General features: G+C 65.2%; 226 protein-coding genes, 1 tRNA gene, 1 other RNA gene and 1 pseudogene (2 of these 229 cut by a window edge). 137 read left to right on the top strand and 92 right to left on the bottom strand.

The features are described 5' to 3' along the window. On the top strand, positions 1-236 hold the 3' portion of the coding sequence (locus IY716_RS04515) for a hypothetical protein (RefSeq protein WP_218220389.1). The gene continues 823 nt to the left of window position 1, outside the view; only the last 236 of its 1,059 coding nucleotides appear in the window; the start codon falls outside the window, past its left edge; its stop codon occupies positions 234-236. 99 nt (positions 237-335) lie between these two features. On the opposite strand, the gene IY716_RS04510 is transcribed toward IY716_RS04515, so the two are convergent. Together IY716_RS04510 and IY716_RS04505 are read right to left on the bottom strand one after the other, a co-directional pair. Next, positions 336-1,130, bottom strand: coding sequence for a TSUP family transporter (locus IY716_RS04510; RefSeq protein ID WP_218221402.1), 795 nt, complete (start codon positions 1,128-1,130; stop codon positions 336-338). Positions 1,131-1,159: 29 nt separating this feature from the next. After that, on the bottom strand, positions 1,160-2,983 hold the full coding sequence (locus IY716_RS04505) for a proline--tRNA ligase (RefSeq protein ID WP_218220388.1): 1,824 nt from the start codon (positions 2,981-2,983) through the stop codon (positions 1,160-1,162). Between the two features lie 211 nt (positions 2,984-3,194). On the opposite strand from IY716_RS04505, the gene IY716_RS04500 reads away from it, so the two are divergent. The 14 genes from IY716_RS04500 to IY716_RS04435 all read left to right on the top strand — a co-directional run bounded on the left by IY716_RS04500 (position 3,195) and on the right by IY716_RS04435 (position 17,613). Further along, the gene (locus IY716_RS04500) at positions 3,195-4,493 is read left to right on the top strand and encodes a type IV toxin-antitoxin system AbiEi family antitoxin domain-containing protein (RefSeq protein WP_218220387.1); all 1,299 of its coding nucleotides are present in this window, start codon (positions 3,195-3,197) and stop codon (positions 4,491-4,493) included. Positions 4,494-4,553: 60 nt separating this feature from the next. Further along, complete coding sequence (gene rimP / locus IY716_RS04495; RefSeq protein WP_218220386.1) at positions 4,554-5,099, top strand: ribosome maturation factor RimP; 546 nt, start codon at positions 4,554-4,556, stop codon at positions 5,097-5,099. Positions 5,100-5,123: 24 nt separating this feature from the next. Further along, a complete protein-coding gene (gene nusA, locus IY716_RS04490; protein ID WP_192590935.1) occupies positions 5,124-6,101 on the top strand; it encodes a transcription termination factor NusA in 978 nt (325 codons plus the stop codon). 56 nt (positions 6,102-6,157) lie between these two features. Next, positions 6,158-6,442, top strand: a complete 285-nt coding sequence (locus IY716_RS04485; protein WP_218220385.1) for a YlxR family protein — start codon at positions 6,158-6,160, stop codon at positions 6,440-6,442. 213 nt (positions 6,443-6,655) lie between these two features. After that, on the top strand, positions 6,656-9,493 hold the full coding sequence (infB, locus tag IY716_RS04480) for a translation initiation factor IF-2 (RefSeq protein WP_218220384.1): 2,838 nt from the start codon (positions 6,656-6,658) through the stop codon (positions 9,491-9,493). Between the two features lie 140 nt (positions 9,494-9,633). Continuing rightward, positions 9,634-10,134: a 30S ribosome-binding factor RbfA gene (gene rbfA / locus IY716_RS04475; RefSeq protein ID WP_218220383.1), complete on the top strand. Its 501-nt coding sequence runs from the start codon at positions 9,634-9,636 to the stop codon at positions 10,132-10,134. Positions 10,135-10,140: 6 nt separating this feature from the next. After that, positions 10,141-11,220, top strand: a complete 1,080-nt coding sequence (gene truB / locus IY716_RS04470; RefSeq protein WP_218220382.1) for a tRNA pseudouridine(55) synthase TruB — start codon at positions 10,141-10,143, stop codon at positions 11,218-11,220. Next, positions 11,217-11,582: a hypothetical protein gene (locus IY716_RS04465; protein ID WP_218220381.1), complete on the top strand. Its 366-nt coding sequence runs from the start codon at positions 11,217-11,219 to the stop codon at positions 11,580-11,582. The genes truB and IY716_RS04465 overlap by 4 nt, the downstream gene beginning before the upstream one ends. Beyond that, positions 11,564-12,088: a hypothetical protein gene (locus IY716_RS04460; protein WP_369699587.1), complete on the top strand. Its 525-nt coding sequence runs from the start codon at positions 11,564-11,566 to the stop codon at positions 12,086-12,088. Before IY716_RS04465 ends, IY716_RS04460 begins: the two co-directional genes overlap by 19 nt. Further along, positions 12,085-13,089: a bifunctional riboflavin kinase/FAD synthetase gene (locus IY716_RS04455; RefSeq protein ID WP_218220380.1), complete on the top strand. Its 1,005-nt coding sequence runs from the start codon at positions 12,085-12,087 to the stop codon at positions 13,087-13,089. The genes IY716_RS04460 and IY716_RS04455 overlap by 4 nt, the downstream gene beginning before the upstream one ends. Positions 13,090-13,102: 13 nt before the next feature. Beyond that, positions 13,103-13,957 carry a class I SAM-dependent methyltransferase gene (locus tag IY716_RS04450; protein WP_218220379.1) on the top strand — a complete coding sequence of 285 codons (855 nt, stop codon included), beginning with the start codon at positions 13,103-13,105 and terminating at the stop codon, positions 13,955-13,957. Between the two features lie 215 nt (positions 13,958-14,172). Continuing rightward, entirely contained in the window at positions 14,173-14,442 is a 270-nt protein-coding gene (rpsO, locus tag IY716_RS04445) for a 30S ribosomal protein S15 (protein WP_036473966.1), read from the top strand. A 282-nt stretch (positions 14,443-14,724) separates the two neighbouring features. Further along, the gene (locus tag IY716_RS04440; protein WP_218220378.1) at positions 14,725-16,962 is read left to right on the top strand and encodes a polyribonucleotide nucleotidyltransferase; all 2,238 of its coding nucleotides are present in this window, start codon (positions 14,725-14,727) and stop codon (positions 16,960-16,962) included. A 240-nt stretch (positions 16,963-17,202) separates the two neighbouring features. Next, positions 17,203-17,613, top strand: a complete 411-nt coding sequence (locus IY716_RS04435) for a hypothetical protein (RefSeq protein ID WP_218220377.1) — start codon at positions 17,203-17,205, stop codon at positions 17,611-17,613. On the opposite strand, the gene IY716_RS04430 is transcribed toward IY716_RS04435, so the two are convergent. After that, positions 17,598-18,854 (bottom strand): MFS transporter, encoded by a 1,257-nt coding sequence (locus tag IY716_RS04430; RefSeq protein ID WP_218220376.1) that lies wholly within the window; start codon positions 18,852-18,854, stop codon positions 17,598-17,600. The two genes, IY716_RS04435 and IY716_RS04430, sit on opposite strands and share 16 nt — an antisense overlap. Positions 18,855-19,201: 347 nt before the next feature. Between IY716_RS04430 and IY716_RS04425 the strand changes: the two genes are divergently transcribed. From IY716_RS04425 to IY716_RS04375, 11 genes are all read left to right on the top strand, one after another. Then, a complete protein-coding gene (locus IY716_RS04425) occupies positions 19,202-20,593 on the top strand; it encodes a rhodanese-like domain-containing protein (RefSeq protein WP_218220375.1) in 1,392 nt (463 codons plus the stop codon). Positions 20,594-20,666: 73 nt separating this feature from the next. Next, a complete protein-coding gene (locus IY716_RS04420; protein ID WP_218220374.1) occupies positions 20,667-21,356 on the top strand; it encodes a rhodanese-like domain-containing protein in 690 nt (229 codons plus the stop codon). Further along, positions 21,353-22,195, top strand: coding sequence for a sulfite exporter TauE/SafE family protein (locus IY716_RS04415; RefSeq protein ID WP_218220373.1), 843 nt, complete (start codon positions 21,353-21,355; stop codon positions 22,193-22,195). The genes IY716_RS04420 and IY716_RS04415 overlap by 4 nt, the downstream gene beginning before the upstream one ends. A 33-nt stretch (positions 22,196-22,228) precedes the next feature. Then, positions 22,229-22,507, top strand: coding sequence for a metal-sensitive transcriptional regulator (locus IY716_RS04410; protein ID WP_218220372.1), 279 nt, complete (start codon positions 22,229-22,231; stop codon positions 22,505-22,507). 188 nt (positions 22,508-22,695) lie between these two features. Beyond that, positions 22,696-23,382 carry a GntR family transcriptional regulator gene (locus IY716_RS04405; protein ID WP_218220371.1) on the top strand — a complete coding sequence of 229 codons (687 nt, stop codon included), beginning with the start codon at positions 22,696-22,698 and terminating at the stop codon, positions 23,380-23,382. 82 nt (positions 23,383-23,464) lie between these two features. Next, the gene (locus IY716_RS04400; RefSeq protein ID WP_255316426.1) at positions 23,465-24,406 is read left to right on the top strand and encodes a tripartite tricarboxylate transporter substrate binding protein; all 942 of its coding nucleotides are present in this window, start codon (positions 23,465-23,467) and stop codon (positions 24,404-24,406) included. Positions 24,407-24,412: 6 nt separating this feature from the next. Then, the gene (locus IY716_RS04395) at positions 24,413-24,937 is read left to right on the top strand and encodes a tripartite tricarboxylate transporter TctB family protein (RefSeq protein WP_218220369.1); all 525 of its coding nucleotides are present in this window, start codon (positions 24,413-24,415) and stop codon (positions 24,935-24,937) included. Next, positions 24,934-26,439 carry a tripartite tricarboxylate transporter permease gene (locus IY716_RS04390; RefSeq protein ID WP_218220368.1) on the top strand — a complete coding sequence of 502 codons (1,506 nt, stop codon included), beginning with the start codon at positions 24,934-24,936 and terminating at the stop codon, positions 26,437-26,439. Before IY716_RS04395 ends, IY716_RS04390 begins: the two co-directional genes overlap by 4 nt. Before the next feature lie 46 nt (positions 26,440-26,485). After that, positions 26,486-27,358 carry a dihydrodipicolinate synthase family protein gene (locus tag IY716_RS04385; RefSeq protein ID WP_218220367.1) on the top strand — a complete coding sequence of 291 codons (873 nt, stop codon included), beginning with the start codon at positions 26,486-26,488 and terminating at the stop codon, positions 27,356-27,358. A gap of 16 nt (positions 27,359-27,374) precedes the next feature. Next, positions 27,375-29,048 carry a dihydroxyacetone kinase family protein gene (locus tag IY716_RS04380; protein ID WP_218220366.1) on the top strand — a complete coding sequence of 558 codons (1,674 nt, stop codon included), beginning with the start codon at positions 27,375-27,377 and terminating at the stop codon, positions 29,046-29,048. Then, positions 29,045-29,956 carry a ribokinase gene (locus IY716_RS04375; protein ID WP_218220365.1) on the top strand — a complete coding sequence of 304 codons (912 nt, stop codon included), beginning with the start codon at positions 29,045-29,047 and terminating at the stop codon, positions 29,954-29,956. Before IY716_RS04380 ends, IY716_RS04375 begins: the two co-directional genes overlap by 4 nt. Here IY716_RS04375 and IY716_RS04370 read toward each other — a convergent pair. From IY716_RS04370 to IY716_RS04360, 3 genes are all read right to left on the bottom strand, one after another. Beyond that, positions 29,934-31,574, bottom strand: a complete 1,641-nt coding sequence (locus IY716_RS04370) for an FAD-dependent oxidoreductase (protein WP_369699586.1) — start codon at positions 31,572-31,574, stop codon at positions 29,934-29,936. The two genes, IY716_RS04375 and IY716_RS04370, sit on opposite strands and share 23 nt — an antisense overlap. A 144-nt stretch (positions 31,575-31,718) precedes the next feature. Continuing rightward, on the bottom strand, positions 31,719-33,917 hold the full coding sequence (locus IY716_RS04365; protein WP_218220364.1) for a RecQ family ATP-dependent DNA helicase: 2,199 nt from the start codon (positions 33,915-33,917) through the stop codon (positions 31,719-31,721). 42 nt (positions 33,918-33,959) lie between these two features. Continuing rightward, a complete protein-coding gene (locus IY716_RS04360; protein ID WP_218220363.1) occupies positions 33,960-34,328 on the bottom strand; it encodes an HNH endonuclease in 369 nt (122 codons plus the stop codon). A gap of 120 nt (positions 34,329-34,448) precedes the next feature. Here IY716_RS04360 and IY716_RS04355 point away from each other — a divergent pair, with 120 nt between their 5' ends. Together IY716_RS04355 and IY716_RS04350 are read left to right on the top strand one after the other, a co-directional pair. Further along, positions 34,449-35,975: a TIGR01777 family oxidoreductase gene (locus IY716_RS04355; RefSeq protein WP_218220362.1), complete on the top strand. Its 1,527-nt coding sequence runs from the start codon at positions 34,449-34,451 to the stop codon at positions 35,973-35,975. Between the two features lie 15 nt (positions 35,976-35,990). Further along, positions 35,991-36,251: a glutaredoxin domain-containing protein gene (locus IY716_RS04350; RefSeq protein WP_218220361.1), complete on the top strand. Its 261-nt coding sequence runs from the start codon at positions 35,991-35,993 to the stop codon at positions 36,249-36,251. Positions 36,252-36,331: 80 nt separating this feature from the next. Here IY716_RS04350 and IY716_RS04345 read toward each other — a convergent pair whose 3' ends face one another. Then, entirely contained in the window at positions 36,332-36,895 is a 564-nt protein-coding gene (locus IY716_RS04345; RefSeq protein ID WP_218220360.1) for a TspO/MBR family protein, read from the bottom strand. A 53-nt stretch (positions 36,896-36,948) separates the two neighbouring features. Between IY716_RS04345 and IY716_RS04340 the strand changes: the two genes are divergently transcribed. Further along, complete coding sequence (locus IY716_RS04340; protein ID WP_218220359.1) at positions 36,949-37,551, top strand: TIGR03085 family metal-binding protein; 603 nt, start codon at positions 36,949-36,951, stop codon at positions 37,549-37,551. Between the two features lie 34 nt (positions 37,552-37,585). Here the strand turns inward: IY716_RS04340 and IY716_RS04335 are convergent, their stop codons facing one another. Together IY716_RS04335 and IY716_RS04330 are read right to left on the bottom strand one after the other, a co-directional pair. Next, entirely contained in the window at positions 37,586-38,647 is a 1,062-nt protein-coding gene (locus IY716_RS04335; protein ID WP_218220358.1) for a hypothetical protein, read from the bottom strand. Positions 38,648-38,881: 234 nt separating this feature from the next. Continuing rightward, positions 38,882-39,064, bottom strand: a complete 183-nt coding sequence (locus IY716_RS04330) for a hypothetical protein (RefSeq protein WP_218220357.1) — start codon at positions 39,062-39,064, stop codon at positions 38,882-38,884. Positions 39,065-39,285: 221 nt separating this feature from the next. On the opposite strand from IY716_RS04330, the gene IY716_RS04325 reads away from it, so the two are divergent. From IY716_RS04325 to IY716_RS04290, 8 genes are all read left to right on the top strand, one after another. Next, positions 39,286-40,293, top strand: coding sequence for an asparaginase (locus tag IY716_RS04325; protein ID WP_218220356.1), 1,008 nt, complete (start codon positions 39,286-39,288; stop codon positions 40,291-40,293). A 57-nt stretch (positions 40,294-40,350) separates the two neighbouring features. Then, a complete protein-coding gene (locus IY716_RS04320) occupies positions 40,351-41,241 on the top strand; it encodes a polysaccharide deacetylase (RefSeq protein WP_218220355.1) in 891 nt (296 codons plus the stop codon). Positions 41,242-41,279: 38 nt separating this feature from the next. Continuing rightward, on the top strand, positions 41,280-42,338 hold the full coding sequence (locus IY716_RS04315; RefSeq protein WP_218220354.1) for a PPK2 family polyphosphate kinase: 1,059 nt from the start codon (positions 41,280-41,282) through the stop codon (positions 42,336-42,338). 44 nt (positions 42,339-42,382) lie between these two features. Further along, the gene (locus tag IY716_RS04310; RefSeq protein WP_218220353.1) at positions 42,383-42,823 is read left to right on the top strand and encodes a hypothetical protein; all 441 of its coding nucleotides are present in this window, start codon (positions 42,383-42,385) and stop codon (positions 42,821-42,823) included. Positions 42,824-42,987: 164 nt separating this feature from the next. Then, positions 42,988-43,176, top strand: a complete 189-nt coding sequence (locus tag IY716_RS04305; protein ID WP_218220352.1) for a hypothetical protein — start codon at positions 42,988-42,990, stop codon at positions 43,174-43,176. A gap of 160 nt (positions 43,177-43,336) precedes the next feature. Further along, positions 43,337-44,266: a restriction endonuclease gene (locus IY716_RS04300; RefSeq protein WP_218220351.1), complete on the top strand. Its 930-nt coding sequence runs from the start codon at positions 43,337-43,339 to the stop codon at positions 44,264-44,266. 102 nt (positions 44,267-44,368) lie between these two features. Continuing rightward, entirely contained in the window at positions 44,369-45,364 is a 996-nt protein-coding gene (locus IY716_RS04295) for a hypothetical protein (RefSeq protein ID WP_218220350.1), read from the top strand. Then, positions 45,354-46,817, top strand: coding sequence for a hypothetical protein (locus IY716_RS04290; RefSeq protein WP_218220349.1), 1,464 nt, complete (start codon positions 45,354-45,356; stop codon positions 46,815-46,817). The genes IY716_RS04295 and IY716_RS04290 overlap by 11 nt, the downstream gene beginning before the upstream one ends. On the opposite strand, the gene IY716_RS04285 is transcribed toward IY716_RS04290, so the two are convergent. The 9 genes from IY716_RS04285 to IY716_RS04245 form a co-directional block, all read right to left on the bottom strand. Beyond that, complete coding sequence (locus IY716_RS04285) at positions 46,814-47,995, bottom strand: NAD(P)/FAD-dependent oxidoreductase (protein ID WP_218220348.1); 1,182 nt, start codon at positions 47,993-47,995, stop codon at positions 46,814-46,816. The genes IY716_RS04290 and IY716_RS04285 overlap by 4 nt on opposite strands. Further along, a complete protein-coding gene (locus IY716_RS04280; RefSeq protein ID WP_192590900.1) occupies positions 47,992-48,198 on the bottom strand; it encodes a helix-turn-helix transcriptional regulator in 207 nt (68 codons plus the stop codon). Before IY716_RS04280 ends, IY716_RS04285 begins: the two co-directional genes overlap by 4 nt. Then, positions 48,198-48,569 carry a DUF2975 domain-containing protein gene (locus IY716_RS04275; protein WP_255316425.1) on the bottom strand — a complete coding sequence of 124 codons (372 nt, stop codon included), beginning with the start codon at positions 48,567-48,569 and terminating at the stop codon, positions 48,198-48,200. Before IY716_RS04275 ends, IY716_RS04280 begins: the two co-directional genes overlap by 1 nt. A 236-nt stretch (positions 48,570-48,805) precedes the next feature. Continuing rightward, positions 48,806-50,563, bottom strand: coding sequence for an ATP-dependent endonuclease (locus IY716_RS04270; RefSeq protein ID WP_218220346.1), 1,758 nt, complete (start codon positions 50,561-50,563; stop codon positions 48,806-48,808). A gap of 425 nt (positions 50,564-50,988) precedes the next feature. Beyond that, positions 50,989-54,120 (bottom strand): type I restriction endonuclease subunit R, encoded by a 3,132-nt coding sequence (locus tag IY716_RS04265; RefSeq protein ID WP_218220345.1) that lies wholly within the window; start codon positions 54,118-54,120, stop codon positions 50,989-50,991. Then, on the bottom strand, positions 54,117-55,346 hold the full coding sequence (locus IY716_RS04260; RefSeq protein ID WP_218220344.1) for a restriction endonuclease subunit S: 1,230 nt from the start codon (positions 55,344-55,346) through the stop codon (positions 54,117-54,119). The genes IY716_RS04265 and IY716_RS04260 overlap by 4 nt, the downstream gene beginning before the upstream one ends. Continuing rightward, complete coding sequence (locus IY716_RS04255) at positions 55,343-57,313, bottom strand: class I SAM-dependent DNA methyltransferase (protein WP_218220343.1); 1,971 nt, start codon at positions 57,311-57,313, stop codon at positions 55,343-55,345. The genes IY716_RS04260 and IY716_RS04255 overlap by 4 nt, the downstream gene beginning before the upstream one ends. Positions 57,314-57,500: 187 nt before the next feature. Next, the gene (locus IY716_RS04250) at positions 57,501-57,977 is read right to left on the bottom strand and encodes a pyridoxamine 5'-phosphate oxidase family protein (RefSeq protein ID WP_218220342.1); all 477 of its coding nucleotides are present in this window, start codon (positions 57,975-57,977) and stop codon (positions 57,501-57,503) included. Between the two features lie 88 nt (positions 57,978-58,065). Then, positions 58,066-60,525 carry an ATP-dependent DNA ligase gene (locus IY716_RS04245; protein WP_218220341.1) on the bottom strand — a complete coding sequence of 820 codons (2,460 nt, stop codon included), beginning with the start codon at positions 60,523-60,525 and terminating at the stop codon, positions 58,066-58,068. A 604-nt stretch (positions 60,526-61,129) separates the two neighbouring features. Between IY716_RS04245 and IY716_RS04240 the strand changes: the two genes are divergently transcribed. Beyond that, on the top strand, positions 61,130-62,233 hold the full coding sequence (locus IY716_RS04240; protein ID WP_255316424.1) for a DUF3644 domain-containing protein: 1,104 nt from the start codon (positions 61,130-61,132) through the stop codon (positions 62,231-62,233). A 98-nt stretch (positions 62,234-62,331) separates the two neighbouring features. Here IY716_RS04240 and IY716_RS04235 read toward each other — a convergent pair whose 3' ends face one another. After that, positions 62,332-62,619, bottom strand: coding sequence for a hypothetical protein (locus IY716_RS04235; protein ID WP_218220340.1), 288 nt, complete (start codon positions 62,617-62,619; stop codon positions 62,332-62,334). 139 nt (positions 62,620-62,758) lie between these two features. Between IY716_RS04235 and IY716_RS04230 the strand changes: the two genes are divergently transcribed. After that, the gene (locus tag IY716_RS04230; protein WP_218220339.1) at positions 62,759-64,882 is read left to right on the top strand and encodes a DUF262 domain-containing protein; all 2,124 of its coding nucleotides are present in this window, start codon (positions 62,759-62,761) and stop codon (positions 64,880-64,882) included. A 203-nt stretch (positions 64,883-65,085) separates the two neighbouring features. Here IY716_RS04230 and IY716_RS04225 read toward each other — a convergent pair whose 3' ends face one another. The 11 genes from IY716_RS04225 to IY716_RS04175 all read right to left on the bottom strand — a co-directional run bounded on the left by IY716_RS04225 (position 65,086) and on the right by IY716_RS04175 (position 77,296). Continuing rightward, a complete protein-coding gene (locus tag IY716_RS04225) occupies positions 65,086-65,646 on the bottom strand; it encodes a hypothetical protein (RefSeq protein WP_218220338.1) in 561 nt (186 codons plus the stop codon). 254 nt (positions 65,647-65,900) lie between these two features. Continuing rightward, positions 65,901-67,031, bottom strand: coding sequence for a Gfo/Idh/MocA family protein (locus IY716_RS04220; protein WP_255316423.1), 1,131 nt, complete (start codon positions 67,029-67,031; stop codon positions 65,901-65,903). Continuing rightward, complete coding sequence (locus IY716_RS04215; RefSeq protein ID WP_218220337.1) at positions 67,028-67,813, bottom strand: ThuA domain-containing protein; 786 nt, start codon at positions 67,811-67,813, stop codon at positions 67,028-67,030. Before IY716_RS04215 ends, IY716_RS04220 begins: the two co-directional genes overlap by 4 nt. 66 nt (positions 67,814-67,879) lie before the next feature. Next, entirely contained in the window at positions 67,880-69,478 is a 1,599-nt protein-coding gene (locus tag IY716_RS04210; RefSeq protein ID WP_218220336.1) for an FGGY-family carbohydrate kinase, read from the bottom strand. Then, positions 69,468-71,483, bottom strand: coding sequence for a glycoside hydrolase family 127 protein (locus IY716_RS04205; RefSeq protein ID WP_369699585.1), 2,016 nt, complete (start codon positions 71,481-71,483; stop codon positions 69,468-69,470). Before IY716_RS04205 ends, IY716_RS04210 begins: the two co-directional genes overlap by 11 nt. A 13-nt stretch (positions 71,484-71,496) precedes the next feature. Further along, entirely contained in the window at positions 71,497-72,315 is an 819-nt protein-coding gene (locus tag IY716_RS04200) for a carbohydrate ABC transporter permease (RefSeq protein WP_218220335.1), read from the bottom strand. Then, the gene (locus tag IY716_RS04195) at positions 72,312-73,292 is read right to left on the bottom strand and encodes a carbohydrate ABC transporter permease (RefSeq protein ID WP_218220334.1); all 981 of its coding nucleotides are present in this window, start codon (positions 73,290-73,292) and stop codon (positions 72,312-72,314) included. The genes IY716_RS04200 and IY716_RS04195 overlap by 4 nt, the downstream gene beginning before the upstream one ends. Positions 73,293-73,327: 35 nt before the next feature. After that, positions 73,328-74,554 carry an extracellular solute-binding protein gene (locus IY716_RS04190; RefSeq protein ID WP_369699584.1) on the bottom strand — a complete coding sequence of 409 codons (1,227 nt, stop codon included), beginning with the start codon at positions 74,552-74,554 and terminating at the stop codon, positions 73,328-73,330. Positions 74,555-74,663: 109 nt separating this feature from the next. Beyond that, a complete protein-coding gene (locus tag IY716_RS04185) occupies positions 74,664-75,680 on the bottom strand; it encodes a LacI family DNA-binding transcriptional regulator (RefSeq protein WP_218220332.1) in 1,017 nt (338 codons plus the stop codon). 263 nt (positions 75,681-75,943) lie between these two features. After that, on the bottom strand, positions 75,944-76,642 hold the full coding sequence (locus IY716_RS04180; RefSeq protein WP_218220331.1) for a hypothetical protein: 699 nt from the start codon (positions 76,640-76,642) through the stop codon (positions 75,944-75,946). Between the two features lie 321 nt (positions 76,643-76,963). Further along, the gene (locus IY716_RS04175; RefSeq protein WP_218221396.1) at positions 76,964-77,296 is read right to left on the bottom strand and encodes a cupin domain-containing protein; all 333 of its coding nucleotides are present in this window, start codon (positions 77,294-77,296) and stop codon (positions 76,964-76,966) included. A 372-nt stretch (positions 77,297-77,668) separates the two neighbouring features. On the opposite strand from IY716_RS04175, the gene IY716_RS04170 reads away from it, so the two are divergent. Continuing rightward, the gene (locus tag IY716_RS04170) at positions 77,669-78,316 is read left to right on the top strand and encodes a hypothetical protein (protein ID WP_218220330.1); all 648 of its coding nucleotides are present in this window, start codon (positions 77,669-77,671) and stop codon (positions 78,314-78,316) included. A gap of 199 nt (positions 78,317-78,515) precedes the next feature. Here IY716_RS04170 and IY716_RS04165 read toward each other — a convergent pair whose 3' ends face one another. From IY716_RS04165 to IY716_RS04145, 5 genes are all read right to left on the bottom strand, one after another. Continuing rightward, on the bottom strand, positions 78,516-78,821 hold the full coding sequence (locus tag IY716_RS04165) for an EthD family reductase (RefSeq protein ID WP_218220329.1): 306 nt from the start codon (positions 78,819-78,821) through the stop codon (positions 78,516-78,518). Between the two features lie 62 nt (positions 78,822-78,883). Further along, the gene (locus IY716_RS04160; protein ID WP_218220328.1) at positions 78,884-79,459 is read right to left on the bottom strand and encodes a GyrI-like domain-containing protein; all 576 of its coding nucleotides are present in this window, start codon (positions 79,457-79,459) and stop codon (positions 78,884-78,886) included. A 62-nt stretch (positions 79,460-79,521) separates the two neighbouring features. Then, on the bottom strand, positions 79,522-80,355 hold the full coding sequence (locus IY716_RS04155) for an SDR family NAD(P)-dependent oxidoreductase (protein ID WP_218220327.1): 834 nt from the start codon (positions 80,353-80,355) through the stop codon (positions 79,522-79,524). A 15-nt stretch (positions 80,356-80,370) separates the two neighbouring features. Next, entirely contained in the window at positions 80,371-80,736 is a 366-nt protein-coding gene (locus IY716_RS04150) for a hypothetical protein (protein WP_218220326.1), read from the bottom strand. After that, positions 80,729-81,352, bottom strand: a complete 624-nt coding sequence (locus IY716_RS04145; RefSeq protein ID WP_218220325.1) for a TetR/AcrR family transcriptional regulator — start codon at positions 81,350-81,352, stop codon at positions 80,729-80,731. The genes IY716_RS04150 and IY716_RS04145 overlap by 8 nt, the downstream gene beginning before the upstream one ends. A 178-nt stretch (positions 81,353-81,530) precedes the next feature. Between IY716_RS04145 and IY716_RS04140 the strand changes: the two genes are divergently transcribed. The 5 genes from IY716_RS04140 to IY716_RS04120 all read left to right on the top strand — a co-directional run bounded on the left by IY716_RS04140 (position 81,531) and on the right by IY716_RS04120 (position 85,886). Beyond that, complete coding sequence (locus IY716_RS04140; RefSeq protein WP_218220324.1) at positions 81,531-82,409, top strand: serine hydrolase; 879 nt, start codon at positions 81,531-81,533, stop codon at positions 82,407-82,409. Next, positions 82,399-83,271, top strand: a complete 873-nt coding sequence (locus IY716_RS04135) for a serine hydrolase (protein WP_218220323.1) — start codon at positions 82,399-82,401, stop codon at positions 83,269-83,271. Before IY716_RS04140 ends, IY716_RS04135 begins: the two co-directional genes overlap by 11 nt. Positions 83,272-83,466: 195 nt before the next feature. Then, complete coding sequence (locus IY716_RS04130) at positions 83,467-85,095, top strand: ABC-F family ATP-binding cassette domain-containing protein (protein ID WP_218220322.1); 1,629 nt, start codon at positions 83,467-83,469, stop codon at positions 85,093-85,095. 10 nt (positions 85,096-85,105) lie between these two features. Next, the gene (locus IY716_RS04125) at positions 85,106-85,573 is read left to right on the top strand and encodes a hypothetical protein (RefSeq protein WP_218220321.1); all 468 of its coding nucleotides are present in this window, start codon (positions 85,106-85,108) and stop codon (positions 85,571-85,573) included. Beyond that, the gene (locus IY716_RS04120; RefSeq protein WP_218220320.1) at positions 85,566-85,886 is read left to right on the top strand and encodes a transcriptional regulator; all 321 of its coding nucleotides are present in this window, start codon (positions 85,566-85,568) and stop codon (positions 85,884-85,886) included. Before IY716_RS04125 ends, IY716_RS04120 begins: the two co-directional genes overlap by 8 nt. Before the next feature lie 69 nt (positions 85,887-85,955). Here the strand turns inward: IY716_RS04120 and IY716_RS04115 are convergent, their stop codons facing one another. The 10 genes from IY716_RS04115 to IY716_RS04070 are packed head-to-tail and all read right to left on the bottom strand — an operon-like array spanning position 85,956 to position 96,114. After that, complete coding sequence (locus IY716_RS04115; protein ID WP_255316420.1) at positions 85,956-87,560, bottom strand: aldehyde dehydrogenase (NADP(+)); 1,605 nt, start codon at positions 87,558-87,560, stop codon at positions 85,956-85,958. Then, positions 87,496-88,779: a TRAP transporter large permease gene (locus tag IY716_RS04110; protein WP_218220319.1), complete on the bottom strand. Its 1,284-nt coding sequence runs from the start codon at positions 88,777-88,779 to the stop codon at positions 87,496-87,498. Before IY716_RS04110 ends, IY716_RS04115 begins: the two co-directional genes overlap by 65 nt. 5 nt (positions 88,780-88,784) lie before the next feature. Further along, positions 88,785-89,561 carry a creatininase family protein gene (locus IY716_RS04105; protein WP_218220318.1) on the bottom strand — a complete coding sequence of 259 codons (777 nt, stop codon included), beginning with the start codon at positions 89,559-89,561 and terminating at the stop codon, positions 88,785-88,787. A gap of 16 nt (positions 89,562-89,577) precedes the next feature. Then, entirely contained in the window at positions 89,578-90,069 is a 492-nt protein-coding gene (locus tag IY716_RS04100) for a TRAP transporter small permease (RefSeq protein ID WP_218220317.1), read from the bottom strand. 41 nt (positions 90,070-90,110) lie between these two features. Continuing rightward, positions 90,111-91,181: a TRAP transporter substrate-binding protein gene (locus IY716_RS04095; protein ID WP_218220316.1), complete on the bottom strand. Its 1,071-nt coding sequence runs from the start codon at positions 91,179-91,181 to the stop codon at positions 90,111-90,113. A gap of 23 nt (positions 91,182-91,204) precedes the next feature. Continuing rightward, a complete protein-coding gene (locus IY716_RS04090) occupies positions 91,205-91,816 on the bottom strand; it encodes a RidA family protein (RefSeq protein WP_218220315.1) in 612 nt (203 codons plus the stop codon). Continuing rightward, positions 91,716-92,636, bottom strand: a complete 921-nt coding sequence (locus IY716_RS04085; protein ID WP_218220314.1) for an NAD(P)-dependent oxidoreductase — start codon at positions 92,634-92,636, stop codon at positions 91,716-91,718. The genes IY716_RS04090 and IY716_RS04085 overlap by 101 nt, the downstream gene beginning before the upstream one ends. Continuing rightward, on the bottom strand, positions 92,633-93,769 hold the full coding sequence (locus IY716_RS04080; RefSeq protein WP_218220313.1) for a mandelate racemase/muconate lactonizing enzyme family protein: 1,137 nt from the start codon (positions 93,767-93,769) through the stop codon (positions 92,633-92,635). The genes IY716_RS04085 and IY716_RS04080 overlap by 4 nt, the downstream gene beginning before the upstream one ends. Continuing rightward, positions 93,766-95,418 carry a thiamine pyrophosphate-dependent enzyme gene (locus IY716_RS04075; protein WP_218220312.1) on the bottom strand — a complete coding sequence of 551 codons (1,653 nt, stop codon included), beginning with the start codon at positions 95,416-95,418 and terminating at the stop codon, positions 93,766-93,768. Before IY716_RS04075 ends, IY716_RS04080 begins: the two co-directional genes overlap by 4 nt. Continuing rightward, a complete protein-coding gene (locus IY716_RS04070; RefSeq protein ID WP_218220311.1) occupies positions 95,419-96,114 on the bottom strand; it encodes a GntR family transcriptional regulator in 696 nt (231 codons plus the stop codon). Positions 96,115-96,436: 322 nt separating this feature from the next. Here IY716_RS04070 and IY716_RS04065 point away from each other — a divergent pair, with 322 nt between their 5' ends. The 4 genes from IY716_RS04065 to IY716_RS04050 all read left to right on the top strand — a co-directional run bounded on the left by IY716_RS04065 (position 96,437) and on the right by IY716_RS04050 (position 98,562). After that, on the top strand, positions 96,437-96,664 hold the full coding sequence (locus IY716_RS04065; RefSeq protein ID WP_218220310.1) for a hypothetical protein: 228 nt from the start codon (positions 96,437-96,439) through the stop codon (positions 96,662-96,664). Between the two features lie 127 nt (positions 96,665-96,791). Then, complete coding sequence (locus tag IY716_RS04060; protein ID WP_218220309.1) at positions 96,792-97,076, top strand: hypothetical protein; 285 nt, start codon at positions 96,792-96,794, stop codon at positions 97,074-97,076. Positions 97,077-97,177: 101 nt separating this feature from the next. Beyond that, positions 97,178-97,693 (top strand): helix-turn-helix transcriptional regulator, encoded by a 516-nt coding sequence (locus tag IY716_RS04055; RefSeq protein WP_218220308.1) that lies wholly within the window; start codon positions 97,178-97,180, stop codon positions 97,691-97,693. Then, a complete protein-coding gene (locus IY716_RS04050) occupies positions 97,693-98,562 on the top strand; it encodes a M23 family metallopeptidase (protein ID WP_218220307.1) in 870 nt (289 codons plus the stop codon). The genes IY716_RS04055 and IY716_RS04050 overlap by 1 nt, the downstream gene beginning before the upstream one ends. 162 nt (positions 98,563-98,724) lie before the next feature. On the opposite strand, the gene IY716_RS04045 is transcribed toward IY716_RS04050, so the two are convergent. Then, positions 98,725-99,936: an MFS transporter gene (locus tag IY716_RS04045; RefSeq protein WP_218220306.1), complete on the bottom strand. Its 1,212-nt coding sequence runs from the start codon at positions 99,934-99,936 to the stop codon at positions 98,725-98,727. Positions 99,937-100,129: 193 nt separating this feature from the next. Between IY716_RS04045 and IY716_RS04040 the strand changes: the two genes are divergently transcribed. Further along, a complete protein-coding gene (locus IY716_RS04040) occupies positions 100,130-101,056 on the top strand; it encodes a Ku protein (RefSeq protein WP_218220305.1) in 927 nt (308 codons plus the stop codon). A 13-nt stretch (positions 101,057-101,069) separates the two neighbouring features. Here the strand turns inward: IY716_RS04040 and IY716_RS04035 are convergent, their stop codons facing one another. From IY716_RS04035 to IY716_RS04020, 4 genes are read right to left on the bottom strand one after another with little or no spacing between them, the layout of a single operon-like run. Continuing rightward, a complete protein-coding gene (locus IY716_RS04035) occupies positions 101,070-101,531 on the bottom strand; it encodes an SRPBCC domain-containing protein (RefSeq protein ID WP_255316418.1) in 462 nt (153 codons plus the stop codon). Continuing rightward, a complete protein-coding gene (locus IY716_RS04030; RefSeq protein ID WP_218220303.1) occupies positions 101,528-102,007 on the bottom strand; it encodes an SRPBCC domain-containing protein in 480 nt (159 codons plus the stop codon). The genes IY716_RS04035 and IY716_RS04030 overlap by 4 nt, the downstream gene beginning before the upstream one ends. Next, positions 102,004-102,366: a helix-turn-helix transcriptional regulator gene (locus IY716_RS04025; protein ID WP_218220302.1), complete on the bottom strand. Its 363-nt coding sequence runs from the start codon at positions 102,364-102,366 to the stop codon at positions 102,004-102,006. The genes IY716_RS04030 and IY716_RS04025 overlap by 4 nt, the downstream gene beginning before the upstream one ends. Before the next feature lie 57 nt (positions 102,367-102,423). Further along, positions 102,424-103,644, bottom strand: a complete 1,221-nt coding sequence (locus IY716_RS04020) for an epoxide hydrolase family protein (protein WP_218220301.1) — start codon at positions 103,642-103,644, stop codon at positions 102,424-102,426. Positions 103,645-103,705: 61 nt separating this feature from the next. On the opposite strand from IY716_RS04020, the gene IY716_RS04015 reads away from it, so the two are divergent. Continuing rightward, positions 103,706-104,725: a YafY family protein gene (locus IY716_RS04015; RefSeq protein ID WP_218220300.1), complete on the top strand. Its 1,020-nt coding sequence runs from the start codon at positions 103,706-103,708 to the stop codon at positions 104,723-104,725. Here IY716_RS04015 and IY716_RS13985 read toward each other — a convergent pair. The 3 genes from IY716_RS13985 to IY716_RS04000 are packed head-to-tail and all read right to left on the bottom strand — an operon-like array spanning position 104,668 to position 105,632. After that, a complete protein-coding gene (locus IY716_RS13985) occupies positions 104,668-104,853 on the bottom strand; it encodes an SRPBCC domain-containing protein (protein ID WP_369699583.1) in 186 nt (61 codons plus the stop codon). The genes IY716_RS04015 and IY716_RS13985 overlap by 58 nt on opposite strands. Then, positions 104,772-105,116, bottom strand: coding sequence for an SRPBCC domain-containing protein (locus IY716_RS04005; protein ID WP_218220298.1), 345 nt, complete (start codon positions 105,114-105,116; stop codon positions 104,772-104,774). Before IY716_RS04005 ends, IY716_RS13985 begins: the two co-directional genes overlap by 82 nt. 51 nt (positions 105,117-105,167) lie before the next feature. After that, on the bottom strand, positions 105,168-105,632 hold the full coding sequence (locus IY716_RS04000; RefSeq protein WP_218220297.1) for a VOC family protein: 465 nt from the start codon (positions 105,630-105,632) through the stop codon (positions 105,168-105,170). A 108-nt stretch (positions 105,633-105,740) separates the two neighbouring features. Between IY716_RS04000 and IY716_RS03995 the strand changes: the two genes are divergently transcribed. Continuing rightward, positions 105,741-106,685 (top strand): YafY family protein, encoded by a 945-nt coding sequence (locus tag IY716_RS03995; RefSeq protein WP_218220296.1) that lies wholly within the window; start codon positions 105,741-105,743, stop codon positions 106,683-106,685. Between the two features lie 31 nt (positions 106,686-106,716). Here IY716_RS03995 and IY716_RS03990 read toward each other — a convergent pair whose 3' ends face one another. Next, a complete protein-coding gene (locus IY716_RS03990) occupies positions 106,717-107,349 on the bottom strand; it encodes an NUDIX hydrolase (protein ID WP_218220295.1) in 633 nt (210 codons plus the stop codon). 167 nt (positions 107,350-107,516) lie between these two features. Between IY716_RS03990 and poxB the strand changes: the two genes are divergently transcribed. The 3 genes from poxB (at position 107,517) to IY716_RS03975 (ending at position 111,162) form a co-directional block, all read left to right on the top strand. After that, the gene (gene poxB, locus IY716_RS03985) at positions 107,517-109,232 is read left to right on the top strand and encodes a ubiquinone-dependent pyruvate dehydrogenase (RefSeq protein ID WP_218220294.1); all 1,716 of its coding nucleotides are present in this window, start codon (positions 107,517-107,519) and stop codon (positions 109,230-109,232) included. Between the two features lie 113 nt (positions 109,233-109,345). Next, a complete protein-coding gene (locus IY716_RS03980) occupies positions 109,346-110,038 on the top strand; it encodes a DUF6318 family protein (RefSeq protein WP_218220293.1) in 693 nt (230 codons plus the stop codon). Between the two features lie 464 nt (positions 110,039-110,502). Beyond that, on the top strand, positions 110,503-111,162 hold the full coding sequence (locus IY716_RS03975; protein ID WP_369699582.1) for a hypothetical protein: 660 nt from the start codon (positions 110,503-110,505) through the stop codon (positions 111,160-111,162). Positions 111,163-111,294: 132 nt separating this feature from the next. Here the strand turns inward: IY716_RS03975 and ctlX are convergent, their stop codons facing one another. After that, entirely contained in the window at positions 111,295-112,341 is a 1,047-nt protein-coding gene (ctlX, locus tag IY716_RS03970; protein WP_218220292.1) for a citrulline utilization hydrolase CtlX, read from the bottom strand. Positions 112,342-112,345: 4 nt separating this feature from the next. Beyond that, positions 112,346-113,374 carry an ornithine cyclodeaminase gene (locus IY716_RS03965; protein WP_218220291.1) on the bottom strand — a complete coding sequence of 343 codons (1,029 nt, stop codon included), beginning with the start codon at positions 113,372-113,374 and terminating at the stop codon, positions 112,346-112,348. A gap of 162 nt (positions 113,375-113,536) precedes the next feature. On the opposite strand from IY716_RS03965, the gene IY716_RS03960 reads away from it, so the two are divergent. The 3 genes from IY716_RS03960 (at position 113,537) to IY716_RS03950 (ending at position 115,921) form a co-directional block, all read left to right on the top strand. Next, positions 113,537-113,968 (top strand): Lrp/AsnC family transcriptional regulator, encoded by a 432-nt coding sequence (locus IY716_RS03960; protein ID WP_218220290.1) that lies wholly within the window; start codon positions 113,537-113,539, stop codon positions 113,966-113,968. 132 nt (positions 113,969-114,100) lie between these two features. Further along, the gene (locus IY716_RS03955) at positions 114,101-115,402 is read left to right on the top strand and encodes a pitrilysin family protein (protein WP_218220289.1); all 1,302 of its coding nucleotides are present in this window, start codon (positions 114,101-114,103) and stop codon (positions 115,400-115,402) included. A 6-nt stretch (positions 115,403-115,408) separates the two neighbouring features. Next, on the top strand, positions 115,409-115,921 hold the full coding sequence (locus IY716_RS03950; RefSeq protein ID WP_218220288.1) for a hypothetical protein: 513 nt from the start codon (positions 115,409-115,411) through the stop codon (positions 115,919-115,921). On the opposite strand, the gene IY716_RS03945 is transcribed toward IY716_RS03950, so the two are convergent. The 3 genes from IY716_RS03945 to moaA all read right to left on the bottom strand — a co-directional run bounded on the left by IY716_RS03945 (position 115,911) and on the right by moaA (position 118,017). Beyond that, positions 115,911-116,276, bottom strand: a complete 366-nt coding sequence (locus IY716_RS03945; protein WP_218220287.1) for a nuclear transport factor 2 family protein — start codon at positions 116,274-116,276, stop codon at positions 115,911-115,913. The genes IY716_RS03950 and IY716_RS03945 overlap by 11 nt on opposite strands. Positions 116,277-116,422: 146 nt before the next feature. Continuing rightward, the gene (locus IY716_RS03940; protein ID WP_255316417.1) at positions 116,423-116,881 is read right to left on the bottom strand and encodes a MoaD/ThiS family protein; all 459 of its coding nucleotides are present in this window, start codon (positions 116,879-116,881) and stop codon (positions 116,423-116,425) included. A 5-nt stretch (positions 116,882-116,886) separates the two neighbouring features. Next, a complete protein-coding gene (moaA, locus tag IY716_RS03935; RefSeq protein WP_218221392.1) occupies positions 116,887-118,017 on the bottom strand; it encodes a GTP 3',8-cyclase MoaA in 1,131 nt (376 codons plus the stop codon). 142 nt (positions 118,018-118,159) lie between these two features. On the opposite strand from moaA, the gene glp reads away from it, so the two are divergent. Genes glp through IY716_RS03915 form a run of 4 tightly spaced genes read left to right on the top strand, consistent with a single transcriptional unit; the run spans position 118,160 to position 121,078 of the window. Further along, positions 118,160-119,503 carry a gephyrin-like molybdotransferase Glp gene (glp, locus tag IY716_RS03930; protein WP_218220286.1) on the top strand — a complete coding sequence of 448 codons (1,344 nt, stop codon included), beginning with the start codon at positions 118,160-118,162 and terminating at the stop codon, positions 119,501-119,503. Continuing rightward, a complete protein-coding gene (moaC, locus tag IY716_RS03925; protein ID WP_218220285.1) occupies positions 119,500-120,048 on the top strand; it encodes a cyclic pyranopterin monophosphate synthase MoaC in 549 nt (182 codons plus the stop codon). The genes glp and moaC overlap by 4 nt, the downstream gene beginning before the upstream one ends. After that, a complete protein-coding gene (locus tag IY716_RS03920; RefSeq protein ID WP_218220284.1) occupies positions 120,045-120,593 on the top strand; it encodes a MogA/MoaB family molybdenum cofactor biosynthesis protein in 549 nt (182 codons plus the stop codon). The genes moaC and IY716_RS03920 overlap by 4 nt, the downstream gene beginning before the upstream one ends. Continuing rightward, the gene (locus IY716_RS03915) at positions 120,590-121,078 is read left to right on the top strand and encodes a molybdenum cofactor biosynthesis protein MoaE (RefSeq protein WP_218220283.1); all 489 of its coding nucleotides are present in this window, start codon (positions 120,590-120,592) and stop codon (positions 121,076-121,078) included. Before IY716_RS03920 ends, IY716_RS03915 begins: the two co-directional genes overlap by 4 nt. Positions 121,079-121,156: 78 nt before the next feature. Here IY716_RS03915 and IY716_RS03910 read toward each other — a convergent pair whose 3' ends face one another. Then, entirely contained in the window at positions 121,157-121,609 is a 453-nt protein-coding gene (locus IY716_RS03910; protein ID WP_218220282.1) for a hypothetical protein, read from the bottom strand. 5 nt (positions 121,610-121,614) lie between these two features. Then, positions 121,615-122,376, bottom strand: coding sequence for a 4-hydroxy-tetrahydrodipicolinate reductase (gene dapB, locus IY716_RS03905; protein WP_218220281.1), 762 nt, complete (start codon positions 122,374-122,376; stop codon positions 121,615-121,617). Between the two features lie 179 nt (positions 122,377-122,555). Between dapB and IY716_RS03900 the strand changes: the two genes are divergently transcribed. The 4 genes from IY716_RS03900 to galK are packed head-to-tail and all read left to right on the top strand — an operon-like array spanning position 122,556 to position 126,806. Beyond that, a complete protein-coding gene (locus IY716_RS03900; protein WP_218220280.1) occupies positions 122,556-123,437 on the top strand; it encodes a DeoR/GlpR family DNA-binding transcription regulator in 882 nt (293 codons plus the stop codon). Next, complete coding sequence (gene galT, locus IY716_RS03895) at positions 123,437-124,618, top strand: galactose-1-phosphate uridylyltransferase (protein WP_218220279.1); 1,182 nt, start codon at positions 123,437-123,439, stop codon at positions 124,616-124,618. Before IY716_RS03900 ends, galT begins: the two co-directional genes overlap by 1 nt. After that, positions 124,615-125,628, top strand: coding sequence for a UDP-glucose 4-epimerase GalE (galE, locus tag IY716_RS03890; protein ID WP_218220278.1), 1,014 nt, complete (start codon positions 124,615-124,617; stop codon positions 125,626-125,628). The genes galT and galE overlap by 4 nt, the downstream gene beginning before the upstream one ends. Continuing rightward, on the top strand, positions 125,625-126,806 hold the full coding sequence (gene galK, locus IY716_RS03885) for a galactokinase (RefSeq protein WP_218220277.1): 1,182 nt from the start codon (positions 125,625-125,627) through the stop codon (positions 126,804-126,806). The genes galE and galK overlap by 4 nt, the downstream gene beginning before the upstream one ends. A gap of 109 nt (positions 126,807-126,915) precedes the next feature. Here galK and IY716_RS03880 read toward each other — a convergent pair whose 3' ends face one another. Then, a complete protein-coding gene (locus IY716_RS03880; RefSeq protein ID WP_218220276.1) occupies positions 126,916-128,130 on the bottom strand; it encodes a heparan-alpha-glucosaminide N-acetyltransferase domain-containing protein in 1,215 nt (404 codons plus the stop codon). A gap of 166 nt (positions 128,131-128,296) precedes the next feature. Here IY716_RS03880 and IY716_RS03875 point away from each other — a divergent pair, with 166 nt between their 5' ends. The 17 genes from IY716_RS03875 (at position 128,297) to dapF (ending at position 145,939) form a co-directional block, all read left to right on the top strand. Further along, the gene (locus tag IY716_RS03875; RefSeq protein ID WP_218220275.1) at positions 128,297-129,121 is read left to right on the top strand and encodes a DUF4397 domain-containing protein; all 825 of its coding nucleotides are present in this window, start codon (positions 128,297-128,299) and stop codon (positions 129,119-129,121) included. A gap of 1 nt (position 129,122) precedes the next feature. Next, positions 129,123-129,827 carry a class F sortase gene (locus IY716_RS03870; RefSeq protein ID WP_218220274.1) on the top strand — a complete coding sequence of 235 codons (705 nt, stop codon included), beginning with the start codon at positions 129,123-129,125 and terminating at the stop codon, positions 129,825-129,827. A 79-nt stretch (positions 129,828-129,906) separates the two neighbouring features. Continuing rightward, positions 129,907-130,419, top strand: a complete 513-nt coding sequence (locus IY716_RS03865) for an RNA polymerase sigma factor (RefSeq protein WP_255316415.1) — start codon at positions 129,907-129,909, stop codon at positions 130,417-130,419. Then, entirely contained in the window at positions 130,412-131,233 is an 822-nt protein-coding gene (locus IY716_RS03860; protein ID WP_218220273.1) for an anti-sigma factor, read from the top strand. Before IY716_RS03865 ends, IY716_RS03860 begins: the two co-directional genes overlap by 8 nt. 123 nt (positions 131,234-131,356) lie before the next feature. Next, positions 131,357-132,319 (top strand): 4-hydroxy-tetrahydrodipicolinate synthase, encoded by a 963-nt coding sequence (dapA, locus tag IY716_RS03855; RefSeq protein ID WP_218220272.1) that lies wholly within the window; start codon positions 131,357-131,359, stop codon positions 132,317-132,319. Positions 132,320-132,414: 95 nt separating this feature from the next. Then, positions 132,415-134,097: a ribonuclease J gene (locus IY716_RS03850; protein WP_218220271.1), complete on the top strand. Its 1,683-nt coding sequence runs from the start codon at positions 132,415-132,417 to the stop codon at positions 134,095-134,097. Between the two features lie 115 nt (positions 134,098-134,212). Next, the gene (locus tag IY716_RS03845; protein ID WP_218220270.1) at positions 134,213-137,512 is read left to right on the top strand and encodes a DNA translocase FtsK; all 3,300 of its coding nucleotides are present in this window, start codon (positions 134,213-134,215) and stop codon (positions 137,510-137,512) included. Positions 137,513-137,519: 7 nt separating this feature from the next. Then, positions 137,520-138,197, top strand: coding sequence for a CDP-diacylglycerol--glycerol-3-phosphate 3-phosphatidyltransferase (gene pgsA, locus IY716_RS03840; RefSeq protein ID WP_218220269.1), 678 nt, complete (start codon positions 137,520-137,522; stop codon positions 138,195-138,197). After that, a complete protein-coding gene (locus IY716_RS03835; RefSeq protein ID WP_218220268.1) occupies positions 138,190-138,843 on the top strand; it encodes a CinA family protein in 654 nt (217 codons plus the stop codon). The genes pgsA and IY716_RS03835 overlap by 8 nt, the downstream gene beginning before the upstream one ends. A gap of 93 nt (positions 138,844-138,936) precedes the next feature. Further along, positions 138,937-139,383: a helix-turn-helix domain-containing protein gene (locus tag IY716_RS03830; RefSeq protein ID WP_218220267.1), complete on the top strand. Its 447-nt coding sequence runs from the start codon at positions 138,937-138,939 to the stop codon at positions 139,381-139,383. A gap of 123 nt (positions 139,384-139,506) precedes the next feature. After that, on the top strand, positions 139,507-140,034 hold the full coding sequence (locus tag IY716_RS03825; protein WP_218220266.1) for a MarR family winged helix-turn-helix transcriptional regulator: 528 nt from the start codon (positions 139,507-139,509) through the stop codon (positions 140,032-140,034). After that, entirely contained in the window at positions 140,034-140,252 is a 219-nt protein-coding gene (locus tag IY716_RS03820) for a DUF3046 domain-containing protein (protein WP_218220265.1), read from the top strand. The genes IY716_RS03825 and IY716_RS03820 overlap by 1 nt, the downstream gene beginning before the upstream one ends. A gap of 243 nt (positions 140,253-140,495) precedes the next feature. Continuing rightward, positions 140,496-141,539: a recombinase RecA gene (recA, locus tag IY716_RS03815; protein ID WP_192590842.1), complete on the top strand. Its 1,044-nt coding sequence runs from the start codon at positions 140,496-140,498 to the stop codon at positions 141,537-141,539. A 12-nt stretch (positions 141,540-141,551) separates the two neighbouring features. Continuing rightward, the gene (locus IY716_RS13980) at positions 141,552-142,418 is read left to right on the top strand and encodes a regulatory protein RecX (RefSeq protein WP_218220264.1); all 867 of its coding nucleotides are present in this window, start codon (positions 141,552-141,554) and stop codon (positions 142,416-142,418) included. Positions 142,419-142,429: 11 nt separating this feature from the next. After that, on the top strand, positions 142,430-143,989 hold the full coding sequence (gene miaB / locus IY716_RS03805) for a tRNA (N6-isopentenyl adenosine(37)-C2)-methylthiotransferase MiaB (RefSeq protein ID WP_218220263.1): 1,560 nt from the start codon (positions 142,430-142,432) through the stop codon (positions 143,987-143,989). Beyond that, positions 143,989-144,900, top strand: a complete 912-nt coding sequence (gene miaA / locus IY716_RS03800; RefSeq protein ID WP_218220262.1) for a tRNA (adenosine(37)-N6)-dimethylallyltransferase MiaA — start codon at positions 143,989-143,991, stop codon at positions 144,898-144,900. The genes miaB and miaA overlap by 1 nt, the downstream gene beginning before the upstream one ends. A gap of 49 nt (positions 144,901-144,949) precedes the next feature. Then, positions 144,950-145,939, top strand: coding sequence for a diaminopimelate epimerase (dapF, locus tag IY716_RS03795; RefSeq protein ID WP_218220261.1), 990 nt, complete (start codon positions 144,950-144,952; stop codon positions 145,937-145,939). Positions 145,940-145,960: 21 nt separating this feature from the next. Here the strand turns inward: dapF and IY716_RS03790 are convergent, their stop codons facing one another. After that, positions 145,961-146,578, bottom strand: a complete 618-nt coding sequence (locus tag IY716_RS03790; protein ID WP_218220260.1) for a methyltransferase — start codon at positions 146,576-146,578, stop codon at positions 145,961-145,963. 243 nt (positions 146,579-146,821) lie between these two features. Between IY716_RS03790 and hflX the strand changes: the two genes are divergently transcribed. Both hflX and IY716_RS03780 read left to right on the top strand, forming a co-directional pair. Next, on the top strand, positions 146,822-148,447 hold the full coding sequence (gene hflX / locus IY716_RS03785; protein WP_218220259.1) for a GTPase HflX: 1,626 nt from the start codon (positions 146,822-146,824) through the stop codon (positions 148,445-148,447). 2 nt (positions 148,448-148,449) lie between these two features. Then, complete coding sequence (locus IY716_RS03780; protein WP_369699581.1) at positions 148,450-150,477, top strand: ATP-dependent DNA helicase; 2,028 nt, start codon at positions 148,450-148,452, stop codon at positions 150,475-150,477. Here the strand turns inward: IY716_RS03780 and IY716_RS03775 are convergent. Then, complete coding sequence (locus IY716_RS03775) at positions 150,474-151,265, bottom strand: M15 family metallopeptidase (protein ID WP_218220258.1); 792 nt, start codon at positions 151,263-151,265, stop codon at positions 150,474-150,476. The two genes, IY716_RS03780 and IY716_RS03775, sit on opposite strands and share 4 nt — an antisense overlap. Before the next feature lie 18 nt (positions 151,266-151,283). Between IY716_RS03775 and IY716_RS03770 the strand changes: the two genes are divergently transcribed. Further along, positions 151,284-152,558 carry a CapA family protein gene (locus IY716_RS03770; RefSeq protein WP_218220257.1) on the top strand — a complete coding sequence of 425 codons (1,275 nt, stop codon included), beginning with the start codon at positions 151,284-151,286 and terminating at the stop codon, positions 152,556-152,558. A gap of 12 nt (positions 152,559-152,570) precedes the next feature. Here the strand turns inward: IY716_RS03770 and lexA are convergent, their stop codons facing one another. Next, the gene (lexA, locus tag IY716_RS03765) at positions 152,571-153,290 is read right to left on the bottom strand and encodes a transcriptional repressor LexA (RefSeq protein WP_218220256.1); all 720 of its coding nucleotides are present in this window, start codon (positions 153,288-153,290) and stop codon (positions 152,571-152,573) included. Between the two features lie 206 nt (positions 153,291-153,496). Between lexA and IY716_RS03760 the strand changes: the two genes are divergently transcribed. The 6 genes from IY716_RS03760 to IY716_RS03735 all read left to right on the top strand — a co-directional run bounded on the left by IY716_RS03760 (position 153,497) and on the right by IY716_RS03735 (position 158,244). After that, on the top strand, positions 153,497-153,925 hold the full coding sequence (locus IY716_RS03760; protein WP_218220255.1) for a LysM peptidoglycan-binding domain-containing protein: 429 nt from the start codon (positions 153,497-153,499) through the stop codon (positions 153,923-153,925). Positions 153,926-153,976: 51 nt separating this feature from the next. Next, on the top strand, positions 153,977-155,116 hold the full coding sequence (locus IY716_RS03755) for a histidinol-phosphate transaminase (protein ID WP_218220254.1): 1,140 nt from the start codon (positions 153,977-153,979) through the stop codon (positions 155,114-155,116). A 39-nt stretch (positions 155,117-155,155) separates the two neighbouring features. Further along, the gene (gene hisB, locus IY716_RS03750) at positions 155,156-155,773 is read left to right on the top strand and encodes an imidazoleglycerol-phosphate dehydratase HisB (RefSeq protein WP_218220253.1); all 618 of its coding nucleotides are present in this window, start codon (positions 155,156-155,158) and stop codon (positions 155,771-155,773) included. After that, positions 155,770-156,411: an imidazole glycerol phosphate synthase subunit HisH gene (hisH, locus tag IY716_RS03745; RefSeq protein WP_218220252.1), complete on the top strand. Its 642-nt coding sequence runs from the start codon at positions 155,770-155,772 to the stop codon at positions 156,409-156,411. The genes hisB and hisH overlap by 4 nt, the downstream gene beginning before the upstream one ends. Positions 156,412-156,487: 76 nt before the next feature. After that, positions 156,488-157,246 (top strand): bifunctional 1-(5-phosphoribosyl)-5-((5-phosphoribosylamino)methylideneamino)imidazole-4-carboxamide isomerase/phosphoribosylanthranilate isomerase PriA, encoded by a 759-nt coding sequence (priA, locus tag IY716_RS03740; protein WP_218220251.1) that lies wholly within the window; start codon positions 156,488-156,490, stop codon positions 157,244-157,246. After that, positions 157,243-158,244, top strand: a complete 1,002-nt coding sequence (locus tag IY716_RS03735; RefSeq protein WP_218220250.1) for an SseB family protein — start codon at positions 157,243-157,245, stop codon at positions 158,242-158,244. Before priA ends, IY716_RS03735 begins: the two co-directional genes overlap by 4 nt. Before the next feature lie 30 nt (positions 158,245-158,274). Here IY716_RS03735 and IY716_RS03730 read toward each other — a convergent pair whose 3' ends face one another. The 3 genes from IY716_RS03730 to IY716_RS03720 all read right to left on the bottom strand — a co-directional run bounded on the left by IY716_RS03730 (position 158,275) and on the right by IY716_RS03720 (position 162,805). After that, entirely contained in the window at positions 158,275-158,787 is a 513-nt protein-coding gene (locus IY716_RS03730; RefSeq protein WP_218220249.1) for a MarR family transcriptional regulator, read from the bottom strand. Between the two features lie 54 nt (positions 158,788-158,841). Further along, a complete protein-coding gene (locus IY716_RS03725; RefSeq protein WP_218220248.1) occupies positions 158,842-159,483 on the bottom strand; it encodes a PepSY domain-containing protein in 642 nt (213 codons plus the stop codon). Between the two features lie 121 nt (positions 159,484-159,604). Continuing rightward, entirely contained in the window at positions 159,605-162,805 is a 3,201-nt protein-coding gene (locus IY716_RS03720; RefSeq protein WP_218220247.1) for an FtsK/SpoIIIE domain-containing protein, read from the bottom strand. Between the two features lie 962 nt (positions 162,806-163,767). On the opposite strand from IY716_RS03720, the gene IY716_RS03715 reads away from it, so the two are divergent. Continuing rightward, a complete protein-coding gene (locus tag IY716_RS03715) occupies positions 163,768-164,088 on the top strand; it encodes a hypothetical protein (RefSeq protein ID WP_218220246.1) in 321 nt (106 codons plus the stop codon). On the opposite strand, the gene IY716_RS03710 is transcribed toward IY716_RS03715, so the two are convergent. Then, on the bottom strand, positions 164,062-165,177 hold the full coding sequence (locus tag IY716_RS03710; RefSeq protein WP_218220245.1) for a site-specific integrase: 1,116 nt from the start codon (positions 165,175-165,177) through the stop codon (positions 164,062-164,064). The genes IY716_RS03715 and IY716_RS03710 overlap by 27 nt on opposite strands. Continuing rightward, positions 165,164-165,730, bottom strand: a complete 567-nt coding sequence (locus IY716_RS03705) for a helix-turn-helix transcriptional regulator (RefSeq protein ID WP_218220244.1) — start codon at positions 165,728-165,730, stop codon at positions 165,164-165,166. The genes IY716_RS03710 and IY716_RS03705 overlap by 14 nt, the downstream gene beginning before the upstream one ends. A gap of 87 nt (positions 165,731-165,817) precedes the next feature. Here IY716_RS03705 and IY716_RS03700 point away from each other — a divergent pair, with 87 nt between their 5' ends. From IY716_RS03700 to IY716_RS03645, 12 genes are all read left to right on the top strand, one after another. Further along, positions 165,818-166,018: an AlpA family transcriptional regulator gene (locus IY716_RS03700; RefSeq protein WP_218220243.1), complete on the top strand. Its 201-nt coding sequence runs from the start codon at positions 165,818-165,820 to the stop codon at positions 166,016-166,018. A 182-nt stretch (positions 166,019-166,200) separates the two neighbouring features. After that, positions 166,201-166,506: a hypothetical protein gene (locus IY716_RS03695; protein ID WP_218220242.1), complete on the top strand. Its 306-nt coding sequence runs from the start codon at positions 166,201-166,203 to the stop codon at positions 166,504-166,506. Further along, the gene (locus tag IY716_RS03690; protein WP_218220241.1) at positions 166,503-166,907 is read left to right on the top strand and encodes a hypothetical protein; all 405 of its coding nucleotides are present in this window, start codon (positions 166,503-166,505) and stop codon (positions 166,905-166,907) included. Before IY716_RS03695 ends, IY716_RS03690 begins: the two co-directional genes overlap by 4 nt. Beyond that, positions 166,907-167,626 (top strand): hypothetical protein, encoded by a 720-nt coding sequence (locus tag IY716_RS03685; protein ID WP_218220240.1) that lies wholly within the window; start codon positions 166,907-166,909, stop codon positions 167,624-167,626. Before IY716_RS03690 ends, IY716_RS03685 begins: the two co-directional genes overlap by 1 nt. 722 nt (positions 167,627-168,348) lie before the next feature. Further along, positions 168,349-169,716 (top strand): terminase large subunit domain-containing protein, encoded by a 1,368-nt coding sequence (locus IY716_RS03680; RefSeq protein ID WP_218220239.1) that lies wholly within the window; start codon positions 168,349-168,351, stop codon positions 169,714-169,716. Beyond that, positions 169,713-171,014: a phage portal protein gene (locus tag IY716_RS03675; RefSeq protein WP_218220238.1), complete on the top strand. Its 1,302-nt coding sequence runs from the start codon at positions 169,713-169,715 to the stop codon at positions 171,012-171,014. Before IY716_RS03680 ends, IY716_RS03675 begins: the two co-directional genes overlap by 4 nt. After that, positions 171,011-171,553 carry a hypothetical protein gene (locus tag IY716_RS03670; protein ID WP_218220237.1) on the top strand — a complete coding sequence of 181 codons (543 nt, stop codon included), beginning with the start codon at positions 171,011-171,013 and terminating at the stop codon, positions 171,551-171,553. Before IY716_RS03675 ends, IY716_RS03670 begins: the two co-directional genes overlap by 4 nt. A gap of 20 nt (positions 171,554-171,573) precedes the next feature. Further along, positions 171,574-172,020, top strand: a complete 447-nt coding sequence (locus IY716_RS03665) for a hypothetical protein (RefSeq protein ID WP_218220236.1) — start codon at positions 171,574-171,576, stop codon at positions 172,018-172,020. 11 nt (positions 172,021-172,031) lie between these two features. Continuing rightward, positions 172,032-172,418 carry a hypothetical protein gene (locus IY716_RS03660; RefSeq protein ID WP_218220235.1) on the top strand — a complete coding sequence of 129 codons (387 nt, stop codon included), beginning with the start codon at positions 172,032-172,034 and terminating at the stop codon, positions 172,416-172,418. Positions 172,419-172,549: 131 nt separating this feature from the next. After that, complete coding sequence (locus IY716_RS03655; RefSeq protein ID WP_218220234.1) at positions 172,550-173,389, top strand: phage major capsid protein; 840 nt, start codon at positions 172,550-172,552, stop codon at positions 173,387-173,389. 7 nt (positions 173,390-173,396) lie between these two features. Then, positions 173,397-173,714: a hypothetical protein gene (locus IY716_RS03650; protein WP_218220233.1), complete on the top strand. Its 318-nt coding sequence runs from the start codon at positions 173,397-173,399 to the stop codon at positions 173,712-173,714. Between the two features lie 17 nt (positions 173,715-173,731). Further along, on the top strand, positions 173,732-174,049 hold the full coding sequence (locus tag IY716_RS03645) for a hypothetical protein (protein WP_218220232.1): 318 nt from the start codon (positions 173,732-173,734) through the stop codon (positions 174,047-174,049). Positions 174,050-174,164: 115 nt separating this feature from the next. Here the strand turns inward: IY716_RS03645 and IY716_RS03640 are convergent, their stop codons facing one another. Beyond that, positions 174,165-174,407 carry a hypothetical protein gene (locus IY716_RS03640; protein ID WP_218220231.1) on the bottom strand — a complete coding sequence of 81 codons (243 nt, stop codon included), beginning with the start codon at positions 174,405-174,407 and terminating at the stop codon, positions 174,165-174,167. Positions 174,408-174,564: 157 nt separating this feature from the next. Between IY716_RS03640 and IY716_RS03635 the strand changes: the two are divergent. The 11 genes and pseudogenes from IY716_RS03635 to smpB all read left to right on the top strand — a co-directional run. Continuing rightward, positions 174,565-175,539: pseudogene (locus IY716_RS03635) on the top strand (CpaF family protein); the annotation flags it as partial. Next, positions 175,536-176,396 (top strand): type II secretion system F family protein, encoded by an 861-nt coding sequence (locus tag IY716_RS03630; protein ID WP_218220230.1) that lies wholly within the window; start codon positions 175,536-175,538, stop codon positions 176,394-176,396. The pseudogene IY716_RS03635 and the gene IY716_RS03630, both read left to right, overlap by 4 nt. Then, entirely contained in the window at positions 176,393-177,337 is a 945-nt protein-coding gene (locus IY716_RS03625; RefSeq protein WP_218220229.1) for a type II secretion system F family protein, read from the top strand. The genes IY716_RS03630 and IY716_RS03625 overlap by 4 nt, the downstream gene beginning before the upstream one ends. Before the next feature lie 59 nt (positions 177,338-177,396). Beyond that, positions 177,397-177,591 carry a hypothetical protein gene (locus IY716_RS03620; protein WP_218221512.1) on the top strand — a complete coding sequence of 65 codons (195 nt, stop codon included), beginning with the start codon at positions 177,397-177,399 and terminating at the stop codon, positions 177,589-177,591. Continuing rightward, on the top strand, positions 177,563-177,991 hold the full coding sequence (locus IY716_RS03615) for a TadE family protein (protein WP_218220228.1): 429 nt from the start codon (positions 177,563-177,565) through the stop codon (positions 177,989-177,991). The genes IY716_RS03620 and IY716_RS03615 overlap by 29 nt, the downstream gene beginning before the upstream one ends. Beyond that, positions 177,984-178,436 carry a hypothetical protein gene (locus tag IY716_RS03610; RefSeq protein WP_218220227.1) on the top strand — a complete coding sequence of 151 codons (453 nt, stop codon included), beginning with the start codon at positions 177,984-177,986 and terminating at the stop codon, positions 178,434-178,436. The genes IY716_RS03615 and IY716_RS03610 overlap by 8 nt, the downstream gene beginning before the upstream one ends. A 16-nt stretch (positions 178,437-178,452) precedes the next feature. Continuing rightward, on the top strand, positions 178,453-178,932 hold the full coding sequence (locus IY716_RS03605; protein ID WP_218220226.1) for a hypothetical protein: 480 nt from the start codon (positions 178,453-178,455) through the stop codon (positions 178,930-178,932). A 30-nt stretch (positions 178,933-178,962) separates the two neighbouring features. Next, positions 178,963-180,078 carry a peptide chain release factor 2 gene (prfB, locus tag IY716_RS03600; RefSeq protein WP_218220225.1) on the top strand — a complete coding sequence of 372 codons (1,116 nt, stop codon included), beginning with the start codon at positions 178,963-178,965 and terminating at the stop codon, positions 180,076-180,078. 3 nt (positions 180,079-180,081) lie between these two features. Continuing rightward, entirely contained in the window at positions 180,082-182,034 is a 1,953-nt protein-coding gene (gene ftsE, locus IY716_RS03595; protein WP_218220224.1) for a cell division ATP-binding protein FtsE, read from the top strand. Beyond that, positions 182,031-182,948: a permease-like cell division protein FtsX gene (ftsX, locus tag IY716_RS03590; RefSeq protein ID WP_218220223.1), complete on the top strand. Its 918-nt coding sequence runs from the start codon at positions 182,031-182,033 to the stop codon at positions 182,946-182,948. The genes ftsE and ftsX overlap by 4 nt, the downstream gene beginning before the upstream one ends. Positions 182,949-183,017: 69 nt before the next feature. Further along, a complete protein-coding gene (gene smpB / locus IY716_RS03585) occupies positions 183,018-183,515 on the top strand; it encodes an SsrA-binding protein SmpB (protein ID WP_218220222.1) in 498 nt (165 codons plus the stop codon). 25 nt (positions 183,516-183,540) lie between these two features. On the opposite strand, the gene IY716_RS13690 is transcribed toward smpB, so the two are convergent. Together IY716_RS13690 and IY716_RS03575 are read right to left on the bottom strand one after the other, a co-directional pair. Next, positions 183,541-183,930: a DUF6480 family protein gene (locus tag IY716_RS13690; RefSeq protein WP_255316414.1), complete on the bottom strand. Its 390-nt coding sequence runs from the start codon at positions 183,928-183,930 to the stop codon at positions 183,541-183,543. A gap of 86 nt (positions 183,931-184,016) precedes the next feature. After that, positions 184,017-185,114, bottom strand: coding sequence for an aldo/keto reductase (locus tag IY716_RS03575; protein ID WP_218220221.1), 1,098 nt, complete (start codon positions 185,112-185,114; stop codon positions 184,017-184,019). Between the two features lie 138 nt (positions 185,115-185,252). On the opposite strand from IY716_RS03575, the gene IY716_RS03570 reads away from it, so the two are divergent. Continuing rightward, the gene (locus tag IY716_RS03570; RefSeq protein WP_218220220.1) at positions 185,253-185,528 is read left to right on the top strand and encodes a YrhK family protein; all 276 of its coding nucleotides are present in this window, start codon (positions 185,253-185,255) and stop codon (positions 185,526-185,528) included. Positions 185,529-185,764: 236 nt separating this feature from the next. On the opposite strand, the gene ssrA is transcribed toward IY716_RS03570, so the two are convergent. From ssrA to IY716_RS03515, 11 genes are all read right to left on the bottom strand, one after another. Continuing rightward, positions 185,765-186,138: a transfer-messenger RNA gene (gene ssrA / locus IY716_RS03565) on the bottom strand. A gap of 53 nt (positions 186,139-186,191) precedes the next feature. Continuing rightward, entirely contained in the window at positions 186,192-186,596 is a 405-nt protein-coding gene (locus tag IY716_RS03560; RefSeq protein ID WP_218220219.1) for a CrcB family protein, read from the bottom strand. Further along, positions 186,593-187,129 (bottom strand): CrcB family protein, encoded by a 537-nt coding sequence (locus IY716_RS03555; protein WP_218220218.1) that lies wholly within the window; start codon positions 187,127-187,129, stop codon positions 186,593-186,595. Before IY716_RS03555 ends, IY716_RS03560 begins: the two co-directional genes overlap by 4 nt. Before the next feature lie 30 nt (positions 187,130-187,159). Further along, positions 187,160-187,879 (bottom strand): metal-dependent transcriptional regulator, encoded by a 720-nt coding sequence (locus tag IY716_RS03550; protein ID WP_218220217.1) that lies wholly within the window; start codon positions 187,877-187,879, stop codon positions 187,160-187,162. Continuing rightward, positions 187,880-188,776: a metal ABC transporter permease gene (locus IY716_RS03545; RefSeq protein ID WP_218220216.1), complete on the bottom strand. Its 897-nt coding sequence runs from the start codon at positions 188,774-188,776 to the stop codon at positions 187,880-187,882. After that, positions 188,773-189,516 carry a metal ABC transporter ATP-binding protein gene (locus IY716_RS03540; RefSeq protein WP_218220215.1) on the bottom strand — a complete coding sequence of 248 codons (744 nt, stop codon included), beginning with the start codon at positions 189,514-189,516 and terminating at the stop codon, positions 188,773-188,775. Before IY716_RS03540 ends, IY716_RS03545 begins: the two co-directional genes overlap by 4 nt. Beyond that, positions 189,513-190,493, bottom strand: coding sequence for a metal ABC transporter solute-binding protein, Zn/Mn family (locus IY716_RS03535; RefSeq protein WP_218220214.1), 981 nt, complete (start codon positions 190,491-190,493; stop codon positions 189,513-189,515). The genes IY716_RS03540 and IY716_RS03535 overlap by 4 nt, the downstream gene beginning before the upstream one ends. A gap of 68 nt (positions 190,494-190,561) precedes the next feature. Continuing rightward, the gene (gene hisN / locus IY716_RS03530) at positions 190,562-191,374 is read right to left on the bottom strand and encodes a histidinol-phosphatase (RefSeq protein WP_218220213.1); all 813 of its coding nucleotides are present in this window, start codon (positions 191,372-191,374) and stop codon (positions 190,562-190,564) included. A gap of 48 nt (positions 191,375-191,422) precedes the next feature. After that, a complete protein-coding gene (gene rsgA, locus IY716_RS03525) occupies positions 191,423-192,538 on the bottom strand; it encodes a ribosome small subunit-dependent GTPase A (RefSeq protein ID WP_218220212.1) in 1,116 nt (371 codons plus the stop codon). Further along, positions 192,535-193,947: a 3-phosphoshikimate 1-carboxyvinyltransferase gene (gene aroA, locus IY716_RS03520; protein WP_369699580.1), complete on the bottom strand. Its 1,413-nt coding sequence runs from the start codon at positions 193,945-193,947 to the stop codon at positions 192,535-192,537. Before aroA ends, rsgA begins: the two co-directional genes overlap by 4 nt. 41 nt (positions 193,948-193,988) lie before the next feature. Next, positions 193,989-194,645, bottom strand: coding sequence for a DoxX family protein (locus tag IY716_RS03515; protein ID WP_218220210.1), 657 nt, complete (start codon positions 194,643-194,645; stop codon positions 193,989-193,991). 219 nt (positions 194,646-194,864) lie between these two features. Between IY716_RS03515 and IY716_RS03510 the strand changes: the two genes are divergently transcribed. After that, positions 194,865-195,512 (top strand): sigma-70 family RNA polymerase sigma factor, encoded by a 648-nt coding sequence (locus IY716_RS03510; protein ID WP_218220209.1) that lies wholly within the window; start codon positions 194,865-194,867, stop codon positions 195,510-195,512. Then, positions 195,509-195,850: a mycothiol system anti-sigma-R factor gene (gene rsrA / locus IY716_RS03505; protein ID WP_218220208.1), complete on the top strand. Its 342-nt coding sequence runs from the start codon at positions 195,509-195,511 to the stop codon at positions 195,848-195,850. Before IY716_RS03510 ends, rsrA begins: the two co-directional genes overlap by 4 nt. Positions 195,851-196,020: 170 nt before the next feature. Here the strand turns inward: rsrA and IY716_RS13975 are convergent, their stop codons facing one another. The 3 genes from IY716_RS13975 to IY716_RS03495 are packed head-to-tail and all read right to left on the bottom strand — an operon-like array spanning position 196,021 to position 200,765. Further along, positions 196,021-196,095 (bottom strand): 50S ribosomal protein bL37, encoded by a 75-nt coding sequence (locus IY716_RS13975; protein WP_369699669.1) that lies wholly within the window; start codon positions 196,093-196,095, stop codon positions 196,021-196,023. Between the two features lie 31 nt (positions 196,096-196,126). Next, on the bottom strand, positions 196,127-196,780 hold the full coding sequence (locus IY716_RS03500; protein ID WP_218220207.1) for a GDSL-type esterase/lipase family protein: 654 nt from the start codon (positions 196,778-196,780) through the stop codon (positions 196,127-196,129). 4 nt (positions 196,781-196,784) lie between these two features. Beyond that, on the bottom strand, positions 196,785-200,765 hold the full coding sequence (locus IY716_RS03495) for a multifunctional oxoglutarate decarboxylase/oxoglutarate dehydrogenase thiamine pyrophosphate-binding subunit/dihydrolipoyllysine-residue succinyltransferase subunit (protein ID WP_369699579.1): 3,981 nt from the start codon (positions 200,763-200,765) through the stop codon (positions 196,785-196,787). Positions 200,766-200,973: 208 nt separating this feature from the next. Here IY716_RS03495 and IY716_RS03490 point away from each other — a divergent pair, with 208 nt between their 5' ends. From IY716_RS03490 to IY716_RS03465, 6 genes are all read left to right on the top strand, one after another. Continuing rightward, the gene (locus tag IY716_RS03490; protein ID WP_218220205.1) at positions 200,974-202,434 is read left to right on the top strand and encodes a GuaB1 family IMP dehydrogenase-related protein; all 1,461 of its coding nucleotides are present in this window, start codon (positions 200,974-200,976) and stop codon (positions 202,432-202,434) included. Between the two features lie 147 nt (positions 202,435-202,581). Further along, complete coding sequence (locus IY716_RS03485; protein ID WP_218220204.1) at positions 202,582-203,982, top strand: hemolysin family protein; 1,401 nt, start codon at positions 202,582-202,584, stop codon at positions 203,980-203,982. Next, complete coding sequence (locus IY716_RS03480) at positions 203,979-205,058, top strand: hemolysin family protein (protein ID WP_218220203.1); 1,080 nt, start codon at positions 203,979-203,981, stop codon at positions 205,056-205,058. The genes IY716_RS03485 and IY716_RS03480 overlap by 4 nt, the downstream gene beginning before the upstream one ends. Positions 205,059-205,166: 108 nt before the next feature. Beyond that, positions 205,167-206,186: a metal ABC transporter solute-binding protein, Zn/Mn family gene (locus IY716_RS03475; protein WP_218220202.1), complete on the top strand. Its 1,020-nt coding sequence runs from the start codon at positions 205,167-205,169 to the stop codon at positions 206,184-206,186. A gap of 28 nt (positions 206,187-206,214) precedes the next feature. After that, positions 206,215-207,063, top strand: a complete 849-nt coding sequence (locus IY716_RS03470; RefSeq protein ID WP_218220201.1) for a metal ABC transporter ATP-binding protein — start codon at positions 206,215-206,217, stop codon at positions 207,061-207,063. Beyond that, on the top strand, positions 207,060-207,929 hold the full coding sequence (locus tag IY716_RS03465; protein WP_218220200.1) for a metal ABC transporter permease: 870 nt from the start codon (positions 207,060-207,062) through the stop codon (positions 207,927-207,929). The genes IY716_RS03470 and IY716_RS03465 overlap by 4 nt, the downstream gene beginning before the upstream one ends. A 54-nt stretch (positions 207,930-207,983) precedes the next feature. Here the strand turns inward: IY716_RS03465 and IY716_RS03460 are convergent, their stop codons facing one another. Further along, positions 207,984-208,409, bottom strand: a complete 426-nt coding sequence (locus tag IY716_RS03460) for a Fur family transcriptional regulator (protein ID WP_218220199.1) — start codon at positions 208,407-208,409, stop codon at positions 207,984-207,986. Between the two features lie 39 nt (positions 208,410-208,448). Between IY716_RS03460 and IY716_RS03455 the strand changes: the two genes are divergently transcribed. Beyond that, positions 208,449-208,883 (top strand): HIT family protein, encoded by a 435-nt coding sequence (locus IY716_RS03455; RefSeq protein WP_218220198.1) that lies wholly within the window; start codon positions 208,449-208,451, stop codon positions 208,881-208,883. A gap of 33 nt (positions 208,884-208,916) precedes the next feature. Here the strand turns inward: IY716_RS03455 and IY716_RS03450 are convergent, their stop codons facing one another. Further along, entirely contained in the window at positions 208,917-213,155 is a 4,239-nt protein-coding gene (locus IY716_RS03450; RefSeq protein ID WP_218220197.1) for a DUF3418 domain-containing protein, read from the bottom strand. A 180-nt stretch (positions 213,156-213,335) separates the two neighbouring features. Between IY716_RS03450 and IY716_RS03445 the strand changes: the two genes are divergently transcribed. Further along, a tRNA-Leu gene (locus IY716_RS03445) sits at positions 213,336-213,419 on the top strand. An 83-nt stretch (positions 213,420-213,502) separates the two neighbouring features. On the opposite strand, the gene IY716_RS03440 is transcribed toward IY716_RS03445, so the two are convergent. After that, complete coding sequence (locus IY716_RS03440) at positions 213,503-214,261, bottom strand: lysophospholipid acyltransferase family protein (RefSeq protein WP_369699578.1); 759 nt, start codon at positions 214,259-214,261, stop codon at positions 213,503-213,505. Positions 214,262-214,324: 63 nt separating this feature from the next. On the opposite strand from IY716_RS03440, the gene IY716_RS03435 reads away from it, so the two are divergent. From IY716_RS03435 to IY716_RS03420, 4 genes are all read left to right on the top strand, one after another. After that, positions 214,325-215,056 carry a carboxylesterase gene (locus IY716_RS03435; protein ID WP_218220195.1) on the top strand — a complete coding sequence of 244 codons (732 nt, stop codon included), beginning with the start codon at positions 214,325-214,327 and terminating at the stop codon, positions 215,054-215,056. Between the two features lie 12 nt (positions 215,057-215,068). After that, positions 215,069-215,434 carry a hypothetical protein gene (locus IY716_RS03430; protein ID WP_218220194.1) on the top strand — a complete coding sequence of 122 codons (366 nt, stop codon included), beginning with the start codon at positions 215,069-215,071 and terminating at the stop codon, positions 215,432-215,434. 72 nt (positions 215,435-215,506) lie between these two features. Then, positions 215,507-217,330, top strand: coding sequence for an AMP-dependent synthetase/ligase (locus IY716_RS03425; protein ID WP_218220193.1), 1,824 nt, complete (start codon positions 215,507-215,509; stop codon positions 217,328-217,330). A 112-nt stretch (positions 217,331-217,442) separates the two neighbouring features. Beyond that, positions 217,443-218,813 carry a class II 3-deoxy-7-phosphoheptulonate synthase gene (locus tag IY716_RS03420; RefSeq protein WP_255316595.1) on the top strand — a complete coding sequence of 457 codons (1,371 nt, stop codon included), beginning with the start codon at positions 217,443-217,445 and terminating at the stop codon, positions 218,811-218,813. A gap of 6 nt (positions 218,814-218,819) precedes the next feature. Here IY716_RS03420 and IY716_RS03415 read toward each other — a convergent pair whose 3' ends face one another. Beyond that, entirely contained in the window at positions 218,820-220,241 is a 1,422-nt protein-coding gene (locus IY716_RS03415; RefSeq protein ID WP_369699577.1) for a protein kinase, read from the bottom strand. Between the two features lie 187 nt (positions 220,242-220,428). After that, positions 220,429-221,517 (bottom strand): polyprenyl synthetase family protein, encoded by a 1,089-nt coding sequence (locus tag IY716_RS03410; RefSeq protein WP_218220192.1) that lies wholly within the window; start codon positions 221,515-221,517, stop codon positions 220,429-220,431. 18 nt (positions 221,518-221,535) lie between these two features. Here IY716_RS03410 and dinB point away from each other — a divergent pair, with 18 nt between their 5' ends. From dinB to IY716_RS03380, 6 genes are all read left to right on the top strand, one after another. Then, on the top strand, positions 221,536-222,744 hold the full coding sequence (gene dinB / locus IY716_RS03405) for a DNA polymerase IV (protein ID WP_218220191.1): 1,209 nt from the start codon (positions 221,536-221,538) through the stop codon (positions 222,742-222,744). A gap of 128 nt (positions 222,745-222,872) precedes the next feature. Continuing rightward, entirely contained in the window at positions 222,873-223,286 is a 414-nt protein-coding gene (locus IY716_RS03400; RefSeq protein ID WP_218220190.1) for a DUF3040 domain-containing protein, read from the top strand. A 650-nt stretch (positions 223,287-223,936) separates the two neighbouring features. After that, positions 223,937-224,368 carry a division/cell wall cluster transcriptional repressor MraZ gene (gene mraZ, locus IY716_RS03395; RefSeq protein WP_218220189.1) on the top strand — a complete coding sequence of 144 codons (432 nt, stop codon included), beginning with the start codon at positions 223,937-223,939 and terminating at the stop codon, positions 224,366-224,368. A 189-nt stretch (positions 224,369-224,557) separates the two neighbouring features. Next, on the top strand, positions 224,558-225,565 hold the full coding sequence (rsmH, locus tag IY716_RS03390) for a 16S rRNA (cytosine(1402)-N(4))-methyltransferase RsmH (RefSeq protein WP_218220188.1): 1,008 nt from the start codon (positions 224,558-224,560) through the stop codon (positions 225,563-225,565). Then, on the top strand, positions 225,562-226,206 hold the full coding sequence (locus tag IY716_RS03385; RefSeq protein WP_218220187.1) for a hypothetical protein: 645 nt from the start codon (positions 225,562-225,564) through the stop codon (positions 226,204-226,206). The genes rsmH and IY716_RS03385 overlap by 4 nt, the downstream gene beginning before the upstream one ends. Before the next feature lie 27 nt (positions 226,207-226,233). After that, on the top strand, positions 226,234-227,515 hold the 5' portion of the coding sequence (locus IY716_RS03380) for a penicillin-binding protein 2 (protein ID WP_218220186.1). Its footprint extends 509 nt past the window's final position; only the first 1,282 of its 1,791 coding nucleotides appear in the window; its start codon is at positions 226,234-226,236; its stop codon lies beyond the right edge, outside the window.

The following is a 227,515-nucleotide window of genomic DNA, read 5'->3' as shown; positions in this document are numbered from 1 at the left end:
CCACCTCGATCGACCGAGTGGACCTCACCTCCGAAGCCGATGCTGCCTTTGGCATCACCCGACGGATCAGCTCCGCAGGGGAGAACGAGCACAGTGCGGCAGTCACGCTGCGCACCGGCTCGCATATCGTGACCGTGATGGTGCCGCTGCAGGACTCGCTGTCCGAGGAGGAGGCGGAGGTCGCCGTCGTCGAGCTGGAGGAAGAAGCCGCGGACCTGCTGGCCAGCCTCGACTGACCCCTCCCCAGCGTTTTACCTCCCCTTGCGTGCTTTACCCCGGTGACGGTCTGGCCGGTAAACCTCGCAGGAGGGGGTAAAACGCGGGGTGGGGCGGGCTCAGCCGAGCAGGTCGACGGCGACGTCGTAGCCCAGCTTGATCACCAGGGCGAAGACCACGATCAGGAACACCACACGGATGAACTTCGAGCCCTTGGCGATCGCCATCCGGGCGCCGAGATAGCCGCCGGCCATGTTCGCCGCGCCGAGCACCAGGCCCAGCCCGAGCAGCACGTGCCCGGCGGGTGCGAAGTAGAGCAGCGCTCCCAGGTTCGTGGCCACATTGACCACCTTGGCCTGCGCGGAGGAGTTCAGGAAGTTATACCCCAGCACGGTCACCAGGGCGATGACCAGGAACGTCCCGGTGCCCGGACCCAGCACGCCGTCGTAGAAGCCTAAGATCATGCCGATCATCACGGCGCGCGCCAGATGCCCCATGCCGACGTGGCGCAGCTTCTCCAGCTGGCCCACCTGCGGGCGGACCGCGGTGAACACGCCGACGCCGATCAGCGCCAGCAGGATCAGCGGCAGGATGATCCGCTCCGGCAGCGAGGCGGCGACGACGGCGCCGCAGTAGCTTGCCAGCAGCGCCGCCACGGCCATCGGGAGGGCGGTGCCCATGGCAGGCTTCACCCGCCGGGCGTAGGTGATCGCCGAGGTGGTGGTGCCGAAGATCGAGCCGAGCTTGTTCGTGGCGAGTGCCTGCACCGGGGTGATCCCCGGAATCATCAGCATTGCGGGCAGCTGCAGCAGACCACCCCCGCCGACGACGGCGTCCACCCACCCGGCCGCGAAGCCTGCGGCGATGAGCAGCAGCAGGGTCACCCAGGTGATCTCGAGGCTGCCCCCGACCAGCAGGTCAGTGGCAGCCTCGAGGGCTTCGCTCAGCGCGCGCCTTTGACGTCTTGCAGGCCCTTGACGTGCTCGAGCACCGCCGCTGCGGCCTCATCCACGGGGACCTCATGAGACTCGCCCGAGCGGCGATCCTTGAGCTCGATCGTGCCGTTCTTCAGCCCGCGGCCCACGGTGACCAGCATCGGAACTCCGAGGAGCTCGGCGTCGCCGAACTTCACGCCGGGGGAGACCTTCGGGCGATCGTCGTAGATCACGCTGAGACCGGCGTCCTCGAGCTGGGTGGTCAGCGACTCGGCCGCAGCGTAGACCTCATCGCCCTTGCCGGTGGCAACCAGGTGCACATCGGCTGGAGAAATCGCGGCGGGCCAGATCAGGCCCTTCTCGTCATGCGTGGCTTCGGCGATGGCGGCCAGCGCGCGGGTGACTCCGAAGCCGTAGGAGCCCATGGTCACGGTGGCGAGCTTGCCGTTGACATCGAGGACCTGCAGGCCCAGCGCCTCGGCGTAGCGGGTGCCGAGGTGGAAGATGTGCCCCATCTCGATGCCGCGGCGGGTGCGCAGCGGGCCGGAGCCGTCCGGAGCGGGGTCGCCCTCTTGGACGACCACGGCCTCGATGATCCCGTCCCAGCCGAAGTCGCGCCCGGCCACCAGGCCGAACACGTGCTGATCGGCCTCATTGGCGCCGGTGATCCAGCTGCTGCCGGACACCACGCGCGGATCCACCAGGTAGGTGATCCCGGTGCTGCCCTCATCGCCGAGGACCGGAGCGTCCAGGGACAGGCCGGGGCCGATATAGCCGCGGACCAGTCCGGGGTTCTTCTTCAGATCGGCCTCGTTGGCGGCCTCCAGCGCCACTTCGCCGCCGACGCCGATGAGTCCGCCGATGGTGGCCTCGGCGCGCTTGAGATCCACGTCGCGATCACCGGGCACGCCCAGGACCACGATGCGCCGTGAACCATCCGGCAGCACGGCTGCGACGACCACGTTCTTCAACGTGTCCGCCGCGGTCCAGGCCCGGTCCTCGCGCGGCTGATGCGTGTTCGCGGCGTCGACCAGGGTCGCGATGGTGTCGGTGCCGGGGGTGTGGTGCACCTGCGCAGCGGGCAGGTTCGTGTGGTCGATGGGCTCCGGCGTCGGCGTGGTGACGGCCTCGACGTTGGCGCGGAAGCCGCCGTCGGACTCGACGAAGGTGTCCTCTCCGATGTCGCAGGGGAAGAGGAACTCCTCCGAGGCGGATCCGCCCATCGCACCGGAGACTGCGTTGACCGGGACCACGGGCAGCCCGAGGCGGTCGAAGATGCGCAGGTAGGCCTCGCGGTGGGCGTCATAGGCCGCGCGCTGGTCCTCTTCGGTCAGCGCGAAGGAGTAGGAGTCCTTCATGATGAACTCGCGGCCTCGGAGCAGGCCCGCCCGGGGGCGTGCTTCATCGCGGTACTTGGTCTGGATCTGGTAGATCGAGAGCGGAAGGTCCTTATACGAGCTGTAGAGGTCCTTCACGAGCAGGGTGAAGACCTCTTCATGCGTCGGTGCCAGCAGGTAGTCCGCCTCTTTGCGGTCCTTGAGCCGGAAGATGCCGTCGCCGTAGTCGTCCCAGCGGCCGGTGGCCTCGTAAGGCTCCTTGGGCAGCAGGGCCGGGAAGTGGACCTCCTGGGCGCCGATCCGGTGCATCTCCTCGCGGACGATCGCCTCGATCTTCCGCAACACGGTCAGTCCCAGCGGCAACCAGCTGTAGACGCCCGGCGCGGCGCGGCGGATGTAGCCAGCGCGGACCAGCAGCTGGTGGCTGGCGACCTCGGCGTCGGCCGGGTTGTCGCGCAGCGTGCGGAGGAACAGGTGGGACAGGCGGAGCGGCACAGGTGTTCTCGTTTCCGGTCAGGGATCTTCTACCGGCCCAAGTCTAAGGGCCACCGCTCCCGGGCGTTTTACCTCCCCTTACGTGCTCTACCTGGGCGACGGTCAGGGTGGTATTCCTCGCAAGGGACGGTAAAACGCGGGGAGGGAGGAGAGTTCTCCACAGTTCAGCAGAAATGCCCCGAGAGCGACGCCGCAGGAGCAGGCTTCTCCCATGGCCACACACCTCACGTCGCTTGCCACTGCGCTGCCGCGCGGCCGACTCTTCCGCGCCAAGGATCTCTGGGACAGCTCCGGTGGTGCCCGCGGCATCGGAATGTCTGCGAGCAGCGATGTGGAGGAGATCGGTCGTCGGCTCAGTGCGCTGGTCGATGCTGGAGAGCTGCTGCGCATCCGACGGGGCGTCTACCTCCACCCCTCCACGTGGTTGCAGAGTGCCCCCTGGGACCGCCATCTGATTGCCGCAGCCGCCGTGCACCTACTGGCTCCGCAGACGCATTTCTGCCGTACCACCGCCCTGACGCTGCATGGTCTAGGACTGCTCCACCCTCCCGACGCCGTGACGGTGCGGACCGCACACAACTCGGAGACCGGTCTGCATCCGGCGCCGTCGCTGACCGGTCGAGCCTCCACCACCGCGATCGAACGTCTCCAGCGGACTCACCCACCGGCTCACCCACAGACGCACGACGGCGGCGCCCCGAGTCCCGCAGCACTGCGCGCCATCGGCACCCGTCATCACCAGTACCCGCGCACGCTCCGAGACCGGCTGAGGGAGGGGCTGGGGGAGGAATGGAAACCTGCCTACGAGCAGGCCATCCTCCGGCAGCCTTTTCCTGTGCTGCAGGCCTTCGACGCGGAGCTCACAGCAGGACGTGAGGTCTGCGTGGAACCGCTGGGCCTGGTGCTGGCCGACACCGTGCCCCGGCTGAACTTCGCGGATGCGGTGGTGGTGCTCGACGCCTATAAGGCGGGCCGCGTCGGCGAGGGCGAGCGCCCGGCAGGAACGCTCTCCGCCGTCGAACCCTGGCTGCGTCTGGTCGCATCCGCGCGAGGTCGCGCGCGCTGGGACGCTGCATGGACCTTCGCCGACGCGAGGGCGGAGTCCGCGGGGGAGTCCTGGGCGCGGGTGCGGATCGCCGAACTGGGATTCTCCGCCCCGGTTCTCCAGCGCATGTTCCTGCTGCCGAACGGGAAGTCCTGCATCACTGACTTCTTCTGGGAGGGCCCGGGAGTCGTCGGCGAGTTCGACGGGCTCATGAAGTATCGGAATTCGAGGGTGCTCTCGGGGCGGAGCGCCGAGGAGGTCGTGATCGCGGAGAAGGAGCGCGAGGACGGGCTGCGGGCCCTCGGACTGAGCGTCCTCCGTTTCACCTGGGCCGACCTGCAGGACCCCTCCCGGCTCCGACGACTGCTGAACGCGGCCGGAGTCCCCTTTTCCCAGCGTTTTACCGGGGCGGACGCGTTCTACCAGGGGGACCGTCGGGCGGGTAGAACACGTAAGGGGAGGTAAAACGCCGGGGGAGGTCTCAGGCACAATGGAGACGCACCACCCGCCACTGAGAGGACCGTCATGGCCATCGCCCCACGCCCCACCGGAGCGCAGCGCTTCACCGATGCGCGCACCGCGAAGATCGCCGAGCTGCTCATCCCTACGGTCACCGAACAGGGCCTCTATCTCGAAGAGCTCGAGCTCAGCCCCAGCGGCGGGACCACCACGCTGAAGGTCTCCGTGGATCTTCCCTCGGGCACCGGACAAGTCGACCTGGACACGGTCGCCGCACTCTCCCAGGCCATCTCCGCTCGCCTGGACGAAGAGGACGTGCTTCCCGAACTCGACAGCTACGAGCTGGAGGTCTCCACCCCGGGTGCGACCCGTCCGCTCACCGAGCCCCGGCACTTCGAGCGCAACCTCGGTCGACTCCTGGAAATCACCCAGACCGGGGAGAGCCCGATGCTCGCCCGGCTGAAGACCGTGAGCGAAGACGCGATCACCGTGGCCGAGCAGAAGCCGGCACCCAAGAAGGGCATGCCGGTGAAGTATGCGGATCCCACCGAGATCAGTTTCGCGTCGATCACCCAGGCACGAGTGCAGGTAGAGTTTTCCCACACGGAGTAGAGACTGGCTTAACCGGAGGCACAAGTGGATATCGATATGAGCGCACTGCGCATGCTCGTCAAAGAGCGAGAGATCCCGCTGGAGCGGCTGATCCCCGCCATTGAGCAGGCGCTGGTGCTGGCTTACCACAAGTCACCCGGTGCGCTGCAGCACGCCCGGGCGGAGATCGATCAGTCCACGGGTCACGTCACGGTCTGGGCCAAGGAGCGCGACGAGGACGGCACGGTCATCGGCGAGTTTGACGACACTCCCCGCGACTTCGGCCGCGTGGCCGCCTCCACGGCGCGCCAGGTCATCATGCAGCGCATCCGCGACGCCGAGGACGATCAGGTCCTCGGCGAATTCCGCGGCCGTGAGGGTGAGCTGATCTCCGGCACCATCCAGCAGGGTCGCAACCCGAATATGATCCAGGTGGACCTGGGCAGCGTCGAGGCGCTGCTTCCCCCGCAGGAGCACGTCCCCGGCGAGGAGTACATCCACGGCCGACGGCTGCGCGCCTTCGTCGTCGACGTCCACCGCGGCATGCGCGGCCCCTCCATCACGCTGTCCCGCTCCCACCCGGGTCTGGTGAAGAAGCTCTTCGAGCACGAGGTCCCGGAGATCGCCGACGGCAGCGTGGAGATCACCGCCATCGCCCGCGAGGCCGGACACCGCACGAAGATCGCGGTCCGCGCCCACCAGTCGGGCATCAACGCCAAGGGTGCCTGCATCGGCTCCATGGGCTCCCGTGTCCGGGCTGTGATGACCGAGCTCAACGACGAGAAGATCGACATCATCGATCACTCCGACGACGCCGCGGAGTTCATCGCCCACTCGCTGTCGCCCTCGAAGGTGAAGTCGGTGACCATTCTGGATGAGGCCACCCGCAGCGCCCGCGTGGTCGTTCCGGACTACCAGCTCTCGCTGGCCATCGGCAAAGAGGGGCAGAACGCCCGGCTCGCCGCGAAACTCACCGGTTGGCGGATCGACATCGTCTCCGACGCCACGCTGGCCGCACCCTGACCGGGTTCGTTCGGGCAGAGAGTTCTGCTCGAATCAGCGAGAAGGGGTAGACTGTCATGGTTCCAGTGCGTACCTGTATCGGCTGTCGCCGTCAGGTCGCCCAGGATGACGTGGTGAGGCTTGTCCTCGCCGCAGCCGACGACGCCGGATCCGCACCTGAGCAGGTGGTGTGGGACACCGCCCGGGTTCTTCCCGGACGAGGCGCCTGGTTGCACCCGCAGCGCGAGTGCTTCGACACCGCAGTGAAGCGGAAGGCCTTCAACCGGGCGTTCCGCAGGCCTGTGGATACGAGCACACTCGAGCTGCACGACATTATCGGCACCAACGGCCCCGGCTCGTGAGAAGCACCTCGGTGCAGATCACAGCGGCTGAGGCCAGAAAGAGGGTTCAGAGAGATGGATCCCCGATGAACACCGACGCATGAGTTCGCCGCGATGACTTTTCAGAGCAACTCCGTCACGGTTTCAGAGAAGTTCAAACGGCCTTCGCCGATGAACCGCTGACATCAGCCCCGCTGGTGCCGGCGGGGAAGCGTGGGCCAGACAAGGAGAAATGTGGCCAAGGCCCGCGTACACGAGCTCGCAAAAGAGCTCGGCATCACCTCGAAAGAAGCCCTCGCGAAACTGCAGGGCATGGGCGAGTTTGTGAAATCGCCCTCCTCCACCGTGGAGCCCCCGGTGGCGAAGAAGCTGCGTCAGGCATTCCCCGACGCGAAGCCCGCCGAAGCTCCCGCTTCCACGTTTAAGCCGGCTGCCCGGCCCGGTCCGCAGAAGTCCGACGGCGCGTCCACGCCCGCCGCTGACTCCTCGGCCCCAGCCCAGTCCGGTTCCTCTGCGGCCCCGAGCCCCGGGTCCTCGGCTCCGCGTCCCGGCGGCATCAAACCCGGACCGAAGCCGGCACCCAAGCCTGCCGCGAAGGCCGAGCCCGAAGCCCCCGCGGCTGCGGAGAAGCCTTCCGAGAAGCCCGCGCAGGAGCCCGCAGCTCCTGAGGAGTCGAAGCCAGCTGCCAAACCGGCCAGCGGCTCCAAGCCCGGCGGACCCCGCCCGGGCAACAACCCCTACGCACCGAGCCAGGGCATGGGCGCCGAGCGCCAGGCCCCGCGTCCCGGCGGAACCGGCGGCCCCCGCCCCGGTCCGAAGCCGGCTGGACCACGTCCGGGCAACAACCCGTTCGCACCCCAGCAGGGCATGCGCACCGAACGCGGCGGCGGACCCCGTCCCCGCGGTGGTCAGGGTGCCCCCGGTGGCGCACCCCGTCCGGGTGCACCACGCCCAGCAGGCGGCGCACGTCCCGGCGCACCGGCAGCAGGCGGCGCAGCCCGTCCGGCAGCCGCACGTCCGGGAGGCCCCAAGCCTTCGATGATGCCCAGCCAGACCCCGGCACCTGCCGGTGGTCGTCCGGGCGCTCCCGCCGGTGGTCCGCCTCGCGGCGGTCGCGGCGGCGGTCCTCGTCGTGGCGGCGCGGCAGGTGCCTTCGGGCGCGGCGGCTCCAAGGCCAAGGCTCGCAAGTCGAAGCGCGCAAAGCGCCAGGAGATGGAGCAGCGCCAGTCCCGCGAGATCGGCGGCGTGCGCGTTCCCAAGGGTGACGGCAGCGTCACCGTGCGGCTGCGCCGCGGCTCCTCGCTGGGCGACTTCGCCGAGAAGATCAATGCCGAGCCGGCAGCCATGGTCACCGTGCTGATGAAGCTCGGTGAGATGGCGACCGCCAACCAGTCACTCGACGAAGAGACCTTCCACCTTCTGGGCGAAGAACTGGGCTACCCGGTCCAGATCGTCTCCCCGGAGGACGAGGATCGCGAGCTGCTCGAGACCTTCGACATCAACATCGAAGACGAGCTGGCAGCCGAGGGCTCCGAGGAGCTCTCCGCCCGCGCGGCAGTCGTCACCGTCATGGGTCACGTTGACCACGGCAAGACCCGACTGTTGGACTCCATCCGTAAGGCGAACGTGACCGCAGGCGAAGCCGGCGGCATCACCCAGCACATCGGTGCCTACCAGGTCCACGTCGAGCACGAGGGCGTGGAGCGCGGCCTGACCTTCATCGATACTCCCGGTCACGAGGCGTTCACCGCCATGCGTGCCCGTGGTGCGAAGGTCACCGACATCGCCGTGCTGGTCGTCGCCGCCGATGACGGCGTCATGCCGCAGACGGTGGAAGCGCTGAACCACGCGAAGGCCGCCAACGTGCCGGTCGTCGTCGCGGTCAACAAGATGGACAAGGAAGGCGCCTCGCCGGACAAGGTCCGCGGTCAGCTGGCCGAATACGGTCTGGTGCCCGAGGAGTACGGCGGCGACACCATGTTCGTCAACGTCTCCGCGCTGAACAACCTGCACATCGACGAGCTGCTGGAAGCCGTGCTGCTCACCGCAGATGCGGCCCTGGAGCTCACTGCGAACCCGAACAAGGCAGCACGTGGTGTGGCCATCGAGGCGAACCTGGACAAGGGTCGCGGCGCCGTGGCCACTGTGCTGGTGCAGTCCGGCACGCTGCGGGTGGGCGACAACATGGTCGCAGGCACCGCTCACGGCCGTGTCCGCGCCATGTTCGATGAGCACGGTGAGACCGTCAAGGAGGCCCTGCCTTCCCGTCCGGTCCAGGTGCTGGGTCTGTCCTCGGTGCCTCGCGCCGGTGACACCTTCCTGTCCACCTCGGATGACCGCACCGCACGTCAGATCGCTGAGAAGCGTGAGGCGGTGGAGCGCAACGCTCAGCTGGCCAAACGCCGCAAGCGCATCAGCCTGGAAGACTTCGACCAGGCTGTGGCCGAGGGCAAGATCGACACCCTCAACCTCATCCTCAAGGGCGACGTCTCCGGTGCCGTGGAGGCCCTGGAAGACGCTCTGCTCAAGATCGATGTGGGCGACGACGTGCAGCTTCGCGTCATCCACCGCGGCGTCGGTGCGATCACGCAGAACGACGTGAACCTGGCCACTGTGGACAACGCAGTGATCCTCGGCTTCAACGTCCGTCCTGCGGAGCGCGTGACCGACCTGGCTGACCGTGAAGGCGTGGACATGCGCTTCTACTCGGTCATCTACGCGGCCATCGATGACATCGAGGCAGCGCTGAAGGGCATGCTCAAGCCCGAGTACGAGGAAGCGTCACTCGGCAGCGCCGAGGTCCGCGAGGTCTTCCGCTCCTCGAAGTTCGGCAGCATCGCCGGTTCGATCGTCCGGTCCGGTCTCATCCGCCGCAACGCCAAGGCCCGCCTGGTGCGCGACGGCAATGTGGTCGCAGACAACCTCACCATCGAGTCGCTCAAGCGGTTCAAGGACGACGCCACCGAGGTCCGCGACGGCTTCGAGTGCGGCATCGGCCTCGGATCCTTCAACGACATCCGCGAAGGTGACAGCATCGAGACCTGGGAGATGCGCGAGATCCCTCGCGTCTGACCAGGCCTGCCGGTTCGTCCGGCGACAGTTCCGGGGACTCTGCCACACGGCGGGGTCCCCGGACCTGTCAGCACTCCATGCTCCGCCGAGTCCCGCACCGGGTCTAGGCTGAGACACAGAATTCTTGAAAGGACCACCCCATGGCAGATCCAGCACGCGCCGCCCGACTGGCGCAGCGCATCAAGGTGATCGTGGCCGAGGCGCTTCGTCGCCGGGTCAAGGATGAGCGCGCCGAGCTCATCACCGTCACCGACGCCCGCGTGACCAACGATCTCCAGCACTCCACGGTGTACTACACCGTGATGGCCCCGGATGAGGATTCCCGCGCCGGCGCCGAAGCGGTCCTGGCAGCCAACCAGGGCGTGCTGCGCCACGAGCTCGGCAAAAACCTCAACATCCGGCTGACCCCCACCCTCGAGTTCGTCGCCGACGAGATCCCCGAATCGGCCGCGCATATGGAAGATCTGCTGCGCAAGGCCCGGGAGCAGGACGAGCACGTCGCCGCACTCCGCAAGGACGCCCAGCCTGCCTCCGAGGAGAAGCCCTACCGCTGGCAGGTCGAGGAGGACGAGTCCTCCGAGGACGACGCCGAATCCGCCGCCGACGGGTCCGGCAGCCGCAGCTCCTCCGAGGCCAACTGAGCGTTCATGGGTAAGAAGCAGAAGCCCGAGGAGCTGGAGGTCGGCTCCGGCCTCGTCCTGGTGGACAAGCCCGCGGGCTGGACCAGCCATGACGTGGTCGGTCGCCTCCGCAAACTCGCGGGCACGCGCAAGGTCGGCCACGCGGGGACTCTGGACCCGATGGCCACCGGCGTCCTGGTCGTCGGGATCAACCGCGCCACGCGGCTGCTCACCCACATCGTCGGAGTGGACAAGACCTACACCGCCACCATGCGGCTGGGCCAGTCCACCACCACCGACGACGCCGAGGGTGAGGTCCTCCAGACCAGGTTCGCCAATGCGGTGGGCGCGGAGGACATCCATACCGAAGTGGCCCGGCTCACCGGTGAGATCCAGCAGGTGCCGTCCACGGTCTCCGCGATCAAGGTCGACGGTCGGCGCGCCTATGACCGGGCCCGAGCCGGCGAAGACGTGGAGCTCAACTCGCGCGCCATCACCGTGCATGCCTTCGAGGTCCTCGACATCCGCCGGATCGAGGGCGGCAAGCTCATCGATGTGGACATCGAGGTCCGGGTCTCCTCCGGAACCTACGTCCGCGCGCTGGCCCGAGACCTGGGCGAGGCGCTTGAGGTCGGCGGTCATCTCACCGCGCTGCGCCGCACCGCGGTGGGTCCCTACAGCATCGACCAGACCCTCACCCTGGAACAGCTCGGCGAGGACTTCGGCTATATCGGCTTGGCCGAGGCCGCTGCTCAGCTCTTTCCCGCGCGCGAGCTCACCGCTGAGGAGACCGCCAACCTCGGCTTCGGCCGGCGCGTGACGGCCTCCGGCACAGGGGAGGACCCCCAGCTCACGGCCGCCTTCAGCCCCGAGGGTGATCTAGTGGCCCTGCTGCGCGACGTCCCGGCCAAGAAGGGGGCGTCGGCGTCACCGGATGCCGCCGACGCGGCAGAGTCCAGTGACTACCAGGCCAAGCCGGAACTGGTCTTCGCCCCCGCCACCGCCCCCGCCACCGCCCCGGTCGCGGCTGAGACCTCAGCCCTGCCCGCGCCGTCCACAACCGCCCCCGCCGAGACCCCGACACAGCCCGAGGAATCCACTGCATGACGGTGATGTTCCTCATAGGCACCCTCGTCTGCGCACTGTCTGTCGTGGTGTGCTGGGTCATGACCGCGGTGCGCGATCACCCGGCTGATTCCTCGATCATCTCGCTGGCGCTGATCGAGCTCTACCTCATCGTCTATGCCGTGTACGCCGGAATTCGGCAGGCCACCGGCGCCTCGATCACGGGAGAGGCCTGGGAGTTCTGGGGCTATATTGTCACTGCACTGATGCTCCCGGTGGGAGTGTTCGTCTGGGCCATGATCGACAAGACCCGCTGGTCCAACCTGGTGATGAGCTTCGTCGGGCTCGTCGTATTCGTGATGATCTACCGCTTGGAGGAGATCTGGTGGGGAAGCGCGCTATGAGCGGAAACCTGAGCAGCACCCCGGCCGACGACGGCCGGGCCAATGCCGATCGCACCGACGGTGCCCCCGCTCGTACTGGCCGCAAGGCCCCCACTCCGCGCAACCGCGGCGTCGGCATGCTCATCATCACCGCCTACGGCATCTTCGCCGTCTCCTCCTTCGCCCGTGCGCTCTACCAGATCCTCACCGACTTCGACGCCTCCCCAGTGGCCTACTCGCTCAGCGGGTTCGCCGCCGCGGTGTACATCGTCGCCACGCTGGCCCTGGCCCGCATCGGAGCGCGCGCCTGGCGCCTCGCGCTGATCGCCGTCCTGGTGGAGTTGACCGGGGTGCTCGGCGTCGGACTCTGGACCTACCTGCAGCCGGAGCTCTTCAACGAGGCCACCGTGTGGTCCCACTTCGGCGAGGGCTACGCCTTCGTGCCGCTGGTGCTGCCCTTCATCGGACTGTTCTGGCTGCTGCGCCATCGTCCCGGACGTCCCGCCGCGCGCGGCACCCAGGCATGAGCGATAAGCTTTCCGACGTGCAGTTCTGGAACGGTCGCGAAGAAGTCCCGCAGGGACTAGGACCCACCGCAGTGACCATCGGCAATTTCGACGGCGTCCACCTGGGTCACCAGGAGGTGCTCTCCCAGCTTGTCGCCGCTGCCCACAGCCAAGCCGACACCCAGGCCGTGGCCATCACCTTCGACCCGCACCCGCTGCAGGTCCACCGCCCCGACGACTGCCCGGTCATGCTCACCGGCACCGCAGAGAAGGTCCAGCGACTCTCCGAGTCCGGCATCGATGCGCTGCTCGTGCTGCACTACAACCTGGACCTGGCAGGACTCACCGCGGAAGAGTTCGTGAAGACCTATTTCGTGGACCTGCTCAACGTCTCCGTGGTCGTGATCGGCCACGATGTCCGCTTCGGCCGCGGCAACTCGGGCAACTTCGAGACCATGGTCGAGCTGGGCGAGCGCTACGGCTTCAGCGTGCTCGGCGTCGATGATTTCGCGCTCTCCGGGCACACCGTGGCCGAGACCTCGCGCCGCTGCTCCTCCACCTGGGTGCGCGAGGCTCTCGACGCCGGAGATGTGGCCGCCGCCGCAGAGGTGCTCGGCCGCCCCCACGCCGTGCTCGGCGAGGTGGTCCACGGTGCGGCCCGCGGCCGTGACCTGGGCTTCCCCACGGCCAACCTGGCCAGCGCCTCCGAGGGCATGATCCCCGCCGACGGCGTCTACGCCGGGTGGCTGGAGGACGCCGCCGGAGCACGCTGGCCCGCCGCGATCTCGGTGGGCTCCAACCCGACCTTCCACGGACTGGAACGCGTGGTCGAGTCCCATGTCATCGACCGGCCCCAAGAACTGGTCGAGGACTTCGATCTGTACGGCCAGCACGTGCGCGTGGAGTTCGTCCAGCGGCTGCGCGGGATGGTCGCCTATGAGGGCGTGGAGAAGCTGGTGGAGCAGATGCACCAGGACGTGGTCCAGACCCGCCAGGTCCTCGCCGGACTCCCCGTCGACTAGTGCCGACCGCGCCGTGCCCTCCCGCCCCAAACCACGACCCGGCCAGCAGTCGCTGATCACCGACCCCGACCGACGACGACGGCTGGGCGCCTCCTTCTCCACGGACACCTCCCTGCAGGAGGCCTGGCGCTACGACGCCGCCCGGCCCCGATATCCGCGCGACGTGGTGGCCTCGATCCTGGTGATCGCGCCCACCCGCCCCGTGGTGGCCGACCTCGGCGCCGGCACCGGGATCCTCAGCCGCGCCCTGCTCGCCCACGGAGCCCATGTCCATGCAGTCGAGCCCTCGATCGCGATGACCGAGGTGCTCGCGGCTCGCAGCCAAGAGCCCGATCAGACTCGGGGCCAGGACGAGGTCAGCCCGCGGCTTCAGGTGCACCGGACCACTGCGGAGGCGACCGGACTGGGGGAGGCGAGCTGCGACGTCGTCGTCGCGGCCCAGGCCTGGCACTGGTTCGATGACGCGCTGGTCCAACAGGAGGTGCGCCGGATCCTGAGGCCCGGGGGAGTGCTGGCCGTGGTGGCGAACTACCTGGACACCTCCGTGCCCTGGGTGCATCGACTGACCCGGATCATGCGCGCCGGGGACGTCTACCGGCCAGGGTGGACCCCGCCGGTGGACCCGGCGTTCTTCGGTGGGTGGACCACGCAGGAGACCCGCTGGGAACGAGCGATCACTCCGGAGGAGATCCGCACGCTCTCCACCACGCTGAGCTCCTGGCTCTCCGCCGATGAGCCGGCTCGGGAGCGCCGCCGAGCCAATCTCGACTGGTATCTCGAGGAGCACCTGGAGCTGCCGCCGGGGAAGCCGGTCCAGCTTCCCTACCTCACCGTCCTCCACACCAGCGTTTTACCTGGGCTTACGTGATTTACCGGGCCCGCCGTCGGGCCGGTAATCCACGCACCGGGTGGTAAAACGCTGGAAAGGGAGCTCGGGTGGCCCCTCGCGTCGGGCTCCTGTATCGTAGAAAGGTCGCCTAGGCGGCAACGTCATGCTGCAGTCCGCGGTGGCTGACACTGGTCCCTGGCCCATCTGGGCAAAGCCCGGTCTTGTTCGCGGTACAACAATGAAGGAGCTCTTCCATGGCTTTAGATCCCGTTGTAAAACAGGAGATCATCAAGGAGTACGCAACCTCCGAGGGTGACACAGGTTCACCCGAGGTTCAGGTTGCGGTTCTGACGCGTCGGATCTCCGACCTCACCGAGCACCTGAAGGTGCACAAGCATGATCACCACACCCGTCGCGGTCTGATGATCCTGGTGGGTCGCCGTCGTCGTCTGCTGAAGTACCTTGCTGCTACGGACATCGAGCGCTACCGTTCGCTGATCAAGCGTCTCGGAATTCGCCGATGAGCTTCAGCGTCAAACGCTGATCACCAAGCAACGAACCAGGCGGCTCCTTACACGGTCTTAATGACCGTAGGAGCCGCCTGCTTTGTATGCGAGACTAGTGGGTGGCGCTCCCGCCAGTGAGAGGGATCGAACTCATATGTTCCGGTCCTCGGTAGTAGCCTCCGGGAGGCACAGCACGTGCCGGGCCCGTGGGCTTCGATCGAAGACCGACCATATGTACGCAGATCCTTCTCTCTCACTGGCGCGCCGGTAATGCACGACAACTGAGAGGAGACACCTGTTATGCAGGGTCCCGAGATTCACACTTCCGAAGCCATCATCGACAACGGCTCATTCGGTACACGCACGATTTCCTTCGAGACCGGCCGCCTCGCCAAGCAGGCCGCCGGTTCCGTCCTGGTCACCATGGACGACGACACGAGCCTGCTCTCGGCCACCACGGTGGGCAAGTCCCCCCGTGAGGGCTTTGACTTCTTCCCGCTGACGGTGGACGTCGAAGAGCGCATGTATGCCGCAGGTCGCATCCCCGGCAGCTTCTTCCGTCGCGAGGGTCGCCCCTCCACCGACGCGATCCTGGCCTGCCGTCTGATCGACCGCCCGCTGCGCCCCGCCTTCAAGAAGGGCATCCGCAACGAGGTCCAGGTCGTCGAGACCATCCTCTCGATCAACCCGGATGACCTCTACGACGTGGTCGCCATCAACGGCGCCTCCATGTCCACCCAGCTCTCCGGTCTGCCGTTCTCCGGCCCGATCGGTGCAGTCCGTGTGGCACTCGTGGACAAAGGTCAGGGCGCCCAGTGGGTCGCCTTCCCGAAGCACTCCCAGCTGGAGGACGCTGTCTTCGACATGGTCGTCGCCGGTCGAGTCGTCGACGGCGACATCGCCGTGCTGATGGTCGAGGCCGAGGCCACCGATGACTCCTGGAAGCTCATCAAGGAGCAGGGTCGCACCGCGCCCACCGAGGACATCGTCGCCGAGGGCCTGGAGGCTGCCAAGCCGTTCATCAAGGTCCTCTGCGATGCACAGGCTGACCTGGCTGCACGCGCCGCCAAGCCGGCCATCGACGTCCCGACCTTCGTGGACTACGAGGATGACGTCTTCGCCGCAGTGGAGGCCTCCGCCTCCGAGCGTCTGAGCAAGGTCTACCAGATCGCCGACAAGCAGGAGCGCGACACCGCGGACTCCGAGCTGAAGGCCGAGGTCCGCGAGGAGCTCGCCGGCGAGGGCAAGCAGTTCGAAGGTCGCGGAGGCGAGGTCTCCAAGGCCGTCGGCGCGCTGACCAAGCAGGTCATCCGCCAGCGCATCCTGCGCGATCAGGTCCGCATCGACGGACGCGGCCTGACGGACATCCGTCAGCTCACCGCCGAGGTCGAGGTTCTTCCCCGCGTCCACGGCTCGGCCATCTTCGAGCGCGGCGAGACCCAGATCATGGGCATCACCACGCTGAACATGCTCAAGCTGGAGCAGAACATCGACAGCCTGTCGCCGGTGAAGACCAAGCGGTACATGCACAACTACAACTTCCCGCCGTATTCGGTCGGTGAGACCGGCCGCGTGGGTTCGCCCAAGCGCCGCGAGATCGGCCATGGTGCTCTTGCTGAGCGCGCCATCGTGCCGGTGCTGCCCTCCCGCGAGGAGTTCCCCTACGCGATCCGCCAGGTCTCTGAGGCCCTGGGCTCCAACGGCTCCACCTCGATGGGTTCGGTCTGCGCCTCGACGCTGTCCATGCTCAACGCCGGTGTGCCGCTGAAGGCCCCGGTGGCAGGCATCGCCATGGGTCTGGTCTCCGACCAGGTCGACGGCGAGACCCGCTACGCCGCACTGACCGACATCCTCGGCGCCGAAGACGCCTTCGGCGACATGGACTTCAAGGTCGCCGGCACCTCCGAGTTCGTCACAGCCATCCAGCTGGACACCAAGCTCGACGGCATCCCGGCTTCGGTGCTCTCCGCAGCGCTGAAGCAGGCCCGCGAGGCTCGCCTGCACATCCTGAGCGTCATGGCTGCTGCCATCGACACCCCGGATGAGATGTCCGAGTTCGCGCCGCGCATCATTTCGGTGATGGTCCCCGTGGACAAGATCGGCGAGGTCATCGGCCCGAAGGGCAAGATGATCAACCAGATCCAGGAGGACACCGGCACCGACATCTCGATCGAAGATGACGGCACCGTCCTGATCGGCGCGACCAACGGCGAAGCTGCTGAGGCAGCCCGCGCCGCGGTCAACGCGATCGCCAACCCGCAGGTCCCCGAGATCGGCGAGCGGTACCTGGGCACCGTGGTCAAGCTGACCACGTTCGGCGCGTTCATCTCGCTGACCCCGGGCAAGGATGGCCTGCTGCACATCTCCGAGTTGCGCAAGCTCAACGAGGGCAAGCGCGTGGATGACGTCGAAGACGTCGTCAGCGTCGGCCAGCGCATCCAGGTCGAGATCTCCAAGGTCGATGACCGCGGAAAGCTCAGCCTCGCCCCCGTGGTCGAGGGCGACGGCTCCTCGAACACCGAGGACGACGACGCCTGATCAGCTCCTGCTGAACGGCTTCAGCTGGCCCAGCCCCGGCTGAGCGGCTGACGCCACATGATGGCCGGTGAGGTTCCCCTGCGGGGGAGCTTCACCGGCCATTTTTGTGCGCACAGATGGGTTTGCTGGCGGAGGTGCCCTGCGCTGATGCCGGGGCGCACTCTGGTGGTCATCTGTTGAGCGATTTTCGGGATTTCGTAGCCCCATCTAGTCCTTCAACTCGCCAAGATTGCTCAATAGATGGAGATCTTCGCGTGGACCCGAGACCCGAAGCCGGAACCGAGATCCGAGGGTGGAACCGGGGTCCAAGAGGACCGTGGTCATGGCAGGGTGGAGCACATGGATACGGTGATGACGGTGCTCGTGCTGGGCTTCGGCCTGGTGTTCTTCGTGGCAGTATCAGTCCGTCTCGTGCTGGCACTACGACGACGGCGCCCGGGTTCTTCGCTGCGGGATTCAGTGCTGCGGCCCGTATTGGGCGCTAGCGCAATCTCCGCGCTGCCCAGCTTGGACACCCGCACCACCGAATACCTGAACCATCACGGTCCGGCGCATCACCCGGCAGAGATCTCTCTCGAGGAGCCCCGTGTCGAGCAGCCCCGCGCCGAGGAGCCCCGCGGGCAGGAGGGTCCTGATCAGTCCCGGGAGTAGTCCCGCGCATTGCTGACACCCAGCGCGTTGCCCACGGCCGCGAGGATGATCAGCAGCGCCGCCACCAGCGGAACGATCGCCGAGATCTGTGTGCCGAAGTTCTCGGCGATATAACCGGTGACCGCCGTGGAGGAGGACTGCCCGATCACGATCGCCGTGGTGAGCATGGACATCACTGTCGCGGAGCGTCCATGGGGGCTTCGCTCGGCCACCAGGCTGAACTGGGTGACCAGTGTCGGGCCGATGCCCACCCCCATCACCAGCAGCACCAGGATCAGCACCGGCAGCACCGAGGCGAACTGCAGCCCGATGGTGCCCAGCAGCAGCACCCCGCCGAAGCTCAGCCAGCGTGCCTCCAAGCTGAAGCTGGTCGGGAACAGGGCCGCGGCCAGCGCGAAGATCGCTGATCCCACGCCCATCGCGCCATAGACCAATCCCGCGCGCTCGGCCAGGCCCAGGTCGGCCATGAAGGAGGTCAGCACCGTCAGGGTGGAGCCGAAGATCAGCCCGATGCCCAGGGCGCCCGCCAGCAGCACCAGCAGCCGCGGAGCGAAGAGCTCACCCACCGGTGCCGGCTCACGGTGGGTGGCCGTGTTCTTGGGCACGACGTCCGCGGTCGGGTGCATCGCGAAGGCGAGCAGGAAGCCTAACGTGAGCACGGCTGCTCCGATGATCGGCGCCGCTCCGCCCAGTGTGGCCGCCAGCAGACCCACGATCACGGGACCGAAGACGAAGGTGATCTCGTCGGCCGCTGATTCATATGCCATCGTGGAGTTCATCGTCTTCTGCTGCCGGGCCGCGGGGAGCTTCCGGAAGATAACGCCCACCAGACGGCTGCGGGACATCGGCGGAACCTGCGGTGCAGTGGCGCCCACCAGGAAGGCGGAGACCAGCACCGCCCAGGTGCCAAGCGGGCTGTAGACCACCCAGGCCAGGGCGAAGAGCGAGAGGCTGCTGGCGAGACCGGCGATCAGCAGCACCGGGCGCTGACCCCATCGGTCTGCCGCCGCGCCGATCAGCGGTCCGAAGATCGCGGTGCCCAGGCCCACCATCGCGGAGGTGACGCCGCCCAGGGTCAGCGAATCCCGTGCCGCGACCACCAGGGTGAGCACCCCCACCACCATCATGGCGTAGGGGAAGCGGGCCAGCAGGGCGACGGGGAAGTAGGCGGGGCCGACGGCGCCGCGCAGCGTCGGCGTCGTGGCCTCGCTGGGCGCGAAGTCGGGCTGGGGCGCGGGCATGATGATTGATCCTCCGGTGTCGGCTCTGTCGTACTCAGTGCCGCCTTGGCCGCCGCGGAGGGAACGCCGCGCACGCCAGGTAGATACACACAATTGCTGCTCGCGTCCGTACACAGGGCGCCGGTCGGGCGCGCTGGGGGAGGGCAGGTGCTCCACCCTACCGGGTCGCGTTTCAGCAGTGTTAACGCAGCCTCTCAGGCCGGGATTCACGGCGGGCCCGTGGCGCCGCCAAAAGAAGCAATGGGATGCCCTTCTGCCATCGGAGTTGTATACCCCCTGGGGTATATGCGAGAGTGGCTACATACCCCCAGGGGTATCCATGACTTTCAAGGAAGGGGAGCGATCTCATGCTTCTGGAACGGATCTACGACGAGGACCTGGCTCAGGCCAGCTACTTCATCGGCTGCCAGGCCACGGGTGAGGCGATCGTCATCGACGCTCGCCGCGATGTCCGGGAGTACTTCGACCTCGCCGCTCGCCACGGCATGCGCATCACCAAGGTCGCGGAGACGCACATCCACGCCGATTACCTCTCCGGCACTCGGGAACTCGCGGCCGCCGCAGAGGCCGAGGCCTTCATCTCCGGTGAGGGTGGTGAGGACTGGCAGTACGGCTTCGACGCCACGAAGCTCACGCACGGCGAGACCATCACGCTGGGCAACATCACCATCACGGCACGCCACACCCCCGGTCACACTCCGGAGCACCTGATCTTCCTGGTGACCGACGGCGCCTTCAGCGAGGATGCCGGCTACATGATCTCCGGAGACTTCGTCTTCGCCGGAGACTTGGGCCGCCCGGACCTCCTCGATGAGGCTGCCGGGGGAGAGGAGACCCGCTTCGAGGGCGCCAAGCAGCTCTATGCCAGCCTGAAGAACGAGTTCCTCACCCTGCCGGATCACGTCCTGGTCTACCCCGGCCACGGCGCCGGCAGCGCCTGCGGCAAGGCCCTGGGCGCGCTGCCTGCCACCACGGTGGGCTACGAGCGGGCCAACGCCTGGTGGTCCAAGCACCTCGCCGCCGATGACGAGCAGGGCTTCATCGACGAGCTCCTCGACGGCCAGCCCGACGCCCACGCCTACTTCGGCCGGATGAAGCGCGAGAACAAGGACGGCCCCACCGTGCTCGGTCCGCTGAGCCCGCTGGAGGCGTTCACCTCGGATCAGGTGCGCAGCGCCCTGGAGGAGGACCGGGCGATCTTCGTGGACACCCGCAGCAACGACGAGGTCAAGCAGGCAACCGTGCTCGGTGCACTGAATATCCCCGCCGGGGGCAAGTTCGCCAGCTTCGGCGCCTGGGCCTACGACCCAGAGACCCAGCAGCAGCCACTGATCCTGCTCGCAGCAGATCAGGACCAGGCCGAGGACATGCGCAATCACCTGATGCGGGTCGGCATCGACGCGGTCAAGGGCTACACGATCAGCCTTGCGGATTTGCCGCAGACCCAGCCGGCCACGATCACGCCGGAGGAGCTGGAGAACTTCGAGCCGACCCTGCTGCTGGATGTGCGTAACAAGTCCGAGCATGCGGCTGGCCACATCCCCGGCTCCCAGCAGCTCAGCGCCGGCCGGGTGCTGTGGCACCAGGACCAGCTGCCGAGCAGCGGGCCGATCGTGACCTACTGCCAGTCCGGAGTGCGGAACTCCGTGGCGGCCAGCGCGCTGCGTCGCGAGGGCCACGACGTCCGCGAACTCGTCGGCAGCTACGCCGGCTGGTCCGAGTGGAAGCAGTCCCACTGAACCAGTCCCACTGAACCAGGTCATCGGACCTCGATCAATGCCCCCGCACTTCGTGAAAGGAACACCCAGCCCTATGGCGAACACCACCACCCCGACGACGACGGCGCCCGCCGCCCCGATGAGCCCGACCGAACTCGCAGAGAAGCTCCAGTCACAGCAGGCACCGCTGCTCATCGACGTGCGCACACCTGCGGAACATGAGTCACTCCGGGTTCCCGGATCGCACAACGTGCCGCTGGATCTCCTGCAGAAGCACAAGGAGACCATGGCCGAGCAGCTCACCGGGGAGATCGTGCTGATCTGCCAGACCGGCAACCGCGCCAACCAGGCCCTGCAGCACTTGCGCGCTGCAGGAGTGGACTCGGCGCGAGTGCTCGAGGGCGGCGTCGTCGCTCTTCAGGCCCAGCACCAGCACCACACGGAGCAGGGCCGCCAGCGCTGGGCCATGGACCGACAGGTGCGCATGGTGGCCGGTTCCCTGGTGCTCACCGGGTTCGTGGGCAGCAAGGTGATCTCACCGAAGGTGGGCTACCTCGCCGGCGCGATCGGAGCGGGGCTGACCTTTTCGGCGCTGACCGATTCCTGCGCCATGGCCGCGGCGCTGAACAAGATGCCCTGGAACAAGGTCGAAGCTGACCCCACGGTGGAGAAGCTGCTGGCCGAGCTCCCGCGTTCGACGCAGATCCAGGATCAGCGGGCAGCCCAGGAGGGGGAAACACAGGGTCAGCATGCTGAGGCCACGCGGGTGCGGGCACGGCCATGAGCAGCGGTCTCATCCTCGCCATGGTCCTCGCCGTCGGGATCGGGGTCTCCCTGGGCCTGCTCGGCGGCGGGGGCACCATCCTCGCCGTGCCGCTGCTGACCTACGTGGCAGGGTTCTCACCCAAGGAAGCCATCGCCGCTTCGATGTTCATCATCGGGATCACCTCCCTGGTCAGCGTGGTCCCGCACGCCCGGCGCGGGAACGTGCAGTGGCGCACCGGGTTCATCTTCGGCGCGGCGGCCATGGCGGGGGCCTTCGGCGGTGGCCTGATCGGGAGTCAGCTGCCCGGCGTCGTGCTCATGGTGGCCTTTGGGATCATGATGGTGGCCACAGCGCTGGCGATGATCATGGACCGTCGGCCGCAGGCGAGCGGCGGAGCCCCTCGGAAGCTGCCTGTGGCGAAGATCCTTGTCGAGGGGCTGGTGGTCGGTCTGGTCACCGGGATGGTCGGCGCCGGCGGCGGATTCCTGGTGGTTCCGGCGCTCGTGCTGCTGGGAGGATTGTCCATGCCGGCGGCGGTGGGGACCTCGCTGCTGGTCATCTCGATGAAGTCCTTCACCGGACTCGCGGGGTATCTGACTGAAGTGAGCATCGATTGGGGGCCGGTGCTGATGATCACGGTGATCACAGTCATCGGGGCGCTGCTCGGTGCCGCCTTCGGCAAGCGTGTCCCGGAGAAGGCATTGAAGAAGGCCTTCGGATACCTGGTGCTGGCCATGGGCATTGTGGTCTTCTTCCAAGAGCTGCCCGCGGTCTACGGCGCACTAGCGACCCTGTTGGTCATCGCGCTGCTGGGGACTCGGAGGTTCTGGCGCCGTCGAGAACTGCTGGCATCATAGAGACATATCCGCGCGAGAAGCAGGGAGAGCAGCATGAGAGAAGCCGATCCGGAGACACAGCGCAAGATCGTGAACCGGCTCAAGCGAGCCCGCGGTCAGCTGGACTCGGTCATCAACGCCGTGGAGAACGGTGGGAGCTGCCGAGTCGTGGTCACCCAGCTTGCCGCGGTGTCCACCGCGCTGGACCGCGCCGGATTCAGCGTGGTCTCCTCGGCGATGCAGTTCTGCATCACCGATCCCGAAGCCGCGGCGGAGACCGAGGACGGGCTGACCGTGGAAGAGCTGGAGAAGCTGTTCCTCTCACTGTCCTGAAACTGGACCCCGTCGGCTGACCTCAGCGTCAGCATTCATTCCTCAAGAGGCCCTGGCAGCTGCCAGGGCCTCTTTTTCGTGCCAGAGCTCATCACGCGGAGATTCTCTGGGTGTGATGTTGGACACGTGGCGTCGATCACGCTACAGTTCGGTTAACCGTTTACAGAAAACCGCAGCAGAGGATCGACATGACCCGCAACCCCGTTGAGCGAGCAGGAGCCCTGGGTGACCAGGTTTCGGACGATCTGCGCCGCCGCATCATCACTCGCGAGCTGCCGACAGATGCCGTTCTGGTGGAGTCGAAGCTGGCCGAGCAGTATGACGTCAGTCGGGGGCCGATCCGAGACGCCATCCGGACACTGGTCCAGGAGGGACTCGTCGAGAATCGTGGGAGAAGCGCCCGGGTCATCGGTCTCCATGCGGCGGATGTCGATGAGTTGTTCGCCCTGCGAGCCGCGCTCGAGCACATGGCGCTGGACTTCAGCACGCAGAGCAACCGTGAAGAGCTGGTGCAGGCCCTGGAGCAAGCGTTGGAAGAGATGCGCGAGGCTGTCCAGGCCAACGACCCGCAAGCCTTCACCCGAGCTGATATGCGCTTCCACAGCAGCTTTCCGCGCTCGGCGCACCTGCGTCGGATCCACGACATGTGGAGCCAGTTTCAGCGCACCATCGGCGATCTGCTCCTGGTCGCGAACCTTGAGCACGACCATCTGGAACCCTCTCTGCGCAAGCACGAACAGCTCGCGGCCATGATCAGCGCAGGAAACGACTCCGCGGCGCTCGCTGAACTCGCAGATCACCTCAATGCTTCCCGCCGGCGTATCCGAAGGGACTACGCCGGGGCGCCGGACGAGGACGAGATCCTCACTCGCTGACCCCTGACTTCACCGAACGATCATTCACCTGCACATTCAAGAAAGGCAGCACTCCATGCGCACCACATTCCGCAATACAGCTATGCCAATTTCAGTCGCCGCAGTCTCACTCCTGGCACTGACAAGCTGTGCCGATCGGGCAGGAGGCGGCGAAGAAGCCGCTTATCCCACCGAGGACATCACCATGGTCGTCCCCTACGACGCGGGAGGCGCCTCGGACCTCTCCGCCCGGACCCTGGCGGCCGAGCTGGAGACCGAACTCGATGTCTCAGTCATCGTGGAAAACAGGTCCGGAGGTGCCGGCTCTGTGGGGCTGGACTACCTTGCCAGCCAGGAGGCCGACGGATACACCCTCGGCTACCTTCCAGTGGAGACGGTCATGCTCGGACACCAGGGCTACGACATCGACCCCGCCGATTTTGATCCTCTGGGGCAGATCGTGTCAGTCCCGGCCACCATCGCGGTTCCCGCCGACAGCGAGTACGAGACGTTGGACGAGCTGCTCGAGGCTGCAGAGTCCGAGGAGCTGTCAGTCTCCAACTCCGGCACCGGTTCCATCTGGCAGGCTGCGACCACGGCGCTCAATGAAGAAGCCGGAACGCAGCTGTCCCCGGTCCCGTTCGACGGCGGCGCGCCTGCGGTCAACGCCGCGGTCGGCGGCCAGGTCGATGCGGTCGTCGCGGGTGTCTCTGAAACTGCCGTGGCGGCCGAAGATGGACGCCTTCGCGTGCTCGCGATTCTCGATGATGAACGCGCGGACGTCATGCCCGATGTCCCCACCGCGGAGGAACTGGGTCATGACGTCAGCATTGGTGGTTGGGGAGCGATCGGTGCCCCAGCGGGGCTTCCGGAGGAGACTCACGAGGTGCTTGTGGATGCCATCTCTGCTGCCGCGGAAAGCGATGCATTCGTCGAGCTCATCGAAGACTCCGGCAACATCCCGGTGAATGTGAGCCCCGAGGAGTTCCAGCCGTTCTATGAGGAGGAGAACTCACGCTTCGAGTCCCTCTTCGCGGAGGAGTGATGCGCCATGACTTATGACGCCGCCGTTCACGGGACACCACACATCACTGCTCCTGCAGCGGAGACAACTGCCGAGAATCCGGCGACGCCACCCTCGCTTGCTGTTCGCCTCGCCGGTCCGTTGTGCGGAATTGCGGTTGGCATAGCTGTCATCGCGCTTGCGCAGACGATCACGCTGCCGTCCATCGATGGACAGTTCAGCCCGCGCTGGTGGCCCCAACTCTCTGGGGCCGCCATCGTCCTCTTCTCGCTTGCCGCTGCGGTACGAGCGATTCCTTCACATGCGCCGATGGACGAGCTGGACAGCATTCAGCCCGGCGGTGTGAGGCGAATCGCGGCCAGTCTCGGTGCCATCGCTGCATATGGCGTGCTCTGGCACTGGCTCGACTTCCGCATTGTGACCGTACTTCTGGTCGCCGGTCTGGTTGCTGTCAACGGTGGTCGCGGCTGGGCCGGTCTCGTCGCGTTCCCTGTGGTGGTCACGGCCGTGCTGTGGCTCCTGTTCAGCGTGCTGCTGAGGGTGCCCGTATGAGTGCTGTGATGGAAGGACTCAGCCAGCTCAATGATCCAGTCGTGCTGCTGTGCATACTGATCGGTGCACTCGCTGGAATGCTCGTAGGAGCATTTCCCGGCATCACTGCCACGATGGCCGTCGCGTTGGCCAGCGCATTCACCCTCACCATGGAACCCGTCCAAGGTCTCGCGGTGCTCCTGACGATCTACGTGGCCGCGAATTTCGGGGACCGAGTGCCAGCGATTCTGGTGAATACGCCAGGAACACCGGCCTCGATCGCGACAACCTTCGACGGTTACCCCTTGGCTCGACAGGGCAAGGCCGGTCTGGCCCTGACGACGTCGGCGTTTGGTGCGGCCTTCGGCACGTTCGCCGGCCTGCTGGTGCTGATATTCGCCGCGATTCCGCTTTCGCGGATAGCGCTGAACTTCGGGCCGGCAGAGATCTTCGCGCTCGTCGTCTTTGGTCTGACCATGATCGTCAGCGTGTCCGGGAGCAACCTGCTCAAGGGCCTCGCTGCTGCAGGGTTCGGTCTGGCGCTGTCCACAGTGGGACGTGATCCCATCGTGGGGACCGAACGCATGACCTTCGGCGTACTCGAACTCTCAGACGGTCTGCCATTCATCGCAGTCATCATCGGCCTGTTCGGCATCGCGGATGTCTTCGACCAGATGCTCACGCACCATGCCGCCACCGCCAAACCGATTCAGAGCTTCGGCCGATGGATGCCCAATCGAATGGAGCGTCGCCAGATGCTCAAGCCGATGGCCATCGGTTCCGGTGTCGGCGCCGTGGTCGGTGCCGTCCCAGCGGCCGGCGGGGACATCGCCGGGCTGACAGCGTGGTCCGTCTCTCGACGCTCGTCCAAGAATCCCGAGCTCTACGGCAAGGGGTCCCTGGAAGGTCTGACAGCGGGCGACACTGCCTCGAATGCGACACTCGGGCCATCCGTCAGCACGACGCTTGCTCTTGGCGTCCCCGGTGATTCGGTCATGGCCGTGCTCATGGGGTCTCTTGTGATCTGGGGATTCAATCCCGGTCCAGGGCTCTTTGCCGCGCAGCCAGATCTGGTCTACACGATCGCTGGAATCATGGTGCTCGCCACTGTGCTGACCCTCGGGTTGAGCCTGTTGCGCATGCGTGGAGTGACGAAGCTGCTCGAGCTGCCGCCGCATTACCTGTGGACGGTGGTCATCGTCTTCTGTCTGGTGGGTACCTACGCGGTCAACAACAGCACCGTCGATGTTCTGGCCATGATCATCTTCGGCGTGGTCGGTCTCTTCATGCGACGGCTGGGCTTCCCACCAGGACCTGTGGTGCTGGGTCTCATCCTGGGCAGCATGGCGGAGGCCAATCTTCGTCGGGCCCTAGAGATCGGAGGAGTCTCCAACGTGCTCACCAGCCCGATCGCCGTCGGTTTCCTCCTTGTCGCTCTGGCTTCGGTGGCACTGCCTCCGCTCCTGCGCATCTGGCGGTCCAGGAGAGCTGACCGACGAACTGCGCAGACCATCAACCAATGAACCTATTCCCCGCATTCAGCGCTGCGGAACACTCGAAAGGACTCTCATGCCACACCCCGTCGTCATCACTGCCACTCCAACCCTGTTTCACCAGACCTGGGACTTGAACGAGACCGGTATACGCGAACACTTGAACTGGCTCAAGGAGTCCGGAGTGGACGCGATCTTCTCTGCAGGGACCACCGGAGAGTTCCCCACTCTCTCTGACGCGGAGAAGCTCGCGGTGCTGGACCTTTCTCTCGAAGTCTTCGGTCCTGAGCGCACCTACTTCCACGTCGGCGCCCCATCGGCCAAGCAGGCCGGTGAACTGGCGGCGGAGTCCGTGCGGCGAGGAGCACGCAAGCTCGCCGCGGTGACACCGTACTATCAATCAGCGCCTGAGGCCGAGACACTTCGCTACTACGAGCACGTCGCTCACGAGGCGGAGGGCGCCGATCTCTTCGCCTACCTGTTTGAGGCCCGAACATCGACGCGGTCCACCCCCACCATGCTGGCATCCTTCGCTGAGGCTGGCCTCGCCGGCGTGAAGATCAGCGGTGAATCGGACGAGACCGTTGCTCAGTATCTGGCGCATCGCCCCACGGGCTTTTCGGTGTTCTCGGGCAATGACGTGTCCTTCGAGTGGTTCAGCTCAGCAGGGGGTGACGGCATCATCTCGGGTGTCTCCTCTGTCTACCCCGAACCCTTCATCGCCCTGCGTGACGCGCTCATCGAGGGAGATCCCGAGGCCGTGCGTCAGGCTCAGAGCCAGGTCGAGCGGGCGGTTTCAGCAGTCAATGCTGGAAGCTTGACGCATCTGAAGGCGGGGGTGTCGGCACGAGGCTTCGCCGGCGGACCCGTCCGCTCCGCGGTGGCCCCCGCAGGAGAAGCCGACCGTTCGTCCATCACCGCTCTCGCCGCCGAATTCGCCTCGGCCTAAGTTCAGGAGGCGCCCCGTGCGCAAGATCATCAATCAGCCCGAAGTGTTCGTCGATGAAGTCATTGATGGCATCTACCACGCCCACGCGGAACGACTGCGTCCAGTGGACCCCGCTGGCCGTGCGATGGCGCGAACCGATGCGCCGCAGGACGGACGAGTGTCGATCGTGACCGGGGGCGGGTCCGGACATCTGCCGCTGTTCCTTGGGTACGTGGGTCGTGGACTGTGTTCCGCGGCTGCCGTAGGCAATGTCTTCTCCTCGCCCTCGGCCAGCCAGGTCTACCAGGCTGCCCGGGACACCGAAGGCGGGGCCGGCGTGCTGTTCCTCTACGGCAACTACGGAGGCGACATCTACAACTTCGATCTCGCCGGGGACCTGCTCGAGGCAGAAGGCATAGCCACCCGAACGGTCATCGGCAACGATGACATCCTCTCGGCACCGGAAGACCAGAAAGACCGACGACGGGGGATCGCGGGGCTCGTCCTTGCCTACAAGATCGCTGGAGCCGCAGCGGAGGCCGGCGCCTCGCTGAAGGAGGTCGCACGTCTGGCGCAGAGAGCAGTCGACAGCAGCCGAACCATGGGCGTGGGTCTCGCCCCGACGATCCTTCCCGCCGCGGGGGAACCCACCTTCACCCTCGATGAGGGCGAGATGGAGATCGGTGTGGGCATCCATGGCGAGCAGGGCACACATCGCGGACCCCTGGAACCGGCTGATGCCATCACCGACCGTTTTCTCACGGAGCTGGGCGAAGAGCTCACGCTGGAACACGGAACGCGGGTGGCAGTCCTGGTGAACGGTCTGGGCGCGACGCCGCTGGAGGAGCTGTACCTGATCTATCGGCGGGTCGCTGAGGTCTTGGACAGTCGGGGGGTGCAGATCGCCCATCGCTTCGTCGGCAACTACGTGACAAGTCTCGAGATGGCCGGCGCCTCGGTGACGCTTCTGGAAGTCGACGAGGAATTGGACGCGTTGTTGGCGGCTCCGGCAGACTCCCCGTTCTTCAAGAGCGGGTCCAGCGGGCCTACAGCGTGGCAACGGACGCCCCAGAATGTCGTGTCGCCGTTGCGGGACGTGACACAGACCGGCACGCCAAGCGAGCTTCGTTCTCTATTGCTTGCAGTGATGCCGCAGATGCTCACGCACCAAGACGAGCTGCGTGACTTGGATGCCGTGATCGGTGACGGGGACCTGGGCATCACCGTCTCTGCCGGGGCTGAGGCCGTGGTGCAGGCGCTTGACGCCATCCCGGAAGATGCAGCTGATCGAGATGTCCTGATCGTGGCAGCCCAGGTCTTCGCTGAGGCGAATCCCTCCACTTTCGCGGCACTTACAGGCGCAGGGGCATTGGCGGCAGCCGAGACGCTGCGCGATCGCTCGATAGTGGGTGCTGAGAATGAGGTGCTTCGAGCATTCGTCGGACGTGTCGCAGAGCGCGGCGGAGCCACTCCTGGAGACAAGACCTTGCTGGACGTCCTGATTCCGCTCCTGGAGGAGAAGTCACCTGCTCCAGCGCGGCAGCTCGCGGCACGCGCACAGGAGCTGCTTGAAGAATCCGATGCCTGGGAGAATCGTCGAGGACGAGCTGCGTGGCAGGGCTCGAGGACTCAGGGCCAGCGAGATCCGGGCAGCGCCGCTGTTGTCCACTTCCTCCATGAGCTGGCCGCCGTCAAAGGAGGCAAAGCATGACACTGCTGGTCATGGGATCGGTGAACCGAGACATCACCGCACAGCTGGGCGAGTTCCCCCAGCCGGGTGAGACCGTGCTCGCCCGCGCGGCAGAGACCGCCACGGGGGGCAAGTCCGCCAATCAAGCCGTGGCCGCCGCACTGGTGGGCGCTGACTCCCATCTGGTGGCCCGCTGCGGCGCCGATACCGCCGGCACCGAGGCCGTGACTTCCCTTCTGGAGGCAGGGGTCCGCGCCGAGGCGGTCACACCAGGACGCGGTGCACAGGGGATGGCGTTCATCACCGTGCGCGCGGACGGTGAGAACACGATCGTCGTGGTCCCAGGCGCCAACGCTGAGCTCACCGCCGATGACTGCCCGCCAGCCCTGCTGGAACGGGCAGCATGGGTGCTGCTGAGCCTGGAGGTCCCCCTGGAGACGGTCCTGGAGATGGCCGCCCGATCGCGCGCCGCCGGGACGAAGGTGGCGTTGAACGCCTCACCGCTGCCCGCCGGGGCCGTGGATCTGCAGAACGTGGATATGGTCACCGTCAATGAGGGGGAAGCCCAGCACCTTCTGGAGGGAGCACCCCAGACCGAGGCCGCGAGTTCCGACCCCGCGAGTTCCGACCCCGCTGACCCGGCAGCCCTGCTCGGCCTCGAGACGCTCATCGTCACCCGCGGCGGCGAGGGCGCGGTGCTGCACCGCAGAGGACAGCCCGCCGTGGAGGTCCCCGGAGTGCCGGTCAAGGCCGTGGATACCAGCGGCTGCGGAGACGCCTTCGCGGGCGCCCTGGTGGGCCGCCTCACCTGCGGAGACAGCCTGCAGACAGCGGCCACCACGGCCGCGAGGTTCGCAGCAGACGCCGCGACCCGCTTCGGCGCGCAGAGCTCCTACCCGCGTGACTTCACAGCTTCGACAGGTTCGTGACCGCGGGGCCCTCGAGAAGGTCGCCGTCCGCGGCGAAACGCGAACCATGCAGCGGGCAGTCCCAGGACAGTGCGGCGTCGTTCCACTTCAGCACCCCGCCCATGTGGGGGCAGATCGCCGAGACTTTGCACGTCTCTCCATCAACGGTGGAGATCCCGACCGGCTTGCCGTGCTCGCGTCCGACAGTGCCTGCACCTTCGCCGGGTGCGCCCTCGGGGAGGGCATGGGCCTCCGCCGCGGCCCAGCCGGCGACCATGGTGGCGCCGACCTCGGCGTTGTCCTTGAGCCCGGTGAGCACATCGGACGGTGAGGTCATCCGGGCGCTCAGCGTCTCGGCCCAGGCCATATGCCCACCGAGGATCTCTGCAGAGATCGCAAGGGCTGCCGCCACAGCATTCGACATGCCCCACTTGTTGTATCCGGTAGCCAGGTAGATCTTTCCGCCGCCGCGGGGCAGCTTCCCGAAGAAGGGAACATACTGCGAGGTGCGGTAATCCTGTGCCGACCAGACATGGGTCCGCTCGGCGCCGGGGAAATGCTCCTGCGCCCAGTCCTCGAGGTCCTGCACGGCGGCGGCCTCGGACGCGGAGCGACCCACCACGTGGTCATTGCCGCCGATCAGCAGCAGCTCCTCGCCGTTGACCGGAACCGTGCGCAGCGTCCGGCCGGGAGAATCTGCGCTGAGGTACATCCCCTGCGGGATGCTCGCGGGGGAGTCAGGCACCCGGTAGGTCATCGCGTAGGACCGATTCGGCTTGAGCTTGGCAAAGTAACCGCCGCGATCCAGCACCGGCACACCGGTGGCGAGCATGAGCCGGCCCGCCGTGACACTGCCCTGACTGGTCTGCACGCTCAGCGGCGCTGAATCGATCTCCGGCGCTGTATCGGTCAGCGGTGAGCCCTCGGTGTCATCGTCAGTGGAGCTCCGGGCGGCATCCGCCTCAGTGTCCCGCCAGGAGCCGTCGCCGGAGCTCGCTCCGGTGACCCGCACACCCTCGATGAGCTCACCGCCTCGGTGGCGCAGCTCCGCGGCCAGTGCCGCGAGGACCTCCATGGGGTGGAACTGGACCTGGTCCTTGAGCGCCACCGCACCGCTGACCGGGAAGGGGAGGCCCGTCTTCTCGGTCCATTCCACCGGCAGCCCCGCGTTCTGGCAGGCCGCGAGCTCCTCACGCAGGGAGGAGAGACCGGATTCGGTGGCCGCATAGGTGTAGGCGGTGCGCCGCTGGTAGGGCACGCCGTGTTCCTCGAGGTAGCGGACCAGCCAGGACTGTCCCTCCTGATTGCCGTCCACGTAGGCCTGGAGGATCTCATCGGAATGGTGCTTTCGGATGCTGGAGAGGTTGGTGCCCTGCAGCAGCGACAGTTTGGCGGTGGTATTCCCGGTGGCGACGACGCCGACCGCGCGAGCCTCCAGGACTGCCACCTTGTGCCCGGACCGCGCGAGCAGCACCGCCGTGGTGAGCCCGGTCAGACCGGCGCCGGCGACCACAGTGTCATAGTGGGCGCCCTCGGTGAAGGAGTCCGTGGCGATCGACTCGGGGGAGTGGGTGTCCAGCCACAGGGAGCGCTGGGTGTTCGACGGCTCATAGGTGGAGTGCGCGGGCTGCGAATTCACGGGGCGTCCTTCCTCAGGGTGTTGCGAGTGCTAGATGCTGTACCGGGCTGTGGTTTTCATCCTGGGGGCTGGAGCTGGGAGTATCCAGCATTGGCGTCCCGGAAGCCATCCGTGGCGCCCGCGGTGCTTGGCGGGCTCAGTGGCTCAGCCGCGCATCCCGAGCGCGAAGGGCAGCACCTGGGCGGCACCGGCGCCGCGGAGCTCCCGCGCCGCCACGGTGAGCGTCCAACGGGACACCACTTCGTCATCGACCAGCAGCACGGACGCTCCCTCGATCCGGCCAGCGAGTTCGGAGGAGACCCCGAACTTGCCCAGCAGTCCGGCCAGCCGGAAGGCGCTGTTGGTGTCTGGGGAGCTGGTAGGCCCACCATCGGCCCACTCCAGGGCGCCGGCATAGGGCAGCTGCCCCACCCGGGCCAGCGACTGCGCCAGCGATTCCACGAGCACTGGATGCTTCCTCGAGGGCATGGAGACGACGACGTCGGGACGCCGCGCCCACCCCCATTCGGCCAGGACCCGGATTGCTCCGCGCACCAGCTGCTCCGAGACCTCTGTGTCCTCGCCCTGCAGGGCTTCGCGCACGGGGGTGCCCCATCCGAGGTCGCTCAGCCGGGCCAGCGCGCGCCCGGGCTCGGCCAGAGCTTCGGCGGGAAGCTTGCCCTTGAGAGAGATGCCCAGCGCCCCCAACCCGGTGGGCCACTGCTTGCGCGGGGCGATCTCCAGACCGACCCGGTCCAGGCTCGCCTTGGCTTCGGCGAGGGCGGGCTGGGAGACGTCCTGCGGGAACCAGGTCTCTGCGCAGGTGTCACAGCGCCCACAGGGCTGGGCGGCGTCGTCGTCGAGGGCGTGGGCCAGGAAGACCATCCGGCACTGCCCTTGGGGCAGACGCTCGTAATCGAGCATGAGCTGCTGCTCGGCGCGACGCATGGCCAGGATGGTGTCGTAACGTTCGGCGTCATAGGTCCACGGAACCCCGGTGGAGAGCCATCCGCCCGAGACGCGGCGGACGCTGCCGTCGACCTCGAGGACCTTGAGCAGCAGCTCGAGCGGGGAGCGGCGGATCTCCACCATGGCTTCGAGCTTCGCCACGGAGAGTGTGGTCTCCGGGGAGAGGGCCTGCAGCACCGCATCGGCGCGCTCCTGGGTGGGCATGGAGGCCTGGGCGAAGTACTCCCAGATGCGGACGTCCTCCTTGCCGGGCATCAGCAGCACGTCCGCGCTGTCCACGGCGCGGCCCGCACGACCGATCTGCTGGTAATAGGAGACCGGGGACGACGGTGCGCCGAGGTGGACCACGAAGCCGAGATCGGGTTTGTCGAAGCCCATGCCCAGCGCGCTGGTCGCGATCAGCGCCTTCACGGTGTTGTCCTTCAGCGCCTGCTCCAGCTGTTGGCGCTCGTCAGGGTCGGTCTGCCCCGTATAGGCCGCGACCTTGTAGCCGTGTGCGTTCAAGTGCGCGGCGAGGTCCGTGGCCTGGGAGATGGTCAGCGCGTAGACGATCCCGCTGCCGGTGAGGTCCTCCAGGTGCTGGGTCAGCCAGGCGATTCGCTGCTCGGAATCCGGCAGCGAGAGCACGCCCAGGCGCAGCGACTCACGGCTCAGCGTGCCGCGCAGCACGAGGACCTCTTTGTCTGGGTGCTCGCCGGCGCCGCGGGTTTGTTCGCCGGCGGGAGTCAGCTGAGCGGCGATGTCATCGACCACCCGCGAGTTGGCCGTGGCGGTGGTGGCGAGCACGGGGACCTCGGTGGGGAGGTTGCGTACGATCTCTCCGATCCGACGGTAGTCGGGCCGGAAGTCGTGGCCCCAGTCGGAGATGCAGTGCGCCTCATCCACCACGAGCATGCCCATGCGCTGCAGCAGCCCGGGAAGGACCTCGTCGCGGAATCGGGGATTGGCCAGACGCTCTGGGGAGATCAGCAGCACGTCGAGTTCGTCATTGCGCAGGGACTCCATGATGGTGTCCCATTCATGGGCGTTCGCGGAGCTCACCGCCTGGGCGCGCACCCCGGCGCGGGTGGCGGCGGCGATCTGATCCCGCATCAGCGCGATCAGCGGGGAGACGATGAGGCTCACGCCTCGGCCCCGGCTGCGCAGCAGGTGGGCGGCGAGGAAGTAGACCGCTGACTTGCCCCAACCGGTCTTCTGCACCACCAGCACGCGGCGTCGCTGCTGGACCAGGGCAGAGATCGCCTCGAACTGGCCCTGCCGGAAGTCCACCTTGGCTCCGGCCAATGCGGCCAGGCGCTCGCGGGCCTCGGCGTGGAAGGCCGGATCCTGCTCGGCGAGGCGCGCCTCGGCGTCGGAGGGCGAAGGGCTGGCGGTGTCCGTGCTTGAGGTGCTCACACGTTTACTCTGTCACAGCCCTAGGACACGGGCGGAGGCCTCTCAGGGCGAGGATTCCGGAAGCGGTTCGCTCGTGCGCAGGGCGCGGGTGACCTCGACCCAGCGTCGCAGGAACGCCGGCTCATCGAGGCGCCGCCGTCGCATCCATGAGGTGACTTCGGCATTGGACTTGCTCGCATTGCAGGATCCGCAGGCAGGGACCACGTTGTCGAGCGTGTAGCGGCCACCCCGGGAGATGGGGGAGACACAGTCCTTCTGGAGTGCGGCGCCGTCGGCCCCGCAGTAGGCACAACAGGCCCATGCTTCGAGGATGCTGAACCACTGCTCCGCCGTGAGGTCGCTTCCGGAGGCCGCCACGCGCTTGGTCCGCTTCCGGGCGGCGCGGGCGCGGCGGGAAGTACGAGCAGGCATGGCCTGAGATTAGCACCGCGCGGGTTGCCACAGCGGGACCCACACCTCGTTCAGACACTGGGGAGCGCCGCCTGGTAGCGTTCCGGCTAAGTTGACGAGTCGCGCCCATCAGGAGGCATCATGCCGATCTTCGAGTACGAGACCCACCTGCCCTTTCACCGCGAAGACGTCTTCGACTGGTACTCCCGCCCCGGGGCCCTGGTGAGGCTGCACCCGCCCTTCGCGGGCCGCGTGCTCGAGGAGCCCAGCAACGGCCTGCAGGACGGTTCTGAATCGGTGCTCGGGATGAACCTGCCCAGCATCTTCGGCACCACACTGGCCGGGCTGGCCGACATGGCCGGGTCCGCGAGTTCGCTGCCGGTGCGCGGCTACACCAAATGGCGCGCACGGCATACAGATTTCGTGCCCGGCCGGGGCTTCGCCGATGAGATGATCTCTGGGCCCGCCAAGTCTTGGCGCCACGACCGCAGCTTCGAAGACGACGGGACCAGCATGGTGCTGCGGGAGAAGGTCACCTACGAGCTTCCCCTCATCGACAAGCTCCCCGCCGCGGTGCAGAAGGTCGCCGCTCGTCAGTTCGAGGCCGAGCTGCATCGCATCTTCGCCTTCCGGGAGCGTCAGAGCCGTGACGACCTCGCCTTCCACCAGGCCCACGGACGCCTCGCCTCACAGCAGTCGCTGGACTCGCACCACGTGCCGGAGTCTGCACCGGTGAAGGTGGTCGCGGTGAGTGGGGCCTCCGGTCTCATCGGACGGCAGGTCTGCGCTCTGCTCGGCGGTGCGGGGATCGAGGTCCGCCGCATGGTCCGCGGTTCCGCGGACTCGGTGCATCTGCAGGCCGGCGACATCGCCTGGGACCCCGACGCCGGCACGCTGGACCCGGAGTCGCTGAGGGATGTGGACGCGGTCATTCATCTGGCCGGGCACCCGCTGGCCTCCCGCTTCACCGAAGAGCACAAGAAGAAGGTGCTGGACTCCCGAGTCGACGGCACGTCGCTGATCGCCACCACGCTGGCAAGCCTGGAGACCGAAGACCCCCGCAGTCGCGTGCTGATCAGCGGATCCGCGATCGGTTACTACGGGGCGACGCCGGCCGACCGCGCCAGCCGCAGCACCATCCTGACCGAGGACTCACCGGCCGGCACCGACTTCCTCGCCGAGGTCTGCGAGAAGTGGGAAGAGAGCACCGCCCCCGCCAGGAACGCGGGCGTGCGCACTGCCATGGTCCGCACCGGAATCGTGCAGACCCCCGCCGGTGGTGCACTGGCTCAGCTGCTGCCGCTCTACACGGTGGGCGCCGGCGGTCCGCTGGGCGACAAGGAATGGCAGAGCTGGATCAGCATCGATGACATTGCCGCACTGATCGTCCACCTGGTGCTGAGCCCGCGCGCCGAGGGTCCGGTCAACGGGGTCGGTCCGGAACCGGTCACTGCCAAGCAGTACTCCAAGACCCTGGCCTCAGTCATGCGCCGACCCTCCGCGATCCCGGTGCCCGCCTTCGGACCGAAGCTGGTGCTCGGCGAGCAGGGAGCCAAGGAGATCGTCGGTGCCGATCAGCAGGTCAGCGCCGTGAAGGCGGAATCGCTGGGATATGCCTTCCGCCACCACACATTGAAAGAGGCCCTGGAACATGTGTTGGGCAGCTGAGAGGACACGGGAACGATGACATCACCTTCACAGATTCGGATGTTCGGCGCGCAGTGGTGCCGCGACTGCCGGCGCACCAAGGCGCAGCTCGACGAGCTGGAACTGGACTACGAGTACATCGACCTGGAGCAGGACCCCGCCGCGGCGAAGGTGGCCGAGGAAATCTCCGGGCGCACGCGCATCCCGGTGCTGCTTTACCCGGACGGCTCCCACCAGGTGGAGCCGACCAACGCCGACGTCGAGGCGAAGGTCAGGGAGCTTCTGCTCTCCGACTGAGTTCCCGACGGCGCGACGGCGGGTGCGCCCGACCGTCTGGCGGGTGTGCCCCACCGCCCAGCGGGCGGACCCCGCCGCGGTCAGTCGGTCAGCGCTATGTAGAGGTTCAGCGTGGAGGCGTAGATCGTCCACACCAGGTACGGGGTCAGCAGCAGCGCGGCCACCCGGGAGAGCGGCCAGAACCTGCGCATCGTCTCGATGATGGCGAGGATCAGCACCAGAATGAGCGCCAGCGCCATCCACAATGCGGCCGCGCCGAACCAGGGGTAGCCGCCGAAGAACAGCGGAGACCAGATGCTGTTCAGGACCAGCTGGACCACGAAGATGCTCAGCGCGGGACGGGCGTTGAGCCAGTGTCGCTTGCGCCAGATCAGCCACGCTCCCACGCCCATGAGCAGATACAGCACCGCCCAGACGGGACCGAAGACCGCATCCGGCGGAGTCCAGGGGGCCTTTCTGGCCTCGGCATACCAGCCGTCGACCTGCGCAGAGGTCAGCAGGCTTCCGAGCAGCCCGACTGCCTGCGGGATGACCACGAAGAGGATCAGGGCTGTGATCTGCCTGAGCGAGGAGTCCGGGCTGGACGTGGTGCCGATGTCACCCGGAGTGTCTGGACTGGCGGCGGAGGGCCTGTATGGCGTCATGATTGTGGTCCTTCCCGTACCCAACTGATCCCCTCGACCTTACACTTGGGCCCATGACCTCTACAGCCTCCGAGCAACGCCAAGCCCTGGTCACCGCCCTGCGCGGCGTGACTTCCGATGCGCCGACGCTCTGTGAAGGGTGGGCGGCCGAGGACCTCGCGCTGCACATCGTGATCCGTGATTCCCGCCCGGACCTGTTGGTCGGCCCGCAGCTGCCCCTGGTCGGGGACTGGGCGAGCAAGGCCCTGCAGAACCTGCGCAACACCGGGTATGCGGAACTGGTCAAGCGAGCGGAGGCCGGGCCCCCGCCGTACTTCCCGCAGTCCCTGCCGCCGCTGAACGACATGATGAACACCGCTGAGTTCTACATCCACACCGAAGACGTCCTGCGCGCCCAGCCGGGCTTCGATCCGAGCAGCCCGCGGGTGATCTCCGAGAAGCTGCGCAAGCGGCTATGGAAACAGGGCGCGCTCATGTTCCCGATGGCGGCACGCGGCGCAAAGCAGCGCATCACTTTCCTCAGCCCCGGATACGGGTCCAAGACTCACGGCCCGTCCGACGCCCCGAAGCGCCAGATCAAGGGCGCACCCGAGGAGCTGCTGCTCTGGGCCTTCGGCCGCGAGGAAAAGGCGCAGGTCGAGATCACCGAGATCTGAGCCCGGTCCGCGAACCAGCGACGCGGCAGTTCGCTTAGGCGAGGTCCTCTTCCGAATACCTGCGTTGGAACTCGCGCTGCCCGTGGGTGATGCGACGGACGTCCATGTTGGAGTCGAAGGTTGAACCGATGGCACCAGCGACGACCCCCATCGCGGCGCTGAGCCATGCAATGTCGAGGTAGTTGAAGATATCTACATCTTCGCCGATCAGCTCGGCCAGGAAATCTGGGTCGATGACGACCAGGGCTCCGAGGAAGATTCCCACGACCAGCGCCAGATACAGCACACCCACCGCGACGAGCAGGGTCATCACGGTGGAGCCGTTGTAGAGCATCACCACTCGTCCGGGGTGGCGGCTCGAGGGCTTGTCCCAGAGCCCGTTGGTGAAGATGAGCCACGCGGTCATGCTGAGTATCACCGCCGCGCCGATCGAGAGGAGCCGCACGGTGCTCAGGGCATCGGCCATCTCCCAGATGGAGTAGTAGAAGATCCCGAATGCGCCCATCGCCGACGCCGCGGCCAGCGCGCCCGAAAGTTTGGGCGCGGTCCGCAGCGGCTCATTGGCCACCGTCATGCCGAGAATGGTGCGTGGATCCCCGGTCATGGTGTGGGCGAAGAGACGGTGCTTATCGCCCTGATCTGTGGACCTCCATTCGGTCCATCGCTGGGTGTACTTCTCGCCCACGGGCCGGTGCTCGGCGGGGAGCAGGCGCAGAAGGCAGTCCATGAAGATCTCACGGATTCGGCGCTTGGTGGCCCAGACTCCCAGCGTCGGGAAGGAGATGATCGCAGTCCGCTTCTCGGAGTAGATCTCCGCGACCAGCGGGTTTCCCTCCTCGTAGCGCGGCACTTCCGTGAGCACCAAGACAGCATCTGCATCGAGGTGCTCGGCGTCGAGTTCACCGATCGCCGTGATGTCGAGAGTGCCGTCGGGGCTGATTCGCACGCTGCGAGTCTCCACGACCACCTCGACGTCCTTGGTCATCACATCCTTCACCTCATCGGTGAACTGGTCGGTGATTTTGTGGATACGGCGGGCGGCCACGCCCGGATCCGCTATCAACATGACGCGCAGCGGGGTATCGGAGGACGACATCTGGAGTTCTCCCTAGGTTTCCCCGCGCGGGACCGGGCCCATATCGGGAAGAGCTCCACACGAGGGTTTCCTTCGAGCGTAGCCCCGCCAGCGGTGAGGCGACAGCATTCTTCTGCACGCGGCCCGGTCACGGACCCGGAACAGACAGAGGCGTCCCGCAGAATCGAGCTGACGTGACCCGGGTCTTTGTACTGGCGCGGGTACCCGTGAATCTTCGCTGCCTATCGACCTAGATCATGGGGTCGGTCCGGGGCCAGACCTGTTTCGCGTGACGGCGACCCCGGTGATGCTCAGCGCGATCACTCCGGTCAAGACCATCAGAATGTTCCCTGCATCAAGCGTCCACCTGATCATCAGCGCGAGAGCGAACGCAGTCCAGGCGGCGATAAGCGGCATTCTGACCTTGGTCTCCATCATGTTTCTCCTGGGACGGAATATCGTCCGTGCTCCTTCCTGGATACGTGAATGAGCGAACTAGATTGAGGTCAACGTGTAAAGGACCAAGCACGAGACTCACCTCATTGGGCACCTTCGTCGATACGGGAGTGCTGGGGCTGCCTCGCCGGAGCCGTTGTGACGTCCGCCAGTCTGTGATGGACTCGAAAGCGAAAAGTACGTCCAGCGGAATTGAGACTGACGTGACCCGCATCGTAGTACTCGCCACCGGTGGCACTATCGCATCGCGCACCAGCGCCGAGGGCGGCTCCAGGGCCAGTGACACCGCGGCCGACCTGATCGAGGCCCTTCCCGAGCGGGGCTTCGGCGACTTCGGAGACGGGATCGAGCTCGAGGCGCAGGACATCTCGGTGAAGAACTCCTTCAGCTTCACCTTCGCGGACCTCTCCCGGATCGCCCATGCAGTCGCAGAGATCCTTCGCCGGGAGGACGTGGACGGCGTCGTCGTCACTCATGGCACCGACACCATGGAGGAGAGCCTCGCGCTCCTGGGCTTCACCCATGATGACCCCAGGCCGGTGGTGCTCACCGGAGCCCAGCGCAGCCCGGACCACGCGGACAGCGACGGCCCGCGCAACCTGCATGAGGCCATCCTCATCGCGGCGGCTCCGGAATCCCGAGACCAGGGGGTGCTCCTGAGCTTCGGTGGTGCGATCCACAGCGCCTTGGGCACACGTAAGGCTCACACCTTGGACATGCAGCCCTTCAGCCACTCCAGCGGGGGTGTGCTGGGCGGCGTCGTCGAGTCCAGGCCTCACTTCTTCGCCACAGCCCGACGAGTCGAGCCGCTGCCACTGCCCGATGAGTCCTTCGAGGCCCAGCGTGTGGACATGGTGCTGGGCTACCCCGGGGCCGACGGCGCCCTTCTGCGCGCCGCACTGGAGGCGGGGTCCACCGGTCTGGTGGTGCTTGGTGCAGGCGCCGGCAACCCCGGCGCGCCAATGGTGGATGTCATCCGGGAGGCCACCGCCCAGGGCGTGCTGGTGGGTCTGGGCACCCGCACCGGGGCAGGGCACGTCGCGGTGATCTATGGAGGTGGGGGAGCAGTGGACGCCGTCGCCGCCGGAGCAGTCCCGCTCGGCGCGCTGCCGGCCACCCAGGCAAGGATCCTCATGGCCCTGCTGCAGAGCACCCACCCGATCGAGGAGGCGCGCGAGTTGCTCCAGGCGCGGGTCGCCGCCGGAACCTGAGGCCCCGCTCCGCAGAGACCACCGCACACCAGGTACACCACGGAAGAGGTGCACATCATGGCGAAAGAGATCTACGTAGCACTGGGCATCGACGTCGACGCGGTCGGCGGCTGGCTGGGCTCCTACGGGGGCGAGGACTCCCCGGGCGACATCTCCCGCGGCATGTTCGCCGGGGAGGTCGGGGTGCCGCGGCTGAACAACCTGCTGGCCAAATACGATCTGCCCTCCACCTGGTTCTGGCCGGGCCACTCCATCGAGACCTTCCCGGAGCAGTTCGATCAGGTGGTCGCGGCCGGCCACGAGATCGGGGTGCACGGCTATAGCCACGAGAACCCGATCGCGATGACCCGCGAGCAGGAGACGGAGATCCTCACCTACTGCATCGATCTGATCGAGAAGCGCAGCGGTCGGCGTCCCACCGGCTATGTGGCCCCGTGGTGGGAGTTCTCCACCATCACCAATGAGCTGCTGCTGGAGCAGGGCATCAAATATGATCACTCGCTCATGCACCGGGACTTCGAGCCGTACTACGTCCGTGTAGGGGACAGCTGGGAGCACTCGAAGATCGACTACGACAAGCCGGCGAGCTCCTGGATGAAGCCGCTGGTCCGTGGGGAAGAGACCGACCTGGTGGAGATCCCGGCCTCCTGGTACCTCGATGACCTGCCGCCGATGATGTTCATCAAGTCCAGCCCCAACAGCCACGGCTTCGTGAACCCCCGCCAGCTGGAGGAGATCTGGCGCGACCAGTTCGACTGGGTCTACCGGGAGAGCGAGTACGCGGTCTTCACCATCACCATCCACCCGGACGTCTCCGGTCGCCCGCAGGTGCTGCTGATGCTGGAGCGGCTGATCGAACACATCAATTCCCATGAGGGCGTGAAGTGGGCGCAGTTCAATGACATCGCCGATGACTTTCTGCGCAGGTCACCGCGAAAGTCCACCTGACATACTGACCCTCAGACCGCCTGCACTAAGGAGACGCCGTGCCCAAGAAGGATCAGAACCCCGCCCCGCTCGATGTTGATCTGGCAGGTGTCCGCGGCCCCAAGGGAGCGAAGAAGACACCGTTCGACGGCGACCCGCGCAGTCTTTGGCGGGTGAACCAGTTCGCCTCCCCGTTCAGCCTCTCCGACGCGCCCACCCGCAAGAAGGTCGGGTTCAAGGGCAAGAAGGACGACGGCGAGGACGCGCTCGCCGACCGCGCCGAGATGCTCGCTGATCTGCAGGAGCTGATGTGGGCCCATGTGGCCTCCGCGCCGGAGGCGGAGCAGCGCGAGGTGGCCAAGGCCATCGCCGCCCGGGTGCCGCGCCGAACGCCTACGGAGAAGGCCCGCCGCGAGGAGCTGTTCTCTCCGGAGGTGGAGACTGCACTGAGCAACCTGGCCCGGGGGCCGCGTGTGCTGCTGATCCTGCAGGGCATGGACGCCGCCGGCAAGGGTGGGGTGGTGAAGCAGGTGGTCAGCTCCATGGACCCCATGGGGGTGGAGGTGGCCGGATTCGGCAAGCCCACTTCGGAGGAGAACCGCGAGCATTACCTGGAGCGGGTGATCCGTCGGCTCCCGCGCCCCGGTCACGTGGGGGTTTTCGATCGTTCCCACTACGAGGACGTGCTGGTGCCCACCATCACCGGCAGCGAGAGCCCGGAGGAGCTTGAACGCCGCACCGAAGCGCTGAAGCTGTTCGAGCTCGAGCTGGCCCGTCAGGGGTTCGTGATCATCAAGGTCATGCTCCACGTCTCCCCGGAGGAGCAGCTGGACCGGCTGGTCTCCCGGCTGGACCGGGAGGAGAAGCACTGGAAGTACGACCCCTCCGACGCCGACGCGCGCGCCCAGTTCTCGCTGTTCCAGTCCATCTACGCCTACCTGCTGGAAGCCACCGACGCCGACCACGCGCCCTGGCATGTGATCGGGGCGGATCGGAAGTGGTACTCCCGGCTCGCGGTCCAGGAGCTGCTCATCGCGGCGTTCTCGGATCTGAAGCTGCGCTGGCCAGCGGCGGACTATGACGTGGAGGCCGAACGGAAGCGACTGCTCGACTCATGATCTACAGCGGTGCGACGGTGACAGTCCAAGAGAGTTCACCGGCCATGATGATCTCCGCTGCTGCAGCGCTGGTCATTGCCGGAGCTTCGATGACGCTGTCCCTGGAATCCGAGAGCATCGTCGTGATCCTCTGCGCGTGGGTGGGGGTGGCCCTGTCGCTGGTGCTGCTGATCTGCGCTCGAGTGCATGTGAGCTCTGATCACGAGGACCTGCGTGTCCGGTCTTGGTTCCTGGGCCTGCCGCTGCTGCGTGTGCGGCTTGAAAGGGTTCTCAGAGCGCGCGTGGAGCAGGCCAAAGACCCGGGATGGGGCGGTGGAGGAGGCCTGCGCCTCACCCTCCGCGGCCGGATGCTCGCAATCCGCGGTGACCAGGTGCTCGTCCTGGAGATGAAGGACACCGGACGAGACGTTCGGATCCAGGTGCGGGAGTCCGAGAGCCTCGCTGACGAGCTGAAGCACCAGCTCCTGCTGCGGCGGGGGCGATGATGGGGGTTCAGTTCTGGGGAGAAGCAGGTGCTGCCCAATACCGGGTCCGGCGAGCCGGTCCACTCGCGATCACAGCCGCCCTCGCCCTCGCCGCAGGGCTTCTGGCCGCATGCTCGGACGAGCCGCCGGAACCGCAGAGCGTCGAAGAGGAAGTCTTGCAGTCCATGACCGACCTCCCGCAGGTCAAAGGCGCGGTGTACTCCGCCGAGGAGGACATCGTCCAGGTGACAGTCTGGGACCCGGAGGATGAGATCAGCGAGGACGCCGTTCGCGAGTACACGGAAGTCGCAGAAGAGGCGACGGGCGGCGTGGACGTCCAGATCGACGTCGAGGTCTCACACCCGCCGCAGTGATGTCGCCCCCGTCCGTTAGGCTGAGCTGCAAGATTTCGACGCCCTTTGAACACGCCCTGTGGCGCGCAGAGGATCACGACTAAGTCATCTCCTCGCCTAGATTGCTTTAGACATTTATGATTTTCATTCTGCCCGAGATTCCTGCCCTGCGAAGGAAAATATGAGTGAGTCGCCCACAGAGTCTGCTGTCCCCATCTGGCCTCACTTCTTGCCGTACGTTCTAAGGGTCCTCAACACCGGAGAAACCATCTCGCGTAGAGATCTGATCGCACGCGTCCTGGATGCGGCTGAGATCTCCCATGAGGCTCGGAAAGAGACTCTGGCGGCAGGTGACGGTCGTGCTGAGAATCGAGTTGGTTGGGCACTAACCAATCTTTACAAGGCCGGTTGGGTCGAACGCCCGCAGCGCGCGGTCTATCGCATCACCGAGACAGGACGCTCCTGGCTTGCCCAAAACCCGAGCGCGTCACTCAGCTTCAGCGAAGCCACCCAGCTGTTCAAGGACTACTGGCCGCAGACTGCGCAAGCGAGCGGCATGGGTTCGGTCCCCGCGCCCAATCCCGAGACGAACGACCTCGACCCTGTTGAACAGGTCGAATTAGGGGTCGCGCAGCTCAGAGAGAATGTCGCGGAGGAGCTGCTTCGGCGGCTCCGTGAAAGCAACCCCACCTTCTTCGAAGATGCGGTGGTGAGCGTCCTGTTGGCTATGGGCTATGGCGGTGCGGAACAGCGCGGAAAACGTATCGGGGGCACTGGAGATGGCGGTGTGGATGGGGTCATAGACCAGGATGCTCTGGGCCTGGATCAGATCTATGTCCAGGCGAAACGCTACGCCGACGGCAACTCAGTGGGTCGCGAGTCGATCCAGGCGTTCATGGGCGCACTCCATGGATTCGGGGCGCATCGCGGTGTTTTCATCACCTCGAGCAGATTTACCCAGGGGGCGCGCGACTACGCAAGCGCTGTCCCAACACGCATTGTGCTCATCGACGGGAAGCGTCTCGCAGAACTGATGATCAAATACGGCGTAGGAGTTCAGGTGAAACAGTCCTACGCGGTCGTCGAGATCGATGAAGATTTCTTCGAATAGGCCGCACGCGATAAATCGGCACCGGAGTCCGAAGAACTTCATGTCGGTGGTCACCGATATCCTTTTGCCAGCAATGGAACAGCAAAAGAAGCGGGGAGTTCGATGGTCAAACGACCCAGAATGGATGATGCCAAGGCCAGTTTCGGTAAGACTGCAGGAGACATCAGCAAGTTCGCACGAACCACGTCGGCTCAGTTTGTGGGGCAGGTCAGCGACCTCAAGGACTCCGCGGTGGGGAGCATTGAGAATCTGACGGACAAGAAGACAGATGAGTACGAGGAGGCTATCGCCGCATACAACGGCGCCTTCACCTTGATGAGCGACAAAGGGGTCTCACTTCTCCTGCAGAGAGAGCGTTCCACCGACTTGATCCAGCTCATCGAGGAACTGGTGAACAGCATCGCCAACACTCCGAAGTCCTTTGAGGTTGATCTTGCGGAGATCAAGTTTCACCGGATTACTTTTCTCGAGGCGGAGGAGTTCGGGCTGCGGGACCTCGAAGCGGCACGACAGTCGGCATACAGCAGCGGGGCCGGATTCGCCGCAGGCGCTGCAGTTGCCAGCGTGGCCCCGACTGCGGCCATGTGGGTGGCCACCACTTTCGGCACAGCTTCCACTGGGACTGCAATCTCTACCCTGTCTGGGGCAGCAGCCTCACAGTCCGCGCTGGCTTGGCTCGGAGGCGGTGCCCTGGCCGCTGGTGGTGGAGGCACGGCTGCCGGCGGAACGTTGCTCGCATTGGCTGGCCCCATTGGATGGACGATCGCAGGTGCGACCCTGCTGACATCTATTGCGCTCTTCGCCAAGAAGAAGTTTGAGAACCATGAAGCACGACAGGAGGCGCTGAAGTCGGTCAAACAGAACACGGCCTCAGTGAGGCTCATGGACGCGCAGCTCGGAGACCTCCTCCAGCGCACCGACAGCCTTCGCGAACGACTCCGGAACAGCTACAGACAGTCAGTCGGACTGTTCAACGCTGACTTTCGTGCCTTGAATGCGCAGGAACAGTCGCAGCTGGTGGCCCTGGTCAACAACACCAAAGCCTGTGCGGCGCTGCTCAGCAGCCGGATCGACCCGGAGCCGGCCCATGACGAATGAGACGGAGAACCTCGCGAAGAGCAATCAGGAACAAGCCGTCGCTGCCTGGGTCAACCACCTCAATCAGCTTCGACTGGACGCGCTGTTGAGCTCCCTCAGGCGTCAGGATACGAACCTCAGAGACGCCTTGACTAGCATCGATGAGGCAATCACGACCATTGACCTGGAAGTGGTGTTCACCAACCGCGGTGGGGTCAAGGGGATGCACGGTTTCATCGCCGAAGTTGCCGAGGTAGGTGTCGGCAATGCTCGTAGTCAGGTTCAGGGCCAGGCTGCTGTCTATCAATGGATCAACAACAACAGTCCCATTGACCTCATGCGCGATGGTGTTGGGGTTCAGCAGAAGTTCGTGGCGTCCGGCGGGCGTTTTGGACTTGGCGCAATCTCAGAGCATTTGTCGATGTACCCGGACTTCGTCGCCAACGGCGGGAAATATCAGATACCTCGTGACCACTACGAGTCCCTCCGCGCTTTGCATGATCTCCCTGCCGAGGAAGCCGGTAAATTCCTGATGCGGAGCGGGGAGGGCCCCTCGCTCAAGGACTGGCAGCGAGTGCGCGACTTCTTTGGCGACGGGTCCGTGAGCATCGATGCCCTTGAACCGTCGGCACTGGAGTACCACCAGGTACAGAGGGAGGTTTACGGATCGACCTTGGGGGCGGAGCGTGACTCTCTGCACTCCACGGACCGGTCGCTGCGCGATGAGGCCTATCAGAATAGCCGTCCCTCTCTGCGACAGGCGGGAACGGCGACTGCCGCTGCTGCCGCGGCCGAAGGAGGGGTTGCTCTAATCCTGGCATTGGCCGCCAAGCGTCGAGAGGGCAAGAAGTTCAAGGACTTCAGCGAACAGGATTGGATCAATGTTGCGGGCGTGACGGGTCTTGGTGCGGTCCAGGGTTCTGTGCGTGGTGTCAGCCTCTATGCGCTGTCGAACTTCACTGCGACTCCAGCAGCGGTGGCGAGTTCCATCGTGACCGCTGGATTCGGGATCGCCGAGCAGGCTCATCAGCTGCGCATGGGGGAGATCAACGAGCTTGAGTTCATTCAGAACGCCGAGATGATCTCGCTGAAAGCGTCCGTCAGTGCGCTGTCTTCTGTGGTCGGGCAGGTAGTCGTCCCGGTTCCGGTCCTGGGTGCAGTGATCGGCAATACGGTTGGCACTGTGATGTACCGGGCGGTCGCCGCTTCGCTGTCTGAGAGAGAAGCCGCACTGGTCGAACGCTATGCACAGGAGCAGCACGAGTTGGATGCCCAGCTGGCGTCTGAGCACCAGGAGCTTCTTGATGCTCTGGAGTCGACCCTGATGGACTACATCGATCTGCTGGAGCGAGCGTTCTCTCCAGACGTGGAGATCGCTCTACTTGGGTCAGTGGAGCTTGCTGTGGAGCTGGGTGTGGACTCAGAAGAGGTTCTGGACTCGGAGGAGAAGGTCTCTGCCTATTTCCTCGACTAGGTATCCGAGACCGTGACGCTCTTGGCCCAGTCCCGGGCCAATGAGGTGCCCCTCAGGTCCGGAAATGACCGGTCTCCGAACAGCACCTTCCGTGCGGCTGCCCGTCCGAACGGTGTCCGCAGCACCTGGAACCCAGCGCTGGCCATCAGAGGGTGCCTCACCTGCGCCAGCGCGTGGCGCATCAACAAGCGCCCGGTGAACTTTCTCCTGAGCGCTCCGCCGTCGTAGTCCCGCAATGCTTCGCGGCGTCCGGTCTGCAACGCTTCGTCGAGCGCGGCGGCCGCGTAGTCGGAGAGGCGCAGGCAGGGGTCCAGGCCTCCAGCGGTCAGGGGTGACACTGCCCCAGCGGCATCACCGACAAGCAGTCCGTCCGGTGAACTGATCCGGCGGAGCAGCCCGCCCACCGGGATCGGTCCGCCGCGGCGTTCCACCCCAGCGGGGGAGCGGTCAGCTTCTGCCAACGCGGGAGCGCGCGCCGAGAACTCGTCCAGCGTTCCGCGCACCCCGCCGTTGAAACGCTTGGAGTATCCGGCAGTCCCCACATGGGCGTGGACTCCGTCATTGATCACCCAACCGATGTAACCGGGTGCCAGCCGCGGATCCAGCACGCAATGGAAGGCAGCGGACTCCACCGGCTCGGAGACGTTGAAGACGTTTTCGGCCCCGACCAGCAGGTGAGTATTGCGGTCCAGGCCCAGGTCACGCGCCACCCGCGACCGGGCGCCGTCCGCTCCGACTACGAACCGAGCATGCACCGTCATCGGCCCGTCTTGCCCGGTCACTTCGTATCGACCATCGGAGCCACCCAGATATCTGGTCCCGAGCACCATCTCGGCGCCAGCATCCACAGCTGCCTGCGCGCCCGCCGCGTAGAGCGGGCCCATCTCACCCACACGGTACTCATCGCGCTCGCTGACCAGCTCCACGGGATCCCGCAGGCTCGGCGGGTACAAGACCACCCTGCGTATGGCGGGTCCTAGTAGGTGGTCTGGCAGGTCGTAGTCGTCCAGGGTTCGCCTCACAAAGATCCCTGTGGTCCTGATCGACGTGGTCAGGTCCCGACGTCGGTCAATGACCACCACTGAATACCCGCGCTTGGCCAGTAGCGTCGCGACGCGCAGCCCCGCGAGCCCAGCTCCGACCACGAGCACATCGGTGTGCCGCACCCGGGTGCTCATTCCTCCACCCACTCGATGAGGTCACCGGGCTGGCATTCCAGCACCTCGCACATGGCTTCTAGCGTGCTGAACCGGATCGCCTTGGCGCGGCCGTTCTTCAGCACGGCAACATTTGCCGGGGTGATCCCGACTCGTTCGGCGAACTCGCCCACGCTCATCTTCCTCTTGGCCAGCTCCACATCAATCCGCACGACGATCGGCATCAGATGACCGCTTCCATGTCGGTGCGCAGCGTGGTCGCCTGCTTCAGCAGGGCACGCATCACCACAACCACAAGGCCGACGACGGCGCCCACCGCCACCATCAAAGCGAGCACCAACGGGATCCCTGGATCAGTCGCGTTGAACCCGATGTAGAGGAACACTCCCACGAGGGTGAGCCAGGCGGCGCCGATCGCACCCAGTACCAGGTTCACCCAACGCATGGAGGTGGGGCTGAAGATGCGGTCTCTCTGGACGAGCGTGAGCAGCTGCCAGATACAGACGATGACCACCTGAACGCACAGCACCCAGAAGATCGTGATGATGGTCGCTGGCCAGCGAAGGAAAGCCATGTCGGGTGATTCTCGTGCCATGTGTGCGAACTGTCCTGGGAGGGACATCGTCTGGAATAGGAGCAAAAGCCCGAAGAGCAGGACCAGTGATGCCTTGAGGGCGGCAACAACCCAACGTTGACCTGTCATAGCTCGATCATCGATGATTATCTGTCGATAGTCAATAGGACAAGTGACGTTCGCAGGTGGATGGTCGCGTCCCTCGCGCCTCCCTGTTGTTGACAAAGTCGAGAGGCGTAACTCGTGCTGCCAGCGAACTAGATGGCGGCTTCCTCGGCTGTAGGCCAAATGAGGGTCCTCAACGCTTCTATGTTGTCCTGAGCACTCTCCTTTATATGCGTTCTATCCAAGTTTTCGAGGCATTCAGCTACGCATATCTTCGCTTTTAATTCGAGGTCTTCAGCATTGGCTGCAATGCCCAGAGAGGTGGCGGCCCGGGATAGGTTGGTAGACCATTTTGCACTCCGGTCGGCAAAGTGGCGTGGGGAAAAATTGCGTCCAAATAAGACAGAAAGTGCTCCGACGTAAGAAGATGGCTCGAATAGATCTTCCAATTCGGAGTACTTACGAGCTGTATCTCGAATCACAAAAATGTTCTCGGACGGCAGAACTTTTGTCTCAATGAGCCGCTTCGCCTCTTGCTGACCGGCTTGATCTCCGTCCAAAACCGCGATAATCCGGGAAGCCGTCGACTTTTCACGGATTATCTGACTCCGCATCCGAGTAGCGCCGTTGGTAGACTTAAATGCCACACGGCCTGTCCTAATGTCTGACTGTATCGTTGGTCTGCTTTGGCCAAGAATGTGGGTGATCACCGTCTGATCTGTGAGACCTTCGAGAAGTACAACGGTTTCTGCAGAATCTAAATTATCGTACGATTCAATTCCAATAGCGGTTCTTATTTGGTTGACATTCTTAGCAGGCTTGGCTTCATTGGTCTGTACCAGAACATTTGATCGTATTCTTTCACGATTCACAAATATCGGGTTGTGTGTTGCTAGTATTACTTGCTGTTTTGCTGATAGTTCATGGAAAAGCATTTGTAGCTCATGAACTGCTGACGCATGTAGGTGTGCCTCGGGCTCATCCACAAGAAGTATGAAACTGTGACTTTTGGACTGTTCCCTTGCGAGCTCCTGTATAAGAGCCAGAGTCACCAGGCTCTTGACACCATCACCCTTATTAGCAATAGAAGTCACCGATCCATCGTCAATTAGAACATCATCGACAGAGTCAGACCGCTCGAAGTCCGTAGTAACAACCTCTACATTCGTCACTGAAGGGAGGTACCTACTGACCGAAGTAGTGAGTTCCGAGCCGACTTCACTCACTGCGGTTTGGCGCAGTTCATTAAGGCGTCTAGTTAACTCGATATATTCGTCAGACTTTGCAATCTCGCGGATCCTTAACCGTGTCAGGTCGCTCAATAAACCCCGCGCTTGTTCGACAGTGCGTACCGCTGGAATCAGGACAAATGTCAGCCTGTCGGCTATGAACTTCGCGATCTCTTGAGCCTTCATTTTATGCTTTGCTGCACCTCGACCAGGTTTCACGACACCGAACGATGCACTGCGCCTCGAAAGGCTCATTTCGATAGGTAGCTCACCGTTGTTCGCGATTCCAGTCGCATTGAAGAATTCAGTCACTTCGTCTTCGTTGAGGCTGAACTTCAGTCTCAGCACAGTCGGATGCGTACCTGACCGGGCCTGCTTGCCGAGTGGGTAGTCATCTGCCCAGGAGTAGCCCATGCTTTCCTGGCGACGGGATGTCCCATAAGCGCGAGTGGATCGGAGTACCCATGCTGCGGCGGAGCCGGTGAGTTCTCCCTGCGCTGATAAATTGGATGGCAGAGTGCTCCAGCGTTCGATGAGGTACATTCCTAGGCCCAGAGCGCGGAGAAGATTCGACTTGCCCTCGTTGTTCGGCCCCACCAGTGTTGTCAGATCTTCGACGTCGAATTTTGTCTGCGACCCGATAGACCTGTAGTTCTTGACAGTGACTTCAACCAGTCGCAAGTGAGAGCTCCTATAAATTCAGATGAAATAAATTTTTGGTCCCAAATTCATTAGTGTCAGCATATCGTCCACAATCTGCCTGCACTAGCTATCACCACCGCCAAACTCTCAGGTGTAGGATGCAAAAAAGCGGAATTCTATGAGGTTGTTGGACCGATCTGCGTTCAATCCAAGGGATTGGTCTGCGGTTCGTCTGGTTGAGGGTCGACGTTCGTTGGTGTTTAACAAGGACTCGGTAAGTGGTTTCTTTTGCATTCTTTCGAATCCGAGAGGTTCGAAAGTCTAAGTTTTCACGTACATTTTCTCCAAATTTTCGGAAAAGAGTGTGTCTCTAACGACTTGACAAGCTATTCAAGCAGTATTCAAATTTTAGAGTTCATGGTGAAGCCAGTACGCCATTGTAACCGTTCTACAGTTGCGCCCCCTTACCCAATTCGAGTGGCGTCCGCGAGGGCATCGAGCAACCCGACATCGACCAGCAGACGCACACGTTCAGCGTCTGGGAGGTCTCGGAGGCGCTTGATGATCTCGTCCGTCTGAGTCTCGTGGCTCCACAGCGCGTCTTCGGAGACGTCCACGAGGGTGGGGGAGTAGAGGAAGTCCTGGGTGGAGTTGTTGCGGTACTGCTGCTGCAACGTGGAATCTCCTGCGATCTGATTCGCCAGCAACCGCAGTGACCCGACCTTGTACTCATCCGTGGCTTCGAGGTCCCCGAGGTATTGGTTGACCTTCTCGATGACCGCGTCCATCGCCGCGCGTTCCTTCTCGGACGCTCGGTTCATCCCCGCCTCCGTGAGCCCCTGCAGTCCCTTCGGCTCACCGGTCGTGAGGTCCAGGGTCTCCTCGCGGATCTTCTCGAGCTTGTAGTGGGTGAGCACCACATCCGAGATATCGACCGCTGCGGGGTTGGTCTCCTCCTCGGTGAAGTCCTTGAGCAACCGGGCGAGGAGTCCACTGAAGGGGGAGAGCTTCTCGTAAGTCGGGTCCCCGTAGTCCAAGATCTGGGAGAAGAACGAATACGCCTTCGGGTACTGAGTCAGCGTCGCCCGGAACTCGACCAGACGCTCAATGGTGGGGGTGTCTTCTTCGCGGATGGCCTGATCCCACCGGTGAGCAAATCGCTCCTTCGCTGGCTGCAGAGAGGCGTAGACAGCATTGTGCCGGTCAGATTTGGAGCGCCATTCCCGCCAGAATAGGTCGACCTCGGACTGGGTGAAGATGTTCTCGTTCTCCAGCTTGGTCCGCAGATCACCAATCAGCTCAGGATCGGATTCCGTCTCGACCTGGGCGTCTTCGTAGTACTCCCGGAACGCCGCCAAGATCTGATCGGGTTCGTTCACGAAGTCCAACACAAACGTGTTGTTCTTCCCCGACGCACGACGATTCAACCGAGACAATGTCTGCACCGCGGAGATGCCGGAGAGCTTCTTATCCACATACATGGCCACCAGCAGGGGCTGGTCGAACCCAGTCTGGTACTTATTCGCCACGATCAGCACATGCTGACCTTCCTGGTCGAACACGCTGGCCAGGTCACGACCACGCAATGCGGGGTTCGCGGAAGCCTCCGTCACGGTGGGCCGGTCTGCCTCATTGAGCACTTCCACGTCCGGGTCCGGGACATCCCCAGAAAACGCCACCAATGACTGGAGGTCTAACTGCCGGCGTTCGACCTCGCGTTCGAAGGCCCGGTGGTACTGCACCGCGGCCGCACGGGACCCGGTGACCACCATCGCTTTGGCCCTGCCCCCGAGTTCGGGGCGGACGACGCGCTGGTAGTGCTCGACGATCTCGCGGACCTTCGACGCCACGTTGGTCGGGTGCAACTCCACATGGGCTATCAGAGCTTTCGCGCCTCGCCGCAGATCGATCTCCTCACCCTCGTGCCCCCGGGGAGGTCGTTCGCCTCCGGCTCTTTGGGCGATACGGGCGGCAACCTCGTAGCTTGTGTAATTCTGCAGCACATCCAGGATGAAGCCCTCTTCAATGGCCTGCTTCATCGGATACAAGTCGAAGGGTCTCAGCTCGCCGATGTGGTCACGGCGCCCAAACATCTTGAGGGTCTTCTCTTTGGGCGTCGCGGTGAAGGCGAAGAAACTGATCCGCCCATCCGCGTCGACCTGCGCGGCCATACGATTCAGCACATCCTGATCCACCCCCACATCCTCAGGACCCCCCGCCTCAGCATCGTCGGCGTGAGTGTAGAGAAGCTCTTTCAAGGAACTGGCAGCGTCACCGGTCTGAGAGGAATGGGCCTCATCCGCGATGACGGCGAATCGACGCCCGGCGATCTTGCCACCCTCGTCCTGGACCCGCTTCAGCGCATAGGGGAACGTTTGCAGCGTCAGACCAATGATCGGAGTATCCGCCGCCAAGGCTTCCAGGACCTGGTCGGTCTTGGAGCCTTCTGATCCGCTGGTGATCGCTTGGAACGTGCCCGTGGTGGTGGTGAGTTGGTTCACCGCATCTTGGAGCTGCTTGTCCAGCACCTGTCGGTCAGAGATCACCAGGACGTTGTCGAAGACCTTCTCACCGTGCTCGGTGTGGAGTGAAGCCAGCCGGTGGGCCGTCCAGGCGATGGAGTCGGTCTTGCCTGAGCCGGCGGAGTGCTGGATCAGGTACTTATGCCCCGGTCCTTCCTCTCGGGCGGCTTCGGTGAGGGCTGTGACGGCGCGCCACTGGTGGTAGCGGGGGAACCGGACCTGGGACTTCTCTGTGACTTCCCCGGTGATGGGGTCTGTGCGGCGTTCATGGTTGATGTAGATGAACTTGGTCAAGATGTTCAGCCACGTATCCGGGGCGAGGATCTCTTCCCAGAAGTACGCGGTCGGGGCCTTGCCCGGGATGGAGGGGTTACCCTCGCCGTTGTTGTGCCCGCGGTTGAACGGCAGGAACGTGGTTGCGTTGCCTTCGAGGTGGGTGGTCATTGCCACTTCGGTTTCGGACACCGCGAAGTGCACCAGCGGGCCGCGCCCGACCGTCAGCAGCGGCTCACCCTTGGGGCGTCGGTCCTTCTTGTACTGCTGCTTCGCCGCTTCCAGAGCTTGGGTCATCTCAGTCTTCAGCTCGATCGTCGCGACGGGTATCCCGTTGACGAACAGCACGAAGTCCAGGCTCGCGCCGCTCCTGGACGAGTACCGGACCTCTCGGACCACGCGCAGCCGATTCAGTCGATACTTCTCAACAAGGGCGGGGTTTCGGTCATCGGCCGGCGGGAATTGCATCAACGTGAAATCACGGGCCCCGGGGAGTCGCAGCTTCCCGCGCAGGGTCTTTAGTGTGCCGCCACCCTGCGACTCATCAGTGCTGAGCTGTTTGGCAACGCGGTCCAGAATCCGGCGGCGTCCGCGCTCCTGGGCAGCCTCGTCGGCGGACGGTGGAACGATGCGAGCGAAGTTCTCCGGGTCAGAGTCCTCCAACCACCCCAGGAGATCCTCCGGGAACAGCGCACGTTCGACGTCAAAGTCAACCGAGTTGTCAGACCGCAGCCACCCCTGTGACTCTAAGTGGTCCGCGATTAGCTGCTGGAAGCCCTTTTCCTGATGCGTAGAACTCATACGGTCTCTAGAACCTCATCTTCCAGCTGCTCGGCGACAGGTCTGTGTCGCTGGGTAACGTCAATCTGTCCGGTCACCGCCGAGGCAATTAGAGCTGCGCGACGTTCTTGGGACAACGCGATCGCCTTCTTTGCGTCACTGATCGCTTCGTGAAGCGCAGTGCACTCAGCGTCCAGAGACTCCACAATCGCGTGCTGAGTACCGATGTCCCAGTGAGGAACTTGAAAGCCTTTGACCAAGGTGGAGTTAGTAGACGCGAGGTTTGTGGACTGCTTGGCTGTGACATCGAAGTAGTAACGGGCAGTGCTCGACTCAAGGACGTAGACGAGATACGCCGCCGAGAGACGTGCGTTGGGAGTGAATGCGAACACGTGATTCTGGTGCAGCATGCCTTCGATCTCACCTTTCCAAAGGGCGCCGCGACCCAGTTTGTCCCGGTCTCCTCCTTCCGTCATTAGGACATCACCGGCGAGAAGTCGATTGCTCTCAGCTACATTTTTCGGAACCTCGGCAGTGGCTATGTCATCGAGGTCGATATGGTCAGTCTGCACGTTGGCAACTCGTAAATAAGGGTAGACCTCCGTCTCCTGGTCGTACTTGGCCCCAAGGGTGATGCCGGATCGAAGTCGGCCCAGATGTTTCAGGGGAGTCCTCGTACTACCGGACGCCATCAAGCGTGAATCGATGGCGGAGAGACGTCGCTCATTGAGCAACTCAATGAGTGCCATCTGATCTGAAATGAACACATCGATTTCGGCGGTCTCATGGTCGAGATAGTCGGCAATCGCGGTTTGCTCATTCTTCGGGGGCAGCGGGAGCCTGAAACTAGTGAGCATCGGTCGTCGAAGGGAGTCGACTGTCGACTTCGCAGTGTTGCCCTTAAGCGAGGACTTGAACAGGCTTCTCATCGCGTAGTAGAGGTATCTTCCCGCCAGGTTTTTGCCAGGTTCAAGAACGTAGACACGTTGGTGGGCCGCAAATTTTCCCTTGTAGTGGTGAAAGATCTCTCCCACATTCCCGTCGCCAGCAGTGAGTACCGCTTCGGTGTCATGGGTGAAATGCGTGAGTGAGCGGATATCGGCGGAGCGCACGAAAAACGGATACGCACCCTCGTTTGCATCTTGTACATCGGCAGACCCCGTACTGACGTGCGCAATGTGTCCAAGTTGCGCCATGGGCCAGCGCGGAACTTCTTGAGCAACTGCCGCGTCAACGGTCTTGCTCATGCCTTGACCTGCTCGAGGCGGGTGCGGATACGGCCGAGCACTTCTTCGAGATCGCGGTCGATCTCGTTTAAAGGACGCGGGGGCACGTACCTGTAGAAGTGTCGAGCGAAGGGGATCTCGGTGCCTTCTTTGGTCTTGGTTTCGTCGATCCAAGCGTCCGGCACGAAGGGCTTCACCTCACGCTCCAGATAGTCATGGATTCCCTGATCCCAGGGCACATTCTCGGTGTCCCGCAGAGCCGAGTCCGATTCGGGGGTGCCATCGCGTTTCGTCACGAGTTCCCCGTCGTCGTCGTGGTCGCCGAGCTCACCGAGCAGCGCCTTTAGTTCGGCAGGCTTAAGTGCGATCCCGGCTTTATCGAGGCGTTGTTTTAGGTCCCGCTGAAATACGGCGCGCTGAGTGCTCACCTGATCGCCAGTCTCAATGCTCGCACGCTCCAGGTCGTGGCGAAGGCGGGCTTGTGTGGCTTCAGGTAGCTTAGTGATCGGGTTAGCCGCCAACGCCCGCTCAACACGTTCAGCGGAAAAGGCGTAGTTCAGACGCAGCGGGCGCTCGACAGTGATGGTGCGGTAGTAGAAGTCTTCGTTGGCAAAGATCTTGGAACGCTTGGTCTCTGCGAAGTTGGCGTAGAGCTGAGCAATGGTCTTGATGTCCTCGGCGCCGAGCATCTTGCGTTTCGATCCGACCGACTTGCGCATCTTGGTGAACATCTCGGTGGCGTCGATCAGTTGCACCTTGCGCTTGCGGTGCGTGGGCTTCTCCTTGTTGAGCACCCAGATGTAGGTGGAGATGCCGGTGTTGTAGAACATGTCGGTCGGCAGTCCGACGATGGCTTCGAGGTAGTCGTTGTCCAGCACCCATTTTCGGATGTTCGACTCCCCGGACCCGGCACCGCCAGTGAATAGGGGTGAACCGTTCAGAACGATCGCGCCACGTCCACCGCTACTTGCAGGGTCGGCTTTAGGTTCGCGGAGCTTGCTGATCAGGTGCATCAGGAATAACAGCGAGCCGTCGGAGACGCGGGGGAGCCCGGGTCCGAATCGTCCGTCGTAGCCTTGGATCTTGTGTTCGGTCTCGACCTGGGTGCGCCTCGTTTTCCAGTCCACGCCGAAGGGTGGGTTGGAGAGCCCGTAGTGGAAGGTGCGGTCTCGGAACGCTGGGTTGGTCAGGGTGTCGCCCAGGACGATGTTGTCGATGCTCTGACCTTTCACCACCATGTCTGCTTTGCAGATGGCGTAGGAGGCTGGGTTCAGTTCCTGGCCCAGCAGGTTGACGGACGCGTCGGGGTTGATGGCTTTGATCTTGTCGTCAGCGACCGAGAGCATGCCGCCGGTGCCGGCTGTGGGGTCATAGACGTCGCGCACGATGCCTGGGGCTTTGAGGTCTTCTTCGGTGTTCAACAACAGCGTGACCATCAGGTCGATGACCTCACGGGGGGTGAAGTGCTCTCCTGCCGTCTCGTTGGAAGCTTCCGCGAACTTCCGGATCAGTTCTTCGAAGATGTGCCCCATCTGGTCATTACTCACCCGGTCAGGGTGCAGATCGGTCTTGGCAAAGTGCTGAAGCACCTGCAGCAGGAGGTAGTGACGGGCGAGGTCGATGATGGTGTCTTCAAACTTGTACTGCTCGAAAATGTCCCGGACGTTCTCGGAAAAGCCGTTGATGTAACCGCGGAGGTTCTCTTCGATGTTGTCAGCATCGCCCCGCAGCGTCTTCAGGGTGTGCTGGGACCGGTTGTAGAAGCTGTAGTGGTGACCTGCCCTGGACCGGAGCATCCCGCGGGAAGGCTCCTGGTCGGGTTCGAGGTCCTTCACCGCGGCGAGAACCGCGTCCTTGGTTGGAGCGAGCACAGCGTCGAGTCGGGCGAGCACGGTGAAGGGAAGAATGACGTCGCCGTACTGGTGCTGTTTGTGGGCTCCGCGGAGGGTATCGGCGACAGACCAAATGAATTGCGCGTGATTAAACACGGAGATTTTCCCCTACTGCTTGCTCGGAATGCTTGCCTTCCACTCACCGTAGTCGAAAACGGGGCAGAAACTTGGTCCATCCGTCGCTCGAGAAAGCCCTGGGCGGGGGGCCAGTAGATTCATGCACGGGCGCAAGAAAGGGGGCGAGCCACCGATGTGACCCGCCCCTATCCCAAGTTTGAGCTGTTTACAGCTCGACGCGCCCCTGGTCGCCCATATTTGGGGTCTCAGAGGAGAACGAGGCCTTCGCCATCTTCACGAGTGCCGCTGCCTTACCCGGGCCTTCCCAGTACTGAGCGGTCTCCGGGGTGACCTCGATGAGCACAGCGTTGGGATCTTCCGGACCGCCCTCGAAGTAGGCCTTCGGACCCAGGTCCCACAGCTCCTTCTTGCGCTCGAGATCGGCGATCACCTGAGCGCTGCCCGCGATGGAGACCCACATGTGGTCATCCACGAAGCCGAGGTTGACCTCGCCCTCACCGATGATGTCCTCGATCTTGTCCGAGTTCAGCGGGGTAAAGAACCAGAACTTGTGCTGGTCGTCGATCTGGGTGACACCCATAGGGCGGGAGACGATCCGGTGGTTCTGGTCCACGGTGGTGAACATGCAGGTGCCAATGTTGTTCAGCTTCTTGACGAGCTCGTTCGCAGTCATATCAGTCATGTTGTTCTCCTGTGTGGGCTATGAGCTTCTTGTTAGGCAGTCTACGGATCGTGGTTTCCCTGTACAGCGCGTCCGCGCTGAGCCGATTTCAAGGCCCGCTGTCGAGCCGGACGCCCCGCCACGTGGGATGGCGCAGCCGGTTGTCCCTGGTCACCCCGGAATGACGCACCTCGGCGGTCAGCCTCGGCGTCACCCAGGTGGCGTCCGACGAGTCCTCAGCGGGGACGTCGTCCACGGGGGCGGTCTTGCGGACCAGCTTCTCCAGCTGGTTACGGAGATCGGTCAGTTCGACATCGCTGAAGCCAGTGCCGACCCGGCCCGCGTAGTGGAGGTCGCCGTCGTCGTCGGTCATCCCCAGCAGCAGAGAGCCGAAGGTCTTGGCCCGGCCGCCCTTGCCCTGTCGCCAGCCGACGATCACCACATCCGCGTGGTTCTCATGCTTGATCTTCACCCAGTCCTCGGACCGGCCGCCGGAACGGTACGGGCTGTCGGTGCGCTTGGCCACGAGCCCCTCGAGCTTGAGCTCCAGACTGCCGTCCATCGCTTCCTCCAGCGAGTCGCCCATGTCCCCGGGGGTCTGCACGTGCTTGCCGCTGCTGGCCAGCTCCTCCAGGATCTCCCGGCGCCGAGAGTAGGGTTCGCCGGTGAGGTCACCGTGCTCGGCGGTATGCAGTACGTCGAAGAGCATCAGATGCACCGGGATCTTCTTCGCGGTCTGCTCAATCTCACGCGTCTTGGTCAGCTTGCCGCGGCGCTGCAGGAGACCGAAGTCCGGGCGGCTGCCGGAGTTCAGGGCAACGATCTCGCCGTCGACCACGGTGCCGGCGGGGATTAGGTCTGCGATCTCGGCCAGTTCGGGAAAGGTCTGGGTGAAGTCCTTGCCGTTGCGGCTGCGAATCTCCACGCGGCCGTCGGAGTGCACCGCGGCGATGGCGCGGTAGCCGTCCCACTTGCCCTCCAGCACCCACCCCTTGCCGCGGATGTCGGTGGGCTTGCCGGGGGAGGCGAGCATGGGGGAGGGCAACGGGTCGGGGAAATCGGAGTCTTCTTCGGCCGTGGCGTTCTCCTTGGAGCTCTTCGTGGCCTTCTTCACCGGTGGAGACGAGGTCTTCGAGGACTTCTCAGCTTTGGGCTGATCCTTGGTGAGCCGGATGAGCCAGTTCTTTCCGTCGTCGTCGCCCTTGCTGGTGTTGACCAGGGCGTAGCGTCGCGGCACCCCGCCCAGGCCGCCGTCGGGCCGGCCGTGCAGGATGAAGCGGACCTTGCGGTCCTCCCACTTCTCGATCTCCACGGTGCCGGTGTCCCAGATGGTGACCTCGCCGCCGCCGTACTCGGCCTTGGGGATGGTGCCCTCAAATTCGGCGTATTCGATGGGATGGTCCTCGGTCATCACCGCCAGATGCTGCTCACTGGGGTCCAGCGGGGGGCCCTTGGGCACGGCCCAGGAGACGAGGACACCGTTGCGCTCAAGCCGGGTGTCATAGTGCAGCGCGGAGGCGTGATGCTCCTGGATCACGAAGATCGGGGCGTCGGTGCGATCGGCGGGGGAGCCGGTGGGGACTGGCTCGGGGGTCTTGGCGGCGTCGCGCATGGACCGGTAGGTGGTCAGCGCGTCCTCGGTGGAGGGCAGGGCGTCCGCGGCGTCGTCGTCGGCGGTGAAGTCTGCGAGCGGATCCGTGCCGGCTTCCAGGCGTTCCATGACCTGGTGCATGTCCAGCTGACCGAGGTCCGGAGCCTCGAGCTCGTCCCAGGTGCGCGGGGCTGCCACATGCGGGGCCTCGGCGGATCCGGGGCGGCCGCGCAGCGAGTAGGGGGCGATGGTGGTCTTGTTCCGGTTGTTCTGGGACCAGTCGATGAGCACCTTGCCCTGGCGCAGGGACTTCTTCATGTCACTGACCACCGCGTCCGGGTGATCGGCCTCCAGCGCCTTGGCGAGCTCATGGGCCACCTGGGAGACCTGCTCCGAGGTGTAGCTGCCGTTCAGCGCGGCGTAGAGGTGGATGCCCTTGGACCCGGAGGTGACCGGGACTGAGGGCAGGTTCATCTCATCGAGGATCTCGCGGCACCAGCGGGCCACCTGCGCGCAGTCGGCCAGGCCCGCTCCAGGGCCGGGGTCCAGGTCCAGGACAAGCCGGTCGGGGTTTTGCGGTGAGCCTGCGCTGTCGAAGCGCCACTGGGGGACGTGGACCTCCAGCGCGCCCACCTGACCGAACCAGGCAAGCACCGCCGTGTTGTTCGCCAGCGGGTAGGTGTTGCTGTGGTCCGAATGCTCCAGCTCCTGGCGCGGGACCCACTTCGGCGCTGAATCTTCGAGGTTCTTGCGGAAGAACGGCTCGTTGGGTTTGTCCTTGGTGCCCACACCGTCCGGCCAGCGTTTACGCGTGGCCGGACGGTTCCGGATGTGCGGGATCATCGCGTCTGCGATGGTCTGCAGGTAGTGGATGACCTCACCCTTGGTGGTGCCCGAGGCGGGGAAGAGGACCTTGTCCAGGTTGGACAGGCGCAGCTTATGGCCGCCGACGGTGACGGTCTGCTGCTTGCTGGCCATGGGTCAACCCTGGTGGGGGAGGCTGGGCGTTGGCTGGGTGTGGTGTGGTGAGGCCAGACGTTTCGGCGCGTTGCTGGCGGGCGCCCTTATGGGACGCCCGCGATCAGTCACCCTCATTCCGCGGGCAGGTCGATGCTGCGCGGCAGCGTGCTGCCGGGACCGTTACAGGGAGGGTGCAGCCGGGAGGTCCAGCTCGGTCTCCACCATGTGGTTGAAATAGTTGGTGTACAGGTTCAGGGCCACGTGGCTTGGGAGCTCCTGAGTGCCCCATCCGGCGTCGAGCGCGGGCTGCCGTCCTGGGCATGGCCCTTCTCTGCGGCAACCTCGCGGGCCACCTGCGACCGTCGTTTATGGCGAACCCTCTGCGAGGGCCCTTCTGTTGTCAGCGTGGTCACCCACCAGCATGCTCTTACTCACCTAGGAGAGATACTCGAGGGCCGCATCGCTTGGCTTGGTTCCTCCTAGCCCGCCCTGGATCTCGAGCTGTCCCAAACAGAAGCGCTGCGCGATGAGACACCTGGCAGTTTCCGAATTTCAGAATTTGCCGCACTCGAGGCGGCCTGATGCGCGGCCGTTAGCAGAAAGGGTCGGATAGCCTCGCAAGATGGCGCGACATCCACGATGGCAACCCACGCTCGACGCGAGCATTGAGGAAGCATGTCTCGCCGTGCGCCTGTACAACGACTCCGCAGAGGCGCGGGCTTTCGAGGGGTTCGTCATCCACATGCATCTCGCCTGGTTGTACCTACTCCACGCTGAGTTCGTTCGCGACGACGTTGACTTCCGTTATTGGGATCCCCACTACAAGAAGCGGTTATTGCGAATCGACGGAGAGCCCAAACGGTGGGAACTCGAACGATCGATGAAGGAACGCTGGCCCATCGACTCCGATCCTGTCCGGGCGAACCTCTCGCTGTTCATCAAGCTCAGAAACCGGCTCGAGCACCGACACGCGCACGCCGACAATGCCCTGATGCTCAACCTCGCCGGTCATGCCCATGCTCTCCTCGTAAACTACGAGTCCGAGCTGACTGACCAGTTCGGCGAGAACCAGTCTTTAGCGTTGAGGCTAAGGTTGCCGATCTTCGTCGGCACATTCACATCGGAAGGCGAGCAAGCACTTCGTCGGTTCCGAAAAACTCTTCCGACCGACCTCCGCGGATTCGTCACTGACTACGAGTCAGGTCTGGCCGACACCGTGATCAACGATTCGAGATACGAGTTTCGTTTGCGTGCGATGGTTGAACTCGCGCCGAAGGACCCAGACGCGATTGCCATGCAGTTCACTCGCTACGAAGACATGACCGACGGAGAGCGCGCCTTCGCTGAGGAGCTCGGACGGCGTGGCCAAGTAATCGTGCGCGACAGGAAGCAGCCAGTCTCGGGACTCGGCCGGCTCATGCCGAAGCCCGCGGCCGCCGAGGTCGAAGCCGGTATCCCCTTCGTCTTCAATCTCAACCACTTCACGGCCTCGTGGAAGCGGAAGAAAATTCGGCCGCCGAGCGGCGATCCGAGCCCAGACCGAACCAACCCGGACTTTTGCGAGTACGACGAACCGACCAAGTCCTACCGATACACGCAGGCGTACGTGAGCTACCTCGTCAAGAAGTGCAGCACACGTGCAGGCTTCATAGAGATCACAGGCATGGAACCGCGGAATAGAACGAGCGACCCCGGACAGTCAGACCGACTTACATCGCAAGGATGACGAGTGGCAAGTGACGTAAACCAACGTCCCGCTGACCGCATGTACTTTGCGAGCTGGTCGAAGAACCCTGCGAGTATTTTGCTTGCATCGTCCTTCATCTACTCGGCCCCTCCGAAGCGGTAGACCTCGTAGCCGGCTAGCCTGAGTCGCCGGTCCTCGGCGACCATCTCGCTGTAGAGGGCCGGACTTGCTTTGTCACCGCTCGCATAGTGCTGCTTCCCGTCAACTTCGATGACAACGCGGTGCCTGCTGGAGAACAAAAGTAGAAAGTCCATGCGCTGTCGCAGCAGCGGGCTGCCGCTCCGGTCGGCAGTCCCCACCGTCTCGAGGTCTTGACGCGTGTAGGTGTGTGTCAGTGGTCCGGCATAGTCAGCGATAATGCGCACATGAGATTTGTCTTTGTGAGACGTCTGGTTCCTATGGCCACGCCGCCGAGTTCCCTGGTCAAGGGGTGGCCGATTCAAAGTGAGCACGGCGGATCGCAGATGATGAAATCATGTATGGCGTTCCGGTAGGTTTAAATTCATGGAGACTTTCAAACGGACGCCACTTCAGCTATTCAATCTGCCGCAGAATTTCGTTATCCCTTTGTTCCAGCGCGCCTACGTTTGGAAAGAAGTCGAGCAGTGGGAGCCGCTGTGGAAGGACATACGTCGCGTCGCGGAGCTCCGGATCGCTGAGCCGCACCTGAACGCCACACACTTTCTCGGGGCCGTCGTGATTCAGTCACAGGAGGCTCAGAGCAGACGCCTGACCACATGGAACGTAATAGACGGACAGCAGCGGCTGACTACTGTGCAAGTCCTCTCTGATGCGACCCGCTCTTTGCTTGCGCACGCTGATCTCTTCAAGCTTGCTGGTCAGCTCGAGGACCTGACGCACAATTCTGAGAAGTATGTAGACGACGGAGATAGTCCGCTCAAGCTCCGTCACCTCAACAAAGATCGAGAACCCTTCGACGAACTCCTGACGGCAGAAACACCTATCGATTACGAGGACCTCACACACTCGGACTCGCAAATCGTTGCCGCACACCAGTACTTCTCTACTGTCGTCGAACAGTGGCTCGGCACGCAGGACGCGGATGACTACGAGGACAAGGCCAAGGAATTGACCAACGTCCTGCTTGACGGTCTCCAGCTCGTCTCGATCGAGCTGGAGGCGGCTGAGAACTCGCAAGAGATCTTCGAGACCCTCAACGCGCGTGGGACGCCCTTGACTGCGGCCGATCTGGTGCGGAACTTCGTGTTCCAGCGCCTTGACGCCGAGGGTGCCGATACGAAGAAGGCATACCGCGAGGATTGGCCCTTCGAGACGAAGTTCTGGACGCGGGAGGTCAGCGTCGGCCGAAATCTGGTCAGCCGCAGTTCCCTTTTTCTCAACCAGTGGTTGGTCGCAAGAACCGGGGAGGAAGTCAGCCCACAGGCCACATTCAACCGGTTCAAGTCATGGGTGGAACTTGAGTCGGGCCAGACCATGGCCCACTTGCTGCCGACGATCAAACACCAAGCCCAGCAGTATGAGGCGTGGACCAATGCCGCGGCACAACCCGGTGGATCGTTGGATTCTGCAGCGATGGCTTTTTATCGAATGCGAGCCAGTGGCATTGAGGTTTTGAAGCCGTTGTTGATCTGGATGTACGAACCGGGAAGGGATCTGCCACAGGAGAGCATCGCGAGGATGGTTCAGGCTGCGGAAAGCTGGATATACCGCCGCCAAATGCTGCGCTTGTCGGGCAGCGATTTGGGACGCATCGTCGCGGACATCATCGCGTCCAGCGTAGGCGTGTCCACTAATGAACTGCCTGAGCGAGTCATCGGTCATTTAGCTCGTCTGAATGTCACGAGCACCTATTGGCCCGGGGATGAGGAGGTCCGACTGTCCCTGAGCACAGAGGCTGTGTACTCACGTTTTCCGCGTGGGAGGCTGCGCATGTTCCTCGAGGCTATCGAGGACAAGTACCGCGCCGAGACTGGTCAGCCGCAGGTTGAGCGCAAGGGATACCCGATCGAGCACATCTTGCCGCGGAGCTGGAAGGACACCTGGCCGGTGGAGACCCCTGATGCCGAAGAGGCACGCCAGGCGAGGGTGCACCGACTGGGCAACTTGACCCTGCTGACAAAGTCACTGAACTCCAAAATCTCCAATGGTCCCTGGCCTACTAAGCGCGCCGCTCTTCTGCAGCACAACACCATCACGCTCACCGGTCGGGTTGTAAGCGAGACGGAGGAACACGACTGGGACGAGTCACTGATTGATCATCGCGCTGCGGAGCTCATCGATACCATCCTCGATATATGGCCCGTACCCGATGGTCATCTCGGGAAGGTCGTGGATCCGCAGACGAAGGCTGGCGACTGGGTGGAGCTGAAGCACCTGATTGAGGCTGGGCTTTTAAGGGGCGGCGACACGTTGTCTGCGACCCACAGGGACTTCAAGGGCAAAGAAGCGAAACTGACGAACGAAGGTGCAATCGAGCTGGACGGAAAACGGTACATGTCGCCGTCGGCGGCTGGTCACGCATTGCGGAATAAGGCGACGAACGGCTGGTACTTCTGGGCGGTGGGTGACGGACGGCGACTTCGCGACGTCCGCGCCGAGTTTCAGAATGCTGGTCCTGCAGACATTGGGTCGTACCGTACAGACTGATATCGACTGGGGGCGCGGAGAGCTATGCCTTGACCCAGCACGAAGCGCGGCCCCATGTGGAGGCCGGATCAGCTCAATTGTCATTTCGGCATGGCCATGAACCGTCGAGGTGGCGTACCAGATGACGCCTGACTCTCTCGACATGAGCTCAGAGGCGGGCTTCAAGAGCGACCGGCCGAGACGCCGCAAGCGGAACAGGTAACTCAGTCTTCACACTGGTCACACAGACCCGTCGCGGCTTTCTCCATGAAGTGCTTCTGGCATACGCCACGCTGTGCCGCCGGCGCTTTCCGGGACTGAGACCGCACTTTGGCAACCTGGGGAGTGAGGGTTGGGACGCCCCCGTCCGCCGGAAGATCGACCGCGTACCGCCGGTAACAGAGAAGGCGGTGTTGAGCGGCAAGATCTTCCACGTCTATATTGGGATCGTTCGGGACAGATTTAGGTGCTCTGGAGTACCCGTCTCCAATGGTGCCGTTCTGATGAACGCATAGCGCGGTCAGCGGGGGTTCACCAGCATCAGCTGCACGCTGGGCCACCTGCTCCAGAAGTTTTCCGCTCCAGTTCCCAATCAACATCCTGGTCCGAATTCCTGAGCGTTCTTGAACGACCTCGGTGAGTTCTAAATAGGTGGTCGTCCTGTTGAATTTTCCGGCTACGTTGATGAGGACCTCGTGCGCGATGGGGACCCAGGTTGTCAGAGCGTCGGTGAACTCAGCTTTGGATCCATCGGCGACGAAGTATGTTCCATGCTTAGACGACATAGTTCAGATCATAGGGGAGAACGTAGACGAGCAATCGTTTTCGGTACGCCCCGCATGCGGTCGGATTGTCAGCTGGTACAGCAACCCGATGCTACGTTTTATCCGTCGTGATGATCGCTTCGTTCTCGATCCACGACACTTCATTCCTGCCGAGGTGCGCGGCGGGACACCTGCAGTTCCGGTTGGGCCGCAGACTGGCCTGAGTCACGAGGTCACGCGCTGGCAGACGAGGAGTCCTCAGGAATACGGAACAGCTAACGGCCTTGCCCCAAAACAGCCCTGGGGTGGGTCCATGCCGTCATGGCCTCAGCCACCGCTGGCACGGACTCCTGCTTCACCGCTGACTCGTATGCTTCTTCGATCATGTCGTTGAGCAGGACCCGTCGACCGGTGTCTGCGGAGCGGACCGCGGCTTCGACCATCGCGAGCGTGAGGATGTTGCTGTGCACCTCGCCCGAAGGCACAGACCCGGTCTTGAGGGCATCGAGGAACTCGGCCAGTGAACCATGGATCTCTTCCGGCATCTCGGCAGCCTCCGCCTCGGTGGCGGACGTGCTCGACTCCTCGGTGAGGTCGAACGAGGGCTTGTTCTCTCCGTCCCACAACGCTGTCCCGAATTCACCGTTGATGCGCCACCTCCCATTCCAGGAGGTCTCGTGCCCGTCGCTGCACCAACTGCCCGAATAGGAGTAACGGGCTCCTCCGTCGAACTCGAACAGAGCGTTGGCGGCGGCCCCGTGGGAGTACCAGCTCCACGCCGGGTTGAACTCCTCGCAGTACACCGACACTGGATCCTCCTCGAGCAGGAACCGTGCGACGTCGAAGGCGTGGATGGCCATGTCGACCAGCAGCACGTGGCGCATCTCTTCGCGGAACCCGCCGAAATGGGGCGCCTTGAAGAACTCGGTGGAGACCAGCCCCACCTCGCCCAGGGCCGTCATCCCGGTCTTGAGCGCGGACAGGTTGTTGAAGTAGCGCCGGGACTGACTGGTCATCAGCAGCTGCCCGCTGGCCTCTGCGGCGGCCGCCAGGGAGAGCGCCTGACTCAGGGTCGGTGCAATGGGCTTCTCACAGAGCACCGGCAGACCACGGAAGAGCGCCTCGACGTTGATCGCGTGATGAGCCTCCGGGATGGTCACGTTCACCACGGCATCGGCATGCGTGACCTGCAGGACCTCTTCCACACTCCGGCCGACCTGCACGCCGCCCAGCCCTGCCGCGGTGAGCGCATCGGCGGCGACGGCGACATCCAGGTCGACGAGCCCCACCAGTTCGGCCTCGGAGGACTGACCGATGGCGGAGATCCATTGCCTGCCCATGCCCCCTGCGCCGACCTGCACGATCCTGACGGGCGGATGGCTGCTGGGCTCTGGAATGGTGCTCAATTCTCCATCGCCCCCTGGTAATCGTGGCCGTTGTAGAAGTCATTGGTCTCGTAGCGCAGCAGCTGCGGGTCTGTCCGTTCGGGTCGCAGGGTCTGCGCCCAGGCGACACCGTTCGCGACCACGCGACGGACGTCCTTGTGGTGGTAGACCGGATAGTCCTGGTCACCGGGGCTGAAGAAGAAGATCTTTCCGAACCCGCGCCGGAAGGTGCATCCGCTGCGGAAGGCTTCACCTCCGCTGAAAGTGCTGATGAACACCAGCTCCTCGGGGACGGGAATGTCGAAGTACTCTCCATACATCTCCTGCTGGGGAATGATGAACGGGTGCGGCACCCCCTGCGCGATGGGGTGTGTGGGGTTCACTGTCCACACGACCTCGCGGTCCTGTTCCGCACGCCAGCGCAGAGTGCAGCTGGTGCCCATGAGCTTGACGAAGATCTTCGACCAGTGACCTGAGTGCAGCACGACGAGTCCCATGCCGGCGAGGACATGCCTGTGCACGCGATCGACGACCTCGTCCTTGACCTCCTCATGCGCCGCGTGACCCCACCACACCAGAACATCGGTTCCGGCGAGGACCTCCTCGGTCAGCCCATGCTCCGGGTCATCCAGCGTCGCGGTCTCTACGGAGACTGTCTGGCCCAGGTGCTCCTCGATCGCTTCGCGGATCGTGGTGTGCATGCCGTGGGGGTACAGGTCGGCTACCTTCTGCTCCAGCTGTTCGTGTCTGTTCTCCCCCCACACCAGAACACTGAGTGGGCGCGAGCTGTGAGTCTGTGTCATTGAAGAATCCTTCATCAGGGGACATGGTTCGTGGGCTTCGGGTCCGGGCGAGCTTTCAACTGGCGTTCAGTCGAGGGCTTCTCCCGCTGCGCGTTCCGCCGCCAGCCCGGCGACCCACCGTTCGAGGAACTGGGCGTAGTCAGAGACCTCGGCGTCTGACGGTGTCACGGTCTCCACAGCGGAGTCAGCGAACACCTCCTCATCCAGCCAGTCCGGCATGGCGCGGCCTGAGGCGCTTCCGGCGGTCACCGCATGGGCATAGCCGGCCAGCACCGCGATGCCCCACGCGCCGCCCTCAGCGGAGTCCTTCGTGACCGCCACGGGCGTCCCCAGAGCGGCCGCCAGGGCCTTCTGAGCCACTCCGCCGGTGCGCAGCAATCCACCGTGGGCGAAGAACCGGTCCACCGTGACGCCCTCCTCGGCCAGCACGCCCATCCCGACACTGAGCGCGGCGAACACCCCCAGCAGTTGGGATCGAGCGAATCCGGCCAGGGTCAAGGGAGTCTCCGGGGTGCGCACCATCATGGGCCTGCCCCGGTCCACCCCGATGATGGGTTCAGCCGCCAACAGGCTGTAGGCCAGCATCCCGTTCTGGTCCGCCTCAGCCTCCAGGGCGCCGCGGAGCATCGCCTGGAAGACCTCATCCGGTTCAGCAACATGACCCAGGTTCGTGAGGAACTCACCGAAGAGTCCGGCCCAGGCGCCCAGTTCACTGGCGCCGTTGTTGCAGTGGACCATGGCGACCAGCTTCGCGTCCGGCGTCGCGACGATGTCGATCTCACTGCGTGTGCTGCGCAGCGAGTCCTCGAGCACGAGCATGGCGAAGATGCTGGTGCCCACACTGACGTTGCCGGTCCGCGCCCGCACCGCATTGGTGGCGACCATGCCGGTGCCGGCATCGCCCTCCGGTGGGCAGAACATGATCCCTGGTTCCAGGGTCCCGGTGGGATCCAGGATCTCGGCTCCTTCTGGGGTGAGGAAGCCTGCCTGGTCACCGGCAGAGGCGACCGGTGGCAGAAGCTGTTCCAGGTCCCGCCCGATCTCCTCTGCAGCCGTCAGACTGCGGAACCGCTCGAGCAGCTCGGCGTCATAGTCTCCGGTGGCTGGGTCGATCGGGAACATCCCCGAGGCGTCCCCGACTCCGAGGACATGGTTCCCAGTGAGCAGATGATGGACGTACCCGGCCAATGTGGTCAGTGTGTGCACCCTGGGCACATGTGGTTCGGCGTCGAGGATGGCCTGATAGTGGTGGGCGATGGACCAGCGCAGCGGGATGTTCTGCCCGAATTCCTGGGTCAGGCGGGCGGCGGCCGCCGTCGTCGTGGTGTTGCGCCAGGTTCTGAATGGAGTCAGCAGGTCTCCGGCGGAGTCCAGGGCCAGGTACCCGTGCATCATGGCGGAGATGCCGATCGCTCCGACGGCGCGCAATTCGATGCTGTGGAGTCGGCGCACCGTGGCAGCCAGGTCAGCGTAGGCCGCAGCCAGTCCCTGATGCACAGCGTCCAGGGAGTAGGTCCAGACCCCGTCGAGGAGTTGGCTCTCCCAGGAGCTGGACCCCGTGGCGAGGGTCTGGCCCGATTCACCGACCAGGCAGGCCTTGATCCGGGTGGACCCGAGCTCGATGCCCAGGGTGGTGTGCTCTAGATGGAGTGATTCATCGATCATCTGTTCGTCCTTTTACGTCGTCAGTGCTGGATTGCTCTCCCGAAAGACTGACATGGTCAGCCACGGGCACGAAGACGCGCATCGTGGAGGGACCACGTTCGGCCCACCGGTGGTAGGGGACGAAGATCAGGTCGAAGTCGGCAGAGGTCGTTTCACCTGTCGGTGCGCGGCCGAAGGGCGGGGTGCCGTCGGCTGGACCGACCACGTCGAGCACCCGGGCGCGACCACGGGCGCCGTCGCCCTCGGACTTCAGCGAGGCCGAGGTGTCCAGTGTGATGGCATCCAGCGGGATCCCGTCGGGAACATCCTGTGACTCGATGCAGAGGACGAGCGGGCCGCGTTCCACGGCAACAGTTCCGCGCATCGCATCGATCCGTGGATCGGGCCAGGTCAGTCGAGGCTCCACCGGCAGCATCAGACGGAGCTCGTCCCCCCGGAACACGGACTGTTCGAGGTCGCACCACCCCGGTTCGGTCGGCGCCGCCGGTCCACCGTTGACGCTGATCTGGGCATCGATCGCCCAGGACGGAACGCGAAGCCTCAAGGGCGCTCCGCCGGGAGGGGCGTCTTGGACCCTGAGGTGGATCTCCGAGGCGTTGGGGTACTCGGTGTCCACTTGTACGCGCAAGAGCCCGGAGCTGAGCTTGAACCGGTACTCGCCTGCGGCGTACTGCAGCACCACGGCGACGTTTGCCTCGTCGACGGCGGCTGAGTAGGACTGCCAGGAGGCCAGAGTCCGGGCGAGGTTGGTCGGGCAGCAGGAGACGTCGAACCAGGGCGCTCGGACACCGCCCTCCGCCCGGGAGTTGACGGCATCGGGGAGCACGTCAGAGCTCTCCGAACGCTGCTGCAGGGGATTGGCGTAGAAGAAGGCCGTACCATCCGGGCTCGGCGACGTGGCGATGACGTTGAAGAGCGTCCGTTCCATGAGATCGACATACTTGGGCCTGCCGGTGGCCAAATAGAGCCGCCAGGACACCATCAAGGAGGCAACTCCGGCGCAGGTCTCACAGTAGGCGCGGTCCGGCGGCAGCTCCCAGTCCTCCCCGAAGCCCTCGTCCTGGTGACGGGAGCCCATCCCCCCGGTCAGGTAGGTCCGGCGCGCCACGGTCCGGTGCCACTGCTCCTCAAGGGCGCCGAGGAGTTCCGCGTCGCCTGCGTCCACGGCGATGTCCACCGCTCCGGCGGCGAGGTAGAGCGCACGCACCGCGTGTCCGTGCCACGAGGCAGTGTCGCGGACAGGGATCTCATCCTGGAAGTACTCGCGGCTGAGCAACGGGATTGGGGCGAGGGTGCCGTGCCCTCGGCGCTCCACGAAGAGCTGGGCCTGATCCCGGTACCTGGTCTCGCCCGTCGCCCGGGCGAACTCCGCCAGGGCAACTTCGATCTCGGGGTGTCCGCAGACGCCGTCACGAGCGTCCGGCCCGAACTCGCGCAGCACGTGGTCCGCCACTCGCCGTCCCAGAGCCACGAAGCGATCTTCTCCCTTCGTGCGCAATCGGGCGACGACAGCTTGCAGCAGGTGGCCTGCGCAGTACAGCTCATGTCCCATGGAGAGGTCGCTGTAGCGCTCGGGGCGGCCGGCGTGCCCGAAGCAGGTGTTGAGGTAGCCGTCGTCGTCCTCTGCCGCGGCGACGCGGTCCACCAGTGATTCGAAGATGGCGTCGATCTCCGGGTCACGTGTTCGTCCGTATTCCCAGGCCAGGGCCTCGAGAAGCTTGTACACCTCGGAGTCTGAGAACTGCCACCCGGGCCGATTCTCGTCCATGGTGCCCGCGGCGACACGGTCGAAGTTGGCGAGCCAGCCGAGACGTTCCATCCAATCGATGCAGTGCCGCAGCGTCCCGGCGGAGTTCGCGTCCTGGCGGGTCTTCCAGAAACCCGCGTCAAGGGAGATCTGGTCGAGGCCGAGACCACGCCGCGTGCCGCGGGCGGGGTCGACGGGTGTGACGGCGCGGCGGTCGTCTGTCATGGGCCCGGAGGACTGGGGAGGGGAGGAGGTCACAGGTGTTCCTTCACTAGTCTTTGACCGAACCGGCTGTCACGCCTGCAGCGACGTAGCGCTGCGCGAGCACAAGCAGGACGGTGGCGGGAATCGAAGCGACCACGGCTGTCGCCATGATGGCGTTCCACTGCGTCGTGTTGTTGCCGATGTATTGGTAGATGCTCAAGGTGATCGGGATCATGCCGCCGCTGCGGTTCAGGGTGGACGCGAAGATGAAGTCGGCCCATGCCCAGAGGAAGGCGAACAGCGCGACGGTAATCGTGGAGTTCCGACTGATCGGCATCACCACCGAGATGAAAGTGCGCCAGGCTCCCGCGCCGTCCACTCGCGCCGCCTGCAGGAGTTCTTTCGGCATCCCAGACATGAACGCCGTGTAGAGCAGGACCCCGAATGGAACGGCGACCGTGGAGTTCGCGAGGATGAGGCCACCGACGGTATTGAGCAGGTCGAGCCTCACGTAGATCGCGTAGAAGCCCATGGCCATCACCACTGCAGGAATCATCTGCGCCACGATCAGCCCGAAGCTCAGCACTTTTCCTCCGCGGAGATTGAGCAGTGCGATCGCGTAGCCGGCCGGCGCTGCGATGAGGACTGTGAGCACAACGGTGCTGAGCCCGATGAGCAGACTGGTGCCTAGGGCCGGCAGCTGCTGGTCCAGGGCGGTCGCATAGCCCTCGAAAGTCGGCGCCCAGGGGAACCAATGAGGGGGTGAGGCTCGTAGGTCGCTGGTCTGGGTCAGCGAGACGTTGAACATCCAGTAGACCGGGAAGAGCATGATGCCGGTGAAGACCAGTCCCAGGACCGTCTTCCACCAGGCGCGGCGGGTGGTCATCGCGCCTCCTGTCGTCGTTGCAGCTGAAGATGGATCACTCCGAAGAGCAGGGCAACGAGGATAAGAATGTTGCCCACCGCGGCGGCCGGGGAGAAGTCGGGCTGCCCGGTGCCGAACGCTTCACGGTAGGACCAGATGGCCAATGTGGTCGTGGAACTTCCTGGTCCGCCGGCTGTCATCACCCAGATCACGTCCACGACCTTGAGCGTGTAGACCAGCCCGAGCAGCAGTGTGATGGCAGAGACCGGACGAAGCAGCGGGAAGGTGATGCTCCAGAATTGGCGCCACGCTCCCGCTCCGTCCAGGGAGGCGGCTTCGTAGACATCCTCGGGGATGTTCTGCAGGCCTGAGTAGAGAATGACCAGGCAGAAGGGGATGCCCAGCCAGATGTTCGCCAGCGTCACCGAGAGCAGCGCTGTCTCTGGGGAGGTGAGCCAGTTGATCTGGCCTACGCCGAAGGCTTCGAGGAAGGAGTTGACGATGCCGTTCTCGCTGTTGAGCATCCACGACCAGGTGGACGCCGAGACGATCAACGGAAGCAGCCATGGCATCAGGAACAAGGCGCGCAGCGGAGCTGAGAGCGGAAAATAGTTGCGGAAGAAGACCGCGAGGGCAAGCCCCAAGGCGAACTGGAAGGCGATGGAGACGATGGTGAAGAACGCTGTATTCGCCAGCGCCTGCGCGAAGATCGACGAAGAGAAGATCTCCACATAGTTCTGCCAACCGACGAAGTCGGCGTCGCCCTGCACGAAGGCACGAATGTTGTAGTCGTGGATGCTGAGGTCGATGTTGCGCCACAGCGGGTAGACGTAGAACAACACGAGGTAAACGAGCAGGGGAGCGGCAAAGCCGATGGCAGCCCATCGGGTGCCGTGGGGCCTGCGTCGCCGCAGCTTCTCGGGTGGAGCGGGCGGGACATCGCTGCCCGCTCCACCCGTACTGCCGCGACCCGCCTTTGTCTCGGCGAGGGTCGTCATGATGGTCCTTCCGATTGCGGTGATTCGACCCGGCTTCAGCCGAGTTCAGCCTCGACGTTCGCCTGTGCCTCCTCCAGTGCCTCCTGAGGAGTTGCTGAACCGGACAGGGCGTTCTGCACTGCGGTCCAGAGTTCCTCGGAGATGACCGGGTAGTCGGTTCCGAGGTTGTCGCTGGTGCGACCCTTGGCCTCCTGCACCGCAGAGACCCAGGTCTCGAGATCCTCGTTCTCCTCCAACAGGGCGTCCTGGCCTTCTTCTGTGGGAGGAATGTAGTAGGCGAACGTGTTGGCGGTCTCGACGAATCCTTCAGGCGTCGTCATGCACTCGACGATCTGGCGAGTGACGTCGTAGCGCTCGACGTCATCCTGGATCGGAGCGACGATGAACTCGCCGCCGGTGGGAGCGGGGGCGACCCCGCCGTCCTGAGCAGGGATCTCAATCACGCCTGTGGGGAACTCCGCGTCAGCGGCGCTGTTGACCTGCCAGGTGCCGTTCTCCACGAATCCGAAGTTGCCGGTGAGGAACTCTTCCCAGGTGGTGTTCTGGGAATTGTTGATCACGGTGTTCGGGACCAGTCCGTCGTCGACCCAGCCCTTCCAGAGTTCCAGAGCCTCCACCGCCTCGGGCGAATCCAGGTCCGTGAGGTCCGCTCCGGAGCCCCAGAACCAGGGAAGGAACTGGAAGGAGCCTTCCTCGGTGCCGATGCCTGCGAATGTCATTCCCTCGTTTCCGGATGCCTGGATGTCTTCAAGGGCACTCGTGAGGCTTGCCCAGTCGGTCACAGAAGCTGGATCGACTCCTGCTTCCTCCAGGACGTCTTCGTTGTAGTAGAGCGCGAGGGTATTGGCCCCGATCGGGATCCCGTAGGTCTCGCCGTCGAGCTCACCCGCCGCGACGAGGTTGGGGTCCACGGCTGAGGTGTCCAACCCGAGTTCGTCCACGGTGCTGAGCAGGCCGCTTTCGGAGAGGGTGGAGACGGCCGGGTTATCGAGCAGAACGACGTCGGGCGAATTGCCCTCCTGTGCCGCGAGGATCGTCTGGTTGGTGAGGGCAGTGGTGTCGTACGCGGTGCGTTCGATGGTGACTCCGGCCTCCTCGCCGCAGGTCTGGACTCGGTTGGCCCAGTCCGAACCCTCCTCGTGCTGTGGGTAAGGGTCCCACCAGGTGTACGTCCCGGAGGCGGCGCCATTGCCGTCTTCGCCTTCTGCGTCCCCTCCCGAGCAGCTTGCCAAGAGGCTGATCGCGGCTAACGCTGCGGTCACGGTAGTAGCAGTGTGAAAGGTGCTTCTCATTGCGTTCCTCCTTGAATCATCGAACCGGTGTCGAACCGGTTCGATTTTGAGTGATACGGGTGCACATCAGATGTGAATCTCAGCGGGGCGGGGCGGTGCTCCCGCGGTCGATGAGGTCGGGCGTGACAAAACGGACAACATTGGGCTCCGCAGGTCCTATCTCGCCTTCGATGCGCCGGACGAGCTGCCGCACGGCCATGCTGCCCAATCGGTCGGGCGCACTCTCGATGGAGGAGAAGGGGAGGGAGAAGGTGCGGGCGAACTCGTCGGAATACCTGCCGATCACCGAGAGGTCCTTCGGTGTGGAGAGTCCGCGCTGATGGAGAACCGAAGGCAGCGCTGCTGCGGCTGCTTCGTTGTTGATCAAAAGGCCGGTGGCATTCGGGTGCGCGTCGAGGAGCCCATTCAGGGCATCGCCGACCTCGGGCTGGGATGAGGGCGCGAACACTGTATGCAGCGTGAGGTTCCGTGCCTCGGCTGCCGCGAGGGCGGCATTCTGCAAGCGCCAGACGTAGGCGCCGCCTCGGTCGATCACGTGCTGAGGTTGTGAGATCAGGATGATTTCGCGGTGTCCCAGGCGGTGTAGGTGATCAACCATTGTTCGGCCGGCTTCTTCGAAATCCAGATCGAACACGTCCAGGCCGTCACAGTCTTTGGGCAGCCCGACCAGGGCGCCCGGTTGCTGTGCCGCGCGGAGGTGCTCCAGGCGCGGGTCATTCTCTGCCACATTGAGAAGCACGATCCCGTCAATCATGCGAGAGTCGCTGATCCGGCGCAGTGCCGAGGTGCCGTCCGCATCGGTGACCAGCAGGATGTCGTATCCGAGTTCTCTCGCGGTGTTCGATACTCCCAAGATGTACTGGAGCATCGCGGGGGCGAACTCGTCGTCCAGGAATTGGGCGAGCAGGCCGATGACTTTCGTCTGCGAGGTCGCCAGGGACCGAGCGCCGGCATTAGGGGTGTACTGGAGGGTTTTGACGGCCTCGTTGACGCGAAGGCGCACGGCATCGGAGATGGACCTCTTGCCGGAGAGGGCATACGAGGCCGTGCTCCGGGAGACCCCTGCCGCTTTTGCGACATCACCGATTGTGACCATCATCACTCCTTCGAACTGGTTCGACGGTACATCCGAGGTTTCACGAAAGCAACCCCTTGTTCCAAAGGAGTTTCTGTCCAGTTTGTCGAATCGGTTCTTAGTGGTTACTGGCCCGTTCGGCCCTCCAGGCCCCGAGATGCAACATGGGCCGGGCCCAGACCCATGTGAGTCTGAACCCGGCCCATGCTGGCGGTTCTGTGGAGCAGTCTGCCCCGGGGTCTCGGTTCGTGCAGCCGGTCCGAGTTCTTCGCCGGAGGAGGTGCTTATGCCCGGCGGGTCAGCGCGAGTTCGATCTCATCGGCGCGAACCTCGCGGTCCACAGAGGAATCAGCAGACGCCTCTTCCGCCCATCCACCGAGCAGCGTGCAGTACTGCTCGTAGACCTCGGGGACCCAGACATCGGTGGTCGCGTCGGGCCAGGCGTCGCGCGCCAGGCTCGCCGCAACGTCGCGGTCCAGGCTCAGGTGCCTCGGGTCAGTGGCGGCACCCTGGGCGAAGTAGAGGAACTTCGTGGAGAACGCGGGGCCGAACCACGGAATGCGTCCGGCGCCGTCCTCGGTGGTCAGGATGCTGAAGGCTTCCTTGGTGGACTCGCCGTTGCGGGCGGCGTTCCACGCGGAGACGAGCAGCGTGGAGGCTTCCTCGCGGTGGGAGGCGAAGTTGTCCAGGCGGTGGTGCAGCCGCGGGGCCTTGAGTCCCAAGCCCCAAGCCAGGGAGTAGTAGAAGAGCTGGAAGGCGTTGTCGGGGGTGCGGTCGCGGTCACCGACCTCGAAGATGTCGCGGCGGGTCAGCGAGGTGCGGTCGATGTTGCCGAGGGTGCCGGTGAGTGTGGGGAGTCCGCGCTTGGAGAGCTCCGCGCGCCAGCGGGCGGCGTCCACCTCGACGCCGTGCTTCATCACCGCATTCGCGCCGGGCAGTGCGTGCAGGATGTCCTGGGGCAGTCGTGCGTCTTCATTGATCATGGACCAACCCTAGTGCGCGCGGCTGACCGCGCGCCCCACCTTGGTGGAGGGTGGGTCCGATGAACGCGACATCAGGACTCTGCGGCGGCAGCGTTGGTTTGTCTTTTGCGTGTACACATCATCGTGAAAACCATGACTACGAACAGGCCAACGACGGCGACCGGGGTCCCAACCGCAGGGCCCCAGTACGTGAGCGAGACCCAGACTGCCACAACGTGCATGAATAGCAGGACGACGGTGATGGGGAACTGGTGCTTCATAAATGCTTCTACTCCCTGCCGGGGTTCTGAGCTGCTAGATCCAGAGCGCGCGCAGTTCCGCTCAGGTCTTCTTGGACACAGTGAGAAGCACGACCGAGTCTCCGACGGCGTCCAGTGAATGGAGGCTGTCCGGGATGATCAGCAGGTCCCCGGCCGATCCATTCCAGGACACGTCGCCAGACTTGAGCGTGACACGGCCCTCGAGCACCTGCAGGGTGGCTTCCCCGGGATTCTCGTGTTCGGAGAGCTCCTCTCCAGCCCGCAGTGCGATGACCGTCTGCCGGAGCTGGTGCTCGTGACCGCCGTAGACGGTCTTGGCGCTTCGGCCGCTGGAGGCTTCCCGTGCGTTCGCAAGCTCATGCCGTGCCAAAGCAATCAGGGAGGTCTTCTGCATGGGGGTGGGTCCGATCTCTCGAGGTGGCGGTGGTGTCGTCTCTGCCACGATTCCTGCGGTGTGGCGTTTGGCACACTGTATCTACCAAACGGTCTCCCTGGCCCTTGGCATCGAGGGCCGAAACGTGCATAGAGGGAAGGTGCATCACCGAGGCCTCATCAACACGACCGCGAGAGCACTAGCCGGTGGCCGCACTCTCCGACGCCGGTGGAATCCGATCCACCGCGACCAGCGTCCGGAATCGTCCGTATGTAGGGTGAACATATGCGTAGCAACATCTGGATGTCTGCACTTTCGGCCCTCGGCATTGCGCTACTAGTGTCCTCGTGCGGGGCCCACGAGGCTCTTCAGGACACTGAAGCGGACCCAACCATGACCGATGAATCCAGAGAAGCAGCGAGCTCGGGCGGAGTGCAGTCCACCGACGCAGAAGCCACCCCAGACGAAAGTGCTTCGTCCAACCCCTCTGAGAGCGAAGCGGAGGATGCCGAGGAAGCTGAGTCATCCTCCCCCGTGCCAAACCAGCCTGATGTAGAAGGGATCTCCTTCTTCGACGAGCCGCAAGGAAGCATCATGGCACCGAACGGTGCGCAGTGGCGGTACCAGGGCAGCTACGACGTCGAGGCGCTGCTCGAAAAGTCCTCCGGAAGTGAGGCCGGCTTCCCGGCGGCAGGGGCAATCGACTGTGCCCAAGATTGGGATTCCACGAGCGCACTGTGGCTGCGAACCTACAACGACGGCAACGGTGGAGACTACTTCGATGACGAATATCAGGATGGCCCCACGGCCGGACCTACCTGTTTTGGAGACACCGGAGGCACTGTGACGGCGCCAGAGTACCGCCTCGTCAACTACGTCTGCCAGACGGCGAACACCACCGCACGAACTCTCTTCTCCGCCGCTGGGGGAGGCCCAGCCGTTTGGACACCGGAGTACACGACAGGCGACCAGCGTGAATGCTTCACCTTCGAAGGTGAAGAGGTCCGCGCATTTCAGACGGACCTCACTGAAGCCGAGTGAGGGGGCGAGTTTGCCCCACAGAGACTGCTCTCCGCAGTAAAGGGATCATGCGTGGGGTTCGTGGTCCCGCGTACGAAATCTCCCGCGCCGTCTGGCTGGAACGTCTGAAAGTGGAGACGGCGGAGCCCCGGCTCGTTGTGATGAGCCGGGGCCCCACCGCGCCACCTTGGGCGAGAGTGTCGTCCTTGCTGTGAATCGGTCAGGCCTGTTCGATCTCGGAGAACAGGGCTTTGAACGGGACGTCGGTGGCGATCAGTCGCTGGAAGAAGTCTCCGGCGACCGGTGTGGCCACGGCTGCCGAGGCTGCCTCATACGTGTCGAAGTAGATGTCCAACGTCCGGTAGGCGGGCGTGGCGGACCCGTCTTCCTTCGGCCAGACCTTCGCGGACTCCAGGCGCTGCTGATCCGGCAGCTGGTTGGCGAGCTTGAGGACGTCTTCGTATGCGGTCTCAAAGACTGTGGGATCGCTCGGGTTGTCGATGATGAAAGCGATCTTCGTGGCCATGATGGGGTTCCTTTTCTTGGTGATGGATGGTGTTGCGGGAAACTGCGCGTGGTCCGAAGGCGTCAGGCAACGGGATCGCGAAGGATGGTCCGCAGCGCGTCCTGCGGGGTCTCGCGGGTGAAGGCGTCGAGGTGAAGTTCATGGTGGGGCCCGGTTCGGTGGACGCCCAGTTCTCGCGCCAGACTCCCGAGGCGTTGAAGAGTCACGAACTCCTCGGCAAAGGGCCCGTGGTGCATGACCTGGACGACCTCCTGCTCCGGGGTGGTGTACAGCTCGATGACGTCGTCCTCCCTATCGGCACGGCTGCCCGCACGAGCGCGGGCGGCGTCCAGACCTTCTTGGACGGTGTCCTCGGGGACTGCGGCGAGGACGCGATACTGCAGAGAGGGCACCGGGTTGACGGTGTAGAAGTCCGCGATCTCCACCGGGGTGGAGCCTTCCGGATACCAGTACTGAAGCTCGATCACGGGGCTTGCCTCGCCGGTGACCTCGCGAGAGACGTCACTGAGCAGAGCCATCTTGCGGTAGAACTCGTCGGTCCCCGGGGCGCCGGTGCCCGAAATCGAGGCGTAGGTGACAGCGGGCACGCGGACGGATTCGGGGGTGTCTGAGGCGTGGAGGTGTGGGGAGGAGTCCATGGCGGTGTTCCTTTCGAAGGCGGGCCAGTGGCCCGGGTGGATGAGCGTGAAGGGCGGACGGTTCAGGCGCTGTAGCCGCCGTCGATGTCTAGGGAGGCGCCGTTGATGTAGCCGCCGTCCTCGCTGGCGATGTGGGAGACAAGGGAAGCGATCTCCGTGACTTTGCCGAAGCGTCCCACCGGGATCGTCTCGCGGAGCATGTCGCCGAATGGCCCGTCGGCGGGGTTGGCGGGGGTGTCCACCGGTCCCGGCTGCACGTTGTTGATGGTGATGCCGCGCGGCCCGAGCTCGCGGGACATGCCGCGGACCAGGCTCGCCACGGCGCCCTTGGTCATGCCGTAGATCGAGGTGATGTCATCGGGGAAGTGGGTCGCGCTGACGCTGCCGATGACGATCACCCTTCCGCCGCGCCGCATGTGCGGGGTGCTGAATCGAATGGTGTCGAGCGTGCCCCGGATGTTCACGTCGATCATCCGGTCGATCTCCTCGTCGGAGAGCTCGGCCACGAGTTTCTTGGTCCCACCTCCGGCGTTAGCGATGACGATGTCGATGCGCCCCTGGAGGGCCGCGAGTTCGGCGATGACCTCACGGACCTGAGAGCGATCGGAGCTGTTCGCCTTGACCCCCACGGCCGTGCCACCGGAGGCCGCGATCGTCTTCTCAAGCTCCTCGGCCTCGCTGGTGGCGGAAGCGTAGGTGAAGGTCACGCGCGCGCCCTCTGCGGCCAGGAGGCGGACGATGCCGGCGCCGATGCCCCGGGCTCCGCCCATCACCAGCGCGACCTTGTCGGCGTGGCGGCCCGCTGCCTGATTCTCGGTGGAGTCCTTCGTGCTGGGCTGGGCAGCGGTGCTGGGCTGGGCGGTGGTGGCGCGCGCGGTGGTGATGTGCTGTGTCATGAGTCTTCGCGGCTTTCATCTGGCGTCCGGCGTGGGGGCTGTCCGGGTGATCGTGTTGTTGAGGTTGGCGCGGATGCTCGACATCGTCTCGGCGAAGGCCTGATCGATGTCGATCTCGAGGCGTTCGGCGAGCACGAAGACCCACCACAGGGCCTGGGAGAGCTTGTGCTTCAGCTCGGCATCCGTATCCCCGTCGATCGGCCACGTCCCGTCCCTGGCGAGCAGCAGGCGGCCGATCTGTCCGACGTCGTTGGAGTAGCCGATCATCAGCTCGTTCAGAGACCACGTCGCGTCATTGAAGCGCTGCTCGAGGATCTCGTAAAGGCCTCGTACCTCAAGGGCCTGGTCGCGGGCCGGAGCGAGGTTAGCAGAGTCAGTCATGGGTCATTCCTTCAGTTCTGGGTGAGTTCGAGTTCGGTGCGGAGAAGATGGCGAGTGAGCGGCGAGCCAGGGCGAGAAGTGCGTCCTGCGACTCGCCATCCGTGGCGCGGATGGCGAACCCGGTGGTCAGCGTGATCATGAACCGCGCCAGTTCCTCGGCGTCCTCGTCTGAGGGAAGATCTCCCTCCTGGATCCCGCGGCGGAACCGATCGGCGAGTCGGGTCTGGATCACCCGGCGGTTCTCCGCGAGCTGGGAGAAGGCATCTGCTTCATCGGTGACCATCGCCTGGACGGAGAGGCATCCGGGTGGCCGGCCCGGCGTCGTCACCGCCTTCGCGTTGCCCGTCAGGAACGCCTCGGCCACTTCGCGTGAGGTGGGCTTCTCCAGCGCGTCTTCGACGTATCCCATGTTGAGGGCGATGTAGCGATCCAGTGCTGCACGGAACAGCTGAGCCTTATCGCCGAATGCCCGATACAGGGCGGGCCGGCTGATGTTCATCGCCTGGGTGAGCTCCGCCATCCCTGCCGCCTCATATCCGTGCCGCCAGAACGTCACGACGGCGGCGTCCAGGGCTGCGTCCGGCTCAAAGGCGAGCGGCCTTCCTCCTGGTGTCATCTGCATCTCCTCAGGTTTCGTATCGATCGGTACGTAACTAGGATTGCACAGGTTTTGTCATACCGCTATGTTTCGTCCGACACATTCTGGGAACCTTTGGGTTGGTGCTGACTCGCGGTCATGTCGGGCCTCGGGATTATGCTGGTTCTGTCCGGCAACCCTGGCGATGAGGAGTCTTGTGGAGCGGTCTTTGCAGCAGCTCGACACCGAGGTCACGCGCCGGGCGGCAGACCAGCCATTCGCACTGTCTTGGGAGATTCGGCCCGTTGGCACCGGCGAAGTGATCGGCTGCGACTCGACCCGCGCCGTCGCCTCCTTCAGCACTCGCAAGGTCAGCGTCCTCCTGGCCTGCCTCGCCCTGGTGGAGGCCGGCGAGCTCCGCCTCGAGGACCACTCGGTCATCACCGAGGAGATGAAAGACGGCGTCCAGGCCGGGATCATGCGCAACCTCTCCGCCGGAATCTCGCTGAGCCTGCGCGACTCCCTGGTGCAGATGATGAGTACTTCGGACAACATCTGCACCCAGCTGGTCTTCGCCGCGATCGGCTCGGTCCGCCCCGACCCGTTGCAATGGGTCAACGACTACTGCGCGTGGATGGGCCTGCACGCCACCCTGCACCGCGAGATCTTCCCCCGGACCGGCGAGCTGACCTGGAGCCACTCCCTGGACACCCTCACCACGACGACGGCGCGGGATCAGTCCCGGTTGCTGGAGAAGCTGGGCCGGGGGTGCGTAGACGAAGCCGCCGCCGCTGACCTGATGCTCTCGCGAGGACTCTGTGAGTTCGCGCGAGACGCGATGCTCGGACTCTTCACCCCTGCGCTGGGGGTGTCCTGCACGGAGATCCGCTTCGCCGAGAAGAACGGACGCGGGCTGCGCAGCCTGTCCCAGGTGGGGCTCGCGCTCTCCTCCTCTGGCGAGCCGTTGGCCGCGGTCGCCGCGTACGCGGAGAACATCCCGATCGAGCTTCCCTCCGGGGTGCCCGGGCGGGTGGCGGCCTTCGATCTGTTCGCCGAGCTGGGATTGGCAGTTCAGGAGTGGTCCCGTGGTCGCTGAAGTGAAGAGTCTTTCCCGGAAGAAGTGCGCCACGGCGTACCCGGAGCTGCGGTTCGCGGTCGGTGCAGGAGCATCTGCCGGAACCCTTGCCCAGTCCCATGCCGACCAGCCACACGAGCTCGCGGGCATCGGGAAGTTGATCCTGGGTCTGACCTTCGCGCATCTCGGCGAGGGTGAAGAGGGGCTCATGGAGCACCAGGTCACCGTGACGTCTGAGCATCGCCAGGGCGCCCGCACCGGGACGCTGCGGCAGATGTCCGGGGACCTGGAACTCAGCGTGAACGACGCGTTGAACCTGGTCTTCTCCACCGGCGACGGCGCCTGCGTGCTGGCCCTGCTGGAGCTCGCCACGTCCGCGGGGGTGGATCTGCTCGCCGAGGCGCAGCCGGTGTTGGCGACGCTCGGGTTGGACGCCATCACGCTGACCGGTCTTGAGCAGGAGCAATCCTGGGGCGAGGGACTCCTCGGTCAGACCACCGCGTCCTCGACCCTCCAGCTTCTGCACGCGCTGGGGACGCCGGATTCCGCGGAGGATCTGGTCGATCTAGGAGTGTCCTCGGCAATCCGGACCCGGATCCACGGCTGGATGAGCAAGGTCTTCGAACCCGCGGGTCTCGCCTCCGCGCTGCCCGGCTTCGGACCCCAGCGGGTCCCGCATCAGACCCTCTCTGGTCTGGAGCTCACGGCTTATGGCGCCGAACACGGCTTCAGTTCGGTCCTCACCCTGCCCAACCAGGCAGGGGAGTGGGTGCACGTGGCGGCCCACCTGCCGCCGTCGTCGGCTGGGGTCCGATCCCCGCGCGAAATCTCCGCAGTCCTGGGGACGCTCGGCCTGGCGGCCTACCGCCTCACTGGTGACTGACTCGCCAGGATCCAGGCGACAGACCCAGCGCATGTCAGCGACCGCCTGCTATCTTGAGCCCATGGAGATCGAAGTCACGAGCGTCTGACCCTCTGAGGTTGGGCGCCCTCCGAGGCCGCGCATTGACGCGCCCGGAGCGGATGGCACCCGTTCATTGCGCCCGGCTGCCGGGCATGCACCGAAGGACTTCACTCCATGTCAGCACTATCAGCCATCACATTTCAGGACCTCTCCTTCGAGTGGCCTGACGGCACCCCGGTCCTCGACCAGCTCAGTGGAACCATGACCACGGGCAGGACAGGGCTGGTCGGACGCAACGGTGCCGGAAAATCCACGCTGTTCCGTCTGATCGCGGGAGAGCTGACGCCCACCTCGGGACACATCAGCACCATCGGCGAGGTCGGCTATCTCCCCCAGACCCTCACCCTCGGGGCGGGAGCCACCGTCGCCGGGCTGCTCGGGATCGAATCGACCCTCACGGCGCTGCGCGCGATCGAAGCCGGTGACGCTGATGTCCGGCACTTCGAAGCGGTCGGGGATGACTGGGACATCGAGTCTCGAGCCGACGCGGCACTGGACGAGATCGGATTCAGCGCAGCTGATCTGGCAAGACCCGTGCAGGAGGTGTCCGGCGGCGAGGCGATGCTCCTTGCCATCACCGGACTTCGGCTGCGTCGCACGCCCATCACTCTGCTGGACGAACCCACGAACAACCTCGATCGCCCCACCCGTGCCAAGCTCACCGAGTTCGTGGAGGACTGGCCGGGGACGCTGGTCGTCGTCAGCCATGATCTGGAACTGCTGGAGCATATGGACTCCACTGCGGAGCTCCACGCCGGGGAACTTGAGGTCTATGGGGGACCCTACAGCGAGTTCAGCGAACATCTCGCGCAGCAGCAGGCCGCGGCCGTCCAGACCGCGCGGACGGCGCAGCAGGCACTGAAGGCCGAGAAGAAGCTGCGCCTCGAGGCCGAGACCAAGATGGCTCGCCGCCAGCGGGCCGGACGGCGAACTCAGGCCAGCGGAGGCATTCCAAAGATTCTGGTCAACTACCGCGTGAACCGAGCCCAGGGCGCTGCGGGCTCGATGCGCTCCACGCATGAGGGCAAGGTCCACGCCGCCCAGGCCGCAGTGGACGCCTCGGACGCGAAGGTCCGGGAGGAGGAGCATATCCACCTCACACTGCCCGATCCCGGTGTGCCGCGCAGCCGTCGGCTCGCCGAGCTCGGCGACGGGGCCCGGACCTTCGTGCTGCAGGGCCCCGAGCGGGTAGCGCTGATCGGCCCCAACGGTTCGGGCAAGACCACCCTGCTGGAACGGCTCATCCGGGGCGGCGCACCCGACTCTGCCAGCGAGCTCACCGGAGAGCTGCGGACCGAGCGGGTGGGGTACCTGCCGCAACGGTTGGATGACCTGGACGACTCCCGGTCCGCGCTGGCCAATGTGCAGGACGCGGCTCCCGATGTGACGGCGGGGGAGATCCGTAATCAGCTGGCACGGCTGCTGCTGCGCGGGTCGACGGTGGATCGGCCCGTCTCCAGCCTGTCCGGGGGAGAGCGCTTCCGGGTCAGTCTCGCGCGACTGCTGCTTGCGGACCCTCCTGCGCAGCTGGTGATCCTGGATGAGCCGACGAACAACCTCGACATCACCAGCGTGGAACAGCTCGCCGAGGCCCTGGATGCATATCGGGGAGCCCTGCTGATCGTGAGCCACGATCTCGGATTCCTGGCTCGACTGAGGATCGACACGGTGCTCGAGCTCGACGAGCAGGGGAGGTTGAAGGAGCCGCGGGATTTACTTGCCGTCATGGAAAGCAAGGCATAAGCTTTCCGATATGGAAAACAACTTTGGGCGGTCGACGCCGAGCGACGCCGCAGATGCACTCGGGATGCTGTCAGTGGACCGGGAACGCCTGGCCGCGAGGGTCCGTGTCCCGCGGATCCTGGTGGCAGCCTTGGGGGCAATGGCCGCGTGGTGGGTGTCCAGCGCGGCCTTCACGTCTCCAGGTGAGAACTACGAGCCGCCTACCTCCAGCTGGATGGCATTGGTGGGCGCGCTGGTCATCCTGTACCTGATCCGGCGAGAGACCGGTGTGCGGTTCAAGGCGATGGGGGCGCGCGCGGGTTGGGCGGTGGCGGGAATTCTCGTCCTCTGCCTGTCGCTCTTCAGCATCTCACTCGGCCTCGTCTCCTTCGGTCTGCACTGGGTAGTGGCGCTGACCAGTCTGCTCGCATTTGCGGCGACGACCTGGCTTGCCGGCGTCGCCTTTCGGTCAGCGGTGGAGCGGCTGCGCAGTGCCTGAGGCGAGGTTCGACGAGACCATCCACGCGCCGGTGCGCCTGCGGATCTGCGGACTCCTGCACCCGGTGGACCAGCTCGACTTCGCGGTGCTGCGCGACACTCTGGAGGTCTCGGACGCCACGCTGTCCAAGCACCTGAGGACCCTGGTAACAGCCGGGTACGTCGCTTCGAAAAAGTCGGCGTCCGAGGGCAGGGGTGACGCACGCAAGATCACTTGGTTGTCCCTGACGCGTGCGGGGCGCTCGGCGTTCGGCGCTCATGTGCGGGCGCTGCAGGAGATTGCCGGGTCCTCGGCTGGGGTATCGGGCTCTTAGCAATCAACTCGGTGTTGACTCGAACCCCAAGCGAAGGCGCTCCCTGGCCGCGGAGGAAGTGCTATACCCTCAGCTCCATTCACCGTCTACGCGCCTTCGGACATTCAGAGGATTGCTTTCCCGCAGCGACTCCGGCAACTCGTGGTCGTCAAAGTCCTGATAAGAGACTGGGCGCACGAAGCGTTCGATGGCGCTGGTTCCCACGGAGGTTGACCCGGACGCAGTCGTTGCCGGATATGGGCCACCGTGTGTCTGTGCGTACGAAACGGTGACACCTGTAGGCCACCCATTGCGCAGCAGTCGCCCACACCGAGATCCGAGAGCCTGGACGAGCGACCGAATGTCCTCGTTCTCCTCGGAATGGATAGTCCCTGTCAGTTGTCCGGGAAGCGCATGAATCAAACCCACGAGCTCGTCATGATCGTCGTAGTCGATAACGACGGCTGCGGGGCCGAACATCTCCGTCTCCAACACGGCAGAGGTCTTCGCAGCGTTCTTGCCCGACGTCGCGAACACTGCAGGGGCAGGCGGGTCATTATCATTTCCCGGAGCCACCGTTTCAACCCCGGTGAGCCGCGCAACGTCTCCGCGCGATGCGAGGAAACCGCTATGGATCCTTTCATTGAGCATCTTGTCCGAGAGGTTCGACGAATCGAGCCGCGCACCGAGTGCCTGCTTGATCTCCTCGACCACGGATGAATGGACGAACAGCAGGCCTGGCTTCGTGCAAAACTGACCGACTCCCAGTGTCAGTGAACTGATGAACCCGTCTGCAATCACGTCGGGCCGATTCTTCCACGCGGCCTCCGTGATGATGGCCGGATTGATAGACCCAAGTTCTCCAAAGAACGGGATGGGCTCGGGACGAGAAACTGCCCTGTCGAAAAGTGCGCGCCCTCCGTGTACTGAACCTGTGAATCCGACAGCCTTGACGAGTGGATGTTCAACCAATCCGATACCCGCTTCCCGGCCTGTCACGACAGAAAGGAGATTCGGTGGTGCGCCTGCGATGGCAAGGGCACTTCCTACGACCTCAGCCGTCAGGACTCCGAGCCTCTCGTGGCCGCCATGGATCTTGTGCACCACAGAACATCCAGCTGCTAGGGCCGACGCAGTGTCACCACCGGCGACCGAGAATGCGAAGGGAAAGTTCGACGCTCCGAACACCGCAACAACACCCACCGGCACGTTCACGCGGCGAATGTCCGGCCTTGGGCCCATTCCCCAATTGGGGTCTTGGTGATCGATAGTTGCGCCGAGAAAGGTTCCCTCTCGAACTTCTTCGCCCAGTAGGCGAAGCTGGAATACCGTCCTGGTCAGCTCGCCGTGAAGTCTCTTCTCCGGCAGATGAGTCTCGCGACGTGCGACGTCAACGAGGTCGTTGCGATGCTGTTCGAGCGCGTCTCCGACGACGTCGAGCCACCCGGCTCGCACTGCGAGTCTTGCGTCCCGTGCCGTCAGAAATGCTTCGTGCGAGTTTTGAACCGTGGAGTCAACTGACATGGCTCTCCTTGAATAAATTGTGTGAGGCGATTGGCCGCGACTGGGCTCGTAGGAGCGAATTCGCTTCGCGGCACAACTACGTTGAACTGAACAGTTTCCTGTCCAGTTAGAAAAGCAGCTCTGGGAGGAAGGTGACCACAGGTGCAGCCAGTACGGTGATGAGTAGAGCAAGCACGAGTCCCAGGAGGAAAGGGAATACTTCCCTGACCAACTCGCCGAATGGGACCTGACCAAGTTTCATCAACACGAATAAGAGCGCACCAACAGGCGGTGTGATCAAACCAATCATCAGGTTCACAACAGTGATCACTCCGAAGTGAACCGGGTCTATTCCGAGTTCGATCGCCACTGGCATCAAAATAGGCAGGAAGATAAGGATTGCGGGAATAGCATCGAGGACGGTTCCAACTATGAGGAAGAACAGCATCGCAAGCAATAGAAAGCCAAGGGCACCCACTTCCAGGGTCCCCACGAACTCCGCAACTTGGTCGCCTACTCGCTGCACGGCGATGATGTAGGTGAAACCACCTACAGCGGCGAAAAGCATCATGATCGTCGAGGAGAAAACGGACGTCTCTGCAAATACTTGAGGCAGAGAACTAAGTTTTATAGACCTGTAAATTAAACCTAGTGAAAGCGCATAAAATGCGGCAATTATAGCAACTTCAGTGATTGTAACAAATCCGCCGAGTATTCCAATGATAATGAAGACTGGTGCGCCAAGGGCTGGCAATGCCCTGAACACAAGCCGGGGAAGCGAAATGTCAGGGCGATCCCGGACTTCCACTCTCCCGGGTAGGCGACCTCGGTGAGCCTGAATCGCAATCACGCCGAACAGCGCCGCAGCCATGAGAATCCCTGGCCCAATTCCTCCGATAAACAGCTGGCCTAGCGAGACCGAAGTCACCAACGATACGAAGACCAAGGGAATGCTAGGCGGGATGACGGGTCCAAGAACCGCAGCGCTGGCATTGATTGCTGAGGAGAAGGCCGGCCGGTACCCGGCTCGCTTCATCGAGGGAAGCATCGCAGCGGAGACCATCGAGGCCGATGCCGGCGCTGACCCACTGATACTGGCGGCGAAGGCATTCACGCCGACACTTACGTGAGCCAATCCACCGGGCAATCTACCGAAGAAGAACATGAGCAGATCCACTATGCGCTGAGTCAATCCCGCACGTGACATCAGCTCTCCCATCAGGATGAAGAACGGGATGGCAATCACTTGGGAGGCACCTACACCCGAGGCCATCTGGTTCGGCAAGACCGTTGCTGAGCCCAACCCCGTAACCCCTAGAGTGACGAGTGCCGACGCGAGCATCGCGATGAAGATCGGAGTGCCGAGGAGCATCAATCCGAAGAGGACGCCGAAGAGAAGGATGAGTTCCATGACGGTTAGCTACTTTGCGTGGAATGCGTCGAGGCTGGGGTCTGAGAGCGCGGTCCGCGCGTTGCAAAGTCCTCAAGAAACGTCGAGATTCGCCGCACTGCTGCGTCCGCGATCTCCGTTCCGGCTTCGAGTGAGGCTTGAGTTGCGTCACCGAAAACACCATTCCGTGTGCGTGACGCGAAGCTTTGTGCTGTTGCAACGGCGTGAGGGGCGTAGGTGTCTTCGAAGGCGCCGTAATCCTCGATGAGGTCTGCGGGTTGCAAGGAATGGCCAACCAACTCGATATCAAGTGCCATAGCGAGGCTCGTCTCAATCTCGCAACCGTGCCCCCACCGTGCAGTCCTTCGGTGTTTGGCGATCGCGTCAGATGCTTGGTTCATCCAGAACGCTGAGGCGGCCTCGATACCATGGTCATACGTGAGCTCGGAGAGCACGACCCCCAGAATGTTCTCATTCCCGCGGTGGCCGTTGATGAAGAGGATTTTCTCAATCCCGTGTCGTTTAAGGCTCATCGCCACGTCCTTCACGACTGACATGAAGGTAGTTGCTGAGATGTGCAGCGTTCCAGGGAAACCCTGGTGATGGCCTGACAGTCCAAATGGCAGCGGAGGGACGATCACGCTCAGCGGGTGGGTTCTTTCTGCTATTCGTGAAGCGAGTTCTTCCGCAATTCGCCAATCCACCCCTGTCACGAGATTCGGACCATGCTGTTCCGTGGCTCCGACGGGTATCAATGCAACCGATGCCTGCGAAAGCGCATCCGCTGCCTCGATTGTGGTCATCTTGTCGAGTCTCCAATTAGGCAAGAGATTCTCCTCTGGTTGTGGGCTCAACGGGCTGAACCTGTTCGAGAACAGTCGGTGTTCTTGGTCGAGTTACGAGTCCGAAGAACACTATGAGCGCCCCGAAGACAGGAATCGCGAGGTACGTCCATCCGGTGGGCACCCCGAGTTGGACATACGGAAGGTCCATCCTGGTCTCCGCAACACTTAAGCCTGCGACTATGAGGATGAAACCCAGGAGCAGCTCGATTGTTCGGACCAGGTACGCTGTAGGTCGCGCGAGTGCGTCCGGGACGCGCTCAACCAGGAAACTGGTGGCAATGTGTTCATTTCGTCCGTAGGCAGCGGCCGCGCCGAGCATGACCATCCATGAGAATAGAATCGTGTTGAGATCCCCGACCCAAGTCCAACCCCCAGTGAACTGGCGCATCACAATCTGGGCGAGATTGGTGACGAACAATGCGGCGAAAAACGCGCCGGCAACCCAGGCTGCGGCGAGCACGAGCACTACCCGCGCCTGCCGCAGCCCGCGAAAAAGACTAATCAACATTAACGATTCTCTTCTGCGAGTTCGCGAGTTTCTTCCAGCAGTCCTTCGGACCACATCTCCCCGTCGAACTGCTCGAATGTACCGTCGAGAGCGTCCACGAATGAATCGCGGTCGAAATCTACAACTTCCATCTCATCCTCGATGGTCGCCATCGCGTCATCCATTTGGGTAGCCACTTCCTGGGTGACGAGCTCTCCGGCATTCTCAGCGGCCGCCTGGACAGCCTCCTGCTGGTCCGCGCACAGTGAGCCCCAAGTTGCGTCGCTGAACTGCCACGCCTGTACGTCGCGGATGTAGTCGACCGGCATGTAGTGGGACTGAACCTCAGTCAAACTCTGATTGACCATGGTGATGGCTCCGTTCTCCTGTGCGTCCACCACGTTCTGACGGAGTGACAGGTAGAGGTCGGAGAACGGAATGACCTGTGGGTTTGCGCCTAGTGCGGTCGCGAACTCCTGGGGTAGTGGTGCTTCAGCGATCCGAAGAGCCAAGCCCTCCATATCGTCCGCAGTCTCGATTGCACGGTTCGCGCTCAGCGCCCTAGGCTCCGCGTCACCATTTGTTGCGACGACCCTTACGCCTGTTGCATCTGCAGCCTCGTCCATAAGCTCCTGGTAGCGGTCACTGTCCAGCACCGCCTTGAGCTGGTCATAGGATTCCCACATAAATGGAACCGTCAACACGGTGAAGTCCTCTGCTCCCTCCAGTGATGGGTAGAGGCTGATCCCGTTGTAGAAGATGTCCACATCCTCACCTGCAGCCATGGAGGCATAAACATCATTGGCATCGCCCAATTGGCTGTTCGGATAGACCTCTACCGTCAGGGAACCTTCAGTAGCCTCTTCGAGTTCCTCCGCGAAAGCGTTTGCGCCAAGTGTCGTGGGGTCTTCGTCCGCACGGATTGTCGCCAATCGCAGTGACTGTGTCGTGCATTCGTCTCCATTTGCTTCCGCACCTTCTGACTCATCTCCGGTGAAGAATCCACATCCACTCAGCGCGAGGGCACCAGTCGTCAGGCAGGCCGCCACGGAAAGGTTCTTGTGCTTCTTGTGCTGGTTGCTGTTGTACATGTTCTGTCCTTCCAAAGGGTGCGCTACACGGAACGCTTAGGGGTGCGAGGGTGAAGTATGAATATGAACTCGATCTCTACAGGTGCATTGCGAGGAAGCGCTGCTACTCCCACCGCTGACCTGACGTGACGACCTGACTCACCGAAGACGGTGCGGAGCAGTTCGCTCGCAGCATCAAGGACCTTCGGTTGCTCGTGGAAGCCCGAAGTGGATGCCACGAAACCGGTGACTTTCAAGACGCCTGAGAGAGCGTCCAAAGACCCTGCCTCTTCGGCGGCACAGGCGAGTCCCTGAAGGGTGCAGATTCGAGCCGCCTGTTGCGCCAGCTCCAGCGACAAGTCTCCTCCGCAGCGGCCCGTGATCCGGACTTCTCCATCGTCCTTAGGTAATTGCCCCGCGGTGTAGATGAGGTCGCCCTTACGCAGAGTGGGAACGTAATTGAAGGAAGGCTTGGCCGGTTCGGGCAACACCAGCCCCAGATCGGCGAGGGCTTGAGAGGGGGTCCTTTGGGTATGGTCCACGTGTCTAGTTCCTCTACTGATTTGGCTGTATGGGTTGCTTGAATGTTGCAGCGCCTGTTGCAGCGGTGGGGTACTGGGGCGTCCAGCGGTGTCGGGTCCGTATCCGAGAGTCATCGGTCAAAGGGATATCAGGCCCCCCGACGTCGGTAGTCTCGATTCCTTCCGGGGCTACGTTCAGAGTCGCTGCGATCTGCCGAGCCAGCTCTGCCAATGAACCTCGGTGTCCGACTACGTGGTATGCGGAGCTGGGCTCCTCAACTTCGGTCAGGATTCGTAGGGCGGAGGCGGCATCTTGGACGTGGATCCAGTCCGTGCGGGTGGTCCAGCACCTCGTATCGACAGGAGACGACGTTCTCGCGGAATCGACGATCTTGATCAGGGCCTCTTGACTTCCTCCGTACCACCGACCTGGGCCGTAGACCATCGGGAGCCGCAACGAGACGACCTCGACGCCGAGGTTGGCGGCCAGAACTGGCCCCAGGTGCTCACAGGCAACTTTGGTGCTGCCGTAGATCGTCGTCGGTGCAAAGGGCGCGTCCTCATGAACTTGAGCGCTGGTATAGGAAGGCGCGGCCCCGTAGACCGTCGTCGACGACGCCCATACCACTCTGTGAACTCCATGTCGTGCAGCGGTTTCGACGACGTGGACGAATCCCTCGATGTTGGTCCGCACAGCGGATGCGGGGTTCCCGCTGGCTCCGGCGACCAGGCCGTCCGCTCCGGAACCGGCCGCGGCGAGATGAACGACGGAGGTCACCCCTGAGTGCAGAGCGAAGAACCGATCAAGGTCTTTCGCGTCTGTCACGTCAAGCGCCTGTACTCCACTGGACTCCCGTCGGTCGGTACGCACGAGGGTATGACCCGCAAGTGCCAGCTCTTCCGAAACAGCTTCTCCAAGGAACCCGGTCGCTCCCGTGACGATGATCTGATTCATCGGTCCTCCCTGAGTCGGGCAAGTGCGGCTTTGTCAATGTCGACCCCAAGGCCGGGTCGAGTGGGGAGTGAGATGATGCCATCGACAGGGCTCAGAGGTTCGGTCACGAGTTCGTCGCGCAAAGCATTTGCTCCGCGATCAAGTTCGAGCCAGATCGGTTCTGGAACGTTGGACGTATGGGGGTAATCCGGGATCGAACCGAGCAGTTGAACGGCCGCTGCTAAGGCGATGCCCCCACCCCAAACGTGGGGTGAGACGCGAACTCCCCAAGCCCTCGCCATTTCGCACACGGCTCGCGCTTCGGATAGACCTCCGATCTTCGTAATGTCAGGCTGCACCACATCGATGAGTCGTTCGGTTATGAGTCTTCGGAAGGGGGCGCGGGTATAGAGCGCCTCTCCGGTGGCAAGAGCGACATCGAGAGGCCGCAGGAGCCGAAGGCCGTCGACGTCGTCTGGAGCTAGAGGTTCCTCGACCCAGGCCGGACGAGATGCCTCCATGGCACGGATCGACGTTCGAGATTGGTCGGCCGAATAATTGCCGTTGAAGTCGACCATCAAGAATGCATCATCGCCGAGTGTTTCTCGTGCTGCGGCCGTTCGCGCTGAGTCCATGGTGGGGCCGAACCCGCACTTGATCTTGGCGGCTTGAAATCCTGTCGCCGACGCGGCGAGTTCGTCAGCAAATTCTTCAAGTGATTGCCCGTCTCGAACGTAGCCGCAGGAAGCATATGGAACGACGAAGTCACGTGTTCTGCCGCCTAGCAGGGTTGCGACACTGACGTTCAGGGTCTTTCCAAGGGCGTCCCACATCGCCGTGTCCAAACCTGACAGAGCCGAGGCATGCAGGCCTCCTCCTCGGTGGTAGTGCTGCTGTAGCTGCGACGTGACAAAAGCACCGGGAGCGTCGAGACCACGGCCTCGTAACTGTTCCGCCAACTCGTGCACCAGCGGAACGACGGCCGCTGTGGGGCCGAAACATTCTCCCCACCCCTCGACACCGTCGCTCGTGCGCAGGTGGACCAGCGTCGTTTCCCGCGCGCCGACCAAGCCTCGCGATGACCCGTAGCGCTCCGCGCCCAAGGGGTACCGCAGAGGAATCGCCGAGATGCTCTCGATCGTTGAGGTGATCACTGCCCATCTCCCATCGTGCTGAAGGAGCGGCCCGGGGCAATCGCATCGGGATCGGTCTTGACCACCAACACCGCAGGGCCGTCGTGGAACATCAGATCCTGGGCTGCGGTTGGCAGCGACTCTTCGTCAGCGCAGGTGATCGCGTGGGCGCCCAGGGAGCGCGCCAGCCCCGCGAGGTCGACGTCAGCGATGTCGCAGGCACTTATCCGGCGGCCAGTGGCGCGCTGATGCATCGCGATCGTCCCGTAGAGGCCATTCTGAAGGACGAGAATCTTCACTTGCGTGCCCTCCCGGACAGCAGTCTCGAGCTCCATTGCTGTCATGAGGAAACCACCATCACCTGCGACCCCAAGGACGGAACGGTCGGGGAAAGCAAGTGAAGCCCCGATAGCCGCTGGGACCGCATAGCCCATCGCCCCTGATATCGGCGCAGCTTGAGTCCTTTCGTGCTGAAATTTCCACTGGCGGTGTAGGTAGATCGAGAAATTACCGGCGTCGTTGGTCACGATGGTGTCTGGGCTCGCAACACTTTGGACGGCTGCGATTGCGCGACCCGGATGGAGTGCACCGCTCGGTGCCGGCGCAGCCGATGCCTCGGCGATTTCGAGGTAGGCAGTATGACCGTCTCTCCACCAATCGTCCTGTGCGTTTTGGTCCTCGTTACGGGCGGAAGTCAACAGTTGTTCGCAGAATTCGGCAGGGTCGGCTGCGATGGCAATCTCGGCCTGCTGATGGACCCCGAAAACCGCAGGGTCCGGATGAATATGGACCACTTGTGTGCTCAGCGTGGGTCGCGTATAGGTCTGCGTCGTGACCTCATCGAGTCGTTCGCCAAGGACCAGGACTACATCTGCATCATCTAGAGCGGCAAGGATCTGTGGGGGAGTCCCCAATGTGAGGTGGCCCAGATAATGCCCATCGTCGTTCGGAAAATAGTCCTGCCGTCGGAACGCCGTATACACGCCAGCCCCAAAGGTTTGCGCCACCGCGACCAGTGAACGGTGTCGGGTTCCTTGCCCCGCAATGATCACCGGCCGACGGGCTTCCGCTAGTAACCGGGTGACTCTTTCAGCATCTGCGGGGGAGGCGATGCTCGGGCGCACGCGCACCATGGGTCCTACCGGTGAGGTCATTCCTTCGAGCACATCGGACGGAAGTGCGACAGTGGCTGGGCCCGGGCGGCCTGTGGTTGCCCTGACGAGTGCCCTCGCAACGGTGTCGGCCACGCGGTCGGACCGATGTACCGTCGTCGACCATGTGCTGACGTGGCCCAGGAAGTGTTCGAGATCGAGTTCCTGGAAGCCTTCGTTCCCCAGGTGGGCCGTCTCGACATGGCCGATCAGAGCCAGCATTGGTGTGCTGTCTTGGTGAGCTGTATGCATGCCGATACTGAGATTGGCGGCCCCCACTCCACGAGTGGCCATGACCACGGCGGGTTTACCCGTGAGCTTGGCATCCGCCTCCGCCATGAAGGCGGCCCCACCCTCATGACGCGTTGAAATCAGTCGCAGGTCCTTATGGGATTCGAAGGCCTCCAGCAACGGAAGAAAGCTTTCCCCTGGAACTGTGTAGATCCTGCGGACGCCGGCTTCTACAAGGAGATCCGCAACGACCTCGGCAATGGGGAGCGAAGTAGGGAAGGTCATCATCTAGGAGCCCGCCGATCCGCGATCATCAGAGAGTGCTTTGAGTCGGGAAAGGACTCCGTCGACGTGGGCTCCCACGAGGGCCTCGACTTCGAAGTCGCTCCCTCGTTCTATAGCTTCAAGTATTCGCTTATGTTCTTCGTTTGAGTGCGCGGCCTCCACGATGGAGCGACCCTGGAAATGACGGGCGATCTGGACGTGAGCGTGCAAGGAGTCGAATGCTTTAGTGAGGAATGGATTGCCTGCGCCTTCTATCGTCAGCCGATGAAAGCTGGCGTCGGCCGCGTTGAAACTTCTGATGTCCAATTCCGGACAAGAAACAAGTTCTCCCATGTAGCTGACGCGTTCCCGGAGACCCTCGATGATTGTGGCGTTCCGCGTCACCGCAGCTCCGGAGGCGCCTGCTCGTTCGATCACCTCTCGGGCCTTCAGCAGCTGGATGAGGTGTTCTTCGTCCAGGAGTGCCGCAACTCGGAACCCGCGATAAGCCTCAACTCTCACCAGACCCTCGGCGCTCAACCTGTTTAGCGCCTCCCTGATTGGAGTTGCGCTCACTCCGAACTCTTTACTGAGGCGTTCGATCTGAAGGCGGTACCCCGGCTCCAGTTCCAAGTCGATGATGCGCGCTTTAAGTCTTGAGTACACACGGTCGGTCATAGCGTTTCGCATTTCGCTCTCGGCGAAGATCTCGTCATCCATATTTTATATATAATCCTAGTTCGGGCGACCCGGCAAGGGTTCTGACGGAAAAAGTTCTGGGAAGTCGTTCTGCCGGTCACATCGTCAACCTGGCCGGGGCGAAGGTGTTGTCTTGATTGCGTTGGAATGTCTAGTGGGATCCAGAGGGTGGGGTGCCCATGCGCTTTGAGAGGTTCATGTTGTGGTCGAGGGCCACATCGGTCTCGGAGTACGGAGACTAAACGGAGGCTATGACCATGGAGTCACCAGGTGGGGTCCGTAGGTTGATGTCAGGTGCCCAGTTCATCCGGGTGCTGACATCGAACCCTCTGTGAGGAAACACATGCTTTCTGTACTTCATAACCTCGGCCTTCGTTCTGAGCACGCCTATAACGCGGGATTGGCGTCAGTAGGGCTCTCATTCGTCAGCTGGACCGTCTCCCGCTTCAAGGCCAAAGAGTCCAAGCCTCAGGCTGATCGATGGGGGATCTTCGTCGGACACTGGGCACCTACGTTCTTCGGTCTCGGCCTGGCCCTGTCGCAGTATGAAAAGGGCGCCAAGAAGCGCTGAATCAAGAATCTCTACTGAAGGGCGCTGCCGCGTATTGGCAGCGCCCTTCAGCGTGCGATGCGCTTCTGACGTCGAAGAAGTCCATTTCAGGGGTTTGAGCAAAACGCTGAATCAGTAGAATCGAAGCATGTCGAAGATCGCCGAACGGGTCCTCGCCGCCATCGCCGTGCTGCTGATCTGTTGGTGGCTCTCACTCGTCTTCAGGAACGATCCGACGGCGTCCCAGGCGTGGATCTCGGGAATCATTTCGGCCGTCACACTCGCTGCCGGATGGCTGCACAAGCGGAATAAGCGACGCGATGAAGAATCTGCGCACCCACTCGAGGCGAACGATCGAGACCAGCCTGCCTATGCGATGGCCCAGGCGGCCGAGTCTCATGGAAACCCGCTTGGGCGATGGTGGCGGCGGTAGCGTTGACGCCGGGTCCCGTCGGGCGCCGGATTGACTGCATTACGAAAATGCGTCGGCGTTGCGTGTTTACGTAATTCCGTGATTCGACTAGCTTTTAGGTCATGACCGACGACGACGCTGTCCGTGAACTTTCCCAACGCCTTGCGAACGTCGAAGAGAGACTTGCTGCTCTGGAATCACCCGACCGGCCGCCGTCGGCCGTAGACCCCGGTGAGGTCTTCTGGGCGTTGGAGGGACTCAAGCAGCGCACCTCGGACGTTCAGGGGGCGGTGCTGATGACCGGTGCGGTCACCGTGCCCAAAGGTCACCGCGCGGAATGGCAGATGCAGGCGTCAGTGGAGGAGCTCTTCGAATCCGATTTCGGGGCCCGAGCCGAATCGCTCTCCGCGCTGGCACATCCGGTGCGACTGCACCTGCTCCAGCGCCTGCTCACCGATGCCTCCACAGTGGAGGAGATTCTCGAGACCGGTGACTTCGGTACCAGTGGCCAGGTGTACCACCACCTGCGTCAGCTGGTCGCGGCCGGTTGGGCCACCGCGCTGGGATCCGGTCGCTACGAGATCCCTCCGGCGCGGATCGTCCCGTTGCTGGTCATGCTGCTGGGGGTGGATCGCTGATGCGCCGAGCAATCTCGCGACTCAAGCCCCTCTGGCTCCTTCCTGTCCTGCTCGGGATCACCCTGGGGGTGCTGACTGTCTTCGACGCCGTGCCGGACTTCGTTCGCTCCGTGCCGTCTCTGCTGCTGCTCATCGTCATCGCTCTCGGCGCGCTGCTCTCTGGTGTGCATCCGAAGGCCGATGAGCATGATCCTCACGTGATGGCCGCACCGGTCCGTGGCCGCTGGGCGGCCCTGAACACGCCGGGCCAGCAGCTGCCAAGCCACGGAAGCCGGTTCCTGGGTCAGTACGCCGCGGTCGATATCCTGCAGCCGACGACGCCGGCGACCCCGGCCAAGGTGCGCAAGGCCTGGCGCGGATCCCGCCCAGAGGAATACCCCAGCTTCGGGGCGCCCGTCTGTTCGATGGCACCCGGCGTGGTCACCCGGATCTGGTCCCGCTCCAGGGATCACCGGGCCCGGAACACCTGGCAGGCCCTGCTCTTCATGATGACCCTCGAGGGCATGTTCCGCTCGGTGTCGGGGCAGCGGGCGATCATCGGCAACCACGTGATCGTCCACCACGACGACGGCACGGCCGCGGTCTACGCGCACTTCCGGAAGGGCAGCGTCGTCGTCGGTGTGGGGCAGCGCGTGGAAGTCGGCGAGCAGCTCGGGGAGGTCGGGAACACCGGGAACACCTCAGAGCCGCACCTGCACGTGCATCTCATGGACCGTGCGAACCCGAACACGGCTGCCGGCTTGAAGATGACCTGGTCGGACATCACGCGCGCCGGGGAGATCGAGCCTTCCCTGGCGGAGCTCGCGAAGGAGCCCGCGGAGAACGCGGTGCTGAGCATGCCTCGCAACGGGGAGATCTTCGAGGCGTAGGTCCCGGCGGAGGCCATCGATCCATCTCTTGGGCAGGAAACGTCGGAATAGGGTGCAGAGTCAGGCGTCATAGCGACGATTTGTGCCCAAGAGATGCGTGGTTCGCCGGGAAGGGCGGTCACGGTGGAGCCCCAGGGGCCAGGCAGCCAGGACCGGAATGACCTAGCCGATGGGTTCGGAGGACGCGGCGCGGGGAGCAGTGGCCGCCATGGTCCCCGCGCACAGCAGCAATGCGACAGTCGGGGCCGCCCAGCCGCCCGTGAGCCCGGAAAGTCCTCCCACCACCAGTGGACCGAGGGCGGCCAGGCTGTAGCCCACGCACTGCACCATGCCGGAGACCTGCCGTGCGATGTGCACGTCGGCCGGGCGGGTGGCGATCAGTGTCATGGCCAGTCCGATCCCTGCGCCTTGGACCCACCCTCCGATCACCACCCAGAGCAGCCAGGCCTCTGGCAGCAGGAACAGGCCCAGAAAGTACCCGAACCACCCCACCGCGATCAGCAGCCCGAGACGCTGGCCGCTGCCGACCCTCCTGGCCATGTATGGCACCAGCAGGGTCCCGCCGATGCCCAGCACGTGGAAGATGGTGAGCGCGTTGCCGGCCTCAGCCTGACTGAGCCCTCCGGTCTGGATGAGCTGGTCAGGGGTCCACGTGCTCGCGGTGTAGAACATCAGCGCTTGCATGCCGAAGAACAGAGCCAGCCACCAGGCGGAGGGATTTGTCCAAGCGTCCCGCCAGGAAGCCGCCGCGAGGGGTGGTCCGGAAGCAGGCGCGGTGAAAGAGGTTGCCTCCCGGTGAGCACGCACCCGGCTGCGGTGGTAAATCCAGGCTGCCACCGCGAACACCACCAGGACTGCGGGGAAGGAAATTGACCAGCGCCATCCGGCCGCAGCTGCCAAGGGCACCGCGAGGAACGCCGTCAGACCTTGTCCGAGGCCGTAGGCGGCGGTCGAGACGGCCATCACCTGCGGGACATATGGCCCAGCATCCCGGCGAACCATCACGGGCATGAAGACATTGCCTAAGGTGATCGCCGCACCGACCAGAAAGGTCGCGGCGAGAAAGCCCACGCTGCCCAGCCAGGGGCGCACGGCGATCGCCAGGCCCAGCCCCAGCAGGCTGAGGAGGATCAGCTTGTCCACCCCGATCCAGCGGCCCAGACCAGGCACCAGCGGAGAGAGCAGGGCGAAGGCGAGCAGCGGCAGGCCCGTCACCAGTCCCGCTGTCGCAGGTGTCAGGGAAAGCCCGGCCGCGATGTCAGAGAGCAGCGGGGGGACCCCCGTGATCGGCCCGCGCAACGTCAAACCGATCAGGACGACGGCGATGCTCAGCGTCACCAACCCCGGGGTGCGCGGAGAGGCAGCGGATGTCATAGAAGCGAGGTCACAGTCTTGATCACCGGACTGCCGCAGCCCAGACATGTGTCCGCATTCTGGTCACTGTAAGAGGTGATGCGCATCACGTCAACGCGGGGCCGCGCCGTCGTCGTCGGTTGTGTCTTTCCTGGTCAGGGCAGCTGTGGTGTCATGGAGCCAGCGGCTGTGACGACGAACTCAAGGAGTGACCATGCGGGCGATCTGGTCTGGCGAAGTGTCCTTCGGGCTGGTGACGGTGCCGATCAAGCTGTATTCGGCCACCAAGAGCCATGACCTGTCCATGCATCAGGTCCATGACGACGACGGCGGCCGGATCCGCTATGAGCGCCACTGCGAGGTCTGCGGCGAGAAGGTCGACTATAAGGACATCGACAAGGCCTATGACTCTGGAGAGTCCACGGTGATCCTGACCAAGGAGGAGCTCTCTGAGCTGCCCGCGGATGACTCCAAGGAGATCGCGGTGGAGCAGTTCGTCCCCGAGGACCAGATCGACGCGATGGAGCTGGACAAGTCCTACTTCCTGGAGCCCGCCGGCAAATCCGCGAAGGCCTATGTGCTGCTGCGCCGCACCCTGGAAGAGTCCTCGCGGGTGGCCATCGTGACATTCACTCTGCGCTCCAAGACCCGGCTCGGCGTGCTGCGCGTCCGCGAGGACGTGATCGTGCTGCAGGGGCTGCGCTGGGCGGATGAGATGCGTGAACCCGAGTTCGACATCCCCAAATCCCGGCTGACGAAGAAGGAACAGGAGATGGCCACGTCGCTGGTGGACTCCTACTCCGAGGACTTCGATCCAGATCGATTCAAGGATGAGTACCAGGATCAGCTGCACACCCTGGTGGAGGAGAAGCTTGCCCACGGCGAGGACATTGATACCGAGGCGACCTTCGGCGACGTCGAGGATGAGGAGGAAGGTGACGGCAACGTCATCGACCTCATGGAGGCGCTGAAGCAGTCCGTGGATTCTCGGCGAAAGAGCTCCGGGAAGGCATCCGGGGACTCAGGCAGTTCGTCGTCGAAGGGCAGCTCCGCGAAGAAGGACTCAGGATCCGCGAAAAGTGGTGCCGCCAAAGGGTCCACCAAGAGCAGCGGATCGAGTCAGAAGAAGAAGGCGAGCTAGACCTCGCTGAGCTTCACTCTTCTCCAGGGGCGTGTTCCACATACGCGGCGAGTTGATTGAGCGCGATCGTCTGACCCTTCTGGTGACCCTCGACCATTCCTTCTCCGACGAACGAGGTCAGCTGGTCGGTGATGGCGATCTGAGTGCCGGAGTCCGAGTCCGCGAACTCGATGGTGAGCAGCGCAGCGGAAAGGAGTTGGTCTCCGCCGTAGACGACATCCGTGTGGAGGATCAGCCGGTGCTCGACGATGTGGATGTAATCCACTACGCCCCGGTAATCCAAGGCATCAGGCGATCCACACCGGTATAGGTCCCGACCCCCGACCCTGAACTGTGCCTGATCAAAGATCTGCACCTCACCAGAGGGTGGCCCCCAGATGGCGCGCTGGCGCGGCTCCGCGAAGGCTTCCCAAACGCGCGCCAAGGAAGCGGATATCGTCTGCGAGAAATTCAGTGTCTCGTGCAGAAGATTCATGTCTGCGGCGCCCCGGAATTGCGCGTCTCTGAGTCGCTGAGGTACTCGCCGAGGACGTTCAGTGCACTGTCCCAGCCGTCGTAGAAGTACTCATCTCCCTGGGCGCCGTCGGCCCCGCGGAGTTTGAAGCTCATGTGCGTGCCCTCCGGTGTGGGTGTGAATACCAGGGTCACCACAGGAGTGTCCTCTGGGTCTGCCAGCGGATCGCCCCAGGTAAAGACGAGGCGCTCGTAGGGGGAGACCTCGCGGTAGACGCCGCCGGTGACGTACCTGGCCCCGTCCTCGTCATTGACCATCGTGTAGGTGTAGCGACCACCCACGCGGACATCCATCTCCACCGATTCGCGCGGCGTGGTCGCGCCCTCGGGGTGGAACCACTGCGCTGCCTCATCGGGATTGGTCCACGCGGACCAGACCTCTTCGGGGGTGGCGGCGAAGGTGCGGGCCAGGGTGAATCCCTTGGTCTCGTCAATCATGACTTTCTGCCTTCCTGTGTGCGGTGGTTCTCGGAGAGGGTGCTCCTGCTGAGGTAGTCATCGAGATGGTCAAGCCGCTCGTTCCAGGTGACCCGCTGCTGGTTGAGCCATTCGGTGGCAGGGTCCAGGGCGGCAGGGGACAGTGAGCATTCAATCCACTGCCCGCGTCGATCTCGCTCCACGAGGGAGGCTCGTTCCAGGACTGCCAGGTGCTGTGAGACGGCGGGCCTGCTCATCGAGTACTTCTCGGCGAGTGCACTCACGGTCATCGGTTTTCCTCGCAGCCGCGCAACGATGTCGCGACGGGTGGGGTCTGCCAGGGCGCTGAAGGTGATGCTCAGCGGGTCTTTCGGTGGCAACGGCACCTCCTTATGCGTAAGAAGTTGCTTACACGTTAGGTCGCGGCGCCCTTCCGGTCAAGATTCTTGAGGCTCGCTCGTGTCAGTCTCTTCCGGTGACCCCTCAACCTGGATCTCCTGCCAAGGGCGGAAGAACTCTCGGATGTCCGCAAGGAGCAGGTCAGGCTCCTCGAGCGCGGCGAAATGGCCGCCGCGCTCTGGGTGCTCGGTCCAGCGCGCGATGCTGTTTCCCTGTTCCGCGAAGGACCGGATGCCGATGTCGTGGGCGAACTGGATCCCGGCGGTGGGCACCCCGGAGTTCAGTGGCGTCGCGCCCCACGGCTCATCCTGGGCGTAGCCGACGTAGGCGGCAGATCCGGCGCTCGCAGTGAACCAGTACAACGATGCGTTGGCGAAGACGAACTCATCTCCGAGCAGCTCGGTCGCGGGCGTCTCGGCCGGATGGCTCCAGGCCTGCAGCTTGTCCAGGATCCAGGCGAACTGAGCGATAGGACTGTCTGCCACCATTGCCCCGAGGAGCCCTGGGCGGGTGGACTGCAGCGCGACGTAGCCGAACTCGGTCTGCATGAACTCTCCGATCCTGCGCATCCTGTCTTGCTCCACAGGGGCCATCGCCGCCAGAGTCTCCTCATCGACCTCGGGCGTGAATGCCCCGAAGGCACCGTTCACATGGACGCCGATCACTCGGCTGGGCACCACGCGGGCGATCTCTGGAGCAATCCCCGCGCCGAGGTCCCCGCCCTGGACGGCGAACCGCTCATAGCCGAGCCGGGTCATCAGTTCGGTGAACGCCGCTGCGATGCGATGGGTGGTCCACCCGCCGTCGAGCAGCGGGGTGGAGATACCGAAGCCGGGAAGCGACGGGATGACGACGTCGAATGCGTCACTCTCCGGATGGCCGTATGCCGCGGGGTCGGTGAGCGGCCCGATCAGCCTCTCGAATTCAAGGAACGATCCTGGCCAGCCGTGGATCAGCATCAGCGGGATGCTGCTTGGGGCTTTCGCACGGATGTGCAGGAAATGGATCGTCTGCCCGTCGATCTCGGTGGTGAACTGCGGAAGCTGGTTCAGACGATCCTGGGTGGCGCCCCAGTCGTGGCTGCGCCAGCGATCCGCGTGATCACGCAGTGTCGAGATCGGGACGCCGGAGTTCCAGCCGTCGCCGGGGAGTGGGTGGGGCAAGCGCGTGTTCGCCAGTCGGGTGTGCAGGTCAGCGACCTGGTCCGGGTGGATGTCGATCTGAAAGGGACTGATGGGGTGTGCGTGGTGTGTGTCCATGACGCCAGTCTTGTGCTCATTGCGGCCACAATGCGGCCGGAATCCGGAGGATACTTGGACCATGTCGAGGACCACCGGACGCACGCTGGCGCTGCTGGGTCTGCTTCAGGCGCGCCCGGTGTGGACCGGGGCCGAGCTGCGTGCACGCCTGGAGGTCAGTGACCGCACGCTGCGCCGAGACGTTGCTGACCTCCGGGACCTGGGATACGGCATCGAGGCGACCCGCGGCGTCGGGGGCGGGTACCGGCTGGGCGCGGGGGCTGCGGTGCCTCCGCTCACGCTGGCGCCCGACGAGGCGGTGGCGATCGCTGTGGGTCTCCGGGCCTCGGCCTCTGGCGTCATCACCGGGATCGAGGACGCCTCGGCCCGGGCCCTGGCGAAGCTGGAGCTCTCGCTGGCTCCGGTGACGCGGGATCAGATCACCCAGGTCGAACGCGCGATGGTCCCACTCGCCGCAGCCACCGGAGACATCGACGTCGAGACGGTGATCATGCTGGCCCGCGGGATTGCTGAACGCCGCAGCATCCGGATTCGGTACCGCAATCACGAGGGCGAACGCTCCGAGCGAGCCTTGGATCCGCACCGGATCGTGCACACCGCGCAGCGCTGGTATCTGCTCGGATGGGAGCCTCGGCGTCGGGTGTGGCGGACCCTCCGGGTGGACAGGATCGAGCGTGTGCGACTCGAAAAAGACGGCTTCGAGCTGCGCGAGATTCCCGAAGATCTTATCCAGCAGGCGACCTCACGGGCCATCAGCGTTGCACCCTATCCGGTGCGGGCCAGAGTCCGTGTCCATGCGGAGTTAGGCGCGGTGCGGAGAGTCTTCGGTCCGACGGTGGCGGAGGTGACAGATGCCGGCGACGGCACGTCCGTGCTGGTCACCGGCGCGGACCGTCCCGAGGTCATCGCGATGTACCTCGGGACCAGCGGGCTCCGCTGGGACCTTCTCGAAGGCGATGAGGTGCGGGAGGAGTTGGGCCGCCTCGCGGAGCAGTTTGCCGCGGCTTCGGCTGAATCGACAACTCACCCTCCGCCGAGGTGTTCTCCGAGCGCGTTCAGCGCGCTGTCCCAGCCGTCGTAGTAATACCCGTCGCCCTGCGTGCCCTCCACTCCGCGCAGCTCGAAGGTCATGTGCGTTCCCTCCGGGGTAGGGGTGAGGACCAGCGTGACCACCGGGGCGTCCTCAGGGTCGCGGCCGGGGTCCCCCATGTGAAGACCAGACGCTCATATGGGGAGACCTCCCGGTAGACCCCGCCGGTGAGGTAGCGGGCACCTTCGGTGCTGTTCACGATCGTGTAGGCGTAACGACCACCCACGCGCACATCCATCTCCACGGAGTCGCGAGGCGTGAAGGCGTTCTCCGAGCTGAACCATTGGGCGGCTTCATCAGGATTGGTCCAGGCGGACCAGATCTCGTCCGGGGTGGACGCGAATGTCCTCGCCAAGGTGAATCCCTTGGATTCGTCGATCATCGTGACGCGCCTTCCGGTCCTGCTGCCTGGTGGGAGGCAGCTGCCTACACATTAGGCCGCGGGCGCAGCGACGTCGATCACCCAGGTGACACCGAACTTGTCGGTGAGCATTCCGAATCCCGGGGTCCAGGCGGAGGCGGCGAGCGGCTCCACGATGCTCGCCCCTTCCGAGAGCAGGTCCCAGCAGGAGGCGACTTCCTCCAGCGTGTCGCCTCGAATGCTCAAGAAGAAGGTCTGGTCGGTCATAGTGGCTCCGTTCTCCCGGCGGGTGAGGCCGACGGCGGGGCCTCCATCTTCCGGATCTTGCCCAGGAATGTCGTAGGCCATGACGCGAAAGCCCTCGGCACTCTCAAGCTGACCGAAGACGACCTTGTCAGCCCCAGGAGCGTCGTGGGGCGTTCCGAAGTCAGCGTAAGTGGCCAGAGTGAGGTGGCCTCCGAAGATGTTCCTGTAGAACTCCAGGGCCGGGCGTGCGGTGCCGCGGAAGTTCAGGTGGGTCGTGGTTGTGATGCTCATGGCGTTGTCTCTCTTCTCGTGTCTTTGACGGTCGAAGCGGCCGTCTGAGATTCACGATCGCACTTATAGAGGTCAGTTAGTGTCCTCTACAAGGGAGATACTTGAACCATGAGTGGAAGCACCTTCCGAACGCTCACGCTGCTCTCGCTGTTGCAGACCCAGCGAGACTGGCCTGGCCAGCTGCTGGCGGACCGACTCGAAGTCACCGCGAGGACGGTACGACGCGACGTCGAGCGTCTCCGGGAACTCGGCTATGAGATCCGCGCGACCAAGGGGCCTGATGGGGGATACCGGCTGGTGCCGGGATCCGAACTGCCGCCCCTGCGCTTCGACGATGATCAGGCCGTGGCGATTGCTGTGGCACTGCAGAGCGCGCCCAGCTCTGGTGTGGAGATCGAGGAGGGGGCCGAGCGGGCTCTAGCGACGGTGAGGCAGGTGATGCCGGCCCGTCTGCGGCATCGGATCGACGGGGTCCGTTTCACGGTTCCGCGTGTTGGAAGTCCTGTGAACCCGGCGGTGCTGGAGTCGGTCAGCGCCGCCGTCCGAGAGCGCAGAGTGCTGCGCTTCGATTACCGGGAGCAGGCTCCGCGCAGGACGCAGCCGCATGCGATCGTGGCTCGTCGGGGTCGCTGGTACCTCATTGGGTGGGACCTTGACCGAACAGACTGGCGGATCTATCGCGTAGATCGGATGACTCCCCGGGTGCCGCCTGGGCCGTTGTTCACGCCGCGGCCGCTGCCGGCGCCGAACCCGGCGTCATTCCTTGCGGCACGGTTCAAGGGATCTGAACTGGATGATCAGTGGCCGTGCATAGGAGAGATCATCCTTGAACTGCCCCTGCGGGAGATTGCCCCTTGGATTGACGACGGGAAGCTCCACGAGCTCTCGGAGACCTCGACGCATATCACCCTCGGGTCCTGGTCTTGGCAGGGAGTGTTAGCGCTGATCGCTCGATTCGACGCGCCGTTCAAGATCCTGGGCCCAGAGGAGCTCACCGTGGCGGCCAAGTCTTTTGCGAACCGATTGTCCGAGTCTCCACCTCACGGCGCCTGAGAACGAGCGATTCGCCTGGCGCTAACGAGGGTCAGGGGTTGATCCCGCGGGGGTGATCCGGCCAGGGCGCACGCGCGTCGCGCAGCTCTCCCGCGCCGGTGCGCAGCGCATGCAACGCCAGGATTCCGGTGACCGCGCTGGGGTTGTGGATCTGGCCCGCAAGCACCGCTTGCACGGCCTCTGCGAGCGGGACCCAGGTCTTCACGATCTCGGCTTCCTCGCCTTCGCGTTCGTGCTGATCCGCCTCGGGAGTCTCGGAGATGCCCTCGGCCAGATAGATACGGATGGCCTCGTTCGACGCCCCGGGAGTCGTCGTGAAATCGGCGAGCGTATGCCAGGTCTCGGCGCTGATGTCTGCTTCCTCGTGCAGCTCCCGTGCTGCGGCATCGAGCATCGACTCGCCCTCGGTGTCCAAGAGCCCGGCCGGGACCTCCCACATGTTCTGCCGCAGCGGGTGCCGGTACTGGCGAATCAGCAGGACTCGGTCCTGCTCGTCCACAGCGACGACGGCGACTGCGCTCAGGTGCATCAGAAATGCTCGGGTGAGCGTCTCCTCGGCCTCGCCGAACTGGAAGGTCTCTTCCACCAAGTCGTAGATGGGTGTCTTCTGGAGCGTCTTGGATTCCAGGATCGGGTGCTGTGCAGGGGCGTCATGAACGGGCATGTGGTCAGCCTAGGGGAGGTTTCTGCTCGTCGGCTGGGCGGCGAGCTGGCGCCGTCGTCGTCCTCTTCGTGACTTGTCCCATAGGCGTGTGGACTGGGGAGTCCTAGACTTCGAAGATACGCGCCGCTCGCCTGCGCAGGCAGCGGGGACCCTCTTGGAAGGACGCCATGCCGACAGTCGCACGGAACATCGTTGACACCCTGCACGCGAGCGGAGTGGAGCGGATCTACGGAATCCCTGGGGATTCTCTCAACGGCCTGACCGACGCGCTGCGCGCCGCGGGCACCATCGAATGGGTGCAGACCCGTCATGAGGAGGCCGCCGCCTTCGCCGCCAGCGCCGAAGCCCAGGTCACCGGAGATCTCGCGGTCTGCGCGGGCAGCTGCGGCCCCGGCAACCTGCATCTGATCAACGGGCTCTTCGATGCACAGCGCTCGCGGACCCCGGTGCTGGCCATCGCCGCGCAGATCCCCAGCGAGGAGATCGGTTCCAACTATTTCCAGGAGACTCATCCGCAGGAGCTTTTCCGCGACTGCAGCGTCTACGTGGAGCACGTCGCCCACGCGGACCAGATGCCGCGGCTGCTGCGGATCGCCATGCGCGAGGCCATAGAGAAGCGCGGCGTGGCAGTGCTGGTCATTCCGGGCGACGTCGCGCTCGCGGCGAGTTCTGCGGAGCCACATGCCATTCTGCCCATGGGTTCGAGGATGATCCCAGCCGAGGCGGATTTGGATCGGGCGGCCGAAGCTCTGAACACCTGTGAGCGCGTGACTATCCTTGCGGGGGCCGGGACAGCCGGGGCACACGCGGAGATGCTCGCGATCGCTGAGCGTCTGCAGGCGCCGATCGTGCATGCGCTGCGCGGCAAGGAGCATGTCGAGTGGGACAACCCCTACGACGTCGGCATGACTGGTCTGCTCGGCTTCTCCTCCGGGTACCGAGCGATGGAGGTCTGCGAGACGCTGCTGGTGCTCGGTTCGGATCTTCCCTATCAGCAGTTCTATCCGGAGCACGCGAAGGTGGTGCAGGTCGACATTCGCGGTGAGCAGATCGGCCGACGCACACCGGTGGACGTGGGCCTGGTGGGCACGGTCAAGGACACCGTGGACGCGCTGCTGCCCAAGCTCGATGAGCACCGCAGCTCCGAGCACCTGAAAGACTCCACCGAGCACTACACCAAGACCCGCAAGGACCTGGACGCGCTGGCCACTCCGTCCAAGCGCACCATTCACCCGCAGTACCTGACCCGGCTGATCGATGAGGGCGCCGACGACGACGCCATCTTCCTTCCCGACGTCGGCTCACCGGTGGTCTGGGCGTGCCGGTATCTGACGATGAACGGCAAGCGGCGACTGCTGGGCTCCTTCAGCCACGGGTCCATGGCCAATGCGATCTCGCAGGGGATCGGTGCGCAGATGGCCGAGCCGGAGAAGCAGATCATCGCGCTCGCCGGCGATGGCGGACTGGCGATGCTCATGGGTGAGCTGCTGACCATCACGCAGAACGAGCTGCCGATCAAGACCGTGGTCTACAACAACTCCTCCCTGAACTTTGTCGAGGTGGAGATGAAGGCCGCCGGATTCGTCAATTACGGCACCGAACTGAAGAATCCCAACTTCGCCGCCGTGGCTGAGGCGATGGACATCAAGGGCATCCGGGTGGAGAAATCTGAAGATCTTCCCGCGGCCGTCGAGGAGTTCCTGGCCCACGACGGCCCGGCGCTGCTCGATGTTGTCACCGAGCGCCAGGAACTCTCGATGCCGCCCAACATCACTGCTGAGCAGGCGAAAGGCTTCACGCTCTACGCAGTGCGCACCGTGCTGAGTGGTCGCGGAGACGAGCTGATCGACCTCGCGAAGACGAACTTCCGCCAGTTGTTCTAGAACTGCGCTTCTCCACAGTCCGCCCCGGCCCCTTTTGTGCCGGGGCGGTTCTGTTTAGTCTGTTGCCCCACAGGTGGTTGCGGAGGCAGTCTCAGGGTGGACGGAACAGGTTCATGGACACTTCAGCGGGTGGGCTCAGTGCGGTGGGCCTCGCGGTGGTTCTTGGGTTGAGTGTGATTTCTTGCGGAGGTGAAGATGCTGGGGCGGAACCTGATGCGGCGAATGGTGAGCCGAGTGCGGGGGAGACCGGGTCGGAGGACGGATCTTCGGATCCAGAAGAGCCGAGTGGTGAAGGGGGCGCGGCCGAGGATCCTGAATCGTCGCCGACGCCGGTCCCTGCGTCTTCGGATGGACCCGCAGAGAACTGGCCCGAGCCTGAGGTTCCAGACGAGATCTACGAAGAGACCGAAGAGGGCGCGCTGGCGGCTCTGAGGTATTGGTTCGAGGCGATCAACTATCTGCAGATGACTGGCGATTCTGGGCCTGTCGAATCAGTCACTGGTTCCGAATGTGAAGTTTGTCTAAGCCGCATTGACCGGTATCTCGATCTCTACATCAATGAGGAGGGATGGTATCGAGCCGATGGCACTGCGGCCGAGGATGAGATATCAACGGTGCTCGAGGGTGGTGAGACGGTTGCCATTCTCTTCCATATCGAGGACGGCGAATTCGAGGTTTTCGATGCCTCGGGAGAATCCCAGGGAGTGACACCACCGCGAACCTACGAAAACGCTGAGGCGACCGTTGGCTATGAGGATGGCGTCTGGACGCTTCAGGAGCTTGTCGTTCGGGAAGCTGAGCAGTAGAGATGCGCGTTGCGATGCCCAAAGTTTTGGTGCTATTGCTCGTGGGGGTGGGGATCCTTGCAGGGGCGCTGCTAATCGGTGTGGACACTTCGGTCGCTGCTGGCCGATCTTGTGACCACTCTGCCGAGTGGACAGAAGAGGGAGTAACCGCGAGAGGAACCTGCGGATCCTCGGGTAGATCTGGCTCGCTCGAACGAGGACTCGACAGAATTCCATCTTCAGAGCGAGCTCCCATTGCTCGACCCGATACGTCTGACATGCCCGGAGCTGGCTCCGGATTAAGTGACCAGGAGAGCGAGGATCTGGAAGGCCCACCCGTCTGGTGTGCCGGGACCGCTGGTGTCGAAAGAGTCGACTGTCGGGAGCGAACCGAACGCGCGTGTTTCATGGATGGGAACGAGTTTGTCGTCACTGATCACCCCGAGTCTGCAGACGAGGGCTTTGCCTGCCTGCCGACTCAAACAGTGGTTGACGCGGTAGAGATCGAAGACGTGAATGAGGAGGAGACCATCGACGTCATGGCCCTCCTGCCTGGCGCGGTCGAGGAAGCGTTCGCCACGCTCCCCATCTCCGGTGGCACAGTGCAGTTCGAGCCAGACCTACTCGGCTTCGGCTATAAGGACCGGCATACGCACATGTTCGCCGATGTGGACACGCAGACGCTCAATGAGACTCTTCTCGGCATTCCGGTCGAGATCCGGGTTCACCCGCAGACCTTCAATTGGAACTACGGAGACGGGACCAGCGGTGTCACTTATGACCCCGGCGAACCCATGCCAGACAACTGGGGCGGCGAGACCGTCGTCAAGACAAACCAGGAAACTCCTACGAGTCACGTCTACACCGACACGGGACGCTTCCCGGTCGCGCTGACTATAACTTTCGTGGGCGAATACCGGGTCGGCGGAGGAGGGCCGTGGATCGTGATCCCCGGCTCGGTCGACGTGCAGGCTTCTCCAGGAGAGGCTGACATCTGGCGGGTCGCCGCACGCAACGTCTCCGGCTCCTGCCGCGACACGAGCAGCTGGGGATGTAACGGGCCCGTCACCCTCGAACCCGGTGACACTCCGCCGAAGATCTTCGCGGATCAGTACGATGCCAACGGCAACTGGCTGGGCAACTGATCCGTGCCTCGCGCCCGGGCCATCGGCGCAGGCGACCGGGCGCCGTCGTCGTCCGCTGCCCACCGATCCTCACGGTCAGTTGAGTTCTCTGGTCGTTACGTTGCCACCGGGTTACTCAACTGGCCAGGAAGATCAGCGTGAGGGGAGGTGGTTGCCGGCGATCATGCAGCGCACCGAACCTCCGGCGGCCTCCACTGTGGAGACATCCACTGGCACCAGCGTGCAGAACTCGGAGATCCTCTCCCGCTGCTCGCCCGTGAGGGATTGCTCGGCCGTCGTGGAGAGCACCAGGTAGCGCTGGCCGTGCGCGTTGAGTTCCAGGCAGTTCCCGGCGAAGCGGTTGATCTGTTCTACCCCCAGATCCACCACGGTCCGGCCGGAGTCGCGCAGGACGCCGAGCACGTGCTCGCGCTGGGAGTGGTCACGGATCAATTCACTGCTGATCAGCGCCAACTCGGTGCCCACCGACATCATCACATTGGTGTGGTAAACCGGCGCCCCCGTCCCGTCGGTGGCGTCGAAGAGCACCGGTGAGTAGCCGAAGTCGCGGCAGAATTCGCTGAACAGGCCGGGTGAGAGTCGCCGGGAGCGACACGCATAGGCCAGGCGCTCGCGGTGATCCAGCACCATGGAACCGGTGCCCTCGAGGTACTCACCGAAACGCTCGGCGGAGGAATAATCCACCACCCGGCGCACCCGGTAGGTCTCCTGAAGGTGCGCGAGGATGTCCGCCCGACGCTCGCCCCGACGGTTCTGCGCATACATCGGGTAGAGCGTCACGGTGCCGTCGGGATGGGTGCTGAACCAGTTGTTCGGGAACACGCTGTCAGGCGTCTCGGCCGAGTGATCATCGAAGAGATCCACGCCAATGCCCAGTGCTTCCAACCGTCGCCCCAGTTCGGTGACCTCAGCGTAAGCCGCCCCGGCGACCCGACGAGCCGATTCCAGGGCCGCCCGCTGAACGGCTCCCTGCACCGCGGAGGGAAGCAATGCCTCGAGCATGCGCTGCTGGAACCTGTTGTCTGCCGCGGTCTCGGGATTCGGCGTGAACTGATGCGGCCGCACGAGCACCACCCGAGACGGTGACTGTTCGGGCTCGCGATCAGTCGCGGTGACCTTTGCCGCGCCGTCGTCGCGCAGAGTGAAGCGCGCGACCGGGGACTGAACAACCTCTGTCACAGGGTCACCCCACCGGCTTCATCGAACTGACCAGCGAGAACAGATCCTTCGGGTCTTCGGGGTCGGCCACGAGGTCCAGCGTGGTCTGCAGGTCGGTTCCGGCGGTGGCGTCGCGGACGAAGCGCAGCGCGGAGAGATCGGCGATGGCGAAGCCCACCGAGTCGAAGATGGTGATCTGCTCCTCCGACTGCCGTCCAGCCTCTTCGCCGGTGAGCACCTTCCAGAACTCGACCACGGGGAAGTCGGCCTCCATCTGCTGGATCTCGCCCTCGATCCGAGTCTGCTCGGGGTACTCCACAAAGACCCGGCCGCGGCGCAGGATCTCCGCGTCCAGCTCGGTCTTGCCGGGGCAGTCCCCGCCCACGGCGTTGAGGTGCACGCCGGGGGAGACCTGCGCGGAGCTCAGGATGGTGTTCTGCGCTTTGTCGGCGGTGCAGGTGGTGATGATGTCCGCCCCGGCCACCGCCTCATCGGTGGAGCGCGCCGCAAGCACGCGGAAGCCCAGCGGCTCCAGGTTTCGACGCAGCTTCTCCACTGCCGCGGGATCCACGTCGAAGACCTGCAGGTCTTCGATTCCCAGCGCGGAGCGGAAGGCCAGAGCCTGGAACTCGGCCTGCGAACCGGCGCCGATCAGGGCCATCCGGGTGGAGTCTTTCCGCGCCAGGGCCTTGGCGGTCATCGCCGAGGTGGCCGCAGTGCGCAGCGCGGTGAGCAGTGTCATCTCCGCGATGAACGTGGGGTAGCCGTTGTCGACATCGGCGAGCATGCCGAAGGCGGTGACGGTCTGGAATCCGCGGGAGGGGTTCAGCGGGTGCCCGTTGACGTACTTGAAGGCGTAGGTCTCCAGATCAGAGGTGGGCATCAGCTCGATCACGCCGAAGGGGGTGTGGCTGGCGATGCGCGGGATCTTGTCGAAGCTCTCCCAGCGGCGGAAATCATCTTCGAGGTAGCCGATCATCTCGGTCATTAGGGGCTCCACGCCCTCGCGCTGGATCCATCGGGCCATGTTCTTCACGTCGACGAACTGCGTCATGACGAACTCCTCTGCTGCTGGTGGTGCGGGTAGTGGCGCGTGACTCGTGCCAGGTTGATGCCCTTCAGCCTAGAAATCTCGATGTGCACATGTAAGAGAAGTTCTGTTGAAGTTTCGACCACTCACGTGTCAGTTTGTCGGGTTCCGGTTAGCATGTTGTTCATGCCTCGCCTCACCGACCTTGACCGCCGTATGATCTCCGCGCTGCGCAAGGACGGCCGTGCCCCGGTCGCGGCGCTGGCCGAACAGCTCGGGGTCGCGCGCGCCACGGTGACCAGCCGGATCGAGAAGCTCAAGGCGGCAGGGGTCATCGTCGGGTTCAGCGTGCGGGTCCATGATCACAATGAGACCGGGGAGGTCCGCGCGATCTCCTTCATCGAGGTGGTGGGCCGCACCACCGACCATGTCATTGCGGAACTTCGCGGCTTCCCGGAGATCATGGCCCTGCACACCACGAATGGCGGCTGGGACCTGGTCGCGGAGATCTCCTGTGAAAACCTGCGCGACTTCGATGAGGTGCTGCGCCGGGTCCGTGGCATCAAGGGCGTGGTGAACAGCGAGACCAGCTTGCTGCTGAGCTCCGTGGTGCGCTGATGCTCGGCCCGCTGCTGGGAGGCGAACGGGCGCCGTCGTCGTCGTTTTCCTCCCGATCCTCCCGGGTGGTTGGGCTTTCCGGTCCTAACGCTGATGCCGGGTTACTCAACTGCCCGGGTAACCTGGGGGCCTATGCGCGTCACCATTGATCCCCACACCGAAGGCGTCCTGAACAACGACGCCGGCTCCACCGTCCGCCGCTCCGTGCTGCCCTCCGGGGTGCGCGTGCTCACCGAAGAGATGCCGGGCCAGCGCTCGGTCACCCTTGGGTTCTGGATCGGCGTGGGCTCCCGCGACGAGGCCGCCCACCAGCACGGCTCCACCCACTTCCTGGAGCACCTGCTCTTCAAGGGCACCAAGACCCGCTCCGCCCTGGACATCGCCTCGGCCTTCGACAGCGTGGGCGGCGAGTCCAACGCCGCCACCGGCAAAGAGCACACCTGTTACTACGCCCGGGTGCTCGACACCGACCTGCCCATGGCAGTCGAGGTGCTCACCGACATCGTCACCTCCGCGCTGCTGGATCCGGCCGAGATGGAGATCGAGCGCGGGGTCATCCTCGAAGAGCTCGCCATGGCCGAGGATGATCCCGAGGATGTGGTCCACGAACGCTTCGGCGAGCAGGTCATGGACGGTCACCCGCTGGGTCGACCCATCGGCGGCACGCCCGAGGAGATCAACGCCGCCAGCCGCGACGACGTCTTCGACCACTACCAGCGCTGGTACCGCCCCGATGAGCTGGTCATCACCGCCGCCGGCGGACTCGACCATGACCACGTGGTCTCGCTGATCGCTGAGGCTCTGGACAAGTCCGCCTGGGACATGAGCGTCGCAGGTTCACCGGCTGAGCGCCGGGTCGGCCAGGAGACCGAGATTCCAGTCCGCGCCGGCACCGAGACCATCATCAAACCCGTGGAGCAGTCGCAGGTGATCCTCGGCGGACGCGGCATGGCCGCCGCCGACGAGGACCGCTTCGCACTCTCGGTGATGCACGCGGTCCTGGGAGGCGGCATGTCCTCCCGGCTGTTCCAGGAGGTCCGCGAACGCCGCGGCCTGGCCTATTCCACCTACTCCTTCTCCTCGGCGATGACCGACGCCGGCTACTTCGGCCTCTACGCAGGGTGTCTTCCCAGCAAGGTGGAGAAGGTCACCGAGGTCATGGCCGCCGAACTCGAGCGCATCGCCACCGACCACGTGAGCGCCGAGGAGCTCGCCCGAGCCAAGGGCCAGCTGCGCGGAGGCACTGTGCTGGGCATGGAGGAGACCTCCTCGCGCATGTCCAGGCTCGGCCGCGCGGAGCTGGTGCGTGGAGAGTTCGTGGACATCTCCGACACGCTGGAGACTATCGACGCCATCACCGCCGAGGACCTGCGCAAGGTCGCCGCCCGGCTGGCCAGCTCCCCGCGAGCTGTCACCGTGGTCGGACCCAGCTAGGCCGCGATGCGCGGCGCGCGCAGGACGCTGTTGGCTCTCGCCGCCGCGGCGATCACGCTGTCCTCCTGCGCGGAGAACCCCGGCGAGATCGGCGCAGGTTCGGGTGATGGTGATGAGCCCACCAGCCCGCCGGCTGCCGTGCACCCCGACGACGGCGCCGCGGCGCCGGGTCCCAGCGACGGCGCGGCAGTCTCCCCGGATCTGATGCCTGACCCGATCCAAGAGACCGAGGAGATGGTGGCCGAACACCTCTCCGCCTGGCAGGACTACACCGTGGTCTCCGAGACCGAGCTGCAGCTCGCGTTCTACACCGGCAATCCTGCCTGTTACGGCGTGCGCTCGGTTCTCGCTGAGAATGATCAGGAAGTCCGCGTCGCGACGATCTCCGGAACGCTGCTCGATGCGACCGACTCAGCCTGCACCCAGGAGGCGCGGTACGTCTCCGTGACGGTTGAGCTGGATGGCCCGCTGGCAGACCGTGAGGTGCTCCCCCTGACCGAGGTGGAGCTCAATCGCTAGTCGAGGAGGGAGGCGAGGTCTCGACCCCGCCGAAATACACCCGGATCTCGGTGATGTGCCCCTCGACCACGGTCAGCAGCTCTACATTGCTGAACGGCGGCTGCCCCGCCCGCTGCGCCGTGTAGCGCAGCATCACCGTGTCGGGGGAGACCTCCACCGCCAGAGTGATCTCCTGACGCAGGAACTGCTCCGCCGTGGGGAAGCAGACCTCCAGGAACGTGAGCTTGTCCAGGTGGTCATCCTGCGGGGAGGTGAAGGTCATGTCCTCGTCGAGCAGCACGCGGGCCGCGTGGATGTCCCCGACGCGATAGGCCGCGAACTGCGCCAGGGCCGTCTCCAGCGGGGTGCGGGACATCGCTGGCTCCGGCTCACCGTGATGTCGAGGTCGCCACCTGTTCCGACTCACCGTGCTGTCCAAGTCACCGAGCTGTCCAGATCATGCCCGGAATCTACTCCGCCGCTGCGTCGCGTGTCAGGAGTTGATCCCCCTTGAGGATCTGCTCAGCCTCCGGCGAAGGGTGGCAACACGTCCAGCTGGTCGCCCGGCTTCAGGACGGTGCTCTCGGCCCGGGCACGCACCCCGTTGACCAGGAACGAGCTGCGCGCACACACCCGGTCCAAGCTGGGCGCCGCGGAGGGGGCCGAGTCCGAGGCGGTGGCGACGTCGTCGGTCGCGGTGCGTCCGGAAGTCTGCGCCCGCACCAGCTGTGGCAGATCTGCGATCAGGTCGGCGAGGACGAGACCTTCGGAGGGGAGCGGTGAGGGCAGCGGGAGCTGCAGCTGTTCGGCACCAGCGGCCTCGGCTGCGGCGGCGAAGAACCGGACGGTGATCTGCTGGCTGGCCGGGCCTTGTGTGCTTTCGGCGCCGGTCGCGACGCCTGCGACAGTGCCTGTGGTGACGCCAGCCGGGTCACCGGCGGTGCCTGCGGTCTGCGCGGCGGAGGGGTCTTGGATGGTCATGGTGATCAGCCTCCGATGGCTGACATGGAGCGGTCGGGGCGGTGGAAGCTTGCCAGGTCGAAGCCGGGGCGGTCGGTGCCGTGCGCGGCGGGCTTGACCCACATGGCCTCGGCCCAGGCCTGGGCGATGTCCGCGTCCGTGCTCTCGGGGGCGCGCAGTAGGTGCATGAGGTCGAACTCCTCGTTGGAGAACAGGCAGCTCATCACACGTCCCTCCGCGGTCAGGCGGGTGCGGCGGCAGTCCCCGCAGAAGGGCTCGGTCACCGAGGCGATCACGCCGACGCGGCCGAGAGGCTCAGTCTCTGCGGACGCTCCGGGGAAGGTGTCCAGCGGGAACACATCGAAGCGCTCGGCCGGGGCGCCGTCGCGGTTCTCCTGGGTCGGGGCGAGCCGGAACCGCTCGGAGAGCAGCGCGCGGGTCTCGGCGGCGGAGATGGTGCCCTCGGCCTTCCACTGCTGGTCCCCGTCGAGTGGCATCTGTTCGATGAAGCGCAGCTCGAAGCCACGCGCCACGGACCATTCCAGCAGGTCCGCGGCCTGGGCGTCGTTGACCCCGCGCATCAGCACGGCGTTGATCTTCAGCGGAGTCAGTCCGGCGGCCGCCGCGGCCTCGACGCCCACCAGCACCTTGTCCAGGGAGTCGCGACGGGTCAGCTGGGCGAAGGTCTCTCGGTGCACCGAGTCCAGGGAGATGTTCACCCGGGTCAGCCCGGCCTCGGCGAGAGCTGCGGCCTTGCGCTCCAGACCGATGGCGTTGGTGGTCATGGCGATGGGCAGGTCGGGGTGGTCTGCGCGGAGCCCCGCGATGATGTCCACCAGATCGGCGCGGACAAGCGGCTCCCCACCGGTCAGGCGCAGTTCTCGCACGCCGAGCGTGTTCACGCCGATGTGGACCAGACGCCGGATCTCAGCGGCCGAAAGCAGCTGGTCCTTGCTGAGCCAGGGGAGCCCCTCGGCCGGCATGCAGTAGGTGCAGCGCAGATTGCACTTGTCGATCAGCGAGATCCGCAGGTCGGTGGCCCGGCGGCCGAAGGAGTCCATGAGCCCGCGCGAAGGATCAGGTCCGGTGGTGTCGGGACCCGTCGCCCCAGTGGGCGGACGATCGCTGGAGTCGGCCTGGCTCCGCAGCGCCGGCATTCCCAGCTGCACCGGCGCCGCATGGCCCGGAGCAGGGGTGAGGTCATGCTGAGCCTGCTGCATCCGGCCATCGTATCCCCGTCGGCTGGATCCCCGCTGGCTGTCTCGGGAGAAGTCAGGGGCTCCGCGTAGACTGGGCCCCATGTCAGAGACCACTACGCGCGTGCCCGTTGAAGAGCACATCAGCCGCCTGAAAGACGTCCTGGGTGCCGCGCTGGGTGCCCGGGCCACCGAAACCCTGGAGATCTCCGCCGGCAGCGTGGCCGGCCGGATCATCGCCGAACGGCTGGTCTCCGAGGTCCCGCTTCCCGGGTTCGACAACTCGCAGATGGACGGCTTCGCGCTGCGCGCCGCCGATCTCACTGTGCGCGACGGCGAGGCGAGGCTGCCCGTGGCGGGCACCACCGCCGCCGGCAATGAGCCTGCGCTGCTGCCGCTCGGTGCCGCCTTCGAGGTGATGACCGGCGCGCCGATTCCGGCCGGAGCAGACCTGGTCATCCCCGTGGAGTTCACCGAGGGCTTCGGCGCGAAGGAAGTCCATTTCACCGGACTGAGCGAGGCCGACGTCGCCCGCGGACGTTACATCCGCGCCATCGGATCGGACATCGCCGCCGGTGAGCTGCTGGCCGAGCCCGGCGATGTGATCAGCCCCGCCCAGCTGGCCGTGCTCGTCGCCTGCGGCTACGCCGAGGTCGAGGTGCTCGAACCCATCCGCACCCTGGTGCTCTCCACCGGTGATGAGATCCGCAGACCCGGCTCCGAACTGCGCCCCGGGCAGCTCTACGACGCGGACACCCCGCTGCTGGGTGCCGTGCTGGAGACCTTCGGTCACCAGGTCGTGACCTCTCGCGTCGGCACCGATGACCCTGCCTGGTTCCTCGACGCGCTCGATGCACTCGTGGCCGTGCACCACCCGCACCTGATCATCACCGCCGGCGGCATCAGCAAGGGCGCCTACGAAGTCGTGCGCCAGGGCCTGGGCAACCGTGGCATCTCCTTCGGCACCGTGGCCCAGCAGCCCGGCGGCCCCCAGGGCTGGGGCCTGCTCGAAGGCGACCTCGAAGGCCGGGGGCTGCTGCACTGGCGTTCCCAGCAGGAGGACCCCCACGCACCCATTGCAGTGATCGCGCTGCCCGGAAACCCCGTCTCCTCCGCCGTCAGCATGGAAACCCTGGTGCGTCCCGCGCTGGCAGCGGTGGACCCCAACTGTGCACCACCGCGCCGCATCACGGTGCGCACCGTGGAGGACATCAGCTCCCCGCAGGGTGTGCGGCAGTTCCGTCGGGTGCGCATCCTCGATGACGCGGCGGCCGAGGCAGGCGGCGTGCCCACCGTGGCGCTCGAAGGCGGCCCGGGCTCGCATCTGCTCGGCCATCTGGCCCGCGCGGACGCGCTGCTGGAGCTGCCCGAGGACGACGTCGAGGTTCCCGCCGGCTCGGAACGGCAGGCAGTGCTGATCACGGGCCGGGGAGTGGGCACCCGATGAGCGCGTCCCACCCGCAGCCGGTGGAGCCCACCGGCGAACACGACGACGGCGCGCAGCAGCTGACCCATGTCCGAGGAGACGGCAGCGCGCACATGGTCGATGTCTCCGGCAAGGAGATCACCTCCCGGGTGGCGCGCGCGCAGGCAGTGCTCACCACGACCACCAGCGTCACCGCCCTGCTGGCCGCCGACGGTTTGCCCAAGGGAGATGCCCTGGCCACCGCCCGGATCGCAGGCATCATGGCGGCGAAGAAGACGCCCGAGCTGGTGCCGCTGTGCCACCCGCTGCCCGTGGCGAAGGTGACCGTCGACCTTGAGGTCGATGCCCCCGCACCGGGATCGGTGCTCATCACCACCGAGGTGAAGACCACCTCACGCACCGGGGTGGAGATCGAAGCATTGACCGCGGCGGCAGTGGCGGCGTTGACTTTGTACGACATGGTCAAGGCCGTGGACAAGGCCGCCGTGATCACCGACCAGAAGGTCCTCTTCAAAGCAGGGGGCAGAAGCGGCGAATGGACCAGGACTGAGACGGAGACTGGATGACTGACACCCCGGAACTGGGAAAGACCGACTACTCCGACGCCGAGACCTCTCGCATGATCGCTCCCGTGATCGTCTCCACCCGGGCGGCCACCGGCGTCACCGAAGATCGTTCCGCGCCGGTCATCGCCGAGCTCGCGCAGACGATCGGCTTCTTCGCGAGGCCGCCGGTGATCATCCCCGACGGCGAAGGCGTGCTCGCGGCCCTTTCCGAACTGCTGGTGCAGATCGAACCGGCAGTGATCATCACCTCCGGCGGCACCGGCCTCACCCCAGATGACCTGACCCCGGAGTTCACCAAACCACTCTTGGACAAGGAGATCCCGGGCATCATGGAGGCCGTGCGCGCCCATGGGCAGTCGAAGAATCCGCTGGCCGCGCTGAGCCGGGGAGTAGCTGGGGTGACCGGCAAGACGGTCATCGTGAACCTTCCGGGCTCGCCCAAGGCCGTGCGCGAAGGCATGGAGGTGCTCGTGCAGCTGCTGCCACACCTCTGCGATCAGGTCTCCGACATCCGCGATCACGACTCCTGGGGCAGCGACTCATGAGCGCAGACGGTCCACAGTCCCTGAACCAGGCGGGACTCTCCGCCGATGAGCCCTTCGAGTTTCCGCAGGAACGAGTGATCCAGGCCGAGCTCAGTGACCAACCGCTGAGCCTGACCCAGGCCGAGGTGGAGGTCTGGGCGGACCGGGCGGGCGCCGTCGTCGGCTTCTCCGGGATCGTGCGCAATCACGATCACGGTCGGCCTGTGGACCGGCTCAGCTATACCGCGCACCCGTCTGCCGCCGAGGCGATCGCGCAGGTGGCCGTGGACGTCGCCGCGCGATTCCCGACCGTGCGGGTCTGGGTGGCCCACCGGGTGGGTCAGCTGGAGATAGGCGATCACGCGCTCGTCGCGGCCGTGGCCTCGGCGCACCGCGCTGAGGCGTTCCAGGCCTGCGCCGAGCTGGTGGAGCAGACCAAGGACCAGGTGCCGATCTGGAAGGAACAGTTCTTCTCCGACGGCACCCGGGAGTGGGTCGGCAGCTAGACCCCCACGGAAGTTCGCAGGAGGCCGAGGGAGGCCGCAGGGATCGCGGGAGGCGGAGCGGCCGGTGCCGCTTGCAGGTCAGTGAGCGGCGCGGGCGGACTTCTCCATAGCGATGGCCTTGCGCATCATCTTGCGCGCCCGCACCCGGTCTCCGGCGGTGTCATACGCGATGGAGAGCCGGAACCAGGAGCGCCAGTCCTCCGGCGCGGCCTGGGCCTCTGCGGCGTAGGTCTTGAACTGTTCGTCGGCCTGCTCGCGGTTCGCGCGGCCACCGGCCGAGCGTTCCACCGTGTCCTCGGGCAGTCCGCCCTCGGCCTCCAGCCGACGGCCCAGCCGCTCGGTGCCGATGCCGAAGAGCAGCTCGCGTCCCAGCACCCACACGCCCAGCGCCACGATCAGCATGGCGCCGGCGCCGATCAGCTGCGCGGCGAGGTCGTCCACCCGGAGGAATCGCCAGGCGGAGGCCGCCGCGCCGACCAGCATGATGGCCAGCAGCGCAATGACCAGCCCGGTCCAAAATTTTGCCTTCATCGGCCCTACAGCCCCAGGTCCAGGTAGCCGTCGAGTCCGTGGGTCAAGCCGGGTCGCGATCCCACGGTGCGCAGTCCGAGCAGTACGCCGGGCATGAACGAGGCACGGTCGAAGGAGTCGTGGCGGATGCTCAGCTGCTCCCCGGCGGAGCCCAGCAGCACCTCTTGGTGGGCGACCAGGCCGCGCAGCCGGACCGAATGCACGTGGATGCCGGCCACCTCGGCGCCGCGAGCGCCGTCGAGCGCGGTCTCGGTCGCATCAGGGGAGGGGGCGACGTCGGCGGCCTCCCGCGCCGCGCCCATCAGCTCCGCGGTGCGCACCGCGGTGCCCGAAGGGGCGTCGACCTTCTGCGGGTGGTGGAGCTCGATGACCTCCGCGGACTCGAAGTACTGCGCGGCCTTGGCGGCGAACGCCGTGGCCAGCACGGAGCCCAGCGCAAAGTTCGGGGCGATCAGCACGCCGGATTCGGGGTGTTCGGACAGCAGCTGCTCGAGGCGTTCCAGCCGATCGGCGTCCCATCCGGTGGTCCCGACCACGGCGTGGATCCCGTGTTCCACGGCGAAGCGCACATTGGCCTCGGTGGCATCCGGCACGGTGAGGTCCACGATGTGCGTGGCACCTGCCGTGAGGATCTCTTCCAGGGTGTCGCTGCGACCGTGGGCCGCGACCAGCTCCATGTCCGGTGCATTCTTCACAGCCTCGACGGCCTCGCGGCCCATGCGCCCACCGGCGCCGAGCACGGCGACTCGAATCTCTGCATTGCTCATGAACCCAGCCTAACGCGCACCCCACTCTGCGTTTTACCCCGTGGGGCGTGGTTTACCGGGCTCACGGCGGGGGCGGTAAACCACGGAAGGAGGGGTAAAACGCCGGGGGATGGCCTGTTGGAATGTGTTCACTTGTGTTTGAATGTGATCGTCCGGTCCGCGCGTCCCGAGGAGGTCCCATGCTCGCAGCTCAGCGTCGCGCCGGGATCGTCTCGCTGCTCGACAGCGCCGGGGCGGTCAGCGTCTCGGAGCTGGCCACTCGCTTCGAGGTCTCCGACATGACCATCCGCCGCGATCTCGAGAACCTCGCTGAGGCAGGGCTCATCGCCAAGGTCCACGGCGGGGCCGTGTCTCCCGCAGCCGGCGCCGCCGCGGCAGCGCGGCGCACGGAGGAGCCCGGGTTCGAGGCCAAATCTGACCAGATGCTCCCCGAGAAGCAGGCCATCGCCGCGGCCGCGGCTGAGCTTCTCGCCCCGGGAATGTCCGTCGGGCTCTCGGCCGGGACCACCACCTGGGCCCTGGCTCATCACCTGCTCAGCGTCCCCGAGCTCACCGTGGTGACCAACTCGCCGCGGATCGCGGCGATCTTTCACCGCGCCGCCGACGCCCGGGCCGATACCCACGCCCGGGAGCGGGCTCGGGAGCAGGTCGGCGAGCGGGCCAGCAGCGCGGCAGACCCGAAGGTGATCCTCACCGGAGGGGTGCGCACGCCCTCCGACGCGCTCGTCGGCCCCCTCGCAAATCAGGCGCTGCGCTCCCTGCACCTGGACCTCGTCTTTCTCGGCACGCACGGCTTCTCCGCCGCCGCGGGATTCACCACACCAAACCTCGAGGAGGCTGAGACCAACCGCACCCTGCTGGAGTCCGGGGCGCGCGCCGCCGTGCTGGCTGATCACAGCAAATGGAACATCACGGCCCTGGGCACCTTCGCCCGGCTCCCACAGATCGACGCGCTGATCAGCGACACCGGGCTGCCGAACGCCGCCGCCGCAGAGCTGCGCGAGCAGCTGACGCTGACCCTCGCCGAGACACCCGAGACCACTGAGACCAGGAGATCCTGATGACCACCGCTCCCGAGGTCCCCGAAACCCCGCATCGGCGCGCGCATAAGTCCCATGCGCAGCTCGCCGATGGCCGCGAGATCATCTTCTTCGACGATGTTCCGCGCACCCGGACCATCCAGGATCGACGCGAGATCACCCGCCCCGAGGGTGGCAATGAGATGCGCTATGACCCGCTGCTGCGTGAATGGGTGGCCATCGCCGCGGCTCGCCAGCACCGCACCCACCTGCCCTCCAGTGATCAATGCCCGCTCTGCCCGACCACGGAAGATCGCGCCAGCGAGGTCCCGCAGGCCGAGTACGACGTCGTCGTCTTCGAGAACCGCTTCCCCTCCTTCCGCGGCGACATCCCGGTTCCCGCCGACTTCCTGAGCACGACGACGGCGGCCGCCGAGTCCGCAGGAATCCGCCAGCCCGGCTCGGGCCGATGCGAGGTGGTCTGCTTCACCGATGACCACACCTCCCAGCTGGCCCAGGTCAGTGCCGCGCGGATGCGCACCGTGGTGGATGCCTGGGCGGACCGCACGGAAGCGATGTTGGCAGAGCCCGGAGTCGAGCAGGTCTACTGCTTCGAGAATCGCGGCGAGGAGATCGGTGTGACCCTGCACCATCCGCATGGGCAGATCTACGGCTATCCGTTCGTCACCCCGCGCACCCGGGCCCTGCTGGAATCCGCCGCGGACTACCGGGAGCGCCGGGGAGCGGACCTCTTCGCCGACGTCCTGGCCGCGGAGGTCTCCGACGGCCGGCGGATCGTGGCGCGCACCGAGCATTGGACCGCGTTCATCCCCGCCTGGGCGCGCTGGCCGGTGGAGCTGCACATCTACCCGCATCGCGCGGTGGAGCGTCTCCCGGAACTCACCGATGCGGAGCGGGAAGACTTCGCCGCGCTCTACTTGGACCTGCTTCAGCGCGGGGACCGGCTCTTCGACGGCCCGCTGCCCTATATCTCCGGCTGGCAGCAGGCCCCGGCCTCCGCGGAGCGCGGACTGATGCGCCTGCACCTGCAGCTGTTCTCGATCCGGCGCGCGGAGAATAAGCTGAAGTTCCTGGCCGGCTCGGAATCCGGCATGGGGGTGTTCATCAATGACATCGCGCCTGAGGACATGGCCCGTCGGCTGGTGGACCTGGGTGCTGAATCTTCGACAGACGCTGAACCACAGACAGGGGAGACACGATGAAGCTGCTGGTCACCGGGGGCGCCGGATACATCGGATCAGTGGTGGTGCAGCAGCTGCTCGCCGAAGGCCACACCGTAGAGGTGCTGGACAACCTGAGCACCGGCCACGCCGATTCCATCCTCGGCGGAGCGATCTGGCATGAGGCCGACCTGCACCAGGTGGGGCGCATCCTGGACTCCAGCTTCGACGGAGTGGTCCACCTCGCCGCACGCTCCCTGGTCGGGGAATCGGTCTCCCACCCGGAGCGGTACTGGCACGGCAATATCGTGGCCACCCTCGCCCTGATCGACGCGATGCGCGAGGCCGGGGTGCCCCGCCTGGTGTTCTCCTCCACGGCAGCCGTCTACGGGGAGCCGGCCGGCGCCAGCATCTCCGAGACCGATCAGACCATGCCGACCAACCCCTACGGCGCGTCGAAGCTCGCGATCGATCACATGCTCACCGCCGAGGCGCACGCTCACGGCCTGGCGGCGATCAGCCTGCGCTACTTCAACGTCGCCGGTGCCTCCGGGGAGCTGCGCGAGCGCCACGACCCGGAGACCCACCTGATCCCGAACCTGCTGAAGGTCGCCGCGGGGGAGAAGGAGAGCGCAAGCATCTTCGGGACCGACTACCCGACCGAGGACGGCACGGCGGTGCGCGACTATATCCACGTGCGCGACCTCGCCGAGGCGCACCTGCGCGCACTCAAGGCGGCCACGCCGGGCACCCACGAGATCTACAACCTGGGCACCGGCACCGGCACCTCGGTGCGAGAGATCATCGACGCCGTCCGTGAGGTCACGGGCCGCGAGGTCCCCGCAGTCGAAGAGCCTCGCCGGGCCGGTGACCCCGCCGTGCTGGTGGCCTCCGGACAGCGAGCGCTGGAGGACCTCGGCTGGCAGCCCACCAGGGATGTCCGCCAGATGGTGGCCGACGCGTGGAACGCGCTGGACGGCGACGCCCGGGGAGGCGCTTCCGAAACCTCTTCTGTCCCCTCCGCAATCAGCTCCACCGGAGGCGCCGCATGAGCTCCGCACCGCGTGCGCTCTCCGACGCCTTCCAGGAGGTCTTCGGCCGGGACAGTGCCGGAATCTGGGCGGCCCCCGGGCGGGTGAACCTGATCGGGGAGCACACCGACTACAACGGTGGCTTCGTGCTGCCCTTCGCACTGCCACAGACCAGCCGGGTCGCCGCCGCCACCCGCGGCGACCGGATCGTGCATGTCCGGTCCCTGCTCAACGGTGAGACCGCGGAGTTCAGCCTGGATGGGCTGCGCCCCGGCGTCGTCGAGGGCTGGGCCGCCTACGCCGCGGGGATGCTGTGGTCGCTCGAGCAGGCTGGGCACCTGCTGCCGGGGATGGACCTGCTCATCGACTCGGAAGTCCCGATCGGCGCGGGACTGTCCTCCTCGGCCGCCCTGGAATGCTCCGTCGGCCTGGCTGCCACCGAACTGGCCGGCGTCGGACTTCCCGCCGTCGAGCTTGCTCAGCTGGCACAGCATGCGGAGAACGACTTTGTCGGGATGCCCTGCGGAATCATGGATCAGATGGCGTCGATCGCCGCGCAGGCCGAGCATGCGCTGCTGCTTGACACCCGGAGCATGGCGATCGAGCACGTCCCGTTCATGCTGGCGCAGGACGGGCTGGCGCTGCTGGTCATCGATTCACTGGCGGAACACCGGCTGGTCGACGGCGAGTACGCCGCTCGCCGTTCCCAGTGCGAGACAGGAGCGCGGCAGCTGGGTCTGGAGAGTCTGCGCGAGCTCAACGACGACGGCGTCGCGCCGGAGGAGCTGTCCGCTCGGCTTGAGGACCCGGTCATCCTGCGCCGGGTCCGCCACGTGCTCACCGAGAACACCCGCGTGCTTGCGGCTCGCGAAGCGCTGAGCATCGGCGCCTACGCCGAGCTCGGTGAGATCCTCAGTGCCTCCCATGCTTCGCAGCGCGATGACTTTGAGATCACGGTCCCGGAGACCGACACGCTGGTCGAGACGCTGATGGCCCCGCACCAGGATCATGGAGCCCAGCCCGCGCTGGGAGCCCGACAGGTGGGCGGGGGCTTCGGCGGCTGCGTGATCGCGCTGATCGACGCCGACTCCTTCGAGGGGCTGCTCGGCGCCGTGCAGGAGAACGCCCGTCGGCACGGCTTCACCGAGCCCACCGGTTTCCTCGCTCAGCCCTCCGCGGGCGCCCGCCGACTCAGCTGACCCCGCCCCTCCCAGACCCCAGCGTTTTACCCCCGCGTCCGTGGTTTACCGGGCCCACCGTCGCGGAGGTATTCCACGGAGGGCGGGGTAAAACGCGGCGGGAGGAACCTCAGCGGCGGGCGACGGCGTTGCCGGCTGCGTGGGTGAGCGCCTCCAAGGGGCCGCGTCGGCGCAGCAGGAACCGCAGCAGACCCGCCGCCAGCGCCCCCAGGATCAGGATCATGAGCATCTGTGTGGCGGAATACTGCGCCAGGAAGGTCATGAACTCCGGCACCTGAGCCCCGTTCCAGTAGTGCAGCACCACCAGGTGGCCCACATACAGGGTCAGCGGCATGGCTCCGGCGCCGATCAGCGGAGCCAGCAGCCAGCGCAGCTTCTCCGCGATGAGCAGGCACATCCCGAGCACCAGCATCGAGGTGCCCAGGGTGTGGATCAGGTCCATGGTGGAGCCCTGATGCGGGGTGGCGAGCAGGAACCAGGCGTTCTCGGTCACCAGGGGCACCTGATACGTGCCGGCCAGCAGCTCGGCGCGCAGCTCCGCGGTGGACCAGCCATAGCGGCCCGCCAGTTCGGTGATGAATTCGGACTGGAAGAGCATCCACAGGTGGACGCCATAGCTGATCAGCGCCAGGGCCAGGCCCGTGCCCGCGAGTCTGAGCGCGGTGCTCGTGCGCTGCAGCTTCAACCGGCCGATGGCCATGCCGGCGAAGAGGTACGCGGGCCAGATCAAGAGCGGGTAATACCCGGTCAGCGCGAGATCCATGCCCATCAGACCGGGGTCCGCGAGGTCGGTCAGCGAGGGGGAGTGCCACAGTCTCCAGGTGTCGGGGAACTGGGTGAGGCTGTCACGCAGATCATTGTGCAGCCACCAATACGCCACCGGGGCGGCGGCCACCCAGAGACCCGCCAGGGCGAACAGCGGGACCGCGCCCAGGCGCAGGAACGGGATCGCGAGCAGGAACAGCAGCCCGTAGTGGACCAGGATGATCGCCACGCCAGAGTCCAGGTGTGCGACGAGCAGCCCGATGACCACCACGATCACCGCCCGCACGGCGATGGCCTTGCGGTCCCCGGCCAGCTGCGTCTTGGAGTGCGCCCGTCCGGCGCCGCCGCTGAGCAGCGCCAGGCCGACACCTGCCAGCAGCGCGAAGAGGGCTGAGGGGCGGCCCGTGAAGAGCAGCCCCGCCCAGGTGGCCTCGTGGCCGGGCTCGGAGATGGTGGGCAGCACGTGGACGGTCATCATCCCCAGCAGTGCGAGGCCGCGGGCGGCGTCGACTCCCGAGATGCGACGGGTACGTGCGGAGGCGGTGCCGGCTGTGATCACAGACCGTACGCTACTGCCTCCTGTGCGTCGGCCGGAGATCACCTGACATGGAACCTGAAAAAAACTTCCCGGTCCCTGCAACCTTTCACCGTCCCCGGCGGTAGTCCTGGTGTGAGCACAACACGTGATCACAATCACTGCTTGAGGAACCAGGAGAGGCAACGTCATGCGTAAGTCACTGCCCCTAGCAACCACCGCAGTTGTGGGTCTGGCCATCGCCGGATCCGCAGCCCCGGCCTACGCCGATTCACACGAGGGTGCCTCCGCGCATCTGTCCGTGCTGCACGCCGTGCCGGACCTTCCCGTGGACGTCTACGTCAACGGTGAACTGACCCTCGATGATTTCGCCCCCGGCGACCTGGCCGGACCGCTGGAGCTGCCCGGCGGGGACTACGAGGTCGCCATCACCGCCGCCGACGCTGAGGATGACTCCGAGCCGGTTCTCGGACCGGTGGATCTGACCCTCGAGGAGGGTGTGAACTACACCGCCGCGGCCCATCTGGACGCTGACGGCCAGCCCACCGTGACCCCGTTCGAGAACGACACCTCGGAGCTGGCAGCCGGTGAGGGTCGACTGACCGTTCGTCACCTGGCCGCTGCCCCCGAGGTCGACATCTGGGCCAACGGGGAGGTCGCCGTCGAGGCGCTCGCGAACCCCGATGAGGCCAGCCTGGAGCTGCCCGCCGGCACCCTCGAGGCCGCGGTCTCACTGACCGGCGAGTCTGATCCCGTCATCGGTCCCGCCGATGTGGCAGTCGCTGAGGGTGCCTCCACCATCGTCTACGCGTGGGGCTCGGCGGAGAACGGAAACCTCGCCCTGGCCACCCAGACCGTCGAGGGCATGCACTCCTCGCCGGACGGTGTCCCGACCGGCAACTACGAGGTTCCCGCCGCACAGTCCTCCACGGGCTGGATCGCTGGTCTCGGCGTGCTGGCCCTGGCAGGCGTCGGCGCTGTGGCCTTCGGCGCTCGCGCGAAGAGCCGCGCCTGAGATGAGCACCACCCGTCGCGGCCCATCCCGGGGTCATCCGCGCGTCCTGAGCCTGGCGGTGATCGCCGCGCTGGCGGTCTCCGGCTGCGCGGGAGGCTCCGGGAATGAGCCGACGGCGGAGATGTCCGCACCTGATGATTCTGCGGGGCCTTCGGCGTTCAGGGCGCCGGAGGCCCCCGGTCAGGCGGACTCCTCCGCAGGGTTGGACGGCTCCGAGGTGCAGGTCCGCTCGGCCGAGCTGGGCAGGGCTCAGGAGGCCCCGGAACCGGTGGAGGTTCGTTACCCGGGGATTGACGCCGAGCTGCCGGTGCAGCCGCGCGGCGTGGCCAGCGACGGGCAGATGGATATCCCCGACGACGCCGCCCAGGCTGCCTGGTACCAATACGGCAAGGCACCGGCCGACGACGTCGGCACCACTGTCATCTCAGCCCATGCTGGTTCTGAGGAGACTCCGATCGGACCGCTGTATGCGCTCAAGGATGCTCGCCCCGGGGAGGAGATCACCGTCCTCGACGAGTCCGGGGAGGAACACCGCTACGCGGTCACCGAGGTCGAGCAGCTCGGCAAGGACGGGCTGGACTTTGCTCCATACTTCGACCGAGCGGGTCAGCATCGTCTGGTGCTGATCACCTGCGGAGGTCAGTGGATTCCTGAGCGAAACAGCTATGCTGACAACATCATCGTGGTTGCTGAACCTGCGGACTGAACGGTCGAGGACCGTGTCCGCGCCGAGTGTGAAACCGTTCCCCGACCGAGGAGGCGCTCTGGACCCGCAGCCCCTGGCGATGCGTTTCGCGGCCGGCGAGCCGGCGGCCATGCAGGACCTCTATCGGCAGCACGGCGCCTTCGTGTTCTCGCTGTGCATGGCAGCCCTGCGGCACCGCCAAGACGCCGAGGACGCCACCCAAGCGGTGTTCACGCGTGCCTGGCGCTCCCACGACACCTACGACATCACCCAGCCCACGGGTGCCTGGCTGACCGGGATCACCCGACGCGTCATCGCTGACACGTTCGCGCGGCGGGAGCGAGACCTGCAGGCCGCCAGGGCCGGGGTCGAGGAACAGGTCCGTGAGGATGCTCCACAGCCCACAGACGCGGTGGTGGACCGCGTGGTGGTCCAGCAGAGCCTGGATGCACTGGGCCCGCCGCAGGATGAGATACTTCGCCTGGCCTACGCGGAGGACCTCCCACTCAAGATCATCGCCGAGCGTCTGGGAATGCCGCTGGGTACCGTGAAATCCCATGTCCACAGGGGCCTGGCCCGCATGCGAAAGAGTCTGGAGGTGCATAGTGACTGAGCAGTTCCCGCCGAACGAGCGCTCCGACTCCGCTGCGCACCTGAGCGACCACGAGCTGGCCATGCTGGCAGACCCCCGTCTCGCCGAGGAGGAGGGCGCCGCCGCGCCTCCGACCGAAGATCGATTGACCGAGGCGCAGCGGCATCTCGCGCTGTGCGCCCCCTGCCGGGAGGCCCTGGCGGCCACGGAGCGTGCGCTGAACGCGCTGCGTGATCCGGTGAATCTGCTCGAACCCCCCGCTGGGCTCTGGGACCGCATCGCTGCGGAGATCGCTGAGACCCCGGCGGCCCCCGGGCCGACTGGGGCCTCGGTCCATCAGCTGCGCCCGCGGCCCACCCCAAGTCGTCGCTGGGTGCCGCTGGCGGCTGCCGCGGCCGGAGTGCTGATCGGTGGCGCCGCCGTCGCCGGTGTGCTGGGCCAGGGCTCCGAGGAGGAGGCCCCCGCAGAGCCGCCCGTGGCCGCGCCCACCGTCCTCGGCGACGCCGCGCTGGAACCGGTCGCCGCCGAAGACATCTCCGGACAGGCCGAGATGGTGGAGACCGAGGACGGCCTGCTCGAGATCACCGTGGAGGTCTCCGAGGCACCAGACCCCGAGGCCGGGTACTTCGAGGTCTGGCTGCGCAACGAGGACGGCTCCCGCCTGCAGTCTCTGGGCGCGGTCACCGGCACCGAGTCCACCACCTTCCAGGTTCCGGAAGGTCTGGACCTGAGCGAGTACCCGGTGGTCGACGTCTCCCATGAGCACTTCGACGGGGATCCCGGCCACAGCGGCACCACCCTCGCCGCGGGCCCCATGGAGCCCGCGGACAGCTGATCCCACCCCACCCCGAGCGTTTTACCGGGACTTGGGTGAATTACCAGCCCCGCCGTCTGCCAGGTAATCCACGTACGGCCCGGTAAAACGCCGGGTGGGACAGGGGCACGGTAGGCTGGCCCCATGGCAAGCGACAACGAGCCCACACACGAATTCGATCCTCATCTCACCCAGGGACAGGTGCAGCACCCGGATCAGACCGACCCGCATTTCGGGCATCTGATCACGGCGATGGTCACCCCATTCACCCCGGATGACAAGATCGATTTCGACGCGTTCGAGGCGCTCGCGGTCAAGCTCGTCGAGGAGGGCAACGACTCCCTGGTGGTCTCCGGCACCACCGGTGAGGTCTCCACGCTGGAGGACCACGAGAAGGAATCCCTGGTGCGGGCGGCCAAGTCCGCCGTCGGGGATCGTGCCAAGGTCATCGCCGGCACCTCGACGAACCACACCGATCACGACCTGCTCATGGCCAAGCGTGCCGAGCGGGCCGGAGCCGACGGGCAGCTGGTCGTCACCCCGTACTACAACAAGCCCAGCCAGGACGGGGTGCTCGCGCACTTCACCGCCGTGGCCAACGCCGCGGACCTGCCGCTGATGATCTATGACATCCCCGGGCGCACCGGCATCCCGATCTCCACCGAGACGATCCTGAAGCTCGCCGAGCACCCGCACATCATGTCGCTCAAAGACGCGAAGAATGACATCACGGCCACCACCGAGGTGCTGACCAAGACCGACCTCGAGGTCTACTCCGGTGATGACCAGAACGTGCTCGCCTGGATGGCCATGGGTGCGGCCGGCGTCGTCTCGGTGACCGCCCATGTGGCCTCCCCGACCTTCCGCCGGATGATCGACGCGGTGCTCAACTATGACCTGCGCGAGGCCCGCATCGCCCACGGCGAGCTCGGCCCTGTCATCCGCGCCATGATGACCCGCGTGCAGGGGGCGGTCTCCTGCAAGCAGGTGCTCAACTGGCTCGGCACCGGGATGCAGCCCGGCGTCCGCCTGCCGCTCGTGCAGGCCAACGAACTTGAGAAACAACTGATCATCGCCGACCTGCGAGAGGCAGGCTGGCAGCTCTGAGGGCTCGGCCGCACACCGGGCGGCCCACGGGGCAGACCATGAACGACCTACACAACGGACGCCCCGACAGGGACGTCTAGAGGAGGAACATCACCTTGGCAGCACAGCGCCTCATCACTCCACCGAAATTACGCCGCGGCACTCTTCGCACCGTCGCCCTGGGCGGCCTGGGGGAGGTCGGGCGCAACATGACGGTCTTCGAGATCGGCGGCAAACTGCTGATCGTCGACTGCGGCGTCCTCTTCCCCGAAGAGGAGCAGCCCGGCGTAGACCTGATCCTTCCCGACTTCAGCTACATCGAGAACCGACTCGACGACGTCGTCGGCCTGGTCCTCACCCACGGGCACGAGGACCACATCGGAGCCGTCCCCTACCTGCTCCGCAAGAAGCCCGACATCCCGCTGATCGGCTCCACGCTGACCCTGGCCTTCATCGAGGCCAAGCTGGCCGAGCACCGGATCAAGCCGTACACCCTCGAGGTCAAAGAGGGCGATGTGGAGGACTTCGGTCCCTTCCAGTGCGAGTTCATCGCGGTCAACCACTCCATCCCGGACGCGCTGGCCCTGTTCATCCGCACCGAGGCCGGCACCGTCCTGCACACCGGTGACTTCAAGATGGACCAGCTCCCGCTGGACGGCCGGATCACCGACCTGCGCCACTTCGCCAAGCTCGGCGAAGAGGGCGTGGACCTCTTCCTGACCGACTCCACCAACGCCGACGTCCCCGGATTCACCACCCCGGAGAAGGAGATCGGCCCGACCCTGGAGCAGCTCTTCGGAAACTCGAGCCGACGCATCATCGTCGCCTCCTTCTCCTCCCACGTGCACCGCGTCCAGCAGGTGCTCAACGCCGCCCAGGCGCACAACCGCAAGGTGGCCTTCGTCGGGCGCTCCATGGTGCGCAACATGGGCATCGCCTCCAAGCTCGGCTTCCTCGACGTCCCCGAGGGCATCCTGGTGGACATGAAGAAGGTGGACAACTACCCGGACTCCGAGGTGGTGCTGATGTCCACCGGCTCCCAGGGCGAGCCCATGGCCGCGCTCTCGCGCATGGCCAACGGCGATCACCCGATCCAGGTGGGCCAGGACGACACCGTCATCCTCGCCTCCTCGCTGATCCCGGGCAACGAGAACGCCGTCTTCCGGGTCATCAACGGCCTGCTCAAGCTCGGCACCGACGTCATCCACAAGGGCACCGCGAAGGTCCACGTCTCCGGACACGCCTCCGCCGGCGAGCTGCTCTACTGCTACAACATCGTGCGTCCCAAGAACGTCATGCCGGTCCACGGGGAGACCCGCCACCTGATCGCCAACGGCAAGCTCGCCGAAGAGACCGGGATCCCCGGCGACCGCGTGATGATGGCCGACGACGGCACCGTGGTGGACCTGCACAAGGGCGTGGCCCAGATCGTGGGTCAGGTCGAATGCGGCTACGTCTACGTGGACGGCTCGTCCATCGGCGAGATCACCGACACCGACCTCAAGGACCGCCGCGTCCTGGGTGAAGAAGGCTTCATCTCGGTGGTCGTCGTGGTCAACCGGCAGACCGGCAAGATCATCTCCGGGCCCGACATCCACGCCCGCGGCGTGGCCGAGGAGGACCAGGTCTTCAAGGACATCAAGCCGAAGATCTCCCGCGCGCTGACCGAGGCGATCCAGGACAACAAGGAGCACACCACGCATCAGCTTCAGCAGATCGTGCGCCGCACCATGGGCTCCTGGGTGGCGCGCAAGCTGCGCCGCAAGCCGATGATCGTTCCGGTGGTCGTCGAGACCTGATCGGCTCGCGCCGAACTGCAGCACCTTTGGGCCCCGCAGTCAGCCCCGCAGTCAGCGGGGCCCAAAGGTGTGCCGATCGATGACCTGAGTCGGCATGGAGGGTAAGTTAGCCCCTATGGCGACACGTACTTCCCCCTCGCGAGCCGCCAGCACCAAAGGAAGCAAGCCTTCCAAGAGTGCGTCCGGCCGCGGGACGACGTCGAAGAATTCTTCCAACGAACCAGCAGAGTCCCCCGGCGGGAACCTGCTGGCCTCTGCCGCGCGCGGCCTCTGGCTGGCCCTGGCCACCCCGGTCGCCTCGGCTGTGCGGGGCATCGGACGGCAGGTGAAGGTCCACCCCGAGGACCGCCGCGACGGCGCTGGGCTGGTGTTCTTCCTGCTGGCCCTGCTCACCGCAGTGGTGGACTGGTGGGGTGCGCGCGCCATCGATCACTGGACGTTCAACCTCGTCCACACCTCCACGGCCGGCACCTTCGGTTGGGCCTCGGTGATCCTGCCGCTGATCCTGCTGATCGCCGCCGTGCGCTACTTCCGCGCCCCGCAGGACCACTCCGGCAACGCCCGGATCGCCGCGGGCAGCACCATCATCCTGGTCGCCGCAGCTGGGATCGTGCACCTCGCCAACGGCCTGCCCACGATCAACGAGTCCTTCACCGTGGGCCCTGACGGCACCTTCACCGCCCTGCTGACCTCGGGCGGCGTCGTCGGCTACCTGATCAGCGTGCCATTGGCCTCGCTGGTCACCCCGTATCCGGTCTGGGCGCTGCTGATCCTTGCGCTGCTCGCGGGGCTGCTGATCCTCACCGACACCCCGCTGCGCCGCCTGCCCGAGCGCGCCGCCGTCGCCAAGAGCTACCTGGTGGGGGAGCGCCGCGAGGTGGAGCAGGATCCGAACCTGCCCTCCGGCGGAGCCTCCCAGCAGCGGGACCCCTCCGAGCCCTCCGGCGCGAAGTCAGCTGCACGCGCCGCTGCGAAGTCCCCCGACGACGACGCCGCGGCTCGGCCCCGCCGCTCCGCCCGCCATGCCGAGGATCCCTCTGCCGCGGAGACCGGCACGAAGAAGTCGCTGTTCGCCAAGATCATGGGCCCCAAGTCCGCCGACTCCGAGGCCGCAGACGCTGAGTCCTTCGGAAATGACCACTCGAGCGACTCCGAGACCCAGCGCGCCGCCGCCGGAGCCTATGAAGACCCGGTGTCAGGGGAGTCTGCGGCCGAGCCCGCCGAGGAGTCCTTCGGCTCTCCCGCAGTTCCCGCCGGGGTGCGCCGCCCGACCGCCCAGGAGCTGGCCATCCAACGCGCGCGGGAGAAGGCGGCGCCGGCCACCGAGACCCAGCCCACCGCCGCAGCAGGGGCAGCCGTGCCCTCCTCGGCGGCGCTGATGAACAACCCCGAGCGGGAAGCCCCAGCACCGGCCGCAGCCATGCCGGTGCGTTCCGAGCAGCTCGCGCTCGGCGGAGACGTCACCTACACCCTGCCCGAACAGGGCCTGCTGCCATCGGGTCCGCCGGCCAAGGAACACACCGCGGCCAACGACGAGATCGTCCATGCGCTGAACCAGACCTTCCAGCAGTTCAAGGTCGATGCCCAGGTCACCGGGTTCTCCCGCGGCCCGACGGTCACCCGCTATGAGGTGGAGCTGGTCCCCGGCACCAAGGTGGAGAAGGTCACCGGACTGGAGAAGAACATCTCCCTGGCCGTAGCTTCCAACGAGGTCCGCATCCTTTCGCCGATCCCGGGCAAGTCCGCCATCGGCATCGAGATTCCGAACAAGGACAAGGAAGTCGTCGCCCTGGGCGACGTGCTGCGCTCCAACGCCGCCCGCAAGACAGACCACCCGATGATCATGGGCGTGGGCAAGGACGTGGAGGGCGGCTTCGTGGTCGCCAACCTCGCCAAGATGCCGCACCTGCTGGTCGCCGGCGCCACCGGTGCCGGTAAGTCGGCGTTCGTGAACTCCATGGTGACCTCCATCCTGATGCGCGCCACCCCGGACGAGGTCCGCCTGGTCATGGTCGACCCCAAACGCGTGGAGCTCACCGCCTACGAGGGCGTCCCGCATCTGGTCACCCCGATCATCACCGACGCCAAGAAGGCCGCCGAGGCGCTGCAGTGGGTGGTCAAGGAGATGGACAACCGCTACGACGACCTCGCCCACTTCGGCTATAAGCACGTCGATGACTTCAACAAGGCGATCCGCGCCGGGAAGATCCAGCTTCCGCCGGACTCCAAGCGGGATCTGCGTCCTTATCCGTACCTGCTGGTCATCGTCGATGAGCTCGCCGACCTGATGATGGTCGCCCCGCGCGACGTCGAGGACTCGATCGTGCGCATCACCCAGCTGGCCCGCGCCGCCGGCATCCACCTGGTGCTGGCCACCCAGCGCCCCTCGGTGAACGTGGTCACCGGTCTGATCAAGGCCAACATCCCCTCCCGCATGGCCTTCGCCACCTCCTCGGCCACCGACTCCAGGGTCGTGCTGGACTCGGTGGGGGCGGAGAAGCTGCTGGGTCAGGGCGATGCGCTCTTCCTGCCGGCAGGGCGCCCCAACGCGATGCGCGTCCAGGGCGCCTGGGTCAACGACTCCGAGGTCCACGCTGTGGTCGAGCACGTGAAATCCCAGCTCAAGGCCCAGTACCGCGAAGACGTGGTGCCGGAGAAGGTGTCGAAGAAGATCGACGAGGACATCGGAGACGATCTCGATGTGCTGCTGCAGGCCACCGAACTGGTGGTCACGACGCAGTTCGGCTCCACCTCCATGCTCCAGCGCAAGCTGCGCGTCGGCTTCGCCAAGGCCGGCCGCCTCATGGACCTGATGGAGTCCCGCGGAGTGGTCAGCGCCTCCGAAGGCTCCAAGGCCCGCGACGTACTGGTCTCCCCGGAGGAGCTGCCCGGACTGCTCGCCACCATGCGCGGCGAAGAACCTCGGGCGACGGCGCCCAGCGAGGCAGCACCCGAGGCGTACGACAACACCGGGATCGAGTACGAGCCGGGACAGTCGGTGCAGACCGCACCCTCGGGAGTCCTCGGCGCAGACCAAGAGGCAGCGGGCACGTCGGCTCTCTCCGGAGCCTCAGCCCCCTCGGCTGCCTCGGCGACGGAGTATGCGGAGTCGGGTCAGTCTGAAACTCGGGTCACTGCACCTCGGGTCACTGAGCCTGTCGCGTCCGAGCCCGGTGAGTCCGACCCCGGTGCGCATGACCCCGGTTCCCGCGAGCCCACACAGACCGAGCCCACACAGACCGCGCCCACCCAGGCGGTGGGGGAGCGCCGCGTGAGCCGCGCCTCGCTCTCCAGTGCGGACCTGATCGCTCGCGATCTGGCCGAGCGCACTGCCGCGCTGCCCCAGGCGAACGACTATTATGACGGTCATGACTCCACATCCGGCGAGGATATGTGGGAACTGACCGGACGCTGAGAGGCCCATGACTGACACCCCCCGCGACACATCGGCGCAGACCGGACAAGCTCCGCTGCTGAACATCGCGAACATCTTGACCATGGTCCGCATCGCCCTGGTGCCCGTCTTCATCTGGTTCCTGATTCTGGACTCGGAGGGCGAGCTCTTCGGGGGCGGTGCCGAGCCGACCAATGGCGGCTGGCGCTGGGCCGCCGCGGTCGTCTTCGCAGTGGCGGTGCTGACGGACAAGATCGACGGCGACCTCGCTCGCGCGCGGAATCTGGTCACCGACTTTGGCAAGATCGCGGACCCCATCGCGGACAAGCTGCTGATCGGGGCGGGCCTGATCATGCTGTCCCTGCTCTCCGAGCTTCCCTGGTGGGTCACAATTGTGATCCTGGTCCGCGAACTGGGAGTCACCGTGCTGCGCATGGCGGTGATCCGCTACGGGGTCATGCCCGCCTCCCGCGGCGGCAAGCTCAAGACCGTGCTTCAGTCCGCCGGCCTGCAGCTGATGCTGCTCCCACTGGTCGTGCTTGCCGGCTGGTTGGCCGACGTCGCGTTCTGGATCATGATTCTCGCCCTGGTCGTCACGGTCATCACCGGCGTGGACTACCTGATCTCAGCGCTGAAGATGCGGCGCCGCGTGCGCGCTTCCCGGGCCAGTGGGACCGGAGCGCCCCACCGGGACCCCCATGAGTGAGGCCTCCAGCGAGGACCTGCTGCGATCGAAGGATGCCGGTCTGCTCGCCCGCGAGGTCCAGCGCACCACTGTCCCGACCGCGATCATCCAGACCCTCGGGCACCGTGGGGCGACCCTCGCCACCGCGGAGTCGCTGACGGCCGGCGGTCTCTCCTCCCGGATCGCCGAGGTTCCCGGGACCTCGGTCGCGCTGCTGGGCGGCGTCGTCGCCTATTCCAGTGCCGTAAAACGTCATGTGCTCGGGGTCGACGATGAGCTGCTGGCCCAGCGCGGAGCCGTGGACCCGGATGTCGCGGCAGCCATGGCTCGCGGAGCGGCCTCCTGCATCGGTGCCGACATCGGCATCTCTACGACCGGAGTGGCAGGCCCGGAGCCCCACGAAGGCAAGGAGGTCGGGACCGTCTATCTGGGCCTGGCCTGCAGAAAGACCCAGGCGCGACGCCTTGGACTGAGTCTTCCGGGAGTCTGCGAGCCTCCACAGGCCGGGCTGAGCGCAGCCGAGGCCGAGGAGTGGCTCTCCGGCTCGCTGCTGCTGGACCTCGAGGGAGACCGCGAACAGATCCGCGACGCCGCGGTCGAGGGAGCACTGAAACTGGTCGAGGACTTTCTTCTCACCGTTCCGCCAGGGATCGGCGATCGGGACTAGAGTAGAGATCGAGGACCTGCAACCACACCGGGAAGAAAACACCTGCGAAGACCGTTGATCACAGGTGGAACATACCGAAAGAGGAGTGAGTCCATGGTGAGACAACCAGTCACTGTCAACGGGGTGACCCGTTGGAAAGATATGGACGTTGACGGCGTCGCCGCCACCGAGGTCCGAGAGTCCAAGGGCGTGATCCTGCGCCAGGAGATCGGCGATGTCCTGCGCAGCATCCGCCAGGCAGAAGGCCGCACCCTGCGCGATGTGTCCCACGACGCGCGAGTGTCACTGGGGTACCTCTCCGAGGTCGAACGCGGACAGAAGGAAGCCTCTTCGGAGCTGCTGGCCTCCATCTGCTCGGCACTCGATGTCCCGCTCTCCACGATGCTCTCCCAGGTCGCCGAGCGCATCGCAAACGCCGAAGGGCTGCATGTCCCGGATACCGTGCCCACCGAATTCCAGCGCGAGTTCGGCGGCGGAGTGGTTCCCGACCGGGTGCCCGACAACATGACGCGCGAAGAGCTTGCACGCAGCGGTTCTTGAAGGTCTTGGGTGACTCCGCGGCCTGAGCCGCAGTGACCTCAGGTACAGCCGGAGCCGATAAGGGAGGGCCCCCTCTAAGGTGGCCCTCCCTTGCTGTGTCATTACTGACTTAGACTGAGGTGCATGGAAAGCCATGATCGTCGCGCCAAAGTCCACGAGCTCGAGCAGGAGTTCAACAGACTCTTCGTCCGGCGCCGATTCAACGCGCTGCAGCTTGCACGGCAGATCGACCCGGAGATCGAGCCAGCCTCCTACTCGGTGCTGGCCACTCTGCAGCAGATGGGACCCCAGCGGATGACGGCGATTGCACGGCATCTGGGCATCGGCAAACCCACCCTCTCGCGACAGTTGAGCACGCTCGAGGCGCGCGGCTTCGTCGAAAAGGCCACCGATCCCGACGACGGACGCGCACAGATGGTCTCACTCACCGAGGAAGGCCGCAGTCGCCTCGAGTCTGCACAGGGCGATCGGGCCGAGCGCTATCTGCAGATGCTGCAGCCCTGGGAGGAGCAGGAGATCAACCTGCTCTCCGGACTGCTGGCCAAGCTGAACCGCACCTATACCGAGTTCGACGCCGAGAACGAACCGCCCCTGAGCAATGGGGCGGCGGAGCACCAGGCCGCGAAGACCGAAGCGATCAAGGGAGATTGATGAGAGAAAGTCGATTCTGGTTCCTCATGGAGGGGGAGTTCGGCCCCGGCTACGCGCATGTCCTCGCCGACTCCCTGGTGCTCAGTCAATATCAGAAGACGGCGAAGGCGGCGCTGGAGTCTGGGGTCAGCCCCCGAGACGTCTGGGACGCGGTCTGTGATCAGCAGGACGTCCCCGTGGATCGCCGGCTCGGCCGCGACATCGCACCCAAGCCGTGAGGGATCCCGCCGACGCGGTCACCCTTTCAGCGTCGGCCGTGAACGACCTGGAGCGATTGGGCGGAGACACGCGGGCGGCAGTCGAAGATATGTTCGATCCGATGCGTTAGAGTTTTCCCCAGAAGGCCCGGACGGCGGGGTGGAGCTCGGTGGAGTGCACAGGCCCCCTTGGTGCACGCGGGCATGTCAGAGGGTCCGCCTAATCTGGCACCACATACCTACAACGAATCATCGAGGTGAATCATGGCAGTGAGCCAGGATCGTGAAAAGGCGCTCGAAGCAGCGCTGGCGCAGATCGACAAGCAGTACGGCAAGGGTTCGGTCATGCGTCTGGGTGACGACACCCGTGCGCCGATCGAGACCATCCCGACCTCCTCGATCGCCATGGATGCCGCACTCGGCATCGGCGGCTTCCCCCGCGGACGTGTGGTGGAGATCTATGGACCCGAGTCCTCAGGCAAGACCACCGTCGCCCTGCATGCGGTGGCCAACGCGCAGAAGATGGGCGGGATCGCAGCGTTCATCGACGCGGAGCACGCCCTCGACCCGGTGTACGCGCAGAAGCTCGGCGTGGACACCGACGCACTCCTGGTCTCGCAGCCGGACACCGGCGAGCAGGCCCTGGAGATCATGGACATGCTGGTCTCCTCCGGGTCCATCGACATCGTGGTCATCGACTCCGTGGCGGCCTTGGTGCCCCGTGCGGAGATCGAGGGCGAGATGGGTGACTCCCACGTGGGCCTGCAGGCACGTCTGATGTCACAGGCGCTGCGCAAGATCGCGGGACGCCTCTCCCAGACCAAGACCACCGCCATCTTCATCAACCAGCTGCGTGAGAAGATCGGCGTCTTCTTCGGCTCCCCGGAGACCACCTCGGGCGGCAAGGCGCTGAAGTTCTACGCCTCGGTCCGTGTCGACGTGCGCCGCATCGAGACCCTCAAAGAGGGCACCAACGCGGTGGGCAACCGCACCCGCGCCAAGATCGTCAAGAACAAGATGGCGCCCCCGTTCAAGCAGGCCGAGTTCGACATCATCTACGGCGAGGGAATCTCCCGAGAGGGAGGACTCATCGACGTGGGCGTGGAGAACGGCCTGGTCAAGAAGTCCGGCGCCTGGTTCACCTATGACGGTGACCAGCTCGGACAGGGCAAGGAGAAGGCCCGCACCTTCCTCAAGGACAACCCTGACCTCGCCGACGAGATCGAGCGCCGCATCCGCGAGAAGCTGGGCCTGATCTCACCGCTGGAGGAAGAGGGCGGTCCCGCGCTGAAGGCGGTCGACGCCTGATAGGAGGTCTCCATGGGTGACCAGCAGCAGACCATCAACGCGCTGCGCGAGGCCCTGACTCGCATCGAGGAACGAGACCCGGATGCTCCGGTGCCGGACTTCCTCGATGTGAGCAAGCCCGCCGGGGAGTTCCCCGAGGACGCAAGCCCGGAGAGCGCAACAGCGACCGCAGCCGAAGCCAGCACGGACGCTCCCACCGCGGGCGACCCCCAGCCGAAGCCGGGCAGCGGCGGGGAGTTCTCGCGCGAGGAGCTTCCCGATCTCTCCGCGGCCCGCGTGGATTCCGGCTCGCCGAGCACGGAGGACCAGGACCATGCCGAGGACGATGACGCGGACGATGACGAGGACACTGCAGGCGACCTTGAGTCGCTGAGCCCTGAGCAGCAGTACGAGAAGGCTCGCGCCGTGGTGCTGCGCAAGCTCACCGGGTCGCCCAAGACCCGGCAGCAGCTGGCCACGGCGCTCACCGAGAAGGAGTTCTCCTCCGAGATCATCAGCCGGGTCCTGGATCGCATGGAGGAAGTCCATCTGATCAACGACGCTGAGTTCGCGCGCACCTGGGTCCGGGGGCGTCATGAGCTCAAGAACCTGGGCAAGTCGGCGCTGCGCCGCGAACTGCGCGAGAAGGGCGTCAGCGAACCCGACACAGAGCAGGCCCTGGAGCAGCTCAGTGATGAGGATGAGCTGTCGGCGGCTCGTGAGCTGGTTCAGCGCAAGCTGCGGGACAAACCAGTTCCCGCGGGCTCGGGACCTGAGGAGCGTGCCGAGCGGGACAAGATCACCCGACGTCTGGTCTCCATGCTGGCCCGACGCGGGCATGCCCCCGGAACCGCCTTCCAGATCGTGCGCGAGGTGCTCGACGAACGCGCCAGCGCGTAGAATTCTCAGCGATGACTGATGTAGTGACGCACCGCGCCGATGCCACCGCCCTGGATCCTGCCGCGACCGCAGAGAGCCCGGCGGTGAAGGCTCGCACCTATGAGGTGCGCACCTTCGGTTGCCAGATGAACGTCCATGACTCTGAGCGCATGTCCGGTCTGCTCGAAGACGCCGGGTACACACCTGCCGCCAGCGACGCGACCCCCGATCTGGTGGTCTTCAACACCTGTGCGGTGCGGGAGAACGCGGACAACAAGCTCTACGGCAACCTCGGCATGCTGCGCCAGACCAAGGCCAAGCATGAGGGCATGCAGATCGCCGTCGGTGGCTGCCTGGCCCAGAAGGATCAAGACACGGTCCTCGCCAAGGCCCCCTGGGTCGACGTCGTCTTCGGCACCCACAACATCGGCTCGCTGCCCACGCTGCTTGAACGTTCCCGCCACAATGCCGAAGCCGAGCTCGAGATCCTCGAATCTCTCGAGACCTTCCCCTCCACACTCCCGACCAAGCGCGAATCTGTGCACTCCGGCTGGGTGTCGATCTCAGTCGGCTGCAACAACACCTGCACCTTCTGCATCGTCCCCTCGCTGCGCGGCAAAGAACGCGACCGACGCCCGGGGGACATCCTCGCCGAGGTCCGTGCACTGGTTGCCGACGGTGCGGTGGAGGTGACCCTGCTGGGGCAGAACGTGAACACCTACGGCGTGGAGTTCGGTGACCGTGGCGCATTCGCCAAGCTGTTGCGCGCCTGTGGTGAGATCCAGGGTCTGGAGCGGGTGCGCTTCACCAGCCCGCACCCGGCCTCCTTCACCGACGACGTCATCGACGCCATGGCCGAGACGCCCAACGTTATGCCCCAGCTGCACATGCCGCTGCAGTCAGGCTCCGACAAGGTGCTCAAGGACATGCGCCGCTCCTACCGGTCCAAGAAGTTCCTCGGCATCCTGGACAAGGTGCGTGAGCGGATGCCGCATGCTGCGGTGACCACCGACATCATCGTCGGCTTCCCGGGAGAGACGGAAGAGGACTTCCTCGAGACCATGCGCGTGGTCGAAGCGTCACGGTTCTCCTCGGCCTATACCTTCCAGTACTCCCCGCGACCAGGGACCCCCGCCGCCACCATGGAGGATCAGATCCCCAAGGCTGTCGTGCAGGAACGCTTCGAACGGCTGTGCGCCCTTCAGGACCGCATCTGCGCCGAGGAGAACGCCACGCTGCTGGGCACCGCCCAGGAACTCCTGGTGACTGCAGATTCCGGGTCCAAGTCCGCCGAGACCGGCCGTCTCTCGGGGCGTGCGCCGGACAACCGACTGGTGCACTTCTCCGTGCCAACGGGAGAGCCCGCACCGCGTCCCGGGGACTTCGTCACCGTGACCATCACCAAGGCGGCAGGCTTCCACCTGCTTGCGGACCCGGGCGGCGCCGAGGACTACCGGCTGCGCCGCTCTCCAGCAGGCGACGCCTGGGACCGCTGGCAGGCAGACTCCTGCGGAGTGGGCACCACGCAGGTGAGCGGATCCACCCCGGCCGCAGTGTCGCTGGGCATGCCCACCCTGCGCGTCGGGCCTTGATGTCACCGCTGGTCGTCATCGTCGGGCCCACCGCCTCCGGAAAGTCTGCGCTGGGGATCGAGCTGGCGCGTCGGCTCGATGGGGAGATCATCAACGCCGACTCCATGCAGCTCTACCGCGGCATGGACATCGGAACGGCAAAGGTCACCGCCGCAGAAGCAGGTGAGGTTCCGCATCATCTCCTCGACGTGCTCGAGGTGACCAGTGAAGCCTCCGTGGCGACGTTCCAGGAACAGGCCCGGCAGACCGTCGAGCAGATCCGCTCCCGAGGACGGACCCCCATCATGGTGGGCGGTTCCGGGCTCTACGTGCGGGCGGCCATCGACGTCATCGAGTTCCCGCCCACCGATCCTCAGCTGCGCAGCCGACTCACCGACCGCCTCGAGAAGGAGGGTGCCGCCGCCCTGCGACTGGAGCTGCGTGCAGTCGACCCGGAGTCAGCGGCGGTCATCAAAGACGATCGTCGGCTCGTGCGCGCCCTGGAAGTGACCCAGCTGACCGGCCGCACGTTCTCGTCGTTCATGCCGCAGCGCACCTACGAACCGAGTCTCGGCCCCGTGGTGCAGCTGGGCCTCGATGTGGACCGAGCCCTGCTGCATGAGCGCATCGCCTCGCGCGTGCAGCACATGGCGGAGCAGGGCATGCTGCAGGAGGTGCAGTCCCTGGAAGCCGCGGGGCTGCGCGAGGGGAGGACCGCCTCCCGTGCCATCGGGTATCAGCAGTTCCTCCAGGTCCTCGACGGGGAGATCGACCAGGCCCAGGCCGTAGAGTCCACCACGGTGGCCACCCGAAAGTTCGCCCGGCGCCAAGAGACCTGGTTCCGTGCCGATCCCCGCGTCACCTGGATGAGTGCTCCCTCGGAGCACCTCGCCGACACGGCCCTGGAAGCGATCGGCGTCGCGGGGCGTTGAACCAAGTGAGACGGCGCAGGGTCCTGCGTCCATCGTCCGCTTCGAAGCTATGAAGGAGAATCGCGTGGCCCACCACCTGACCGGCCTCGATGCGCTTGCCGGCATCACCGTCACCAAGGCCCATGCCACCGGCAACGATTTCGTGATGCTTGCGGATCGTCTCGGCGAGCATGAGCTCGAAGCCCATCAGGTGGCCGCGCTGTGCGACCGCCACCTCGGGATCGGCGGTGACGGCGTGATCCGCGCCGTGCCGGCCCACCGGGTCTCTGGCGATGCCTCAGTCTCCCGGATGCTCGCCGAGGACCCCGAGCTGACCAGCACCGAAGATGCGCCGCTGTGGTTCATGGACTACCGCAACGGAGACGGTTCGATCGCCGAGATGTGCGGCAACGGTGTCCGCGCCTTCGCGCACTTCCTGATCGCAGAGGACCTAGTGCAGCTCTCCGAGGGGCAGGAGCTTCCGGTATTGACCCGCGCGGGACTGCGCAGTGTGCGGAAGGTCCCCGAGGGTTACGCGATCGGGATGGGCGTCTGGTCCTTCATCGACCCCGAGCTTGCCTCCTCCAACGCCTCCGATTCGCTCGTGATCGCCTCCGGACTGGACGAGCCCCGGCCGGCGCTGAGCATCTCGATGGGCAATCCGCACACCGTCGTCGCCCTCGGTGACCTCGATGTGCTCGAAGGTCTCAACCTGCACGAGGAGCCCAAGGTCGATCCCGTGCCGCCCCACGGAACCAACGTGGAGTTCGTCGTGCCGGCGGACCCGCTGGTGAGCACAGACGCGGCGGGGGAGCCGGTGGGACGGGTGAGGATGCGGGTGCACGAGCGCGGGGTGGGCGAGACCATGTCCTGCGGCACTGGCGCCTGTGCGGCAGCAGCGGCGGTGCGCGTCTGGGCCTCGGATGACTCGGTCACTGCCTGGAAGGTCGACGTGCCCGGAGGGCAGGTGACGGTCCGCTTCACCGCTCGGCCCGACGGCGCCGAGGATGTCGAGCTCGCAGGCCCCGCCGAGCTGGTGCTCCGCGGCATCCTGAGCTGAGCCGCGGAGCAGCCCAGTCCGCTAGGTTCGGGCGATCCGCAGCAGACGGAATCCCTTGGAGGTCTCCGCGCGTTCATTGCGAAACTCTCCCGCCGCAGGGCTCAGCATCTCGCCGATCCAGGTCAGCAGCGAGTCTGCACCGAGGTTCTTCTGCACCACGAGCCATGCTTCCCCGCCGGGCTGCAGCCGTGGCAGCCAGTGTGCGAGCAGGTCATGAAGGGCCTGCTTGCCCACCCTGATCGGGGGATTGGACCAGATGGTCTCGAAGTGCAGATCGGAGGGGACCTCTTCGGGTGCCATCACCCGGACATTGCTCAGTCCCAGTGCCTCGGCGTTCTCCGAGCACAGTGCCCGGGAGCGTTCGTTGACATCCACCGCCCAGACGGTCGCCTCCGGAGAGCGCATCGCCAGCACCAGCGCGATGGGACCCCAGCCGCAGCCGATGTCCAGCAGATTGCCCGTCGCTGCAGGATCCGGGGCGTGCTTGAGCAGCACCGCGGTGCCCTTGTCCACTCCCTCCGGGGAGAAGATCCCGCCCGCGGTGTTGACCGCCACAGGACGTCCGTCGAGCGTCACCTCCACTCGGCGGCGGGTGAAGGGGCCCTCGGGAGAAGCGGAGAAATAATGCTGGGAGCTCACAGGGTGAATCGTAGTAGACTAGACGTCATGTGGATTCACCTGACGTACTCCCGCCCTCGCGGTTGAGTCACCCCTCACCAGCCCGCCGGACCTCTGTGTCGGCGACGGAATTCATCCACATCCTCGAACAAGTCCCGCAGCGTATCCACAACGGCCCCGCGCACTTACCCGTGTCCATGGCTGAACGTAGGATGGATACCCACAGCGGGCAGGGCCAGCCCGAAAACTGGTCCTAAGGAGATCATGACCAAGCAGAACCACACGCCAGACCCCTCAGGCGAGACCCCCGACGAGCAGGCAGCGCAGGACGATGTCCAGTCCTCGGTGGATGCCACCATCGAACGGATCCTCGCGGCTGACCGAGCGCGCGAAGAAGCCCCGGAACGCACCACCCGGTTCGAGGCCGAGCCGGACTTCAAGCGCCGCGGCATCCTGGGTGAACAGGCACGCGAGCTCGCTCAGGACACCTCCCACTCCGACTCGGAGGGGGAGAACTACGATCTGCTCGAACGGCGCTCCCTGCGCCGCGTCGACGGACTCTCCACCGAGCTCGAAGACGTCTCCGAGGTCGAGTACCGCCAGCTTCGACTCGAGCGCGTCGTGCTCGCTGGCCTCTGGGGCGAAGGGACCGTCGCTGAGGCGGAATACTCGCTGCGCGAGCTTTCGGCTCTGGCCGAGACCGCGGGCTCCACCGTCCTGGACGGCTTCCTTCAGCGCCGGGCCAAGCCCGATCCCGGCACGTTCTTCGGCTCCGGCAAGGCCGAGGAGATCCGCGAAGCGGTGGCCGAACTCGGCGCCGACACCGTGGTGGTGGACTCCGAGCTGGCGCCGTCCCAGCGTCGCGGCCTGGAGGACATCGTCAAGGTCAAGGTCATCGACCGCACCGGACTGATCCTGGACATCTTCGCCCAGCATGCCAAGTCCCGCGAGGGCAAGGCCCAGGTCGAGCTCGCGCAGATGGAGTACATGCTTCCGCGTCTGCGTGGCTGGGGCGAGTCGCTCTCCCGCCAGGCCGGTGGCCAGGTGGGCGGCGCCGGGGCCGGCATCGGTTCCCGTGGTCCCGGTGAGACCAAGATCGAGCTTGACCGTCGTCGCATCAATAAGCGGATGGCGAAGCTGCGCCGCGACATCACGGCTATGAAGCCCGCCCGCGATGCCAAGCGCGCCAACCGCAAGCGCAATGCGGTGCCCTCGGTGGCCATCGCCGGCTATACCAACGCCGGCAAGTCCTCGCTGCTGAACCGGCTCACCGATGCGGGAGTGATGGTGGAAAACGCTCTCTTCGCCACCCTTGACCCGACCACCCGCAAGGCGGTCACCCCCGATGGCATCGGCTACACGCTCTCGGACACCGTGGGCTTCGTCCGGCAGCTGCCGACTCAGCTCATCGAAGCCTTCCGCTCCACGCTGGAGGAGGTCGCCGACGCGGATCTCATCCTGCATGTGGTGGACGCCTCCCACCCCGAGCCCGAGGGTCAGATCCGCGCCGTGCGCACGGTGCTGGCCGAGGTGGACGCCCACGAAGTGGACGAGGTCATCGTGCTGAACAAGGCCGACCTCGCCGACTGGGACGTGGTGGAACGGATCCGCCGCCGCGAACCGCACACGATCGTGGTCTCGGCGCACACCGGCGAGGGGATCGAGGAGCTCCGGGAGCTGATCAGCAACTCCATCCCGCGGCCCAGTGTGCCGCTGGACCTCATGGTGCCCTACGCCCAGGGCGACGTCGTCTCCCGGCTGCATGCCGAGGACGCCGAGATCCTCTCCACGGAGTACCTCGAGGAGGGCACCTTGTTGAAGGTCCTGGTTCGCCGCGAACTGGTGGCAGACCTCTCGGAGTACCAGGTCCAGCCCGAGCCGAAAGCTTGAGCGTGCCCACCACGCGGTCCACCGGGCACAAGGAGACCACCGAGCTGCTCGGTCGCGCGGTGAGCGCCATGGGCGGCGTCGAGCGTTCCGGGCAGGTCACCATGGCCGAACACGTGGCCATGGCGCTGCGCAAGCGCCGACACCTGCTGGTCCAGGCCGGCACCGGCACGGGCAAGTCCCTGGCCTACCTGGTGCCCGCCGTGGTCCACGCCTTGGACGCTGAGAAGCCCGTCCTGATCTCCACCGCCACGCTGGCTCTGCAGGCCCAGATCATGGGCCGAGACCTGCCGCGGCTGTTGGAGAACATCGCCGACCACGTGGAGCGCCCGGTGGACGTCGCACTGGTCAAGGGCCGCTCGAACTACGTGTGCAAGCACAAGATCGACGGCGGCTTCCCCGAGGACGACGACGAGCAGGCTCTCTTCTCCTTCGCCGATGAGCCCGGTCCCGGCGCCACCGCGCTGGAACCCGGTTCGCAGCTGGGCCGCGAGATCGTCACCCTGCGCGAATGGGCGGAGGTCACCGAGACCGGTGACCGCGACGATCTGCCTACGGGCGTCACCGACCGCGCCTGGCGGCACGTCTCGGTCAACGCTGTGGACTGCATCGGCGCCCGCAAATGCCCCATGGCCGCCGAGTGCTTCTCCGAACGTGCCCGCGAGAAGGCCAAGGACGCGGACCTGGTCGTCACCAACCACGCCATGCTCGCCATCGACGCCTTCGAGGGGCTCGATGTGCTGCCCGACCACGATGCAGTCATCGTCGATGAGGCTCACGAGCTCGCGGACCGTGTCACCTCTGCCGTCACCGCCCAGCTCTCCGCCCAGATGATCAAGGCAGCGGCCTCCTCGGCGCGCCGCCATACTGCCATCAACGTGGACGCGCTGCAGAGCGCAGGCACGGCAGTGGAGGCCGCCTTCCACCGAGTGGACTCGGGACTGCTGGCCCGCGGGCTGAACCCCCAGCAGCGCGAAGCTGTGGAGCTGGCCCGCAACGCCGCCCGCACCGCGCTCTCGGACTCGAAGCCCTCCGGCGACGGCGAGGCGGATCCTGGCCGAAGCACGGCGCGGTCCCGCATGCAGGCCGTGCTCGAGACCGCCAACCGCATCCTGGAATCTCCCGAGACCCCGGATGTCGTCTGGCTCAACAGGCAGGGATCGTTCGTCCCGGGGCGCGGCTACCAGGAGGCCGACCTCGAGGAGCCGCCGATCCTTTACGTGGCCCCCACCTCGGTGGCTGGACGGCTGCGCGAAGGACTCTTCGGAGACCGCACGGTCATCCTCACCTCCGCCACGCTGACCATCGGCGACAGCTTCGACCCAGTGGCCGGCGCGCTCGGCCTGGCCGGCGAGAAGGCTCCCGCCTGGGACGCCGTCGATGTCGGAAGTCCGTTCGACTATCCCAGACAGGGCGTGCTCTACGTGGCCAAGCACCTGCCAGCACCCTCGATGAACACCGCCCAGGCGCAGCGCGATGAACTCGCCGGGCTCATCGAGGCCTCGCGCGGGGCCACCCTGGCGCTCTTCTCCTCACGCCGTGCCGCCGAGGATGCCGCGGAGGATCTTCGTCAGCGTCTTGATGTCCCGATCCTGTGTCAGGGCGATTCCACGATGTCGGCGCTCGTGCGCGAATTCGCCGAGGATGAGGAGACCTGCCTGTTCGGCACAATGAGTCTCTGGCAGGGAGTCGATGTCCCGGGACGGGCCTGCCGGCTCGTGGCGATCGACCGCATCCCGTTCCCCCGCCCAGATGATCCGCTGCTCAGCGCGCGCAGCCAGGAGGTGGCGAAGAACGGCGGCAACGGTTTCATGCAGGTCGCCGCCACCCACGCGGCAACCCGACTGGCGCAGGGCGCCGGCCGACTCATCCGCACCTCTGAGGACAAGGGCGTGCTGGCGATCCTTGATTCGCGCCTGGCCACGGCGCGCTACGGGGGCTTCCTCAAGCGCTCCATGCCCGACTTCTGGCCCACGGTCAACGGCGATCTCGCCCGCGGTGCGCTGAGCAGACTCGCCGACCTGGAGCGCTAGTCCGGGGCGTACGCCTCCGCATGGTCGGGATCGTACGCCTCCGCATAGTCCGAGGCCGGCGGCAGGTCCCAGAACTCTTCCAGGGTGAGTCCGCTTTCGTGGACCTCTTCCGCGGTCTCTGCTCCGAGGTAGCGAAGATGCCACGGCTCGTAGTGGAAGCCTGTGATCGCCTCCGCGCCCTCGGGGTATCGGATGATGAAGCCGAACTCGTGCGCATGCTCCGCCAGCCAGCGGCCCTGCGCGGAGTCGCCGAAGCAGGGGTGCAGATAGCATTCCCGGTCCTGCAGGTCGGCCACGTCCACGGCCAGCCCTGTCTGATGCTCGGAGTGCCCCGGTCGCGCGCTGACCCGGTCCGCAGCCTCGGGGCCGTCCTGGAGGCGTCGCTGCTCGTAGAGCGTCTGCTGGAAGTCCTCGTCGCGATAAGCCGTGGTCACCCAGAGCTCGATACCCTCCTCGACCGCCGCCCTATGGAGCTCCTCATAGGCTCCCGCTGCCTCCTCGCGCAGGGGAGCGTCAGCGAATTCGTGGGGCGCGTCCACGTTCCGCAGGTCATCGGGCGCGTAGTCCCGGGGACTCAGCGGATTCCGTTTGTTCACCAGCACATGGACGGAGTCGGGACTCGCATGTGCGGGCGCAGGCCCTCGGTCCGCCGAGCTCGAGTCGTCTGACGCGGAGCTCTCCTTGCGTCCAGCGTCCTGGGATGCGTCCTCGCCCGCTACGATCAACAGGAACGTCACACAGGCGGCCACCGCCAGGATGCGCGTCAGGACAACGTTACGGGTAGCCACGCTAGGAGATCGTAGACGATGCCGGATGCACAGAGCGCCAGGGGCTCGGCCCCCGTGTTCCTCGCCGGGGTGCTCGCAGCGGCTTTCGCCCTCTCCGGCTGCGGCCAGGCCGACGGGAACAGCGATGACAGCGGTGACGCGGCCGACGCCGCTGACGAAGCCCCCGCACCCCAAGAGCCCGGCTCTGACCAGTTCACCATCGCTGCCACGGGGGACGTGCTTCTCCACGACAACCTCCTCGAGGAGGCCGCGGAGCTCGCCGCTGAGCAGGACTACTCGTTCGCGCCGCTGATGAGCGGTGTCGAAGATCTCATCGCCGGTGCCGACCTGGCGCTGTGCGGACTGGAGGTCCCGATCGCGCCGGAGGGCGTGGAGCCGGTGGGATACCCGGTCTTCGCCGCCCCGCCGGAGATCGCCGCCGATCTCGCCGAGGTCGGTTTCGACGGCTGCTCCACCGCCAACAACCATTCCTTCGACCAGGGGGCCGACGGTCAGGAGCGCACGCTCGAGGTCCTCGACGCCGCCGGACTGGGACATGCAGGCACCGCGCGCACCCCGGCCGAAGCTTCTGAACCCCAGCTCTACACGCTGGAACGAGGCGGCAGAGAGGTGACCGTGGCACACCTGGCTACGACGATGCTCCACAATCAGGGGTACCCGCCTCCGGAGGATGAACCGTGGCGGGTCTCCGATGTCAGTCCCGACGAGCTCACCCAGCAGGCCGCCCAAGCGCGGGAGGAGGGCGCGGACGTCGTCGTCGCCTCGGTGCACTGGGGTGAGGAATACACCGACGCACCCGCGCAGGCACAGCGGGACTACGGTGAGCGGCTCGCTGCCGGTGGCGAGATCGACGCCGTCTTCGGCAGCCACCCCCACACGCCCCAGCCGATGGAGCGCCTCGAGGGAGGCCCGGCGGAGGCGGGCATGTGGGTGGCGTGGTCCATGGGCAACTTCCTCTCGAATCAGGACGAGGCCTGCTGCGCTCCGGAGACTGCCAGCGGCACGGTCGCCTACGCCACTGTGGAGGTCGACGACGACGGCGCCCGGGTCCGCTCCATGGACTGGCTGCCGGTGACCGTGGACAGGGGACCGACTGACGATGAACCCCACCGGGGGATCTGGTCGCTGCGCGACCTTGCCGAGGGAGAGGCCCCTGCAGCGGTGGAGCTCAGTGAGCGGACCATTGCCGACCGGTGGTCGGGAATCCTCGACGTCATGACGGGCCGGCAACTCCGTGAGCAGCCACCCTCGCCCACCGGGGACGCGCCAGTGGTCGTCCCGCGCGGCAGCTAGGGGAGACCTGGCTCAGAGGCTGCGCAGCACGGTGACGACCTTGCCCATGATGGTGGACTCGTCGCCGAGGATCGGCTCGTACTGGCGGTTCTGCGGCAGAAGCCAGACGTGGCCGTCGCGGCGCTTGAGCGTCTTGACCGTCGCCTCGTCCTCCAGCAGCGCGGCCACGATGTCGCCGTTCTCCGCGGTGTTCTGGCGACGCACCACGACCCAGTCTCCCTCGAAGATGCCAGCCTCGATCATCGAGTCACCGCGGACCTGAAGCATGAAGAGCTCGCCCTCTCCGGTGAGCTGACGCGGCAGCGGCATGATGTCCTCGACCTGCTGATCGGCGAGGATCGGCCCACCTGCAGCGATCTGACCGACCATGGGAATCTCTGAGATCCGGCTGTCCGACTGCACCCGGTACCCCTGCAGGTCCACCACGGTGTCCTCGGAAGCAGGCTCGGCCTCCGGGGTGGGCTCGCTCAGCAGCAGCTTGCCTGTGGAGTCCCGCAGCACCTCCATGGCCCGCGGACGTCCGGGCACCCGCATCAGGTACCCCAGCTCCTGAAGCCGGGCCAGCTGGTGGGTCACCGAGGAGAGCGAAGCAAGGCCGCACGCGTCACCGATCTCACGCATCGACGGTGGGTAGCTGCGCTCCGCGAGCGACGCCTGGATGACGTCGACGATCTGACGCTGCCGATCCGTCAGTCGCGGCGCCGCCGATGTGCCCTTGGTGTCCTGCGCCATTGCCGCCTCCTGGTTGCGTCGCCGTCCGTGTCAGACCCTGCTGATGAACTGTTCACGGTGAGATTCGGATCGAAGATCACTTCGAACTTGGCGCTCAGGTTACGCGAAACCGTAGAGATATTCCATTGATTCCGCGGCGAGTCTGGCCAAGCTTCGAAACTATGTGCTAGAAATAGAACACACGTTCGATTGAAAGGTTCTTCCCCATGCGTACAGCACAGCTTGCTCTTGCACCTGTTGTCACCGCGCCCAGCGTCTCCGCAGTGTCCACCCCTGCGGCGCGCGTCACCGAACCACACAGCCACGCCTCGTCAGCCGGCGCCCTGCACCTCACCCGCCGCGGACGCTTCCTGCTCCTTGGCCTTCCCACACTGGCTGCACTGGCCTTCCTGATCCTCGGCGCCATGATGCTGGCCACCTCGTTGCTGAACCAGGCCCAGGCCTCCTCGGCCGAGGCTCCCGGCGTCGAAGCCCAGGTCATCACCGTCGGTGCGGGGGACACGCTCTGGAGCGTGGCCAATGCGGTGGAGTCCGAGGAGCGCACCCAGGTGCTGATCGGACAGATCGCCGAGCTCAATGACCTGAGTTCTTCCGAGCTCTCACCGGGCCAGGAGCTCTTCGTCCCGGTGGACTGACCCAGCGCCAGTCCCAGTGGGCCTGTCGCCGCGCGTGACTAGACTGGGGCGGTGACTTCACCCCGCTCCAGGAATCTGTCCCGCCTCCCGCTGCGAGAGGAGCTCCAGGGCCAAGAGCCCTACGGAGCCCCCCAGCTGGCCGCAAAGGCCATGCTCAACGTCAACGAGACCACCTACGACGTCCCCGCGGACGTGGTTGATGCGATCGCCAAGGAAGTCCGCACCGCGGCAGCCCAGCTCAACCGATACCCGGACCGCGAATTCTCCACTCTGCGCGAGAAGCTCGCCGACTACCTGAACCGGGACCTCGAGGCCGAGAGTGAACCCGCCGTGCTGACCGCAGAGAACATCTGGGCCGCGAACGGCTCCAACGAGATCATGCAGCACATCCTGCAGGCCTTCGCCGGACCGGGACGGTCCGTGTTGTCCTTCCCCCCGACCTACTCCATGTACCCGCTCTATGCCCGCGGGACCTATAGCGAGTACATCGCCGGGACCCGCAGCGCGGATTTCACCCAGACCCCTGAAGACGTGGCCGCGCAGATCCGCGAACACCGGCCGAACGTCGTCATCCTCTGCTCGCCGAACAACCCCACCGGCACGGCGCTGAGCCTCCAGACCGTGGAAGCTGCCTATGAGGCGGCCGCGGAATCCGAGACCATGGTCGTCGTCGATGAAGCCTACGGCGAATTCCGCCAGGCCGGCACCGGGTCCGCGCTGGCGCTGCTGCCCGGCCGGGAGCGGCTCATCGTCTCCCGGACCATGAGCAAGGCCTTCGCCCTGGCCGGTGGCCGGCTGGGCTACCTGGCCGCCGCAGCTGAGGTCACCGACGCGATGCGCCTGGTCCGGTTGCCCTACCACCTCTCCGCGGTCACCCAGGCGACCGCCGTGGCGGCCCTGGACCACTCGGAGACCCTGATGGCCAATGTGGAGCGGATCAAAGAGCAGCGTGACCGCATCGTCGCCTCGCTGCAGGAGATGGGTCTGCACCCCGCCCCCTCAGACGCAAACTTCGTCTTCTTCAGCGGACTCCACGATGAGAAGGCCGCCTGGCAGCACCTGCTCGAGGACGGCATCCTGATCCGCGACGTCGGCATCCCCGGACACCTGCGAGTCACCGCGGGCACCGAAGCGGAGACCACCGAGTTCCTCACCTCGCTGCGGCGGTACATCACCAGCGCCACCGCGTAGAATAGGGCGTTGGCGTACCCCCACCACCGAGCAGGAGCTATGGGAGCAGAACTGATCTCCGGGCGCATCGCCCAGATGGAACGAGTCACCAGCGAGTCCAGCGTCAAGGTCCGCATGGACCTGGACGGCACCGGCGCCTCCACGATCAGCACCGGCGTGCCGTTCTACGACCACATGCTCACCGCGCTGTCCAAGCACTCACTGATCGACCTGGACATCGAAGCCTCCGGTGACACCCACATCGACGTGCACCACACCGTGGAGGACACTGCGATCGTGCTCGGCGAGGTGCTGCGGACCGCGCTGGGTGACAAGCGCGGCATCCGACGCTTCGGCGACGCCACCGTCCCCCTGGACGAGGCCCTGGCCCACGCCGTCGTCGACGTCTCCGGGCGGCCCTACCTGGTGCACTCCGGTGAGCCCGAGGGACAGCAGTACCACCTGATCGGCGGGCACTTCACGGGTTCGATGACCCGCCATGTCTTCGAGGCGATCACCTACCACTCCGGGATCTGCCTGCATATGAACCTGCTCGGTGGCCGCGACCCGCACCACATCGTGGAGGCCCAGTTCAAGGCCTTCGCCCGTGCGCTGCGCCAGGCCGTGGAGTCCGATCCGCGCACCGACGAGATCCCCTCCACCAAGGGTGCCCTGTGAGCGGCAGGCCAGACGTCGTCGTCCTGGACTACGGCTCAGGCAACATTCACTCCGCGGTCCGGGCACTCGAGCGCGCCGGTGCGGACGTCACACTGACCAAGGACACCGAGGCCGTGCTCAACGCCGCTGGGCTGGTGGTTCCCGGTGTCGGCGCCTTCGCCGCCGTGATGTCAGCGCTGCGGGAGATCGACGGTCCCCGCTGGATCGGCCGGCGGATCGCAGGATCGCGTCCGGTGCTGGGCATCTGCGTGGGTCACCAGGTCATGTTCGAACGCGGGGTCGAACACGGCATCCCCGCCGAGGGCCTGGGGGAGTGGCCCGGAGAAGTCACCGCCCTGCCGGAGGACGCGGTGGTCCCGCATATGGGCTGGAACACCGTGCGCCCTCCGCAGGACAGCGTGCTCTTCGAGGGGCTTGCCGATGAGCGCTTCTACTTCGTGCATTCCTATGCGGTGCAGTCCTGGGACTTCGATCAGAGCATCGAGTCGATGAACCCGCCCAAGGTGACCTGGAGCCACCACGGCTCTGATTTCATCGCCGCTGTGGAGAACGGGCCGCTCTCGGCCACCCAGTTCCACCCGGAGAAGTCCGGGGACGCCGGGATGCAGCTGCTGCGCAACTGGATCCTGAGCCTCTGACCTTTTCGGCGTGCCGCTGTTCGGCGCGCCCTGTTCGACAACCCGACCACCTGACACACCAGCCGAAAGCAGATTCATGACTGACGCCCCCGCCTCCTCAGCCGTTCCCGCACTGGAGCTCCTGCCCGCCGTCGACGTCGCCGATGGCCAGGCGGTCCGTCTGGTGCAGGGCGAGGCCGGATCGGAGACCGGCTACGGCGACCCGCTGGAAGCAGCGTTGAACTGGCAGCAGCAGGGCGCCGAGTGGATCCACCTTGTGGACCTCGACGCCGCGTTCGGCCGCGGAGACAACCGCGACATCATGGCCCGGGTCGTCAACGAGCTCGGCGTGAAGATCGAGCTCTCCGGCGGCATCCGCGATGACGAATCCCTGGACCGCGCCCTCGAGCTCGGCGCCACCCGGGTGAACCTGGGCACCGCGGCCCTGGAGGACCCGGAGTGGACCGCCCGCGCGATCGAACGCCACGGTGACGCGATCGCTGTGGGCCTGGACGTGCGCGGGGAGACTCTCGCAGCCCGCGGCTGGACCCGCGAGGGCGGCAACATCTGGGAGGTCCTGCAGCGCCTGGAGGACGCCGGCTGCCCGCGCTACGTGGTCACCGATGTCACCAAGGACGGCACCCTGCGCGGCCCCAACACCGAGCTGCTCGCCCAGGTGTGCGCCAAGACCAAGAAGCCCGTGGTCGCCTCCGGGGGCATCTCCTCCCTGGATGACATCGCGGCGCTGGCCAAGATGGTGTCCCTCGGCGTGGAGGGCGCCATCATGGGCAAAGCCCTCTACGCCGGGAAGTTCGAGTTCCCCGACGCCCTGAAGGTGGCCGCAGCCTCCGCATGAGCCAGCGCGAGACCCCCAGCAACATCCCGAGCGGCGCCCGCAGCAACACCCCCGGTGCAAACTCTGGAAGTGACTTCCGGGCCGACACCGGCAGTGACTTCCGGGCCGACTCCGGCAAGGACCTGCCGGGTCACATCGCTGCTCTGCTGCAGCGCCAGGCTCGGGATGACCAGGGACGTCCGGCGGATTCAGCCGGCGTGGCCTGGGAGGATCGTGACCTCTCCGGTGAGGGCAACCCGCTGCACACCTTCGATGGCGACGACGGCCTGGCCTCTCCGGCAGTCCGCGAAGCCCGTGAGCAACTGCTCGCCGGAGAGCTCGACGAGGCCGGATTCGTCAACGCCCTGGCCGGGCAGCGCCTCTTCGTCCCGGTACTCGCCGAGCTGGCCGAAGAAGCTGAGGTTTCTACATCCGACGTCGACGCGGATCAGCGCGGCGGCCCGGTGGGCGACAAGCAGGCCGATATCACCTTGATCAGCATCAGCAGCCGCGACGGACGGCAGACCATGCCCGTGTTCACCTCGGTGGAGGCACTGACCGCGTGGCACGCGCAGGCCCGGCCGGTGGCCGCCGAGGCGGAGCGCGTCATGCTGGCCGCACTGGCCGAAGGCGCCGAGCTCGCGGTGCTGGATCCGGGCGCGGAGTTCACGTTCGTGCTGCGCCGCCCTGCCCTTCAGGCGCTGGCCCAAGCCGCACGCTGGGTGCCGTCCTATCGGGATCCCGAGCTGGCGGAGGCGCTCGGAGGGATCCTCGATCTGTGCCCCGGGGTCGCCCAGCTGCAGGTCCAGCCCGGCGACGGCGTCAGCTCGGCCACCGCAGATGGCCGGACCGTGCCCGGCGGCGGAAGCGGCCCGGAGCTGAACATCGGTGTGGTGCTGGTCCCGGGAGCCGACGACGTCGACGCCCGGCTGGCGCTGGCAAGCGTGCAGGCCGCACTTGCCGACGTGGAGCTGCTGCGTGAGCGCGCCGATTCGGTCCAGGTGAAGCTGGTCCGCTGATCTGGTGTGGTTCGGCTCGGCCTGGTCTGGCTAGGCCCGATCCTCTGCGGTGGCCGTGGTCTTGATCTGATCGCAGATGAGCTTGAAGATGCGTGCTTCTTCATCATCCAGCGCCGGGTGGAAGAGCTGCTTGATGTGCTGACCGTGGAGCCGGGAGGCCTGTTCAAAGACCCGACGTCCCTCTTCGGTGAGCTGAGCAGTCATGCCCCGCCGGTCCTCGGGGTCAGCGAACCGGGTGATCAAGCCGCGCTTCTCAAGCGACTTGACCTGGTAGGACAGGCGCGAGGGGGAGAAGACCATACCCTCAGCGAGTTCACCCATGCGCAGCTGGTACTCGTCAGCTTCGGCGAGCAGCAGCATCAGGTTGTAGTCGGTCAGGCGCAGACCCGTGCTGGAATGCAGCCGCTTCTCCATACGATCACTGATGATGGCTGAGGTCTCGAAGAACGCGCGCCAGGCACGGGCCTTGGGGGAATGCCCGGTGAGGTCATGGCGGCCGCGCTGGTCATTCCCGGTTGCCGTACCGCCGTTGCTGGCCGTCACGACCCCACCTCATCCCCGACGTAGAAAGCTGAATTGCACTCAGCTCAGTCTATGTCAGTTGTCCACCCGGTCGACATCGCCTGAGGCCACATCCACATGGACCTCGGTGCCGTTGTCCAGCTCGATCTCCCAGGTCACCGTCCCGTTGTCTTCGCTGAGGTCTGCCTGTTCCGGGGAGCCACCACTCTCTTCGGAGGCCGTGCGCAGCGCGTCGGCGAAGTCGATCTCCACGGCCTCGGCATCGCGCTGATCGTCGCCATCGATATCGTCTTCCTGCGTGTTGGAGATTTCGAAGGTCTCGCGGTCCACGTCGAGCTCCCACTCGGAGCCCGCTTCGAAGATGGTGAACTCGTAGGCGCTGCCTTCGGTGTCCATATCGAGGACCACAGCGTCGGGGTACTCCTCGTTCACGGCGTCCACTGCCTGATAGACACCTTCCTCGCCCCCGGCGCCCGGCGAACTCGTGGCCTCGTCGGTGGGCTCTGCCTCTGCAGAGGGCTCGTCTGTGGAGTCGGTCTCTGGGGCATCGGTCGAGTCGGTGGACTCGGCCTCGACGGTCTCGGTCACGGTGGCTGTCGGCTGCGCCTCCTCTTCGTCTGAATCCATGTCGTCTGCAGCGCAGGAGCTCAAGGCGAGGGCCGAGATGGCGGCGACCGAGAGAAGAGCAGACGAGTTGTTCCAGCGGGAGTTCATCATGAAGAGTCTCTTTCCGTGGGGTGGCTGCTGATCTGCCCCAAGTTATAGCGCTCCTGTCTCGATGCCCGCTGAATGGACACTGGGGTTCAGAGGGGAGGAGCGCTGAGGTGGCGTTCGTCCCTCAGGCGAGCCACCACTGGATGACTTGAGGGCCTTCATGCCGGAACCAGACCGCTCGCCCCGGAATCGTTGAGCTGAACACAGGTATCGGGGTCCCGAAGACATCTCCCTGACCCCGACTGGTGGGACTGAGCAAAAAGTTTGCTGGACCTCCCCGTGCACGGTGCGCCCACGGCAACAGACTGAAGACCCTCATGTTGGGGTGCGCCGAAGCGATCACCCTGCCGCCCGACAGGATCCATGCTTCGACCCGTTGATGCAGCACCAGAGAACAGCGATCAGCATCATCGACCAGCAGCAGTGGAAGCCTCTGGGAACCAGCGGATGGAGGCATCGGTTCTTCATCGAGGTCCGCGGGGAAGATGCAGTGCTCCTGGGCTGCGAGGATCCGAAGAGCATTGCTCTTGCCCGTTCCTGCGGCACCAAGGACCAGGCCGACGTGGAAGCTTTGGGGGTCCAGGATGGCAGGTTCGTGGGAGAACCGCGTCAGTCCCAACGACAGGTGCGGTGAAGACCGCGCCGACCTCTTGACCGATGTCGGCAATGCGTGAACACGCAGCATCTGCACCGGGTCGGGGTGCCTGGCCGACTTCGAGGCAGGCTGCGGCACGGGAGCTCTCACTCCCGTGATCATCTGAACGGTTCTTCCAGGTGGCCCCTCTGCGGGTTCCACGAGGACTCCACGTCCGGGCAGGGGGTCAGTGACGCGAAGCTTGGGCCAGAGGTACTGGGTGTCCTCCGGCACGGCGTAGGGCAGATACACCTTTCGAGCAATGCGAGACCCGAGTCTGCCGGTGGCTAATTCGCGGCCACCTGAGATGACTGCGCTGATGGCCGAACCGGGGCACTCAGCGAAAAGCGTGCTCAATCGGTGTTCCAAGCCTGCTCCGCCCGCGAGCTGGCCGGCGGCGTGCCATTGGGCGTAAGCGCTGATGACCAGCACGATCGGCATTCGCTGGGACGCTTCCGCTGCACGTCGTCCGTCGACAGTCTTCTGCAGCTGGTCCAATAGGTACACCGCCTCTTCGACGTGGTCTTCGCTCAGCCAGGCGCCCACTCGAGGGTGCGAGCGAAACTCCGAGAGCGAAAGGTTGCCGTCTAGGAGATAGACATGGACTTGCTGGGGTCGGGCGAGGAGCTGTCGGGTCAGGGCGCTAAGCACCTCTGGTGCCCCCGATTCGGGCTCGCCCACCAGAGCAATCGTTTGGCCTTCCTCCACCGGCAGATGCAATGAGGGCTGTCGCTGATGTGCAGGTTCATCGATCAGACCTAGGAGAATTTCGTCTCCACCGAGACGTCCGAGGACCGTCTCTGGGAGGGGTGGACACAGCGGGGTGTGGGGACGGGCTCGTCGTTGACGGTCGATAGCTGCTTGGAGGGCAGCGGTGACGAGGGAGGTTGGTTCACTCCGAAGGTTTGTGCGTGATGTCTGGGAGGCCTCCGAGCGAATCGACAGTTGAGCTGCACTGTCGTGGAGTTGGACTGATTGGAACGGTGTCGGTGCTTCTCCGGGACGGCGGATCACTCCACGTCCCGGCGATCCTCGAGGGATCATCGCCGCCTCGGGGGTGCCTACGAGCTCTCGTGATTCGTCCTCGCTGCGCAGGCGAAGGCTGATGACCGTGCCGATGTTTGCTCGAATGTCTGCGGTGACGACACCTTGGGGTCGTTGAGTGGAGAGCACGAGGTGCAGGCCCAGAGACCGGCCTAGCGTCGCCAATCGCATCAGCTCATCCATGGCACGGGGCAGCGAGTGGGAGAAGACGCGAAATTCATCGATGACGATCAGAATCCGGGCGAGGGGGCGATCATGGCTGCTGGCTCGGTAGTCCGCGTAGTCCGAGACTCCGGCGTCGAGAAAGAGCCGCTCTCGACGCGTCAGCTCCGACCGTACCGCTTCGAGGGTGCGTTCCGCCTGCGCCTGGGAGAGGTCTGTGACCAGACCGAGGCAATGTCCGAGGTCTGCAATGTGCTGGAAAGTCGATCCACCCTTGAAATCGAAAAGTATGAGATTCAACTCTTCAGGTCCATACCGACTGACCCATCCCAGAAGCATGGACTTCAGCAGCTCCGACTTTCCGGACCCGGTGGTGCCCGCGAGGAGGATGTGGGGCCCGTCCTCAACGATGTCCAGCATCTCCAACTGCTGAGGGCCCATCCCGATCAAGGTTCGCAAGGACTCATGAGCACGGTGAATCATGAGCGGCGCTTCGAGCGCGCGGGTGAAGTATGCAGGCGTCCCTGCGAACGTTCCGGGTGCCCGCGGTCCCTGAAGGCCTACTCGAAGATGCTCGGCGACAGAGCTTCGAGAGAGTCCATCTGATACCAGTTCGGTCGCCATGACGCTTGTCTGTTCAGGGTCGACCCGACGCAGTTCGCTTTTGTGGAGGTCCAGATCCCACCCGGTCATGACTCTGCGTTGTTGCGGTGTCTCGTCTCCGGGGTTCGTAAACGCGGGGGCGATGACATGCCACCCAGCCCTGCCTGCGGTCTCATGAAGGTTCGCGTCCACGGGGACGGGGCTGAGGAGCACCGGCGCCAGTGCGTCCGAAACGGGAGTCGGGGTGGTGCTCAGTTCTCTGCTGAGACCTTGCATAGGCACGGTGCGCACCCACGACCAGTCGCGCAGGTCGCCGGGATCCACCAGGGCCTGTGCACTACCGTGTGTGCGGGCGGAATCGGGATCCGCTACGACGGTCCTAGGTGAGAGGCAACCGAATCGTTGTGCCAACTGGGCGAGCATCCAGCGCATGACCCCGTCCTGCTCGTGAGGCGGGCCGCTCACCGTGGTGACCTCACCCGCAGCAAGGTAAAGAGTCGCGGCCGAGTGGACCATCCCGTGAGCGTGCGTGCGTGACGCGGTCTCCTGGTCTTCGTAGCTCAGTTCGGCCTCCTGGCGTCCTCTTCCAACTGTGACCACTGCGGCTCCTCGACCTTCCACATTTATCGTGGGGTTATCGGGGGCCAGCTGCGCTCGTAGGAGTCTGATGGCCCGCCCCGGAGACGCCAGCACCTCGTCGCGCCGGTGTGCCCAGGTGATCGCCGCGGTTTTCACCGCGCAATGAAATCGGTGTCGAGCGCGTGCTGCGTGAATCGTCATCGCCAACGCCATGAGTACCGATGCGAGGGTGAAGAGCAGGAAGATCCACATGCCCGTGACGAACACGAGCACCAGTCCTACAACGAGCGGTGCCAGTGACATCAAGAGCATGGCGCGATGACGATCCTGGGGTGGGTGCCCGCGGATGGTCTCTGGCGGAATCGGCCACGAAGAAGGTGTGTGTGGTGCAGGATGACCGTGCACCAGCTCGAGCTGTGAAACTCCAATGGTGAACGTTGTGCCCGCTTCGATCACGAAGGGGTGGGTTCCCGGTGTGCGCAGCGTCGCCTTCTGTTCGCCGACCGCCAGAGATGCATGAATGCGCCGGAGCTGGGGGTCGTTGATCCGAATGTCGGCTTTTCCCTCCGTCGAGGTGCCCCTGCCCAACGTATAGAAGCCTCGTCGGAGCCTGATCAACTGTCCAGCGTCGGGGCCTGTATTGACGCAGAGTCGAAGATCCGAAGTCTGTGTTCGGTGATGGTGCCTCCCTCGAGTGTGGGGATGGAGCACCACGGTCATGCCGGGATGGATGGCGGGGGAGTCAGGTCCGTGAGTGTTCAGTCGCACCCCGTCCAAGTGGGTGGCCCAAGTGGGCGCAACGGGTCCGTGTTGGACCGGCCTCCCCTCCAACTCTCGTCGCGTCTGCCCCAGAATCCAGTCCGTCAGCGCCTGATCCAGTTGGACTCCCGAGGGTGTCGTCATTCCCTCAGCGACGACCCTCAATTCGTGGTGGCCGGCACCCCCTGCGACGCTCCACAGGCATTGCCAAACCGGTTCAGGGACAGAACCGGGTGCGTGCACGACGGTGCACGTCAGCGCCTCTTCTCCGGCTATCACCATTCAACTCCTCCTTCGTCTCCGCATCATCGGGGGCGTCTGGACGGGCAGAGCGCCAGCCTCAGATTAGAAGGGGACGATTCTCTCCCCGCCCGGGTCCGAGTAGCTGTGGACAACGAGCCTGGAAGGTGAGAATTGTCCACAGGAATTGAACAATCTCTGGCGGGCCCTCGGATACCTGGTTATCGTGATCTCACCACGCTGGAATCCTAGACAAGGCCGGGCCGGTGGACGCTTTGACGATCGTTGAAGACGAGGTGCGGGAACAGATCCGCCAACGCGGACTTGACCCTGCTGCGGACCCCTATGGTGTTCGGCAGCTCGTGGAAGATGCCGTCACCCAGTACGACCGCCGTTCTATGGTGACTGCGCTGCCCCTCATTGGTTCTGTCGAGAAAGCGGTGAAGCACATTGTCGACGCCGTCGCCGGTTTCGGAGAGCTGCAGCCACTCCTTGACGACACCTCAATAGAGGAGATCTGGATCAACGCCACTATTTGGACATCGCTCCAGGTCAGACGCTCAGCTAGTGCCCTGAGTCCTCAATGAGTCCTCACCAGAGCTGAGGACCGCGTCCATGAGGCCCTGAGCTGCCGCCCGTGTAGTGTCCTCGCTGGTCTCCCAGAGGTGGCTGTAGACGTTCAAGGTCACCGACGCAGACTTGTGGCCGAGAGCGTGCTGCACAGTGACGACATCGCACCCTGCCGCGATCAGCCCGGAGGCGTAGAAGTGGCGCAGACTGTGGAACTTCGTCGCCAGCCCCGCAGCCTCGCGGGTCCGGGTCCAGTGGTAGTCCACCGAGCGCGGCCATGCGGGTCCGCCATCACGTCCCGGCATGAACCAACCGTCGTCCCCATAGAGGCCCACCTGCTCCATGTGCTGAGACAGGATCTCCAGCAGACCCGCTGGTGCCGAGATCGTCCGGAATGACTGGTACTTCGGCGCCCGGATCTCCAGCGGCAGATTAGAGCGGCGCTGCACCTGTCGATTCACCTTGATCGTCCGGCGCAGGAAGTCCACGTCTGAACCCTGGAGCCCGTTCACCTCACCGATCCTCAGACCGGCGAACGCTCCGAGCGCGATCATCGGCTTGAACCATGCGGGGGAGTGCTCCAGGAGCGTCCTGACCTCGTCGGCGGTGGGAATGGTCATCCGCTCAGACTTCGGCGCTAAGCGCGGCGTCCTGACACCAGCAGAGGGGTCTACGGCTAGATGCTGGTCAGCTATCGCGGCACGGAAGATCGTCCCAGCCCAGCCGAGCCGATTCCTGATCGTCTGAGGCGCGAACTTCCTGGTGTCCATCGCCTTCACCCACACCTCGACGTGGGACCGCTTGATCTTGCCCAGCGGCATGTCAGTGAACCCGGCCTGCTTCACCACGAGGTCAAACCCTTCGCGGGTGCCGGTCTCCCAGAGCTGATGCTGACTCCACTGCTCGTAGAAGGCCCGGAACGTCACCTGACCGGCGGCCGGGGAGACATAGCGGCCGGTGTGCAGGTCCGTCTCTACAGACGTCTTGAAGCGCTGCGCGTCCACCTTGCGGGGAAAGTGCTTAGCATTCTGCTTGCCGTCCTCGTCACGCCACCGGACACGCCAGGTGACACCAGACTTGAGGGACCGCCGGTCAATGCTCGCCATCGCCCGACTCCCTGAAACCGAAATGCTCAGACACGTGTCGGTCGACCTCACGCACGAACTCATGGTGACCACCGTCCACAAATTCTTGGATAATCCGACGACTTTCGGACAACTTGTGACGCGTCCTGGGCGGGAGTATGAGCTGATCGCTGCCGATGAACTCATCGAATCGCCTCAGCGCGTCTTGCCCCACGGCCCGTTGATTGACGGCATCGATCTTCAGGTCCGCAACGCTTGCGTAGAGGGTCTCGATTGCATCGGCGGCTGCGAACACGTCGTTGATGGCTGAGACTTCCTCGGTTGGCATCGACATCTGTTCGGTGCTCGTCTGCAAGAGGAATGCCAGGGCTCGAGCTTCACTCAGTCGGACTGGTCGGGTTCCCTTCTCCAACCTCGAAACCGTCATCTGGTTGAAGCCTTCGAATCCCTGCTCTTGCATCAATTCGGCCAAAGCGTCCTGCGAGAGGCCCTGCTCGACGCGCCGCTCACGCAAGTTCTGCGAGAAATAGCGCTCGCCCTCTGTCAGGCGGATATTGCTGCGGCTGGGGGTCATGGCGTTGATTCTTGCACACATACGTTTGAAAGCTCAAACACTGTGGTACGCTGTTTGAGTAAGCAAACACCAGCGTTTGGAGAGCAGATGGAACAGCAGACGTTGCAGAGCGCAGCTGACAACGAAGTCATGACGGGCATCCCCGAGGCGACTTGGAGGTATTGGCGCCACATGGGAACAGGCCCAACCTCAGTGAGGATCGGGCGGCGCGTTTTCTACCGGAGACAAGACGTCATCGATTGGATCGATGCGAAGTTCGAGGCCGAAGCAAAGAAGGTGAGCGCATGAAGATCACCGTCCATTGCATCCGGTGCGGCTTGGAGCTGTGGCACTACGGCGCACCGCAGGATGAGTACTTCTGCGAAACCGTTAGATGCGAAAGCACTGAACAAAAAAACGACCCGGTGCCTGTCGCCAAACAAGAACACCGGGCCGCTCTCAACTCAGACACTCACGAAGGAGCATCTGCTATGAAACATTCTATCCGTTCTGCGACCTATAGCCACGGACTCGCGGACCTCATGACCGAACTGCTCGGAGTAGAGGCAGAGGACATCATCGTTCAGCGCACCCCCCTGGGGCGCGGCACCGTCCATCGACGGCTCACCGGAGAAAGTGACTGGACCGTCAGGGAGATCATTCTCCTGTCGGACCTGATCGGCGTCACCCCGTCACGGTTGGTCAGCGCCATGTCCCAGGTCGCCGTCTACGGCGCAGACCTCGGACAGACCGCTATCAGCCTCGCCCACGCAGCAATGGCAGGTGAGACCCGATGAGCGCCGACCTCACTACCTGGCAGCCCGACTGGTGCGCCACTGATCCCGACATGTGCGGTCCAGAGGCATGCGGGACCGGCGAACCATTCCACTACTCCGATCCCGACACCCTCACAAAGAAGGACGGGGAGTTCGGCACCGTCGAGGACGGCGAAGGCTTCACGGCCACCGCACGACGAATGATGTACGTCAGCTCACTCGACGGCGGACCCGACGAAGCATCTATGGGGATCTCGCTCCGGCTGGACTCGCCCGATGACTCAGAACTCGGCATCTACATGTCCACGTTCCGAGCACGGCAACTCGCTCAGTGGATCACGGCGAAGGCAGACGCTATGGACGCCTGGGCAGCAGAGCACGCCGATGATCTCAGCGCCGCAGGAGATCCCCAGGAGGGCTGATGGATTCCCGATTCCCCACGCACTATCTGAACGACCGGAGAGTACTGCGGGCCAGTCTGCCAGCGTTCCGGCAGTTCGTGCTCGGGACAGCCTGGTCGGTCTCCAACATGACGGACGGATTCATCTCCCACGAGGACTTGCCGCTGGTGCAGTTCTCCTCCACAGAGCACGCTGCGGAGCTGGTGAACCTGGGCCTCTGGAAGCAAGACGATAACGGCTACCTGATAGCTGACTTCCAGAAGTTCCAGACCTCGGCGGCGCAGATGGGGGCGTCCACGGAGAACCGGCTTGAACGTGACCGAACGCGGAAGCAGCGGGATCGACGGCATGAACGTGGAGACCACTCCATGTGCCAGCCGGGGAAGTGTCCTCATGCACCACAGAGGAAGGGGATGTCCACGGACAGTCCACGGACGATTGAAGGCAGAGGTAAGGCAGAGGCAGAGCGCAAGGAAGAGGAAGTGGGGGTTCCTGAATCACAAGGAGAAGTAGACCTCCAGACCGGGGAGATCACCTCGGCCCCGTCATCAGCTCGCATTTCAAATGCGACCCCTGAGGGCGTGTCTACTGAACACCCCCCGGAGTATGTGCGTCCAACGCACACCCCTGGCCCGGATGAGTTGTTCGGAGATCCCCCGGTGGATCGTGCTCCAGATGGCCCCTCCACGTTCGACTTCAACGCCTTCAGGAATCCGGCGATGAGGGAGGGGGCGGCGTGAGTACTGTGACCTGCCTCCGCTGCGGGTACTGGCCCTGTGCCTGTAGCTACATCTCAAACCTTGCTCCTGGTGGACCTTATGAGTCGCTTGCATCTGTCGCCTTGGAGATGGTCACGCGGCCTCGCCCGCATCGAGGTGCTACAGAGACATCTTGTCCTTGTCCTTCCTGCTGGTCCAAGCGCGCCGCAACTTGGGAGGAATCAGCATGAAGTTCTGCCTCAGCTGTGGAGAGCCATCACAGAACAGCTACTGCGACGAGCACCTGCTCGAAGTCCGCAAAGCACAACGACCGAAGAAGACCAGCAGCTCAGCACGCGGCTACGACTCCCGCTGGGCGCGCCTATCCCGCAAGGCCCGCAAGCTCCAGCCCTTCTGCTCAGACTGCGGGTCCACACAGGATCTCCAGCTCGACCACACAGAAGAAACCTGGTGGCGACACTTCAACGGCAAACCAATCGGACTAGAACACACGGGCGGAGTTGTGTGCTCGGCCTGCAATGTTGCTCGCGGTCAAGCAAGACCTGGGGGAGGGGGGTCACCCGAACCCCTTTCAAGACGCGGGCCGGTAGGCCAATCGGCTATTACTCATGCGAATGGTTCGCAGTTAGAGGGGGTGGAACATGAAGGCAGGGCCTAAAGGGCAGGTTGATGACTCTCCGCTCCCGTTCAGGCCGCGTGTGTCTGGTGCTGCTCGGTTTGGGAAGTTCTGCGAGAAGTTCATCATGGTGCCGAAGGGCCACGGGGCGGGCTCTCCGCTGCGGCTGAGGGACTGGCAACTCGATCTGGTGGGCTCGGTCCTGGACGCAGATCCTATGCCGGTACAGGCAGGTTTCATGATGCCGCGTGGCTCCGGGAAGAGCGCGCTCATGTCGGCGTGGGGACTCTATGACCTGCTGCTGGGAGATGTCGGGGCGTCGGTCGTCGTGGTCGCGGTGAATGAGACTCAGGCAAAGATCATCTTCAACGTCGCGGTCCGGATGGTGGAGCTGAATGAGGATCTTTCCTCACGGGTCCAGGTCTACAAAGACCGGCTAGAGGTCCCGTCCCGGGGGTCAAGCTTCCAGGTGCTCCCCGCGTCTCCGAAAGCGCTTGAAGGTTTGGACTTCACACTCGCCCTGGCGGACGAGATCGGCGTGATCTCACAGGATGTCTGGGAAGTCGTCGCACTGGCGCAGGGCAAGCGGGAACGCTCCACGATGGTCGGTATCGGCACCCCTGGACCTGATCCTCACAACTCCGTGCTGACCAATCTCAGGGACTACCACCGGAAGTACCCGGATGATCCGACGCTGGTCTGGCGTGAGTTCTCGGCTGCTGGTTTTGAACATCACCCGGTGGACTGTGACCACTGCTTGAAGCTGGCGAATCCTGCTCTAGGCGACTTCCTGAACATCTCGACCATCAAGGCGCTGCTTCCCCCGAAGACCCGTGAAGCGACCTACCGGCGCGCACGTCTCTGCCAGTTTGTCACGGAGACCACGGGCGCGTTCCTGCCAGAAGGTCGGTGGGAAGAGATGAACACCGGGGAAGAGATCGCGGAGGGGGAGGACGTGGTCCTGGCCCTGGACGGCTCCTTCAACGGCGACGCCACAGGTGTCCTGGTGGCACGTATCGGGATGGAACCTCACTTCGACGTGGTGGGCCTGTGGGAACCCCCTGGTGACGATGACAGCTACCGGGTGCCGGTGGAGGAAGTCGAGGACGCGATCCGGGCGGCGTGCAAGCGGTGGAACGTTCTGGAGGTCACGGCGGACCCGTTCCGGTGGACCAGGACATTGCAGGTGCTGGAGAAGGAAGGTATCCCCATCACGGAGTTTCCCTGGTCGGCTGCACGGATCACCCCGGCGACCACGGACTTCTATAACGCGTGCATCAACGGGCAGATCACGCACACCGGAGATCCACGGCTGGCCGAGCACATCGGCAACGCGGTGGTGAACGAGACCGAGCGGGGAGTCCGGCTGGACAAGTCACGCAAACACACCACCCGTCACATTGACCTCGCGGCGTGCGCGGTGATGGGCCACTCACGGGCGCAGTGGCGGGCAATGACCAAGAAGAAGAAGCGACGAGCTAGGAGTTTCAAGTGAGTACAACACAGCTACAGGCACTGATCCAGGAGATCGACGGGCGCACGGTGAAGCTCGACAAGCTTGACCGCTACTACAACGGGAATCCGCCGCTGGCGTTCCTGACACCGGAGGCCCGTGAAGCGCTGGGCAACAGGTTCGGGCACATCGCATCGAACTTCTGCCGGCTCGCGGTGACCTCTATCGCGGAGCGTCTGCGGATCACCGGCTTCACCCGTGACGGGAAACCGGACCCGGCACTGTGGGGAGACTGGACCGGGAATGATCTCGACCAGATGGCGGGGACTCTGCACCGTGAAGCTCTCACCCTGGGCACCGCTTATGCGATTGTCTGGGCCGACAGCACTGGGGCACCGAGCATCAGCGTGGAGTCTGCTCACCAGATGACCGCGTTGCGAGATCCGGGCACGCGGCGACTGGTGGCAGCGGTGAAGAAGTGGAACACCGCCACGGGGTCTGAGGCGGTCCTGTATGGGCCGGAGAAGATCATCCGGTACGTGTCGGACTCACAGAACGCGACATCGGGGGCGCAGTTCAAGGTCCGTGAATCCATCGACAATCCGCTGGGCGTCGTTCCGGTGGTGGAGTTCCGCAACAGTGACCGGCTGCTCGATGAAGGAGTATCCGAGCTGCGGGATATCGCGCCCTTGCAGGATGCCCTGAACAAACTTCTGGCAGACCTCATGGTTGGTTCGGAGTACTACGCACGGCCTCGCCGATTCGGAACCGGCATCGAGCTGGAAGAGGACGAGGACGGCGAAGAGTCCAACCCTTACCCGGAGTCCAACAGGATGATGATTGCGGAGGCCCCGGACGCGAAGTTCGGGCAGCTCCCGGCGTCGGATCTCAACAGCTATGACACCGCCATTCGGACGATCGTTTCTCAGATCATGGCGGTCTCGTCCCTGCCTGGTCACTACACGGGGATCGTGGCGAATCAGCCGCCGAATGCGGACGGTCTGCGGGCTGCTGAGGCGTCACTGACAGCACGGGTGGAGCAGCGGCAGTACCAGTTCGGGCGGGCCTGGGAGAAGGTCATGGCGCTGGCACACGCTATCCGGACCAACACTGACCCGTCACGGGCGGGGGTCTCGGTGGTCTGGGCGGACCCGGCTACCCGGTCAATGGCTCAGGAAGCCGACGCGGTGGTGAAGCTGTTCACCGCTGGTCTGCTCCCGGCATCGGCGGCGCTGGAACGTCTGGGATACACCGATATCGAGATCACCCGGATCAGGGACTCACGGCGGGCTGAGGCGCTGGACGCCGCTGGGACTGACCTGGAGGCGCTTCTCGCATGAGTATTCACGACACGGTGGCGACGCTGTCACGGGAGACCAGGGCACGCCTGGCGGCGCTGCATGGGCGCTATGAGGACGGGGAGCTGTCCTGGGAGCAGTTCATGGACCTCGGAGCGGCGGAGGCCACACGCAGGTCTCAGGCCGCGTCGTCTCTGGCGGCTCTCGCGGTCGCTGCTGAACTGTCCAGGCTCTCGGGCAGGGTCAGGGCACCTACCGGGGGAGGGGCGGGCTATGACATCGAGACGGCGGCGCGGGCTCAGCTCAATGACCAGACCGCGACGCAGTCCTATCAGCAGGACGGCAACACGGCTATGGGTATCGCCGGGGCAGCGGTGGTCATGGCCGCTTACCAGGACACCACGGCTCGATCTATGCAGGACCAGGGGGTCACGTTCTCCCGGCGGCAGGTGGAGCCGGACGCCTGCGAGATCTGTCAGGACATGGCCGACATGGTTCTACCGACGACCGAAAATCACTATCACCACAAGGGCTGCGCGTGCATCGCAGTTCCCGTTTCAGAGAATGGAGAAGACCAGTGACCGAAGAACAGACTCAGGACGTGCAGACCACGGACGAGGACGAGACCGCGGAGGACGCTCGCGTTTCAAACGCGACCTCAACCGAAGATGACCAGATTTCGGATCAGGGCAAGACGGATGAAGAGATCGACGAAGAGGGGGAGCAGTTTCCCCGGTCCTATGTGGAGAAGCTCCGCGACGAGAACGCGAAGTACAGGCAGAGGGCGCAGCGTGCGGACGAGCTGGCCCACGAGCTGCACAGGAGCCGCGTAGAGGCCACAGGGCGACTCGCGGACCCTACCGACCTGGAGTTCTCCGACGAGCACCTAAACGACGCAGACAAGCTCACAGCGGCCATAGATGAGCTGCTGACCAGGAAGCCTCACCTGGCGGCGCGGAAACCGTCCGGCAACATCGGGCAAGGATCTGTGACCCACGGCACATCTACAGTGGACCTAGCCGGACTACTCCGCGCTGGAGCCAACTAAGGAAGGCGATCATGGAACCGTTTATCTGGAGAGACGCTGAGGTCACCTACCCCGATTGGTCGGGTACTGCACAGCTCGACGAGCGAAAAACCAACACCGAGACCATTGACCAGCGCTTGGGTCTGGGCGAAAACGAACACGTTGTCGGGCTAGATATCGGTGGCGGAGAGCGGCATCAGAGTCTGCATGTCATCGTGGCGCAGTGGGAGGCAATCAAGGCGCTAAAAGATGGTGAGACGGACGAACTGGAAGTCACTGATTATCTGGTCCACGATGTTGATCCCTTCGAGTTTCTAAGGTCTATCACGCACGGATTTGAGCTGCGTATGAGAACCAGGGTTGCCCAAGGAAAAACCATTCGCGTGACTGATATGGGTGATATCCCTCAGCAGGACTAAACGCGTTCTTCCATGCTACAATGAGAGGGTCGGGCCTGGTGTCCGGCCCTCTCAGTAGTCCTGGCGACACGAGGAAACTCACCAACCGTCCGAAACCGGACAGTTGAACCTCTATCGCTAGGACTTTTCTCATGGCACTGAACACCACTGACACCCCGGAACTGCTCCAGGAGCAGGTCTCCTCACTTCTGATCCAGCCGCTCGAAACAGCCTCTATCGTGCTGGCCGCTGGACCACGGATCTTCGACACCGCATCCCCGCTGCGAATCCCGAAGCTTGTCGGCTCCGGCACCCCCGCATGGGTGGGAGAGTCCGAGCAGATCCCGGACGACTACACCGCCGAGTTCGACGAGGTCCGGCTGATGCCAGAAGGCCGCAAGTCGGTCAAGGTGATTACGCGCTACTCGAATGAGCTGGCCCGGCAGTCCGTGGTCGGCCTCGACGCCGTGCTGCGGTCCCGACTGGTCAACGACGTGTCATCCATGATCGATGATGCGTTCCTCAATGGGGACGGCCTCAACGATTCTGTGACCGGCATCTTCAACCAGCCCGGAACCCAGAGTGCGCCGCTGGACCTCGCCAGCGCTGACACGTTCCTCGACGCTCTGGCCGTCACCACGGCTGCTGAGGTCACCCCGAATCGGTGGTTCCTCAACGCTCAGGACTTCATCACGGTGCGGAAGCTCAAGGACCAGAACGGGCGATACCTGCTGGAGTCGGATCTCACCCGTGATGCGACCTACCGGCTGTTCAACATCCCGGTGACCGTGTCCAACAAGGTTCCTGCTGGTAAGGCGGTCCTGGCGGATATCTCGCAGGTCGCGGTCGCCCGTGACACCAACCCGCAGATCAAGATCCTCGATCAGCGTTACGCCGAGTTCGATCAGCAGGCCATCCGGGTCACCGCACGGTTTGACCTCGGACTGCTGCACCCCGAAGGCGTGGTCATCCTCGACAGCACGGCGGTCTGACATGGAGATGACTTCCACACCGACAGGTGGGGATGTCGCGGCGTTCCTCGGCCTCAGTGATGACCCTACGGTTGTCGCTATGGCCGGGGAGCACCTTCCCATCGTCACCGCTATGGCGCGCTCCTACACCCGTGACAACGGCTTCGAGGCAGGATCGGTGTCAGAGGACATCGCTGCAGTCATCACCACCGCTACAGCGCGCCTGGTATCCAACCCTGAACAGCTCAGCTGGGCGGCAGGATCAGCGCGGATCTCAGGGGCGTTCAACGGCTGGTCACTGCCAGAACAGTTCGTGCTCAACCGGTACAGGAAGAGGGCCAAATAGTGTTCTTCCATGACCGCGTGACAGTCACGATCCCTGGTGGCGACACCGGAGAGCGCGACGCGTACAACCAGCCCATCATCGCCCCGCCGTCCACTCAGGTGGTTCCGGCGCAGGTAGACCCCGCAAGCAGCATGGACGGGCCGGACAGCGACACGCAGCAGATCATCAGCCGCTACCGCGTGATGATGAAGCTACCCGCCGACGTTGACCCCGCCGTAATCGAGCAGGTCACCTGGCGGGGGAACACGCTCACTGTGGACGGCAGGATTCAGCCCCAGATGATCCGGGGCAGGATCAGTCACCACGAGTTCGTGTCAGAAAGAGTGACCGGATAGTACCCCTAGGGGGTATACTTAGTAGTGGCGTAGGTGCCGTTGCCGGCTGGACCTCTACCGAGGATGGGCACCCGATTCTAGATCGGCTCCCCACAAGGTAGGGGTCCAGCTCTGTCTAAAGCTTCATGGGAATAGTGCTTCTTTCGCGCACTCGGATCTCGCGGTCCTTCGGGGGATCGACGACGTCACCACCTTCTCGCGTGACATTCCTGAGCTTATATGTGGTTGGCGTCCTGCGCGTGTGCACGTTCTGGCCCTGCAGAGATGCTTCTCTCGTCACTTCCCCGCCCAATTTTTCGAAGCTTTCAAACTCGTAGTAGATGTCGTCAATGGTTACCTTGTATCTGGCTTCAGTCATCGCCCAAGTATGCCAAGGACGGCCGCTCATGGACACATGGAGTCCTCACGAGGCCCATATACCGGGGTAAACGCCCAACAGCGACAAACGTCTAGATCCCTTTAGATAAGCGGAAGTAGACGGCAACCAACACCGTCCAACACTAGACCGGGCGTTCTGGATCAACGGACCCAGCGAGGTCTTCGTCGCCCGTGAAGGTCGATCGGAGCTGACGTCGCTCACGCTGTCGGAATCGCGTATCCGAGACCTCGTCGAACGGATGCTCAAGAGCTCGGGTCGTCGTCTCGATCTGTCCTCCCCGTTCGTCGACGCGGCTCTCCCAGATGGTTCTCGCCTTCACGTGGTCATTCCGGACATCACGAGACGCCACTGGGCTGTCAATGTTCGCAAATTCATCTCGCGCACCGCGACAATCGACGACCTGGTGCAGGGGGGCTCGCTGACCCCAGAGGCGGCGGAGTTCCTCACCGGTTGCGTTGACAGTGGACTCAATATTTTGATCTCTGGTGCCACCCAGGCTGGAAAGACGACGATGTTGAACTGTCTCTCCACTGCCATCGGCCCGCGAGAACGCGTGATCACAGTTGAGGAGATCTTTGAACTGCAGCTGCCGCTGCGTGACGTAGTCGGTCTGCAATGCAGGCAGACCAACCTCGAGGGCGAAGGGGAGATTCCACTCCGGAAGCTCGTCAAAGAGGCTCTGCGAATGCGCCCGGATCGCCTCATTGTGGGAGAGGTTCGGGAAGCCGAAAGCCTCGACATGCTCATTGCACTCAACGCAGGACTTCCTGGAATGGCAACGGTGCACGCCAACAGCGCGCACGATGCATTGACGAAGATCTGCACACTCCCGCTCCTCGCAGGAGAGAACATCTCCAGAAACTTCATTCTTCCAACGGTGGCATCCTGCATCGATCTTGTGGTGCATTGCGTGAGGGAAAGAGACGGCCGCCGCTATGTCGGCCAGATACTGGCGGTTGGGAGTCGTGTCGAATCCGAGACGATCGAGACGTCGATGCTCTTCCAACAACGGGACGGCGTTCTGCAGATCACTGATTCGGCGGTCTTCGACCTTCCCAAACTGAGTCCAGAGATGCATAGCCGGCTGACTAGGGCAGGGGTGCTGGGATGAGTCTCTTGCTGGGGTTTGCCCTGGGTCTCGGGTTTCTGCTCGTCTTCTCGTCCTTCTGGCCCCGCCGACTCCCCACGACGCGTTCTCGGCGTAGACGTCGGAACCCACTGCGCAAGCTTCTTGATGAGGCCGGGCACCCCAGACTCCCTGTGACGGGCGTGGCCACGGCGGTGCTGATCTGCTCCGTCATGGCCTTCTTGATAGTCCTTGTGCTCACGGCGGCCATCCCGATCGCCCTGTGTTTCGCGTTGTTTGCTGCCATGGTGCCCATCTTCGCCCTGCGTTGGCAAGCAGGACGGCGCCGCGCAGTGTTGCGCGAGGTCTGGCCCGATGCAGTAGACCACCTCCGTTCGGCAGTCCGCTCTGGCATGTCCCTCCCGGAAGGGCTCATTCAGCTCGGACATTCAGGCCCGGAGCCTCTCCGGGAGCCTTTTGTGGAGTTCGCGAAGGACTATCGATCGGGACACACCATGGCTACGGCGCTCGACCGACTCAAGCTTCGGCTGGCTGATCCCGTCGGTGACAGGATTGTGGTTGCGCTCCAGATCACCCGCGAGGTTGGGGGGTCAGACCTTGGTCGCCTGCTCGGCACCTTGGCCGACTTTCTTCGTGAAAACGCGCGCACCAGGAGCGAACTCGAAGCGCGTCAGTCTTGGACGGTCAATGCCGCCAAACTCGCAGTCGCCGCCCCTTGGATAGTCGTGCTCCTGATTTCTCTTCAGGCTGAGGCGGCGCAGGCGTATCAGAACGCCACAGGCATGTTGGTCCTGGGTGGGGGACTGATTGTGTCTGTGGGCTGTTACCGCCTGATGCTGCGCATCGGGGCTCTTCCACAAGAGGTGCGTGTCCTGGCATGAATGCGACGAGCCTAGGGTGGGTCCTCACCTGTGGGTTGGCACTCGGGCTCGGCCTGGTCACCGTTGTCAACGCGCTGCCGTTGAACAATCAACCGAGTTTCACCACCCGGGTAGCACCCTACCTGCGCTCCGGGGACTCGCGGTTCGCACTCACGGCCGATGCCACGGACGCCGCCCCCGCACTGGGGACGCTGGGCAGAATCATGTCGCCGGTCTTCCGGCATGCCCTCCGCCAGCTCGATCGTTTCAGTGTCGACACCCATGAGCTTCGCAGACGCCTGGACCAGGCGAATTCCCGCCTCGGGCCGAACGAATACCGGCTCCAGCAGTTGGCACTGGGAATTTTCGGCGGGGTCCTCGGAACGGTGCTGAGCTTGGTGGGCTTCTTGGTCGGCAACTTCAACGGGGCCCTCGCCGTGGTGGCGGTCATCGTACTGTCCATACTCGGTGCCGCACTGAGGGACAACCTGCTGAGCAGCCAGATTCGGCGACGCCAATCCCGCATGCTTGCGGAGTTCCCGACTGTCGCAGAGATGATCGCTCTTTCCGTCAGCGCGGGAGAGAGCGCGGCCGGCGCATTCGAGCGGGTCGGACGTTTGGCTCGGGGTGAGCTGGCCGCCGAACTCACACTCGTCCTTCACCAGACGCAGGCAGGGACCGGTTTCACGCAGGCGTTAAAACACATGTCTACCCGTGTCGGCTCAGCCCCGGTCTCACGGTTTATCGAGGGCCTCATCGTGGCGATGGAGCGTGGCACACCATTGGCCGAAGTGATGCAGGCGCAGGCTCAAGACGTCCGCGAACTCGGCCGCAGGGACCTCATGGAGACGGCAGGTAAGAAGGAGATCGGCATGCTCGTGCCTCTGGTCTTCGGCGTACTGCCGCTGACGGTGCTCTTCGCCATCTATCCGGGGCTCTCGCTGCTCGAGATCGGGATATGACACATGTCCAATAAAACACCGCTGCACAGTTCGGGGCGGCTTATGAGAGGAAAAGAGCTATGGGACTCACCGAAGAGGTCATCAGTGATCAGGTACGAATCCTGAAAATGCTTCATGCAGAGGAACGCGGCGACGTCCCTGGGTGGGTGATGATCACACTGATGAGCGCCGTGCTTGTGGCAGGTCTGCTGGCAATTGCTCAACCTGCGCTGCAGGGCTTGTTCAATGACGCGATCAACCAGGTCTCGCGCTGAGCGGTGCGGTCACGCAACCACTTGGTACCGCGCCGGTGAACGTGGCGCGGCCACTGCCGAGTTTGCGATGGTCTCATCCCTTCTGGTGGTGCTCACCTTTGCGATCATCCAGTTGACGCTGTTGGTGCATGTTCGCAATACGTTGATTGATGCGGCCTCCACGGGAGCGAGATTCGGAGTGCTCGAGGATCGAACCGCTCAGGATGGGGTTGCAAGGACACAGGCTCTGATCCAATCCTCCATCTCCTCCCACTATGCCCAGGGCGTGCACTATCAGTACGAGACGCAAGTCGAGGGGCGGATTCTGACCATCACGGTGCGGGCCCAGGTGCCAGTTCTCGGTCTGATCCCCGGAGTGGGCCAGCTGGAAGTCTCCGGAGGTGCCTATGAGTTTGAGTGAGCGCCTCCGGTGCCGTGTCGGGGCTTTCCACGCGGACACCGGATCCTCGCTTGTCGAGTTCGTCATGTTGGCCGTCCTGGTGCTGATCCCAGTGATCTACTTCATCCTGGGGGTGGCCGGGGTTCAGGCAGCCGCCTATGCCAGCGTCGGAGCGTCGGATCAGGCGGCCAAGATGTACGTCGGTGGCGGCGAGGACCTGGTCCCCGGCGTGCGAGCAGCCCGCAGCCAGGCGGCGGCCACGGCTGCGCTACAAGATTTCGGCATTGCTCCGACTCAGACTCAGATCAGCATGTCCTGTCCGAAAGGAAGCTGCGATGAGGACGGTGACCTTGTGACGTTCACCGTCGTCGTCCGTGTACCTGTGCCGCTGATACCCGATATGGGCAGCTGGCGATCCACACTGGTCACGGTCTCCTCTACGTCCACCCAGGTCCAGGCGGGCTAAGATGAAAATAGTGTCTGTGCCACGTCCTGCCGCGACGGGTTCGTATCGCGACGGTGGGCGGACTTGCCGGCGTCTGCACGCGGAGGAGGAGGGCCAGTCCTCCGTGCTGATTCTGGGTCTCCTGCTGGTGGTTCTTCTGCTCGTCGCGGCGATGGCGGGGGCCACGGCCGTCAATCTTGAAGCGCGCAAGCTCCTTTCAACCGCCGACGGCGCCGCCTCGGCCGCGGCGCAGGCGGCGCAGCAGGGGGTTTCAGGTCCCACGCCGAAGGTCAGCGCCGCTCAGGTGCGCGCCCAGGCCGAGACCTACCTGGCGGCGTCGGGCGCTCACGGTCAGTTCAGTAGTCTCGCGGTCTCCCGCGCATGGGTCAGTGATGGAGGGGAGACCGCGCATGTGGAGCTGGCCGCAGTCGTCGATCTGCCGATGGTCTCGGCGATCCTTCCGGCACAGGTGTCGATCAGCGTGGAGTCCCATGCCCGGGTGAGTCTCAACCGGTGAGACCGCAGTCGACGGTACTGTAGTGCTGTTATGGCAGAGACTGATTTCCCCACCGCAATCCGCGACCTGCGCAATACCTTGCGCCGCATCACGGAGGTCACCGACGTTGAGAAGCTCAAGGCGCAGATCGTCGAGCTCAGCGATATGGCCGTCGCGCCCGATCTCTGGGACGATCAGGCCAACGCGCAGAAGGTCACCTCCCAGCTGAGCCATGCGCAGACCGAGCTGGAGCGTCTGGAGCGCCTCGAGACCCGCATCGACGATGTCGAGATGATGGTCGAGATGGCCAAGGAGGAAGGCGACGACGAGGTCCTCGCCGACGCCACCGCCGAAGTCGAGTCCATCCACAAGGCGCTGGAGTCCCTGGAGATCGTCACCCTGCTCTCAGGCGAGTACGACGAATACGACGCCGTCATGACCATCCGCTCCGGGGCGGGCGGCGTGGATGCCGCAGATTTCGCCGAGATGCTGCTGCGCATGTACACCCGCTGGGCCGAGCGCCGCGGCTGGAACGTGAAGGTCCTCGACACCTCCTACGCCGAAGAGGCCGGGCTGAAGTCCGCCACGATCGAGATCAACGCCCCGTACGCCTTCGGCACGCTCTCCGTGGAAGCCGGGACGCACCGCCTGGTGCGCATCAGCCCCTTCGACAACCAGGGGCGCCGACAGACCTCCTTCGCCGCCGTGGAGATCATCCCGCTGCTCGAGGGCACCGAGAGCATCGACATCGATGAGAATGACCTCAAGATCGACGTCTTCCGCTCCTCCGGGCCCGGTGGACAGTCCGTGAACACCACCGACTCCGCCGTGCGCATCACCCACCTGCCCACCGGCACCGTGGTCTCCATGCAGAACGAGAAGTCCCAGATTCAGAACCGCGCCGCAGCGATGCGGGTGCTGCAGTCCCGGCTTCTGCTGCTGAAGAAGGCCGAGGAATCCGCCGAGAAGAAGGCGCTCGCCGGAGACATCAAAGCCTCCTGGGGCGACCAGATTCGCTCCTATGTGCTGCACCCGTACCAGATGGTCAAGGACCTGCGCACCGAACACGAGGTCGGCAACACCCAGGCCGTGCTCGACGGTGACATCGACGGCTTCATCGACACCGGGATCCGCTGGCGCAACGAGACCGCGGCCGAGGACGACTGACCCATGATCCGCTTCGAACAGGTCACCCGCCGCTACGAGGCAGACGGGCGACCGGCGCTCGATGATGTGACCGTGGAGTTCTACCGAGGAGACTTCGCCTTCCTCATCGGCGCCTCCGGCTCCGGCAAGTCCACACTGCTGCGGATGATCCTGCGCGAGGGACTGCCCCAGCGCGGCAAGGTCACCGTGGCCGGACAGAACCTGGGGCTCATGCTGGACCGTCGCGTCCCAGACTTCCGGCGCAGCATCGGCATGGTCTTCCAGGACTTCCGTCTGCTGCCGGACAAGACCGTGTTCGACAACGTCGCCTTCGCCATGCGGGTGCTCGGCACCAAGCGCAGCGCCATCCGCAAACGGGTCACCAAGGTGCTGGAGAAGGTGGACCTCGCGCACCTGGCCAAGCGCTACCCGCATGAGATCTCCGGCGGTGAGCAGCAGCGCGCCGCCATCGCCCGCGCCATCGTCAACGGACCCGCGATCCTGCTCGCCGACGAGCCCACCGGCAACCTGGACCCGCGGGCCTCCGAAGAGGTCATGAAGGTGCTGCGCTGGATCAACGCCTCCGGCACCACGGTCATCATGGCCACTCACGATCGCGCCATCGTGGACCAGACCCGCAGCCGGGTGGTGCAGCTGCACCGCGGTCGCCTCGTCCGCGACGAGCCCCACGGCTTCTATGACGCCCCTGAAGGCTCTGAGGCTTGGGACGTTCTCGCCCAGGAAGAAGGGGAGTCGGGTCTGCGCGCCCATGATCCCGCGCCGCTGAAGACTGGTGTGGTGCCGATGATCGGTCGCGACCCCGTCGACGGCTCCACGACAGGGGAGCCGTTCTCCCCAGAAGGTGATCAGCCGACCGATCTCTCCCCAGAACGCCCGGCAGAGCAGTCCCCGGACCCTGGTGAGGATCCCGCGGTCCTCGCTTTCGAGAACGACCCGGTGCTGCAGGAGACCACACCTCAGGACTACGCCGAGGACCTTGAGGGCATGGAGCTCACGCCCGAGGAGTTCGACGCGCAGCTGGCAGACCTGCATGATTTCCCCACTGCCGAGCACCCGGCGTATGAGGACGCTGAGCATCCGGCAGAGGAGGACGACGACGCGCACCTCGCCGACCCGGAAGACGCCGAGGACATCGAAACCGAGGACACTGTCGGAGACGATGAGCATGGCGGCGACTACGAAGAGATCAGCGAGGAGCACGATCACCACTCGGTGGAGCACACCGTCAGTGACGGTGCGTTCATCAGCCAAGACGAGCCCGAGGACGATGAGTCAGACGTCTACGCGGACGATGACTCAGACGTCCATGACGACACCGATTTTGAAGGCGCCGAGCACGCCGAGGAAACCGGCCTTCGCGTGACCTGGCCGGAGCACCTGCGTCAGGAGACCCTGGGACATGACGTCCCGGAACTCCACGGGGACTTCAACGGCACCGAGCTGCCCGACATGGAACAGGACGGCTATGCCGAGGAGGACTTCCACATCGAGGAGCCGCTCCCGGAGGACGATGTGACCGAGGAACCGGTCCTTGCGGAGCCCGTTCTCGCGGAGCCCGTTGCCGAGGAGCCGCCAACCGGTGAGATCGCGCCCATCCCGGCCCCGCGGCGACGGCTCCCACCGATGTATCCCACGCTTCCCCCGCCTGCCCAGCGACCTGAGGAGCAGCACCCGGCGCCCCGCTCAGCAGCGCAGCCCGGCGTGGCGTCTCACTCGACCGGGCACCCGGAGCAGGACGCCGCCAACCGCTCGCGGCTCTCCTGGCTCGCCCATGTCGAAGAAGACGCTGCAGAGCCCGCGCCCCCCGCGCAGGAGGCTGCGGTGCCACGCCCGCTGCCACGCCCCAAGTCCTCCGCCGCCCAGTCCACCTACACCGACGCGCGTCGCACGGCGGAACATCTCGGAATCTCCCGGTCACGCCGGTCGATCCTGCGCCGCCTGAGGAGGGACGTATGAACCGGCTGCTCTACATGCTCGGTGAGACCTTCAGCTCGCTGCGGCGCAACGTCGCGATGGTCGCTTCGGTCATCCTGGTCACCTTCATCTCGCTGACCTTCGTCGGCTCAGCGGCGCTGATGCAGACCCAGGTCAATGAGATGACCGATGACTTCTACGATCGGCTCGAGCTCTCCGTCTTCCTCTGCACCGAGAACTCGCCGCAGACCGCATGCCCCACCGGTGCAGTCAGCGCGGACCAGCGGGACTCCCTCGAGCACACGCTCACCGACGGCGCGGCAAGCCAGTATGTCGCCAGCTACCGCCACGAGACGCAGCAGCAGGCCCTGGATGAACTCCTTGAGAGCAGGGGAGAGGACTCCCGCACCGCCTCGCTCACCGCAGCCGATATGCCGGAGTCCTACCGGATCCTGCTCAATGACCCCGAGGAGTTCCCTGTGGTCACGGAGCTGTTCAGCTCGGCGCCCGGCGTCGAGACCGTTGCGGATCAGCAGGAGGTCCTCGATCAGATCTTCGGCATCCTCAACGGACTGACACTGGTGGCGCTGATCATCGCCGGGGTCATGATCGTGTGCGCGCTGCTGCTGGTGGCCACCACGATCCGACTCTCCGCGTTCAGCAGGCGTCGCGAGACCGGCATCATGCGTCTGGTCGGAGCCTCAAAGTCGATGATCCGCATGCCGTTCGTCTTCGAGGGAGTGATCGCAGCGCTGGTCGGCGGCCTGCTGGCCTGCGCCGCCACCTGGGTGGTGGCCGAGTTCGTGTTGGGCCGATGGATGGCCCAGCAGGTGCCCAGCATCCAGTTCATCGATGCGGCCCAGTCCTGGATCATCATGCCCGGGCTGCTGTTGATCGCGGTGGCCCTCGCGGTGATCGCCTCCTGGGTGACGGTGCGCCGATACCTGCGTGTATGATCGAAGGTCGGCTCTTCTGGCCACTGCAGAAGACCGCCGAGATCAGCGAGCAGTCGGGGAGGTGACACGGTGGCTAAGAAGAAGGGGCCCAAGCGGGACCCGAACAACAGCGTCGTGGCCACGAATCGGCGTGCCCGCCACGATTACGAGATCCTTGACCGCTATGAGGCGGGAATGGTGCTCACCGGCACCGAGGTGAAGTCCCTGCGCGAAGGCCAGGCCAACCTGACGGACGGGTTCGGCGGCTTCGCCAGTGGTCTGGAGCTCTGGCTCGAGCAGGTGACGATTCCGGAGTACCTCAACGGGACGTGGACCAATCACGCAGCGCGACGTAAGCGCAAGCTTCTGCTGCACCAGAAGGAGCTCGTCAAGATCTCGCGGCAGATCGAGGACCCTGGCCTCACGATCGTCCCGCTGCAGCTGTATTTCAAGGACGGCAAGGCGAAGGTCGAGATCGGCATCGCCCGCGGCAAGCGCGAGTTCGACAAGCGACAGACCCTTCGCGAGAAACAGGACAACCGCGAGGCCCAGCGCGCAATGCGCTACCGGAACCTGCGGTCGCCCTGATGCTGAGTCGAGCTCGGCCGGCGCTCTAGCCGCCCAATATTCCGGCGATATAACCCACGAAGATCAGCAGGACCACGACAGCGATCGCGATGATCGCCGTGGTCAGCACTGCCTTGGACTTCGGAGGCGATGTTGGAGCCGACTGGTGCGGCGATGCTGTGGCGGAGTTTGAATCCGGCGGGGTGTCACCGGGCTGAACCCCTCCGCCCTCCTCCAGACCAGGCGTCTCCTCAGGGCTGGGATCCAGTCCCGGGTTCGGCCCATCCTGGTCCCGCGCCGGCTCGTCGTGATTCTGCTCGAGTCTGCCGCCGCGCTGGTGCGGTGGAGTCTCGAGGGACTCACCCTCGACGGAAGCAGCGGTCTCGTGCTCCCCGGCGGGGCGCACATCCTCGGATCGGTTCTGTTCGGTGGTCATCTGACACCTCTTCTGTATGGACGGTCTGATCTGAGCCTAGTCAGGCCAACCGTGGGTCGTGTCCCTGCGAGCTGGACGTGAGCTGGTCAACCGTCGAACTTCTCGCTGAGTTCGCGCTTGGTGGTGGCCATGATCGATTCATCCGCTGGGCTCATCCGCTCGCTGGCCATATCGGCCTGGTGCCAGAAGGGGTATGCCAGCGCTGGCCGGCCGGCGTCGTCAATGGCCTGGCGATCCGCCTCGCTCAGGTCCAGCTCGAGGCTGCCGAGCAGATCATTGAACTGGTCCAGGCTGCGTGCGCCCACCGCCAGGTTGGTCACTCCCGGCCGCTCCAGGAGCCAGGCCAGGACTACCTGGGGGATCGTGGCCTTGCTGCGCTTGGCGACCTCGTCGAGGACATCGACGACGCTGTAGAGCTTCTCCCAGTCCGCCACGCGCATCTCCGAGCCGTCCCCATCGACCATGCGGGAGCCCGACTCTGGCTGGGAGTCTCGCCGATACTTGCCGGTGAGCAGACCCATTCCCATGGGGCTCCACACCTGGGTGCCGATGCCCTGGTCGATGCCGGCGGGGATCATCTCGTACTCGGCTTCGCGGGAGTAGGGCGAGTAGTGGATCTGCTGGACCACGGGCTTGATGAAGCCGTGGGTCTCGCAGACCTTGAGGGCTTTCATGAGCTGCCAGCCCGTGTAGTTGGAGACCCCGTAGTAGCGGATCTTTCCGGAGCGGACCAGGCCGTCCATGGTCTGCAGCGTCTCCTCCAGGGGAGTCTCACCGTCCCAGTGGTGCAGGTAGAACAGGTCGATGTGATCCCGCTGGAGCCGCTGCAGGGACTTGTCCACCTCATCCAGCAGATGCCAGCGGGAGGCGCCGCCGGCGTTGGGCCCGTCCCCGACCACCATGCGCGCCTTGGTGGTCACGAGGAACTCGTCATAGCGGCTGCTGCGCGCCAGAGCTTCCCCGAGGACCTCTTCGGCCACGCCGAGGGAGTACAGATTCGCCGTGTCCATCAGGTTGATCCCGGCGTCCAAGGCGCGGTCCAGCAGCACGGTGGCGTCATCGGGTCCGAGGTTGCCCATATGCCCCATGCCGTTGGCGCCGCCGAAGGGAAGCGTGCCCAGTGCCAGCGGAGAGACCCGGAGTCCGCAGGTCGCGGAGAGGGGGCGGTAGAAAGGGGTGCTCATAGGGAATCCTTCGCATAGAGGAGAGTCGTACCTGCCGGATAATACTCCGACTGCGCGAGGTGGTGACCGTGAATCGGTGTACTGGCGCGCAGAGCTGAACCTGATGCGGCGTGCGATGGGCAGGGCTAGCCTGACCCTATGAATGATTCTGATCTGGTGCTTCACCTCGGCCAAGAAGAACTCGTGATCCGCAGCCGCTACGAGACGCTGAGCATCGCCAACGACTTCCTGATCGCGGTGGCCTTCGCCGTGGGCAGCGTGATGTTCTTCTACGAGTCCACCATGCACGCAGGGACCTGGCTCTTCGTCATCGGCAGTGTGCTGCTGATGGTCAGGCCCACCATTCGCCTCGTCCGGCGGTTCCATCTGGTCAAGGTCGGCGGCTCGGGTTCAGAGTCCGCGCGAGACTTCTGAGGGGCCGACGTCGACCGGTGCTCGCGCGCGAATCTGCTCACGCGCGAATCTCGGACAGCTCGGAGGGGCGGGCACCGCGCACTGCCCTGTGCCGCCCGGCGCCGGACCACAGCCGCGTCGAAGACTCTCTCGAGTTCCGAGGGTAGTCCTACGCAGGACAGCCTGACCCCCACTGCCGGGATGATTCGGCACCAGGGCACGAAAAAGCCCGAGCAGGCTGAGCCTGCTCGGGCGATAGGTGGAGACGGCGGGAATCGAACCCGCGTCCGATCTGGATTCACATGGGCTTCTCCGGGTGCAGTCTGCTAGTAGATTTTCTCGGCCCCAGCCGTCACACAGACAAGCAGCTGACGGGCCCAGTCGTGGAAATTGTCGACCCAACTCCCCACGACGAGGAGTTGGAACCAGTGGCTATCTAGCTGATGCCAGGATCTGAGTCGATAGCAGACTCAGGCTGACAGACTCGCGTCGCTGCTTAGGCAGCGAGGGCGAAGTCAGTGCGCTTAGTTTCGGCACTTATTGTTTTGCAGAGGGGTTTTATACGAGGTCACTCTGCATCCTCGACCCGCTTCACCATGATCAACTCAGATCGTCGAAACCGATCGTCCCCTTATGGATTTATCAATCCTGCACCAGCTCGTGCATACCTGCCAAGCTGACATATCAGTATAGCCCCGGCAGTCGGGACAGTGCAATGCCCAGCGCGGCGGCCGCGAAGCCCAATCCCACGTGGGCGGTCCAGACGCCCACGGCGCGCAGACGCTGGCCTGCCATCCAGCGCTGCGCGACCCGCAGCGAGACGGTGGCGAAGGTGCTCAGCGCCCCGAGTGCTCCGACCGAGAGCGCGGCGGCCACCGGTTCGGAGAGCAGCCCTCCTCCGGCTTCCCGGCCGGTCTCGGCCAGCCAGGACAGCTCGCCGTAGAGGTACCCCAGCGCAAGGCAGGCGAGGACATTGGCCGCGAGCAGGCCACCGGGCAGGTAGCGGTCCAGCAGGTAGCGCAGCACCGCACCTGCGGCGCCACCGACGGCGACACCCAGGACCAGCAGCAGACTCAGTTCATAGGTCATGGCCGCCTCCGCAGATCGGCGGATTCGGCGCCCAGCTGCCCGAGAAGCGCCCGGCTGATCGTCATGCCAGCGGCGGCAGCGCCAGTGCAGCCCAACATGCTCAGAAACAAGTAGGTCAGCATCTCCATGGCTCCGGGACTCACATAGGTCACGGCGGCCAGGCCGTCGTACGCGTCACCGGGCACGGACGGCATCACGGCGAGTATCACCGCGGAGAAGGTCGTATAAGAGGCGATCAGGCCGGTGCCGAAGGTCGGCACCACCCAGTCGGGCATCCGCGGTCGAGCATGCGCGGCCCCGGTGAGCAGGCCGAGCAGACCGGACCCGCTCAGGTTGATCATGAGCGTGGTCCAGGGGAACTTCATTCCCTGCTCGGGGATGAGCTCACCGACGAGCAGCCTCAGCAGTGCGCCGCAGGCTCCTGCGAGAGCCACCAGCGCGAGCAGATTCACCAGAGAGGTCTGCCGCTCGTGGCGCAGCGACCGGCGGGTGGCCGCAGGCTCAGGCCCTGAAGACTGTTCGGAAGGAGACACCAGTACAGGATACGTCGCAGTCCGCCGCGCTCAGCGAATCAGGCTCACCCGCATGGCGTGGGTGATCTCGTGGGTCAGCCGGATGCCCTCGACGGCCTGCTCGCCCACGATCCCGGCGGGGGAGAGGACGACGGCGCCGCCGTCGGTCGCCGTCACCGTGACCTGCGCACCGATGGGCACTCGGTGGGTGTCCAGCGCGAGCAGCGCGTCCGGGACGGCGTCGTCGACCTGCTCCAGGCGCACCTGCGCTGCGGCAGGCACGCGGCACAGCAGCTCGGTCTCGGGGTAGTCCAGCGTGAGGTCCGGGCCCGGGATGGGATCTCCATGCGGGTCCACCCGGGGGTGACCCAGCCGCATGTCGAGCCGGTCCACGAAGGTCTCAGAGACCGCATGCTCGAGCCGCTCCGCCTCCTCATGCACCTCGTCCCAGCCGTACCCCAGCTCGCGCACCAGCCAGGTCTCGATCAGCCGGTGCCGGCGCACCATGGCCAGCGCCAGCTGCCGACCGGCGTCGGTGAGGGCGATCGGTGCATAGGGGCGGTGCTCGACCAGACCCAGCTCAGCCATCTTGCGCATCATCAGCGTCACCGAGGGGTTCGAGACCCCAAGCGTCTTGGCGAGGGCCGACGCGGTCACCGAGGCTCCATCCCACTCCGCGAGACCATAGATGGTCTTGGCGTAGTCCTCCACCGAGGTGGTGGCCGTGTGGGTGGCCGTCGAGCGGCCCTGAGCCGAGGTGCGGGGAGTCATCTACGCGGGATCTTTCGCATCGAGGGGCGGGAAGGTCGAGAGCGGGGCGGCCCGGCGTCCTCGTCCTTGGCGAAGCCGGGGGATCATCCCCTTCGTCGGAGCGAAGAGATAGGCCAGCGCGAACTGGGCCGACTGTGCCAGCACGATCGAACCACCGGTGGAGGTGTCGAACCAATAGCTGGCGTAGACCCCGAGCACCGCGGAGGCCGCGGCGCTGCCGGTGGCCACCACGAGCATCCATCCGAAGCGTCGGCACAGCAGCAGCGCTGTCGCCCCTGGCACCACCAGCATAGCGACCACGAGCAGAATGCCCAGCGTCTGCAGCGAGGTCACCGTGGTCAGCGCCAACAGCGTCAGCAGCAGAATGGACAGCACCGACGTGGACATCCCGATGGTGTGGGCATGGATCTTGTCGAACGCCAGAAGCACCAGGCTGCGTCGCAGCGCCAGCAGCACCGCCACCGTGGCCAGCCCGAGCCCGGCCGTCTGCAGCAGATCTGCCTGCGAGATGCCCAGCACGTTGCCGAAGAGGATATGTGTCAGGTGCGTCTCGCTGGGGGTGCGTGAGATCAGCACCAGGCCCAGCGCGAAGAGCGAGGTGAAGACCACGCCGATGGAGGTGTCGTGCTTCAACGTGGAGTCTCCGCTGATCCCGCCGATCAGCAGCACCGCGAGCATCCCGAACACGAAGGCGCCCAGTGCCATCGGCAGCCCGAAGATCTGTGCGAGCACGATTCCGGGAAGGATTGAATGGGCCACCGCCTCACCCATCAGGGACCAGCCCATCAGGACCAGCCAGCAGGAGAGCATGGCGCAGACCACCGAGGAGATGACTGCCGCCGCCAGTGCGTGCTGCATGAAGGTGAACTCCAGCGGCTGGGTCAGGATCTCGATCATGGGTTCTCCCGCAGCACGGCACCGAAGCTGCGCCCCAGCTGCTCCTCGGTGAGCACGTCCTCGGGGAGCCCCGAGGCCAGCACGCGCTGGTGCAGCAGCACCACCTCGTCGGCGAGGTCGGCGACCCCCGCGAGGTGGTGGGTGGAGATGACCACTGTGGTGTCGGACTGATCGCGCAGCGCCTTGAGCACCGTGCTGATCAGCTGCTCCGAGCCTCGGTCGACCCCGGCGAAGGGCTCATCCAGGAGCATCAGCGGCGACTGCTGCGCGATCGCTCGCGCCAGGAACGCGCGCTTGCGCTGACCTCCGGAGAGCTCACCGATTCCGCGACGGCGCAGCTCGGTCAGCCCGACCTGTTCCAGCGCCTCATCGCAGGCGAGACGGTCCGCCGGCCGGGTGCGGCGGGTGAGGCCCATATGCCCGTAGCGTCCCATCATCACGACCTGCTCCACGCTGATGGGGAAGCTGGCGTCCACCTGTTCATGCTGCGGGACATAGCTCACCTGGTTGCGGCGTCTGGCCTTGGCGGGTTCGAGTCCGAAGAGCCGCACGCTGCCGGCGCTGGGGCGATGCAGCCCGAGCAGCGATTTGAACAGCGTCGACTTGCCCGAACCATTCGCACCCAGCAGAGCGCAGATGCTGCGTCGGGGCACCGTGATCGACACCGACTCCAGCGCGCGCACCCCGGGGTAGCCCGCACTCAACCTGCTGACGACGACGGCGGCCGGTTCCCCGGTCATCGCTGGGCTCCTTCGATGATGAGGTCAAGGTCATGCTGGAGCAGCTCGAGGTAGCTGGGTGCGGGTCCGTCTGCCTCGGTGATGGAGTCCACGTGCAGCGGATCGCTGAGCTGGGCGTCGGTGGACTCGGCGACCTGCTGCTGGGCTGCATCGTTCACCGTGGACTCGCAGAACACTGCGGGGACCTGGTTCTCGCTGACGTAGCGGATCTGGGCCTCCACCTGCTGCGGGCTTCCCTGGTCCTCGGCATTGAGCGGCCAGAGGTAGTGCTCGCTGAGTCCGAGATCCTGCGCGAGGTAGCTGAAGGCCCCCTCGCAGCTGACCAGGTGGACCTGGCCCTCAGCCTGCAGCGGCTCCAGAGCTTCGGCGGCCTCCTGCCAGATGCGGCGGATCTCACCGCGGTAGTCCTCGGCGTTCTTCGCGAAGATGTCCGCATCCTCCGGAGAGAGCTCGCTGAGCGCGGCTTCTATGTTGTCCACATAGGTCATGGCCTGGGCCGGGGACATCCACGCGTGGGGGTTCACCGGCAGACCCTCCCGCTCTGGATCCTCCGCGTTCTCGCCTGCGGGATCGGACGATCCCGGAAGCCGCGTCACCGGAAGGGTCTGGACACCCTCGGAGACCATGAACACCTCGGCGGAGGTGTGGGTCAGGAACTGCTCGTACCAGGCCTCCAGTCCCAGGCCGTTGAAGAGGATCAGGTCCGCCTCCGCAGTGTCACGGAGATCCCCGGGGGTCGGGGAGTATTCGTGGACCTCTGCCCCGGGAGGCGTGATGCTGCGCGTATCGACCCGATCTCCGCCCACGGCGGAGGCCATGTCTTCCAGCACGGAGAAGCTGGCGAGGACCACGGGCAGATCACTCGCCTCGCCCGCGTGGGTTCCCGGCTGCGCAGAGGAATCAGCGGGCGCGCAGCCACTGAGCAGCAGCACCAGCATGAGGGTGCCGACGCTCGGCGGGAGAGGGGTTCTGCGCATGCCGCCAGTATGGTTTAGGCACACCTAAAACTGCAAGTGAAAGGGGTTCGCTCTCCCTGCTGCGCAGCTCAGAAGGGAGCGGGGCGATCAGCGGCGAGAGCGCCCAGGGCGGCGTCGTGCAGGAGGCCATTGGTGGCCAGGCCATTGGTGCCGGTGCAGCCGGGTTCACCGTCCAGCGAGGTGAAGATGCCGCCCGCTTCCCGGACGATCGGGACCAGGGCAGCCATATCGTGGAGGTTCAGCTCCGGTTCGGCGGCCATGTCGACCTGACCTTCCGCGACCATGCAGTAGGACCAGAAGTCGCCGAAGGCCCGGGTGCGCCAGACGGTCTCGGTCAGCTCCAGGAAGTTCTGGCTCCGGCCGATCTTCCGCCAGCCCGCCAGCGAGGAGTAGGAGAAGAAGGCGTCTTCGAGTGTGGGCACCTTGGAGACCTGCAGCCGCTTGGCCGAGGCCAGCGATTTGCCGGTGTAGGCGCCTCCGTCCTTGGCCGCCCACCAACGCTTTCCCAGCGCGGGCGCACTCACCAGTCCCACCACGGGCTCGCCCTCGTCCACCAGGGCGATCAGGGTGGCCCAGGCGGGGACCCCGCGGATGAAGTTCTTGGTGCCATCGATGGGATCGATGATCCACTGCCGGGCGCCGGACCCGGTGGAGCCGAACTCCTCGCCCACCACGGCGTCGCGTCCACGGGCTCTGCTGAGCTGTCCGCGGATGAGTTCCTCCGCCTGACGATCCGCCTCGGTGACCGGGGTGAGATCGGGCTTGGTCTCCACCTCGAAGTCCATCGAGGAGAAGAAGGACATCGTCTTGGCATCTACGGAATCCGCGATCATATGCGCCAGGCGCAGGTCATCGGTGTAGGCGCTGGTGCTAGAGCTCATGTCGCCACGCTAGCAATGTCCCGGTGCCCGGAGCGGGATTCGACAGACTTACGCGCCGAGCCGCTTCTCCGCGGGAGCTTCCTCGGTGCCCGCCATGGAGCTGATCAGCCCGCGCAGCGAGGCCAGCCGTGCCGGCCCGTGCTCGCCTGCGTGGCCGTCGGCGACCCAGGCATCCAGCGCGCAGCCGCCCTCCGGGGACATGTGGGCGCAGCCAGGTTCGCAGTCCACGGAGCCTTCGACCAGATCCGAGAACGCGCCGAGCACGTCATCGGGCGCCACGTGGGCCAGTCCGAAGGTGCGGACCCCGGGAGTGTCGATGATCCACGAGTCTCTCGCATCGGCCGCGTCGAGAGCCTCGGTGGGCTCCAGATTCAGCGCCACGGCCGAGGAGGAGGTATGCCGTCCCCGTCCGGTCACCGCGTTGACCCCACTGGTCGCCCGGTCCGCGCCGGTCAGGGCGTTGACCATGGTGGACTTGCCCACGCCGGAATGTCCGATCATCGCCGTGACGCGACGGGTCAGTGCGGTGCGCAGGGCCGTCACGGCCTCGGCATCCAGGGACGGTTCTCCCGAAGCGGATCCGGCTGCCTGCTGGGAGACGACCACCTGAAGGTCCAGCTCCGCGTAATGACTCATCAGCCCGGCCGGATCCAGCGGGTCCTCCACGAGGTCGGCCTTGGTGACCAGCAGGATCGGCACGATGCCGGCGTCGTAGGCAGCCACCAGAGCCCGGTCGATGAACCCGGTGCGGGGTGCTGGATCGGCGGCAGCGACGACGATCAACAGCTGATCTGCATTGGCGACGATGACTCGCTCGGCGTCGTCGGTGTCCTCTGCGCTGCGTCGCAGCAGCGTGGAGCGCTCCTCGATGCGGATCAGCCGGGCCAGGGAACCCTCATCGCCTGTGGTGTCGCCGACCAGGCCCACCATGTCACCGGGAACCACCGGAGTCCTTCTCAGTGCTCGGGCACGCACCGCGGAGATCACGCGTTCAACGCCGGCCGAGCTTTCCACCCGGACGGTGTAGCGTCCTCGATCCACGGTGACCACACGTCCCAGCTCCGCGTCGGCATAGTCGGGGGACTCCTTGGTCCGCGGTCGGGAGCCCTTCTTATTGGGCCGGACCTTCACGTGGGATTCGTCCCAGTCGGACCAGCGGCTCATAGCTGGCCAACCGATGTATGGTCGATCATTCCGGCCCACAGCGCGGGGAAGTCGGGCATGGTCTTCGACGTGGCCGAGATGTCCTGCACCTCGACGGCGTCGACCACCAGGCCCAGCACCGCGGCGAAGGTCGCCATGCGGTGATCGGCATAGGTATGGACGAGGCCGCCGTGACGCACGGGGGAGAGGACCTCGAAGCCGTCCGCGGTCTCCTCGGCGGTGCCGCCGAGTCGACGGATCTCGGTGACCAGCGCTGCGATCCGGTCGGTCTCATGACCACGCAGGTGTCCGACCGAGGTGAACCGGGTGGGTTCTGTGCACAGCGCCGCCAGTGCGGCCACTGTGGGCGTCAGTTCGGCGGTGCCGTCCACGGCGCCGGGGCTGCGCAGCGAACCGCCGCGGACACTCAGCGTGACCGTGGCGTCGGTCTCCGGGTGCTGCGTCACGGAGGCGCCGAAGGCGGGCAGCAGCTCGGTCCAGCGTCGTCCGATCTGGGTGGAGTGCTTCGGCCACCCGCGCATGCTCACCTCACCGCCGGTGACCGCGGCCGCGCAGAGGAACGGGCCCGCGTTGGAGAGGTCCGGCTCCACTCGCACGGTGAAGCTCTTGATCGGGCCCGGTTCCACCTTCCAGGTGTGAAGAGCCGGTGAGCTCACCTCGATGCCCACCTGGCTGAGGACTTTGCACGTCATCTCGACGTGCTCCAGTGAGGGGACAGCGTCGCCTGCGTGGCGCAGCGTCAGTCCGTGGGGCATCCGAGCCGCGGCGAGCAGCAGCCCGGAGACGAACTGTGAGGAGGCGGAGGCGTCCATCGTGATGACGTCACCGGTGATGCCGGTCGGCGCGTGGACGGTGAAGGGCAGGTAGCCTTCCTCGCCACGTTCTGGTGCGCCGAAGCCGGTGACCTCGACGCCGAGATCACGCAGCGCACGCAGCACCGCACCCATGGGGCGGACGCGCGCGCCAGGATCGCCGTCGAAGTGCACGCGCTGCCCGGTCAGCGCTGCGACGGCGGGGAGGAAGCGCATCACGGTGCCGGCCAGCCCGCAGTCGATGCGAGTTTCACTTGCCGCGGCACCAGCGGCCGGTGCATCGAGGTCCTCGCGCTGGTCCTCCGCCCGACCTGACGCCAGGTCGGGATCCAGGTCCGGGATCGGTGAAATGCGGACCGCCGCGACCCCGCTGTGCTCCCAGTCCTCGAGGTGCTCCACCGTGGCCCCCAGCTGTTCGAGGGCAGCGAGCATGAGCCGGGAGTCCCGAGAGCGCAGGGGATTGATGACCACACTGGGGCCCTGGGCCAGTGCCGCCAGCAACAGGTACCGGTTCGTCAGAGACTTGGAGGCGGGAACCGTCACCTCAGCGCGCAGCGGTGCCCCCGCCCGTGGCGCTGGCCACGGCTGCGGGGGCACCGGTGAAGCGTGTGAAGATGTGGTGGTCACGGCGCTGAGATTCAGGCTCCGACCTTCTTCTTGGCGCCCTGGGCCGACTTCTTCGCACCCTTGGAGGCGTTGTTGATCGCCTTCAGCGCGTCACGCTCGGCGCGCTGGAAGTTCTTCTTGGCGTTCTTCTCGAAGTCGCGGACCTTCTTGGTGGCACCGTTGCCGAAGTCATCGGCCCATTTGAAGGTCTTGTCCCCGAACTGGGCGCCCTTCTTGCGGGTGTTCTTGGCCAGGTGCTCGGCGCGCCAGCCCAGCGAGGGCTTGCCGTCGAGGTCCACGATGGCCAGCGTCAGGCCGCCCAGGATCGAGACGTTCTTCAGCAGCGTGCGGCGCTGCGCCGTGACGTCGGCGTCGCTCTCGAGCTCAGCGCTGCGGTACTCGACGTAGCTGTCGAACTTGTGCACCCCGGCGAGCATCAGGGCCGCGGCGCGGGGGAAGCGACCGGTCGTCAGGGCGAGGCCGGCGACGACCTCGACTCCGCCGAGCACCTGGGTGGTGAGCTTGGGGTTGGAGACCAGAGGCTCAGCCTGGGAGACCAGCGAGCCGATCTCCTCCAAGGTGGACTCGATCCTCGCCGACGCATCATCGGTGTTGCGCAGTCGGTCGACACCGTTGGCGATGAAGCTTGCCCCCAGCAGCGGGCGGGCGAATTTACGGAGTAGAGACATAGTGTCCTCCTGTAGGAGTGTGGCGCTGAAGCATCGTCCGTGGTCCAATCTACCCAATCCGGCCCGGGACGGGAATCAGCGGCACGAGCCAGGAATGCGAAGCCCGGCGTCGTCGTTGTCCTGGGTATGACGCCGACGACACTGACTCCACGCCGCACCAGCGCCACTGGCGAGGTCCGGCAACGCCCAGTGGTCGCTCTGCGAGTAGACTCAGCGGTGATGGAAAAGCCTGCAGCCACCGCCCCTGACTCGAAGAGCACCGACTCGAGCAGCGTCGTCGTCGCCGAAGAGACCGAACAGCAGCGTCGCGTACGTTTCGAGAGCGAGGCTCTGCAGTACGTGGATCAGCTCTACTCCGCTGCCATGCGGATGACACGAAATCCGCAGGACGCCGAAGACCTCGTCCAAGAGGCCTATACCAAGGCGTACTCGGCGTTTCACCAGTACAAGCCCGGGACGAATCTCAAAGCCTGGCTGTACCGGATCCTCACGAACACCTACATCAACATCTATCGCAAGAAGCAGCGCCAGCCCCTGCAGGCCAACACGGACACTGTGGAGGATTGGCAGATGGCTCAGGCAGCTGAGCACACCTCCTCCGGACTCCGCTCTGCCGAGGCGGAGGCTCTCGATCATCTTCCCGATTCAGACGTGAAGGATGCGTTGCAGCAGATACCCGAGGAGTTCCGTCTGGCGGTGTACTTCTCCGATGTTGAAGGCTTTGCCTATAAGGAGATCGCCGAGATCCTGAACATCCCCATCGGCACCGTGATGTCACGACTTCACCGGGGCAGAAAGCTGCTGCGCGAACTGTTGCACGACTATGCCCGTGAACGTGGCTTCAAGAAGCAGGAGGCCAAGAAATGAATGATCCCGATCTCAGCTCCGCCGCAGGCGTGAGCCCCGGCAAGTGGCTCGATGAGAACTGCAAGGACGGCGACTGCACCGAGACTCAGGTCCGGATGGAGCGCATCTATGAGTACGCCGACGGCGCGCTCAGCCGCGAAGACATCGGCGAGGTGGAGGCGCACCTTCAGGCCTGCCCCGAGTGCGCCAAAGACTATGACCTGGAATGCATCATCCGGACGGTCGTGCGGCGCTCCTGCGCAGAGCGCGCCCCCGAGACGCTGAAGGTGACCATCCTGGAACGGATCAGCCAGATCCGTGTCGAGGCAGGACACGGTCAGGACGAGGAATACCGCTGACCTGTTGAGCGGGCGCCGTCCTGGCTCGTGGCCCGGTCCGCCGGGGAGCGGCAGATGATCCGTAGAAGAACCGCAGAACATGAAAGAACCCCCTGCAGAGAATCTCTGCAGGGGGTTCTTTGCTTGTGCGCTGTCGCGGCGACTGCGACAAGGCCTCGGTCCTCCTGAGATCAGGAGTTGGGGCGCTTGCCGTGGTTCGCGTTCTTCTTGCGACGTGCGCTGCGCTTACGTCCACGCTTGCTCATGATGAACTCCTTTCGTCGGCTGAAGCTCATTCTAAGCCACCGGCTCTTGGAGCCCTAACCACTGATACCAGCCGCGATGAAGAACAAGCCAGGCCATCAGCCCGTACCCTGCCTGTCCTGGAAGTCCGCCATTGGCGGCCAGATCGCTGCGCCACTGCTCATGGCTGACCAGGGGCGTGTACGCGTCCACGTAGACATGAGAACGGCGGGAGGCCACGTCCCTGTAGGCGGCGTTCAGCTCCGAGATCCGTTGGTTCCGCTCGCTGTCCAGAGTGGGCACCGGACCGATCACCAGGCACCGAATGCCCTCCTGGGACGCGCGGTCCAGGATATTGGCCAGGTTCAGCCGCGACCGCGCCGAGGAGGTCGCGCTGTGGAGGTCCTTGTCGTTCAGCGCGACCACCAGATGGCGTTCCGGCGGCTCGGGGGCGCTCGCCTCGAAGCGAGCCAGCGTCTCCTGCTGCCAGCGCTCCGAGAGTGCCTCGGTGCCCTCCCCGGGCATCGCGAGGACATAGTGCTCCAGCGCGATGCCTTCGATCGGGGTCTTGGAGATGACTCGGCCGATCCACCCCAGCGCTCGGGGGTCACCGATCCCGGTCAGCAGCTCATCGCCGAGGGCGACGATCCGCAGATGACGGCGCGGGCCGATCACGGAGGAACGAAGATCTTGAGTGGTCTCTTCCATCAGGTCACAGGTCCAGGTGCGGGAAAGCCTTGCTGAGCAGGCCCTCCAGCTCCTTGGCATGCCGCTTGGCCTGCCCCACGGAGGTGGCGGCCGACTCTGCGCGGGAGACCAGCTTGAGGTCCTGCGTGAGACGTGGCTGCAGGTTCAGCCCCAGGAACGGCCAGGGTCCCTGGTTGATCGGCTCGTCCTGTGCGTAGACGAACTCCTCGGCTGAGGTGAAGCGATCCAGCTCCGCCTGCAGCTCCTCCACCGGCATCGGGTAGAGCTGCTCGAGCCGCACGATCGCGGTGGTCTCATCCTTATGCTTCGCCCGGGTGGCGACGAGGTCATAGTAGAGCCGGCCCGAGACGATCAGCACACGCTTGACCTTGGAGGCGTCCACCTCGTGATCGCCGATGACCTCCTGGAAGGTGCCGGTGGTGAAGTCCTCCACCGAGTTGGCCGCTGCCTTGAGCCGCAGCAGCTGCTTCGGCGAGAAGACGATGAGCGGGCGGCGCGGTCGCGCCACCGCCTGGCGGCGCAGAAGGTGGAAGTAGTTCGCTCCCGAGGAGGGCAGCACCACGGTCATGTTGTCCTCGGCGCAGAGCTGCAGGAAGCGCTCGGGACGCCCTGAGGAGTGATCCGGGCCCTGTCCCTCATAGCCGTGCGGCAGCAGCATCACCACGGAGGACTTCTGCCCCCACTTCTGCTCGGCCGTGGCGATGAACTCATCGATGATGATCTGCGCACCATTGACGAAGTCGCCGAACTGGGCCTCCCAGAGGACCAGCGCATGGGGATTCTCCACGGAATAGCCGTATTCGAAGCCCAGCGCCCCGTACTCGGAGAGCAGCGAGTCGTAGATGAAGAACCTGGCCTGATCCTCGGTCAGGTTCTTCAGCGGGTACCACTCATCACCGTTGACCCGATCATGGAACACCGCATGACGCTGCACAAAGGTGCCGCGGCGCGAGTCCTGGCCGGCCAGTCGAACCTCGGTGCCTTCCATGAGCAGCGAGCCGAAGGCCGCGATCTCGGCGAAGCCCCAGTCGATGCCGCCCTCGCGCGCCATCTTTGCGCGCTTCTCCAGCAGGGACTTCAGCTTCGGATGCGGCGTGAAGCTCTCCGGGATGTTGGTGTGGACCTCGCCGATGTGTGCCAGCGAATCCTCGCTGATGGCAGTGTCCGTGGCCTCGCGGTCTGGTGTGCTGGTCTCCTCCTGGGAAGCCATCGGGGCCATTCCCCTGGTCTCGGAGTCCGAGGTGTTCGCTGTGGAGATCGGTTGGGTCTGGGCGGCGTGGGTCTCGGTGAAGACTCGCTCCAGCCGCTGGCGGAAGTCCCGCAGCGCCTGATCGGCCTCTTCCTGGGTGATGTCTCCGCGTCCGACCAGAGCCTCGGTGTAGAGCCGGCGCGTGGTGCGCTTGGCCTCGACCAGGTTGTACATCTTTGGCTGAGTCATCGACGGGTCGTCGCCCTCGTTGTGCCCGCGCCGGCGGTAGCAGACCAGGTCGATCACGACGTCCTTGTTGAACCGCTGACGGTAGCGGAAGGACAGCTGAGCCACGCGGGCCACCGACTCCGGGTCATCGGCGTTGACGTGGAAGACCGGCGCCTGGATGGCCTTGGCCATATCGGTGGAGTAGGTCATCGACCGCGCCGCCGAGGGTGCTGTCGTGAAGCCGACCTGGTTGTTGACCACCACGTGCACCGTGCCGCCGGTGCGGTAGCCGCGCAGCTGCGACATGTTCAGCGTCTCTGCGACCACGCCCTGTCCGGCGAATGCTGCATCGCCGTGCACCAGCAGCGGCATCACGGAGAACGAGTTCAGGGCGTCCGCGCCCTGATTGATCCGGTCCTGCATGGCCCGGACGATGCCCTCGAGCACGGGGTTCACCGCTTCGAGGTGGGAGGGGTTCGCCGCCAGGTAGACGCTGGTGGAGTTGCCCCGGTCCGAGGTGAAGGACCCGCGGGTGCCGAGGTGATACTTCACGTCGCCGGAACCGGTCACCGACCCGGCCTCGCGCCCCTCGAACTCGCGGAAGACCTGAGCGTGGGTCTTGCCGGCGATGTTGGTCAGCACGTTGATGCGGCCGCGGTGGGCCATGCCGATGGCGACCTCGTCCAGTCCCTCATCGGCGGCCTCGGAGAGGATCGTGTCGAGCAACGGGATCAGCGACTCGCCGCCCTCGAGGGAGAAGCGCTTCTGGCCCACGAACTTGGTCTGCAGGAAGGTCTCGAAGGCTTCGGCCGCGTTGAGCCGGCCCAGGATCCGGAACTGTTCGTCACGCGTGGGCTTCTCGTAGGGGTGCTCGATCTCGTCCTGGAACCATTGGCGTTCCTCGGGGGACTGGATGTGCATGTATTCGACGCCGGTGCTGCGGCAGTAGGTGTCGCGCAGCACGCCGAGGATGTTGCGCAGCGGAAGCATCGAGCTGCCGCCGAACCCTCCGGTGGGCCATTCGCGGTCCAGGTCCCAGAGGGTCAGGCCGTGCGACTCGATGTCGAGGTCCGGGTGGCTGCGCATCTGGTATTCCAGCGGGTCCACAGAGGCCATCAGGTGACCGCGCACCCGGTAGGAGTGGATCAGCTGCTGGATGCGCGCGACCTTGTTGATCTGGTCCTCAGGATTGACCTGGATATCGGCGGACCAGTGGATCGGCTCGTAGGGGATGCGCAGCGCCTCGAAGATCTCCTCGTAGAAGCCGTCCTTGCCGAGCAGGTACTCGTGGATGGTCTTGAGGAACTCGCCCGAGCCGGCGCCCTGGATCACGCGGTGGTCATAGGTCGAGGTCAGAGTGATGACCTTGGAGACCGCGAGGCTGTTCAGCGTCTTCTCCGAGGCGCCCTGGAACTCGGCGGGGTATTCCAGCGCGCCGACGCCGACGATGACGGCCTGGCCCTTGGACAGGCGCGGCACCGAGTGCACGGTGCCGATGCCGCCGGGGTTGGTCAGTGAGACGGTGGTGCCGGCATAGTCCGCGGGGGTGAGCTTGTTGTCCCGGGCCCGCTTGACGACGTCGTCGTAGGCGCCCCAGAAGTCGGTGAAGCTCATCTCCTCGGCGGCCTTCATGTTCGGGACCACCAGTGCGCGGGTTCCGTCAGGACGCGGCATGTCGATGGCCAGGCCGAAGTTCACGTGCGCCGGCTGGATCGCCACCGGCTTGTTGTCCTTCACGTCATAGGTGACGTTCATCGACGGGTGGGCGCGCAGCGCCTTGAGCAGCGCATAGCCGATCAGGTGGGTGTAGGAGACCTTGCCGCCACGGGTCCGTTTGAGGTGATTGTTGATCACGGTGCGGTTGTCGATGAGCAGCTTCGCCGGCACGGCGCGCACTGTGGTGGCGGTCGGGACGGTCAGCGAGGCGTCCATATTGGCGGCGATGGCCTTGGAGATCCCCTTCAGCGGGGTGACCTTGTCCTCTTTCTCGGACTGCTCGGACTCGGCCTTGGCGGAGGAGGGCTCCGAGGGGATCGGCGTGTTGGAGGAGCCTTCGGACTTCTTCGTCGTCGGCTTGCGAGGGGCAACCGGCTTGTTCTGCGTGGAGGAGGTGGTCTTCTCGGCACTGGGCTTCTGCGCGCTCTCCGGCTCGGCGGGCTTGGCCGTGGCGGGAGTCGATTCCGCCCGGGACTCGCGCTGGTTGCCCGCGTTCGGGGTGGAGTCCGCGGAGGCGCGAGACGCAGACCCGTTCTTCTCACCTGAGCTGGTCGCGCCATTGTCGGACGACGGGGTGGACTTCGCGGGTTCGGACTTCGAGGGCGTCGACGTGGACTGCTGGGATTCCGAGGCAGCGGAGCCCGAGTCCGAGGAGCCGGAATCGTCAGAGCCGGAGGAGGTCTTGGAGCCAGCCGATGAAGAATCCCCCTCGCCTTCGAGCTGGCGGAATATCTCAGCCCATTTGCGATCCACCGACTCGGGATCGTCCTTGAACTTGTCGTATATGTCGGCGACCAACCATTCGTTTCCCGGGAACTCCTCGGCAAGACGGCTGGACGTTAGCTCTGGCACTGTGGATACGCCTCTTCCATTGTGTTGTGTAGTTATTCGGCACCGCATCGTGCTCTCGAATCTTCACCTCGTCCAAGCATAGTGACTTTGTGCACCGTGCCGCCACCGGCCACGGTATCGTGTCAGGGGTCGCTTCTGCCGGAGACATGATCGTTCCGCGCGCTTCCCCAACACCTGACATCCAGCATCAAGAAGGGCACGGATCTCCGTGAAATTTCTGAACGAACCCGTCACCGACCTGACCTATTCGGACGTGTTCCTCGTCCCTTCCCGCTCGCAGACCCAGTCACGGATGAGCGTGGACCTCTCGGCGGAGGACTCGACCGGCTCGACCATCCCGGTGGTGGCCGCGAACATGACAGCTGTCACCGGTCGTCGCATGGTCGAGACGATGGCCCGCCGCGGCGGGCTCGGGGTGCTGCCCCAGGACGTCCCGCTGGAGGTCATCCGGGAGGTCACCGACTGGGTCAAGTCCTGCCACCCGGTGCTCGAGACCGCCCTGAAGGTCCAGCCCACGGACACCATGCTCGATGTCCTGCACCTGCTGGACAAGCGCAACCACGACGCCGTCTGCGTGGTCGACGAGGACCTGCGGCTGGCCGGAGTGGTGACCGCCAGCGACGGTCTCGGCGTGGACCGCTTCTCCTCCGTCGCCTCGGTGATGCGGATGCCCCCGCTGCGTTTCACCGCCGACGAGGTGCTCGGCGAGGGCGGCCTGGAGCAGGCCTTCGCTGCAATGGATGCCGCGGGCGCCGGCTACGCCCCGGTGACCACCTCCGACGGCGTGCTGGCAGGTGTGCTCACCCCTAAGGGTGCGCTGCGCTCCACGCTGTACCGCTCGAACCTGGATGAGCAGTCGCGATTGAAGGTGGCGGCCGCCGTCGGCATCAATGGTGATGTCGCCGCGAAGACGGACTCGCTGCTCGGTGCCGGGGTCGATGTGCTGGTCGTGGACACTGCCCACGGGCACCAGGAGAAGATGTTCGAGGCCCTGCGTGCGGTCCGCGAGACCGTGGACGCCAGTGGGCGCAAGGTGACGGTGGTCGCCGGCAACGTGGTCACCGCCGACGGCGTCCGCGACCTCATCGAAGGGGGCGCGGACATCGTCAAGGTCGGCGTGGGCCCGGGAGCGATGTGCACCACCCGCATGATGACCGCCGTGGGACGACCGCAGTTCTCCGCAGTGCTGGAGTGTGCCGCCGCGGCGCGCGAGCTGGGCAAGCACGTCTGGGCCGACGGGGGTGTCCGCTACCCCCGTGACATCGCCCTGGCGCTGGCGGCCGGCGCCTCGCAGGTCATGGTCGGCTCCTGGTTCGCCGGCACCTACGAATCTCCCGGGGACATGCTCACCGGGGTGGACGGTCGCCGCTATAAGGAGAGCTTCGGCATGGCCTCCTCACGGGCCGTGCAGAACCGCACCGCCACCGAGAGTGCCTTCTCCCGCGCCCGCAAGGCCATCTTCGAAGAGGGGATCTCCAGCTCGCAGATGTACGTGGACCCGGCCAAGCCGGGAGTGGAGGACCTGCTGGACTCCATCACCGCCGGAGTGCGCTCGGCGATGACCTACGCCGGGGCGGAATCCCTGCACGAGTTCCGGCAGCGCGCCGTGGCCGGAGTTCAGTCGGCCGCCGGCTATGAAGAGGGCAAACCGCTGACGGCATCCTGGTGAGAACCCGGTAAGATCTGAGTCCTCATGGAGTACCGACAACCTCGCTTCCGCCGCATCTGCCCCCGCATGAGCGCCACCCGGGGCACCGCCGTCTGCGGCGCCCCTGACCCGGGGACCTCCGCCGCCGACCGGAGGTGGCAGCCCTAAGTGGAACTGCTGCTTCTCGGCGTCGGCTTCCTGCTGATCCTCGGCACCGGCTTCTTCGTCGCCGTCGAGTTCTCGCTGGTCGCCCTGGACCAGTCCACCGTCCAGCAGGCCATCGACCGCGGAGACAAGCGGGCACCGGCGGTGATGCGGTGCTTGAAGTCGCTCTCCACCCAGCTCTCCTCGTGTCAGCTGGGCATCACACTGACCACTCTGCTCACCGGCTATGTCGCCGAACCGGCGCTGGGCGTGCTGCTCACCGTGCCGCTGCAGGGCCTCGGGGTCTCCGGCGCGGCCCTGTCCGCAGTCTCGCTCACCCTTGCGCTGATCATAGCCACCATCGTCACGATGCTCCTCGGCGAGCTGGTCCCGAAGAACCTCGCCATCGCCGAGGCCTACCCTGTGGCCCGCACGCTGGCGAGACCGCAGCTGTTCTTCACCGCCCTTTTCAAGCCGCTGATCATCGTGCTCAACGGCTTCTCCAACAAGGTCCTGCACCGGTTCGGCCTCGAGGTCAAGGAAGAGCTCTCCGGCGCACGCACCCCGGAAGAGCTTTCCTCCATGGTGCGGCGTTCAGCGATGCTGGGCACCCTCGAGGAGGGCACCGCGACCTTCCTCGACCGCACCCTGCGCTTCTCGGATCAGACCGCCGCCGATGTGATGACCCCGCGGCCGCGGATGGCCAGCATCGAGGCCGCATCCTCGCTGGAGGCGCTGATCGATCTGGCTCGGCGCACCGGCTTCTCTCGCTTCCCGGTCCTGGGGGACTCCGTGGACGACGTCCGCGGCGTGACCCACGTGAAGAAGGCCGTGGCCGTTCCGCGCGAGAAGCGCGACGGTCTGGTCGCGGCCACCGTCATGTCCGATATCACCCGGGTCCCGGAGACCATCCACCTCGACGCGCTGCTGCCCGTGCTGCGCGAGGCCTCGCTGCAGGTGGCCATTGTGGAGGACGAATACGGCGGAACCTCGGGAGTCGTCACGCTGGAGGACCTGATCGAGGAGATCGTCGGCGAAGTGGCCGATGAACACGACCGGATCGCTCCCGGAGTGCTGCAGAGCGCCTCGGGGGACTGGTTCTTCCCGGGACTGCTGCGCCCGGACGAGATCAACGCACAGATTCTTGAGCTCCACGTGCCCGAGCATCCTGCCTACGAGACCGTCGCAGGCTTCGTGCTGCTCACCCTGGGTCGGGTGGCCGGGCTCGGCGACGAGGTGGAGGTCGACGGCGGCAGGCTCGCCGTCGTCGACATCGACGGCCGCCGGATCGACCGGCTGCGCTTCACCCCTGATCCCGAGGCCCGCCAGGCTGCCCTCGAGCACGCGGCGGCACGTGCCGAGAAGCTCGCCGAGGAGCGTGCGGATCATGACCGCCACGCCCGGGAGCGAGGTGAGCGACGATGAACGCCGATCTGCTGGGAATCGTGTGGCTCGTGGTGCTGCTGGCAGGCAACGCCTTCTTCGTGGCCGGCGAGTTCGCCGTGATGAGTGCCCGCAGAAGCCAGATCGAGCCGCGGGCCGAGGCTGGGTCGTCCCGAGCCAAGACCGCCATCTACGCGATGGAGCATGTCTCCCAGATGCTGGCGATCGCGCAGCTGGGGATCACCGTGTGTTCGCTGCTGATCCTGATGGTCTCCGAACCTGCCATCCATCACCTGCTCACCGACCCGCTGACCTCGGTGGGGCTGAGCTACGGCGTCGCGAGCGTGATCGCCTTCATCATCGCGCTGGCTCTGGTCTCCTTCCTGCATGTGACCATCGGCGAGATGGTGCCGAAGAACTTCGCCGTCTCGGTGGCGGACCGCGCCGTGCTGCTGCTCGCCCCGCCCATGGTCTTCCTCTACCGGGCGCTGATGCCGCTGATCTGGCTGCTCAACCTGGCGGCGAACCTGGTGCTGCGCGCCTTCCGGGTGACGCCGCGGGACGAAGTGGTCTCGACCTTCACGCTGGAGGAGATGGAGTCCATCGTTGCCGAGTCCAAACGCGGCGGCACGGTGCGCGATGACGCCGGGATCATCGCCGGTGCCATGGAGTTCAGTGACTACACCGCCGGCGAGGTGATGGTCCCCGTGCAGGAGGTGGTGACCGTCCCCACGGACGTGACGCCCCGGAAGGTGGAGAAGGCGGTGGGACGCACCGGATTCTCCCGCTTCGTGACGGCGCAGGAGGATGGCCTCTACACCGGATACGTGCACCTGAAGGACGTGATGAGCCTTCCAGCGACCCAGTCCAAGGATCCGATTCCCGTCACCGTGGTGCGTTCGTTGGGCAATATGAGCACCGGTGATGAGATCGAGCAGTGCCTGGCACAGATGCAGCGCACCGGATCTCACCTCGCCCGGGTGATCGACGAGGCGGGGGTCACGCGGGGGATCCTCTTCCTCGAAGACGTGTTGGAGGTGCTGGTGGGGGAGATCCACGACGCCACGCAGTCCTGGGATTCCCGGCGCCGGCACACGGTCTCCGAGGAGGGGCACTGAGGAACGAGGCACTGAGGGTCTAGTTGAGATTTGTTCTCAACAAAGACTGGACGTACGCTTTCCTCAGTTGCCCGAACCGTTCGCGGTCTCCGTCAGAAAGTGCGTCTCATGCCTGCCTCCCGCCTGTCCTCCTCCGTGGCGATCCTCGCCGCGTCCACGATGCTGCTCAGCGCCTGCGCCGGGTCCTCCGAAGCCTCGGACTCCAGCGGCGCCGAGGGAGGCTCCGGGGAGACGCTCACCGTGGTGACCTCCACCGATGTCTACGCCGACCTCGCCAGCCGGATTCTGGGCGATACTGCGGAGGTCAGCGCCCTCGTCGATGACACCGCCGCAGACCCCCATTCCTATGAGGCCACGCCGCAGGACCGACTCAGCGTGGATCGCGCGGACGTGATCGTCGCCAATGGCGGCGGATATGACCCCTTCCTCACACGCCTTGCCGCGACCTCCGGCAAGGAAGACGCCGTCTACCAGATCATCGAGGGTGAGAACGAGCACGTCCACGCCGAGGAAGACGCGGATCACGAGGGCGAGGAGGAACATGAAGGGCATGAAGGCGAGGAGGACCCGCATGCGGGGCACGATCACGCCGAGGGATTCGTCAATGAACACCTCTGGTACGACCTCGCCGCGATGAGCGACTTCGTTCAGGACTTCAGTGCCCACATGGGGGAGCTCGCCCCGGATGACGCCGAGCTCTACCAGGACAACGCCGATGCCCTCGCCGCAGAGATCGACGCGCTGGATGAGCGCAACCGCGCCATCGAGGCTGAGCCGATGAGCTTCTTATCCACCGAGGCCGTCTCCCAGTTCCTGCTGACCGACGCCGGCCTCGAAGACAGCACCGACGAGCAGTTCCTCGCAGCGGTGGAACATGGCGACGACGTCGCCCCCCGGCTCTACCAGGAGGCGCTCACCGCCGCGGCGGACCAGCAGATCGATCTGCTCTCCTATAACCCGCAGACGGAGACCAATCAGTCTACACAGATCCGCGAGGCGGCAGAAGACGCTGGGGTGGCAGTGCTCGAGTTCAACGAGACGATCCCTGAAGAGCATGACTCCTACGTGGAATGGATGGAGAGCAACATCTCCGCCGTGGAGACCGTGGTGGAGGATGCGCGTGGGTGATCCGCACCCCACCAGCACGAGCACGAGCATGAGCACGAGCCCCGCGACGCCATCGGCAACCCGCAGCCCCGCAGCGGAGCCGGTGGTGAAGCTCGACGACGCCAGTGTGGGCTTCAACGGGCGCATGCTCTGGGAGGGCCTGGACCTCGAGCTGGTGCCCGGCGAGTTCCTCGCGGTGCTGGGCCCCAATGGCGCGGGCAAATCCACGTTCCTCAAGGTGCTGCTGGGTCTGACCCGGCTCAGCGCTGGGTCGGTGGAGATCACCGGAGAGCCCGTGCGGCGGGGCAGCAGCCGCGTCGGTTACATCCCGCAGCAGCAGACCATGCCCGAGGAGACGCCGCTGCGCGCCCGCGACATGGTGGCGCTGGGTCTGGACGGACATCGATTCGGCATGCGGCTGCACCCTCGCAAGCTGCGCCGACGGGTGGATGAGCTGCTCCAAGCTGTCGGCGCCTCTGCCTACGCGGATATGCCGGTGGGTCTGCTCTCCGGAGGCGAACAGCAGCGGCTGCGCACCGCGCAGGCTCTGGCCTCCAACCCTGACGTGCTGCTCTGCGACGAGCCCCTTCACTCTCTCGACCTGCATCACCAGCAGGCAGTCACCGAGCTGATCCGACGCCAAGCGGTGGACCGGGGCTCCGCCGTGGTCTTTGTGACCCACGAGATCAATCCGGTGATCGAGCACGTGGATCGTGTGCTCTACTTCGCCCGCGGCCAATACCGCATCGGCACCACCGAGGATGTCATGCGCTCGGAGGTGCTCTCCGAGCTCTATGGCTCATCGGTCGACGTCATCGAGCACAAAGGCCGCTTGGTGGTCATGTCCGCCCACGACGAGGGCTGCCACTACCACCCCGAGGAGCTGTCGCTTCCATGATGGAGACTCTGACCGGCTCGTTCAGCACCGAAGGGTACTGGGAGCTCTTCTCTCTCGTGCAGAACTCTGTGATCACCGCCGGGGTGCTAGGCCTCATGGGTGGACTCATCGGCGTGTTCATCATGCTGCGTCGCACGGCCCTGGTCGTGCACGGCATCGCGGAGATCTCCTTCGCCGGGGCCGCGCTGGCGCTGCTGATCGGGGTGGATGTAGTGGCCGGATCCGCTGTGGGGGCCGTCGCCGCAGCCATGCTGATCGGCGTGCTCAGCCTCAAGGACCGCGACACCAGCGCCGTGACCGGAGTGCTGATGCCCTTCGGCCTGGGACTTGGGATCCTCTTCCTCTCGCTCTACCGGGGACGCAGCGCCAACAAGTTCGGTCTGCTCACCGGGCAGATCGTCGGAGTCGACGACATCCAGACGCAGACCCTTGTCACCGGGGCCGTGCTCATCAGCATCGTGCTGCTGCTGATCTGGCGCCCGTTGATGTTCGCCTCGGTGGATCCGCAGCTGGCACGTGCTCGCGGAGTCCGGGTGAACCTGCTCTCCATGGTCTTCATGGTGCTGCTCGGCGTGGCGGTGGCCATGTCGGTCCAGGTGGTGGGCGCGCTGCTGGTGCTGGCGCTGCTGGTGGTCCCCGCAGCGGCCGCGTTGAAGGTCACCGTACGTCCGCACCTCGCAGTGCTGCTGTCCATGGCGTTCGCGCTGGTCTCCTCGGTGGGCGGCATCATGCTCGCGATCACCGGCACCGTGCCGATCAGCCCCTATATCACCACGATCTCGTTCTTGATCTACGTGGTGTGCGTCCTGATCGGACGCGGCGGCAGGATCCGGCACCGGCGAGCCTCCGCCGCGCTGGCGAGCTGACGCACCGGCCAGTGCGGCCAGCGGCTGACCCGGCGGGGTGCTTCCCCGGCTGAGTCAACGGCGGGGAAGCGCCGCGCAGGAGGCACAGAGGCCGAAGATCTCCAACGTGTGCCTGACTTCGGAGAAGTTGTGCTGAGCCGCAAGCTTGGCCGCCCAGTCTTCGATGTCCGGTGCCTCGAACTCCACGGTCAGACCGCAGGAGCGACACACCAGATGATGGTGGTGCTCCTCGCGCTCACAGAGCCTGTAGATGGCCTCGCCTTCGTCCGGTCGCAGCACATCGACGAGCCCCTCTTCCTGGTGCGACTGCAGCACCCGGTAGACCGTGGCCAGAGAGACCTTCTCACCACGGTCATCGAGGATCTTGTGCAGCTCTTGAGCGCTCACGAAGTCCTCGAGTGAATGCAGCGCCGCCCAGACGGCGCGCTTCTGACGCGTAGAGCGACCGCGCGCCGGAGGGGTGGTTGAGATCTGATTCATGCTCGCTCCAGACTAGCAGTCAGGACTAGAGTGGAACCCATGAGCACAGTCTTCAGCAAGGTCATCGCCGGTGAGATTCCTGGACGCTTCGTCTGGCAGGACGAGACCTGTGTCGGGTTCCTCTCGATCGCCCCGCTGGCCTACGGGCATACGCTGGTGGTGCCCCGCCAGGAAGTCGACAAATGGACCGAGGCCGATGGTCAGCTGATGACCCATCTGATGCACGTGGCCCACCGCATCGGCAAGGCGCAGGTCGAGGCCTTCGGATCCGAGCGCGCAGGACTCAGCATCGCTGGCTTCGAGGTGCCACACCTGCATATCCACGTGTGGCCCTCGAACTCCATGTCCGACCACAGCTTTGCCCAGGCTGATGACGATCCGGACGCCGCCAAGATGGACGAGTCGGCCGAGAAGCTGCGCGTGGCGCTGCGTCTGATGGGCGACGCCGAGCACGTCCCCGCCGAAGCGGACTGAACGCAGCCGCTCGGGAACGCGTTCCCCTTCGCCCTACTGGCGCGCCTGCTTGAGCGCGCGCCGAATCCGCTTGGCTGACACGGTCTGAGCCGTCCCCAGCTGCTGGGCGAAGAGGTTGACGCGGAACTCTTCGAGCATCCACTTCACGGCTAGCAGCTCATCAGGGACGGGAAGCTGTGCGGGCACCGCTTCCAGCGCGGCGTCGTACTCGTCCTCCAGCTCCTGCACCGCTGCCATGTCCGTGGCATCGCGGCTGAGTCCCTGACCTGCCTCGAGGCGGTCCAGCCGCAGCCCGATCGCCTGGAGGTAGCGCGGCATGTGCTGCAGCTGAGCCTGTCCCGTGGCGGTGACGAACCCCGGGTAGACCAGCTGCTGGAGCTGGGTGGACATGTCGCTGCGCGGTGCCCGCAGCGCATCCGAGCGGATGCGCGAGAGCCTGGCGGTGAGTTCCGTGGACCGACCCAGCACCTGCGCGAGGACGTCGGTGAGCCGGAGCACGGTCTCGATCAGCTCCGCTCGGGCGGCGCGAGCGAGCTGCTGGAAGGCGGCCTCGCTGAACGGCAGCTCTGCCGGCACCAGATGGTCCAGGGCCGCCGTCGTCGCGTCCTCGACCAGGGACTCCACCGTGCCGTGGGGTGATTGGCTGAAGGCCAGACGTTCCCGGTTGCTCAGGTTGTCCAGCACATAGCGCTGCGGCGAGGGGAGGACCTCGCGCAGCAGCGCGACGACGCCGGCCCGGTGCACTCGGCGCTGCGCCTGGGCGGAGTCTTGGATCGTGTAGGAGACCCCGGACGACGCCTTCTGCTTTCCGTCGGCGTCGGGAGCCAGCGCCGGGTAGCCGGTGATCTGGCGACCGGCGACCTCGGTGGTGATCTCCCGGGAGACCTCCCCGAAGGTCCAGCTGGTCTGACTCTGCTTCCCCGCTGGGGAGGCGTCCGCGGACTTGTGCGGCGACGTCCCGGCGCGCTGTCCTGAGCCTGTGGCCGGGGTCGCCGTGCTGGAGCTGCGGGACCCGCGCTGCGGCGCCGAGCTGGGAACGACTGCCTGTGCGTCCTCGCCCGTCGAGAGACTGCGACCGATGGCCTCCCGGTTCTCTCCGGAGAAGCGGATCTGCAGCTCGCGCAGATCGAATCCGGTGTCCAACACGCGCCCACGATCACTGACCACGGCGAAGGTGAACCGCAGGTGCTCCGGCAGTGCGCTGGTGTCAAAGACCGCGGGATCGACCACGTGCCCTCTGAGTCTGCGCAGCACCGTGGCCAAGGATTCGGTCAGCGAATCCACCCCGGGGGTGAATTCCGCCTCCAGCTGAGCCCTGGCACGTGCCGCGACGTCGGGCGCCGGGACGAAGTGTTTGCGCTGTGGCTTGGGCATGCCGCGGATCAGCGCCGTGACCAGCTCGGTGCGCAGACCAGGGATCAGCCAGTCGAAGCGTGCCGGTTCCAGCTGGTTCAGGAACAGCACCGGGACCCGCACCGTCACGCCGTCGGCAGTGGCCGTGGCGGCGGCTCCGCTCTCGGCGGTGTAGCGGGTGGGGTTGAACTCGTATTGGAGCTCGAGCTGGAGCCCGTCATGGTCGAAGTGCTCGGGGAAGGACTCGATGTCCAGCTCCTCGGCCGCTTCGGCCATCAGAGCCGCATCGGTGAGGTCAAGCAGCTCGGGAGTCTCATGACGCTGGGTCTTCCACCAGGAGTCGAAGTGGCGCTGAGAGACGATGTCGGCGGGCAGTCGGGCATCGAAGAAGGCGAAGAGCTCCTCATCGGAGGCGCGAAGGTCCTTGCGTCGGGTGCGGTTCTCGAGCTCTTCGAGCTCCGCGAAGCGTTCCCGGTTGCGCTTGTCGAAATGGTGGCGCGTGGACCAGTCTCCGTCCACGAGCGCACGCTGGATGAACAGCTCGCGGCTGTACTCCGGGTCCACCTTGGAATAGAGCACCTGCCGGTCCGCGACCACGGGAACCCCGAAGAGGGTGATCTTCTCCGTGGCGACCACGGCGCCCTTCCGGGCGGACCAGCGCGGCTCGGAGTGGCTGGTCTTGACCAGATGCGGGGCCAGCTCCTCGACCCAGGCGGGATCGATCTTCGCCACAGTGCGTGCCCACAGCCGCGAGGTCTCCACCAGTTCGCTCGCCATGACCCAGTCATGGTTCTTCTTGAACAGGTGGGAGCCGGGGAACACCGCAAACCGGGTGCCGCGGGCACCCTGATAGTCACGGGTGCGAGGGTTGTACAGACCCACATGGCTGAGCAGCCCCGCCAGCAGCGACTGATGGATCTGGTCGTGCTTCTGTGCAGGGTCGACGCTGGGCATCTTGCGCCCGCGCCGACCTTTGGAGGGGCGACTCCCGGAGGACCCTCGGCGACCGGGACCCTGCGAGCGGAATTCCACCTGTTCGGCGATCTCCCCGAGCTGACCGACCAGGTCCTGCCATTCGCGCACACGCAAGTAGTTCAGGTGTTCGCGGTGACAGAGCTTGCGGAACTGATTGCCGGAGAGATCGGTCTGTTTCTCCTGGAGGTAGCGCCAGAGGTTCAGCAGCGCCGAGAAGTCGGAGTTCTCGTCCTTGAATCGGGCGTGCAGCTCATCGGCCTGGGCTCGCTTCTCGGCGGGGCGCTCGCGGGGATCCTGAATGGTCAGCCCCGCGACCAGCACGGTGACTTCGGGCAGACAGTCCCGCCGTGCGGCCTCGACCATCATCCGGGCCATCCGAGGATCCACCGGCAGCTGGGCGAGCATGCGCCCCACAGGTGTCACCGAGCCGCTGCCGCGCGAGCCCTTCGCCCGGGAGTCTCTGCCCTCGCCTCGAGTCCCCGACTCTCGGCCAGTCTCGAGCGCGCCGAGCTCGGTGAGCAGCCGGACGGCGTCGTTGACCGCCTTGGCGTCGGGCTTCTGCACGAAGGGGAAGTCCAGCAGGTCCTCGGGCGTCCGCGTGATGCCCATCGAGGACATCTGCAGCAGGACCGATGCCAGCGAGGTGCGCAGGATCTCCGGGTCGGTGAACTCGGGGCGCGACTCGAAGTCCGCCTGCGAGTACAGCCGGATGGCGATTCCGTCGCTGGTGCGCCCTGAACGCCCGGAGCGCTGGTTCGCGCTGGCCTGGGAGATCGCCTCGATAGGCAGGCGCTGGACCTTCGTGCGAGTGGAATACCGGGAGATGCGTGCTGTCCCGGTGTCGATCACGTACTTGATGCCGGGCACCGTCAGCGAGGTCTCCGCCACGTTGGTGGCGAGCACGATGCGTCGTCGTCCGCCGGGGGAGAAGACCCGCTTCTGCTCGGCCATCGAGAGGCGTCCGAAGAGCGGGAGGATCTCTGCGTTGTTGAGCCTTCGCTCACGCGAGACGGTCTCCGCCAGGGCCTCCGCGGCATCGCGGATCTCGCGCTCGCCGGGGAAGAAGATCAAAATGTCGCCCTCGGGCTCGCGGGCCAGCTCCAGCACCGCGTCGCTGACGGCGTCGAGCAGATCACGGCCCTCATCCTCGGCGCTGGTGGGGGAGGGCGCCCTGGTGCTGCCGGCCGAGTCGGGGCGAGCCGAGGCTGTCTGCCGGGCACTGCCGTCCTCGTCCTCGCCGAAATGTTCGGACTCGTCGAAGTCTTCGAGCTCCGCCTCGGGATTGATCGGCCGGTAGCGGATCTCCACGGGGTAGGTGCGCCCGGAGACCTCGATGATCGGCACCTCGGAGGACTCGCGCGTCCAGTTCTCCGGGTCGGGGCTGAAATGACGGGCGAACCGTTCAGGGTCGATGGTCGCCGAGGTGACGATCACCTTGAGATCGGGCCGCGTGGGCAGCACCCGGCGCAGGTAGCCCAGGATGACGTCGATATTGAGGCTGCGCTCGTGGGCCTCGTCGATGATGATGGCCGAGTATCGGCTCAGCTGGGGGTCACGCTGAATCTCGGCGAGCAGGATGCCGTCGGTCATCAGCTTGACGGCGGTCGCCCCGGAGACCTCAGAGTTGAAGCGGACCTGGTAGCCGATGTCCCTGCCCACCGAGGTGCCCAGCTCCTCGGCCAGGCGTTCGGCCACGGTCCGGGCCGCCAGTCGACGAGGCTGGGTGTGGCCGATCATCCCGTCTCTGTGCAGTCCCAGCTCCAGCGCCATCTTGGGCAGCTGGGTGGTCTTGCCCGAACCGGTCTCACCGGCGACGACGATGACCTGATGATCCGCCAACGCGCGCAGGATGCGCTCGCGCTCGCCGGTGACCGGGAGCTGGGCGGGGTAGCCGAGATCCTCGGCGGAGAACTGATCACGGCGGGCTGTGGTGGCTTCAGACATATCCCTCCAATACTAGGGTTCCCCGACTGTTCCGGTGGTCTCGTCCGCTCAGGCCAGATCGGTGGTGCCGGTACCCGCAGCGATTAGGCATACAGCTGTCACTATGGGTAATATGTTTCTCGCTGCCGGGGAGAAATCGCCGACAGACGGTCGGGTCTGCAAGGCCTGACCAGCAGGTATGCGCGAGTGGCGGAATAGGTAGACGCGCTGGCTTCAGGTGCCAGTGCCTTCACGGGCGTGGGGGTTCAAGTCCCCCCTCGCGCACATATCGAACAGAAAGAGCCCCGAAGCGATCGTCATCGCTTCGGGGCTCTTTCTGCGTGGGCCGGGGCCCAGCCGGCTTCCGGCTACTCTGCGACCGGCCCCTCGGGGGTCTGGCCGTGGTGGCGGTGCACCCGGCGCGCCGCCTTGGCCGCGGCCTTCTCCGCCTCCAGCTGGCGCTTGACGTCGGCGGCGTAGACGTCCACGTACTCCTGCCCCGAGAGCCGCATGATCCGGTACATGATCTCGTCGGTGACGGCGCGCTGGGCGAAGCGGTCCTCGGCATTGCCGTAGTAGGAGTCGAAGGTCATCGGCTCGCCCACGATCATCCCTACGCGCCCCAGCCGGGGGATGTTCTTCCCGATCGGCTGGACCTTGTCGGTGCCGATCAGCGCGATCGGGATCACCGGCGCCTGGGTGTTCAGCGCAAGGCGGGCAATGCCGAGCTTGCCGCGATACAGCCGCCCGTCGGGACTGCGCGTACCCTCCGGGTAGAGACCGAGCACGCCGCCGTCGCGCAGCAGAAGTTCTCCCGCGTTCAGCGAGTTCTGGCTGGCCTTCCCTCCGGAGCGGTCCATCGGGATCTGCCCGGAGAGGTCGAAGAACTTCTTCATCACCCACCCCGAGGCCCCCTGCCGTCCCCAGTAGTCGTCCTTCGCCATGAAATGCACCTGACGCGGGACCTTGACCGGTATGAACACGGAGTCGGAGAAGGAGAGGTGATTCGAGGCCAGAATCGCGGGCCCCTCACTGGGGATATTGTGCAGCCCGCGCACCCAGGGGCGAAAGGCCGTGTTGACCACCGGTCCCACGACGATGTTCTTGGCGACGCTGTAGAACGACACTGGGCAGGGGTCCTTTCCGGCGGCTGAGCTTCGAGACCACTGTAGAGGCAATACAGTGACCCCATGCACACCTCCGCCATGGGAATCGCCGTCTTTCATGGATTCACCTCCACCCCAGCCTCCATGGAGCCGGTCGCCGAGTCCCTGCGCGAGGCCGGTTTCACCGTGGACCTGCCGCTCCTGCCTGGTCACGGCACGCGGTGGCAGGAGCTGAACAGTACGAGTCGCCACCAGATCATGCGGGCAGCGCTGGCTAGCTACGACCGACTCGCTGCGCGGTGCGTCGGCGTCGCCACGGTCGGACTGTCCATGGGTGGTTCGCTCGCCCTGCATGTCGCGGCCCATCGTCGGGTCGAGGCCGTCGGCGTGATCAACCCGGGACTCCGGCTGGCTCCGCTGACCGGGCCCGCTGCATGGGCGCTGGGGCGTCTGCGCCCGACCGTGGCGAGCATCGCCGGAGACATCGCCAAGCCCGGGGTGATCGAGGAGGCCTACGCGCAGACACCGCTGCGCGCCGTCGTTCAGCTGGATCGACTCTTCGCCCAGGTCCGCCGCGAGCTCCCCGAGCTGAGACGTCGTGCGACCCCCGTGATGCTGTTCCGTTCGGGCACCGATGATGTCCTGCCACCTTCCTCCGCCGATACACTCATCAAGGCTCTGGGTGAGGATCAGCTGCAGGTGGTGGACCTGCCGCGCAGTCGCCACGTGGCGACGCTGGACTATGAGGCGGAGACCATCCAGCGCCACCTGCGTGACTTCCTGCGCTCGCCGGCACCGCGTCCGCGAGCCCTCTGAGAGGATGGCCCCATGAGCAACTATCGCGATGATGAGCCCAGCAGAGTCTTCGGCCGAGGTGGTCAGTCCCGACCGGTGCCCGGTCCCGGTCAGGGTCCGCGGGACCACAGTGTCGATGACGGCGCGCTCGACGACGTCGACGACTTCCAGGCGCCGAACCCCAAGAACCCCCTGGCCGGGGCCCGGCCAGCGGTGGTCCTGGGTGCCGTGCTGAGCATCGGGGCGATCCTCGCGCTGATCATCGTGCCGTTCCTGCCGCTGAACGCTCCCAGCTGGACCGTCCCCGCCCTGATCGGCGTGGTGCTCGCGGGTCTGGTGATCCTCTTCATGCAGATGCCGCGCAGCCGGTCCGGACGAGGCGACGGCGCGCAAGTCTGAGGTCTCGTTACTGATCAGTATCCGGCTGTGGCAAGATGGTGTGACCCAGCACACATGATGGAGGAGTCCACCGTGAAGGAATTTGCTACACCCCCGGCTGTCGAGGTCCCTGCCGATCTCAACATCACTGACCTGCTCGAACGTCAGGTCACCGCCGATCCGAAGAACGTCCTCTTCGGCAGGCAGCTCAGCCCCGGGCAGTGGACCGACGTCAGCGCGGCCGAGTTTCGTGACCAGGTGGTCCAGATCGCCAAGGGCCTCATCGGCTCAGGCATCGAGATCGGGGATCGCGTGGCCATCATGGCTCCGACCCGCTATGAGTGGACCCTTCTGGACTTCGCCATCTGGTATGCGGGCGCGATCACCGTTCCGGTCTACGAGACCTCCTCGCCGTCCCAGGTCGCGTGGATCGTGGAGGACGCCGGCGTGAAGCTGCTCTTCGCCGAGACCCCGAACCACCAGCGGATCGTGGAGCGCGCCGTCGCCCAGGAGAAGCTGCAGGGCCTCCACCAGGTGTATACGATCGAAGGCGCTGGACTCGACGAGATCCGCGCCAAAGGCACCGAGGTCACCGAGGATGAGGTCATCGCGCGCCGCAACGTGGCAGTGGGCGAAGACCTGGCGACCATCATCTACACCTCGGGGACCACCGGTCGCCCCAAGGGCTGTGAGCTCACCCATGCGAACTTCACCGAGCTCTCCCTCCAGGCGCTCGGGTCCTCGCTGGGCTCGGTGGTGCACAAGGATGCCTCCACCGTCATGTTCATTCCGCTGGCCCACGTCTTCGCCCGGTTCATCTCCGTGCTGGCAGTCGCCGGCGGTTCCCGCGTCGGGCACACCTCCGACATCAAGGAGCTCGTGGACGACCTCGGGACCTTCGAACCCACGTTCCTCCTGGCAGTGCCCAGGGTCTTCGAGAAGATCTACAATGCCGCGATGCTCAAGGCCGAGTCTGAGGGCAAGGGTGCGATCTTCACCAAGGCGGCGGACACCGCCATCGCCTGGTCCCGCGCCAAGGCGCAGGGCAAGGTTCCCTTCACGCTCGGACTCAAGCACGCCGTCTTCGACAAGCTCGTCTATTCCAAGCTGCGCGCGCGGATGGGCGGTCAGGTCCGTCACGCGGTCTCCGGCGGCTCGCCGCTGGGGGAGCGGCTCGGCCACTTCTTCTACGGCGTCGGCGTGCAGATCCTGGAGGGCTACGGGCTCACCGAGACCACGGCCCCGCTGACCGTGAACACCCCGGAGCTGAGCAAAATCGGCACCGTGGGAGCGCCGCTTCCGGGCTGCGCGGTGAAGATCGCCGACGACGGTGAGATCCTCGGCCGCGGAGTCTGCGTCTTCCGGGGCTATCACAACCGTCCCGAGCTGGATCAGGAGATCTTCACCGACAACGGCTGGTTCCGCACCGGCGACGTCGGAACGCTGGATGCCGATGGGTGCCTGACCATCACCGGGCGCAAGAAGGAGATCCTGGTGACCGCGGCCGGCAAGAACGTCTCCCCGGCTCAGCTGGAAGACCTCATCCGCGCGGACGCGATCGTCTCCCAGGCAGTGGTGGTCGGTGACAACAGGCCCTTCGTGGCTGCGTTGATCACCCTCGACGTGGAGACGCTTCCGCAGTGGCTCAAGCGGCAGGGTCTGGACCCTGAGACCCCGGTCGCAGAGCTGGCGAAGGACGAGAAGGTGCTCACGCATATCCAGTCCGTGGTGGATCGGGCCAACGAATCGGTGTCTCGCGCGGAGTCGATCCGCGAGTTTCGTCTGCTGACCACGGACTTCACCATCGAGTCCGGACACCTCACGCCGTCCATGAAGATCAAGCGCCCTCTGGTCATGAAGGACTTCGCCGCCGAGGTGGAGACCCTCTACTCCGACGCGGCGAAGAACAAGGCCTGACTCGAGGTGTCGTCCGGATGTTGGAACTCCGCTGCGGCATTAGGCGTGACTGAGTCGCGCGGTCTACGCTGATCGGGTGAATACCACGCCAGAGCCCCGATCTGATGCCCCGCTGACCGCTCCCGGTGAGATCCTGCACGTCGGTGCAGCCGACTATCCGGGCCTGGACGAGTGGCGTTCGATGCCGCTGCGGCAGCAGCCGGACTGGCACGGGCACGCGGACTTCGACTCTGCCTACGCCGAGCTCTCCGCCCACCCGCCGCTTGTCTTCGCCGGCGAGGTGGACAAGCTCAAGCGTCGGCTGGCCAAGGTGGCCAACGGCGAGGCCTTCCTGCTTCAGGGCGGCGACTGTGCCGAGACCTTCGCCGGAGTCAGCGCCGATCGGATCAGTGCCAAGATCAAGACCATTCTGCAGATGGCGGTCGTGCTCACCTATGGAGCATCGCTGCCGGTGGTGAAGATGGGGCGCATGGCGGGTCAGTACGCCAAGCCACGCTCCTCCGACGTGGAGACCCGTGACGGCGTCACCCTGCCCACCTTCCGAGGGGAGATCGTCAACGGCTTCGCCTTCACCGAGGAATCCCGGATGCCGGACCCCAAACGCATGGTCGCGGCGTACCACAAGTCGGCAGCCACGCTGAACCTGGTGCGCGCCTTCACCGAGGGCGGCTTCGCGGATCTGCGCGCCGTCCAGCAGTGGAACAAGGGATTCATGGCGAACCCGGCCCACGCCCGCTACGAGCAGCTCGCCGGTGAGATCGACCGCGCCGTGCGCTTCATGGAGGCCTGCGGCGCCGACTTCGAAGGACTCAAGCGCACCGAGTTCTACGCCGCGCACGAGGCGCTGCTGCTCGACTACGAACGGGCGCTGACCCGCATCGACTCCCGCACCGGCAAGCCCTACGTGACCAGCGGGCACTTCGTCTGGATCGGCGAGCGCACGCGTGAGCTCGACGGCGCCCACATGGACTACCTCTCCCGCGTGCAGAACCCGGTCGGGGTGAAGCTTGGCCCGGGCACCACACCCGAGACCGTGCTCGAGATCATCGAGAAGCTCGACCCGGAGCGCGAGCCCGGTCGCCTGACCTTCATCGTGCGCATGGGCGCTGCGAACGTCCGAGAGAAGCTCCCGCCGCTGGTGAAGGCAGTCCGGGACTCCGGGGCCAAGGTCGTCTGGGTCACGGACCCGATGCACGGCAACACCATCACCGCGGACAACGGCTACAAGACCCGCCGCTTCGACGACATCCTCGACGAGGTGCGCGGCTTCTTCGAGGTCCACCGCGAGCTGGGGACCTACCCGGGTGGCCTGCATGTGGAGATGACCGGCGACGACGTGGCCGAGTGCCTCGGAGGCTCCGACGTCGTCGATGAGTCAGCGTTCGATCAGGGCTATGAGTCCCTGGTGGACCCGCGGCTGAACCACAAGCAGTCCCTGGAGCTCGCCTTCCTGGTCGCGGAGTCCCTGACTCAGGTCAACTGAGCCGGCTCAACCCCCGCCGAGGCTGGGGATCAGCGCGTCTGAGACGCCGATCCACCCTGCCATCAGCATCAGCAGGGCGCTGCCGATCATGATGGCGGCGACCATCAACCAGGCGCGGGTGGGTGTCGGGCGGCTGAGCTCGATCGACGGCCGCTGGCGCTCGCGCCGGTCCGTGCGCTCACCCTGGGCCGGTCGGCGTGCGGGCGGGGCGACGGCCGGCTGCACGCCGGTCGGTGGGTCGTCTGCGCTGAGTCGCGGCGGGGTGAGCTGAAATCCCGTGGTGGGCACCTCGGTGACCAGCTGGCGGTCTTCCTCCGCGAGACTCGGCTGCTGGGCGCCTGCCGCGTCGCGATGCTCTTCTTCAAGGTGAGTGGTGCGGGCATTGCCGAGCGCCGCGTCGATGTCCTCATCCCAGGGTTCAGCCGCCGTGCGCTGATCATGGACCTCGTAGAAGGCCTCGGTGGAATCCCCGGGGAGCATCGTGGTGGCCCGCTGCCCCGGTCCGGGAGCCTGCGCAGGTGTCGAGCCCATCGAGGGGATGGGCCGAGTCCGGGTATGGGTGAGCGCGCCGTCGAAGTCCAGCTCCGCGTCGCTGAGCTGCCCGCGAGCCTCCCGCAGCATCGTGAGCAGCTCGTCGGCGTTCTTGGGTCGCAGCGCCACCTCCGGACGGGTGGAGATGCTCACCAGGTCATCGAGTTCGCCGGCCAGCCCCGGCACCTGCGCGGAGGGGACCGGAACGGTGGAGTTCACATGCTGGTAGGCCACCCGCACCGGAGAGTCTCCGGTGAACGGCTGCACGCCGGTGAGCATCTCGTAGAGCAGGATGCCGATCGCATAGATGTCCGAGCGCTCGTCGGCGCCCTCGCCGGAGAGCAGCTCGGGAGAGATATAGGCCACGGTGCCCATAAGAGTTGAGGTGCCGGAATGATGCGTCGCGGCCCTTGCCAGCCCCAGGTCCGCGAGCTTGATGCGGCCATCATGGGAGACCAGGACGTTCTCCGGCTTGATGTCTCGGTGTACCAGACCAGCCCGGTGCGCCGCGGCCAGGCCTTGCAGGATCGAGTCCATGTAGGTCAGCGCCAGTCGAGGCGTCATCGCTCCGTGCTTGAGCAGTGTGCGCAGAGTGGCTCCCGGGACGTACTCCATGACCAGGTAGGCGGTTTCTCGGGCCTGCCCCTGATCCAGCACCTGGACCACATTGGGGTGAGCGATCAATGCGGAGTTGCGTGCCTCCTGCTCGAACCGGTCCACGACCTTGCGATCCTCGGCCATATGCGGGAAGAGCACCTTCAGCGCCACCTCGCGGCCCAGGCGCTGATCCTGGGCACGGTAGACCGTGGACATGCCGCCGCGCGCAATGCGCTCATCGATCACATAGCGGTCGTCGATTCGGGAACCGATCCACGGGTCTGACTGTTCGGTGCTCACCGCCCCAGGGTATCGAACCCGAACAACTCCACACAGTGCGGATCGCGGAATCTCACCAGGTGTGCGGCACCAGATTCAGGCGGGGTGCGGCGCGGAGGTCTCACCGGGCGCAGCGCCAGGGTCAGGCCGGGCGCAGCACAGCGTCAGACCGTGCGCAGCACAGCGTCAGACCGTGCGCAGCACAGCGTCAGACCGTGCGCAGCACCAGGTTCCCGCGAAGCCGGTCGAACTCCTCGAGGACCTCGGCGGCGACGCCGAGCTCGGCCAGTCCTGCGGTGTGCTCCACGCTCTGCGCGGTGAGCTGCTCGATGCTGCGCTCCACCTCATCGGCGGCGCCGGCGTCGAGCAGGATCTCGCGGGCGCGCTGGACCTGATGTTCACTCAGCTCCGGATCACCGAGCATCTGTGCCAGCTCGGCCGAGTCCTGCGCAGAGGAGCGGAAGAGCCCATAGGCGATCAGCTCGGTGCGTTTACCCTCCCGCAGATCGTCGCCCACGGGCTTGCCGGTCGTGTCGGGATCACCGAAGACTCCGAGGAGATCATCGCGGAGCTGGAAGGCCTCACCCACGGGAAGCGCCGCTGCGGCGAAGGCGCGGCAGAGCGCATCGGAGCCGCCCGCGAGAGCAGCGCCGAGGACCACCGGGTACTCGGTGGAGTATTTTGCCGCCTTATAGCGCAGGACTCCGCGGGCGCGGGCGACGGCGTCAGCTTCGGTCCGGGCGGGGGTGCGCACCTCCTCGAGCACGTCGAGATACTGTCCGGTGATCACCTCGGTGTGCATGCGGTGAAAGGTCGATGCCGCCAGCGGGTTGATCGCTACGCCGTCGTGCATCGCGGTGGCCTGCGCGTGGAAGAACGCCTCGGAGGCCCAGGCCAGGGAGAGGTCGCCGGAGAGGATCGCGCCGGTGGTGCCGAAGTGGGCGTGATCGCCGCTGAACCCGGACTCGCGGTGCAGCGCCTCGAAGCGCATATGCGCGCTCGGCAGCCCGCGCCGCGTGGCGGAACGGTCGATCACGTCGTCATGGACCAGAGCGGCGGCCTGGAACAGCTCCAGTGCCACGCCGAGCTCGACGACGGCGTCGCCACGTCCGCCGGCGGCCTGCCAGCCGAGACGAGCCAGCGCGGGACGCATCTTCTTGCCGCCGCGGGTCAGGGCCATCAGCGCAGTCACCAGGGGAGCGGCGTGCTCCGAGACGGCGCGCACCTCCGCGTGACGCTTCTCCAGAAAAAGGGCGCATCCGGAGTTGACCTGGCTGATGAAATCTTCGCGCGTCATGGCGGATAGCCTATCGGTATGGCCCCGTCCTCAGCGGCTGACCCGCGCATCCTCGCCCACGTAGATATGGACGCCTACTACGTGGAGGTTGAGCTGCTCACCCAGCCGGAGCTGCGTGGTCGAAAGATCATCGTCGCCGCGGATTCCGGGCGTTCGGTGGTGCTCTCCGCCTCCTATGAGGCCCGCGCCGATGGGGTGCGCTCCGCCATGCCGCTCTCCCGTGCTCGCCAGGCAAGCCCCCATGCCATCGTGCTGCCTCCCCACATGGAGCGCTACCGCGAGCTCTCCCGGCAGATCATGGCCTACTTCGACACCATCACCGATGCCGTGGAACAGCTCAGCGTGGACGAGGCCTTCTTGGATCTCACCGGGGCGCGACGTCGACTCGGCGGTCCTGAACAGATCGGCAAGAAGATCCGTCGCGAGATCCGGGAGCAGTTCGGTCTGCCTGCCACAGTAGGCATCGCCGATCGCAAGTTCATCGCCAAGATCGCGTCGACCCGTGCCAAGCCGGACGGGCTGCTGCTCGTGCCGCCCCAGCGCAGGCTCGAGTTTCTGCACTCGCTCCCGGTCACAGCCATGTGGGGCGTCGGGGCGAAGACGGCGCAGTCCCTGGAGGCCTTCGGCATCACCACAGTGCTGCAGCTGGCGCAGACGCCGGAGCCCTCCCTGCGTCGCCGGTTCGGCGTCACTGGGACAGCTCTGCACCGGCTGGCCTGGGGCGAGGACGCTCGGGCCGTGCAGCCGCATCGGATCGAGAAGTCCATCGGCGCAGAGGAGACCTTCGCGCAGGATGTGGCCGATGATGCAGTGCTGCGCGCGGAGCTGCTGCGGCTGAGCCATCGGGTGGCGGCTCGGCTGCGCGAGTCCGGAGTCTCCGCGCAGGGGCTCAGTCTGAAGCTCCGCTACAGCGACTTCGAGACGCTCACCCGCTCTGCGACCCTGACGCACCCTAGTCACTCGGCGCTGGCCATCTATGCCAAGATGCTGGCCCTGCTGGAGAAGCTGGGGGAGCGCTCCCAGTCGGTCAGGCTCATCGGGATCCGCGCCGAGCGCCTCGTCGACGACGCCGGTGGCCTGCAGCTGGGCTTCGACCGCACCGAGACGAACTGGGTGGACGCCGAGAGCGCACTGGATGCGGTGGCGAAGCGGTTTCCGCAGGTGCAGACGGCCCCTGCCTCGCTCCTGAGGGCTCGCCGTGAGGATCCAGGACTGGGGGATTCCTGAGCGCCAGCACAGAGATCCCCGCACGCTTGACTTCGGGCTAGGTCTGCGGTCCACAAACGGCTAGACTATACACCCAGGCGTATCCACACCGGCCAGCACGCCACACGACGATCGCGAGGAGCTTCACGATGCCACTGTCGGAGCGTGAACAGCGCATGCTCAAGCAACTGGAAGATCAGCTGCAGTCGGAAGATCCGAGCTTCGCAAGCTCCATGCAGGACGCCCCGACCGGCAAGCTGAACGTCCGCAACGTCGTGCTGGGCTCACTGGTCGCAGTCCTCGGCATCGTCGTGCTGCTGCTCAGCATATATAACCAGTGGATCCCTGTCGGCGTCATTGGGTTTCTGCTGATGGGCGCAGGCGTCTACTTCGCCACCACCGGCGGCGCCTCCGGCAAGTCCCGCGGCAACGGGGGCGACGGAGGCCATGGCGGAGGCGGAGGCGGGGGAGGACCGCGCAGCTCCGCGCCGAGCCCCTCCGGATCCGGCACCTTCATGACCGGGCTCGAGCAGCGTTGGGAAGAACGTCGCCGCCAGGACTAGTTCCGGCCCAGCCTCTGATCCGGCCGGGCCTCTGATCCGGCCCGGCTTCTGATCCGGCCCGGCCTCTGATCCGGACACAGGCTCCCCCTGCGGCTCGTCACGCAGGAATGCGCAGCACGGAAGAACAGAAGACACAGAAGAAGGCCCCTCTCCGGAGGGGCCTTCTTCTGTTTCGGCCGGTGTTCTCGCGGGGCGGCTCTGCTGGGACCGTCTCGCTGTCGAGCTGCGCGGGATCCCCGGCTGTCGGTGCTGCGCTGCGCCGCCGTCGTGCTCGACGTCCTGCTCTGGATGCTCACCCGGGCGTCGCTCCACCGGTGTTCTCGGCGGCCTCCTCCACTTCCCACCACAGCTCGACTCGAAGCGGCCGCAAGGGCCGAACCGGGCCACCTCAGACGCGTTGACCTGCTCGAAGATTGCCCATTTCAGCGTCCTGGGGCCACCTGGGCATTCTCCGACGGCCTGCGCCCTCCACCATCCTCCACCTCGGTTCGCAGAGAAACCCGCAGGTCAGACCCTTGTCATCGCTCCGCATTCTCGGTTCTTGGGTCTTTCCGCCCAAGAATTGGTTGCAAGTGGGGGAAAGTGGGGTAAAGTGGAGCTCGGTAGAGGGAGAAGGAATGAGTCTCCTCAACAAGTGAGGCGGTGGGTCCATGTTCTTGGGCACGTACACGCCTCGCATGGATGAGAAGGCTCGTTTGATCCTTCCCGCGAAGTATCGCGAGGAGCTGGCCAACGGCCTGGTCCTCACTCGCGGGCAGGAGAGGTGCATCTACGTCTTCAGCACTGAAGAGTTCAAGAATGTACACAACCAGATGCGCCAGGCTCCTTTGACCTCACGCCAGGCACGGGACTACATCCGCGTCTTCCTCTCCGGAGCCTCTGATGAGATTCCGGACAAGCAGGGTCGGGTCACGATCCCGGCCGCGTTGCGGGAATACGCGGGACTGGACCGAGACGTCACAGTCATCGGTGCGGGAGACCGCGCGGAGATCTGGGACACCACGGCCTGGAACTCGTATCTGGAGGCCAAGGAATCGGAGTTCTCGTCCACTGACGGGGAAGCCATCCCCGGTCTCTTCTGATTCACAGACCATTGACTCGGCACGACGCAGCACCATAACCACAGACGGTTTGAACACTTCAGGGGATCCTTGGGTGAGTTCTTCCGCCGCCCGGCCCGCATTCCTGACTTATCTTCCCCGATGGCAGGCAGCTGACCGGAGCGGAGGAGGAGCTGGTCCAAGGATCCCTTCCCTATTCGCGGAGGCACGATGGCGCAACGAGAGAAAGCAGACCGGCATGTGCCGGTGATGCGGGATCGATGCATCAAGCTGCTGACCCTCGGGGTGCAGAACATCCGCGCAGACGGTCACCGCCCTGTCGTGATCGATGCGACGCTGGGCATGGGCGGACATGCCGAGGCCATGCTCGAAGCTGATCGTGAGGTCAGCGTCCTGGGTCTGGACCGAGACCCGCAGGCTCATGAGCTTGCTGCGGCACGACTCGCTCCCTACGGCGACCGCTTTCGCGGCATCCACACGGTGTACGACCGGGTGGACGAGGTCGCCGTGGAGGAACTTCAGTCCGACCAGCGAGTGGCAGGGGTCCTCCTGGACCTCGGGGTGTCCTCCCTGCAGCTGGATGAAGCCTCTCGGGGCTTCGCGTATTCCTACGACGCTCCCCTGGACATGCGCATGGACGCCTCTGCGGATTCCCCGGATGAGTCGGTGGCCGAGCTCCTCGCCCACATCGAGGCCCCCGAGCTGAGCCGCATTCTGCGTGAGTACGGCGAGGAACGCTTCGCCGGACGCATCGCCAAGGCGATCGTCACCCGTCGAGAGACGACGCCGTTCACCACGACGGCGGACCTCGCCGCCGTGGTCGACCGCTCCGTGCCCGCAGCCTCCAAGCGCACGGGAGGGCACCCCGCCAAGCGGACCTTCCAGGCGCTGCGCATCGCGGTCAACGAGGAGCTCGAAGTGCTCAGTCGCACCATCCCGCATGCGATGGACGCGGTCGCCCCGGGCGGTCGGATCGTGGCGATGAGCTATCACTCCTTGGAGGACCGAATCGTCAAGCAGGCCTTCGCCCGCCGGACGAAGTCCTCGGCGCCAGCCGGACTGCCGGTGGAGCTGGAAGAGCACAAGCCCACATTCACCTCGCTCACTCGCGGCGCCGAGCTTCCCGATGAGACGGAGATCGCGGAGAACCCCCGCGCCGCCTCAGCGAAGCTGCGCGCCGTCGAGAAGCTCATGGACCCCAGGAGGACTCAGGCATGAGCGCAGAAGCACACTCGATGGCCCTTCCGGAACGCACTCCACTGGAGTCGGCCGGCTCCCGAGCCGCAGCCCCGGTCCTGCGAGCCCTGCCGAAGCTCAAGCAGCGTCAGAAGGGCCTCATCGCCGGGATCATCGGGCTGCTGGCCCTCGCGCTGACCGTGGTGCTGGCCGTCAACATCCACGTGGCCAACTCGCAGTACACCGTCGTCCAGCTTCAGAACGATCATCGCGCTCTGACGCAGACGAACCAGGCGCTCACGGAACAGCTCCAGCACCTGGAATCCCCCCAGGCGCTCTCCCGCGCCGCAGTCGGCCTGGGCATGGTCATGCCCGCCGAGGCCGCGGCCTTCGACCTCGGCAACGGCGAGGTCGTCGGGACCGCGGAGGCTGCTGACAGCGGCGACCGCCCCTCCGGGTTCGTCGCCACCCCAGAGGCGCCGGGCGATGACGCGGCAGCTCCGTTGAACGTCTCGGAGAGCGCAGCCGGCGCTCCCGCAGGGATTCTCGGCGCGGGCGCGTTGAACACGCTCACCACGCCTCCGAACGGGCAGAATGGCCAAGAGGAATCCGCAGGGACGCGGAGCCAGTTCAGCCCTGATGAACTCAACGGCGGGACCATTCCGGCGCCCTCGTTCGACTGATCGACCCGTTGGGAGAACGCAGACGCTATGGCATCCGCCCAGAAGAAACGCGCAGATCGAGTGCTCTCGTTCCGCATGCGCATCGGATTGACCATGATCCTGGTCATGCTGCTCGTCCTCGGTGGCCGGCTCTTCCATGTCCAGGGGCTCGATCCCGCCGGACATGCGCAGGCGGCGGTCTCCGAGCGGCTGCGCAGCATTCCGCTGCCGGCACATCGCGGTGACATCCTTGACGCTGACGGTCGTGTGCTGGCGACCTCCGTGGATCGCTATGACCTCGTCGCGGACCAGGCGGTGGTGGGTGATTTCGTGCGCTACGACGAGACCACGAAGCTCCGCGAAGAGGTGCCGGTCGAGACCGGGATCTCCGAGCTCAGCGAAGTCCTGGACATGGAGGTCGAGGAGCTCACCGAGCTCGTCGTCGGCGAGGACCGCTACTCCGTCGTGGCTCGGTCGCTGACGCCGGAGCAGAGCGCGGCGGCCACTGAGATCGGCATCCCGGGGGTGTACGCCGAGCCGGTCTCCGAGCGCAGCTACCCCTCCGGAGCGGTGGCCGGCTCGATCATCGGTTTCATGGGCGACGACGGTCCTCTCGAGGGCATCGAGGCGGCCCAGGATGAGGCGCTCAGCGGCACAGACGGCGAGCGGATCTTTGAGGTGGGCGGCGACGGCATCCGCATCCCGATCGCCACCTTCGAGGAGCTCCCCGCCGAGGACGGCCAGGATATCCGGCTGACCGTTGACCAGGACCTGCAGTGGTTCGCTCAGGAAGCGATCGCGGAGAAGTCCCACCAGTACAACGCGGCGTGGGGCAACGCCACGGTGCTGGACCTCAAGTCCGGGGAGATTCTGGCCATGGCCGACTCCGAGACCGTGGACCCCGAAGAGCCCGGAGCCACCGACGAGCTCTTTCGCCGTCCTTTGGCCCTGACCCAGGCCTTCGAGCCTGGTTCCACGGGCAAGGCGATCACCTTCGCGGCCGCCCTTGAAGAGGGCACGCTCAACCCGACCGACAGCTTCCAGGTGGACAACCGCTATGAGGAGGGTGGACAGACGATCAGCGACGCCACTGACCACCCCACCCTCGACATGACCGCGGCCGGAATCTTCGCACGCTCCTACAACACCGGCACCGTGATGATCGGCGGTGAGGTTCCGCAGGAGACCCGCTATGACTATATGAAGCGGGTCGGCATCGGAGAGCCCATCGACATCGGCGTCGGTGCCGAGACCAGCGGCCAGCTTCGACCCCCGGAGGAATGGGATGCACGCCAGCACCTGACCACCCAGTTCGGCCAGGGGTACACCA

The sequence above is a fragment of the Nesterenkonia sp. Act20 genome (genome assembly GCF_019173455.1).
Taxonomy (GTDB): domain Bacteria; phylum Actinomycetota; class Actinomycetes; order Actinomycetales; family Micrococcaceae; genus Nesterenkonia.
This window is presented reverse-complemented; position numbering and strand designations above follow the sequence as displayed.

Coding starts and splice junctions, on each gene's coding strand:
- IY716_RS04500 (WP_218220387.1), top strand. CDS start 3,195: ATGGCCACACACCTCACGTCGCTTGCCACTGCGCTGCCGCGCGGCCGA.
- rimP (WP_218220386.1), top strand. CDS start 4,554: ATGGCCATCGCCCCACGCCCCACCGGAGCGCAGCGCTTCACCGATGCG.
- IY716_RS04485 (WP_218220385.1), top strand. CDS start 6,158: ATGGTTCCAGTGCGTACCTGTATCGGCTGTCGCCGTCAGGTCGCCCAG.
- rbfA (WP_218220383.1), top strand. CDS start 9,634: ATGGCAGATCCAGCACGCGCCGCCCGACTGGCGCAGCGCATCAAGGTG.
- truB (WP_218220382.1), top strand. CDS start 10,141: ATGGGTAAGAAGCAGAAGCCCGAGGAGCTGGAGGTCGGCTCCGGCCTC.
- IY716_RS04465 (WP_218220381.1), top strand. CDS start 11,217: ATGACGGTGATGTTCCTCATAGGCACCCTCGTCTGCGCACTGTCTGTC.
- IY716_RS04455 (WP_218220380.1), top strand. CDS start 12,085: ATGAGCGATAAGCTTTCCGACGTGCAGTTCTGGAACGGTCGCGAAGAA.
- rpsO (WP_036473966.1), top strand. CDS start 14,173: ATGGCTTTAGATCCCGTTGTAAAACAGGAGATCATCAAGGAGTACGCA.
- IY716_RS04440 (WP_218220378.1), top strand. CDS start 14,725: ATGCAGGGTCCCGAGATTCACACTTCCGAAGCCATCATCGACAACGGC.
- IY716_RS04435 (WP_218220377.1), top strand. CDS start 17,203: ATGGAGATCTTCGCGTGGACCCGAGACCCGAAGCCGGAACCGAGATCC.
- IY716_RS04430 (WP_218220376.1), bottom strand. CDS start 18,854: ATGCCCGCGCCCCAGCCCGACTTCGCGCCCAGCGAGGCCACGACGCCG.
- IY716_RS04425 (WP_218220375.1), top strand. CDS start 19,202: ATGCTTCTGGAACGGATCTACGACGAGGACCTGGCTCAGGCCAGCTAC.
- IY716_RS04420 (WP_218220374.1), top strand. CDS start 20,667: ATGGCGAACACCACCACCCCGACGACGACGGCGCCCGCCGCCCCGATG.
- IY716_RS04415 (WP_218220373.1), top strand. CDS start 21,353: ATGAGCAGCGGTCTCATCCTCGCCATGGTCCTCGCCGTCGGGATCGGG.
- IY716_RS04410 (WP_218220372.1), top strand. CDS start 22,229: ATGAGAGAAGCCGATCCGGAGACACAGCGCAAGATCGTGAACCGGCTC.
- IY716_RS04405 (WP_218220371.1), top strand. CDS start 22,696: ATGACCCGCAACCCCGTTGAGCGAGCAGGAGCCCTGGGTGACCAGGTT.
- IY716_RS04400 (WP_255316426.1), top strand. CDS start 23,465: ATGCCAATTTCAGTCGCCGCAGTCTCACTCCTGGCACTGACAAGCTGT.
- IY716_RS04395 (WP_218220369.1), top strand. CDS start 24,413: ATGACTTATGACGCCGCCGTTCACGGGACACCACACATCACTGCTCCT.
- IY716_RS04390 (WP_218220368.1), top strand. CDS start 24,934: ATGAGTGCTGTGATGGAAGGACTCAGCCAGCTCAATGATCCAGTCGTG.
- IY716_RS04385 (WP_218220367.1), top strand. CDS start 26,486: ATGCCACACCCCGTCGTCATCACTGCCACTCCAACCCTGTTTCACCAG.
- IY716_RS04375 (WP_218220365.1), top strand. CDS start 29,045: ATGACACTGCTGGTCATGGGATCGGTGAACCGAGACATCACCGCACAG.
- IY716_RS04360 (WP_218220363.1), bottom strand. CDS start 34,328: ATGCCTGCTCGTACTTCCCGCCGCGCCCGCGCCGCCCGGAAGCGGACC.
- IY716_RS04355 (WP_218220362.1), top strand. CDS start 34,449: ATGCCGATCTTCGAGTACGAGACCCACCTGCCCTTTCACCGCGAAGAC.
- IY716_RS04350 (WP_218220361.1), top strand. CDS start 35,991: ATGACATCACCTTCACAGATTCGGATGTTCGGCGCGCAGTGGTGCCGC.
- IY716_RS04345 (WP_218220360.1), bottom strand. CDS start 36,895: ATGACGCCATACAGGCCCTCCGCCGCCAGTCCAGACACTCCGGGTGAC.
- IY716_RS04340 (WP_218220359.1), top strand. CDS start 36,949: ATGACCTCTACAGCCTCCGAGCAACGCCAAGCCCTGGTCACCGCCCTG.
- IY716_RS04335 (WP_218220358.1), bottom strand. CDS start 38,647: ATGTCGTCCTCCGATACCCCGCTGCGCGTCATGTTGATAGCGGATCCG.
- IY716_RS04330 (WP_218220357.1), bottom strand. CDS start 39,064: ATGATGGAGACCAAGGTCAGAATGCCGCTTATCGCCGCCTGGACTGCG.
- IY716_RS04320 (WP_218220355.1), top strand. CDS start 40,351: ATGGCGAAAGAGATCTACGTAGCACTGGGCATCGACGTCGACGCGGTC.
- IY716_RS04310 (WP_218220353.1), top strand. CDS start 42,383: ATGATGATCTCCGCTGCTGCAGCGCTGGTCATTGCCGGAGCTTCGATG.
- IY716_RS04305 (WP_218220352.1), top strand. CDS start 42,988: ATGACCGACCTCCCGCAGGTCAAAGGCGCGGTGTACTCCGCCGAGGAG.
- IY716_RS04300 (WP_218220351.1), top strand. CDS start 43,337: ATGAGTGAGTCGCCCACAGAGTCTGCTGTCCCCATCTGGCCTCACTTC.
- IY716_RS04295 (WP_218220350.1), top strand. CDS start 44,369: ATGGTCAAACGACCCAGAATGGATGATGCCAAGGCCAGTTTCGGTAAG.
- IY716_RS04290 (WP_218220349.1), top strand. CDS start 45,354: ATGACGAATGAGACGGAGAACCTCGCGAAGAGCAATCAGGAACAAGCC.
- IY716_RS04285 (WP_218220348.1), bottom strand. CDS start 47,995: ATGAGCACCCGGGTGCGGCACACCGATGTGCTCGTGGTCGGAGCTGGG.
- IY716_RS04280 (WP_192590900.1), bottom strand. CDS start 48,198: ATGCCGATCGTCGTGCGGATTGATGTGGAGCTGGCCAAGAGGAAGATG.
- IY716_RS04275 (WP_255316425.1), bottom strand. CDS start 48,569: ATGGCACGAGAATCACCCGACATGGCTTTCCTTCGCTGGCCAGCGACC.
- IY716_RS04265 (WP_218220345.1), bottom strand. CDS start 54,120: ATGAGTTCTACGCATCAGGAAAAGGGCTTCCAGCAGCTAATCGCGGAC.
- IY716_RS04260 (WP_218220344.1), bottom strand. CDS start 55,346: ATGAGCAAGACCGTTGACGCGGCAGTTGCTCAAGAAGTTCCGCGCTGG.
- IY716_RS04250 (WP_218220342.1), bottom strand. CDS start 57,977: ATGACTGATATGACTGCGAACGAGCTCGTCAAGAAGCTGAACAACATT.
- IY716_RS04245 (WP_218220341.1), bottom strand. CDS start 60,525: ATGGCCAGCAAGCAGCAGACCGTCACCGTCGGCGGCCATAAGCTGCGC.
- IY716_RS04240 (WP_255316424.1), top strand. CDS start 61,130: ATGGCGCGACATCCACGATGGCAACCCACGCTCGACGCGAGCATTGAG.
- IY716_RS04230 (WP_218220339.1), top strand. CDS start 62,759: ATGGAGACTTTCAAACGGACGCCACTTCAGCTATTCAATCTGCCGCAG.
- IY716_RS04225 (WP_218220338.1), bottom strand. CDS start 65,646: ATGTCGTCTAAGCATGGAACATACTTCGTCGCCGATGGATCCAAAGCT.
- IY716_RS04215 (WP_218220337.1), bottom strand. CDS start 67,813: ATGACACAGACTCACAGCTCGCGCCCACTCAGTGTTCTGGTGTGGGGG.
- IY716_RS04210 (WP_218220336.1), bottom strand. CDS start 69,478: ATGATCGATGAATCACTCCATCTAGAGCACACCACCCTGGGCATCGAG.
- IY716_RS04200 (WP_218220335.1), bottom strand. CDS start 72,315: ATGACCACCCGCCGCGCCTGGTGGAAGACGGTCCTGGGACTGGTCTTC.
- IY716_RS04195 (WP_218220334.1), bottom strand. CDS start 73,292: ATGACGACCCTCGCCGAGACAAAGGCGGGTCGCGGCAGTACGGGTGGA.
- IY716_RS04185 (WP_218220332.1), bottom strand. CDS start 75,680: ATGGTCACAATCGGTGATGTCGCAAAAGCGGCAGGGGTCTCCCGGAGC.
- IY716_RS04180 (WP_218220331.1), bottom strand. CDS start 76,642: ATGATCAATGAAGACGCACGACTGCCCCAGGACATCCTGCACGCACTG.
- IY716_RS04175 (WP_218221396.1), bottom strand. CDS start 77,296: ATGCAGAAGACCTCCCTGATTGCTTTGGCACGGCATGAGCTTGCGAAC.
- IY716_RS04170 (WP_218220330.1), top strand. CDS start 77,669: ATGACCGATGAATCCAGAGAAGCAGCGAGCTCGGGCGGAGTGCAGTCC.
- IY716_RS04165 (WP_218220329.1), bottom strand. CDS start 78,821: ATGGCCACGAAGATCGCTTTCATCATCGACAACCCGAGCGATCCCACA.
- IY716_RS04160 (WP_218220328.1), bottom strand. CDS start 79,459: ATGGACTCCTCCCCACACCTCCACGCCTCAGACACCCCCGAATCCGTC.
- IY716_RS04155 (WP_218220327.1), bottom strand. CDS start 80,355: ATGACACAGCACATCACCACCGCGCGCGCCACCACCGCCCAGCCCAGC.
- IY716_RS04150 (WP_218220326.1), bottom strand. CDS start 80,736: ATGACTGACTCTGCTAACCTCGCTCCGGCCCGCGACCAGGCCCTTGAG.
- IY716_RS04145 (WP_218220325.1), bottom strand. CDS start 81,352: ATGACACCAGGAGGAAGGCCGCTCGCCTTTGAGCCGGACGCAGCCCTG.
- IY716_RS04130 (WP_218220322.1), top strand. CDS start 83,467: ATGTCAGCACTATCAGCCATCACATTTCAGGACCTCTCCTTCGAGTGG.
- IY716_RS04125 (WP_218220321.1), top strand. CDS start 85,106: ATGGAAAACAACTTTGGGCGGTCGACGCCGAGCGACGCCGCAGATGCA.
- IY716_RS04110 (WP_218220319.1), bottom strand. CDS start 88,779: ATGGAACTCATCCTTCTCTTCGGCGTCCTCTTCGGATTGATGCTCCTC.
- IY716_RS04105 (WP_218220318.1), bottom strand. CDS start 89,561: ATGACCACAATCGAGGCAGCGGATGCGCTTTCGCAGGCATCGGTTGCA.
- IY716_RS04095 (WP_218220316.1), bottom strand. CDS start 91,181: ATGTACAACAGCAACCAGCACAAGAAGCACAAGAACCTTTCCGTGGCG.
- IY716_RS04090 (WP_218220315.1), bottom strand. CDS start 91,816: ATGACTCTCGGATACGGACCCGACACCGCTGGACGCCCCAGTACCCCA.
- IY716_RS04085 (WP_218220314.1), bottom strand. CDS start 92,636: ATGAATCAGATCATCGTCACGGGAGCGACCGGGTTCCTTGGAGAAGCT.
- IY716_RS04075 (WP_218220312.1), bottom strand. CDS start 95,418: ATGATGACCTTCCCTACTTCGCTCCCCATTGCCGAGGTCGTTGCGGAT.
- IY716_RS04070 (WP_218220311.1), bottom strand. CDS start 96,114: ATGGATGACGAGATCTTCGCCGAGAGCGAAATGCGAAACGCTATGACC.
- IY716_RS04065 (WP_218220310.1), top strand. CDS start 96,437: ATGCTTTCTGTACTTCATAACCTCGGCCTTCGTTCTGAGCACGCCTAT.
- IY716_RS04060 (WP_218220309.1), top strand. CDS start 96,792: ATGTCGAAGATCGCCGAACGGGTCCTCGCCGCCATCGCCGTGCTGCTG.
- IY716_RS04055 (WP_218220308.1), top strand. CDS start 97,178: ATGACCGACGACGACGCTGTCCGTGAACTTTCCCAACGCCTTGCGAAC.
- IY716_RS04050 (WP_218220307.1), top strand. CDS start 97,693: ATGCGCCGAGCAATCTCGCGACTCAAGCCCCTCTGGCTCCTTCCTGTC.
- IY716_RS04045 (WP_218220306.1), bottom strand. CDS start 99,936: ATGACATCCGCTGCCTCTCCGCGCACCCCGGGGTTGGTGACGCTGAGC.
- IY716_RS04040 (WP_218220305.1), top strand. CDS start 100,130: ATGCGGGCGATCTGGTCTGGCGAAGTGTCCTTCGGGCTGGTGACGGTG.
- IY716_RS04035 (WP_255316418.1), bottom strand. CDS start 101,531: ATGAATCTTCTGCACGAGACACTGAATTTCTCGCAGACGATATCCGCT.
- IY716_RS04030 (WP_218220303.1), bottom strand. CDS start 102,007: ATGATTGACGAGACCAAGGGATTCACCCTGGCCCGCACCTTCGCCGCC.
- IY716_RS04020 (WP_218220301.1), bottom strand. CDS start 103,644: ATGGACACACACCACGCACACCCCATCAGTCCCTTTCAGATCGACATC.
- IY716_RS04015 (WP_218220300.1), top strand. CDS start 103,706: ATGTCGAGGACCACCGGACGCACGCTGGCGCTGCTGGGTCTGCTTCAG.
- IY716_RS13985 (WP_369699583.1), bottom strand. CDS start 104,853: ATGGGGGACCCCGGCCGCGACCCTGAGGACGCCCCGGTGGTCACGCTG.
- IY716_RS04005 (WP_218220298.1), bottom strand. CDS start 105,116: ATGATCGACGAATCCAAGGGATTCACCTTGGCGAGGACATTCGCGTCC.
- IY716_RS04000 (WP_218220297.1), bottom strand. CDS start 105,632: ATGAGCATCACAACCACGACCCACCTGAACTTCCGCGGCACCGCACGC.
- IY716_RS03995 (WP_218220296.1), top strand. CDS start 105,741: ATGAGTGGAAGCACCTTCCGAACGCTCACGCTGCTCTCGCTGTTGCAG.
- IY716_RS03990 (WP_218220295.1), bottom strand. CDS start 107,349: ATGCCCGTTCATGACGCCCCTGCACAGCACCCGATCCTGGAATCCAAG.
- poxB (WP_218220294.1), top strand. CDS start 107,517: ATGCCGACAGTCGCACGGAACATCGTTGACACCCTGCACGCGAGCGGA.
- IY716_RS03980 (WP_218220293.1), top strand. CDS start 109,346: ATGGACACTTCAGCGGGTGGGCTCAGTGCGGTGGGCCTCGCGGTGGTT.
- IY716_RS03965 (WP_218220291.1), bottom strand. CDS start 113,374: ATGACGCAGTTCGTCGACGTGAAGAACATGGCCCGATGGATCCAGCGC.
- IY716_RS03960 (WP_218220290.1), top strand. CDS start 113,537: ATGCCTCGCCTCACCGACCTTGACCGCCGTATGATCTCCGCGCTGCGC.
- IY716_RS03955 (WP_218220289.1), top strand. CDS start 114,101: ATGCGCGTCACCATTGATCCCCACACCGAAGGCGTCCTGAACAACGAC.
- IY716_RS03950 (WP_218220288.1), top strand. CDS start 115,409: ATGCGCGGCGCGCGCAGGACGCTGTTGGCTCTCGCCGCCGCGGCGATC.
- IY716_RS03945 (WP_218220287.1), bottom strand. CDS start 116,276: ATGTCCCGCACCCCGCTGGAGACGGCCCTGGCGCAGTTCGCGGCCTAT.
- IY716_RS03940 (WP_255316417.1), bottom strand. CDS start 116,881: ATGACCATCCAAGACCCCTCCGCCGCGCAGACCGCAGGCACCGCCGGT.
- moaA (WP_218221392.1), bottom strand. CDS start 118,017: ATGCCGGCGCTGCGGAGCCAGGCCGACTCCAGCGATCGTCCGCCCACT.
- glp (WP_218220286.1), top strand. CDS start 118,160: ATGTCAGAGACCACTACGCGCGTGCCCGTTGAAGAGCACATCAGCCGC.
- moaC (WP_218220285.1), top strand. CDS start 119,500: ATGAGCGCGTCCCACCCGCAGCCGGTGGAGCCCACCGGCGAACACGAC.
- IY716_RS03920 (WP_218220284.1), top strand. CDS start 120,045: ATGACTGACACCCCGGAACTGGGAAAGACCGACTACTCCGACGCCGAG.
- IY716_RS03915 (WP_218220283.1), top strand. CDS start 120,590: ATGAGCGCAGACGGTCCACAGTCCCTGAACCAGGCGGGACTCTCCGCC.
- IY716_RS03910 (WP_218220282.1), bottom strand. CDS start 121,609: ATGAAGGCAAAATTTTGGACCGGGCTGGTCATTGCGCTGCTGGCCATC.
- dapB (WP_218220281.1), bottom strand. CDS start 122,376: ATGAGCAATGCAGAGATTCGAGTCGCCGTGCTCGGCGCCGGTGGGCGC.
- IY716_RS03900 (WP_218220280.1), top strand. CDS start 122,556: ATGCTCGCAGCTCAGCGTCGCGCCGGGATCGTCTCGCTGCTCGACAGC.
- galT (WP_218220279.1), top strand. CDS start 123,437: ATGACCACCGCTCCCGAGGTCCCCGAAACCCCGCATCGGCGCGCGCAT.
- galE (WP_218220278.1), top strand. CDS start 124,615: ATGAAGCTGCTGGTCACCGGGGGCGCCGGATACATCGGATCAGTGGTG.
- galK (WP_218220277.1), top strand. CDS start 125,625: ATGAGCTCCGCACCGCGTGCGCTCTCCGACGCCTTCCAGGAGGTCTTC.
- IY716_RS03875 (WP_218220275.1), top strand. CDS start 128,297: ATGCGTAAGTCACTGCCCCTAGCAACCACCGCAGTTGTGGGTCTGGCC.
- IY716_RS03870 (WP_218220274.1), top strand. CDS start 129,123: ATGAGCACCACCCGTCGCGGCCCATCCCGGGGTCATCCGCGCGTCCTG.
- IY716_RS03865 (WP_255316415.1), top strand. CDS start 129,907: ATGCGTTTCGCGGCCGGCGAGCCGGCGGCCATGCAGGACCTCTATCGG.
- dapA (WP_218220272.1), top strand. CDS start 131,357: ATGGCAAGCGACAACGAGCCCACACACGAATTCGATCCTCATCTCACC.
- IY716_RS03845 (WP_218220270.1), top strand. CDS start 134,213: ATGGCGACACGTACTTCCCCCTCGCGAGCCGCCAGCACCAAAGGAAGC.
- pgsA (WP_218220269.1), top strand. CDS start 137,520: ATGACTGACACCCCCCGCGACACATCGGCGCAGACCGGACAAGCTCCG.
- IY716_RS03835 (WP_218220268.1), top strand. CDS start 138,190: ATGAGTGAGGCCTCCAGCGAGGACCTGCTGCGATCGAAGGATGCCGGT.
- IY716_RS03830 (WP_218220267.1), top strand. CDS start 138,937: ATGGTGAGACAACCAGTCACTGTCAACGGGGTGACCCGTTGGAAAGAT.
- IY716_RS03825 (WP_218220266.1), top strand. CDS start 139,507: ATGGAAAGCCATGATCGTCGCGCCAAAGTCCACGAGCTCGAGCAGGAG.
- IY716_RS03820 (WP_218220265.1), top strand. CDS start 140,034: ATGAGAGAAAGTCGATTCTGGTTCCTCATGGAGGGGGAGTTCGGCCCC.
- recA (WP_192590842.1), top strand. CDS start 140,496: ATGGCAGTGAGCCAGGATCGTGAAAAGGCGCTCGAAGCAGCGCTGGCG.
- IY716_RS13980 (WP_218220264.1), top strand. CDS start 141,552: ATGGGTGACCAGCAGCAGACCATCAACGCGCTGCGCGAGGCCCTGACT.
- miaB (WP_218220263.1), top strand. CDS start 142,430: ATGACTGATGTAGTGACGCACCGCGCCGATGCCACCGCCCTGGATCCT.
- miaA (WP_218220262.1), top strand. CDS start 143,989: ATGTCACCGCTGGTCGTCATCGTCGGGCCCACCGCCTCCGGAAAGTCT.
- dapF (WP_218220261.1), top strand. CDS start 144,950: ATGAAGGAGAATCGCGTGGCCCACCACCTGACCGGCCTCGATGCGCTT.
- hflX (WP_218220259.1), top strand. CDS start 146,822: ATGACCAAGCAGAACCACACGCCAGACCCCTCAGGCGAGACCCCCGAC.
- IY716_RS03770 (WP_218220257.1), top strand. CDS start 151,284: ATGCCGGATGCACAGAGCGCCAGGGGCTCGGCCCCCGTGTTCCTCGCC.
- lexA (WP_218220256.1), bottom strand. CDS start 153,290: ATGGCGCAGGACACCAAGGGCACATCGGCGGCGCCGCGACTGACGGAT.
- IY716_RS03760 (WP_218220255.1), top strand. CDS start 153,497: ATGCGTACAGCACAGCTTGCTCTTGCACCTGTTGTCACCGCGCCCAGC.
- hisB (WP_218220253.1), top strand. CDS start 155,156: ATGGGAGCAGAACTGATCTCCGGGCGCATCGCCCAGATGGAACGAGTC.
- priA (WP_218220251.1), top strand. CDS start 156,488: ATGACTGACGCCCCCGCCTCCTCAGCCGTTCCCGCACTGGAGCTCCTG.
- IY716_RS03735 (WP_218220250.1), top strand. CDS start 157,243: ATGAGCCAGCGCGAGACCCCCAGCAACATCCCGAGCGGCGCCCGCAGC.
- IY716_RS03725 (WP_218220248.1), bottom strand. CDS start 159,483: ATGATGAACTCCCGCTGGAACAACTCGTCTGCTCTTCTCTCGGTCGCC.
- IY716_RS03720 (WP_218220247.1), bottom strand. CDS start 162,805: ATGTCACTGGCACCGCTCGTTGTAGGACTGGTGCTCGTGTTCGTCACG.
- IY716_RS03710 (WP_218220245.1), bottom strand. CDS start 165,177: ATGGCGAGCATTGACCGGCGGTCCCTCAAGTCTGGTGTCACCTGGCGT.
- IY716_RS03705 (WP_218220244.1), bottom strand. CDS start 165,730: ATGACCCCCAGCCGCAGCAATATCCGCCTGACAGAGGGCGAGCGCTAT.
- IY716_RS03700 (WP_218220243.1), top strand. CDS start 165,818: ATGGAACAGCAGACGTTGCAGAGCGCAGCTGACAACGAAGTCATGACG.
- IY716_RS03695 (WP_218220242.1), top strand. CDS start 166,201: ATGAAACATTCTATCCGTTCTGCGACCTATAGCCACGGACTCGCGGAC.
- IY716_RS03690 (WP_218220241.1), top strand. CDS start 166,503: ATGAGCGCCGACCTCACTACCTGGCAGCCCGACTGGTGCGCCACTGAT.
- IY716_RS03685 (WP_218220240.1), top strand. CDS start 166,907: ATGGATTCCCGATTCCCCACGCACTATCTGAACGACCGGAGAGTACTG.
- IY716_RS03680 (WP_218220239.1), top strand. CDS start 168,349: ATGGTGCCGAAGGGCCACGGGGCGGGCTCTCCGCTGCGGCTGAGGGAC.
- IY716_RS03670 (WP_218220237.1), top strand. CDS start 171,011: ATGAGTATTCACGACACGGTGGCGACGCTGTCACGGGAGACCAGGGCA.
- IY716_RS03660 (WP_218220235.1), top strand. CDS start 172,032: ATGGAACCGTTTATCTGGAGAGACGCTGAGGTCACCTACCCCGATTGG.
- IY716_RS03655 (WP_218220234.1), top strand. CDS start 172,550: ATGGCACTGAACACCACTGACACCCCGGAACTGCTCCAGGAGCAGGTC.
- IY716_RS03650 (WP_218220233.1), top strand. CDS start 173,397: ATGACTTCCACACCGACAGGTGGGGATGTCGCGGCGTTCCTCGGCCTC.
- IY716_RS03640 (WP_218220231.1), bottom strand. CDS start 174,407: ATGACTGAAGCCAGATACAAGGTAACCATTGACGACATCTACTACGAG.
- IY716_RS03630 (WP_218220230.1), top strand. CDS start 175,536: ATGAGTCTCTTGCTGGGGTTTGCCCTGGGTCTCGGGTTTCTGCTCGTC.
- IY716_RS03625 (WP_218220229.1), top strand. CDS start 176,393: ATGAATGCGACGAGCCTAGGGTGGGTCCTCACCTGTGGGTTGGCACTC.
- IY716_RS03620 (WP_218221512.1), top strand. CDS start 177,397: ATGGGACTCACCGAAGAGGTCATCAGTGATCAGGTACGAATCCTGAAA.
- IY716_RS03615 (WP_218220228.1), top strand. CDS start 177,563: ATGACGCGATCAACCAGGTCTCGCGCTGAGCGGTGCGGTCACGCAACC.
- prfB (WP_218220225.1), top strand. CDS start 178,963: ATGGCAGAGACTGATTTCCCCACCGCAATCCGCGACCTGCGCAATACC.
- ftsE (WP_218220224.1), top strand. CDS start 180,082: ATGATCCGCTTCGAACAGGTCACCCGCCGCTACGAGGCAGACGGGCGA.
- ftsX (WP_218220223.1), top strand. CDS start 182,031: ATGAACCGGCTGCTCTACATGCTCGGTGAGACCTTCAGCTCGCTGCGG.
- IY716_RS13690 (WP_255316414.1), bottom strand. CDS start 183,930: ATGACCACCGAACAGAACCGATCCGAGGATGTGCGCCCCGCCGGGGAG.
- IY716_RS03575 (WP_218220221.1), bottom strand. CDS start 185,114: ATGAGCACCCCTTTCTACCGCCCCCTCTCCGCGACCTGCGGACTCCGG.
- IY716_RS03570 (WP_218220220.1), top strand. CDS start 185,253: ATGAATGATTCTGATCTGGTGCTTCACCTCGGCCAAGAAGAACTCGTG.
- IY716_RS03560 (WP_218220219.1), bottom strand. CDS start 186,596: ATGACCTATGAACTGAGTCTGCTGCTGGTCCTGGGTGTCGCCGTCGGT.
- IY716_RS03550 (WP_218220217.1), bottom strand. CDS start 187,879: ATGACTCCCCGCACCTCGGCTCAGGGCCGCTCGACGGCCACCCACACG.
- IY716_RS03545 (WP_218220216.1), bottom strand. CDS start 188,776: ATGATCGAGATCCTGACCCAGCCGCTGGAGTTCACCTTCATGCAGCAC.
- IY716_RS03540 (WP_218220215.1), bottom strand. CDS start 189,516: ATGACCGGGGAACCGGCCGCCGTCGTCGTCAGCAGGTTGAGTGCGGGC.
- IY716_RS03535 (WP_218220214.1), bottom strand. CDS start 190,493: ATGCGCAGAACCCCTCTCCCGCCGAGCGTCGGCACCCTCATGCTGGTG.
- hisN (WP_218220213.1), bottom strand. CDS start 191,374: ATGAGCTCTAGCACCAGCGCCTACACCGATGACCTGCGCCTGGCGCAT.
- rsgA (WP_218220212.1), bottom strand. CDS start 192,538: ATGAGCCGCTGGTCCGACTGGGACGAATCCCACGTGAAGGTCCGGCCC.
- IY716_RS03515 (WP_218220210.1), bottom strand. CDS start 194,645: ATGTCTCTACTCCGTAAATTCGCCCGCCCGCTGCTGGGGGCAAGCTTC.
- IY716_RS03510 (WP_218220209.1), top strand. CDS start 194,865: ATGGAAAAGCCTGCAGCCACCGCCCCTGACTCGAAGAGCACCGACTCG.
- rsrA (WP_218220208.1), top strand. CDS start 195,509: ATGAATGATCCCGATCTCAGCTCCGCCGCAGGCGTGAGCCCCGGCAAG.
- IY716_RS03500 (WP_218220207.1), bottom strand. CDS start 196,780: ATGGAAGAGACCACTCAAGATCTTCGTTCCTCCGTGATCGGCCCGCGC.
- IY716_RS03480 (WP_218220203.1), top strand. CDS start 203,979: ATGAACGCCGATCTGCTGGGAATCGTGTGGCTCGTGGTGCTGCTGGCA.
- IY716_RS03475 (WP_218220202.1), top strand. CDS start 205,167: ATGCCTGCCTCCCGCCTGTCCTCCTCCGTGGCGATCCTCGCCGCGTCC.
- IY716_RS03470 (WP_218220201.1), top strand. CDS start 206,215: ATGAGCACGAGCCCCGCGACGCCATCGGCAACCCGCAGCCCCGCAGCG.
- IY716_RS03465 (WP_218220200.1), top strand. CDS start 207,060: ATGATGGAGACTCTGACCGGCTCGTTCAGCACCGAAGGGTACTGGGAG.
- IY716_RS03460 (WP_218220199.1), bottom strand. CDS start 208,409: ATGAATCAGATCTCAACCACCCCTCCGGCGCGCGGTCGCTCTACGCGT.
- IY716_RS03455 (WP_218220198.1), top strand. CDS start 208,449: ATGAGCACAGTCTTCAGCAAGGTCATCGCCGGTGAGATTCCTGGACGC.
- IY716_RS03450 (WP_218220197.1), bottom strand. CDS start 213,155: ATGTCTGAAGCCACCACAGCCCGCCGTGATCAGTTCTCCGCCGAGGAT.
- IY716_RS03435 (WP_218220195.1), top strand. CDS start 214,325: ATGCACACCTCCGCCATGGGAATCGCCGTCTTTCATGGATTCACCTCC.
- IY716_RS03430 (WP_218220194.1), top strand. CDS start 215,069: ATGAGCAACTATCGCGATGATGAGCCCAGCAGAGTCTTCGGCCGAGGT.
- IY716_RS03410 (WP_218220192.1), bottom strand. CDS start 221,517: ATGACGCGCGAAGATTTCATCAGCCAGGTCAACTCCGGATGCGCCCTT.
- dinB (WP_218220191.1), top strand. CDS start 221,536: ATGGCCCCGTCCTCAGCGGCTGACCCGCGCATCCTCGCCCACGTAGAT.
- IY716_RS03400 (WP_218220190.1), top strand. CDS start 222,873: ATGCCACTGTCGGAGCGTGAACAGCGCATGCTCAAGCAACTGGAAGAT.
- mraZ (WP_218220189.1), top strand. CDS start 223,937: ATGTTCTTGGGCACGTACACGCCTCGCATGGATGAGAAGGCTCGTTTG.
- rsmH (WP_218220188.1), top strand. CDS start 224,558: ATGGCGCAACGAGAGAAAGCAGACCGGCATGTGCCGGTGATGCGGGAT.
- IY716_RS03385 (WP_218220187.1), top strand. CDS start 225,562: ATGAGCGCAGAAGCACACTCGATGGCCCTTCCGGAACGCACTCCACTG.